Genomic DNA, 226,216 nt, shown 5'->3' with positions numbered 1-226,216 from the left:
CAGGACCCGTGGGGGGCCGGGTCTGCGCCAGGTCGTCGATGACCACGGCCGGCCGGGCGTCGGACAGCATCAGGGCGCGGCGTTCGGCGGGGTACGCCGGGTCGACCGGCAGGAAGGCACCGCCGGCTTTGGCCACGGCGAGTTCCGCGATGACGAGTTCGACCGAGCGCGGCAGTACCACGGCCACCGTCCGCTCCGGCCCCACCCCGCGTCCGATGAGGTCGTGGGCGAGGCGATTGGCCAGCCGGTCGACCTCGCGGTAGGACCAGGTCCGCCGGCCGTCCGTCACCGCGGGTGCGTGCGGGGTGCGGGCCACCCATGCGGCGAACAGGTCCCCGAGCGGGGTGCCGGTCCCCGGGCGGACCGGACCGGCCCCGGGGACCGGAGCAACGGTCCGGTCCTGCGGCGATGCGGACTCCGGGGCTGAACTTTCGTGCTGGTCCGTCATGGAGGTCGGTCCTTCTCAGCGGGGACGGGCAGTGCGGCAGGACATCGGGCAGCCCGGAAGAGCGGTCCCGGGCGGGGCGCCGGAGCGTTCGGACGAGCCGGGTGCGAGAGAGCGGGGAGTCGCACCGGCGGGTCCGCGGCAGGCCCGATTCAGGCGGTGACGGTACGGCGGGCCGTGCGGCCGGAGATCTGGACGCGGTCGATGGCGCCGCTGTCCGGATCGCGCACGAAGCGTCCGCCGGGATGGCGGCGGCCGGACGCGGGATCCACCAGGTCACAGGTCAGATCCGGGTAACAGACCAGGGGCGCGGGGGTGTCGCCGTTCACGGTCAGGGTCAGGGAGCCGTCGGCGTCCGCGGCGACCCGGTACTCGACGGTGCCGTTGTGGTAGGTCCCGGCGCACTGGGGAAGAAGTGCGACGGCGCGGCCGCGCTCGGACCGGCGCGCGGCCGAGGGGACCTGCACGCCGGTGATCCGGTCGAGGTCTTCGGCCAGTTCGTGCCACAGAGCGGTGCCGTTGTTGGCGTTGCTGGTGAAGGCGACCACCGTGCCGCTGTCCGGTTCGGCCCGCAGATGGCAGGAGGTGCCCTGGGCGTTGCCGTCGTGGCCGCACCACTGCTGCGCCCCCTGCTGGAAGAGCGCGAGGCCCAGGCCCCATGCGTCCGCGAGGACGCCCGGGGCGGCTCCCGGAACGGGACGGCGCATCTCCTCGGCGGCGTCGGGCGTCAGCACCGTGCGGGGGCCGTGTCCGGTCAGGGTCCGGCCCAGTGCCACCAGGTCGAGCGCGCTCGCCAGCAGGGCACCCGCCGGGGCCTCCACCGGCGCCAGGTTCTGCTGCACCGGAAGCACACGACCCGAGGTCGTGTTCACGGAGTGGCCGCGGGCCACCGGGCGCGTCGGCGCGCGGTCGCCGAGGAAGGCGGGAACGGTGCCCAGGGGCTCCAGGAGCAGCGCCCGCACGGCATCCTGCCACGGCATGCCCGTCACCGCTTCGATCAGCCGGCCGGCGGCGACATACCCGGCGTTGGAGTAGGAGAAGCCGCTGCCGGGCGTGCACACCACGTCCCGGCCGGAACAGTACGAGGACAGGTAGCGGGCGGGGCTCAGCGGCGCCGCGTCGTCCGAGTCGGGCCCGGTCGGGAGTCCCCCGGTGTGGCTGAGCAGCTGGCGCACGGTGAGGTGCGGCGCCCGCCGCAGCTCCGGCACGTGCGTGCCGACGAGATCGGTCAAAGCGAGGTCACCGTCGTCGGCCAGGAGCTGGACGACCGCGGCTGTGTAGGGCTTGGTGACGGAGCCCAGCGGCACCGCCGTGTCCGCGGTGAACATCTCGCCGGTACTGACGTCCGCCTCGCCCGTCTGAACGGTGTATGTCACCGAGTCGACCTGGACGGCGAGTTGGGCCCCCGGCACCTGATGGGTACGCGCGAGCGTGTCCAGGCGCTCTTGTAAGAGGCGTCGTATGTGGGTCGGCTGCCGGCTCGCGACCTGAGCACTCGAAGCATGCGGCATGAGAAAGGAACTCCCGGAACTCGAACTCACGGGGGAATGGCGCGCCTGCCTGCCGTGACGGCAACCCGCTCACGGCGCGGACGGACCAGCCCCTGGGCCTGATCGCCGAGGGAACTCGGCAACCGATCTCCTCGCGCGGGCCCGGCCGTTGGTGCCGGGCACGCTCTTCTCTGCGAACGGCGCTATGCCCTCCGCACCTCCACCGGCAGACGGCGCGCACTGACGATGACGGCCGGATTCTGGAACTCGACCTCACGGCGGCTCGGGATGGTGAGGCAGGAGAAGCGGTCCAGCAGTTGCCGCAGCGCGATGCGTGCCTCCAGCCGGGCCAGGGGTGCGCCGAAGCAGAAGTGAATGCCGTGGCCGAAGGTCAGGTGCGGGTTGGGGTTGCGCATCACGTGAAAGGTGCCGGGATCGGTGAACCGTGCCGGGTCGCGGTTGGCGGCGGCCAGGTTGGCCATCAGGATGGCGTCGGCGGGGAGGGTCTTGCCGCCGAGCTCGACCTCACGGGTGGTACGGCGCCCGAGTTCGGGGAAGGGCGGCAGCCAGCGCAGCACCTCTTCGATGGCGTCCGGCAGTCGGCCGGGTTCGGCGCGCACCTGCGCGGCGGCCTCGGGGTACTCGTCGAAGCTGAGCACGGCGTTGCCCAGCAGGGCGGTGGTGGTGATGTGCCCGGCGACCAGCAGCAGGGCGACAAAGCCGACGATCTCCTGGTCCGCCAGGCGTACGCCGTCCACTTCGGCCTGCAGCAGCCTGCTGGTCAGCCCCTCGCCGGGGTGTTTGCGGTGGTGGCGGATGTGCTCGAGGATGTAGCCGTTCATCTCGCGCACGGTCGGCGCGATGGAGTCCAGGGCGCGCTCGATATCGCTCATGTCCAGCGATTCCCCGATCTCGTCCCCGCCGAAGAGCGTGGCCGCCCACTCCTGGAACAGCCCGCGGTCCGCGGCCGGCACACCGAGCAGCTCGGCTATCACGAGGATGGGTAGCGGGTAGGCCAGCGCGTCCACCACGTCGAACCGGTCACGGTCCCCGACGGCATCGAGCAGTTCCGCCGTGATGGCGTGGATCCTCGGTTCGAGTCCGGCGACGACGCGCGGTGTGAACGCCTGGCTGACCAGGGTGCGCAGCTTGCGGTGCTCCGGCGGGTCCATGCCGACGAAGTTGCCCTGGCGGAAGGTCTCGAAGTCCGGCTGGGTGGGAGTCAGTCCGGAGAAGTCCGAGGAGTACGTCGCCGGGTCCGCGAGCACCGCGGCCACGCTCCGGTGATCCAGCACCTGCCAGACGTTCTGCCCCTCGTCACGGCGCACGGGACCGGCCTCGCCCAAGCTACTCCACCGGCCGACCAGATCGTCGAAGACGAAAGGTGCCTCTTTCAGTTCGTTGCTGGTCACCGGTTCTCCCTGAAGTGCGGGTCCGGGAGGGTTCGTTCCTCCCCGGCGGTTATGCGCTGGACTGGTCGGCGGCCATACCCCTCGAAAGGACGGAGCGCCGTGTGACGCAACAGGCTTACTATCACAGCCCTTTCACGACCTTGCATTGCCTTCGGATTAATTTTGTTCTTCCTGTGCAAGAATCGGCGAAGCCCACGCTTGACGCACGGCTTCCACCACGTTGTCACGGCATCCCGAAAAGGGCATCCGGATCCCCCGACGACGTGAACACCCATGGACATGCGCGAACATGAAACCGGTTAAAGGCATGCCGATAAGGTCGCCGTACCGGCCTCCGCGATGCATTGTCTGCGCAGGCCGCTGAATCCGCGTTGCGTGTACGGCGCGGGCGCGGCAACACCGGCCCTCACCCGCTGGGTGACCGGCTTCGGCGGCGCCTGGATTCCACTGCGGGTGCGCTCAACGGCGACAGCAGCAGAAAAGCAGCCTCGGCGGCCGGCCGGTACGCCCCCGCGTACAGACCGACGGCAACTCCCGGACAGAGCCGGACGCGCCATTCCCCATGCCGAGCTCCCTCCCACCCCTAGACGCAGGCAATCGAGAACACGGCGCCGGGTCCACCTCGCGGCTCGACGAATCAGACCGCGAAACCCCTCCCCGGTCCTTCAGCATCGCCCGGACACACGGCAGCGAAGCCACCGTTGACCATCTCGTTACCACACATCCCCCACTGAAAACCCCCACACATGACACGCGTCAGGCATCCCCGCACACGTAAAGGTGGGCGATCCGTACACGAGCCAACGGTGCCCGAAAAAACGAGAGAAACGCAAAACTTACCGGCGGGTACAGTTTGATGTTGTCAACGCTCCGCGCCCCCGGGCGCTTTCACGCCAGTCCAGCTTGACCGACAGTCTTCACTCCCAGTCATACAATAGCAACCCCCTGCGGTTTGACTGAGCGTGATTTCTATACCCATTCACCTCTGCTCGCCAGTAGGCCGCAAGCGACCCCTGTTGCTCATGAGGCAAACAATTTTCGACCGTCCGTTCGATCCGAGTGCGGGGAAGTGGGTATTGAGTGTTTCCCCGGAGTGCGGCAGGGCGCTCCAAGGAGGCCGCTCTTCCCCGCCGCAGGATGATGCCACCACTGCTCTGCGGCAAGTCCCAGACCTTGGCAAACCACTGCGGGGAGAGCAAGCCTCAAGAGCAGATCCGGGCCAGGACAGGGGCCGCCACAGGTGTGCCGGAAGGCGGCCGCCACCACAGCGACCGCAGCGGAGCCGGGCAGGCCAGGCCCGCTTTCGCCGCGTCCACCGGCCATCGTGGACGGCATCCATGGTTGTTGACCGGCCAACGCGGCCGCTCTCCCGGTGGCTTGCTTTCGACGTCCGGTTAATTGGCTGGATTCCATGCCTTGCGGCCGATGCGAACACGGCAGTAACTGCTCTGGAGTCGCTTGCCCGGAAAGAGATGGCGTATTTGTTGCCGGTGGGCAAGCAGTGGGTGAGAGGGCGTCGAATAGGCCCCGTCGGGGACACGCCGCTCTCGGCCCGGGGCGGTGCCAGACCCCCTCACGGGAGGCGGCGACCTCACCTGCCCGAAACGGCGAAGGCCCGCACGCCGGCCGGGCGGCCCGCTCCGGTGACGCCCCGGCGCGCCGGGAATTGCCGTACTCCGCCACCGTGTTGTCGCGCCATTGCCGCTGTGCGGTCAAGTCACCCGCGGGGCAATCCAGTTGGGCCTCCCGCCGTGGGGCAGCGCGACGGTGCGGCCCCGACGGCCGTGGTGCCACAGGTTCCGAACGAGCGGCGCGATGTGGGACAGTGAGGTGACGGAACAGCCTGGTCCGGCTCGTGAGCCTTGCTCACCCGGTGCTCCGAGCGGCGGGATATGACCCCCGGCAACTCCTGCCGAGGCCTCCCGCAGACGCCGGACCACACGCGGCGCCTGCCGTGTGCCCGCAGTGTTGCGGCTGCTGGAGACTGCCACCCCAACTCTTTGAGGGCATTATTCCTTTCACCATCAGCACCCAGTATCTGGACGACACCGTGCTGCTCATGGCCCGCGGTGAGATCGACCGCGCCTGCGAGCCCGCATGTGACCGCGCCCTCGCCTCGCTGCCCGCAACACTGGACGGTGTGGTCCTGGACATGCAGAACGTGCCGTTCATGGACGTGACGGGCCTGCACTTCCTGTGCGCCCTGCACCGTCAGACCGCCCGCCATCACACCCGTCTGCACACCCGCGGCTGGCAGGCACAACCACGGTACGTCCTGGATTCGGCCCTGCACCTCGACCTCCGGGGCGCCGACCTGCACCTGGCGGTACGCGCGGCGCTCGACCTGCTCTAGGGGGTGTCTCGGCCTGGCTCCTGTCTTCGTGGTCAGCGACGCGGAGGCCGCTGCCCGACACCGTGGCGGCGGGCGCGGGCACATCGGCGGAGCGGACGCGCGCGCCGGCGCGGGCCGTACGGCAGCGAAAAGCCGAGGGTCCGGCCGGTTGACCGGCCGGACCCTCGGCTTGTGGGGCGTCAGATCATGGAGCGGTCAGTGCCCTCCCTCGTCCACGACCGCAACGTCCTCGATGTTCCGTTCGATCGCCTCGGACGAGACGGCGGTGGCGCGGGCCCAGTAGTAGATGCCCAGCGAGAACGCCGTGATGACCGCCATGTCCCACCACAGCGGAAGGTGCCCCTGGCCGCCGAAGCCACCCTGCCAGGCGATGAGGCCCATGCCGATCAGGTACACCGGAAGCCACTGGGCGGCCTTCCAGTCCAGCCGCGGCGCGTTCGGCAGGTTCTTCTTCGTCGCGTACCAGGCGTAGCTGCCGAGCAGCACATACCCGATGATGATCGCCCAGCCGAGCCGCTGGAGGGTGTCCCAGCCGGCCCAGTAAATGATCAGGCTCGCGACGACGAAGGACACCGGCGAGATCACTCCGCCGCCGGGCAGGCGGTACGGGCGCTCGTGGTACGGCAGCCGGTTGCGGAAGACCCCGAACGCCAGCGGCGCGCCCGCGTACATCAGCACGCTCGCCGAGGTGATGAAGGAGACCAGCTCCTGCCAGCTCGGGAAGGGCAGGAAGCAGATCACACCGGTCACGAACGAGATGATCAGGCCGAACCACGGCACACCGCGGCCGTCGGTCTTCTCGAACAGCCGGGGCGCATAGCCGTTCTTGCTGAGGCCGTAGGAGATGCGTGAGGTCGAGGTGGTGTAGATCAGGCCGGTGCCACCGGGGGAGATGATCGCGTCCGCGTAGAGGACCCACCCCAGCCAGCCCAGACCCACCACGGTGGCCAGGCCGGCCCACGGGCCGCTGATGCCCGCGTAGTCCAGCTTGGCCCAGCCGTGCGCGAAGGAGGCCAGCGGCAGCGCGCCTATGTAGACCACCTGGAGAAGGACGTAGATCACCGCGCCGATCACGACCGAGCCGATCGTGGCGCGCGGCAGGTCGCGCTTGGGGTTGCGGCTCTCCCCGGCGAGCTGGATGGCCTGCTCGAAACCGAGCAGCGCGAAGATGATGCCGCTGGTGCTGATGGCGCTGAGCACACCCTTGGCACCGAACGGGGCGAAGCCCTGCGAGGTGAAGTTGTGCGGGTGGAAGTTGGTCGCCGCGATGACGAAGATCGCCCCGAGGGGCACGGCGATCTTCCACCAGGTCGCCGCACTGTTCGTGTGCGCCAGCACCTTCACACCGAGGAAGTTCACCGCGACAAAGATCGCCATCAGGACGACCGCGACGATGAAGCCGCTCGTCGTGAGGGTCCCGTTGGCGTGCTGGAACCCCTGGGCCCACGACCAGTGACCGGCGTAACCGATCATGGCCTCGACCTCGATCGGGGCCACCGTCGCCGCCTGGAGCCAGGAGAACCAGCCGAAGGACATTCCGGCCAGGCCACCGAAGGCGTAGTGCGGATACCGCGCCGTACCACCGGCCACCGGGAACAGGCCACCGAGCTCGGCGTGCACCAGCGCCAGCAGCACCACCGCGACCGCGCCGATGATCCAGGAGATCAGCGCGGCCGGTCCCGCCACCACCACGGCCTTCTGCGCCCCGTAGAGCCACCCGGATCCGATGATGGAGCCGACCGACGCCCACATCAGGCCGATCAGTCCCACGTCCCTCCGGAGGGAGCCGGAGGCCCGTGCCCTCTCGGGAGCGATCTCGTCAACGCTTGCCATAGGAGGCCTTTCAAGACAGGACTGGCTGAAAATTTGCCTCAGAGTAGGGAGCATTCACGGCCCTGCAAAGAGCCGTTGCCCGAATAGGGAGATTCCTTGAAGGAATGCATACCGAATTCTCAGATTGCCGCTGTGGACATTCCACTGGATTCCCGAATGGGCGGCCCCGGGGCGGGATCGGTAGCAGGAAGCGACCGGGCAATTACCCATCGGGATTCTCCGGACACCTCACAAATTTGAGGAAGAATTGAAGCTTCGAGGAACAAATTGGAGCTTCGGGTCAGGTAAGGCCACGCGCCAGGTCCTCACGGTCCCCAGCGGCCTCCCTTGGCAGGGCGACGGGGGCGACGGGGGCGACGGGGCGCGACGGGGGGCTGGGGCACCGCCGGACCGCACGCCACGACATATCGGGACTTTCGTGCGCAAATCCTCTCTCGCTGCCCCTCGCTCGTCGGGGCACAGAGGCGAACCAGGAGAGGCGAAGGAGCTGTAGGGGGTGGAGGGCGTGGAAGCGGTGAGTGCGAGTGCGGGGAACTCCGCTGCGGCGCGCCGTTCGCCCCCTGAGTCGTCCGGCTTTGAGTCGTCCGGCTTTGAGCCGCCTGGCTTTGAGCCGGCCGACCCGGCCCGTTCGACCCGATCCGTTCGGCCTGAGCCGTTCGGCTTGACGCGTCATCTTTTCTCGATCGGGCCACCCATAAAGCGCATTCTTGTGACGCTCTCAAGTGGTGCGCCGTGACAAGGCGGCTGACAGCAGGTCATATATCGCTACTGCGATCAGAAGGCCGACGCGGCGTCGCCCTTCACAGTAGGCCGAAAGGAACATGCCCATGCGCACTGCCCGCACCCTGTTCGCCTCAGCGGTCATCACCGCGGTATTCGCGGTGGGCGCGCCCACCGCGACGGCCTCGTCCGCCGCCGAGGACAGCGCCACGGCCAGCGCCACCCCGGCACACCATAACGACCACGGCCGCCACCGGAGAGGCGACCACGACCGGGACCACCACAGGGACCGGGACAGGGACCGGGACAGGGACCGGGACAGGGACCGCGACCGCGACCGCGACCGGAACCGGGATCACGACCACGGCCGGTCCGGCCACCACTGGTACGGCCGCCACCACCACACGTGCAAGCACCACCACCACAGGCACCACCACCGCCCCGTCGGCGGTATGCACACCGGCGGCGGCGCTCTGGTGGACGCCGACCGCTAAGGGCTGTCCCGTAGGAACCGGGTTGTGCAGAGGGCCGCACCTCGTTGATCATCTCTCAGAAACCTCTGAGAGACGCACGGTTGGGAATGGGGCGGCAGCCCGGCGGCGACGCTCGGCCGCCGGTGCGGATACAGGAATGCCGCGCACTCGGCTCTTGCCCTCGAAGGGACCCGCCACCGCAAAGGAACCCGCCTCCGCAGCGGCTCAGCACCGGCCAGGCGCCGGACCAGGACCCTCCGCGGGAAACTCCCCTGTTTCCCGCGGAGTTCTGCGGGCAGCGGAATGATGACGCCGACGAAAGGACCTCATCATGAGCGCCACGGAGAAGGCGAAGGCCAAGGCGGAGCAGACGACCGGGAAGGCGGAAAAGGAAGTCGGCCGCTCGGTCGGCAATGAACGTCTCGAAGCGGACGGCGTGGTGCGGGAATCCAAGGGAAACCTGCGCGACGCAAAGGAAAGCGGCAAGGACGCACTCAAGGACTGACACCAGGAATCTCTCATGGGTGGGTGGGCCACGTATACCTGTGGTCCCACCCGCCCATGACACGCGTTACTTCGCGAGCCGGGACGGATTCCCCTCGCGGAAGCAGGACGATGCCATGGCCGGGCCGCCGGCGATTCGCCGTGGCAGGCCATGACTGATAGGGAGGTGGCATGAGCGAAATTCCTCCGGTTCTGACCGTTACCGCCATCAGCACCATCGGGGCCGCCGATGTTCACGACGAGAACGCGGACTCCTGGGTGGTGATCGAAACCGCCGAGCAGGGCCAGTTGCTGCTGAATCTGCCCGGTCCCCTTTATGAGGCCGCTGTCCAGGCCACCAGGCTTCCGGCGGACCAGCCCGGCCCCGGCCGCCTGGCCCTCACCGACGACGAGATTGCCGCTTACCGCGCCCATATCGCAGCGCTCTCCGACGCCGACCGAGGAGCCTGACGGCACCCCCGGGAGGTCGGCCGAGTGGCCGGATACCGCCCTCGCGGACGAGGGCGCCGGCGCTGGTGACGCACGCCGTCGGGGTGCTCGGAGGCTCGGTGGTGCGGCCCCCGTCCGCGCTGTCGATCGTCATCCGGAGCACTGCAGACCAGCCGGATTCGTCATCGGCCACGCTGGAGGACTGCCGACATGATGAAGATCATCGCGACCTCGATGCCGAGGTCGTCTCCCTCGCCCGCAGCACCAACGACCTGATCGCCGACACGGTTGCCGGCCGGCCCGACCGCTTCGGGTTCCTGGAACGTGCCGAGCTGACGTGCCTGGCACCGCGCGCGGCCATCACTCCGCGTCACCTCGCCCCGCCTCGCCCCCCGGCTGCCTCGCCCACCCGGCCCGCCTCGCCCACCCGGCCTGTCCGCAGTGCGCGTATCAGCCCAGGACGAGGGGCAATTTCGCGGCCAGCCCGCCGAGTTCGGCCCGCTCCCCGTCGGTCGGTGCCCGGCGCCCGGTGCCGATCAGAAGTGCGTCCTTGTCGGTGAACGACGCGGGGAACGCGGTGTCGGCGATCCGTTCCAGCATCGCGCGGGACCGGGCCAGGCCCTCCACGGGCGGTTCCTTCGCGTCCGGGAGGTACGCGATCAGATCGAGGTGGTGCAGCGTCCATTCCAGGACGTAGGCGGACAGGTAATCGCCCACGGTCAGGACCTCGTCGCGGGTGCTCACCCGGGCGACGGGGTCGGCGAGTTCGGCGGCGCGTCCGGCGGCGGAGCCGACGTCGTCGAGGTGGAAGGTGAGCAGGCCCGGTTCCTCGTACGCGGCGGCCAGCCGGACGGTCAGCGCATCGAGCGGGTCCTCGCCGGTCGGCGGTTGGTCCTGGACCCTCCAGTAGGTCACCGCGTTCACGGTCGGCCGGGTTCCGGCGGGGGTGGCGAGGGTGATCAGGACGTCCTGCGCGTCGATGATCAGGTGGCACACGAGGTCCCGCACGAGCCAGCCGGTGCAGCCGGACGGCTGCCCGAAATCCTGGTCCGGGAGTTCGGCGACCGCCGTACGCAACGCTGCCCATGAGCGTGAGAAGAGATCCACATCGGCACGGTAGTGCGGCCCCGTAACGGCGGACAAGAGGAGGGGACGGCCGACGCGCGCCCCCGTCCGCGGGGCTGGCCCGTCCGCGGGGCTGGCCCGTCCGCGGGGGCGGTGCTCCCCCACCCACGGGGGCGGCCCTCACCCATCCTTGGGGGCTACGGCAACCGGTAAGCGGGGCGGTGGCAACCAGTGCCCGGGCCCCGTGCGTCCACAGAGATATGTCGACCGTGCACACCTTTCTGCGGAAGGCACTGCTCTTCGCCTGGCTGGAGACGCGCTGCTGTGCCTTCGCCATCGCCCTGCTGTCGGGCGTGGCCGTCTCCCAGGCGCTGCCGCGGCTGCCCATTGCCCGATATGACCTGCTGGTCGCCTATGGGGTGCTGCTGACCGGGGTGTTCCTGGCCTGTCGCTGGGAGAGCGGGCGCGACATCGCGGTCATCGCGGTGTGTCATGTGATCGGTCTGGCCTTCGAAGTGGTGAAGGTCGCCCTGGGGTCCTGGAGCTATCCGGAGCCGGCCGTGCTGAAGTTCGCCGGCGTGCCCCTCTACGGCGGCTTCCTCTACGCCGCGGTGGGCAGCTATGTGTGCCGAGCCTGGCATGTGATGGATCTGGAGCTGAGCCGCTACCGCCCCGGAGTGACCTCGCTGGTGGCCGTGGCGATCTATGGGAACTTCTTCAGCCACCACTGGCTCCCCGACCTGCGCTGGCCCCTCGCCGCCGCTCTGCTCGCGGCCACGGCCGGGACACAGGTGAGGTTCACCGTCGGGCACACCCGCCACCGCATGCCCCTGGCGCTCGGCTTCACCCTGATCGGTTTCTTCCTGTGGCTCGCGGAGAACATCGCCACCTACCTCGGCGCCTGGCGCTACCCCGACCAGTTGCACGGCTGGCAGCCCGTCGCCGCGGAGAAGATCGGGGCCTGGGCACTCCTGATCAGTGTGACCTTCGTCCTGGTCGCCTGGGCCAAGGGCAAGCGGACCCCCAGGAGCCCGAGCCCGGTCGGCGATGCTCCGCGACTCCGCGCTCCTGCCGCACGAAGGACAAGCCCTGAGGCCCTCAATGGCGCGGAAGGAGGGACCCCAGAGGCCCCAGATCCAGGTTGAGGTCTTCGAGGTGCAGGCCGTGCTGATCGCACAGTTCGGTCATCCGCTCTTCGAGGTGCATCAGTGTCTCCCCGATCTGGTCCACCTGTGCGTCGCTCAGGTCTCCCTGCTCCACCCGGCGGATCGCCTGCCGTTCCATCAACTGCCGCAGGAGCTCCACCACCGTGAGTACCAACGAGACGAGGTCGCGGCCCATCTGGTCACGGTCGACGTCGAATCTGCTCTCGCGCGCGCCGGTGTGTTCGCTCATAGCGGGCCCGAGTCCGGCCACGGCGCGGGCACGCGTTCGCTGACCGATGACAGCAGCGCATGAAGGGAGAGCCGCACCAGGGGCACGTCCGCGATGGCGATGACCAGGTCCCCGCTGATGACGACCCCGGTGGCCAGGACGCGGTCCAGAAGGTCGACCAGCGGGACGCCGACCGGGCCGGCGAGCGGGCCCGGTGTCTCCCAGGGGACGGGGTGCTGGGCGGACACGGCTCACACCTCCCCGACGAAGGAGTACGGGACCCAGGGGCCCGACAGCTCGACCTCTGCTCCCGTGCGGTGCCGCAGGCCCGCCACCGCGTCCCGCAGTCTCTTCTCGCATACCGAGGTCACCAGGTAGGTGGCGTTAAGGATCTGCAGGCGGTGCTCCTCCCCCGTCATCTCCGGGCTGTGCGGGCGCAGCCGGCGCGCCGCGGTGGCCAGGCGGCTCAGGGCGGCATCGATGTCTTCGGCGGTCTGCAGCGCGCGGTCGTGCTGGTGTTCTCGCGCCTGGTGCAGCCCCCGCTTCCGCTCCAGGTAGGCGCGGCCCGCTCCGCGTGGCGCCCGGCCGCCGTGCGGCTGAGGCGGGGCGGGCGCAGCCGCGGAGGGCGCGGGGGACGGCGTGGGGAGGTAGACCTTCACCCCCCATTCGGCGTGGTCTTCGATGCGTGCCAACACCGCGGTGAAGCGGTCCGTGTCCGCTTCCAGGGCCTGGCGCGCGCGCTCGTCCCCCCGGTAGAGAGTGGCCAGCGCCAGCGGTGCCGTGGGGCCGCAGGCGGCGGCCGCGGTCACCACTTCGTGGTGAGCTCGCGCGCAGTGCTCCAGCTCCGCACGGTCCGACAGCCGCTGCTGCCAGGCGTCCTCGCTGAACTCGGCAGCGGGTACGTGCTGGACGACCGCCGTGAGGGGACCGAACCGCAGACCGCGTACGGGAAACCCTTCGGCGAGGCCGGTGAGCCCCTTGAGGGTGGCCGGGTCGAGCTGCCGGCAAACGGCAAAGACGTAGGTCGCGGTAGCTCCGTACGAGCTGCCGGGCCGCTCCGCCGTCGCATCGCCGCCCGCCGCGGCCGTATCCCTGCCCGTCATGCTCCTGCTCCTGCTCCTGCTCCTGCTCCTGCTCCTGCCGTATCCGGTGACCGGGAGGAGGAGGGCGAGCCATCCTCCTCGGCGGACTCCAGTGCTTCCACGCGCTCACGCAACCGGTGGTTCTCCTCCCGCAACTCGTTCCGTGCCGCCTTGGAACTGAGTGCGGGGTCGGTCTCCCACCAGTCGATGCCGGCTTTCCTGGCCGTCTCCACCGACGCGACGAACAGCCGGAGCCTGATGGTCAGGAGCTCGATGTCGAGGAGGTCGATCTTGATGTCACCGGCGATGACGATCCCCTTGTCCAGGACGCGTTCGAGGATGTCGGCGAGGTTCGAGGTGGACGGGCCGTTGGCAGCAGGCGGAGCGGCCCATCTCTCATCGACGTCGGTCACGTGGTCGCTCCTTCCTCTGCTTTCTCATCCCCGGCCCGTCAGCTCTCGTACAGCAGGTCGAGCAGTTGCTCCTCTTCCCGTTCGAACGCCTCTTTGCCGAGGTGACCGGATTCGAATTCATGGTTCAGCGCGGCGAGCCGGGCGCGGATCACGGAGGGGTCGTGCAGCTCGCGGTCGGCCGCTTGAGCGAGTTGGTCGGCCACCCAGACCACACCCCGCACGGGCGCGAGCGGCAGGGTGAGCACGCCGCTGATCAGCCCCACCTCACCCTCCCGCCCTTGCCCTTGCCCTCGCGGCGAGCGGCCGCGGTTCGAGGAAGCTGTAGCAGGGCAGCGGGCCCGCCACCCGGAGTTCGACGCGATCGTGGTGGTGCCGGGCCAGCCGTTCGGCCTCCGCGATGAAGCCGGCGCTCTCGCTCCGGTCCACCAGGAACGACGCGTTGACCTGGCACCCGGAGACCTCCGGCCCGGCGGCGACCGCATGCGCCCGGGGGCTCAGCGCCCGCACGATCTCGTGACCCGCTTCAGCGGCCCGGCGCGACAGCGCGGTGGCCACCGCCTCACCGAGGCGCATGTTCGCCTCGTAGCCGGGCCGTCGGCGCACCGCCTCGCGCAGGCCGCGGATGGTGGCGTCCCCCTTGACGAGCGCGACGAGCGAGTCGTCGGCAGGCATCGCCTTGACGTTGATCTCGACTCTTCCCGCGAGGTCGTCCAAGGCGGCCAGATGCTGCTCCTCGGCGTCCGAGAGCTGCCGGCGGACCACTTCCTTGTCCGGTGCGACCATGCCGAACCGCATGGGCAGGACGGGCCCTGCCGCGGCCAGGGCCAGCAGCAGCTCCTGGTGCGCCATGAGGTCGCGACGACGGGCGCGCAGGTTCGGTGGCGCCGGGCTCACGACCGCGGCAACGTGCCCTTCGCCGATGCGCTCCACCGCCCCTGGCGGATCTCCCACTCCGCGCAGGTGCGAGGGCAACGGGTGGTCGGCCCGGACGATGCCATAGACGTAGATGCCGCAGACGTGGATGCCGTCGTCCGTCACAGCTCACTCCTCCTCTGAGCGCCGCCGGCGGGAGGCGGTTTTGGACCGGGCGGAACTGCTGCGCCGCCGCTGCGGCTGCGCTTCCTCCTCGGATGCGTCCTCCGCGTCGTCGCCGCCCACGACCGAGCGGACGGTGTCACCAATGGAGGTGACGGCCTTTTTGGCCTTGTGCTTTCCGACGCTCTTGGCGGCCTGGCCGCCGAAGAGCTCCGGAACGGTCACGCTGCCCGAATCGTGCTCCAGATCCAGCCGGTTGCACGCTTCCGCAAAACGCAGATACGTATCGACGCTGGCCACCACGATGCGGGCGTCTATCTTGAGGATCTCGATCCCGACCAGGGACACGCGTATGAACACATCGATGACCATCCCCCGGTCCAGGATGAGTTCCATCACGTCGTACAGCGTTCCTGCCCTGGGCGGGCAGGGAATGACTTCGCCGGACAGTCCCGAATACGTCGTCGTGGCCATGTGAGGTGCCCTTTCAGCTGGTCAGCGCTCCGCGTTCACTGGTCGGCCGCACCTCGTCGATAGCGGTGGGTCCGGTAGTACTCGAGCAGTTCGCCCTCGTCGTCGAGCCGCACGTCGTATGTCGCAAGAAGGCTCGTGGTATCCGGAATCCGCGCCAGCTCCAGCACATCCACCTCGACACACCAGCCGTCGTCGGTCCGGCGTACCGCGGACACACCTTCCACCCGCTGGCTGATCAGGCTCTGCAGCATTTCGGCGGCCCGGCGAGCCACTGCCCCGGGATCGTTCCCCGACGCTTTCCTGTGCTTTCGGGCAGCCGTGGACGACCGGACCCGCGTTCGGGATTGTTCTGCCATACACCAAGTCTCATCGTCACCTTGACCTGCGCATCCTCAGCGGGGCCAAATGAGGCGCCGCCGGTTCGGCGCGACCATATGAGGGCCCCGGACGACGACGCCGGTCCCCCGCCGGGAAGTCCGCGCGACGGGCCGCTTCCGTGCGTTCGGCCCCTTCGACAATGGCTGATTTCCCGGTGTGGCCGGACCCGCCCGGGCAGGTTGGGTTGGGTGAAGAGGGTCCGGACAGGGAGGGGCTAAGAGGTGCGCGTGTACGACTACATCATCGTGGGGGCCGGGTCGGCGGGGTGCGTGCTGGCAGCCCGGCTCAGCGAGGACGAGAACACCCGCGTACTGCTCATCGAGGCCGGGCCTGCGGACGATGCCCAGGAGATCCATGTTCCGGCCGCCTTCAGCAAGCTGTTCCAGACCAAGTACGACTGGAGTTACCTCAGCGCATGCGAACCGGGTCTGGACGGCCGCCGCCGGTTCCTGCCCCGGGGCCGGATGCTCGGTGGTTCGTCGTCGATGAACGCGATGATCTACATCCGCGGCAACCGGCGCGACTACGACGCCTGGGCCGCCGCCGGCGCCGACCAGTGGAGCTGGGACGACGTCCTCCCCTACTTCCTGCGCGCCGAGGACTTCCGGGGCAAGAAGTCACCGTGGCACGGCACCGGCGGGCCGCTGACCGTCAGCGAAGGCCGCTCCCGGCATCCGCTGATGGCTGCTTACGTCGCGGCCGCCCGGGAGGCCGGCCACCCCTTCACCGCCGACTTCAACGGCCCGGAACAGGACGGCGTCGGCTACTACCACCTCACCCAGCGCGACGGCATGCGCTGCAGCACGGCCGTCGCGTATCTGCGCCCGGCTCTGGCCCGGCCGAATCTGGAGGTGCTCACCGACGCCCGGTGCACCCGCATCCTGTTCGACGGCGAGCGCGCGAGCGGCGTCGAGCTGGAGCGGGGCGGCGAACTGCAGCAGTGGCACGCCGAGCGGGAGGTGGTGCTGTCGGCCGGCGCGTACAACTCCCCGCAGCTGCTGATGCTTTCGGGGATCGGCGTGGCCGGCGAACTCGCGGCTCTCGGCATCACGCCCCGGGTGGACCTCCCGGTGGGGGAAAACCTGCAGGACCACCCGCATGTCGGCCTCTCCTATCTGACCGACACCGCGACCCTGCTGACCGCCGAGACGCCGGACACCGTGCGCATGCTGGAGACCGAGGGGCGGGGCCCGCTCACCTCCAATGTCGGTGAGGCCGGCGGCTTCCACCGCACCCGCGAGGAACTGGATGCCCCGGACATCCAGGTGCACGCCACCCCGGTGATGTTCCACGAGGAGGGCATCAGCCCCGTCACCGACCACGCCTTCATGTTCGGCGCGGTCCTGCTCGCCCCCACCAGCCGGGGCAAGGTCTCGCTGCGGTCGGCGATCCCCAGCGCGGCTCCGCACATCCTGCACAACTACCTGGCCACCGAGGACGACCGCGCCACGATGCTGCGGGCGCTGAGGATGCTGCTGGACATCGCGGACCGTCCCAGCCTGCGCAAGCACCGCCGCGCCGACTTCCGCGTTCCCCGCTCCACGGACGACGCCGGGCTGCTGGAATTCGCCCGTCGTGAGCTGCACACCTTGTACCACCCGGCGGGCAGCTGCCCGATCGGCCCGGTGGTCGACTCCCGGCTCAGGGTGCACGGGGTGAGCGGCCTGCGGGTGGTGGACGCCTCCGTGATGCCCACGGTGGTCCGGGGCAACACCAATGCCCCCACGATCATGATCGCGGAGAAGGCGGCGGACCTGATCCGCGACATCCCCGCCCCGGCCTGACATCCGTGCCCCGGCCCGACATCCGTGCCCCGGCCTGACATCCGTGCCCCGGCCCGACGGGCCTGACGGGCCTGACCGGCCCGTTCGGGTGAGCCGCGAGGACGGGCCGCACCCCGGCCGGTGCCGTGCGGCGTACGCCCTGGGGTCCCGGCCGAGCGGAGGGCACCGCCCCGGACCGTGGCGCGAGCCGGTGGTGTCCCGGCGGGCGCCCGCGCCGGGCCCCTCCTAGATTGACCCCATGGGGCCGTGCACGGCAGGAGGATGGGCAGGCAACCCGTGAGGAGACCGGAGCTCGATCATGCGGCGCTGTTCGCCGCGACACCGAGCGCTTGCCTGGTCCTGGACCCGGACCTGGTGATCGTCGACGTCAACCAGGCATACCTCCAGGCAACCGGACGCACCCTGGACGATCTGCTCGGGCAGTACGTCTTCGACGCCTTCCCCGACAACCCCGCCGACCCCGACGCCGAAGGGGTGCAGAACCTGCACCCCTCGCTGAACCGGGTGCTGGCTTCCGGAGAGCCGGACACCATGGCGGTCCAGCGCTACGACATCCCCGTGGCCGACGAGCCGGGCCTGTTCGAGGAGCGCTGGTGGTCCACCATCAACACCCCCGTCATCGGGTCGGACGGCACGGTGGCATGGATCATCCACCGGGTGGAGGACGTCACGGCGTTCGTGCACTCCCGCCGGTCCCGTCAGCTGCCCGGCGGACAGTTGAGCGAACGCGAGGAGGCAATGGAGGCCGAGCTGTACGTCCGTGCGAGGGCGCTGCAGCACCTGAACGAGGAGCTGCGCCGGGCCCACGCCCGCGAACGCCAGGTCGCACTCACCCTCCAGGAGGCCATGCTCCACTCCCCCGACCTCGCCCGGCACCGCGACATCGCGGTGCGCTACCTCCCCGCCATCGGCTCACTGAACATCTGCGGCGACTGGTACGACATCGTCGACCTCCCCGGGGAGGCCTTCGCCGTCGCGGTCGGCGATGTCGTCGGCCACGGCCTGGAGGCCGCCGCCGTCATGGGGATGCTCCGCAGCGCTCTCAGCGCCGCCGCCCGTTCCGTCGAGGGGCCCGCCCGGGCGCTGAAGGTGCTGGGCCTGTACGCCCGCTCCGTCGACAAGGCCCTGGCCACCACCGCCGTCCAGGTGCTGATCGACACCGGCCGTCGCGAGGTCACCTACAGCAGCGCCGGCCACCCACCCCCCGTCCTGCTGCGCGCCGACGGCACCCACACGCTCCTGGACCAGGCCACCGACCCGCCCCTGGGCGCCCACTCCGAAGACGAACCCCGCCCGCAGGCCCGCCTTCCGTATGCCTCCGGCGACACCCTCGTCCTCTACACCGACGGCCTCGTCGAACGCCGCGACGAGGACATCGACGCCAGTCTCGCCCGCCTCACCGAAGCCCTCTCCCGCTACAGCCGGTTCAGTCCGGAACGCCTCGCCGACGCGCTGCTGACACGCCTCGGCGTCAGCGCCGGTGCCCGCGACGACATCGCCCTCGTCATCGTCCGCCTGTAACCGGGATCGTCCGCCTGTAACCGGGCAGGGGGAGACGCGTACGAGTGCGGCGGGCTTCCCCAGTTTCCGCGGGAGTGATCCGACGGACCGCGACGCGAGTCATTCGACGTGTACTCCCTGTCATGGTGGGCGACTCCCCACGCACACATGGGCAGCTCTCCTCGTCCCGCAACCCGACCAGCGGATGCAGCTACGAGGTGCGTCACGCACGATGGGAGTAAGAAGATCCAGATCCTCGAACCGCTCGGGATGACCGATGACAGAGCATCCAGGACTTCCTCGTGCGAACCACCGTCGTGCGCCGCAGGACTGCTCAGCACGGACGCCTACCGGAACCGGCCCGCCCGGCTGCCCACACCGCATGTCCGCGGTGAGCACCACCCCGCGGGACTTCCGCGCCGTGCTCCGCGCCGTGCTTCTTGCCCTGGTCGTGGTGCTTGCCGGCGTCGGCGCGTTCACCGGCACTGCCCGGGCGGACAGCGCCCGTTCCCGGACAACTACGGCAGCGGCCCCGGCCCCGGCCCCGGCCGCCCACCCTGCGTTCGCCCCGAGTCAGCCCGCACCCGAGCCCTCAGATGTGGTCCAGACGTATTTCAGGGTCATCAACGAGCGTGATTTCGTGGCTGCTTGGGCAATCGGCGGGCGGCAGCACATCGCGGGGCGGTCGTACGACGCCTTTGTGGCGTCCTTCAACACCGTCTCGAAGTTCGACGTCACGATCGAATCGGTGGAGGGCAACAAGGTCGCGGTCGAGCTCGACGCGACACAGACCGATGAATCCCATCGTCACTACGCCGGCACCTACACCGTGGTGGACGGCGTGATCGTGGCCGCCGACATCCACCCCAAGTGACCGTACGAGCGCCTCGGTCCTCACCCGCTGTCAGCACCCCGGCCCCTCGCGCCCCGCATGTCTCTTTGAGCCGGTTCCCCTCTGCCCGGTGTCGCCCGGGGTACGCGGCCCGAGCTGACTTACCGTGGCCGGGTGACAGCAAGTGCAGGCAAGCGCGCATGCCGCCGTGACCTGTGGGCGGTTGCGGGTGCGGTGGCGCTGTGCGTACTGGCGGCGCTCGTGGGACGCGTCATCAACCGGACCATCTACGGTTCCGAGGGCATTCTGCGGCTGGGCTGGCCCCCGTTGTACGCATGGTGGCTGCCGCACGCCGGCCCCGGCACTCCGGCGGCGGTGGCCGTCGCCGCGCTGGTGGTGGTCTACGGTCCGCCGACCGCACGGCGTCTGCCGTGGCGGGCGCTGGTGCCGGCCGTGTGGGCCGCGGCGATGGCCTGGACGTGGTCGCTCGCGCTCGTGGACGGGTGGGGCCGTGGCGTCGCCGAGCGGCTGACCACGAGCCTGGAGTACCTGCAGTCCGTCGATGACGTGCACGATGTGGGCGCTTTTCTGCGCGACTTCACCCACCACATTCTGGTCGGCTCGCCCGGTATCTGGCCGGCGCATGTGGCCGGTCATCCGCCCGGCGCGCTGCTGACGTTCGTCGGTCTGGACCGGATCGGGCTGGGCGGCGGCGCCTGGGCCGCCGCCTGGTGCCTCACCGTCGGGACCTCCCTCACCTCGGCCGTCCTGGTGACCGTCCGTGTGTGTGGTGATGAGGAACTGGCCCGCCGGGCCGCCCCGTTCCTCGTGCTGGCTCCCGCGGCGGTGTGGATCGGCGTCAGCGCCGACGGCTACTTCGCGGGCGTGGCCGCCTGGGCCCTTGCCCTGCTGGCCATGGCGGCCACACGGAGCACGCGGGTACCGCGCCTTGCCGCGCTGGGCGCGGGGCTGCTGCTCGGCTGGGCCTGGTACCTGTCCTACGGCCTGACCCTGCTCGTCATCCCCGGGGCAGCGGTGCTGCTGATCGCGCGCTCGGCCCGCCCGTTGCCCTGGGTGATTCTGGGCGCGCTGGTGTGGGTGGTGGCGTTCACCTCGGCCGGCTTCTGGTGGCTGGAGGGCTATACGACCCTCGTCGAGCGCTACTACCAAGGCGCCGCGAAGGTACGCCCGTACAGCTACTTCCTCTGGGCCAACCTGGCCGCCCAGGTACTGAGCGTGGGCCTGGCCACCGTCGCCGGGCTGCGCCGCGCCGCCGGTCCGCTGTGGACGGCGGTGCGCGGCATGCGGCGCGAACGGCCTGCCGGGCGGGGCGCCCTCGCCGTGCTGGTCGCGGCAGGGCTGTGCATGGTGCTGCTCGCGGATGTGTCCGGGATGAGCAAGGCGGAGACCGAACGGATCTGGCTGCCCTTCGCCGTGTGGACGCTGCCCGCGTGCGCGCTGCTGCCGCGCCGCTTCCATTCCTGGTGGCTGGCCGCGCAGGGACTTCTCGCCCTGTTGGTCAACCATCTGCTGCTGACCGGCTGGTGACCGTGGCCGGCGAAGGGTGCCGGCGGCGGGGCGGTGCGGTCCGTCGTCGTGGTCGCTCGGCTCCATGGCATCCCTCCGTCGTTTCCGGGCCGGCTCGGCCGGCCGCTCAGGGAAGAGACGTGCAGCTGCCGTGGGAGGGCTGCCGGCTGCGCGTTCTACCCCGCAGCCTCCTGCTCCTGCCCGGAGGTGTCGTCCCGCAGGTAGGCGAGCCGGTCGACCACCTCGACCACCCCGTCGACGCTTTCGCACAGCCGCACGGCGATAGCGACAAGGCTCTTGTGGTCCACCGTGCCGGTGAGCGTCACGGTGCCCTCCGCGACATCGACCGTGACCGCGGACGGGGACACACCGAGCGTCCGCGTCAACACCTCCTCCAGTACCTCCTCCTGGATGGCACGGTCGCGACGCAGAAACAGCCGCACCAGGTCACTGCGGCTGATCACACCGATGAGCCGCCCGGTGTCATCGACCACGGGCAGCCGCTTGACCTTCTTCTTCTCCATCGTCCTGGCCGCTTCGACGACACTCCACTCGGGTCGGGCCACCACGGCGGGGCTCGTCATGATCGCCTCGGCGGTGGTCGCCCCGAGCTTGGCGAGCTGCCTGCGCAGCAGATCGGCCTCGGACACCACGCCCACCGGCCGCTCGTCCTCATCGAGGACCGGGACGGCGGTGATGTCGTACTCGTCGAGCAGGTGGGCGATCTCCTTGAACGGAGTGCCCCGCTGGACGACGACGGCGTGGGGTGTCATCAGGTCGGCAACGCTGCGGTGCCTCATCTTCGGCCAGTCCCTCCGGGTGGTGCACGGGCCGGACTCACCGGCCTCACGGGCAGGGGATCCGGTAAGGACAAGCCTGCCTCGCACCGTGGCGGTGTGCGCAGGGCCCGACGGGTCCGGCGCGTCCTCGGCCATGCGCGATCACAGGGGGCCGGTCATTCGTGCGGCACCACCGCGATCGGGCAGGTCACATGGTGGATGGCGGCATGCGCCACCGGGCCGATGCGTGGCGCGAGCGGGGGACGGTGCAGTTTGCGGCCGACCACCAGCAGTTCGGCGCCGAAGACCGACTGGACCAGGGCCCGGGTCGGGCTCTCCGGCAGAACGGTCCGCTGTACCGGGACCTCGGGGAATCGCTCACACCACGGATGCAGGGAGTCCTGCAGCTCGATATCCGCTTCCTTGGTGAGTTCCGTCGCGGCATCGGGGTCCAGGCCCCACGGGGTATACGCCTCCACGGGGAGCGGACGCCCGTGCACGGCCTGCAGCGAAAGCCCCCGGCTCGCCGCGGCGTCGAAGGCGAATTCGAGCATCCGTTCGCACGGGCCGTTCAGGCTAAGGCCGGCGACGACCCGCGCTTCGGGGGCGGGCGGCGGGCCGTCCGGCGGTTCGTGACGCGGTGGTTTCGCGCGCCCGCCCGCCTCCCGGACGAGCACGACCGGCCCCTTGGTCCGGCCCACCACGTTCAGGCTCACATCGCCGAGTACATAGCTCTCCCACGGCCCGAGCGCCCGCGAGCCGAGCACGACCATCCGCGACTCGCCTGCCGCGCCCAGCAGCGCCGCTTCGGCCTCCGCCCCCACCAGGTCCTCGATGATCCGCAGACCCGGATGGCGTTCGCGCACCTCGTCCCGGGCCCGGCGCACGACCTCCCGGGCGCCGGCGTTCCGGTCCCGGTCCACGGGGGTGTGCGGGGCCTCGGCGACCAGCAGTATCCACGCATGAAGAAGCCGAAGCGCCGACTTCCGCCGGTCCGCTTCGTCAGCGGCCCAGTGCGCGGCCGCCAGGCTCTCCGGCGAGCCGTCGAGTCCCACGGTGATGACTTCCGGCTCCATGGCCGCCTCCGACCGGGTACGACGTCTCCGCCCCACTTCCCCATCGTGGCCCCGATCGCCGGAGCCTGCCAGGCCGTACGGGGCCCCGCGGCTGCGGCGCGGTGACACCGGGCCGACCTGCCGCTGCGGGCCGTCCGCGGGCTGTGGGCGCCGGCTGCCGTCAGGAGCCGGCGGACGAGCTCGGGTCGTTGGACGGGCGTGGGCCTGCCGGGCCCTTGCGGAGTCCTTCGTTGAGCCGCCGGGCTTCTTCGAGTTGGTCTTCGGGGGTGACGATGCGGCAGGCGGCGTCGACCGGGGTGCCCTGGTCCACGAGTTCGCGGGCGCGCGCGGCGATCCGCGACTGATGGCGGGAGTAACGGCGGTGACCGCCCTCGGAGCGGAGCGGAACGATGAGCCGGGCCTCGCCCACCGCCGGCAGGAAGGCGGGTGTCGTGCCGATCATCTCCGCGGCACGCCCCCTCGTGTGAGCGGGGAAGCCATCGTCATCGAATTTGTCGGTGACATGCGGGCGGGGCTCGGGGGTCACTTGCACCTCTCGGCTGAACGCGTCGAAGGGCCCTGGTGCGTCCGGCACCGGGCCCCAAGGTGGCCAACACCGTCTCCCGGCACCGCGCACCGGCCGGACCGCCCGGCCGGGACCGTTACCGCTCCGGGCCCGGATACCCCCGCGGGGCATACCGCGACAGCAGGTAATTTCGTTGACTAGAAGAGAAATAGCAACCACATGGATTTCGAATGTCTATCGTGGCTGGCATAGATTTTCGGCGTCGCCACAACCCGGCGGAGTGGCGGGGCGAGGAGCCGGGAGGGGCGGGGAGGGGACCCGGACCGGCCGGCCCGTACCACGGCCGGGCAAGAACCCAGCAGGAACCGAGCAGGACCCGAGCAGGAACCGGGCGGGCTCAGTCATGGCCGGCGCGGGGCCGGCCGTACGGCGCACAGCGGACGGACCGGCTGCGCGCGGGAGCCGGCCGGGCGGGAGTGGGCGGCGGGCCGCGCGCTTCCCGGCCGGAGGACCGGTGCGCCGAGGGTGAATATCTGGTGCCGCAACAACAGAAATACCTGCCAGGCCGGTGGGGATTTTTCCGGCCGGAAAGGGGCGGCAGCAACAGCCGCGCAGGGCCGCTGGTGCCGTGCTAGTGTCGATCTCAGTTGCAGTTGTGGTTCCCAAAGACTTCACGCTACCTCGCCGGCTTCCCAGGCCGGCGGGAATGCTTTTGTATTTCCGGTTTTCCGGAGGGGCAATCATCGCGGCGACGCGGGGTTCGCACAGTGCGGCCCCGGGCACTGCCCCGAAGGAGATATGACATGGCTACTGGCACCGTGAAGTGGTTCAACTCGGAAAAGGGTTTCGGCTTCATCGAGCAGGACGGCGGCGGCGCTGACGTCTTCGCCCACTACTCGAACATCGCCACCCAGGGCTTCCGTGAGCTGCAGGAGGGCCAGAAGGTGACCTTCGACGTCACGCAGGGCCAGAAGGGCCCGCAGGCCGAGAACATCCTCCCCGCCTGACACTGACGCGTCACATCGCAGCTGGGGCCCGCACCTTGGGTGCGGGCCCCAGCTCGTTGCCCTTTGCGGAATGCGCTGTGCGTGCCGTCGCGGCCGCACGAGCGACAAGGGGCAGCCTGTTCGGCACCGAACCGCAGCCTGCTGCGGCAGTACGGCAGTCCGACCAGTCCCGTGCTCCGGCACCGTGTCCGCCTCTCTTTGCGGCGGCACTTTTTCACGCGTCGGCGGTCGATTCCGCCCCGCCTCGTTCCATCTGTTTTCTACGGTCCGTGCTGCGATTCTTTTGTGTGTGGCTGACAGCTGCCGGGAATTCTTCGACGTACCGCATCGAGGAAGGTTCTTCATGAACCGCACAGCTCGCCCGAACGATCGCTCCGCCCGGAACCGTTCCGCCGGCTCCGCCGGCTCCGGCCGCGGCGGCTACCGCTCGCAGGCGTCGAACCGGTCCGGTGGCGCCAAGCGGCGCCGCCCCGCCGCACGGCCGGAAGAGTTCGCGCTGCCCGTCACGACCACCCCCGCACTTCCCCCGGCCGAGACCTTCGCCGCACTGGACATGCCGCCCGCGCTGCTGGCGTCGCTGACCGCCGAAGGGGTGACCGCCCCGTTCCCGATCCAGGCCGCCACGCTGCCGAACTCGCTGGCCGGGCGCGACGTTCTGGGCCGTGGGCGCACCGGTTCGGGCAAGACGCTCGCCTTTGGTCTGGCCCTGCTGGCCCGTACCGCCGGGCAGCGCGCCGAGCCCGGACGGCCGCTCGCCCTGGTGCTGGTCCCCACTCGCGAGCTGGCGCAGCAGGTCACCGATGCGCTCACCCCCTACGCACGGTCACTGTCGCTGCGGATGGCCACCGTCGTCGGCGGGATGTCGATCGGCCGGCAGGCGAGCGCGCTGCGCGCCGGGGCCGAGGTGGTCGTCGCGACGCCCGGACGGCTCAAGGACCTCATCGGTCGTGGTGACTGCCGCCTGAACCAGGTCGCCATCACCGTGCTGGACGAGGCCGACCAGATGGCCGACATGGGCTTCATGCCCCAGGTCACCGCGCTGCTCGACCAGGTCCGGCCCGAGGGCCAGCGGATGCTCTTCTCGGCCACCCTGGACCGCAACGTCGACCTGCTGGTCCGGCGCTACCTGACCGACCCCGTGGTCCACTCCGTCGACCCCTCGGCAGGCGCCGTCACCACGATGGAGCACCACCTGCTGCATGTCCGTGACGCCGACAAGCACGCCACCACCACGGAGATCGCCGCGCGGGAAGGCCGGTCGATCATGTTCCTGGACACCAAGCGCGCCGTGGACAAGCTCACCAAGCACCTGCTGAACAGCGGCGTGCGCGCCGCGGCCCTGCACGGCGGCAAGTCCCAGCCCCAGCGCACCCGCACCCTGGCCCAGTTCAAGACCGGCCAGGTCACGGTCCTGGTGGCCACCAACGTCGCGGCCCGCGGCATCCACGTCGACAACCTCGACCTCGTCGTCAACGTCGACCCGCCCACGGACCACAAGGACTACCTGCACCGCGGCGGTCGTACCGCCCGGGCCGGCGAGTCCGGCAGCGTCGTCACCCTCGTCCTGCCCAGCCAGCGCCGCGAGATGGACCGGCTGATGGCCGACGCGGGAATCAGCCCGCAGTCCACCCAGGTCCGCTCCGGGGAGGCCGAACTGAGCCGCATCACCGGCGCCCAGGCCCCCTCCGGCGTTCCGGTCATCATCGCCGCACCGGTCGTCGAGCGCCCCAAGCGCAGCGGCTCCTCCACCCGCGGCCGCCGCAGCCGCTCCGCCCAGGCCCGTCGCTCCACCGGATCGCCCCGGACCGCGACCGGTGCGTCCCCGCGGCAGCGGTCCGGCGGCAAGGCGTCATGACCACCAGCTCCGCCCGTCCGTTTCCGGCTTCTCCTCGACCCTGAAGAGGCACTATGCGCGTCGTCATCGCCCGCTTCCCCTTCGACTTGATCAAGACCGAGGTGCAGGATGCGATGAAGGGCATCAAGCCCGAACCCGTCACAGGTGAGTCGGTGCAGATCGGCAGCCGTCACTACCCCGTCAAGCAGGTCGGGGAGGTCATCACCCGGCAGGACCGTCGTGACTTCTCCGCCGGCGAGGTGACCCGGGCGCTGACCCGCCTCGGGTTCACCTGCCACCCCGCGGCCCCGGCCGCCCGGACCCCGCTCCAGGAGGCGTCGGACCTGCTCCAGGCGCCGGCATCCCCTGACTGGAATCCGGAGAGCTGACACCCCGGCGGCACAGCGGCATGGCGTCACCAGGGCATGGCGTCACCGTCATGGCTCATGACGTCATGCCGTCTGGCGATTCGTCAGCGATCAGCGATCAGCGGTCGGAGTAGCGGAAGTCGCCCACCGTCCAGGCGCCCACGTCCTTGATCGCCACGCGGTACATCCCGCCGGTCTCGGGCAGGCCGAAGCTTCCCTGCAGGATCCTCGCCACATGGAAGTGCAGGTGCGTGGGCGGACCGCTCCGGTGGGCCGGGCGGGAGTGCGTACCGGCTGAGGAGAAGAGCGCGGAGAACGGCCCCAGCCGTTCCGATTCCTCAAGGACCTCGGCCACGCGCTGCCGCCACACGGTCTCGGGTGCCAACCGCCCGGTGAGGACGGCGCCTTGGACCGCAACGGTGAGAGACATCTGATTGCTCTGCTCCGACTCCACCATGGCGGCGATGTCGACGAGCAGTTCGTCGGGCTTCGACATGGCAGCAGACTTTACTGCCGTGACCGTCCCTTGGCAGCACACGCGGCGGCGGGCAGTCGCCCCGCGCTGCCCTCCTGACACTCGTACGGCCCTCCGAAGGCGCCGTACGACTCCCGTGTGACTCTCGTACGACTGCCGTACGGAGCCCGCGCGGGCTCCGTACGGGTCCCGTGCCGCCGCCCGGACGTGCCGGCTGCTGCCCCGGAACCCTCTTGCCGCGGAGCGCCGCGCCGCTTTCCCCGGAGTGCCGGAGCCTTCACGGGGTAACGGTCAAAAGGTGCGGGCGGGGTGCCCGTCGACAGGAAGGGAAGCGGCGGATGGCCATAGCCAAGACCAGCGTCCTGGTACTGGATTGTGCGGAGCCCGCGGCGCTGGCGGATTTCTACGCACAATTCCTCGGCGGAGAAGTGCGGATCGGGACCAGCCCGGACTACATCGAGGTGGTCGAAGGCGGCACCGTCCATCTCGCGATACGGCGGGACCGCGGCGCGGCGCCGCCGAGTTGGCCCCGGCCCGACGACTCACAACAGGCGCATCTGCACTTTCTCGTCCCGCAGGACAACATGGACGAGGCGGAGCGCGAGGCCGTCAGCCTGGGGGCCCGGCCCTTGCAGACCCGGGAGAACGGCGGGCCCTATGACGCCCGCCGCTACTCGGACCCCGCGGGCCACCCCTTTGTTCTCGCCGCGAGCGAAGGGCACGCCCTGGGGCAGGCGAACTGAGACGCGCCATGGACGGGCCGTGGGCCGGGACCCTTGCCCGGGGTCCCGGCCCACGTGGTAGGCGCGGAAGGGCTTCCGCAGAACACGTCGAGGACGCCGCCGTGGCTCTCAGGGGTTCTGCGGGTCGACCCCCGTCTGCGCTTCGGCGTCCCTGCCGCCGCTGGGCCGGCGGGAAGGACCCTTCGGTCCCATGTCCCGCATGCCCTTCTCATCGGTCTCGGCAGCCTGCTTCTCGCCGCTGCGCGTCTCGCTCTTCACTTCGCTGGCCGGCGGCACCTTCTCCTGCCCGGACGACTCCTTGCTGCTGTCCTTCCCTGGCGCATAGCGCTCGGGGTCGAACGACCTGTGCGCGCTCTCGTTCTTCTGCTGCTCGGTCTGGTCGACGTCGGGCGACCAGCCGTGTTGCTCGGTGCCTTTGTGCGTGCTGGGGCCCTCACCCGTCCTCGGGTGCGACTTCCGGTGCTTGGTCATGTCTGCTCCCTTGGTTGGCGCCGCCGACGGGCGGCGCCGGCCCGCGCCCCCTGCGGTGGCCGAAAGGCCTGCGCGGGGGCGGCAAGCCCTCGCCTCCTGCAGTCCTCCGGCTCATGTGCCGTGCCCATGCCTGTGACCCACGCGCCGAAGACTCCCCCACGTTCCAGCCTGCGGGCCGACCGGATCATCCGCATCTCAGCCGCGGGCGGTGCGGTGTGTAGCGTCGGGGTGACCCTCCGTCCCTACGAGTGCCCCCAGCCGATGCCTCGGGCGGGCAGACCCCGCAGGGACGGTGGCCCGTCACCGGGCCGCGTCCGCACGGATCAGGCGGTCCGGTGGTGTTCCTTGCGGCGGCGCAGTACCAGGAAGGTGCCGGTGGCGCCTGCCGCGACCACGGCCGCGCCGACACCCACCGGGAGCACGGGGAAGCCGGACGCATCGTCGGCCGAGGCCAGGTTCTGCAGTGCGGGGCCCGGGTCGATGGTCGTGGCGACCGGTGCGACATGCCGGATCGGGCCGACCGACTTGACCGAGCCGTCCGCGTTGAGGAGCACCTGCTTGTTGTTGGGGTGCCGGAAGTCGAACATGCCGTTCAGCGAGCCGGCCCGGCTGTCGAAGGAGGCATCGCCGATCCGGCCGGTGTGCCAGTTGTTCTCGATGAACTTGATGACCGAGGTCTGCTCGGTCCGGGTGTGGTCGATCTTGTTGACCCTGCTGTACGGGGAGATGACCAGCAGCGGCTGCCGGGTGCCGGGGCCGCAGCGGTCCGCATAGCCGCCGGCGGCCGCGGGGCCCGCCTGGCAGGCGGGGCTGTCGGTGGCCTTGCCGTTGGAGCCGGTGGAGGTGTCCTTGGAGCCGTTGCGCGGCTTGACGAAGGTGTGGTCGTACCAGCCGTCGGAATCGTCGTAGGCGACGACGACGGCGGTGTCCTTCCACTGCGGCGACTGCTGGATGCGGTTGATCCGGTCGACGAGGAAGTGCTGTTCGTCGACCGGGTCGGAGTAGGAGGCGTGGGCATCCTGGTACGCGGGGGCCTTGAGGAAGCTGACGGCCGGCAGCTTGCCCGCCTTGAGGACGGCGTCGAAGTCGCTCAGGTCGTAGTTGTGGTTGGCCCGTCCGGCATGGCCGACCTCGTCGACGCTCTTCGGCGGCAGGTGGTGCGGGTTGGACGTCGACTTGTAGTACTGGAACGGCGCGTGGTGCGGGCTGTAGTCGACGACCGCCGCTCCCCCGACGTTGGTGTGCGTGGTCCCGCCGCACTTGGCGTAGTGGTCCGGCTCGCCGTCCCATCCGGTGCTGGGCCGGAAGCCGCCCTGGAACCAGCCCCAGCTGACATGGCGGGAGTTGAGGACGTCGCCGATGTTGCGCCCCTTCATGGCGGCGAGCGCATTCTTGCCGGTGTGGTCCTTGTTGGAGCAGTCGTCGTACGCCGGGTCCGGGTCGTTGATCATCGTGCCGACGCCCCGTGCGTCGGGTGACTGCACGGCGTACGCGTCGGGGGTGGCGGTCTGCCGCGGGTTCTCGGTGCCGGAGGCAGGGTCCATGGAGACGACGCCGTGGGTCTGTCCGGAGGCCAGGTTGATGGCGCCCGGTGTGGAGGGGCCGTAGACCGAGCTGAAGGAGCGGTCGTTGAGGGCGTAGTGCTGGGCGTAGTTCCACAGGCCGGTGACGGTGTTGCCGTCGTAGTAGTCCATCACCAGGCCGGGCTCGCCGAAGAGACCGCCGGAGCACTTGCCGGAGTCGGTGTTCTGGACGAACCGGTCGGCCTTGCCGCCGTGGTACGCGTACTGCTCGGGCCCGTAGTCATGGGTCTGGTCGCAGGTCATGGCCTGCTGTGGCGTGAGCCGCTTGGGCGCGTACTGGTTGGGGTTGTGCTTCAGCAGCCCGGCGGTGCGCAGGTTGTCGATGTTGCGGGGTGTGTGCGGGGAGGCGGTGAACTTGGTGCCGTCGGTGTTGGCGGCCTGGGGATAGGTCGCGAAGTAATGGTCGAACGAGATGTTCTCGTCGAAGAGCACGACCACGTGCTTGACGGGAGTGGCCGTCCGGGAGGAATCGGGGTGGTGCGGCCCGGCGGCCCATGAAGGCGTACCCGCGCCCAGGACCGTGAGTGCCGCGGCACCCGTCAGGGCCCCCAGGCGCCGTATCGCTGCTCGTCTTCCCCTACTGGCCATGCTGGTTCACCCTCCGGGCCGGGACGTGATGGTGCTGTACGGGCGGATGCTCTGCCGGGCGGACGGCGGTCCGGCAGAGCCATCATGACGCTGGAGTGAACAGTGAGTCAGGTATGCCAGGACAAACCTTGACCGGGTATTGACCCTTCGCAGGCCTGCGGCATCCGTTCAGGCCAGCAGGTGCCGGCCGTACCAGTCCGACTCGTCCCGCACGCCCGGCAGCGCGAAGAAGTAGCCGCCCCCGAAGGGCGAGATGTAGTCCGCCAACGGCTCGCCGGCCAGTCGTCGCTGTACGGTCTCGAACTGGCGGGCGAGGTCGCGCTGGTAGCAGCAGAAGAGCAGGCCCATATCGAGGTTGCCGTTGCTGTCCACGCCCCTGTCGTAGTTGTAGGCCCGGCGCAGGATCCGCTGACCGGTGCTGGACGGGGTGCGCGGATTGGCCAGCCGGATATGGCTGTCCAGGGGGATCACCTCGCCCTTGGGGTCGCCGGGATAGTCGGGGGCGTCGTGTTCCCGGTCGCCGTCCAGCGGCGCCCCGGTCTCCCGGGAGCGGCCGAACATGCGCTCCTGTTCGGTCAGTGACACCCGGTCCCAGAACTCCACCAGCATGCGGATCAGCCGCACCACCTGGTAGCTGCCGCCGACCGCCCACTCCGGCTCGCCGTCCCGCGCCCCGACCCACACCAGCCGGTCCATCTCCCGGGCTGCGCGGGCATCGGGGTTGGCCGTGCCGTCCTTGAAGCCCAGGAGGTTGCGCGGCGTCCCGGACGGCCGTGGCGGGCTGGTGAAACCGTCCAGCCGCCAGCGCACCTGCATACCGCCCCGGGTGTGCCGGGCGAGGTCACGCAAGGCGTGCAGCACGGTGTCCGTGTCGTCCGCGCACAGTTGGAGGCTCAGGTCACCGTGGCACCAGTCGGACTGCAGGTCGTCGTCGGGGAAGGAGGGCATGGTGGTCAGCCGGCGCGGTGCGCGCCCGTGCAGCCCGAACCGGTCGTCGAACAGCGACGCGCCCACCGCGAGGGTCACGGACAGCCCGCCCGCGGGCACCTGGGCCCCCAGGAGGCCCGAGTCGGTGGGCGGGCCGGTGATACCGACCGACTCCGGTATCCCGCCGCCGGTCAGGAACCGGGCGCGTGCGGTGACGGTACGCATCAGCTCGGCCAGTTCCCGGCGGTTCTGCGCGGTCACATCGAACGCGGTGTACGCCGTGACCCGGCGGGGCGGCGCGAGCACCGAGGCCTGGCGCGGGCCGTGAAAGGGCACCCGTGGGGTGGTGGCCCCGGCGAGGGGCCCGGAACCGGTCGTCAGGGCCGGTGCACCGTCCTGGTGCGGGCCGTCGTCCGCGGACGCGGCACCACCGGCCGCGAGTCCGGCCCCGGCGAGCGCCGCTCCCCGCAGGAATCCCCTTCGGCCGACACCGCTCATGTCCTTCACACCGTTCTCCGCGCATCGCACAGCGTCGCCACCGACGCCAGCCGTTCCACCAGGTCTCCGAACACCGCGTCGGTCCGCTCCCGCTGAGAGCGGTCCAGATGGCTCAGTGCCGGCCACCGCCCGTCCTTCCGGAAGCCGTCGAGCAGCCGCTGCGTCCGGCTCAACTCGCGCTCCACGTGCGGCAGGCCGGGGTACCGGGTCACCAGCAGGGGGCGCAGCCGGGTCAGGACGGCCCGGGTTCCGTCGAGGTGCGCGCGAGCGGTGGCGAGGGTGCTGCCGCTGCCGTAGTCGGTCCGTCCGGTCAGCTCGGACTGCAGCGTGTTCTCCAGGATCTCGTGTGCCCGCAGGCCGAGGTCCGCAGGCTCCATCCGCGTCTGCGCCCAGTCGTCCCGCAGCTTGCGCACGGCGTCGTCGAGAGCGGCGGCCGGTGCGCGCAAGGAGCCGGCCAACTGCCCGTGCCACAGCCCGTATTCGATGCGGTGGAAGCCGGTGAACTCCGGGTCGCGGTCGCCGCCCGGCAGACCGGCGGTCGTGCCGTTGATCTGCTGGTCCGCGTCGCCGAAGGCCCCGTATGCCGCGCCCAGCCGCTCGTAGGCGAGGTGCGCGGGCAGCCAGGCGTCCCGGGCCTCCGCCAGGTCCCCGCGCGCCACGGCGGCCCGCAGGGTCCCGGTCCGGCCGACGAGATCGTCCAGGCCGTCCGCGACCCACTTCTGGTAGTCCAGCGCCGGGGGGATCAGATCGTGCTCGGTGACCGGGGCGGCCGCGGGGCCGGCCTGACCGCCACCGGCGATACGGACCGTGGGGCCCGTGACCGCGTCGGCGTCGTCCGGCAGGCACATGAAGGCGTACGAGCCCCGGCCCAGCCGGACCCGCAGGTGCCGCGTGGTACCGGGGCCGATGCCCTCCACCTCGCCGTACACCGCGCCGCTGCGCGGGGACTTGAGGTAGACCTCGGCCGCCGCGGCGGAGGTGTTGTGCAGATCGAAGACCTGGGTGCCGGCGCGGGGGTTGCCCCATCCCCTGCCGCAACCGCCCGGTGACACCTCGACGGTGGTGTGCCGCAGCCCGTCCGCCGCGGCGGCCTGCCCGTGCCCCGCGGCGTCCTCGGGGCCACCGGGCAGCACCATTACCAGCACCGCCAGCAGCCCGCCGGCCAGGACCACTCCCCCGCTCCACCGGACGCGAGGGGACCGCGGTTTCCCGAGACCGGTTCGCGGCACTCCGAGCCTCCCGGGGGTCGTTCACACCACGCGATGACGGCGGTGGCGCAGGATGAGGAATGGGCCGCGGCCCGGAGCGTTCCGCCACGGCCGACGACAACGCTGCACATGCTAGACAGCGCGGTGCGCCCGAACACGCTTTCCCCGGAAGAGATGCCAAGATTTTCCTGGTGGTTCATCGGACCGTTGCCGTTCGCGGGTTCGGCGCCGGGACGGGTCGGTCAGGCGGAGCCTGGGTGCGGCGCGGGCGGGGCGGGCGGGGCGGCGCGGACGTGCATCCGCTCGCCCTGGGCCCCGAAGAGGCTGAGGAATTCCACGGGATGCGGCCCGGCGTTGGCGAAGCCGTGCGGGGTGTGGGTGTCGAATTCGGCGGCCTCGCCGGAGGTGAGGACGAGGTCGTGGCCGCCGAGGGCAAGCCACAGCCGGCCGGAGAGGACGTAAAGCCACTCGTAGCCCTCGTGCGTGCGCAGCTCGGGTCGTGTGCCGGTCGCTTTCCCGGCGGGGAGGATGTGTTTGAAGGCGTGCAGACCACCGAGGTGACGGGTCAGCGGCACAAAGGTCTGTCCGTTGCGGGTGAAAGGGCGCGGATGGACCCGGGGGTCGCCGGTGGCCGGTGCCCCGACCAGCTCGTCCAGCTGCACTCCGTGGGCCTTGGCGAGCGGAAGCAGGAGTTCGAGGGTCGGTTTGCGCTGCCCGGACTCCAGCCGCGACAGGGTGCTGAGCGAGATGCCGGTGACCTCGCTCAGCTGCGCCAGGGTGGCTCCGCGCTCGCGCCGCAGCGCCCGTAGCCGCGGGCCGACCGCGTTGAGCACACCGGGAATGTCATCGTCCGCCATGGCTCCATTTGCCGTCCCGGCAACAACTTTTGTCAAGCCGACGAGGAGGACGCACCTCACCGGCTCCGCCCGGCTCCGCCCCGGCGTCGACCGGCTTCCGCGCCGGTACACACCGGACCTCACCGGGCAAGAGCCGGAGAGATCACCCGATTGGCGCACCACACCGACCACCCGCCACTGTCCGTAAGTCACTGTGGAACGGCAGGACAAAGGCCTCCGTAAGGCCCTTGCCTGCAGCAGGAAGCAAAAGCCGCCCCCGCATCTCCGCTTTTCGCTGATCGGATGAATTGGCGTCTTTCTGGCCGGCGGCCCGATACGACCGCATGCGTGCGCCCGGTCTTTCTTCGCAGGCGGTGAATTCACTCGTCCCTTCTCACGTCGGGAGCTCACCATGGAACCCGGACCTCACGTCTGGAACTGCCCGTTCGACTATGCGGAGGGCCTGGAATTCGATCCGACGCTCAAGCGCCTGCTGACCGAGGAACCGGTCGCCCGCATCCGGCTGCCCCACGGGGAGGGCGAGGCATGGCTCGTCACGAAGTACGACGACGTACGCACGGTGACAACCGACCGGCGCTTCAGCCGGAGCGCCGTCATCGGCCGGGACTTTCCCCGTATGACGCCGGAGCCGATCGTCCAGGACGAGGCGATCAACGTGATGGACCCGCCCGCCAGCAGCCGCTTGCGGAGCCTGGTCTCCAAGGCGTTCGCCCCGCGTCACGTGGAGCGCATGCGGGCCCGCACCCAGCATGTCGTGGACGAACTGCTGGACCGGATGGCCGCGCAGGGTCCGCCCGGCGACCTGATGGAGAGCCTGGCGAACCCACTGCCCCTGACGACGATCTGCGAGGTCCTCGACATCCCCGAGCGCGACCAGGCACAGCTGCGCGCACACGCCCGGACCATGATGAACGTGACCGTGGAAAACCGGGAGAGCGCCGTCCGGGCCAAGGCCGATATGCGGGCCTACTTCGAGACGCTGACGGCGAAACGGCGTCAGCACCCGGGAGAAGACCTGATCAGCGCCCTGGCCACCGCTCGTGACGGGGACGAGATCCTCAATGACCAGGAACTCACCGTGATGGCCATGGTCCTGCTCATCACCGGCCAGGACACCACCACGTACGAGATCGGGAACCTCGCCTACACGCTGCTCACTCGGCCCGAGGAGCTCGCGATGCTGCGCTCCCGTCCCGAGACGCTTCCGCAGGCGCTCGACGAACTGCTGCGGTTCATCCCCTTCCGCAAGGGCGTCGGCATCCCCCGCGTCGCCACCGAGGACGTGGAGCTGAGCGGTGTGACGATCCGGGCCGGGGACATCGTGCACGTCTCCTACCTGACGGCCAACCGGGACAGCCGGAAGTTCGACCGGCCCGACGAACTGGACCTGGAACGCGAGGGCCGGACCGCCCACATGACGTTCGGCTGGGGCGGACACCACTGCCTGGGCGCCCCGCTCGCGGTCACGGAGCTGGAAGTCGCCCTCAAGAGCCTCCTCGAACGCTTCCCGGAACTCCGGCTGGCAAAGCCGGCCGAGGAAGTCCGCTGGAACACCACCTCGATCTGGCGCTATCCGCTGGAGCTGCCGGTCACTTGGTAACGGTGGGCCACGGCCGCAAAATGCAGATTCCACCCGCCTGGCGTACGGTTACTACTCGGAAAGATCAATCCACCAGCACGGGGAGAGTTCATTCTTCGACGGCTGGCCCGCTCGTTTCCCTTCCGGGGTCGTCCATTTCGGACCGCCGGATCCGCCCAAGGTTCCTTTGCCCGATCTGAATGGGCGAGTTACCGCGACGGATAGCACCGGACGAAAAGGAAGAGACTCGAATTCAGCGCAGGGAATCCTGAGGGGGCCACAGTCTGCAAGGAGTGCATCTCATGGCGGTTCTGTGCAAACCAGCAATCGCGGTCCCTGAATACGTCATCACCCAAGACGACACCCTCGAACTCGCGCAACGGCTGCACAAGGACCACACGCAGCTGAGGCTGATCCTGCGGCTGATCGAGAACACCGGCGTCCTCAAGCGGCATCTGATCCAGCCGATCGACAAGGTACTCAAGCATCCGGGGCTCGACGCCCGTAGCGCGGTCTACGAAGAGGAGTCCAAGGCCCGCGTCCCCGCCGTGGTCCGCAAGGCACTCGACCAGGCCGAGCTGGAGCCGCAGGAGATCGACCTCATCGTCTACGTCTCCTGCACCGGCTTCATGATGCCGGCCCTGACCGCCTGGCTCATCAACACCCTGGGCTTCCGGTCGGAGACACGGCAGATGCCGATAGCCCAACTCGGCTGCGCGGCAGGGGGCGCGGCGGTCAACCGGGCACATGACTTCTGCACGGCGTACCCCGACGCCAACGTGCTCATCGTCGCGTGTGAGTTCTGCTCGCTGTGCTACCAGCCCACGGACCTGGGTGTGGGGTCGCTGCTGTCGAACGGCCTCTTCGGCGACGCGGTCGCCTCAGCCGTGGTCCGCGGGAGCGGTGGCACCGGGGTCCGGCTGGAGCGCAACAGCTCGTACCTGATCCCGAACACCGAGGACTGGATCTCCTACGCGATCCGGTCCACCGGTTTCCACTTCCAGTTGGACAAGCGCGTACCCGGGACCATGGAACCGCTCGCCCCCGCCCTGCGCGCCGTCGCGGAGCAGCACCAGTGGGACGCGGGTGAGCTGGACTTCTACATCGTCCACGCAGGCGGTCCGCGCATCCTGGACGACCTGTGCCGCTTCCTGGAGGTTCCTCCCGAGGCGTTCCGCTTCAGCCGCGCGACACTGACCGAGTACGGCAACATCGCCAGCGCGGTGGTACTCGACGCCCTGGCGCGCATGTTCGACGAGGCGTCGGCCCTCGACGGCCAGCGCGGCCTGCTGGCCGGATTCGGCCCCGGTATCACCGCCGAGATGGCCCTGGGCACCTGGTCCTCCGCCCCTGCGCCGGCGACGTGACCCGACCGCTCGGTGCGCCCGGCAGGTGAGCCGCCGGGCGCACCGGGCGGAGCGGGCGCCGAGCGGAGCGCGCATCGGGCGGGGTGTGCACCGAGCGAGCGGAGCCCGCATGGCGCCGAGCGGAGCGCATATCTGTGCCGCCGTCCAACGCCGGTTTTCCTGCCGCGCGTTGGGCGGCGGTCGGTTCGGGTCAGGGCCCTGGCCCGCACTATGGGCGTGGGCACCGGCGTAGGCGCGGCCACGGGCACGCGCATGGGCATGGGCACGGGCACGGGCACGGGCACGGGCACGGGCACGGGCACGGGCACGGGCACGGGCACGGGCACGGGCACGGGCACGGGCACGGTGCACGCATGGACACGACTATCAGGCGCCATCTCCCCCCCCGGCTGTCGGGCATGCCCTGGCCGTCCGGCACGCATCGGCCGTCCGGCGCGCCCCCGGCCGTCCGGCGTGTCTCAGCCCCTCGGGCATGTCCCGGCCGACAGCGGTCACCGGATCGAGCGCCACCCGACTGCGGCAGCCAGCGGGAGCGCGGCAGCAATTCGCGCATACCGTGTATATGGCCTGAATAGGGATATCTTGACAGATACGCCGACACGTTTTATGCACGTTTTATACGGACGACGAGGTACTGGCTCGCCCTCCATATCAGCAGGTGAGAGGCGTTGCCGGGGAAGCCTCGGGGCGACCTGGCGCTTCGGTCCGGCTTCCGCCGGCGGCCTGCGGGCGCCGGGTCCCGGTGCCGGGCGGCGCCGGCTCCGGGAGTCGGCCGCAAGACGAGGAGAAGACCATGGCACGTGCAGTGGGTATTGACCTTGGTACGACGAACTCGGTGGTCAGCGTGCTGGAGGCCGGTGAGCCCATCGTGATCACCAACGCCGAGGGGGCCCGGACCACCCCGTCGGTGGTCGGGTTCGCCAAGGGCGGCGATGTGCTGGTGGGTGAGGTAGCCAAGCGGCAGGCCGTGACCAACGTCGACCGCACGGCGCGGTCGGTCAAGCGCCACATGGGCGAGTCCGAGTGGCGTTTCCCGGACAGCGGCGACATCGACGGCAAGCGGTACACCGCGCAGGAGATCTCCGCGCGGGTGCTGCAGAAACTCAAGCGCGATGCCGAGGAGTACCTGGGCGAGGACGTGACGGATGCGGTGGTCACCGTTCCGGCGTATTTCAATGACGCCCAGCGCACCGCTACCAAGGAGGCCGGTGAGATCGCGGGCCTGAAGGTGCTGCGGATCGTCAATGAGCCGACCGCGGCGGCGCTGGCCTACGGCCTCGACAAGGAGAACGACCAGACGATTCTGGTCTTCGACCTCGGTGGCGGCACCTTCGACGTCTCGCTGCTGGACATCGGCGACGGCGTCGTCGAGGTGAAGGCCACCAACGGCGACACCCACCTGGGCGGCGACGACTGGGACCAGCGGATCGTCGATCACCTCACCAAGCAGTTCAAGAACGCCTACGGCATCGACCTGTCCAAGGACAAGATGGCCACCCAGCGGCTGCGGGAGGCCGCCGAGAAGGCCAAGATCGAGCTGTCCGCGGCGACCGAGACCACGATCAATCTCCCGTACCTGAGCGCGTCGGCCGACGGGCCCCTGCACCTGGACGAGAAGCTCACCCGCTCACAGTTCGAGCAGCTGACCGCCGATCTTCTGGAACGGTGCAAGACCCCGTTCCACAATGCGGTGAAGGACGCCGGGATCAAGGTCTCCGACATCAATCATGTGATCCTGGTCGGCGGCTCGACCCGTATGCCCGCGGTGACCGAGCTGGTCAAGGAGCTGACCGGCAAGGATCCGCACAAGGGTGTCAACCCGGACGAGGTCGTCGCCATCGGCGCAGCTCTCCAGGCCGGTGTCCTCAAGGGCGAGGTCAAGGACGTCCTCCTGCTGGACGTCACCCCGCTGTCCCTCGGTATCGAGACCAAGGGCGGCATCATGACCAAGCTGCTCGAACGCAACACCACGATCCCGACCAAGCGGTCCGAGATCTTCACGACGGCCGAGGACAACCAGCCGTCCGTGCAGATCCAGGTCTACCAGGGCGAGCGCGAGATCGCGGCGTACAACAAGAAGCTCGGGATGTTCCAGCTGACCGGTCTGCCGCCCGCCCCCCGCGGGGTCCCGCAGATCGAGGTCTCCTTCGACATCGACGCCAACGGCATCATGCACGTCACGGCCAAGGACCTGGGCACGGGCAAGGAGCAGAAGATGACCGTCACCGGCGGCTCCTCGCTGCCCAAGGACGACATCGACCGGATGGTCCGCGACGCCGAGCACCACGCCGAGGAGGACCGCCGCCGCCGGGAGACCGCGGAGACGCGCAACCAGGCCGAGCAACTGGTCTACCAGACCGAGAAGTTCCTCAAGGACAACGAGGAGAAGGTCCCCGGCGAGGTCAAGACCGAGGTCGAGACCGCGATCGGTGAGGTCAAGGAGAAGCTGAAGGCCGCCGAGTCCCCCGACGGCGACAACACCGCGGAGCTGCGTACCGCCTCCGAGAAGCTGGCGACCGTCTCCCAGAAGCTGGGACAGGCCATGTACGCCGACGCCCAGTCGCAGGCTCAGGCCCAGGGCTCCGCGCAGGGTTCCGAGGGGGCAGGTGGCTCCGGCGAGGGCGGATCGGGCGCGGCCACCGGCGACCAGGACGATGTCGTCGACGCGGAGATCGTCGATGACGACAAACAGGAGGGAAGCGCACGATGAACCGTCCGACCCACGTCCGTGACCTCCCTCAGCCGCCGCTGGCCCTGGTGGGGCACGGGCAGGAGGAAAAACCCGGTCCGGTCCCGCCCCGCGCCACCCAGGCCGGGGAGCGCACCGCGCAGGACGACACGGGGAAGCAGTCCGGGGACGTCCGGGACCCCGGTCGGCCGTCCCGCCAGGACGAGACCGTCGCACCGCCGGCGTCGCAGGAAGCGGCGCTGCGCGCCGAGCTCCAGGAGCGTACGGCCGATCTGCAGCGACTGAAGGCCGAGTACGACAACTACCGCAAGCGGATCCACCGTGACCGCCTGGCGGTCGGCGAGATCGCCGTCGCCAATGTGCTCAGCCGGCTGCTGCCCGTACTCGACGCCCTTGCCGAGGCCGGGGAGCAGGGCGAGGTGACCGGTGGCTTCCAGCGCGTCGCCGAGGCTCTGCACACCGAGCTGGGGGCGCTGGGCCTCCAGCCCTTCGGTACGGCGGGCGTCCCCTTCGACCCGCTGATCCACGAGGCCGTCACCTACACCCCCGACGACCGGGTGGAAGAGCCCATCTGCACCGCGGTCCTCCGCCAGGGCTACCGGGTGGGCGACCGCCTCTTGCGTCCCGCGCAGGTGACGGTGGCCGGCAAACCGCCCGCCGGGGCGTAGAACTCTCGTAACGGGGCCGGGCCGGCCGGGCCATCGGACCGGCCCAGCGATAGGACCGGACCAATGGAAAGGGCCGGACCAACGGAAGGGACCTGACCAGCTCACCGGTCTTTCCGCCGTGACACCACGGCGGAAAGGCCGGTTCTTCCGTCATGAGGCCATTGCGCGCCTGTCCTACGGCGGACCTCGTGGCGTCGTGACGCAAAGCGATTGCCGCGGCACGGGGGGGGGAGGACCGGACCGCGATCGCGTGGCGCTGCCACAGGCCCGGTTTCCCGACCACGGCGGCGGGCCTGATCTCTCGGCCCGCCGCGCGGTCCGTGCCGGGTGTCCGCACGCCTGAATTCCGTTCCGCATCAGTTCCGCACCATGGTGATTCGCGTGGCGATCCGCCGCCGACTCCCCTCTCCCCCGCAGGCCAGAGCGGGCGACCGGAACGGAGCCAGGAACGGGAACCGGTAACTGGATCAGGCATCAGGGGTTCCGGTCCGGTCGCGTCGGGGTCCGTGGAGTGATCGACGAGTTGATCGGCGGGCCGTGCCTTCCCGAGGGCGGAATTCCGCCCTCTGTGGACGGCTATGCATATGTTCGAATCGCGGGGGCACCCGGTTCTCCATCGCCACAGACAGCCACCGTACTTCGACCAAAAACCCTACGACGCACGACAGGCGGGATCATGGCGACCGAGGAAAACACGGACCGCAAGGAAACGGACCGCAAGAAGGCGGACCGCAAGGAAGAAGAAGCACACAACGGCGGACCTGAGCGGATCGCCGCCCCCACAGCAATGCGCCGCGCTTCGGGGCAACTTGCCCAGATGCTGCAATGCGAGCCCGGCTCGGTGTCGGCGCTCAAGGCCACCGGTGACGGCTGGTCGGCGGATGTGGAAGTGGTGGAGATCGAAAGGGTTCCGGACACCGCGAGCGTCATGGCTTCCTACCGCGTTTACCTCGACGCACAGGGCCAACTCCTGGGATACGAGCGCACTCGCCGATATGGGCGCGGCCAGATCGACAGATGATGGGCCACTGCTCGGCCCGGTCATGACGTGACGGCCCCATGACCCACTCCAGTCAACTGGAAGGGACGATTGACCGTGACAGCCATTCAGCAATCCAACGCATCGACCAGCAGCGGGGGCGGTTCAGGAAATCTCTACGATGTCCTTGAGCTGATTCTCGACCGAGGGCTCGTCATTGACGCCTTTGTGCGGGTTTCCCTCGTCGGCATCGAAATTCTCAAGATTGACGTACGCGTCGTCGTCGCAAGCGTGGACACGTATCTGCGCTTTGCCGAGGCGTGCAACCGTCTGGACCTGGAATCGGGTCGCAAGGCACCGAGTCAGCTCACCGATCTGGTCGGTGAAGCCACCGAGAGCGGCGCCAAAGGAAAGTCGAAGGGCGCACTGACCGGCGCTGTTGAGGCATTCACCGACTCCCTGCACAAGGGCCAGGAGGGATCGGAGGAGGAGGCGGAAGAACGCCCGGCGCGTAAATCCTCCAGCTCCACCAGCCGTCGTACGGCCCGCCGTCGGGAGGACTGACCATGGCGACCTACCTCTACGCCATCACCGGTGCGGAGCACCCCTTGCAGCTGTCCGACGTCACCGGTGTCGGTGACCCCGCGGCACGGCTGCGCACCGTCAAGACCAAGGACCTGTGCGCGGTGGTCAGCGACGCACCGGACGGGCTGCGGGCCAAGCGCCGCGATGTGGCGGCCCACCAGAGCGTCCAGGAACGTCTGCTTGCCGACGGCGCCGTCCTCCCGATGCGCTTCGGGCTGGTCGGTCCCGACGACGCGCAGGTGGTCTCCGCCCTGGAGGAACACCGCGACGCCTACACCCAGCGTCTCAAGGAGATCGAGGGCTGCCGCGAGTACCACCTCAAGGTCGCACGCGACGAGGACGATCTGCTGCGGGAGATCGTGCGGGAGTCCGCCGAGGTACAGCAGCTCAACGAGCGTACCCGGCAGAACCCGGACGCCTACGACGCCAAGGTGGCTCTGGGTGAGCTGATTTCGCAGGAGGTCGAGGCCCGCCACGACCGCGCCCGTACGGACATCGTGGCCCGGCTCGCTCCGGCTGCGGTGCGCGCCGCGAACGTCGAGCCGACGAAGCGCCACTTCCTCAATGTGTCCTTCCTCGTCGAACAGGAGAAGGCAGCGGCGTTCTCCGAGGCGGTCCACACGGAAGCCGGGCAGCGCGGAGACGCCTACGCCTTCAGTCTGCACGGCCCGCTGCCGCCGTACAGCTTCGTCTGACCGGCGGACGGAGATCCGTCATGGGCCTCATCACGCAGATCCTGACGCTGCCGGTCGCCCCGGTGCGGGGCACGGTCTGGGTCCTGGACCAGGTGCTGCTCACCGCGGAGCGCGAGTACTACGACCCGGAGCCGGTGCGGGAGGAACTGGCCGCACTGGAACAGCAGTTGCTGGACGGAAGCATCACGAGCGACGAGTTCGACGCCCGCGAGGACGAGCTCTTGGACCGGCTGGAGTGGCTGGAGGCCAACCAGCAACGACTACATACCGACTCCTGAGCACGGGGAGAACGAGGTGTACGAGAGATGATGAGCAACGCCAAGATAGGGGTCGCCCTCGTCGGGGGCTACCTCCTGGGGCGCACGAAGAAGGCCAAGATGGCCATCGGCCTGGGCATGTTCCTGGCCGGCAAGAAGCTGAATCTGGACCCGCGGCAACTGGGCGCCCTGGTGGCCAACTCTCCGGTCCTCGGTCCCCTCAACGACCAAGTGCGCAAGGAGCTGGTGGACGCCACGAAGTCGGCCGCCGGCGCCGCGCTCACCCAGCGGATGAACGGCCTCGCCGACTCCCTGCACGAGCGGACCCTGGCCCTCAACGAGGGCGGGACGGACGGTGCAGGGCACGCGGCGGACGAGGCGGATCCGGAGCCCGAGGACGAGCCACGGGACGAGGCGGAGGACGCGGAGGACATCGACGACGCGGCGGACGCCGCGGACGCGGAGCGCGAGAGGCCCGCCCCGCGCCGTAAGACCTCCGCCAAGTCGTCCGCAAATCCGGACGCGAACTCGTCCACGAGGTCAGCCACGACGTCGGCCTCGAAGACAGCCTCGAAGACGGCCTCGAAGACCGCTACGAAGACGGCTGCGAAATCGGCATCGGCCAAGAAGTCGTCCGCCCCCGACCGGTCCTCCACGGCACGGCGCTCGGCGTCGAGCGCGGCCAAGACTTCGGGAAAGGCCGCGTCCTCCCGCCAACGCACCTCCACCGCCCCCGGGCGGAAGGCCGCCTCCGGTGCCCGTAGCAAGGCCTCGAACAAGGCTTCCGGCGCGGCGCGCACGGTTGCCGACCGTGGGGGCAGCAATGGCTGAGTCGACCTTCAGCAAGATCAAGGACGAAGTGACCAAGAGCCCGGCGGCCGACCAGCTCAAGGAGGAGCTGCAGCACTACCTCCAGGCACGGGCGGAACACGCGGTCACCAGTCTCGGCCACAAGCTGGGCGAGAGCGTCGGCAAGCTCGCCGAACCCGGCCAGGGCGCCGGTGGCCTGGTGAGCAGTCTGGCGAAGGGCGGCAAGGCGCTCGGCGAAGGCAAGTCGCCGCAGCAGGCGGCGTTGACCGCGGGCGCCTCCCACCTCAAGGACACCGTCAAGGACAAGGTGAAGAGCCTGTTCGGCAAGGGCCGCAAGGGCGGCGGCGGCAAGTCCAAGAGCGTGACGATCGTCGAGGATATCGATGTGGGTGTTCCCGTACGCGAGGCATACGACCAGTGGACGCAGTTCCAGGAGTTCAGCACCTTCGCCAAGGGCGTCGTCAGTGTCGAGAAATCCGATGACACCAGCAGCAACTGGAAGGTGAAGGTCGCCAAGTCCACCCGCAGTTGGCGGGCCAACGTCACCGAGCAGGTGCCCGACGAGCGGATCAGCTGGACCACCGAAGGTGCGAAGGGCACGGTCAAGGGTGTGGTGACCTTCCACCGCCTCACCGACAACCTGACGCGGGTGCTGCTGGTTCTCGAGTACTTCCCCAAGGGGCTGTTCGAGAAGACCGGCAACATCTGGCGCGCCCAGGGCCGCCGGGCCCGGCTGGACCTCAAGCTCTACCGCAAGTTCATCATGCTGCGCGGCGAGGCCACGGATGGGTGGCGCGGTGAGATCCAGGACGGCGAGGTCGTGGTCGAGCACGATGACGCCGTCGCGAAGGAGGAGGACCGGGAGAGGGACCGGGAGGACGCCGAACACGGCTCCGGCGATCTGCGCCCCGGAGACGATGAGGCCGACGAGGATGCCGAAGACGGGGACGTCGAGGACGGGGAAGACGCCGAGGACCCCGAGGACTACCACGACGTAGCAGACGACGACGTGGACGACCACGACGATCTCGCAGCGGACGCCGCAGACGAAGGCGACCATGACGGCGCCGAAGACGGCGACGAGGACCGCTACGAAGACGACCTCGAAGAGCCCATCGACGAGGACGACGACCGCGGAGAACCACTCGACGAGGACGACGACCACACGGAACCCCTCGATGAGGACGACGACCCGGTGGACGAACGGGACCCGTACGACGAGGACGAGCCGCCGGCACCCCGCCGGGGCCGCCGTGCCGCCGTTGCCCGCTGACCCGTCCCGACCGCAACCGCGACCGCGACCGCAACCGCGACCGCGACCGCACAGACGAGGCTGATCATGTCCGATTCACTGGCCGGCCGTATGGGGCCTTCCTCCGGTCCGTCCCCGTACGGCCGGCAGGGGGCTTCCGCCAACCTGGCCGACATCCTGGAGCGCGTCCTCGACAAGGGCGTCGTCATCGCGGGCGACATCCAGATCAACCTGCTCGACATCGAGTTGCTGACCATCAAGCTCCGGCTGCTCGTCGCCTCCGTCGACAAGGCCAAGGAAATGGGCATCGACTGGTGGGAACACGACCCCTCCCTTTCGTCCCGCGCCCGCGCACCGCAGCAGGTCCCCGACGGGCGCCCGCCGGCCGTCGCCGGTGACTCGCTGGCCGAGGAGAACCAGCAACTGCGCGCCGAACTCGCCGAACTGCGCGCGGCCATCGGATCCGCCCAGGGATCCGGCGCGCGCCAGGCAGACCGCAAGGAGGAGCAGTGAACCGCCCCACGCAAGGAGCCGAGGAGACCACCTCCTCGCCGCTCCCCCTCGATCGGTACGCTGGTCCGCCCGCTGGCCCGCCCGCTGGCCCGCCCGCTGATCGGCTCACTGATCGGCCCGCTGGTCAGCAAGAATCCGACCGCTCCCGGATTTCGTACGTCTACGCCATCGGCCGCGCCGGCACCGCCCTCGAAGCGTCGGCTCCCCGGCTGACCGGGCTGCGGGACGGCCCCCTGCGGACGGTCACCGCCGGCCGCCTGGCCGCCCTCGTCTCCTCCGTCCCGGCCGGCGCCTTCAGCGCGGAGGGCATGAAGGCGCAGCTGGAAGACCTGACGGAGCTGGAGACGATCGCGCGCACGCACCACGCCGTCGTCGAGGCCGCCTGGGCCGGCACCATGGTGCTGCCCATGCGCCTGGCCACGGTGTATCTGGACGATGCCCGGGTGCGGACGATGCTGGACGAGCGCGGCGCCGAGTTCGACGCGCTGCTCTCCCGGCTCGAAGGCCATGCCGAAGTGGGAGTGAAGGTGTACGCGGACGCACGCGCAGCGGCCGCCGCCGGAGCTCCCGCACCACCTGACAGCCCGGCCCCCGCTGCGTCCGCGGTCAGCCCCGGCCGGGCGTACTTGCAGCAGCGGCGGGCCCAGCGGCGTACGCATCGTGATGCCTACCGCGCGGCGGGAGCCGTCGCCGCCGACGTGCGGGTCCGGGTGGCCGATATGGCTCGGGACATGGTTGCGCACCGCCCCCAGCAAGGTGAACTGGCGTCCGGTGCAGGCGAGAACATCGCCAACGAGGCCTACCTGGTCCCCACGGACCGCATCGGGGAATTCCACCGGGCCCTGAAGGGCCTGGCCGACGGCGTCCCCGGCGTACGCGTCGAGATCACCGGTCCGTGGGCCCCGTACTCCTTCGCGACACCGCCCGCGGAAGGCGCAAATCCTTGAAGGAAAGTGACCTTCATGAGGCCGCATTCGCGGAGGTCTCGCACACGGTTGACTCGGGCACGGATGTCTCGCACGCGGCTTCCTCGCATGTGACGGACCGCTCCGAGGAGGACTCTCTTGCCGGGCGGCAAATTGCTCTGATCGATCTTCTGGACCGTCTCCTGAACGGCGGTGCGGTCCTTACCGGAGATGTGGTGCTGTCCATTGCCGACGTGGATCTGGTCCATATCAACCTGCGCGCGGTGATTCGCTCGATCACGCCCGACAGTCCGGCACCATGGTGAAGATCCGCGTGCGAAGACTCCATGAACCCGCATACCCGGCCCATCAGTTCGCTTCCCACACCGCTCCCGAGGAGAAATTCCCACGTGACGAGGGATACGTACGCCATGACGGATGAACCCGTTGATCCGGCCGCGCCCGTGAAACCTGCCTTCGCGGAGGTGGCGCAGGCGGCGGCACGGGCGTTCGACCTGGTGCCGGCCGGGCCCGGGGAACGCCGGCAGGGGCAGGACAGCGGCATCGCCCAGCGGCTGAAGACCGACCCGGAGACGGTCGAACGCGATCTCATCAAATTGGTGCTGACCATCGTGGAGCTCTTGCGGCAGCTCATGGAGCGCACGGCACTTCACCGTGTCGATCAAGGCGATCTGAGCGAGGAGCAGGAAGAGAAAGTCGGGATGACGCTCATGATTCTCCAGGACCGTATGACGGAACTCTGTGAGCGCTACGGCCTCACGATGGCCGACCTCAATCTCGACCTCGGACCCCTGGGTTCACTGCTGCCTCCTCACGACGCCGCCTGACACCGCCTGAGGCCGCCTGACGTCACATCAACAATTTCGTGAACACCACCGACACCCCCGACCCCTTCATCTCTCACCTGTATCGCGCCATGTTTCGAAGCGCTTTGAGCGGCAAGACGGCGTAAAAGGGTCGTAGAGCGCACCAGAATTCCTCTCGTTCCCATGGTTTCTCTCCATACGCGCTCTCGCGTCTTACCGATACGGAGGTGCAGGGATATGGTTCCGCTGCTTCTGGTCCTGCTGCTCGCGTTGCTTCTCTTCGGCGCGGGATTCGCGTTGAAGGCACTGTGGATCGTCGCCGTGGTCGTGCTGGCGTTCTGGCTGCTCGGCTTCCTGATGCGGTCGGCCGGCGCCGGCGGTCGGCGCGGCCGTTGGTACCGCTGGTAGAGCCGGCACCGCCGGCAGAGCTGGTACCGCCGGTACAGCTGGTACCGCCGGCGGAACCGGGCCCGCTGGTAGATCCGGGCCCGCTTCCCCCACGTCCCCGGCGGGCCGATCCCTTCGGCCCGCCGGGGAACGGCATCGGCATTTCCTGACGGGCATTGCAACTGATGGCCCGTCACCCTACTCTTCCGGCACATCCCCACCGCACCGGGGCGCTCGTACGGTCTCACCCCTACGATCCGTGCGCGGTGCAGCGGGGCCGGCGCGCCGCGCGCCGGAGGGACAGCCATGTCCGACGACAGCGCTCGAAGAGCTTCCTTCACCCGCCGCACGCTGCTGACCGGGGCTGCCGCCGCGGGGCTCGCCACAGCAACCGGGCTGCAGCCCGCTCACCGCATCCCCGTGGGCAGCGCCGCGGCCACCCTCGCCCCTCCACCCGGCTTCCCTGCGGACATCCCGCTCTCCCAGCAGGCCTTCCGGAACTGGTCGTTGGAGATCGTCGTCGAGGGCGTATGGACGGCTTCGGCCCGTACCCCCGACGATGTGGTCACGCTCGCCAACTGGGCTCATCAGCACGGCTACCGGCTACGGGCCCGGGGCAAGGGCCACACCTGGTCGCCGCTGGCGGTACCCGCCGGGGCCGACACCAACCGGACGGTCATCGTCGACACCACCTCTCACCTCACCGCGGTCAGCGTGCGCGGCGGCGACCCGGGGAGCGTCACCGCGCAGGCCGGGGCGACTCTCGACACCATCCTGGTCCGCCTGGAGGAGGCAGGGCTCGGACTCGCCACCACCACCGCGCCCGGCGACCTCACCATCGGCGGGGTGCTCGCCATCGGCGGCCACGGCACGGGTCTGCCCACCGCCACCGAACGCCCGCCCGCGGGGTCCGGCTTCGGCACGCTGAGTTCCCTGGTCACCTCCCTCACCGCCGTGGTGTGGAGCGCGGCAGAGAACCGCTATGTGCTCAAGACCTTCACCCGTTCCGACCCCGACATCCGCGCCTTCCTCGTCCATCTGGGCCGCGCCTTCCTCACCGAGGTGACGATGACCGCGGCCGCCAACACACGGCTGCGCTGCCAGAACTGGTTCGATGTGAACGTGGGCACCGTCTTCGGCCCGCCCGGCACAGGCGGCCGCACCCTCGGCTCCTACCTGGACCGCACCGGACGCATCGAGGCGATCTGGTTCCCGTTCACCGATGTGCCGTGGCTGAAGGTGTGGAGCCTGGCGCCCGGCAAGCCGCTGCTCGCCAAGCAGATCGACGCGCCGTACGCGTACACCTTCGCCAACCGTGTCACCGAGGAGATGTCGGGGCTGCTCGGGGAGATCGCCGCGGGCGGGGGCGACAAGACGCCCGCCTTCACCAAGCTCGCCATGTCCATCGTCGGATCCGGGCTGATCGTCACCGGCACATGGGACGTCTGGGGCTGGTCGAAGAACAGCCTGCTGTACGTCGAACCGACGACGCTGCGGATCGTCGAAGCGGGGTGGGCGGTATTGACCTCCCGGGCGAATGTGCAGCGGGTGGTGGGGGACTTCTACGCCCGCTACCACAGTGTGCTGACGGCCCATCAAAACCGCGGCTCCTACCCGGTCAACGGTCCGATCGAGCTGCGTATCACCGGCACAGACCCCCTGGACGGCCCCCTTTTGTCCCCGGCGCGGGCGCGTGCGGACCACCCCGAGTGGGACACCGTGGTGTGGCTCGACTTCGCCACCTATCCCGGCACGCCCGGCGCGGGGCCCTTCTTCCACGAGCTGGAGCAGTGGATCTGGCGGAACTACGCCGGTTCCTATGCGTCCGTACGTCCCGAGTGGTCCAAGGGCTGGGCCTATACGGACAGCGGGCCGTGGACGGACCCTGCCACAGTGGGCGGCACCGTCCCGGCCGCCTTCGACGACTGGCGTACCGCCCGGGACATCCTGAACTCCTACGACCCGGCACGGGTGTTCTCGAACACCTTCCTCGACATGCTGCTGCCCTGAGCGACGCCCGTCTCCCCGGGTCGCGCCACGTCACCTCGCGCCCGTGGCCGCGACTCCGCTAGGCAGTTTCGTTTGGATCAGTCGGTCGTTGGTCGGGGTATGCCGTTAAGCGATGTGCAGTGGGCGCGAATTGAGCCGTTGCTCCCGGACCGGATGCCGAAGCGAGGTGGCCGCTGGCGTGACCACCGGGAGGTGATCGACGCGATCGCCTTCAAGTTCCAGACCGGAACGCGGTGGGTCCACCTGCCGGAGAAGTACGGCAATTGGAGGGGTGTTGACAACCGCCTGCGGATGTGGGCGCTGGATGGCACGTGGGAGCGGGCCTTCACCGCGCTGATGGCCCAGGCCGACGCCGACGAGGACCTGACCTGGGCCGGGGCGGTAGGCCGCCGGCCTTCGACCGCGAAACCTACAAGCAGCGCAATACCGTCGAGAGATGCATCAACCGACTCAAGCAGTGGCGCGGCATCGCCACCCGCTACGGGAAGACCGCAACCATCTACCTCGCCGGACTTCACGTCGCGGGAATCTTCCTCTGGTCCGCCCGATGATCCAAACGACAGACCTTAGGTCACGGGGACTCCGGCTTGCCGACGGTGTTTTCGCGGGGGTGTCGGAGCCTTCGGCGGCTCAGGGCTGGGCGGGTCGGGTCTCAGGTCAGTGGGGTGTTGGCCAGGACGCGGCGGAGGATGCTCCAGGAGAGGTCGGAGTGGGTGGCGAAGTGCCTCTGGTCTTTTCCGTCCTCGTCGATGTAGTCGAAGGAGTCGCGGGAGTTACTGTCGCCGTCGTGGTGCTCGACGGCGGTCCCCTCCGGGTTGAGGTAGACGTGGAAGCTGGCACCGAATTCGTCGGTGGAGTTCATGTAACCCGGACCGGTGGTGCCGTCGCCACCGTTCATCGGGCAGAACACCCGGTGCACGGCGTACGTGTCCTTGGAGAGCCAAGCACACTGTCCGGGCGTGAGGGTGAGCAGCCCGAGCTTGGTCGCGTTCCAGTCGAGGTGCTCGTAGACCATGACGTCGAGCTGCCCGGCGAGGCAGAAAACGATGCCGGTGGTATGGCCGTGGGAGTGGATGGGCGAGTAGTGCTGTGCAGGCCAGATCTCCAGGACGACGGGCGAGCCGATGTCGCCCTCCGGAAGGTCCTTGGGGTCGAGGTGGCCGTGTTTGGTGGCCAGCTCGTCGTAGTGGCCCCGGCCGCTGCAGGCGACGCGGATGTACGGCGGGTGGGAAATGTCGTCCCCTTGCTTCGCGTGCAGGATTCGCCGCAACAGCCCCATCTTGCGGCCGGGTTCGCCGGGGGCGAGGTGATGGCGCAGCGCTTCGATTTCCCAAGCGGACAGCCGTAGGTCCTCGGCCTTGCGCGCCAGGTCCATGACGGCCGGCGGGATCATCAACTGTCGGGCGTACTCGTCGAAGGAGGTGGCCTGTCCGATCACCAGCGACGGTACGGCCTGAGCTCCCTGGAGGCGCAGTTGTCGTTCCTCTTCCTTGGTGATGTGGAAGGGGTGCTTGGCCCCGGTGGACTCCGGGGGGTCGGCGGGGGGCTTGGTGTCGGTCATGCTCATGAGAGGGCTCCCTCGTGTCTTCCGGCGGGACGCGGCGCACGGATGCGACACGTCGTGACTGCGGTAGTGAGCGACTGTCACCTGGCCAACGAGCCGGCCTGGGTCACGTGACGGCGCCTTTCAGCCAGCCCACTTCGGGTTCGGGGATTGAACACCTACGCATGAGCCGGCACGGGCCCTGAACCTCCGAAGCGTCGGCGGACCCCGGTGCATGAACGCCGCAAGACCACGACTCCCCCTGACCGCGGCTGCTCACTGACGGGAATCCGCACAGTGATGGTGTCGTCCCTCAGGGCACCTCCCTGCAGCCCGCCGACCAGATCGCAAAACACCGTCGACCGCGCTGCATCAACAAACGCAAAGCAACGGTGCGGCCTTGCCACCCGATACGACAATCACCGTCGACCAAGCAGCACTCCACCTCGCGGCCATCCACATCTGGACCGCATGGTGATCCGAAAGAAACGGCCTAGCCGTCATGGCTCTACGGGCCTCTGGCCTACGGGCCGAGAGGCAAGGGCTGTGGGCTGGGGGCTGTGGGCTGGAAGCTGGAGGCTGGAAGCTGGGGGCTGGAAGCTGGGGGCTGGGGGCCTACGGTCCTACGACCCTCTGGGCCTATGGCCGAGGACGGCCGGCGGAGCCGCGGCCGCTTACCTGTGCGGGACGGAGCGTGAGCGTGCCTTCCGGCGCGGAGACGGCGCAGGGGTGGAAGCCGGAACCGATCCGGTCGAGCACCTGACGCAGCCACCGGGTGTCCTGGGGTGAGGCGTGCCGTAGCCGCATGCGCCGGGCCTGCAGCGGGGTGATCCGCACGTCGTGGAGTCCGCCGCTGTCCGGGTCCACCGAGACGAGGTAGAGCAGCCGCAGGTCGTCCCGGTACTGCTCGTAGCCGGTAATGCCCTCGTAGTCATCGATGAAGTCGCCACACCCGTGGATCACCAGCTTTCCGCGGTACACCTCCAGGGCGCGGGGGTGGTGCGAGGAGTGCCCGTGGACGAGATCCACGCCGCCGTCGATCAGGGTACGGGCGAACGCGGCCTCGTCACGGGGCACGTGGTAGCCCCAGTTGGCGCCCCAGTGGACGGAGACCACCGCGATGTCGCCCGGCCGCTTCCTCTGTCGTACCCGGTCGGTGACCGCGGTCGCGGCGGCGTATGAGGGCCTGGCCACGAAGGCGACCCCGGCACGGTCCCGGGCCGCGGCCCATGGTGGGGGGATGCCGCTGGACGGCATGCCGAAGGAGAAGACCAGGAGCCGGTGACCGCCTTCGAGCGGGACGCTCGCCGGCCGGTCCGCCGCGTCGGCGTCCGCTCCCGCCCCGACCGTCCGCAGCCCCGCCCCCGCCAGAACGTCGAGGGTGTCCGTCAGTCCTTGGTGGCCGAAGTCCAGGACGTGGTTGTTGGCCAATACACAGACGTCAGGACGGGCGGAGGTGAGGCAAGGAAGGTTCGCGGGGCTCATCCGGTAGTGGATTTCCTTGCCGCGGGCGAAGTCGGCGCTCTGCGTGATGCCGGTTTCCAGGTTGAGCACCCGGGCGGCGGGCGCGGCGTCATCGAGCACGCTCAGGGCCTCCCCCCACGGCCAGGAGAAGTCGACCGGACGGTCAATGGCGCCGTTAGCCGCCTCCGCCAGCTCGACATAGGCCCGGGCGTCCCGCACGTAGCCCTCCCGCAGCACCGGGTCCCCTGGGTGCGGAAGGATCTGGTCGACGCCACGGCCGAGCATGACATCGCCGCAGAAAAACAGTGTGAGCAAGTCACTGCCCATTCCTCCAGGTTAGAACCGGTCGGTGACGGCTTCCCCTCGCGGCGGCCCACGCTCCGCACCGCGTCCCCGGGGACGGGTGAACTCGGACCTTACGGCTCGCGCCTGGCCCCTTCCTGACCAGCAAAGATGCCACAGGTGGGGGTGCCCAGGGGTGGCCGGAGGTGGCCGGGGGTGGGTACGGCCAGCTGCCCGCTCCGGCCGGGCATCGAGGCGAAGAGAGGTGGGGCGAGGCGAGGCGAGGCGATCAAGATGCGCCTGAGCGCTCCGCCCGGTGGGAACCGCGCCCAGCGGGGACCGCGCCCAACGCGCCCCGCCCCTTCAAACGCTCCCTTCTGATGCTCTGGCCTGCACCGATGCGCCCACAGGGGCAAGCACTGCCACCTATCCGAGGCCTTGCCCGGCCGCCCTCCCGCCACCCGTCTTCGTGGTGTCCCTGTCCCTGTCCCGCAGGGTGTAACCACCATCGACGACCGCCATATCGGCGGCGGGCGCCATGCACTTGGTGAGCAAGGGCGCTCCCTTGGCCGTTGCCCCGGACAGTCCGGCGCGGGCCTTTCCGTGCGTGGGGACGTAGAAGCTCACGCCCATGCGGGTGTGCGGATCCAGGTGCGTCTGCCACGGGTGGCCGGGGCTGGTACGGACGAGTCGGCCGGTCACGGTGGCGGTGGGGCCGCCGGTGGTGAGGCAGTCGACCTCGAAGTCTCCCCAGTAGTCACGGCCGCCGATGACGTGGGAGATGCGGAAGGTTCCCCAGGAGCGGGTGGGAAAGCCGCCCGCCACATAGACGGAATGGGCGTCGACGATGACCCGCACTTTCTCCTCGGCTACGGGGTAGCTCAGTCGGGCCTTCCCCTTGACGGCGGAAACGAGAGTGGCGGCGGGGGTGCCGGCCGCGGCTTCGGGCGCGGATGCGGCCGGTGGTGCGGGTGGGGGTGCAGTCGGGGGTGCGGCGACTGCGACGGGGGCGGCGACCGCCGAGACGAGGGCGAGGACGGTGGTGGCGCGCAAGATCTGCTTCAGCACGGTGAGGATCCGATCCGGGCTCGGGATGAAGGACCCTTCGATCGTCGCCAACTTCCCTGCGTACGGGCGTCCTTCGAAAGTCGCGCCCACCTCCGCCGCACGGGTGAGGCGCCCTTCCCGGCCCTCTCTTGATGCCCGTTCGACGGCGTTGCGCCGGCGGGCCCCACGGACAGGAGGCCATGGGGGTGCGACATACCGCTACCGGACGTACGGGCCGGAGTTGGGCTGACCGGTCGCGGCAGGCCGGCGCAGGGCGGTGGCCCGGCCGCGCACCAGGAGGTTCTGCGTCCCCAGACCGATCGCCAGGTAGGCGTACAGCGACACAGCCCCGAGCACCCCGGCCCCGGCCGTCTGGTCGATCCACAGACCCAGCCCGAAATGCACACCCGCGGAGGTCAGCCACAGCCCGGTGGTGGCCGCCGTCCCCTTGCGCAGCACCTCGCCCTGGGGACCGCACCAGACTCGTACGGTCCGCGCTCTGGCCGCGCCGAAGCCCGCCGCGACGACCAGGCTCACCACCAGGAGGACGACAGGCAGCGCGGTCAGCGGATGATGCTCGACGACTGAGGCGACGCCGAAGGCGATCCCCGCGATGCCCAGGACGGCGAAGACCACCGGAGTCAGCAGCGAGCCGACCGGCCGTACCCGGCGGGTACGCAGCTGCTGTCCCATCACCAGCCCGACGGCCGGCACGGCTATGGCAAGGGCGGCGGCTCCGCCATTCGTACTCTGCATGTCAACTCCCCGTTGTGGCACTGCGTTCGGGCGGTATCGCCGTCCCCCCATTGTCCCCGGACGTCCACGGGCGAGGAGCGAACCCCCTGGGGCGGGCCGACGGGGAGGGTTCCCCGCTCCGCCGGGGTGCCTACAGCCAGCCGCGCTCGCGTGCCGTGTGGGCGGCTTCGAAGCGGTTGGCGGTGTCCGTCTTCTGGATCGCCGAGGAGAGGTAGTTGCGCACCGTCTTCTCGGAGAGATGCACCCGCGCCGCGATGGCGGGGATCGACGCCCCGTCGATCGCCGTTGCCAGCACCTCCTGTTCGCGGCGGGTGAGCGGGTTGGGCCCGGCCCGCAGCGCCGCGGCGGCCAGTGCGGGGTCCATCACCGTCTCCCCGGCCATCACCTGACGGATCGCCACCGCAAGTTCGTCCACCGGCCTGTTCTTCCCGATGAAACCGCCGGCCCCGGCCGCGAGTGCGCGCTGCAGATGGCCCGGACGGTCGAAGACCGTGAAGATCAGGATCTTCGTTTCGGGCAGTTCGGCGTGCAGGGCCACGGCGGCGTCCAGTCCGCTGCCCCCGGGCATCTCGATGTCGAGCAGGCACAGGTCCGGCCGCAGTCGGCGTGCGGCGGACACGGCGCCTGGTCCGTCATCCGCCTCGCCGACCACCGTGATGTCAGGCTCCAGGCCCAGCAGGGTCGCAATGGCACCGCGCACCATGGCCTGGTCCTCGGCGAGGAGCACCCGGATCATGTCGCCTCCCGGGCGCGGCCGGCCGCCGCGAGGGGGATGGTGGCCTGGAGGAGGAAGCCGCCGGCCGGAGCGGGGCCGGTGCGCAGGCGGCCGTCCAGGGCGGTGACCCGCTCGGCGAGCCCGGCCAGCCCGTTGCCGTCAGGCCCCGGACGAGGGTGCCGGACGGACCGGGCGGGCCCTGTGCCGTCGTCGAGTACCTGAAGGAGGGCGCGTCCGTCCTCGCTGCGGAGCACGACGCGGCAGTTGGCTGCCCGGGAGTGCCGGGCGACGTTGGTGAGGGCCTCGCGGGCCACCCAGCTCAGCGCCGTCTCCACCACCTCGGGCAGCCGGCCGGCGGCGGCCTCCACCGTCACCGAGACACCGGCGTCGGCCAGTGTCGGCCGGGCCTCCTCGATGACCGCGGACAGGCTCAGATTCCGGTAGCCGGTGACGGCCTCCCGCACCTGCTCCAGGCACTGACGGCCCATGTCCTCGATCTGCTGGAGCTCCGCCGCCACGTCCGTCTCGCCCGCCCGGTAGAGCCGCCGTGTCACTTCCGCACGCAGGGTGAGCTGGAGGAGGCTGTGGCCCAGTGTGTCGTGCATGTCCCGGGAGAAGCGCAGCCGCTCCTCGGTCACCGCGGCCCGCGCCAAGGCCCGTCGGGTGCTGCGGAGTTCGGCGTTGAGATCGAGGATACGGCGGTAGGTCGTCATGGCCAGGCCGACAGCGGTGGTCATCACCACCAGCGCGGTGGTGTCCGCCCCGGTCCGGCCCGCCACGAAGACGGCCAGCGCCACCGAGGCCGCGAGCGCGGGGAGGGTCAGCCTGGCGGGCACCGCGACCGCGCCGGTCGCTGACAGATACGGCAGCAGGATCGTCCAGTCCTTGCCGAGCCACAGCGGGAGTACCACGGACAGCGCCGTGAGCGGAACCAGCAAGGCGAACCGGAACCGCTGGTCGAGCCGGGCGGAGTGGTAGGACCAGGCGAGCGCCACCTGGGAGGCCGCGAAGAGGCCCAGGGCACAGGCGGCCGCCAGGACGGTGAGGAGCGGACTGTCCGATGCGGAGAGCGAGGGGACCAGACCGAACAGGGGAATGAGTCCGACCGTGCTGCCGACCACGGCGCCCCGGGAGGAGGTGGGCTCCCCTGGCCGGCCCGCGGCCTTCGCACCCGGGCCGAAGCGCCGGCTCATGAACGTCCCCTTCCCCTCCCACTGCGCCGCGCTCGGACCGCGTCGTCCAGCACCCCTCTCATCCTATTCTCCGGCTGCCAGGGCCGGGCTGCCGCCGACGGTGGGCAGCGGGCGGCGGAGCGGTGCCCGTGCTCCGGCCTCTCGTCGTGACCGGACTGCCCACAGTGGCGGCGGAACAGCACTCACGCTCCGGCCTCTCGCTCCGTCCCTGCCGTGACTCAACGGGTCACCTCCCGACGCAAGGCGAAGCCGGCCAACAGCGCGAAGCCCGCCGTCCAGCCCCCCAGCACGGCAAGGTCCGACAGGGGGGATGCCCCGCCCTCCAGAAGAGCCTGGCTGAGATGGACCCAGTGGTTGGTGGGCAGCGCCGTGGACACGTGTCGGAGGGAGTCGGGGAACAGCCGCGCCGGTACCCACAGCCCGCCCAGCGCGGACATGCCGATGACGCAGCCCATGACGGCGGGACCGCTGGTGGTGGGCGAGACGAGGAAGCCCAGGGCCATGCCCAGCAGGGCGAACGGCAGGCTGCCCAGCCAGGTGATCGCACCGATCTCCAGCCACTGGGTAGCGCTCAGTTGGATGCCGTGTAGCGGCCCGCCGATCAGGAAGACGGCGAGCAGTGAGAGCAGAGAGAGCAGCAGGCCGCTGACCCCCTTGCCGATGACTGACTGCGCCGCGCTCAGCGGCGTGGTACGCAACTGCGCGACCCAGCCGATGTTCCGGTCGAGTGCGACGTTGACGCCGTTGGTGATGGTCACCATCAGCACTCCGTGGCAGGCCATCCCGGCCATGACCACGGCGTCCGGGGCGTACCCGGCCCCCGGAGCGCCCCGGCGCCCCCCGCCGATCGTGGAGAACATCAGGTACAGCAGCGCAGGCATGGCCACGGTGAGGACCACGAACTTCGGATCGCGGCGCAACCGCCGGAGCTCGAAGAGGAGGTAATGGCGCGTCAGCATCAGCGCTTCACCTCCGTTACGGCCTGGTGAGCGGTCCCGGTGGTGAGCGCGCGGAAGGCCTCTTCGAGGCTGCTCCCGGACAGTTCGAGTTCCCGGGCCGCGAAGTCGCCGGACAGCACGGCGTGGATGGTGGCGTCGGAGTCGGTGGTGTGCAGCCGGACCCTGTCGTGCTGCCGCTCCACGCCGCGGACACCGGGCAGTGACTCCAGTCCGGCCGGCGGCGGACCGTCCGTGCGGAAGCTGACGGTGCGTCTGCCCACCGTCCGCTTGATCTCCTCGCCGGTGCCTTCGGTCAGGATCCTGCCTCGGTTCATCACGACGATCCGGTCGGCCGCGGCGTCGGCCTCCTCCAGGTAGTGGGTGGAGAACAGCACGCTACGGCCGCGCTCGGCACAGCTGCTGATGCCTTCCCAGAACCGGGCCCGGGACTCGACGTCCATGGCGGCCGTCGGCTCGTCGAGCACGAGCAGGTCTGGCGCGCCCGCGGCCGCGAAGGCGAAGCGCACCCGCTGCAGCTGACCACCCGACAGCCTGTCCACGCGGCGGCTCAGCAGGCACCCGATGTCGGCCACTTCGGTCAGCTCGCTCAGTAACGCGGGCTGCGGATAGAGCCGTCGTGCCAGCTCCAGAACCTCGCGGACCTTGGCACTGGCGGGGAAGGCCCCGGCCTGCCGCATCGCCCCGACCCGCCCGGCCCGTACGGCCGCATCGGGCGTCCCGCCGAACACCTCGACCCGCCCGCGGTCCGGACGCTGCAGGCCCAGAAGCATGTCGATCAATGTGGACTTCCCCGACCCGTTGGGGCCGAGCAGCGCGGTGATACTGCCCCGGCCGATCGACAGCTCCAGCCTGTCGACCGCCTTCACTTCAAGGAAACTCTTCGATACGCCGGAGAACTCCGCCGCGTGATCTGTGATCGTCTGTGGCATACCTGCACGCTAGGTTTCCGGCACTCTCCGGCGGCAGAGGCACCGGCCCCGCCTTTTCCGGGACATTTGTCCCGGTGAAGCCAGAGGGCCGGAACGGGTGGGCCGTCACCGTGCCCGGCCTTGTTGAGCGAGGCAACTCCGGCCTGTGGTAGCCCTGTTGACCGTGAGGGCATAACTCAGTTAACTACTTAGTTATGGATTTCACTATTGTGGCCCACGCCGTAGAGGTGGATCACGGCATCAAGCGCCTCTCGATGCGATTCATCAAGCGCTACGCGGCGCCGGACCGGGTACGACTCAGCGCCGAACTCTGCGAACAGATCACTCAGGCCCTGGATGCGCTCGGGCTGATGACCCTGCCGCGACGGCTCCCGACGTCCGAGACCGAGGACATCTTCGTTATCCAGAAGAGCAGCCCGCTCGGCGAAGCCGTGGCCATCGCATCCTCGATTGCGATGATGGAAAAGATGGGAACCCCTGTACTGCCCAGCCTCTTTGAACGATTCCCTGAAGCAAGGCGTCATTTAACATAAGGGGTCTGACAGTTTTCGATCGAAGCCCGCCAAAACCTTTCCCTCTAGGCATACTTGTCGCATCGATGAGCCAAGAAGCTCTACTGTCAAAGGGTGCAACGCAGTTCACTGGCGATGCACTGGTCCCGACGTTTCACCAGGGGCTCCTCTCCACCTAAGAGCCTCTGGCGCAACGGAGTTCCATCCATGGCCCACGATGAACAGTGCCTCACGTCCCGCCCCGTCCGGATCCTCACCCCGCCCCTCCAGGAGAACGCCTCCACCGGCTTACCCCCGCCGACCCGCCTGGCCTTGCCGGACAGCATCTACTTTCTGGATGATTCGGGAAACTCCGATATTTCATTGTTCGGATTTATTCGAGTCCCGTGGGTCGGAGGATGGCGGGCGGCTGACGCCGCGTGGGCCACCTTCTTGGAAAGGCTGCAGGTCAGCCCGCATTTCAGCTACACGCCCGGCTATCCACTTCATGCCGTTGACCTGGCCGCCGGGCGGGGACGGCTGCTACATCCAAAGGACGGAACCGCCCCCACCGCGCTGCAGAAGAGCGAGGCCGCGAGCGTCGTGCTCCAGGGTCTGCAGGTGCTGAGCCAGGTACCCAGGCTCGCTGTCGGGTCTGTTTACCGTCGTGGCGCGAACCGCGAGGATCTGTACGCGGACCTGGTGGAGATGGTCAACAACCGGCATGCGGAAGCCGGCAGTTCGTGCCAGTTCATCGTGGACGGCAACGGCACGGAGCGGGCGCTGCGGGCCGCTCATCGTCGGCTGCCCACCGACCGACGGCATGTCCTTGGGGACCCCTTGCTCGTCCCGGCCGGCCGGCTCCCGCTGCTGCAGGCGGCCGATTTCGTCGCGCACGCTGCCTACCAGTCCCTGGTCCGGCATCCCCGTCGGGCATTCATGTGGGACTGGTACCCACGCTTCTTTCCCGCGGCCGGTGCGCTGATGAATCTCGGACGGCCTCTCTGAAGAGATCCGGGCCCCTGCGGTGAAGCCGGGGCCCGGGTCGGACCTGGTGCTCCGGAAATCCGGGCCAGGACCGCAACCCAATTCTTCCACACAATCCACAGCTCATGCCCGGAGGACGCATGTCCCGTCCCGTTTCCCACTCCGTGACGCTCGCCTGGAAGGGCGAGAATGTCGCGGTCTCCCATGTTGAACGCGCTCTGCCCTCACAGCCCGATGAGTCCGCCCGGGCCAAGGCCGCTATCGCCGGTGTTGCCAACCCTCTCGCCTCGCTTCCTGCCGGTGCCTGGCAGGCCGTGGCGCGGGCGTCGACCAGCCCCGAAGGCGTAGCGGTCATGCTGCAGCCCACCGCGCAGGAGCCCGGCGGCCTCTTGCTGGAGGAGAACGTCGAAGGCGCCACTCTCCGGACGTTCAACACCCGTGTCTGGCTGAGCGAACTGCTGCCCGGCATCCAGCCCCGCACGGGGATGGAGGTGATGGACATCCCCGACCCGCAGGTGGTGGGCACCACCGAAGGCGGCGAGCCGTGCGCCGTGGTGCGCTACCGGTACAAAGACCTCCGGCATCTGAAGGATCACGTCCGGCAGACCGTGCACAGCACCCTGGCTCTCAACAGCTACGCGGTCTCCATCCTGGGCCGGAAGGTGACCCGGCCCCTGATCACACACCCGGTGGAGTTCACCTTCGAGGACGGCACGGAGCCCTTCCACGCCCTTGCCGTGCGGGACGGCATCACGCGTTTGGCCAGCGCTTGGAGCGTACTCGCCGGTCCGGACGCCGAGGCCAGGGACGCCGCCGATCTCATGGTGGAGTCGCTGTTCGGGAAGGCCTCGGGCGCTCCCGCTGCCGACGGCCGTCCGCTCGCCGAACGGCTGGCGACGACCCGGGAGAACTGGCGGAGGACCCTCGCCGACGAGTTCCACATCGCCATGGCCGGGGCGGAGCCGGGCGACCGCGGAGTCCACATCGCGCAGACCTATGCGGTCCCCGCCCAGGTAGCGGTCGGTGCCGAGGGACACCCGGGCCACTTGCTGGCGCCTGAAGACGTCTTCGACGACGCCATGCGCTCGATCCTGGCCAGCGTGCACGTCGAGTTCAAGGCGTGGGACTCCGCAGCCCAGAACGTGGAGGTGGCCACCCGGGCCCTCAAGCGCATCATCCAGCTCGGTGACGTGCCGGTGACCAAGGAAAGCCTCCAGGTCGTCTACGGCTTGGCCGTGGGCCGGACCGTACCGGAGGATCTGCCCCGGGAGTACGGCGACGACCGCCTCCCGGGCACCGCGCTGTGGCGCGGCATCCAGCTGATCCACGCCCTGACCAGGCCTGAGCTGTACGAACGGCTCAAGGAGCAGGCCAAGACCATCAAGGGCGGCTCACGGATGAGCGCCAAGGGCTTCGCCGAGCTTCTGGGCCCGATCATCGATCTGCCGTGGCGCAGCGCCAAGAAGGCCGTTTCCAAACAGGCCCGCAACGCATGGAGCAACGGCGGTGTCCTCACCCGAGAAGTGCTCAAGGAGTGGGAACCGGTTTTCACTGACGACTTCACCAGCCTGGTCGAACCGGCCTTGGCGGGTGACGCCGGTGCCCGCTGCACGCTGGCGGTGGCCGGGGGCATCGCGCTGATCGCCGACAAACTCCTCACCCGGAACGTCGGCTCGTCCCTGATGGCACCCAAGGAGAAGGGCGGCGTACCCTTCCGGTCCGATGTCCACCTGGTCATCGAAGATCTCTCCGCCCAGGACAACGAGCTGGGCCTGTGGACCCTGGCACTCACCGCCAACCGGTTCCGGGCCGGCGCGCTGCCGGAAAACGTGCAGTCCGTGCGGCAGTTCGTCCGCCGGGACCGGAAGGACGACGACGGTCCGGCCTACGTCCACACCAAGGTGGACCTGGGACAGCCGGACAAGGTCGCCCGGGATGAGAACGGCGTCCCTGTGCCGTTGTACGAATGGGACGTTGTGTGGGCCGCCGACGAGAAGCGCGCGGGCTTGGCCTACGAGGAGCACCTGGCCCGCCAGTCGCCCGCCCCGGCCCCGGCCCCCGTCCCGGCTGCCGAGGAGGGCTTGGGGGGCCATGCGGGCGGGGAGTTCCCGGACGGCGAAGGCACCTTGCCGGTACCGAAGCCGTGGGGCTCCTCTTCCAGCGACCCCGGCGACAGCGCCCCGAGCGGCCGGCGGGCCGCCGAGTACCGGCGCACCCTGCGGGGCAGCCTGTCGAATGCCAGGATCGCCCTGGACGGTCTGACGGCGATTGACGGCACGGCCGGTAGCTGGCCACCAGTCATCGCGCTCGCCGAGTTCGGTGAACTGCGTCAGTCGCTGCTCGAGCTACAGACCGACCTGGAGAATCTACGGCGCAACGTCCACGGGGAGGCTGCGTCCGCTGACGGGGACGCAGAGGACGACGACGAGGGCTGACGGGGGCTGACGGGGGCTGACGGGGGGCAAGCCCGTCCATTCAGGACAAGGTGCGGCGGATGACCAGGCTCAGGACGCTGACCTGGGCCTCAACTACCGGGCACAGGCCTCACGGCACGGGAGGGATCCGGTCTGCCGGTCGTGCGCAGCGGAGGAGACGGTCTCAGCGGAGCGGACGGTCTCTGCGGAGGGAACGGTCTCCGTGGAGAGGGCACTCGCCGGCGCGGGGGCAACCGCCATCGTGGGGTCGAGAGCCGCGGCCGGGGAGCCCGTACCGCGGCCGGCAGACGGGGCTGCCGTGGTGCGGGCGCCCGCGGCCAGGATGCTGACGGTGTTGGCCGCCACGATGGCCCCGATGGCCAGCCAGTCGATTCCTTGCAGGGTCTGGCCCAGGACGACGAGGCCGACCAGTGCCGCAAGGACGGGGTTGACGCTCATGAAGACCCCGAAGAAGCCGGCGGGGACCCGGCGCAGCGCGAGCAGGTCGGCGAGGAACGGGACGGCCGAGGAGAGGACGCCCGCGACGGCCGCGTACCCCACGGCGCTCGCGCTGGGGTGGTGGGCGGCGAGCACGGCGATTCCGACGGGTAGGTACAGCAGGGCGGAGACAGCCGCGGCCGCGGCCGAGCCTTCGACGCCCGGCAGCCGGGCGCCGACGACCCGGTTGAGCAGGATGTAGGACGCCCAGCACACGGCAGCGAGCAGGCCCAGCGCGATGCCCGCGTAGTCGGTGGCCGGCTGAGGGCGGGCCAGCAGGACGACCGCGGCCCCGGCGACGAGGGCGCACAGCAGGTCCGCCAGGCGGCGGGAAGTGGCCAGTGCCACGGCCAGCGGCCCGAGGAATTCCAGGGTCACCGCGAGGCCCAGACCGATGCGGTCGATCGCCGTGTAGAGGGACAGGTTCATCGTGGCGAACACCGCCGCCAGGCACAGCACCGGCCACCACTGCCGCCAGGTGAACGCGCGCAGCCGCGGCCGCCCCACCGCCAGCAGGACGAGTCCGGCCACCCACTGCCGTACGGCGACCACGCCCGCCGGTCCGATCGCCGCGAACGCCAGCGCTCCGGTCGCGGCACCGAGCTGGTTGGACAGCCCGCTGCCGAACATCATCGCCACCCCTGCCGCACGGCCCGGGTGCGCCGTCAGTCCCCCATGAGCGGCCTCGGGGTGCCCCTGGCCTTGAGTGCTCTTTCCCATGCACCGAGCATCCGGCCGGACACATCCATACGTAAAATGCATGCACGTACTCATCAATGCGCTGTGGTTATGGATCTGGACAATGGAACTGCGACATCTGCGCTGTCTGGTGGCGATCATCGACGCCGGTGGCTTCACCGATGCCGCCATCGATCTCGGCATCTCCCAGGCGGCGGTGTCCCGCACCCTCAGTTCTCTCGAAGACGCCCTGGGGGTACGGCTGTTGCACCGCACCAGCAAGACCGTCATCCCCACCACCGCCGGTGTCCAGGTGCTGGCGCGCGCCCGCAAGGTGCTCGCCGAGGCCGACAACCTCATCCGCGAAGCCACCACCGGCCACACCCGGCTGCGCATCGGCCATGCATGGTCGGCCATGGGCCGGCACACCGCCGAGTACCAGCGTCGTTGGGCCGCCCGCTACCCCGATGTCGAGCTGCATCTGGTCCGCACCAATTCCCCCACCGGCGGCCTTGCGGAAGGCCTGTGCGACCTGGCCGTGGTCCGTACCGCCTTCGATGACGCGCGCTTCGCCAGCGCCGTCGTCGGCCGGGAACGCCGCTACTGCGCCATGGCCGATGACGACCCCTGGGTCGCCCGACGCTCCATCGCCCTGGCCGACATCCGCGAACGCACGCTCCTCATCGACCGGCGCACCGGCACCACCACGGCCGACCTGTGGCCCGCGTCAGCGCGTCCCGTCGTGGAGTACACCCAGGACATCGATGACTGGCTCGCGCTGATCGCCGCCGGCCGCAGCGTCGGCATCACCCCCGAGAGCACCGTCAACCAGTACCGGCGCGACGGCATCGTCTTCCGGCGGCTGCGCGATGCCACGACCGTCGCGGTCCACCTCATCTGGCGCCGCCAAGACCCGCATCCGGCGACCCACGCTGCCGTCGCGCTGCTGACCGACCTCTACCAGCAGGGCAAGTGAAGGGCGGTGAGCTGCCCCGGCAGCGCCGTGGCGCGCCGTCCCGCCGGCGCCACGCGCTGCGCAACCGTCTCTCTCCCCCCTGGGCCCTCCCCCACCTCCTCTGAACCAGACAGGTAGCCATGACGGACCCCACTGCCGGCCGGCAGGAACAGGTCGCGGCCCTCGGGCCGTTCTTCGCCTTCGAGACGCATCCCGCGGCGTCGGAACTCACTCACCCCTGGCGCACGTTGAGCGAGGTGACACGGGAGGAGAGCGGTGTCCTGCGGGAGCGTGTCAACGCGGTGCGTGCCTCGCTGGCCGCCCGCAGCGGCAGACCGGCCGAGGCCGTCGAACTGCGGGTGGCCGCGTCCGTGGCACATCTGGGTCTGGTAGCGCGGGTCATCTCGCCGATGCTCGGCCTGGCCGCTCTGCACGGCCTGCGCCTGCCGTCACGACCGCCCACCCTGGACGATCTGAGGTGGCACTCCGGCCTCGGCGGCGCGTTCGCACTGTCGCTGCCACGAGAGACGGCGATGTCCGTCGCCACCGGTAACTCCGGCGCCCCCTCCGCGTCCGGCTCCGCGTCCGGCTCCGATAACGGGGCCCGTCCCCGTTCGCGTTCCCGTACCGCCGCCGACGTCCACACCCATACATACGCCGACGCCGACGCCAACGCCGACGCCGTAGAGAAATTGCTCGACGGGCCGATCCGCGAACTGGTCGACGCCGTAGCGTCCTTCTCCGTCTCCCCGCGCATCCTGTGGGGCAATGTGGCATCGGCCGTGAACGGCGCGGCCGCGGGCATGGTGTCCGCGGCACCGGCCCTGGCGCGCCCCGCACGCACGACGGCCCAACTGTTCCTGAGCCGGCCACAGCTCCGGGACACCCACACCCTGGACACAGGCAACGGGCGCTTCCGGCGGCGGAGCTGCTGCTTGATCTACCGGGCCGCTCCGGACACCTCGGGAGCCCTCTGCGGCGATTGCGTCCTTGCGCGACCTCAGGTACGCCGTTCCGATCCGCGCCCTTAGATACGCCGTTCCGCTCGGATCACCGCTCAAGATTCTGCGGATGAGCGATACGGGTAACCGGTCCCGGGCCCGTGTATTCCTGGATCATGCAGCGGTCGGAGGGCGTGCGGAGGCGCGGGAGGGCGCGGTTCGCATCGTTCCGGGATTTGTGGCTTCTGAATGCGAGGCCGCCCCCTTTCACGCTGTACCGAGATGATCTCCGGTCTGTTTGGCTTGGTGACGCACGGCCACTTTGTTCACCACCGGCCGCTTTGGTCACTTCTGTTCACGTCCCGGGAGGGAATGTGTCCGTACCGGACAGTGTCACCGGTTCCGCTGCCGAAGAGCCCGCACTCGAACCACCCGCAGACAGCGCGCTCACCAGCCTCAGTACCCGGGCCGCGCGCCAACTGGCGACCACCACCAAGTCCGAGCCCCAGATGCAGGCCATCACCTCACGGTGGCTCCTGAAGATGCTGCCGTGGGTGGACGTCAAGGGCGGCACCTACCGGGTCAACCGGCGTCTGCAACTCCGTATCGGCCGGGGGCGTGTCCAGTTCGAGCAGAACGGCGCGGACGACATCAGGGTGATCCCCCAGACGCTCACGGAGCTGCCCGCCCTGCGCGGTTACGACGATGCCGAGGTACTCCACGAGCTCGCGGGCCGCTTCCGTGTCCGTGAAGTCCGGGCCGGCCAGGTGCTCTTCGAGGCAGGACAGCCCGCCACCGAGGCGTACCTCGTCGTCCACGGCCGGTTCGCCCGCTACACGGCCGGCAAGTACGGCGAGGAGGAGGTCATCGGCGTCGTCACGGACGGCGACCAGATGGGGGACGAGGCGATCGGGCGGCCCGACCCGCTGTGGTTGAGCTCGGTGCGGGCCGAGACGGCCGGCGTGCTGATGGTGCTGCCGTGGGACGTGATCCGGGAGTTCACCGACCGGGTGCCGTCGCTGGCCGCACACCTGGCGGCGTTCGCGGAACGCCAGCAGCGCCCCGCGAACCGCAGGGGCGAGGCGGAGGTGCCGGTAGCGGCGGGGCACGTCGGCGAGCCGACGCTGTCCGGTGGCTTCGTCGACTACGACCTCGCCCCGCGCGAGTACGAACTCTCCCTGACCCAGACGGTGCTCCGGGTGCACAGCCGGGTCGCCGATCTCTACAACGAGCCCATGGACCAGACCCAGCAGCAACTCCGGCTCACCGTCGAGGAGATCCGCGAGCGCCAGGAATGGGAGATGGTCAACAACCGGGAGTTCGGGCTGCTGCACAACGCCGACTACGGCCAGCGCATCAGCACCTACACCGGCCCGCCCACCCCCGACGACATGGACGAGCTGTTGTCCATGCGCCGCAAGACGCGGCTGTTCCTGGCCCACCCGAAGGCGATCGCCGCCTTCTTCCGGCAATGCAACAAGCACGGTCTGGTGCCGGGCACGGCGAACGTCGACGGGCATGAGGTCCCCGCCTGGCGCGGCGTCCCGATCTTCCCCTGCGGCAAGATCCCGATCAGCGACGCGAACACCAGCAGCATCATTGCGCTGCGTACCGGCGAGGCGGACCAAGGGGTTGTCGGCCTGCACCAGACCGGTATCCCCGAGGAGTTCCAGCCCGGTCTGAACGTCCGCTTCATGGGCGTCGACGACGCCGCGATCATCAAATACCTGGTCACCGCCTACTACTCGATGGCCATCCTCGTGCCCGACGCGGCCGGAGTCCTGGAGAACGTCCAGATCGGCCGGAGCACCGACTGACCAGGTGGAGTACGCACCATGAGCACGCCTCCCGACACCGCCGGGTTCTCGTTGCCCGGCCCACCGAACCTCGCCCGCACCGTGCGGGTCCGACGCGGCGGGGCCGTCCCCGGGCTGAGGTACCGGCCCGCCGCCCCCGCCGACCCGGAGAAGGCCGCGGAGATCGACCGCAGGCTGGAGGCCTGGGCCCGCCGGCTGGATCTCTTTCCCGCCCAGTGGACCGGGGACTTCGCACAGTTCCAGGTCGGCCGCGCCGTCGTCCTGCAGCATCCCGGTGCGGCGGATCTCGAACGCCTCACCGTCGCGGGTGAGCTGCTGCTGGCGGAGAACCTCGTCGACAGCTGCTACTGCGAGGAGGACGAAGGCCGCGGAGCCGCACGCCGCGGCCTGGGCGGCCGGCTGATCATCGCCCAGTCGGCCCTCGATCCCTTCCACGGCACTCCCGGACTGGAGGAGGAGTGGCGCCAAGGCGTCCAGGCCGACGGGCCCCTGCGCTCGTACCACTGGGCCCTGAAGGACTACGCGGCCCTCGCCACCCCCAGCCAGACGGACCGCTTCGTCCATGACGCCGCCCGGCTGCACCTCGGCTATCTGGCCGAGGCCTCCTGGGCGGAGACCCGGCACGTACCGCAGGTCTGGGAGTACCTGGTGATGCGCCAGTTCAACAACTTCCGCCCCTGCCTGTCCCTCGTCGACGCCGTGGACGGCTACGAACTGCCCGAAGCGCTCTACGCCCGTCCCGAGGTCCAGCGGGTCACGGCTCTGGCCTGCAACGCCACGACCATCGTCAACGACCTGTACTCCTTCACCAAGGAGCTGGCGAGTGACCCGACCCACCTGAACCTGCCGCAGGTGGTGGCCGCCCACGACAAACGCGGTCTGAAGGCCGCTTACCTGAAGAGCGTCGAGATCCACAACCAGATCATGGAGGCGTTCGAGACGGAGTCGGCCCCGCTGGCCGCCCTCTCGCCCCTCGTCGAGAGGTACGTCCGGGGCCTGGCCGCCTGGGTGTCCGGCAACCACGAGTGGCACGCCACCAACACCGACCGCTATCAGCTGCCCAACTACTGGTAGACCGACCGATCCCGCGCAACCTCGCAAGGAGTCACCGTTGACCATCGCTCATGCCGACACCGCCCGTACACCGGTGCCGACCCAGTCCACGTACCAGTCCCGCGTCGCGGACTACTGGAACGCCGAGGAAAACCCGGTCAACCTCGAACTCGGTAAGATCGACGACCTGTACCACCACCACTACGGCATCGGGGAAGCCGACTGGTCGGTGCTGGACGAGCCGGACCAGGACCTCCGCCGCGAACGGGTCACCGGCGAACTGCACCGGCTGGAGCACGCGCAGGCCGAACTCCTCGCCTCCCGCCTCGGCGACCTCTCCCCCACCGACCGCGTCTTCGACGCCGGGTGCGGACGCGGGGGCGGCAGCGTGGTGGCGCATCTGCGCCACGGCTGCCACGCGGACGGGGCCACGATCTCCGCCAAGCAGGCCGACTTCGCCAACGCGCAGGCCCGCAAGCGCGGTATCGACGACAAGGTGCGCTACCACCACCGCAACATGCTCGACACCGGCTTCACCTCCGGTGCGTACGCGGCGTCCTGGAACAATGAGTCGACGATGTACGTCGAGCTGGACCTGCTGTTCGCGGAGCACGCACGGCTGCTGCGGCGCGGGGGACGGTATGTCACGATCACCGGCTGCTACAACGATGCCTATGGGCGCGCCTCGCGCGAGGTATCCCTCATCAACGCCCACTACATCTGTGACATCCACCCCCGTTCAGCGTACTTCAGCGCCATGGCCCGCAACAGGCTCGTCCCCGTGCACGTCCAGGACCTGACCGAGGCCGCGCTGCCGTACTGGGAACTGCGCCGGAAGGCCGACCACTTGGTCACGGGCATCGAGGAGACCTTCCTGAACGCCTACCGCAACGGCAGCTTCCAGTACCTGCTGATCGCCGCCGACCGCGTCTGAGTCACCGCGCCCGCCGCCCCTGCGCACGCCACGGCCGGACCCGTTCAGCCGACGTGGACGCGGGGGCGCCGGTCGCGGTCGGGTTCGGCCTCGCGCAGGACTTCACGGGTGACGGGGGCGACTTCCCCCTGGCCGAAGAGGAAGAAGCGGAGGAACTGGGCGAAGGGGTTGCCCTCGGTCCACTCGAAGTAGATGTGCGGCCGGGCTCCGGTGGCGTCGCGTACGTGCAGCAGCAGCGCGGCCAGCGCGTTGGAGATGGTGGAGCTTTCGAGGGCGAGCACTCGGAAGCGGCCGTGCATGACCTCGCCGCGTACCCGTAGTTCGCTCTCGAACTCGGACGGGTCGCCGACGGTGACCTCGACGAAGATGAAGTCGTCGTCGACCGGCAGGTCGTTGTCGGTGCGGATCTGCTGGAGCTTGTCACGGTATTCGGACAGGTCGCGCTGGTCGGGCTCGTTGGCGATGAAGCGGATCTTGCGGTGGGCGGCGTCGCGGATGAACCGTTCGGCCTTCTCGTCGAGCACGACGCTGGTGACCCGCAGCTCGAAGGCGCGGGCGAGGCGGGAGAGGAACGACAGCAGGATGATCCCGGCGATGAAGCAGGCACCGATCTTCACCCCGTCGGGGCGCTCGATGACGTTCGCGATGGTCGTGTAGAGGAAGACCAGCGAGATGACGGCGAAGCCGATCGTCCAGCCCCGCTCGCGGGCGCGCCGTGCGGTGATGGTCACCGCGATCGCGGCGGAGCTGATCAGGACCAGGACACCGGTGGCGTAGGCGCCGCCCTGGGCGTCCACATCGGCGTCGAAGAGCCAGGTCACCAGGAAGGCGACCAGGGTGAAGACCAGCACCATCGGGCGGACCGCGCGCGCCCAGTGGGGCGCCATGCCGTAGCGCGGCAGGTACTGCGGCATGAGGTTCAGCAGGCCGGCCATCGCCGAGGCACCGGCGAACCAGAGGATGGCGATGGTGGAGACGTCGTAGACCGTGCCGAAGGCGGAGCCCAGGTACTCGTGGGCCAGGTAGGCCAGGGCACGCCCGTTGGCCGGGCCGCCGGGCCGGAATGCGTCCGCGGGGATGAGCAACGTCGTGATGAAGCTGGTGATGATGAGGAAGACGCTCATGATCACGGCGGCGGTGGTGAGCAGCTTCTTCGCGCCCCGGATGCGCCCTGCGGGGCGCTCCTCGGTGTCGTCGGGGTGGCCCTCGATATGGGGCATGACGGCCACCCCGGTCTCGAACCCGGACAGGCCCAGCGCCAGCTTCGGGAAGACCAGCAGCGCCACGCCGGCCATCGCCAGGACGCTGCCGTGCTCGGTGGTCAGGGCATGGGACCAGTCGGTGACGACATGCGCCGCGGTGGCCACATGCCACACTCCGGCGACGACCACGACCACATTGAGCCCCAGGTAGAGGCCCACGAGGACGATCGCCACCCCGATGGCCTCCAGGAAGCCCTTGAGGAACACCGCGCCCAGCAGCGCGACCAGGATCAGCGTGATGACCAGCTGGCCGTTGTGCAGGGCGCTGGTGAGGTGCGGGTTCTCCACCAGGTGGGTGGCGGCGTCGGCCGCCGACAGGGTAATGGTGATCAGGAAGTCGGTGGCCGCGAACCCCAGCAGGGTCAGCACGAACAGCTTGCCCTGCCAGAAAGACAGCAGCCGCTCCAGCATCGCGATCGAGCCCTGGCCGTGCGGACTCTCCCGGGCCACCCGCCGGTACACCGGCAGCGCCCCGGCCAGCGTCACCAGGACCAGGACGAGGGTGGCGACCGGCGACAGCACGCCCGCGGCCAGGGCGGCGATGCCCGGCTGATAGCCGAGGGTCGAGAAGTAGTCGACTCCGGTCAGGCACATCACCCGCCACCACCGCTGTCCACGGTGGGCGCTCTGGGCACCCGCGTGCGGCCCGGGGTGGTGCTTGGCCATGTCGGCCAGGCCCTCCAGCATCCATGCGCGCAGGCGATGCCGTACTGCGGCCCGGGGAGGAGAACCGGCGGAGGCGGCCATCGTGTGCTCCTGTCGTACCGCGAACGGGGCCGGCCATCGACGGGACGGCCAGGTCAGCGTATGCAGGCGGGATGTCGTCGCCGTGGTGTTCGGCGGTGTGGCGCGTTCGTGTCCCCGGGGGCCGGGGGCGGCAGGCGGGCGCTCAGGCGGGAAGTCCGGCTCCCCGGCGGACCGGTTTTCCGGTGAGGTGGTGCAGGTATTCGCGTGCCAGGCGGAATCCCGAGGTCCAGGCGAGGAGCCGGCTGGGACGGTGGTCGCGGGAGCAGGTCCAGCTCGGGATGTGGCCGCGGGTGGCGACGTCCCGGCACAGGGCGGTCACACAGGCCAGGGCCAGGCGCTGACGACGGTGTTGCGGAGCGGTGAAACAGGCGATGTCCTCGTACCGGGTGCCGTGGAAGTACGTACAGGCAACGGCGAGGGCGTCCCCCTTCCGGAAGGCGGCCCAGCCGAGCCCGGAGGCGGCAAGCGGGGCCGGGCCGCCCCAGCTGGCATGGAGCCATGCCGCGTCCGGGGTGAGGGCGGCCAGCGCCAAAGCGTCCGCGGGGGCCAGCCGACGCACCGTCACCCCGTCCGGAACGCGCGGCGCCGGTACGGGCACCTGGTGCAGATACAGCATCCGTTCCCACGGCACGACCAGGTCGAAGGCGCTGCCCAGAGCGGGCAGGAAGCGGGCGGGCGCCTGCACATAGTGCGCGCCGAAGACGGCGAGGTCGTCGGGGGCCAGGGCGCCCGGGTCGCCGCGGAGCAGGACGTGGTCCGCGCAGGCCACGGCCAGGGCGCGCGGCGCGGTGACCCGGTCGGCCCACCAGCGGCCGGTGCCGGAGGCCCGTACGTGTTCGGGCAGCGCGGCCGCTCCGGGGGAGCCGGCGGTGAACCAGCCGGTGAGCACGGGGAGTTGGTCCGGGGCGAGTTCGATCACGGGGTTCCTCGGGTGGTCGCGGCCTGCGCCGGGGCGGCCGTGCGCCCAAGACGTGGGTGCCGCACCCGGTGCGCTGCCGGGCGGTCGGGGCGCCGGCGGAGGCGGTACCGGCCACCAGGACCATAGGGGAGGAAAGGTGCATGCCGGGTGCGATCGCTTCCGGGGAGGGGGAAGCGTACGCCGAACGGCCCATCGGGCCCCGGGCACGCGGCAGCGGAGGAGGGGGCGGAGGGTTCAGCGTGTCGCCGAGCGGATCCGCTCGGTGACTCCTCCCGGCCGCGGCCTGGAATCCGCGGAGCGGTGTGCCAGAGTGGAGGTGGACGGGCGCCGCGGTCGATGCGTGCGAGAGAGGCGGCCTGTCATGTCCCTACAGCCGGATCGCCTCGGCGCGGTCACCACTCCTCCCCGGTTCCCGTCCTGGCGGACCGAGGAGTACGAGGACCTGTTCGATCAGGCTCCGGTGATCTTCGTTGCGCTGGGCGGCCCCTCTCACCTGCTGGAGGCGGCGAATCCGGCGTTCTTCGAGGCGTTCGGCGGCGACCGTACGCATACCGGCCTGCCGATCGGCGAGCTGATTCCTGAGCTGGCGCCGCAGGGCGTCCTCGACCGGCTCGATGTGGTCTACCGCACGGGCACCGCACTCCGCGCCCGCGGCGCGCGGCTGATGCTCGGTGCGCCGGGCAAGGAGCGGGAGGGATTCTTCGACGTCACCTACGAGCCGCGCCGGGACGCGACGGGCGAGGTCGACGGGGTGGTGGCGATCGCGGTGGAGACCACCGTGCACCACCACGCACAGCTCCTCGCGGCCGAACAGCGCATCCTGCTGGAGCAGATCGCGCGCGACGCTCCGCTGGGCGACATCCTGACCGGCATGGCCCGGGCGATCGAGGAGTTGTCGCCGGAATTGATCGCCTCGGTGCTGCTGGCCGATTCCGACGGCCGGCATCTGCGGCACGGCACGGGTCCGGGCCTGCCGGCCTTCTACAACGAGGCGATCGACGGGATCGCCATCGGCGCGAACGTGGGCTCGTGCGGCACGGCCGCGCACCTGCGGGTGCCGGTGATCGTCACCGATATCACCACCGATCACCGGTGGGAGGGCTATCGCGAGGTGGCGGCGCGGGCCGGGGTCGCGGCGTGCTGGTCCACCCCGATCATCGGCACGGACGACCGGCTGCTGGGCACCTTCGCCATGTACCACCGGGCCCCCAAGGCCCCCGAGGAGAAGGACCTGGCCCTCAGCGCCGCGTTCGCCCGTATCGCCGCGCTCGCCATCGAACGCCACCAGGCCGTGGAGGCGAGCCGTGCGGCCCAGGAACGGGAGAAGGAGGCCCGGGAGGACCTGGCCTTCGTCCTGGAGGCCAGCACGGCCATCACCCGCGAGCCGCACTTCTCCGACTGCCTGCAGTGCTTGGCCCGGCTGGTCGTGCCGACCTTGGCGCCGCTGTGCAGCGTTCATGTGCGCGAGCACGGCCGGCCCCGGCAGATCGCCGTGGCCGCCGCCACCCCTGCCGAGGAAGACCTCTTCGCCTCCCCCGCCCTGCGCGAGCAGGTCGAGCGGGCGGTGGTCCGGGTGCTGGCCTCGGGCACCACGGAGACGGACCACGCCGACGTCCCCGGCAGCCGCCCCGTACTGCCCGGCGTCACCGGTTACCTCTGTGTCCCGCTGAGCGTCCGCGGCCGCACCTTCGGCGTACTGACCCTGCTGGCCACCGGCCGGCCCCTGGACGGCCATGTCATATCCCTTGCCAAGGAGCTGGCGCGCCGGGCCGCTTCCAGTGCCGACAACGCCCACCAGTTCAGCGACCGCGTCCAGCTGGCCCGCGATCTGCAGGCCGGGCTGCTGCCCCCGGAGCTCCCCCGCGTTCCGGGCACCGATCTGGCGGCGTCCTACCATCCCGCCGAGGAGGGGATCGAGGTCGGCGGCGATTTCTACGACGTCTTCCCGCTCCCCGACGACCGCTGGGCGTTCATGATCGGCGATGTGTGCGGGCGCGGCGCACTGGCCGCCACCATTACCGGCATGGTCCGTCACACCGCACGGGCCGCCGCGCGTCTGCTGCACGATCCGGCGGACGTGGTCGCCGCCATCAACGACGCGCTGACCGGGAGCCCGCTCGACGCGGACCACTTCGTCTCCCTCGTCTACGGCGAACTGCGGCACGCCCCGTCGCACCTCGCACTGGAGCTGATCCGGGCCGGTCATGTGCCGCCGCTCGTGCGACGCACCGACGGCACGGTCGAGCACCTGGTCCAGTCGGGCCTGCTGCTGGGGATCAGCCCGGAATTCCATGGCGCTCCCTGCCGGCTCGACCTCGCGCCGGGCGACAGCCTGGTGCTGGTCACCGACGGCATCACCGAGGCCCGCTCCACCACCGGCGAGTTCTTCGACGAACAGCGTCTGGCCGATGCCCTTATCGCCCTTCCCGCCACGACGTCCGGCGCCGCCGGTCTCATCGAGGCCGTCCATGCCGCCGTGACCGCCTTCGCGGGCCGTTCCACCCCCGATGACCAGGCCGCTTTGGTGCTCACCGCCACCTGACGCCGAGCCTTTGCGCCGGCCGGCCGGCGCGGGTCCTGGCCCGGCGTCCACGCCCCCGGTCGAGGCCGGCGAGTGCTCGCCCCCTGCCCTCCGCCGGGCAACGTGCCTATTTTGGCTCCATGGATCCCGTGCCGCATGCCACCCCCGCCGACCCCAACCCGCTGCGCCGGCTCTCCCTCGACGCACTGCGGCGGCGTACGAGCATGAAGTGGCGTACCTATCCGGACGATGTGCTGCCGCTGTGGGTGGCGGAGATGGATGTGCCGCTGGCGGAACCGGTCGCCGCGGCGATCACGGATGCGGTCGCGCTCGGCGACACCGGCTACCCGGCGGGCACGGCGTACGCCCGGGCGCTGGCCGGCTTCGCGCGGAGGCGATGGGGCTGGGACGGGCTCGTGGTGGAGCGTACGGCGATCGTGCCCGATGTGATGCTGGGCATCGTCGAGGTGCTGAAGCTGCTCACCGGGCCGGGAGACCCGGTGGTCGTCAACTGCCCCGTCTATCCGCCGTTCTACCAGTTCGTGACGCATATGGACCGGCGCGTGGTGGAAGCGCCGCTGGGTGCGGACCTGCGGATCGATTTCGCCGCGCTGGAGGGAGCGTTCCGGCACGCCGTCGCGGAAGGGGGTCGCGCCGCGTACCTGCTGTGCAGCCCGCACAATCCCACCGGCACGGTGCACGGCGCCGGGGAACTGTCCGCGGTCGCCGCGCTCGCCGGCAGGTACGGCGTACGGGTCGTCGCCGACGAGATCCATGCCCCGGTGGTTTCCCCGGACGCCGGGTTCGTGCCCTACCTGAGCGTGCCCGGGGCGGAGAGCGGTCTGTCGCTGATGTCGGCGTCCAAGGCCTGGAACCTGGCCGGTCTCAAGGCCGCGCTCGCCCTGGCCGGGCCCGCCGCTGCCGACGATCTGGCCCGCATCCCGGAAGAGGTCAGCCACGGCCCCAGCCACCTCGGCATCATCGCCCACACGGCCGCCCTGCGGGACGGCGGCGACTGGCTCGACGCGGTGCTCCGCGGCCTCGACGACAACCGCCGGCTGCTCGACGGCCTGCTGGCCGAACAGCTTCCCGCGGTCCGCTACCGCCCCGCCGCCGGAACTTATCTCGCCTGGCTCGACTGCCGCCCGCTCGGCCTCGGCGACGATCCCGCCGCGGTCTTCCTCGCCCGCGGCAGGGTCGCGCTCAGCCCCGGTGCCGGCTTCGGCACCGGCGGCGCCGGTCACGTCCGGCTCAACCTGGCGACCTCGCCCGAGCTGCTGACCGAGGCCGTACGGCGGATGGCCGTCGCGCTGGCCTGACCACGGCACCGGGCGGCGCTCCGTACGCCCCTCCCCCCGCCGCCGTACGGAGATCGGACGGCGGTCCGCGCGGCCGGCCACCACCCCACCGCCCCTTGCCCGCACCGCATTTGAGGGGTCATTTTTGGAATGCGGGGACTTTCTCCATACGATCCGGCGATGATCACAAGAAAACGGCTGGCGGCCGGGGTGTGCGGCCTGCTGGCCGCGATGACCCTCGCGCTCGCCCCCACACCTGCCGGCGCCGATGAACCGGACGCCAAGCCTTCCCCCAAAGTCGAGTTGACGCTCGATGTCAGCGGCTCGATGCGGGCACGTGACATCGACGGCCAGAGCCGGATGGCCGCCGCGAAGCAGGCGTTCAACGAGGTGCTGGACGCCGTACCGGACGAGGTCCAGCTCGGTATACGCACCCTCGGCGCCAACTACCACGGCGAGGACCGGAAAGTCGGCTGCAAGGACACCCGGCAGCTCTACCCGGTCGGACCGCTGAACCGGACCGAGGCGAAGACCGCGGTGGCGACACTCAGCCCCACCGGCTGGACGCCCATCGGGCCGGCTCTGCTGGGCGCGGCCGACGACCTCAAGGGCGGCGACGCCTCCCGCCGGATCGTCCTCATCACGGACGGCGAGGACACCTGCGCCCCGCTCGACCCCTGCCAGGTGGCGCGGGACATCGCCGCCAAGGGCATCCATCTCACCGTCGACACCCTCGGTCTGCTGCCGGACGCCAAGACCCGCAACCAGCTGAGCTGTATCGCCGAGGCGACCGGCGGCACCTACACCTCGGTACAGCACACCAAGGAACTGCGGGACCGGGTGCACCAGTTGGTGGACCGCGCCGCCCGTCCGGTGGTCACCCCGGTGGCGACCGAGGGGGGCCGGCAGTGCACCGGCGCCCCGCAGCTCAAGCCCGGCCTCTACACCGACCGTGAGAAGTTCGCCGAGCACCGCTGGTACCGGGTGGACGTGCGGCCCGGCCAGGAGCTGCGGGCCTCGGTGAGCATCGCCGCCGACCGTGCGGTCAACAACGACTACGGAGTCCTGCTGCGGGCCTCCACGGTGCACGGCAGGGAGATCGTCCGCGGCGCGGAGGCCGGCGACGGCCGTACCGATGTGATCTCCTCCGGGCTGCGCTACCCGAAGGCGCCGCTCGCCTCCTCGGATGACGACGAATCCGCGGCGGAGACCGTCTGTCTGCAGGTCAGCAACTCCTTCTCGGCGCCCGCCTCGGTCAAGACCGACCCCGGCCTGCCCGTCGAGCTGACCGTGGACCTGGTGGACGGGCCCGATGACGCCTCCGACGCGGCCTTCTTCGGTCTCGGACACGGCTGGTGGCTGCTGGTCTCGCTGGCTCTCACGGGGCTGATCGCCGGCCTGCTGTGGGGCTGGATCTCCCGTTGGCGCGTGACCGTCTGGAGGACCAACTGATGCGCACCCTACGCACCCTGACGACCGCTGTGCTGGCGGGTGCCGCCCTCTTCGGCACAGCGGGAACGGCCTTCGCCGACAGCCCCTCCCCCAGCCCGAGCACCAGCACGGACGGGGAGGCGCCGGCCCCGACCGAGGCCGGTACCTCGTTCCGTACGGCGACCGCCATCACACCGGACCAGCGGGCCACGGCCGATGCGTCCACAGGCGATTACCTCTACTGGGTACTGCCCGTGGACGCCGGGCAGCGCGCCACCGTCAAGGCCAAGGTGACCCTCCCGCAGAGCGCCCGGCACGGCACGGCCACCTGGCAGCTCGATGTCTATGACGGGCTGCGCCGCCGCCAGGCGTGCCAGTACGGCGCCCGAACCAGGGCGGCGGCGCGGGACGCGGGTTCCGTCGAGCTGTCCTGCACGCTGCGCACGGTCCGCGCCTGGACCGAACCGTGGGCGAACGATCCCCTGCCGGGCAGCTATTACGTACGCCTGACAGTGGTCGACCTGCCCAAGGACGACCTCGGTCTGCCGGTGCACGCCGAGGTCGACGCCGCCCTCGACGACACGGGCGGCGCCCACGACGTGGACGGCACGCTCGCCGCTCCCCTGGTGCCCGGCGCCTCCACCGCCACACCGCAGGCCCAGGAGAGCACCGCGCCGGGGAAGCCCGCCGCCCTGGGCGAGCCGGACGGCGGCTGGTCGTCCGGCGGGTGGTCCGACCGCTGGATCTGGACCGCGGCGGGCGGACTGCTCGCTGCCCTGGGTGGCATCGCCGGCTACCGCTTCACCGGGGGCTCGGGACGCCCGTCGCGGGTGCCACCGGGCGCCTGACCGGCCCGGGGGCGGCCATGGCACGAGCCGTGGCCCGCCCCCGGCGGGTATCCGGAACCGTCAGGGTTCAGCAGCTGCCGCAGCTGAGACATTCACAGCATTCGCAGCACTCACAGCACTCACAGCAACTGCAGCCGTCACAGCAATCGCAGTTCTGGCAGCACCCCTCGCGCTTCTTGCGCGACCACGGTCCTTCGTACTCCTCCGCGCAGCAGAGCTTGCAGGTGCAGCACAGTCCGATGGCGACCGCACAGCCGGCGAGGAAGCCGCGCGGCTTCTTCGGCTGCTGCGGGACGTGCGGCATCCCGCCCTCGCCCCCGCCGTGGCCGCCGTGGCCGCCGGTCGGACCGCCGGGACCCGCCGGACCTCCGCCGTAAGGGTTCTGAGGTCCGTTCAGCTGCTGCTGTCCATGGGCGTACGGGCCGCCGCCGGCCGGTGACTGGCCGTACCGGGGAGGCTGCCCGTACGGGGAAGACCCGCCGTTTCGGTACGGGTTGCCGCCCTGGCCGTCGTACGGCCCCGGCGCGCTGTGCCCCTGGTGGGAGCAGGTGGCCGTGCCGAAGGCGCGGTCCACCGAGCGGCGCAGTTCGTGGACCAGCAGCACATGCACCAGGGCGGGGTCGGCGAACTCCACGTCGCGCAGTGCGAGACGGATGCCGTGCAGCGCGTCGTCACACAACCGGCGGGCCTGTGCGAGGGTGGCGCCCGTGGCGGCGAGCGGGTTCCAGGCGCCCTCGGCGGCGTCCGCCGCACGGTCCTCCACGGCGTCGAGGAGATGGGCCAGCCGCCCGAAGAACCGGCCGGCCTCGGCCAGCGGCCCGGCGTTGCCCGGCCGGCCCGCGAGCACCGCGGTGTGGGCGAAGGCCGCGGCGGTCGCCGTCTCGGTCGGCTCGGTGATGAACGTCAGTGGCGTCCCGGGCCCGGCCAGCTCCTCGATGCCCAGCTGCCGGTCGACCGCGTCGACGAGTACGGCGGTGTCGAAGCCGAGGGTGGCGCCGGTGCGCGCCCCGGCCCGGTCCCATCCCGCGGCGACCCTGCGCGCGGCGGCGGCCACCGGCCGGCGGCGCAACGCTCCGTTCCCGTCGGCGACATGGTCGCGTATCTTCGCCGAGGCGAGCACGAGGGACACGGATGCCGCGAGGCGCGCACCCTCCCCCTGCGCCACCGATGCGGTACGCATACCCCGCAGCGGGCAGGGCCCCGCGGTACGGCGGCGGGTCTGCACGGGACCGGACTGAGCGTCCGTCAGCACGGAGATGATCAGCCCGTCGTAGTTCGTGACGACCCGGGCGAACTGCCCGTGGTCGCCGCGCAGCGCGAGACAGAGGCCGCACAGATGGGCCATCCACTCCGCCTTGAGTCCTTGTGACAGGCGATGGGTGCAGGGCCTGACGATTCCGAACATGTGGAAGAAACCCCCGTAAGACGTCGGCATGGACCGGCCTTGGTCGGCGCAGGCCGGCAGCGGCAGGAATCGTACCGAGTGTGCCGTTGACCTGGACACACACCCCAGGGGGAGGCAGTGGAGGCCGGGTGGTACCTGAGGTCCCGTCACGAGGACGTCGATGGTGGCGGTGGGCCGGTGGGCCGGTCGCCGGACCGGTCCGGGCCCGGACCGCGCGGCGGTGAAGGCGGCCGCTCCGCGGTGCCAGGGGAAACACCGGCGGAGCGGCCGCGGGGCCCGGGTCCACAAGAAGGCCGGGCCGGGCCGGGAATCGGGGAAATCCCGCGGCACACCCCTTTGTACGGACAGCATCCCGGGGGCGTTCAACCGGCTTTGGGATACGTCGGGAAGGAAAGGGGTGACGGTGTCAGGGGGCCGGCGTCAGGTGTGCGGCGTCAGGTGTGCGGCGTCAGAGCTCCACCGGCGCGGCGGCCCCCGTCCCGGGGTGGTGGCGCAGCCGCGCGGCGAGGACGGCGACATCGTCCTCGGCATGCAGGCCGTCGAGGCGGAGCAGGACCTCGTCGAGCACCTGCGTCACCCCCGCTCCGGCGGGCAGCCGTATCCGGGCCAGCCGGGAGAGCGAGACGTCGATGTCCTCGCCGCGCCGCTCGACGAGACCATCGGTGAACATCAGCAGCGTCTCCTCGGACGTGAGGGTGCGGGTGACGAGTTCGTAGCCCCCTGCCCCGGTACCCAGAGGCGGGCCGACGGGCACCTCGACGAGGCCGGCCACGCCCTCGCGGCTGAACACCGCCGGAGGCAGATGGCCCGCGCTGGCGAACGCGGCGATGCCGCGCGCCGGATCGACCCGGGCCAGCAGACAGGTCGCCGGACGGCGGGCCTCGTCCCCGGCCACGGCGGTGTCGAGCTGACGCAGGACGCGATGGGGCGGCAGATCGGTCGAGGCGACATAGCGCAGGTGGGAGCGGTAGGCGTTCATGTCGACGGCCGCATCGAGTCCGTGTCCCATGACGTCGCCCATGACGAGCAGGGTGCGTCCGTAGTGGAGCCGTACCGTCTCGAACCAGTCGCCGCCGACCAGGGCGCTGCTGCCGGAGGGCAGATAGCGGGTGGCGAGTTCGAGGTTGGGATGCGGCTTGCCCGGCTCCGCGAGGAGCGCCCGCTGGAGGTCCATCGCCGTGCGCTGCACCGCGGCATAGCGGCGGGCGTGCGCGAGCCGCCCGGCTGTGAGACGTGCCAGGAAGTGCACCGTGTCGGTCTCGTCCGCCGTGAAACTGCCGCCTGCGCGCAGGGCCAGCAGTGCGCCGTAGCGGCGGCCGTCCGCGCGGAGCGGCGCCGAGAGCGCCCCGGCCGAGCGGCCGCCGGGCAGGGTTGCCGTCGCGGTGACGGGACGCCCCTCGGCCAGCGCACGCATGGGGAGTGCCCCCCCGTCAGGCCGCTCCGGGTCCTCGTCAGGGAGCCGCGCTTCCAGCACCTTGACCAGGCCTGCCGTCGCCACGCGGCGCAGCGCTGCCGGGGAGCGGGACCGCGCGCCGGTGCCTTCCTCGTCGAGCAGGTCCACCGCGGCGGCGTCGCACAGGTGCCGGCACAGGATCCGGGACAACTCGGCGCAGGTGGTCTGCTCGTCCAGGGTGGTGCCGATGCGTTCGGCGGCTTCTTCCACCGTGCGCAGACGGGCCGTCAGGTCCGCGTGGCCGGCGGCGTCCCGGTCCCGGTTCCGGTCCGGGTCATCCTCGTTCGACAAGGCACCTCCAGAGCGCCGCGGCCCGCCCGCTGCGCGCCCCGGCCATGATCTGCCGGGCCGGCGCCGTGCGGCCGCACGGCCCGCCGCGGCCGCGGTGCCGGTCCTCCGTGCGGCCGAGGCTCCCCGGCGGCTCGTCGGGCATCGGAGCCGCGGCGGGACCGCGACGGGACCGCGACGGGACCGCGGCGGTCGTCAGAGCCGGCGGTCGTCAGAGCCGGCGGTCGTCAGAGCCGGCGGTCGTCAGAGCCGGCGGTCGTCAGAGCCGGCGGTCGTCAGGAAAGGACGCCCATGCCCAGCAGGCCGAAGAGGAGCGCGCCGACGAGGATCCGGTAGATCACGAAGGAGTTGAAGGAGTGCTTGGCCACGAACTTCAGCAGCCAGGAGATGGAGGCATAGGCAACGGCGAAGGAGACGACGGTGCCGATGGCCAGTGGCGCGACGGCGGCGCCGGTGCCGATGGCGTCCTTCAGCTCGTAGATGCCGGCTCCGGTGAGGGCCGGGATGCCGAGGAAGAAGGAGAGGCGGGTGGCCGCGACGCGCTCCAGGTCGAGGATGAGGGCGGTGGACATCGTCGCGCCGGAGCGGGAGAAGCCCGGGAAGAGGAGGGCGAGGATCTGGGAGCAGCCGACCCACATGGCGTCCTTGAACGAGGTGTCGTCCTCACCGCGCTTGTGCCGGCCCATCTGGTCCGCCGCCCACATCACCCCGCTACCGATGATCAGCGACCCGGCCACCACCCACAGGGAGGCGAGCGGACCTTCGATCAGGGGCTTGGCCGCCAGGCCGACGACGACGATGGGGATGGTGGCGTAGATCACCCACCAGGCGAACTTGTAGTCGTGGTGGTAGCGCTCCTCGCGATTGCGCAGCCCGCGGAACCACGCACCCACGATGCGCACGATGTCCTTGAAGAAGTAGACGAGCGCCGCGGCGATCGCGCCGACCTGGATGACCGCGGAGAAGGCGACGACGGTCTTGTCGTTGACGGGGATGCCCATCAGGCCTTCGGCGATCTTGAGGTGGCCGGTGGAGGAGACCGGAAGGAATTCCGTCACCCCCTCGACGGCTCCGAGGACGACGGCTTGGCCGATGCTGATCGCGCTCATGGGATCCATTTCTGGGGATGGGGTGGACGTCCGGCGCGGGTGCGCCGCGGTGCGGTGGGCGTGGGGTCCCGCGGCCGGGGGCGCAGCGGGGACGAGGGAGCACCGGCACCCTCGTCGGTGCTCCCGGTTCGGCCGGGGCGGGTCGCCCCGGCCGAACCGGCATCACCGGGACACACGTATGCCGCGGTGCACCGGCCGGTGAGGCGACTGTACTGGTGGTCGTGCCGTCGGGCCGAAGCGAAGGGCGCGGCGGGCCGGCGCGGCAGCGGCCCGGCGGGCGGGTGAGGCGGTGCGTACGGTCGGAGAACGGGACCGGTGCGAACGGGACCGGTGCGAGCGCGGCCGGTGCGAACAGGGCCGGTGCGAGCGGGGTCGGCACGGACAGAGCCGGCGGGAACCGAGCCTGTGCGAGCAGGGCCGGCGGGAACCGAGCCTGCGCGAGCAGGGCCGGCGGGAACCGAGCCTGTGCGAGCGGAGCCGGCGGTAACGGGAGCAGGAGAGCAACGGCCATGGTGACGGGCCCGGGTGGCAGATGGCGGCCGGGATTCGGTACGGATGAACGGTGCCCATGACCGGCGACGTACAGAAGGGCGGGCACCCGGGCACCGCGCCATGTCGTCAGCCCCTCCCGTGATGGGTCGGGATGCGTCGCGCGCGCCCCGGTGTCTAGAGTGCCAGATGGTCTACAACACTGTAGACGACCAGGAGGGGGCCCGTCCCATGGCCGAGGCGCAGGCGCAGGCACACCGTCGCCCCTGCGGGCACACCTCCCGGCCCGCGGACGCTCCGGGAGGCGAAGGTTCCCACAGCATTGTGGGCCACCGGCTCCCGCCGGCTCACACCAGGAGCGCCACCCAGCCCCGGTAGGGTCCTCCACTCGTCCCGCACCAGCACACATGAGGAGCCAGGATGCCGCTTACCACGATCGTCACAGTGAGCACCCCCACCACCACGGCGAGAAGGGCCCGGCGGCCGACCGACCGCTGGGAGGCCGTGTCGTGACCCCGCTCTCCCACTCCTCCTCCGCCACCGCCTCCGCCTTGCAGGACGACGATCAGCCGTCCTCCGCCGAGCGGGCCGCTGTCCCCACTCGCTCTCCCGCCCGATCCCTTGCCCGCGCCCCGGGCGGCACCCAGGGCGAGTCGGCGCCGCCGCCCCCGGCGAAGCACCGCGACGCGTTCTTCGACAACGCCAAGTACCTGGCGATCGTGCTGGTGGCACTGGGCCACGCCTGGGAACCGCTGTACGCCGGCAGCCGGAGTGCGGCCGCGCTCTACATCTTCGTCTACGCGTTCCACATGCCCGCATTCACCGTCATATCCGGGTACTTCTCCCGCAGTTTCGATATGCGGCGGAACCAGCTGGAGCGGCTGGTCACCGGCGTCGCCGTCCCGTACATCGTCTTCCAGACGGCCTACGCGGTGTTCCGGTACTGGGCCGGTGACCTGCCGGACTTCTCGGTCGACCTGACGGACCCGTGGTTCCTCACCTGGTTCCTGGTCGCCCTGTTCCTCTGGCGGCTCACCGCCCCGCTGTGGCGGATCGTCCGGTGGCCGGTGCCCCTGGCCCTGGCGATCGCCCTGGCGGCCTCGGTTTCCCCGGATCTCGGCAGCGGCCTGGACCTGCAGCGGGTCCTGCAGTTCCTGCCGTTCTTCGTCCTGGGCATGTGCCTGAAACCGGAACACTTCCAGCTCGTGCGCCGCCGGGCGATGCGGCTGGCCGCGGTGCCCGTCCTCGTGGCCGGGCTGGCCTTCGCCTACTGGGCCGTGCCGCGCATGAACGACGCATGGTTCTACCACACCGACAGCGCACAGCATCTGGGGGTGCCGTGGTGGTGCGGGGTCCTGATGCAACTGGCCATGTTCGGCTGCTCATTGGTCCTCACGGCCTGCTTCCTGGCCTGGGTGCCCGGCCGCCGGACGTGGTGCACCGTACTGGGCGCCGGCACGCTGTACGGCTACCTGCTGCACGGCTTCCTGGCCAAGGCCTCCCGCTGGTGGGACTGGTACGACGCCGACTGGGTCCACACCCCGTGGGGCGCCATCGCCATCACGCTCCTCGCCGCGGTGATCGTGACGCTGCTGTGCACCCCACCGGTCCAGCGCGCCCTGCGCTTCGTCATGGAGCCGAAGATGACGTGGGCCTTCAGAAAGGAGTCGCCGCTCGGCGCCCGGCCGGGCCGTACGCCCTGACGAGGGATGAGGGGCGGGGCTGACGAGCAGTGGACGCCCCCTGCCGGTTCACCTCAGGCCACCCGGCCCCACACCCGCAGTGCCGGGGGCCGGGGGCCGGGGCGGTGGGCCGGGGGCTCAGGGGGCAAGCGGCCGGGGCTCCGGTGACCCCGAGGGCACCCGTGGCACCCATGGCACCCATGGCACCCATGGCACCCATGGCCCCGGCGGATAGCATCAGTACTGTTGACGTAGCTCATACGTGCGGTGGTGGCTCACCTCGGGGCCGGCCGAATGCTGATGTGACGTGATCGGAAGTGCCTGCAAGATGGCCAGCAGCCCCACGAGCCCAGGCCACCTGGATCCAGCAGAGGCGCCGGCCATGGAACCAGCCGCGGCGGCATCGCCACCCCCGACCGGGATCAGCCTGCGCCAACTGCTGATGTCGCTGGGTGAGCCCCTGGTGGAGTTGCAGGCCGCGCCCGCCGGGCTGGACGTCGAAATCCGCAGCGTCGCGCTGCTGGACCCCGAGGATCCGCCGATCACCCACCCCGGTGAGCTGGTGCTCGCCATAGGCGCCCGCGGCCGCGCCGCATTTCCCGCGCTGCGGGCCGGCGGGCGTGACGGTGCCGCCGCCGTCGCGGTCAAGCTGGACACCCCCGGACAGGCCGCGGCGCTCAGCGCGACCGCCGTCGAGGCGGGCATCGCGCTGCTGTCCGTCCGGAGTGAGGCGCGCTGGGAGCAGGTGGACGCGCTGGCCCGCGCGGCGTTGGAGAGTGTGCCGCAGGGACGCCCCGGCGAGGGTCCCGAGGAAGGCGACCTCTTCTCGCTCGCCCAGACCACCGCCGTCCTCACCGGCGGCATCGTCAGCATCGAGGACACCGCCAACCGCGTGCTGGCCTACTCCCGCTCCACCGATTCCGACGAGGTCGACGACCTGCGGCGGCTGTCCATCCTGGGCTGGCAGGGCCCGGAGGCGTATCTGGCGCGGCTGCGGAAGTGGGGCGTGTTCCAGCGGCTGCGCGCCTCCGACGAGGTGATCTGTATCGACAGCCACCCCGAACTGGGGATCCGCCGGCGCCTCGCGGTGGCGATCCGGTCCGGGGAGCGGCAGCTGGGCACCATCTGGGTGCAGGAGGGCTCGGTGCCGCTGACCGAGCACTCGGACCAGGCGTTGCTGGGGGCGGCCCGGGTCGCCGCGCTCCACCTCGTACGCCGCCGCCGGGAGCTCTCCGCGGACCTGACGCTGACCCGGACGCTGGCTGCCGGCCTGCTGGAGGGCAGTACCGGGGCGCAGCCGCTGGCGAGCCACCTGGCGCTGGACGCGGCCCGCCCGGCCGCCGTCCTGGGCTTCTCGTACGGATCCGCCGAGGCCACCCCGCCGGAGCTGACCCGTTCCGAGGTCAGCAACCTGATCTCGGTGCACACCGCGGCCCGGCACCGCAGCGCCCTGGTCACCCAGGTCGATGCGCGGATCTATGTGCTGCTGCCGCAGCTGCCCCGCAGCATCGACACCGGCACGCTGCGCGGCTGGGGGCAGGCGATCACCGAGGCCGCGCGCCGGCATCTGGGCATGACGTTGCGCGGTTCCGTCGGCTGCATCGTGCCGGGGCTCGGGGAGGTTCCCGAATCACGGCGGGAGGCGGACCGGATCCTCGACGCGATGGTGAGCGCCGGCGTCGCCACCACGGTCGCCGCGCTGCCCGACATCCAGGCCGAGGTACTGGTCAGCGAGGTGCTGACGCTGCTCTCCGCGCACCCGGAGATGCGCGACCCCCGGCTGACCGCCCTGGTCACTCACGACAGCCGGAGCCAGGGGCAGTTGGCCGAGTCGGTCCTCGCCTATCTGAACGCCTTCGGCGACGTACGGGCCGCCGCCACCGAGCTGCATGTGCACCCCAACACGTTGCGCTACCGGATCCGCCGCGCCGAGGATCTGACCGGCCTCGACCTCAGCCGTCCGGATCAGCGACTGCTGGCGATGCTGCAGCTGCGGCTGCCGCCCGCCCCCTGAGCGCGAGCAGGACTGCCGAGCCGCGGTCGGCCCGTCCCCCTCCCCGCCGGGCCGCGCTGTGCCCGCTCGCCGCTCTCACCGCCTGCGAGGTCGGCGCCCCGCCCGCCCCCGGATCGCACGTACCGCCGTTAGTCCACAATTCTCCTAAACTGGGCGATATTGCTCCATTGAAGCGATATTGCTCCATTGAGCTGACAGGCTGGCGATGATGACCTCGGAGAATGCCGTGCCGGGCGGGTCGGGCCGCGCGTGGGACATGGCGAAGGCGGCCACGGCCGAACTGGACGGACAGGGGCGGGTCATCGCGTGGACCCGGGCGGCGGAGCGGCTGCTCGGCTATCCCGCCGAGGAGATCCTGCACCGTCCCGCGGCGGAGCTGCTGGCGATACCCGGCGACGAGGCGCGGGTGGCCGCCGTGGCCCGGTGGTGCCGTTCGGGGGACGGCTGGGGCGGGTCGGTCGCGGCCCGTCACCGGGACGGCCGGGATCTGCAGCTGGCGGTGCAGGTCACGCCGCTTCTCGATCGCATCGGCCAGGAACGGTGGTCCGTCCTCGCACTGGAGGAGTGGCGGATGCCGGGCGGCGGCGTGAACCAGCTGATGCTCGAACCGTTCCTGGCGCATGCACCGGTCGGCATGGCGGTGCTGGACACCGGTCTGCGGTACGTCTGGGTCAACGAGGTACTGGAGCGCCTGATCCCGCTCGACCGGCGGCTGGGAAAACGGGTGGCGGAGGTGTTGCCGAAGCTGGAGGCCGAGGCGTTCGAGGAGCGGATGCGGCGGGTCCTGAAGACCGGGGCGCCGGTGATGGACTATGAATTCCGCAGCCCCACTTACGCGGACCCCAACCAGGAGCGCGCCTACTCGGCGTCGTTCTTCGGGCTGGAGGATCCCCAGGGCCGGCGCATCGGCCTGTGGTACATGGTCATCGACGTCACCGAACGCTGGCGGGCGCAGGAACGCCTGGCGCTGCTGAACGACGCCAGTGTGCGGATCGGCAGCACGCTGGATGTCACCCGGACCGCACAGGAACTGGCCGATGTCGCCGTGCCGGCGCTCGCCGACTTCGTCGCCGTCGACCTGCTGGATTCGGTCCTGCGGGGCGCCGAGCCGGTTCCCGGGCCGGTCGGCAACACCCCCACCATGCGCCGCTCCGGCCAGCAGTCGGTGCACGAGGGATGCCCGGAGGCCGGGCCGGCCGTGGGGGAGGCCGTCCGGCGCTCCCCCTCGTCGCCCATCGCCCGCTGCCTGCTCAAGGGCGAATCCCTCGTGGAGCCGGTACTGGACTTCGCCACCAGCTCCTGGGTCACCGAGGACCCGGTCCGGGCCGACGTGATCCGCGCCTTCGGTTTCCGCTCGGTGATGGTGGCGCCGGTCAGGGCCCGGGGCATCACCCTGGGCGCGGCGACGTTCTTCCGCTCCCGCCGGCTGGGGCCCTTCGTGGCTGACGACGTCCGGCTCGCCGAGGAGCTGGTGGCCCGGGCGGCGGTGTGCGTCGACAATGCGCGCCGCTTCACCCGCGAGCGCGCCGCGGCCCGGGTGATGCAGCAGAACCTGCTGCCGCACGAACTGACCGGCGGATCCGCCCTGGAGGTGGCGTCGTGGTACTTCCCCGCGGACGCGCCGAGCGGCGTGGGCGGCGACTGGTTCGATGTGATTCCGCTGTCCGGGGCGCGGGTCGCCCTGGTGGTGGGGGATGTGGTCGGCCACGGCATCAACGCCGCGGCCACGATGGGGCGGCTGCGTACCGCCGTACGGACTCTGGCCAACCTGGATCTGCCGCCCGATGAGCTGCTGGCTCGGCTGGACGACCTGGTCATCGGCCTGGTGAAGACGCAGGGCGCCGACCCGGCGGCGGACGCCGGGAACCCGAGCGTGGCCTCGACGTTCATGGGGGCCACCTGCCTGTACGCCGTGTACGACCCGGTCAGCAGGCGGTGCAGCATGGCACGTGCCAGCCATCTGCCACCGTTGATCGTCGGCCCTGGCGGCGCCGTGGACTGCCCCGATCTGCCCGCGGGACCGCCGCTCGGCCTCGGGACGCTGCCCTTCGAGTCCGTCGAACTGGAACTGGCCGAGGGCAGTCTGATCGCGCTCTACACCAACGGACTGATCGAGACCTGCGACCGGGACATCGGCGTCGGGCTGTCCCGGCTGAGCAACGCCCTCGCGGTGCCCGGGCAGACGCTGAAGGAGATCGGCGGAAATGTGGTCAAGGCGCTGATGACCGGACCGCCGTCCGATGACGCCGCGCTGCTGCTCGCCCGGACCCACGCCCTGGACGCGCACCACGTCGCCTCCTGGGACCTGCCCACCGACCCGGCCGTGGTCGGCAGCGCCCGTGCTCTCGCCGGGCGGCAGCTGTCCGAGTGGGGCATGGACGATCTGCAGTTCACCACGGAGCTGATCGTCAGCGAACTGGTCACCAACGCCATCCGCCACGGCACCGGACCGATCACGCTGCGCCTGATCCGGCAGGACGCCCTGATCTGCGAGGTCTCCGACGCCAACAGCACCTCGCCGCGTCTGCGCCACGCCCGGACCACCGACGAGGGCGGGCGCGGGCTGTTCATCGTCGCGCAGGTCACCCGGCGCTGGGGCACCCGCTACACCCCCACCGGCAAGATCATCTGGACCGAGCAGAGCATGCCGTCCGAAGCCGGGTCCCCCGTCGGGGAAGGCTGAGCCCGGATGTCCGGTCCGGAGGGCCGGGCATCCGGGCATCCGGGCATCCGGGCATCCGGGCATCCGGGCATCCGGGCATCCGGGCATCCGGGCATCCGGGCATCCGGGCATCCGGGCATCCGGGCTCAGCCTCAGGGGTGGGCCGGGACTCGTTCGTCCTCGCCGGAGACATGGCCGCAGTCGTCCCCGGCCGCGACGGGCCGGCCGACGAGACCGCGCCCCGGCAGGTCGACGTAGTCGCAGTCGGCATCGGCCACGACGCGTCGGGGCGCGGCGCCGGACGGGCAGGCCGTGAGATGGGCGGCCACGAAGGCCGCGCTGGTCCTGGTGATATCGCGGGTGAGCCCGAGGGGCAGCAGCGAGCGGGTCTCTGCGATCGCCTCGTCCTCCCCGGCCCGCAGCACCACCCTGACCTGCGGTGCCACACCGTGGGCGGCGACCGCGACGGCGATGTTGTCCAGTTCGTGGGAACCGACGGCGGCGAGCGCCCGTGCCCGCGCCAGTCCGAGCCGCGCCAGCACCGCACGGTCCTCGCCGTGCGCCAGCACCACGGGTATCCCCATCGACCGGGCGAGGCGCAGGTTCGGGGCGGTGGGCTCGCGCTCGACACCGATGACGGGCACCCCCAGCTGGCGCAGCGTCTGGCACAGTCGCAGCCCCACCTGCCCCAGCCCCACCACGATGACGTGACCGGCACGGGGCAGCACCCGCGGCCCCAGGACGCCGACCAGCCGGGGGCCGAACAGCCGGTCCACGATGCCCGCGGTCAGCAGCGCGGTGAACCCCACCGTCACCAGCATCGCCACGGCGGAGACCACCTCGTACACGGGATGGCCGGGATGCGGCGCGGCAGGTCCCACCCCTGCGACCACCCGGGCGGCTTCCAGGAAGGCGGTGCTGGCCGGCTGGTGGAACACGCCGACCAGCCACATCCAGTCCGCGGCCAGTACGGCGACGATCCCCAGCAGCCCGATGAGCAGCAGGCGGGCGTCCGCGTCATGCGGCTGCAGCTGCCCCCTCAGCCGCCCGAGCAGCGCGCGCCGCCGGGCGCCCGCGCTCGCCCGCCACGCCGTCTCCACCAGGTGTTCCCCGGGCCGCCGGACCGCCACCGCACCCTGCCCGTCGTCCCATACGGCCAGGGCGTCGGGGTCCACACACAGTCCGGCCAGCGTCGGCGCCAGGAGGTCGGCGGGCGAGACCGGCACACAGTCGCGCAGCAGCAACCGGAGCTGCTGCGCCACGGTGCGGTCGAAGACGGTGACCACGATCCGGACGGCGTCGCAGACATGGCGTACCGCGAGCGCATAGCGCAGTGCGGACAGGTCGTCACCCACGAGGACGGCCACCCCGGCCGGCCGTGCGGCGAGCGCCCGGCGCAGGGCCTGGTCGTCCGGTGCGGCGAGGTGGTCGACCGGGTGTCCGCTCTCCTCCAGGGAGGCGCAGACCCGGCGCGCCAGCGTCGTCGCCCCGATCACCACGGTCCCGGGGGCCTGGCCCGCCGCGCTCGTGGCCGGGTTCGTCCCGGGCTCTTCGGCCTCATCTTCGGCCCGGGACCTCACACGCTCCGGTCCCGCCCGGTGCTCCGGCGGCTCCCCCGCGGAAGCGTCACCGCGTGGTTCACCAGGCGTTACGTCCCTGGACCCGCTGCCGTCTTCCCCCGCTGATGGGGTGGCGGGCACAGCGTGCGGCGGGGCGGTACGGGTCGGTCGGGCGGAGGGAAGGGTGGCCATGGAGTCCCCTTGCTCGTCGGCCGTCGGAAGGGCCGAACTCACGCTAGGGCGCCCGCGGTCCGAGGCATCTGTCCCACTGACCAAGGGTTCGCCGGGGGTGTTGTCCGCCCGCACCAGCGGTCGTCGCGACGGCCGGTGCCAGGGGCAGGGAGAGCGGCAGATGAGAGCCACCCACCACCCATAGCCCCGGAGCGCGAGCCCCTTTTCCGCCAATCTTCATTGGCCTGACGAACAGCTCTCGAAGGGGAATTTGTCCTCTCTCACAAATACGCCGCCGCGCACCGCCACATACGCTTACGCAAATCCCAATCCGGACGTGATGCGGCTCACCTCCCACAAGGAGGGGGCCCCAGCGCGGAGGTGCGATCAGCGCTCCCCCATCCGCGCGGGGCATCCGAAGGCCACGGCCCGCTCGTCGTGCCCTCGTACTACGTCAGGGCCATGATCGCCGCCTGAGGGCACCCGGCCCTGTCCTGCGTCCGGCCACCGAGGCGATCCCAGCAGTCACCACGTGCATGACCCCTCCAACCCTCAATGGATGTCGCAGATGACTACATCTCCCCCCAACCCCGTGGCCGCTCCGCCCGCTCCCCCGGGGCACGGGCAGGACCCGCAGCAGTCAGGCCTGCAGTCGGGCCTCAAGAACCGCCATCTGTCCATGATCGCCGTGGGTGGGGTCATCGGTGCCGGTCTCTTCGTGGGCTCCGCCTCCGGCATCGCGGCCGCCGGCCCCGGCATCCTGCTGTCGTACGCCCTGGTCGGCGCGCTGGTCGTATTCGTGATGCGGATGCTCGGTGAGATGGCGGCCGCCAACCCGACCTCCGGCTCCTTCTCCGCCTACGCGGACCGGGCGCTGGGCCGCTGGGCGGGCTTCTCCATCGGCTGGCTGTACTGGTTCTTCTGGGTCGTGGTGCTCGCCGTGGAGGCGACCGCCGGTGCGGCCATCCTCACCGGTTGGATGCCGGCCGTCCCCCAGTGGGCCTGGGCGCTGATCGTGATGATCGTCCTCACCGCCACCAACCTCGCCTCGGTCGCCTCGTTCGGTGAGTTCGAGTTCTGGTTCGCCGGCATCAAGGTCGTCGCCATCGCGGCCTTCATCGTCCTCGGCGGCCTGGCGATATTCGGTGTACTGCCCGGTTCCCACAACGCGGCGACCGGCTTCAGCAACCTCACCTCGCACGGCGGATTCCTTCCGCACGGGCCGACCGCGATTCTCACCGGCGTCCTGATGGTCGTCTTCTCCTTCATGGGCAGCGAGATCGTCACCCTTGCCGCCGGTGAGTCCGAGGACCCGGAGCGCGCGGTCACCAAGGCCACCAAGAGCGTGATCTGGCGGGTCGGCATCTTCTACCTCGGCTCGATCCTCGTGGTCGTCTCCCTGCTGCCGTGGAACGCCCCCTCGATCGCCAAGAAGGGCTCCTACGTCGCGGCCCTCGACTCGATCGGCATTCCGCACGCCGGCCAGATCATGAACGTCATCGTGCTGACGGCCGTGCTCTCCTGTCTCAACTCCGGCCTCTACACCGCCTCCCGGATGGCCTTCTCGCTCGGCCAGCGCGGCGACGCCCCGAAGGCCTTCGCCCGGACGAACTCGCGGGGCGTGCCGCAGGCCGCGATCCTCGCCTCCGTCCTCTTCGGCTTCATCGCGGTCGGCTTCAACTACCTGTGGCCGGACACCGTCTTCCAGTTCCTGCTGAACTCCTCGGGCGCGGTCGCGCTCTTCGTCTGGCTGGTCATCTGCTTCTCGCAGCTGCGGATGCGCGGGATCATCCTGCGCGAGAACCCCGAGAAGCTGGTCGTCCGGATGTGGCTGTTCCCGTACCTGACCTGGGCGACGATCGCGATGATCTCGTTCGTGCTGGTCTACATGCTCACCGACGACAGCGAGGGCGGCGGCCGGATCCAGGTGCTGCTGTCGGTGCTCCTCGCCGTGCTGGTGGTCGGGGTTTCCCTGGTCCGCGACCGGCTCGGCAGCCGGGCCGCCGAGAAGGCAGCCGTCACTTCCCGCTAGCCACAGGGTGGCCGGACGGCCACCGAACCCCGTGCCGTACGGTCGGCGGGTGCCCCGCACCCGCCGACCGTACGGCGCAGCGGTGCCACTACCCTTCTGGCCACGCACCTTTCCTCTCCGCCCACGAGCCCACGACCGGAAGGCCGCCGAAAACCATGCCCGCGTTCAGACGCCGCAAAGGCAGCCTTCCCCGCCTCGTCCCCGAGCTCGACGACGTGACCCTGGGGAAGGTCCGGCGACGCGTCGAGACCTGCTGGTCCCGCGGTTCGCTGGACACCGCCGTCATGGCGCTGCTGGCGGACGCGATCAACGACGCCGGCGAGGACTGGGACCGCAAGGCCCACCGCCTGGGGGTGCTCGCCGGGTCGGCGGGGCGGTCACTGCCCGGCATCTGGCGCCAGCACAGCCCGAAGGACCATGGCGCGCTGCTGCTCCACGCCTGGTCGGACCTGCTCCATGCCCGGCAGCAGGGCTCCTCCGTCGACCTGGACGCCACCCGCGAGACCTGCCGGCTCGCCGCCGAGCTGCTGCCCGCCGACCCCACCCCGTGGACGGTGCACCTGGCCACGCTCCGCGTGGAGCAGCGCCCCTCCACGGAACTGGCAGCCATCTGGCGCGAGATCAAGGCCCGCGACCCCTGGAACCGCGAGGCGCATCTGCAGGCCCTGGGCTATCTCTCGCCGGACGAATGCGGCTCCAGCGCCCTGGTGCTGGACCTGCTCGACGGTGTCCGCTCCCTGATGCCGACCGATGCCCCCGCCGCCGGTCTGGAACTCACCTCGCTCGTCCTCAGCCACCAGCGGGCGGTCGCCGAGGGCGGCATGACGGCTCTGGGCGCGGGCGAGATCTGGCGGCGCCCCGACGCCGCCCGGGCTCTCGACCAGGCCGCGCACTACTGGCCGGGCCCGGGGTTCCTCCGGCACGCGACGGCCCTGGCCGACCTCAACCTGCTGGCCTACGCCCTGATCAAAGCCGGCCGGACGGCCGAGGCCGGGACCGCGCTGCGCGCCACGGGAGGGGTGGCGACCATCTGGCCGTGGAGCATGGACGGCGACCCGCTGGAGCGGTACTCGCACTTCCACGGCCGCTACGCGAGCGGTGACCCCGACGGCGGTTCCGCGGGGCGTGGCCCGTCCTGGCGTCGGTGACGCTCCGGACCGCCGGCGCCCGTCGCGCGCGCCGTGCGTCGCCCTTCCGCCCCTGGTCCAGCAGGCCGGCCCCGGCCGAAGAACGCCATCAGCCGGTGCACCATCCTGCGGAACAGGCCCTTGCGGGCTGAGGACGGGACCGCGGTGACGGCGGCCGGCGGCTCGGCGGGCGGTTCGGCGGGCGGTTCGGCGGGCGGTTCGGCGGGCGACTCAGCCGACGGCTCGGCGGGCGGTTCGGCCGATGGCTCGGCGGGCGGTTCGGTCGGCGGAGGCGCCGGGCTGGCCGGCTGCTGCGTCGTGGCGTGGTCGGCGGGGGTGGGCGCGGGTACCGGCTTCGTGCGTCGGGCCTCCGCGCGGACGAGCGCGCCGAGAGCGGCATAGACATCGAGGGGCATGCCAAATCTCCTGCGGTGGAAGTGCCGGAACGGATGACGGCAGACCGCGTTCGCCCCATGGCCCCGTGACGGGGTGGGGTGGGTGAGGCGGCCGGGCCGGCTCAGCAGCGCAGGACGGACACGCGAGGTGGCGATGCGGGGGCAGCGGCCGTGACGGCGGCCCCGGAAGAGGCGTCCTTCGACGCGGTGAGGAACTGCGCGACGGGAGAGTCCCCGAGCGCCTTGCCACCGGCCCCGGTGGGGACCTGATGGCGCAGATGACAAGCCGAGGCGTCGCACACGCGGCGGACGCCGCTGCCGGGATGCTTTCCGCCGCCGGTGGACGCCGGCAGCGGTCCCGCCGTGACGCAGGTCCGCACGGCCGGGCCCGGCGCGGCGGGGGCGCCGGCGTGCGGAGGGCAGCCGTGGGCATCGGAGGCCGGGCCATGGGAGCAGCCGGTGGTGAGTGCGGTGTGCAGTAACGCCAGCAGCGCGACGCAGAGCAGCACACGCCAGCCACCGGTTGCCGCAAAGCGGCCGGTGCCGACGGTGTCGCGCATGCGCTTCTCCCACCCTTCTTCGAGGAGGGGATCCCCTGGAAGCGGAAGGGACACTCGCGATACGCCGCAAGAGAACACAAAACCACTCGATCCGGCTATGTCATCGCACGCACGGACTTCGTACACCCGCCCCTGGGGGTGAACGCCTGGTTCCGGTCGGCTCCGGCCCCGTGCCGGTGACGCCTACGGCGCGGACGCCGGGCCCGGGCCGCAGGACCCGCCGGTGTCCCGGCGACGCCGGGCCCCGGGCCCCGGCGACGCCCCGTTTGTCCGCCTCTGCGGTGGGCGCCATTCTGGGGACATGGCCCCCACTGCAGGCCCGGACACGGTCTCCGGCTGGGCCGTCCGGCGCCCCGGCCCCATGGCCTCCGGGCCGCTGACCGCCGTCCGCCGTCCGGCCCCCGAGCCGGGCCCGGGGGACCTGCTGCTCGGCGTGGAGGCCTGCGGTGTGTGCCGTACGGATCTGCATCTGGCGGAGGGTGATCTGCCCCCGCACCGCCCGTCGACCGTCCCGGGCCACGAGATCGTCGGCCGCGTGGTCGCCACCGGCGAGGCGGTGACGGCGTTCCGCACCGGTGACCGGGCCGGCGGCGCCTGGCTGCGCGGCACCTGCGGCGTCTGCCGGTACTGCCGCGCGGGCCACGAGAATCTCTGTCCGGCCTCCCGGTACACCGGCTGGGACGCGGACGGCGGTTTCGCCGATACGGCTCTGGTCCCCGCGGATTTCGCCTATCCGCTCCCGGACGGTGCGGACGCCGCCCACCTGGCACCGCTGCTGTGCGCCGGGATCATCGGGTATCGCGCGCTGCGCCGCAGCGCACTGCCCTCCGGCGGCAGGCTCGGCATCTACGGTTTCGGCGCCTCGGCACATCTGGCCGCGCAGGTCGCCCTGGCCGAAGGCGCGACCGTCCATGTGCTGACCCGGTCCGCCCAGGCCCGTGAACTCGCCCTAGATCTGGGCGCGTCCTCAGCCGGCGATGCCTACGACCGCCCTCCCGAACCGCTGGATTCAGCGATCCTCTTCGCGCCGGTGGGCGATCTGGTGCCGGTGGCGCTGGCGGCGCTCGACCGTGCGGGCACGCTCGCCGTGGCCGGGATCCATCTCACCGACATCCCTCCGCTCCACTACCAGCGGCACCTTTTCAACGAGCGGAATCTGCGCAGCGTGACCGCCAACACCCGGCAGGACGGCCGGGAGTTCCTGGCGACCGCGGCGAGGATCGGCATCCGGGTCACCGTCAGCCCCTACCCGCTGAGCCGTGCCCCACAGGCACTCACGGATCTGGCCGCCGACCGGGTGCAGGGCGCCGCCGTGTTGACGCCCTGAATCCCTGGCGCCTTGCCAAGCATTCCGGTACCTCCGTTCCGGGCGGCCGTTCACCGGCCGATCCGCCCGCGGCGGCCCTCGGGGCGCGGCGGCACTCGGCGGTGCGCCGCCCGCTGTGCTGTCGTGGCGCCACGCGCCCGCCACACACCGTGACCACCGCTCCGACTAGCTGCCCCCTCCCGGTGTGCCGCACCATGGAGAGGAGGCCGTGAATGATGACATATCCGGTGAAGCGGTGGCGGGGTCGACGCTCCGGCTCCGGAGGGCGGATACGGCGACCGTGGCTTACGACGACGGCTTCCGGCATACGGAGGCGGTGCAGGAAGTGACCGCACGGGTCCTCGGGGCTACCGGGGCTGAGCTGACCGCGGTCTATGTGCCCGCCGAGGGGAGCGGCGCTCTTCAGCTGGCCGAGATGGTCGGCGGTACCGGTGCCCCCTACGGACTGCCGGCGAGCTTCCCGCTGTCCGGCAACTCCCCGGTCGCGGCGGCCTTCCGCACCGGCCTTCCCCTGTGGCTGAGCCCGACGGAGCTCGCGCAGTACGGCGTCACCGCTCCCCCGGGCAGCCCCGGTGCGGAGCCCTGGGACGGCGCCGGGGCACTGCCGTCCGATGTCTCACTGGGCGTGCTGCCGCTGGGCGGGGACGCGAAACGGCTGGGGTGCCTGGTCGTCATGGACAAGGCACCGGACGCCTTCGACGCCGACCGCCGCCATCTGCTGGAACTCCATGCCGACCAGGTGTCCGCGGGGCTGGAGGCCGTCGCCGCCCGGGTGATGGCCCGCACGGAGCGGCGGTCGCTGCTGGGACCGGGGCTGGACACCCTCCGGGGCGGCGCCTTCACGCTGATGCTGGGCACCGGGCGGATCGATGCGGACGGCCAGGTACTGGAGCTGTTCGGGATCGCTCCGGAGCACTTCGACCGGCGGGTGGAGACGCTGTTGGAGTGCACCGCACCGGACGACGTTCCCGCGCTGATGTCGATGGTGGAGCCGGGCCGGCTGCCCTCCCCCGCCCAGCAGCTGTCGATCCGTATCCGAAGGCCCAACGGCGAGCTCCGCTGGCTGAGTCTGCGCTGCCGGGTGCTGGTCGACGCCGCCGGCGCCCCGGAGCGCATGCTGGGCGTGGTTGCCGACGCCTCCTACCTGCGCCCCAGTGCGGACGAGGTCTCCATCGTGCAGCGGCTGTCCGCCGCGCTGGCCGGCGCCACGACCATCCGCGACGTCAGCCGGGTGGTGGTCGGCGCCCTGCGGATGCCGCTGGGCGCCGACCGGGTGGCGGTGGCCGAGCTGGAGGCCGACCGGTTCGTGGTGTCCGTCCTCGACCCGCCGGAGCCCGACGCCTGGCCCGCGGTGTGGCGGTCCGAGTGGAGATCCGAGTGGCCCGATGCGTCGTGCCACTCGATGCCCTCGCTGGAGAGCGTGGTCCGGGGCGGCCATGTGGCGCTGTGGCCGCCGGGGGCCGCTCTCGAACCCGACCTGGCGGGCATCGGGCCCGGCGGCCTCGCCGTCCTGCCGCTGCCGGCCGGCGGCCGGATCGTCGGGGTGTGCCTGATCGGCTGGGACGAGGAGCACCCGTTCGGGCCGGAGGAACGGTCCCTGCTGACCGCGACCGCGGGTCTGGTGGGCCAGGCCCTCGTCCGCGCCCACGCGCTGGACGCCGGGCATGAGCTCGCCACGATGCTCCAGCGCAGTCTGCTGCCCCGCAAGCTGCCGTCGCTGCCCGGCGGGGTGGCCGTCGCCCGCTATCTGCCCGCCACGATGGGCCTCGAAGTGGGCGGCGACTGGTACGACGTCATCCCGCTGTCCGACGGACGGATCGCGCTCGTCATCGGCGATGTGGAGGGCCACAGCGCCGGCGCCGCCACGATCATGGGCCAGATGCGCACCGCGATCCGGGCCTACGCGGTCGAGGGGCACCCGCCCGACGTGGTGGTCTCCCATGCCAACCGGCTGCTCCTCGGCATGGAGACCGATCTCTTCGCGACCTGCTGCTATGTGGACCTGGACATGGAGGAGGGCATCGCCTGGTTCGTCCGGGCCGGGCATCTGCCGCCATTGCTGCGGTACCCCGACGGCAGCACCGAGGAGCTGTCGGTCGAGGGCGGTCCTCCGCTGGGGGTGGCCGCCGAGGGGGAGTTCCCGCTGACCGAGGTGGGCCTGGCCCCCGGCGCCGTGCTCGTCCTGCTCACGGACGGCCTGGCCGAATCGGCCACGCTCCACCTGGACGACGGGATCCGCCGGGTGCGCGAGCTGCTTGCCGCCGCCGACCCTGCCGACGCCGGACAACTCGCCGACCAGCTGCTCGGCGAGACGAAGCGGCGCGACGACGATGTGGCAGTGCTGGTGCTGCGCTACGACGGCATGCGCGTCCGCCCGACCCGGGCGCACTGGACGGTGTGGCGGCTCCCCGACGCCGTCATGCACGCCCGCCGCTTTACCGCCCGCACCCTGCGCTCCTGGCAGGTGAGCGAGGAGCTGGACGTGGCCCAGCTGGTGGTGTCGGAACTGGTCACCAACGCCATTGCCCATACGCAGGGGGAGGTGCGGCTGGATCTGACCCTGGCCGGGGACCGGCTGCGGATCGCGGTGAACGATGCTTCGCCCCGCGCACCCGTCAAGCCGACGACCGTGGACTGGGAGTCGACCGGCGGCCGCGGGCTGCTGCTCGTCGAGGCGATGTCGGCGTCCTGGGGCTCGGTGCCGCTGAGCGGCGGCAAGCAGGTGTGGAGCGAGATCACCCTGCAGCCTCACGAACAGCTCGACGCCGAGGGGGCGGGGGCGCCGGCCGGCGCGGACGGCCGGCGGGAGGGGAAGGGGGTTCCCTGAGGTGCGTGCTCTTCTACGGGGAGCTGCCGCCGTCCTGGCCGGGCTGTGCCTGCTGGCCGGGCCGGCCGCCTGCGGCAAGGCCGGCGGGGTGCACGAGCCGAGCGGGCCCGCCTCCGGCGGCGCCCTGAAGATCGGTGTGCTGCTCCCGGACAACACCTCGCGCCTCTACCACTTCGACAAGCCGCTGATCGAGAAGAAGATCCATCAGCTCTGCCCCGAATGCACGGTGGAGGTCGTCAGCGCGGAGCACGATGTGGCCACCCAGCAGCAGCAGATGGACGCGATGATCACCAAGCGGGTCCGGGTGCTGATCCTGGACGCCGTCGACTCCAAGTCGCTGCGCTCGCCGGTCGAGAGCGCGCGGGCGGCGGGAATCCCGGTCGTCGCCTACGACCGCCTCGTGGAGGGACCGGTCTCGGCGTATGTCTCCTTCAACGGCAGGAGAGTCGGCGAGCTGCAGGGCGAGGCACTTCTCCAGGCACTCGGCGACAAGGCACGCGGCGCGCAGATCGTCATGATGAACGGCGATTCGACGGATCCCAACTCCGCCTGGTTCAGACAGGGCGCGCTCGACGTGCTCCGGGGCAAGGTGAAGATCGGGAAGGCCTACGAGACCTCCGGGTGGCGGCCGGAGAACGCCAACAGCAACATGTCCGCCGCCATCTCGGCTCTCGGCGCCGGGAACATCGACGGTGTCTACTCCGCCAATGACGGGCTGGCGGCCGGCATCATCTCCGCCCTGCAGGCCGCGAAGATCTCTCCGTTGCCGCCCGTCACCGGCCAGGACGCCGAACTCGCCGCCATCCAGCGCATCGTCACCGGCGCTCAGTACATGACCGTCTACAAGCCCTTCGCGCCCGAGGCCGGCACCGCCGCCGCCATGGCCGTCGCACTGGGCCGCGGCAAGAAGCTCGACGGCATCACGACGCACACGATCAACAGCCCCACCACCCGGGGCATCCCGGCGGTGCTGCTCACCCCGGTCTCCGTGACCGTGCACCGGATCAAGGACACCGTGGTCAAGGACGGCATGTACACGATCGAGCAGATCTGCACCCCCAAGTTCGCATCCGCCTGCCGGAAGGCGGGACTCACCAGGTAAGGCAGGTATCTCCATGGAGCCCGGCCCAGCCCTCCGACGACCGGTACCGGCGCCGCCCCTGCTGGCGCTGCGCGGTATCTCCAAGCGGTACGGCGCCGTGCAGGCCCTGGCGGACGTCGAACTGGAGGTCCGCGCCGGCCAGGTCGTCGCGCTCGTGGGCGACAACGGCGCCGGCAAGTCCACGCTGATCAGGGTGGTCGCCGGGGTCGATCCCGCCGATGAGGGCGTGATCGAGTGGGATGGCCGGCCCGCCCAGATCACCCGCCCCCACGAGGCCCAGGACCTGGGCATCGCCACCGTCTACCAGGACCTCGCGCTGTGCGACAACCTCGACGTGGTCGGCAATCTCTTCCTGGGCCGCGAGATCCACCGGGCCGGTGTGCTGAACGAGGTGGAGATGGAGCGCCTGACCCTGGACCTGCTCGACATGCTGGCCATCCGGATGCCCGACGTACGCCTCCCGGTCGCCTCGCTCTCCGGCGGCCAGCGCCAGACCGTCGCGATCTCCCGCTCGCTGCTCGGCGAGCCCAGGCTCGTGCTCCTCGACGAACCCACCGCGGCCCTGGGCATCGAACAGACCGCCCAGGTCCTCGACCTCGTCGACCAGCTCCGCGAACGCGGGCTGGGGGTGCTCCTCATCAGCCACAACATGGGTGACATCAAGGCGGTCGCGGACTGGGTCGCCGTCCTGCGGCTCGGCCGCAATAACGGCTTCTTCGATGTGACGACCACGTCCCACGAACAGATCATCTCCTCGATCACCGGGGCCACGGACAACGCCGTGTCCCGCCGCAAGACACCCGGGTGGGAGGGGCAGCCATGAGCAGGACCTGGGCCCTGCGCAAGCAGCGGCCGTCCGGCGTGCAGGGCACCACCGGCGGGGCGGTGCCCCCTGCCGACCGGCGCCGCCTCGCGCCCGATTTCGGGGCGCAGAACCCCCTCGACATGCTCCGGCGGAGGTACCACAGCGGCGAGCTCGGCTCGGTGCCGGTGGCTCTCGGCCTGATCGTGGTGTGGATCATCTTCGAGAGCCTGAACGAGAACTTCCTCTCGCCGCGCAACCTGTCCAATCTGACCGTCGACATCGTCGGCACCGGCATGATCGCGGTCGGTGTGGTCTTCGTTCTGCTGCTCGGCGAGATCGACCTCTCGGTGGGGTCGGTGAGCGGCCTCGCGGCGGCCGCCTTCGCGGTGCTGACCGTGAACCATGGCGTACCGGAGGGGCTTGCGCTGCTGGTCGCGGTACTCGGGGGCACGGTGATCGGGGCCGTTCAGGGGTTCTTCTTCGCCAAGGTCGGGGTGCCCGCCTTCGTGGTCACCCTTGCGGGTCTGCTGGGCTGGAACGGCCTGATGCTCTACGTCCTGGGCTCCAGCGGCACGATCAACATCGACGACAAGGGCCTGCTCGCGATGCTGACCAGCTATTACTTCAACAATGTGGCCGCGGCATACGGCCTGGCGGTGCTCGGCACCGCCGGCTACTTCCTGGTGTCGTACCGCGACGTGCGGCGGCGCAGGGCCGCCGGGGTGCCCGCCCGGCCGCTGAGCGAGATCCTGCTGCGCACCGGAGTGCTGGCGGTGATCGCCCTGGCCGCGGCCGTGGTCCTCAACCAGTTCCTGGGGCTTCCGCTGGCGCTGCTGATCTTCCTCGTCGTGCTCGTCGGCCTCGACTGCGTGCTGCGCCGCACGCGCTACGGACGCATGATCTTCGCCCTCGGCGGCAGCGTCGAGGCCGCGCGCCGCACCGGCCTCAATGTGGACCTGGTCCGCATCTCGGTCTTCATGGTGTCCGGCACGATGGCCGCGGTCGGCGGTCTGTTCCTGGCGTCACGCGTCACCTCGGCCAGTCAGACGTCGGGGGCCGGCCTGCTGCTGATGGACGCCATCGCCGCCGCGGTCATCGGCGGCACCAGCCTGTTCGGCGGACGGGGCCGGACCTGGTCCGCCCTGCTCGGTGTCCTGGTCATCCAGTCGATCGCCTCCGGTGTGGCCCTCATGGGCATCCGGACGGCCGTGCAGTTCATGATCACGGGCGGGGTGCTGCTGATCGCCGTGGTCATCGACTCGCTGTCGCGGCGGGCACAGAAAGCGCACGGGCGGGTCTGACGCGCCCGTGCGCCGGGCCGGGGGCCCCGGAACGCCACCGGCCGAGCGGGCGTTTGCGCCACGGCAGGCCACGGAAGACCTCAGCCGATGCACCCGATCCTGCACGCCCTGTCCCTCGCCGGATCCATGACCTGGGAGATCACCTGGGCGCTGATCCTGGGCTTCGCGCTGTCCGCGGTCGTCCAGGCCGTGGTGCGCACCTCCACCGTGGTCGGTCTGCTCGGCGACGACCGTCCCCGCACCCTGACGCTGGCCGCCGCGCTGGGTGCGGCGTCCTCCTCCTGCTCGTACGCCGCGGTCGCGCTGGCCCGGTCGCTGTTCCGCAAAGGCGCGCACTTCACGGCCGCGATGGCGTTCGAGATCGCCTCCACGAACCTGGTGGTCGAACTCGGCGTCATTCTGGCGCTGTTGATGGGCTGGCAGTTCACGGTCGCCGAGTTCGTCGGCGGACCGGTCATGATCGTCGTGCTGGCCGTGCTGTTCCGTCTCTTCCTGCGCGACAAGCTGCTGCGGCGCGCCCGTGAGCAGGCCGAGCGGGGGCTGGCCGGCTCCATGGAGGGGCATGCCGCGATGGACATGTCCGTCCACCGCGAGGGGTCCTTCGCGCGGCGGCTGTTCTCCGCCGAGGGCTACACCTCGACCTCGCACGTCTTCGTCATGGAATGGGCCGCGATCATCAAGGATCTGGTGCTCGGCCTGCTGATCGCCGGGGCCATCGCCGCCTGGGTCCCCGACAGCTTCTGGCGCGCGTTCTTCTTCGACGGACACCCGCTGGCCGCGAAGGTGTGGGGGCCGCTGATCGGACCGCTGGTGGCGATCGCCTCGTTCGTCTGCTCCATCGGCAATGTGCCGCTGGCGGTGGTTTTGTGGAAGGGCGGGATCAGCTTCGGCGGGGTGGTCGCCTTCATCTTCGCCGACCTGCTGATCCTGCCGATCCTGCACATCTACCGGAAGTACTACGGGACCAGGATGGCCCTGTTCCTGCTGGTCACGTTCTATGCGTCCGTCGTCGTCGCGGGCTATGCGGTGGAAGGCGTCTTCGGCGGAGTGGGGCTGATCCCCCGCCAGGCCGACGCGACGATCCCCATGTCCGGGGTTTCCTGGAACTACACCACCTGGCTCAACATCGCCTTCCTCCTCCTCGCCGCCGCGCTGGTCCACCGCTTCCTGCGCACCGGGGGCCGGGCCATGCTGCGCGTGATGGGCGGCACGCCGCCTGACGGCCCCCGGGCTCAGCCGGCGCACGGCGCCAGCGGGCATGGCAGGTCGGGGCATGACGGCACCGGACACGGCAGCACCGGACACGGCAACGGCCACGGTCCGCGCTGACCGGTGGCGAAGGGCGAGTGCGGGCCGAAGGGGCCGAATGGCCCGTGCCGGAGCGGGCGAGGTCGAGCACCCTGGAGGTGTGGGCGCGAATGCGCCGAGCGCGCCAGGAACGGAGCGAGGCCATGAACGATCTCATCACCGCCGGTGTGGACGGTACGCCCGAGTCCCTGTCCGCGATCCTGTGGGCGGCACACGAGGCGCGGCTGCGCCATGCGCGCCTGCGGCTGCTGCATGCCTGGGTGCTGCTCGCACCCGAGCCGGTGCCCCATTCCCTGGAGGAGCTGCAGGAGGGGGACCAGAACTACTGGCCCCACCGGATGATGGAGGAAGCCGTCACCGCGGTGCGCACCCGTTTCCCCGGCCTTGCGGTGGAGCCGGTCCTGGTGCCCGCTGATCCCCTGGAGGCCCTGCGGAAAGCCGCGGGAGAGTCGGACCTGCTGGTCCTCGGCTCACGGGACCTGGGCCCGGTGTCCCGCTTCGCCCTCGGCGAGCTCGGACTGAAGCTGGTGGCGCACACCGAGTGCCCCACGGTGCTGGTACGGGCCCGGCCGGGCATCGCGGCGGCCGGGCAGGACGGAGAGGTGGTGGTGGGGGTGGGCCTGCACGGACCGTGCGAGGCACTGCTCGCCTTCGCCTTCGACAGCGCCGCCCGCCGGGGCGCCGCGCTGCGCGCCGTGCACGGCAGGCACCTGCCCTCGTACGCGTACAACCGGGGCGGCGGCGTGGAGCCGGTCCTCGCCGAGGAGGCGGCGCGCGACGCGCGGCAGGAGCTGGCCGCGGTGCTGCATCCGTGGCGGGAGAAGTACCCGGACCTGCGGGTGAACGAGCGGGTGGTGATGGAGAGTCCGGCGCCGGCCCTGTTGCACAGCGCCGCGGACACCCGGCTGCTCATCGTCGGCCGGCGGCACCGGCGCCGGTTGCCGGCACCGCGTATCGGCCATGTCGTCCAGGCGGCCGTCCACCACGCTCCGTGTCCGGTGGCAGTGGTGCCGCACGAGTGACCACGCGACGGCGCGCGTCCACGGTCTGAGACGGCCGGTGGCCGGCGCCATGACGGCCCGCGGCGGAAGGCGGATGATGACGGTGAGAGGTCATACCGGCGGGACCGGCTGCCGAGGGCATGACGGCTCCGCCCACGGCCCCAGGCGGCGGCCCCCGGCGGAAGGCGGCAGCCCCGGTGGAAGGCAGAGGTGAGCCATGACAACGACAGTCGAATGGCCCGTCCGTCTCTACCTCTTCGAGGAGGACGGGACGACCAAGGCACGTGTGGTGCTCCGGACCGGAACCACCACCCTCACCGGGCACGGCACGGCCCGCTGCAGCCCCGAGGACAGGGACGTACCGGAGATCGGCGACGAGATCGCGGCCGGGCGTGCGATGAGGGACCTCGCGGGGCAACTGCAGCGGGTGGCGGATCTTGATCTCGAAGGGGTCGGGGCCGCGCCGCCCCGGCACGACCACCGCGCCGCGTACGGCTGGGCCGACGCGATGGCGTGAGACCGGTGCGGGCGCCGTGACCGGCGGGCCGGTGCCACGGCGCTCCCTGGAAGGAGCCAGCCATGTCGGATGCGACGCTCACCGACCTGTACGAAGTGACCATGGCCCTCTCATACCTCCACGAGGGCATGACGGAGCCGGCGACCTTCAGCTGCTTCGTACGGGCCCTGCCGCCGGAGCGGGGGTTCCTGATCGCCGCCGGGGCGGAGACGGTCCTCGACTTCCTCTCCGACTTCGCTGTCGGACGCGATGATGTCGAGGTGTTCGCCGAGGCGCTGCAACGGCCGGCGCGGGAGCTCGCCCCGCTGGTGGGGATGCGCTTCACCGGCGAGGTGCGGGCCGTGCCGGAGGGCCGGGTCGTCCTGGCGGGTGAACCGCTGCTGGAGATCACCGCTCCGCTGCCGCAGGCGCAGTTCGTGGAGCCGTATGTGCTCAACCACCTCACCCATCAGACGACCATCGCGTCCAAGTGCGTCAGGTGCGTGCTCGCCGCACGGGGGCGCTCCGTCGTGGACTTCTCGCTGCGGCGCACCCAGGGGACCGCCGCCGCCTGCCAGGTGGCCCGGCTGGGTGCCATGACCGGATTCACCGGCACCAGCAATGTGGCGGCCGTGCACGCCGAGGATCTGACGGCGGTGGGCACGATGGCGCACTCCTACATCGAGGCTTTCGGGGACGAGGAGGCGGCGTTCACCGCGTTCGCGCTCCGCCATCCCGGACCGGTGACCTTTCTGGTGGACACCTACGCCACCGAATCCGGCGTCGCGGCAGCGGCCAGGGTGCTCAACGCGCTGGGGCGCGGTGACGGTTCCGCCATCCGGGTGGACAGCGGTGACCTGGCAGAACTGGCCTTCCGTGCCCGCGCGATCCTGGACAACGCGGGGCTTCCGCAGGTCCGGATCGTCGCCAGCGGCGGGCTGGACGAATTCGCCGTGCACGATCTGGCACGGGCGGGAGCGCCGATCGACGTCTTCGCCGTGGGCACCCGGATCGGGGTGAGCGCCGACGCCCCCTCGCTGGATTCGGCGTACAAGCTCGTCGCCTACGACGGCCGCCCCCTGATGAAGCTGTCGGCGGCGAAGGCGACCGCGCCGGGCCGCAAGCAGGTCTTCCGCCGGCCGGGGTGCCACGACGTGATCGGCCTGGCCGAGGAGCCGGTCCCCCCGGGCAGTACGCCACTGCTGGAAACGCTGATGCGCGGGGGCGTGCGCAGGACGCCGCGCGGCCGCCTCGAGGACGCCCGGCGGCGGGTCGTGGCCGATACCGCGGAGCTGCCCGTGACCGCCCGGTACATCCGCTCGCCGCAGGCCGTCCGGGCGAAGGTCTCGAAGCGGCTCGCCGCCCTGACCGAGCAGGTCCGGCGGCGGATCGAGCGCGAGGCCCTGGCCCCGTTCGGCTCGCACGCCTGAGCCGCCGCGGGCTTTCCTCCGTACCGTCGTCGTATGGCGGACAAGCAGGGCGGCAGCGGCGCCGGGAAGCTGTCGCGGTCACGGTACGAGCCGGAGCTGTACCGGCTGCAGACGGAGCTGGTGAAGCTCCAGGAGTGGGTACGCACCGAGGGCGCCCGGCTCGTCGTGGTCTTCGAGGGGCGTGACGCGGCCGGCAAGGGAAGCACCATCAAACGGGTCACCCAGTACCTCAACCCCCGGGTGGCACGGATCGTGGCGCTGCCCCGGCCCACCGAGCGCGAGCGCACCCAGTGGTACTTCCAGCGCTATGCGGAGCACCTTCCCGCGGCGGGCGAGATGGTGCTGTTCGACCGTAGTTGGTACAACCGGGCCGGCGTCGAACGGGTCATGGGCTTTTGCACACCGGCCGAACACCAGCGGTTCCTGCGGCAGTGCCCGGTCTTCGAGCGGATGCTGGTGGAGGACGGGATCCTGCTGCGCAAGTACTGGTTCTCGGTGAGCGACGAGGTGCAGGAGCAGCGGTTCCGGCGGCGGCTGGCGGACCCCACCCGGCGCTGGAAGCTCTCGCCCATGGATCTGGAGTCGCTGACCCGCTGGGAGGAGTATTCGCGGGCCAAGGACGAGATGTTCGTGCACACGGACATCGCGGAGTCGCCGTGGTACGTCGTCGAGAGCGACGACAAACGCCGGGCCCGGCTGAACATGATCGCCCACCTGCTGTCGACGGTGCCCTACCGCGCCGTCGCGCCGCCGGAGCTGACCCTGCCGCCGCGGCCGCCGGCCACCGGCTACCAGCGGCCGCCCCGGGATCTGCAGACCTATGTCCCCGATCATGCGGCCGGACTGGAGACATAGCGCCGAGCCCCGGTGCCGGCTCAGGCGGTCCGGGGCACGACCGCCACGGGGCAGGCGGCGTGGCGGAGAGCGGTGTGCGCCACCCGGCCGGGCTGCGGACCGAGGTGTCCCTGGCGGCGCTGCGCTCCGACCACCAGCAGATCGGCCGCGGCGGCGCGGTGCACCAGGACCTTGTGCGCCGGTCCTTCGACCACGACGCGCTCCACCCGCACCGCCGGATGCGCGCCGGCCGCCTTGTCCAGGGCATCGTCCAGCAGCGCCGTGGCCTGCTGCTCGTGGGAGCGGTGGGCTCTTGCGGGAAGCTGCGGGGCGTCGGCCGTCCCGGGGGCCGGGCGGCGCCAGGCGCAGACCGCCTCCAGCGTGCAACCGCGGGCCTCGGCCTCCCGGAAGGCGAAGCGGACGGCCGCCATTTCACCGGCCGGGTCGGCGACGCCGAGGAGGATGCGCCCGTGTGTGCCCGCGAGTCCGGCCGGGTCACCGCGTACCACGATCACCGGGCACCGGGCGCGGGCGGCGACCGCCAGGCTGACCGACCCGAGCAGCAGACCGCTGATCTCCCCGTGTCCCCGCGCCCCCAGGACCAGGGCCGAGGCATGCAGGCCCTCGTTGAGGAGGACGGTAACCGCGTCGTCGGCCAGCACCTCCGCCGTCACCCTGACGTCCGCACGGCGGTGGCGGGCGTGGTCGGCGGCGGACGCCACGATGTTCTCCGCGAGCACCTGCTCGACGGGGCGTTCCGGGGCCGGCGCCGACGAGGTGCCCTCATAGCGCTCCCACCGGGAGGCGTGGACGATCCGCAGCGGGAGGGTGTGGCGTGCCGCCTGGTCCACCGCCCAGTCCAGCGACCGGATCGCGGCATCCGATCCATCGGTCCCGACGGTCAGCGGATGCTCCATCGCCCCCACTTCCTTTCGCTCGCCCCGGCGACGGGGCCTACTGCCACCGTCGCACCGTGGTCCGGTGCGCGCAGGGGGGGCGGCCGGGCCGTCCCGAGGCCGTCCGGCCGGGACCGCGGCGGGCCGCACCGGGCCGCACCCCGCACACCGGGCCGGGGTGACGGAGGGCGGCGCGCCCATGGCCCGCAGTCGTGGTGCCATGGAAGGGACACACCGACGAGGTGCCATGGAAGGGACACACCGACGAACGGAACCGTCACCATGCGAACGGAACCGTCACCATGAGCGGCGCTCCCCTGGCCGCTTGTCTGCACTCGCTGCGGGCCGTGGTCTTCGACACCGACGGGGTCATCACCGACTCCGCGCGGATGCATGCGGCGGCCTGGAAGAGCGCCTTCGACGCGTGCCTGACGGCCGCGGGCGGGCAACGCCCCTTCGACCCGGTGGACGACTATCTGCGCTATGTCGACGGCCGGTCCCGGCAGGACGGGGCGGCCGCCTTCCTGCGCGCACGGGGCCTCGGTCTGCCACCCGGCACACCGGAGGACGCGCCGGGCACGGACACCGTCGGCGCCGTCGCGGCCCGCAAGGACGAGCTGTTCACCGCGCGCCTGCGGACCGAGGCCGTCACCACCTGGCCCGGCACCGTGCGGCTGCTGCGGGTGCTGTGGGACCTCGGGGTACCGTGCGCCGCCGTCTCGGCGTCCCGCCATGCCACCGAGCTGCTGGCCTCGGCCGATGTGCTCGGGCTCTTCCGGGCCGTGGTGGACGGCAACGAGGCACGCCGGCTGAACCTGCCCGGCAAACCGGACCCCGCGCTCTTCGTGGAGGCGGCCCGGCGGCTCGGTGTCCCGGCCGCGGACACCGCCGTGGTGGAGGACGCCCTCGCCGGTGTCGAGGCCGGCCGACGCGGCGGATTCGGCCTGGTGGTGGGCGTGGACCGGACGGGAGGGCCGTACAGTGCCACCGCCCTGCGCCGCCGTGGCGCCGATGTGGTCGTGGCCGACCCCGGCGAGCTGCTGACGGCCGGGGAGGGGGGATGACGAGCCCCTGGACCTGGCCGTACGACGGCCGGGGCGGGCGGATGACGCGCCCCTGGACCTGGTCGTACGAGGGGTACGACCCGGAGACGGAACGGCTGCGCGAAACGCTCTGTGCCCTCGGCAACGGCTACTTCGCCACCCGCGGCGCGGCGTCCGAGGTACCGGCCGGACCCGCGCACTACCCCGGCACCTACGCCGCCGGCTGCTACAACCGGCTCACCTCGCTGGTGGCGGGGCACCCGGTCGAGAACGAGGACATGGTCAACCTGCCCAACTGGCTCCCGCTGCGCTACCGGGTCTGCCCCGCCGACGCGGCTCCCGGCCCCTGGCTCTCCCCCGACCACCCGCAGCTGACGGAGCACCGGCAGACCCTGGACCTGCGGCACGGCACGCTGACCCGCTGGTCGGTCTACGAGGACGAGGCCGGCCGGCGGCTGACCGTGGAACAGTGCCGCCTGGTGCACATGGGAGAACCCCATCTGGCCGCGCTGCGCACCTGCTTCCGGTCCCATGGGTGGACGGGCACGGTGGAGGTGGAGTCAGGGATCGACGGTGCGGTGCGCAATGCCGGCGTCGCGCGCTACCGGGAGCTGGCGGACCAGCATCTGACGGGGTGGGAGACCGGGAGCGAGCGGCCGGACACGGTGTGGCTGAGCTGCCGCACCCTCGACTCGGACATCCGTATCGCGCTGGCCGCCCGCACCCGTGCCTCCTCCGGCCGGGGCGGGGCGCCCATGCCGCAGCTCACCGCGCTGGGGGCGTTCCACACCCTGGTCCTGCCCCTCCCCCTGGACTCCCCCGCGGTCGTCGAGAAGACCGTGGCGCTGTTCACCTCCCGCGACCCGGCGATCGAGAGCCCGCGGCATGCGGCCGTGGACTGTGTGGCCCTGGCCCCGCACTTCCGGCAGTTGCGGGCGTCGCACCGCCGCGCCTGGGAGAACCTGTGGCGGCAGGCCAAGCTGGAGGTCCCCGGAGAGGCGGGCGGGATCCTGCGGCTGCACCTCTTCCACGTCCTGCAGACCCTCTCGCCGCACACCGCCGAGCTGGATGCCGGGGTGCCGGCGAGGGGTCTGCACGGCGAGGCCTACCGCGGACATGTCTTCTGGGACGAGCTGTTCGTGCTGCCGTTCTTGAACCTGCACCTGCCACAGGTCTCCCGCGCGCTGCTCGACTACCGCTACCGGCGGCTGCCCGCCGCCTGCCATGCGGCGCGGGAAGCGGGCCGCACCGGCGCGATGTACCCGTGGCAGAGTGCCGGCGACGGCCGTGAGGAGACCCAGCAGCTCCACCTCAACCCGCGCTCGGGGCGCTGGCTGCCCGACTACTCCCGGCTCCAGCACCACGTCGGCTCGGCGATCGCCTACAACGTGTGGCAGTACGGACAGGCCAGCGGCGACACGGAGTTCCTGCACACCAGGGGCGCGGAGATGCTGCTGCAGATCGCCCGCTTCTGGGCCGCCTCCGCGGTCTGGGACGACGCCCTGGGCCGGTACCGCATCCGTGGGGTCGTCGGTCCCGACGAGTACCACGACGGCTATCCGGACGCCGCCGCACCGGGGGTGGACGACAACGCCTACACCAATGTCACGGCGGCCTGGGTGCTGATGCGTGCCCTCGATCTGTGCCGCACGCTCCCCGAGGCCCATCGGCGGCAGCTGTGCGAACATCTCCAGCTCGACCCCGAGGAGCCCGAGCGCTGGGAGGACATCGCACACCGGCTCCATGTGCCCTACCACCGCGGGGTGATCAGCCAGTTCGCCGGATACGGGGACCTCGCCGAGCTGGACTGGCACGGATACCGGCAGCGCTACGGTGACATCCGCCGGCTGGACCGGATCCTGGAGGCGGAGGGCGACACGGTCAACCGCTACCAGGCCTCCAAACAGGCCGATGTGCTGATGCTGGGCTACCTCTTCTCGCCGTCGGAGCTCGCTTCGGTGTTCCGCCGGCTCGGCCATCCCCTGGACGACGACATCTGGCACGCCACCGTCGACTACTACCTGCACCGCACCAGCCACGGCTCCACCCTCAGCGCCCTGGTCCACGCCTGGGTCCTGGCCCGCGTCCACCGTCCCGACGCCTGGACGTTCTGCGAGGAGGCGCTGGCCGGGGATGTGGCGGACGTCCAGGGCGGCACCACGGCGGAGGGCATCCATCTGGGGGCGATGGCCGGCACCCTGGACTTCGTCCAGCGCGGGATGACCGGCCTGGAGACCCGCGACCAGGCACTGTGGCTCGATCCTGCGCCGCTGCCGGAGCTCTCGAAGTTCGGGGTCCGCATCCGCTTCCGTCGCCACTGGGACATCGATCTGCGCATCCGCGCCGAGCAGGTACGGATCGAGGTACCGGCCTCCGAGAACGCCGCGGTGCGGGTCAGGCTGCGCGACCGCTCGTTCTCGCTCGCGCCCGGTACGTCCCGCCGGCTCGATCTGCCCGGCGACTGACGGAGGCCAATGGGCCCTGCCGGACACGGCCCGGCGACCGGACACGGCCCGCACGTCGCACGACGGGCCGTGCCCTCGCCGGGGACGGCGGCACGCTCACCGCCGCAACGGGCCCTCGCAGCGGAAGTCCGCGCTGCCGGCCCGGCCCGAGGACCAGATCTCGGTGGGACCGAAGGAGCAGTTCATATCGGTGAAGTTGTTCGCGGCGGGCTTGGTGCGGTCGAGGATGAAGTAGTCGACGGTTTCGGACATGTCCTTGAAGACCTGGCCGGGGTCACCGGAGTTGGCGAGGTTGGCGGTGATCCGGCCGGTGCAGGTGAAGCGGCCGATGCCCCGGTCGCCGTCGTCCTTGCAGACGGGCGTGTTGGCGGTGGCGGCGGCGAAGGCGCTCCGTACTTCGGCGGGGGTGGCGAACTTCAGGGATCCGTTGGGCGTGAACGCCGTGTCCGGCACGAAGAGGTCGTCGACGATGGCGATCTGCGCGTCGAGGAAGGCGTCGTACTGCTGCTGCAGCCCGGGGTCGGATCCCATGCGGTTGCGCCAGGAGTCAAAGGCTGCCGGGTCGTCCGCCCGCAGATACCGGTACATCTCCTGGAGCATCGCGGGGTGGTCGCGCCACAGGAACTCGAAGAACGTCCCGGCGTAGGAGTAGAAACGGAAGCCGTCGTGGTCGTACGTCGCGTGCAGGAACTCGTTGATGCTCATCCGGGCTTTGCCGCCTGCGGTGTCCGCGATGATGTCGCGGACGAGTGACCGGCGCACGGCGATGCCGTTGTCACGGGTCGAGCCGTCGAAGAACTCGGCGCTGCCCTCGTCCATGGCGGTGGTGCGGTCGCCCTCGTACCAGGGGCCCTCGCCGAAGAAGCCGGGGACGGCGAAGCGGCCGTTGAGGTAGTGGACGTACTCGTGCCGGAAGAGCTCTTCGAGGGTGAGGCTGGAGTCCTGCGGGACGCGCCGCTGGTAGGTGTAGAAGGTCGCGCCCTGCTCGATGTAGACGCCGCCGTTGTTGGTGTCCATACCGGTGAGCAGCGGGTGGTAGACCTCGTAGTCGGCGCGGGAGGCGTACAGGACGATGGTGAGGGTGGTGTTGGGGTCGCCTGCCAGCGGCTGGGTGGTGCCGAGCACCCGGTGGAACTGGGACCTGACCTGCTTGGACGCGTAGTAGAGCTGGTCGACGACGGCGCGGTCGAGGGCGGTGCGGACCGTGATGGCGCCGTTGTCGTAGGAGTAGGTGCGCGGGAAGATCCGCTTTTCGATGTCCTCTTTGCACACCGCGTACGGCTTGCAGGCGTCGAAGAAGATGAGCCAGCCGGCGACCTTGGCCCAGGGTTCGCTGCCGTCACCGAAGTTGCGCACGGTGGTGGGGAGGAGGGCGCCGAGGTCGGTGACGATGGCCCGCTTGAGGGAGCCGATCTGGCCGAAGCGGCCGTACTCCCCGAGCGCGTCGCGTACGACCCAGGCGTTGGGTGTCCCCTTGAGGTGGGTGTATCCGGCGAACGCCTTGAAGACGGCGCGGTAGGCGGGGTCGGCGGCGACCGCGTACTGGAAGGCGGTGTCCTTGTTGCCGGGGTAGACGCCCAGGTAGTTGACGGAGAGCGCGGCCAGGGCGGCGTTGCCCCAGGCCGGGTCCTTGTCAGTGGCGGGGTGGGCCGCGTCCATGGTGGCCAGGACCCGCTGGATCAGGTCGAGTTGGTGCTGCCGCAGGCCCGGGGCGCTGGCGGCGTACAGGGCTTCGCGCAGGGTGTCGGCGTTGGCCCGGGTGACGTCGAAGGTGCGGGCCGCGGTGCCGAAGGCCTCGACGGCGCGGCGTACGGCGTCGACCGTGGGGGCGTCGGTGGTGTCGATCTCGTCGTGCGAGAAGTCCTGGTAGGCCACCGCGTGCAGGTACGTGAACATCTCGTACAGATGGCTGGTGTTCTTGCCGTCGTGGGCGGCGGCCAGGCCGGTGATACGACGGGCCACCGCCTGGACGTGGGCGTCGGACATGACGGGGATGAGCCGGGGGTCCCAGGTCCACACGAGGGTGCGCAGGCAGTCGTCGGCCGTGACGGCGGGGTCGGCGAGGAAGTCCGCGAACTGTTCGGGATTCAGGCCGGTGATGCCGTCGAGGGTGCAGGGGGCGACCTCGGGTCTGGGGCCCTGGGGCGGTCCTGCGGGCTTGCTCTGGGGGCCCGGTATGCGGCCTCTCTCGACGAGGGCACGGGGGGCCGGGGCCGGGGCGGCGTCGGACTTCGGGGCTGCGGCGAGGCGTTGGGCGTGGTCGAAGGGGTTGGTGGCGGGGGCGGCGGGCCGGTGTCCGGGTTGCGGTGCCCGGGTCTGTGAGGAGGTGGCCGACGGGTGGGGTGCCGCCTGGGCGGCCTGGACGGCCGGCAGGGCGAGGGTGGTGGCGAGGGCCGCGGCCAGCAGGATGCTGCGCGGCAGACGCGAAGGGGACACCTGAACCTCCGGAAGGGAGTGGGGGGTTGTGTGGCGATGGAGGCGGTGGCCTTCACTCCACGAGGTGTGACCCATAACATAGTAATGTGAAATTGCACTGACAAGGCTTCAGGTAACTTTCTTTACCGGAGGTGTCCTTTGACCTCGCGCGCCCCCCAACTCCACACCGGCAGCCATGACTTGCCGGTGTCGGACGCCCTGGCCGCCTTCATGACCGGCCAGTGGGCCACCACCCCGCCGCCGCCCGACGGGCCCCGCGTCCCGGGCTTCGCACGGTTCGCCGGCCGCCGGGCCCGGCTCGCCGCACGCTTCCCCGGCGAGCGGCTGACCATCCCCTCAGGAGAGTTGAAGGTCCGCTCCCACGACTGCGATCACCGTTTCCGCCCCCACAGCGCCTACGCCTGGCTGACCGGGCTGACCGGCGAGGACCAGCCGGGGCATGTCCTGGTGCTGGAACCGGACGGCGAGGCGGTGCTGTACCTGCGGCCGCGGCCGCCGCGGGACGACGGTGGGGCGTTCTACCGGGACCGCCGCCACGGCGAGTTCTGGGTGGGACGCCGCCCCGATCTCGCCGAGGCCGAACGCCTCACCGGCATCCGCTGTGCGCACCTGGACGACCTCGGACCCCGCCGGCCCGGGCGGGACGCCGCCCACGACGCCGAACTCGCCTCCGTGCTCAGCGAATTGCGGCTGGTGAAGGACGACTGGGAGGTGGCCCGGCTCCAGGAGGCCGTCGCTCACACCACCACCGGGTTCGAGGACGTCGTACGGTCCCTGCCCACCGCACTGCGCCACCCGCGCGGCGAACGCTGGCTCGAAGGGGTCTTCCAACTGCGCGCCCGCGCCGAGGGCAACGGCACCGGGTACGAGACCATCGCCGCTGCCGGCGCCCATGCCTGTGTGCTCCACTGGACCCGCAACGACGGACCGCTCGACCCCGGCCAGTTGCTCCTGCTGGACGCGGGCGTGGAGACCGACACGCTGTACACCGCCGACCTCACCCGCACCCTGCCGCTGTCCGGGCGCTTCTCCCCCGTCCAGCGCCGGGTGTACGAGCTGGTGCTCGCCGCACAGGAGGCGGGCATCGCCGCCCTCAAACCGGGGGCGAGCTTCCGGGACTTCCACCGGGCCTGTACGGGCGTCCTGGCCGAGGGGCTGGCCGACTGGGGCGTCCTGCGCATCCCGGCACGGGAGGCACTTTCCGCCGGCAGCGGCCTGTACCGGCGCTACACGCTGTGCAGTTCGGGCCATATGCTCGGGCTCGATGTGCACGACTGCGCACGGGCCCGCGCGGAGCAGTACCTGGACGGCGTCCTGACGGAGGGGCAGGTCCTGACCGTCGAACCGGGGCTCTATCTCCAGCCCGACGACGAGACCCTGCCATCGGAGCTGCGCGGTATCGGCGTCCGGATCGAGGACGATCTGGTGATCACCTCGGACGGTGCCCGGCTGATGTCGTCGGCACTGCCGCGCACCGCCGACGGGGTGGAGGAGTGGATGGACGGGCTCCTCAGCGGCCGGGCCGACGGCTGACCGGGCCGACCTGGCCGCCCTGGCCGCCCTGGCCGACCGACCGCCGGGTCAGCCCCGGCGGGCGGTCCGCGGCCGCTGCGGCCGCGGTACCAGCGGCTCGTCGCGGACCTGGGCCCACAGCGAACGGACATGGCCGAGGTGGCGGGCCATACAGGCCTCGGCGGCCTCGGCATCGCCCGTCAGCATCACATCGAGCAGCTCGACGTGCTCCTCGGCGGAGGGCAGCAGCTGATCGCGCTCGTCGAGGCGGGTGAGACCGTAGAGACGGGAGCGCTTGCGCAGCTCCCCGACCGTCTCGACCAGGCGGTCGTTGCCGCTGAGGCCGAGCAGTTCGAGGTGGAAGCGGCGGTCGGCCTCCAGGTAACCGATGAGGTCGTGCGCGCGGGCGGCGGCGACGATCTCCAGGGCGGCAGGGCGAAGGGCCTCCAACTGTGCACGGTCGGCGGTCCGGGTGACCTGGCCGACGACCGGGACCTCGATCAGGGCACGGATCTCGGTGAACTGGTCGAGGTCGCGCTCGCTCACCTCGGTGATCCGGAAGCCCTTGTTGCGTACCGGTTCGACCAGCCCCTCACGGGCGAGGTCGAGCATCGCCTCGCGCACCGGGGTGGCGGAGACGCCGAAGTCCGCGGCGAGGCCCGGGGCCGAGTAGACCGACCCCGGGCGGAGCTCCCCAGCGATCAGGGCCGCGCGCAGTTGATGGGCGACCTGATCGCGAAGCCGCTCCTGCGCGGTGATCAGGCTGCGGTGCTTGAGTTCACCCATCGTGGTCCTCCGGATTGGCGCGGAGTGCCAGCGTACAATGTCACGTTGCGCGAACTCCCTGGTGGCGGACGGCCGTCGGCCTCACGGGCCGTGCGTCACAGCACGAACCCCGCGGGGAACGGGTCCGACGGGTCGAGGAAGTACTGCGCGGTGCCGGTCACCCAGGCCCGGCCGGTGACGGTGGGGACGACGGCCGGGAGCGGGCCGGCCGTGGTGGTGGCGACGAGACGGCCGGTGAACTCCGTTCCGATGAACGACTCGTTGACGAATTCCTGGTGGAGGGGGAGTTCGCCTCGTGCGTGCAGCTGTGCCATCCGCGCGGAGGTGCCCGTACCGCACGGCGAGCGGTCGAACCATCCCGGGTGGATGGCCATCGCGTGCCGGGAGCGGGAGGCGTCCGACCCCGGCGCGGCGAAGTAGACATGCTTGAGGCCGCCGATCCGCTCGTCCTCGGGATGGACCGGCCGGTCGGTGGAGTTCACGGCCTCCATGAGGGCGAGTCCGGCGGCGAGGATGTCGTCCTTACGGGCCCGGTCGAAGGGCAGGCCGACGCTGTTCAGCGGCAGGATCGCGTAGAAGTTGCCGCCGTAGGCGAGGTCATAGCCGATCGTGCCGTAGCCCGGGACGGCGACCTTGCGGTCCAGTCCGGCGCAGAAGGCGGGCACATTGGTGAGGGTGACGGCCGTGGCCGCCCCGTCCCTCACCTGCACCTCCGCGGTGACCAGTCCGGCGGGGGTGTCGAGCCGCACCCTGGTCACGGGTTCTTCGACCGCCACCATGCCGGTCTCGACGAGGACGGTGGCCACGCCGATCGTGCCGTGTCCGCACATCGGGAGGTAGCCGGACACCTCGATGAACAGGACGCCGTAGTCGGCGTCGGGCCGGGTCGGCGGCTGGAGGATCGCGCCGCTCATGGCGGCGTGGCCGCGCGGCTCGTTCATCAGGAGCGTACGGAGGGCGTCGCGGTGCTCGGCGAAGTGCAGCCGGCGCTCGGCCATGGTGGCGCCGGGGACGGTGCCGACGCCGCCGGTGATGACGCGGGTGGGCATGCCCTCGGTGTGGGAGTCGACGGCGTGGAAGACATGGCGGGTGCGCATGGCGAGCCCCCTCTCAGTGGTGGCCGTCGGCGAGGAGCTTTCCGGTGGCGGCGCGGAGCACGGCCGAGTGCTCGGCGGTGAGCGGGGAGCGCGGCGGACGGGTCGGGCCGCCGCGGTGTCCGGCGAGGTCCATGGCGAGCTTGATCGCCTGCACGAACTCGGGCCGGGAGTCCCAGCGCAGCAGCGGGTGCAGGGCGCGGTAGAGCGGCCGCGCGGTGTCGAGGTCACCGGCGAGGGCGGCGCGGTAGAGGGCGCCGCACGCCTCGGGCAGCGCGTTGGGGAAGCCCGCCACCCAGCCGACGGCACCGGCGAGGGCGAGTTCGAGCAGGACGTCGTCGGCGCCGATCAACAGGTCCAGTTCCGGGGCGACTTCGGCGATCTCGTAGGCCCTGCGGACATCGCCGCTGAATTCCTTGACGGCGACGATGCTGCCGTCGGCGTACAGCTCGGCGAGGAGGCCGGGGGTGAGGTCGACCTTGGTGTCGAAGGGGTTGTTGTAGGCGACGACGGGCAGGCCGGCCGCGGCCACCTCGGCGAAGTGGGCACGGACCGCGGCCGGTTCGGCACGGTAGCCGTTGGGCGGCAGCAGCAGGACGGAACCGGCGCCCGCCTCGGCGGCCTGCTCGGCCCACCGGCGCGATGCGGCACTGCCGTAGGCGGAGACACCGGGCATCACCCGGTCGCCGTCACCGGCGGCCTCCACGGCGGTACGGACGACACGGGCGCGCTCGTCGTCGGTGAGCGTCTGGTACTCGCCGAGGGAGCCGTTGGGGACGACACCGTCGCAGCCGGCGGCGAGCAGCCGGGCCACCTGGTCGGCGTAGGCGTCGTGGTCGACGGAGAGGTCGTCACGGAAGGGGAGGGTGGTGGCAACCATGATGCCGTGCCAGGGGCGGGTGCGAGTGCGGGTGACCATGTGAAGTCTCCTTCTATGAGGTGTGACATTTTACTGGGCGCCCCAGAGGCTTGCCAAGGCCGCCCGGAATCGAACTAGCCCTGTTCTTCCGCGAGTTCCCCCAGGACAACGGGACAGGCCAGGGGTCTGCGATCGGCCGCGGGCCCGGCCTGACCCGCGAGGCGCGCCACCGCGGGCCCGCACATCCGCCCCTGGCACCAGCCCATTCCGGCCCGGGTGAGCAGTTTGACGGTGCGGGTGTCGCGGGCGCCGAGACCGGATACGGCTTCCTGGATCCGGCCGGCCGTGACCTCCTCGCAGCGGCAGACCTCGGTGTCCTCACGCAGCCACCCGGTCCAGCCGGGGCTCGGCGCATGGGCGGCGGCCATGGCCCGGGCGAACCGCCGCAGCCGGTCCCGGCGGCGCCGCAGCGCGCCCCGGGCGGCCCGACGCGCGATGCTGTACGCCGCCAACTCGCCCTCAGTGAAAGCGAGTTCCACACCCCCGACACCCCCGGCCTCACCGGCCGCCCAGACGCCGTCGACCGTGGTCCGCTGCTGCTCGTCGAGCACCAGCGCCCAGGTGCCGTCCTGAGTACGACGCGTGGTGCAGCCCAGTGCCGTGGCCAGCTCCAGTTGCGGTACGAGTCCGTGTCCGACGGCGAGCGCATCGCAGGGGATGCGCAGGCCGGTCCCGGGCACCGGCCGCCAGTCCCGGTCGAGCCGGGTCAGGGTGACGGCCTCGACCCGGTCGGTGCCGTGCACGGCGGTGACCGCGCTGCGGGAACGGAGGCGTACGCCGTGGCGGAGCAGGCTCACCGCGTGACCGGCCCCTTCGACGAGCTTGCGGGGGTTGACGGCAAGCGCGCGCGGGGCACGGGCGTATCCGGCGTAGCCGCTCGCCTCGGCGACCACCGGCACGGTGGCGCCGGCCGCGGCCAGCGATCCGGCGACGGCGAGCAGCAGCGGACCGCTGCCGGCGACCACGATCCGCCGCCCCGGCAGCACCAGCCCCGCCTTGAGCATGGCCTGCGCGCCTCCCGCCCCCACGACACCGGGCACCGTCCAGCCGGGGAAGGGGAGTTGGCGCTCGTGCGCGCCGGTGGCGAGGAGCACGTGCTGCGCGCGCACCTCGGCCCGGCCCTGCGCCCCGTCGGGCCCGGTGACCGCGTGCACGGTCCAGTGCGCCGGGTCCCGGGTGACGGCCCAGACATGGTGTGCCGCGAAGTGACTCACCCGGCCCGCGGCGAGCTGCGCGTCCAGCCGTGCGGTACGCCGCGCGAAGGCGCGCCAGGAGTGATGCAGGGCCTCGGGGCGGGCGGCGCCCAGCCCGGGAGCCGGCTGCCGGTAGAACTGTCCGCCGGGCCGGGGGGCCGCGTCGACGAGTGCCACCCGCAGCCCGAAGCCGGCGGCGGTGACGGCGGCGGCGAGCCCGGCCGGCCCCGCGCCGATGACCACGAGGTCGTGGGTCTCAGACGGTGAGATCGGCATGCCCGTGTCCCTCCTGGGTGGTGATCGTGTCCCCGGGCCGGGCGGGCACCAGGCAGGCCCGTTGATTGGGCCGGCCGTTGACGGTGGCCAGGCAGTCGAAGCAGGAGCCGATCCCGCAGAAGGCCCCGCGCGGCCGCCCGTCACCTCGCGTGGTCCGCCAGGAGAGCACGCCGGCCGCCCAGAGTGCGGCGGCAATGCTCTGACCGGGCAGCGCGGGCAGCGGCCGCCCGTCGAAACGGATCTCGAACGCCGGTCCCGGCGCGGCCCGTACGACGTCGGCGGGGGTGCGGCGACGGGTCATCCCCGGACTCCTCTCGGTGGTGGTGTGCGGGAGCGCTGAGGCGCGAAAAGGTCGGACAGGACGGACGGGACGGACAGTTGACCCGTGGATTCCCTCGGAACCGGCCGTGCCGCTCTCCGGCGCTCGCCGCCGTCCGCTCCCGCCCTCCTCCGGCCCGGCCGCACGGATTCCTGCCCCGTTCATTCCTCCCCCGCTCCCTCGGGGAACCGGTCCGGGCGGAACGGCCGCGCATCCAGCGGGCCGGGAGCCCCCGTCAGCGCGGCGGCGATCAGCCGGCCGGTGGCCGGGGCGAGTCCGATACCCGCGCCCTCGTGGCCGCAGGCGTGCAGCAGGCCGGGCAGGCGCGGGTCGGGGCCGATCGCCGGGAGGTGGTCGGGGAGGTAGGGGCGGAACCCCTGATAGGTGCGCATCACCCGGACACCCGCCAATACGGGGAACAGGGCGGCAGCTTGGGCGGCGAGCCGGCGCAGCACCTCGACCGAGAGCGTGCGGTCGAAGCCGATCCGTTCCCGGCTGGCACCGATCAGGACCGGCCCCGCCGGGGTGCCCTCGACGACGGCGGAGGTCTGCAGCGCCGCCGATCCGCTGGCCACATCGGCGACATAGTCCGCGGCATACACCTTGCGGCGCACGACACGCGGCAGCGGTTCGGTGACCAGCACACACCCCCGGCGGGGCAGGACGGGGACCCGCACCCCCGCGAGCGAGGCCAGCCGGCCGGCCCAGGTGCCGGTGGCGTTCACCACCGCGGGGGCCAGAATGTCGCCCCGCGGGGTACGGACGCCCCGTACCGCCCCGCCGGGCCCCCGCAGGACTGCCGTGACCTCCGCGCCCAGGTGCAGCCGCGCTCCGGAGGCACGCAGCAGATGGGCGGCGGCCAGGGCGGGCTGGACCTGGGCGTCCTGCGGGTAGAGGACGCCTCCGGCGAGGCCTGGCGCCAGATGCGGTTCGGCGTCCCGCAACCGGTCGGCGGAGAGGCACTCGCTCCGCACGCCCGCCCTGCCCTGCGCCGCGCGGAAGGCGCGCAGCGCCGCCATGCCGGGTTCGTCGGAGGCGACGACCAGTCCGCCCTTCGTCTCGTACTCGATCTCCGGCGGGAGCTCGGCGGCGAGTTCGCGCCACAGCCGGAGGGACAGCAGCGCGAGGTCGAGTTCGGGGCCCGGTTCCTTGTCGGAGACGAGCAGATTCCCCTCTCCGGCGCCGGTGGTACCGCCCGCGACGGGTCCGCGGTCGACCACGGTGACGGCGAGGCCGGCCAGGCCGGCGTAGTAGGCACAGGCGGCGCCGACCACTCCGGCCCCGACGATGACCACATCCGGAGCATCCAAAGACTGTCTGTGTCTCGTGGGCACGTCAGTAATATGTCACACAACACTGGTGCTGAAAAGGGGACTTGGCGGACCCGGAGCACGGCTTGCGCACGGCCCCTGAGGTCCCGGCGGGGGGGGAGGGGGCCGGGGCAGACCATGGCCGGGAACGGCTCGGCGGGGAACCTCACCCCGGCCCCCGCGTACGAGGCGGCCAGGCGACGGATGTCCTCGCGCACCTCCCGGTACCGCTCCTGAGGCCAGCAGCGGTAGGACACGCTCACCGTGGCTGCCTCCGCCCGGGTCCGGAGGGCCACGAACCGGGCCAGCGGCCCGTTGGGCGTCTGGGAGTCGGCGACGATTCGGTCGAGATCCGCGGGAGTCTGCGGCAGTGCCACCGTGGCGAGCGCGCCGATCTCGCCGGCCAGTCGTCGGGCGGCATCGGGCGCGTCGGCGTTCACCCTCCGTCGGCACGGTGGTCACCGTTCCGGCAGGCCGAGTCCCGACCTGCCGGCCGCGCCGTCCAGCAGTGCGCACAGGCCCTCGGGGAACCGGTCGCGTTCGGACAGGTCGCCGATGAGCCGATGGGACGCCTCCCCGGGGCCGTCACCGCCGAACAGCACCTGGGCTTCGTACTCCGTACGACCAATGGATAGAGGGGGCGCCATGACAGATATCTACGTACTCATCACCGGAGCCGGTCCGACCGGGCTCACCCTCGCCTGCGAACTCGCGGTGCGGGGTGTGGGTGCCGCATCGTCGACCGGGCGGACCGGTTCTTCGGAGGGTCGCGCGCCGACGGCAACCACTGCCCCCCGTGGCGAAAGCCTCGGTAGCGTGAAGGGATGAACGGAACCGGGGCCACGGGGTCTTCGCCGGGCAGGGACGAGGCGGCCTTCCCCGTCCATCACGCCGGGCGCTGCGGCGCGCTCGCGGAGCTCGACGCCCAGCTGGTCCGCTGCCGCGCCTGTCCCCGGCTGGTGGAGTGGCGCGAGGAGGTCGCGGCGCATCCACGGGCGGCGTACCGGGACCAGGAGTACTGGGCGCGGCCCGTCCCGGGATTCGGGCCGTCCGATGCGGCGCTGGCCGTCGTAGGGCTCGCTCCTGCCGCGCACGGTGGCAATCGCACCGGCCGGATGTTCACCGGGGATGCCTCAGGTGACTTCCTGTTCGCGGCCCTTCATGCGGTGGGTCTCGCTTCCCGGCCGACCGCCACGCACCGGGGCGACGGGCTGGAGCTGTACGGCGTGCGGGTCACCTCGCCGGTCCACTGCGCTCCGCCGGACAACCGGCCCACGCCCGCCGAGCGGCGTACCTGCCGGCCGTGGCTGGCGGCGGAGCTCGAACTCCTCAGCCCCGGCCTGCGTGCGGTCGTGGTGCTCGGCGCCTTCGGCTGGCAGGCGTTGCTGCCCGTACTGGGCGACGCGGGGTGGCCGCTCCCCCGGCCCCGCCCCGCGTTCGGTCACGGCGTGCAGCTGACCCTGCCCGCCACCGGGCAGCGGCGCGAACTCCAGGTGCTCGGCAGCTACCACCCCAGCCAGCGCAATACGTTCACCGGCCGGCTCACCTTCGACATGCTCGTCGATCTGCTCGCCCGCGCCGCCGGACTCGCGGGACTGGAGCGTCCGGCAGGCTGACGAGCGAGATGGACGAACGAGGCAGGAGAGATGTCCGGGGCCGCGGATCCGCCCCGTGCAACGGGCCCGGGGCCGCAAAGACCCCGCCATTCGGCTCCGGACCCCGCCGGCTTGTGCCCGAGGGCCGGCCCATGGCGCCATACGTCACCGCGCGCCGTACACCGGCCGTGGTTCCTCGGCGGCGGCCAGCAGCTCGCGCGCGGCCACGCCCGCCTCGGCCGGTGTCCAGCGGCTCTTTCGGTCCGCGGTCGGGCCGGGGCGCCAGCCCTCCATCACGGTGATCCGGCCCGCCTCGGCCTCGAAGACCCGGCCGGTGACCCCGGCGCTCCCGGCGGAGGACAGCCAGACCACCAGCGGGGAGACATTCTCCGGGGCCATGGCGTCGAACTCCCCCTCGGCGGGTGCCGCCATCGTCGCGGCGAAGGTCCGCTCGGTCATCCGGGTACGGGCGGCCGGTGCGAGGGCGTTGATCTGCACCCCGTAGGGGGCGAGTTCGGCGGCGGCGACGAGGGTGAGACCGATGATGCCGGCCTTGGCGGCGGAGTAGTTGCCCTGGCCGACGCTGCCGAGCAGCCCGGCCCCCGAACTGGTGTTGACGATCCGGGCGTCGGGGGTGCGGCCGGCCTTGGCCTCGGCCCGCCAGTGCGCCGCGGCGTGCCGCAGGGGCAGGAAGTGGCCCTTGAGGTGGACGCGGATGACGGCGTCCCAGTCGTCCTCACCGAGGTTGACCAGCATCCGGTCGCGCAGGAATCCGGCGTTGTTGACGAGGGCGTCGAGGCGGCCGAAGGCCTCCAGGGCGGTGGTGATGAGCGAGGCGGCGCCTTCGGTGGTGGTGATGTCGCCGGTGTGGGCGGCGGCCCGGCCGCCGCGGGCGCGGATCTCCTCGGCGACCTGCTGGGCCGGTCCGGCCGAGGCGCCGGCCCCGTCGGGGGCCACCCCGAGGTCGTTCACCACGACCTGGGCGCCTTCGGCGGCGAGGGCCAGGGCGTGGGCTCGGCCGAGTCCACGGCCCGCCCCGGTGACGGCGGCCACGCGTCCCGTGCAGATTCCGGTGCCGGTCATGTCCGTACTCCTTTGCCGGTCGGGTCAGTTGTCCTTCGTGGTGTGGGGCGGGATGGGGCGGTTGACGGGGGCGGCGTCGGACGCCGTGCGGTGATTGACGGTGGCGGCGTCGGGCGCCGTGGGGCGGTTGACGGGGGCGGCGTCGGGCACCGTGCGGTGATTGACGGTGGCGGCGTCCAGGAAGGCGGGGCGCTCCCCGCCGCCGTGGACGAGCAGGCTCGCCCCGGTCAGATAGGCGGCCCGGTCGGAGGCGAGGAACACGCAGGCGTCGCCGATCTCGGCGGGTTCGGCGAGCCGGCCGAGCGGGACGGTGGCGCCGACGGCCGCGATCCCCGCCTCGTCGCCGCAGTGCAGGGCGGCGAGTTCGGTGCGCACCATGCCGAGGACCAGGGTGTTGACCCGTACGTCGGGAGCCCATTCGACGGCCATGGAGCGGGCGAGGTGGTCCAGGCCCGCCTTGGCCGCGCCGTAGGCGGCGGTGCCGGGCGAGGGCCGGGTGCCGCTGACGCTGCCGATCATGAGGACCGAACCGCCGGCCGGCCCGCCCCGCAGCAGCTCGTAGGCGGCGAGCGAGGCGGTCAGCGGAGCAAGGAGGTTGAGTGCGACGACCCGGGCGTGCCGCTCGGTCCCGCCCTCCCCCAGCAGCCGGTACGGCGTGCCTCCGGCGTTGTTGACCAGGCAGTCCAGCCGGCCGTACTCGTCCGCGAGCCGGGCGAAGAAGGCCCGGACGGCGGCCTGGTCGCGCAGGTCCAGGGGGCGGAAGCGCGCGCTGCGGCCGGCCGCCGCGACGGGGGCGTCCGGTGGCCGGCGCGCGCAGATGACGACCTCCGCACCGGCCCGCAGGAAGGCGCGGGCGATGCCCGCGCCGACGCCGCGGGTGCCGCCGGTGACGACGGCCAGCCGCCCGGACAGATCGAGAGCCAGGCTCACGGAGCACCCCTCCCGCAGCGCACCATCCGCTGCTAACTTCGCTACCTAACAAACGCTTGGTGGAAAGGTAGCTGATCTGCTCATGGGTGTCTCCACCTCCAAGCCTGACCAGGGCGTCGCCGTCGTCACCGTGGACTTCCCGCCGGTCAACGCCCTTCCCGTGCAGGGCTGGTACGACCTCGCCGAGGCCGTGCGCACGGCCGGCCGCGACCCCGGCGTCCGCTGCGTCGTCCTCACCGCGAACGGCCGCGGCTTCAATGCGGGAGTCGACATCAAGGAGATGCAACGGGACACCGCGTCCGGCGGACACGGGGCCCTGCTCGGCGCCAACCGCGGCTGTGCCGAGGCGTTTTCGGCGGTCTACGCCTGCGAGGTACCCGTCGTCGCGGCGGTGCACGGCTTCTGCCTGGGCGGTGGCATCGGCCTCGTCGGGAACGCGGACGCGATCGTGGCCAGTGACGACGCCACCTTCGGACTACCGGAGCTGGACCGCGGTGCGCTCGGCGCGGCCACCCACCTGGCCCGGCTGGTACCGCAGCACCTGATGCGCGCGCTCTACTACACCTCCCGCACCGCCACCGCCGCCGAACTGCAGGCGCACGGCTCCGTCTGGCGGGTCGTCCCGCGCGCGCAACTGCCGGGCGCCGCACGGGACCTGGCCCGGGAGATCGCCCGGAAGGACGGCTTTCTCCTCCGCCTGGCCAAGGCCGCCCTCAACGGCATCGACCCCGTCGACGTGGGGCGCAGCTACCGCTTCGAGCAGGGCTTCACCTTCGAGGCGAACCTCAGCGGAGTCGCCGACCGCGTCCGCGACACCTTCGGTGCGCCGGGCACCACCCCGACCAAGGAAGGCTGACCGTGACCGACAAGACCATGACGCCCGAGGACGTCGTCTCCCGGCTGCGCAGCGGGATGACCCTCGGCATCGGCGGCTGGGGTTCGCGCCGCAAGCCGATGGCGCTGGTAAGGGCGCTGCTCCGCTCCGACATCACCGATCTGACCGTGGTCTCCTACGGCGGTCCCGATGTCGGCCTGCTCGCCGCCGCGGGCCGGATCCGCACACTGGTCGCCGCGTTCGCGACCCTCGACTCGATCCCCCTCGAACCGCACTTCCGCGCGGCCCGCCAGCGCGGCGCGTTCGAGCTGAGGGAGATCGACGAGGCGATGTTCATGTGGGGTCTGCACGCCGCCGCCAACCGGCTGCCGTTCCTGCCCGTACGGTCCGGCCTCGGCTCGGACGTGATGCGCGTCAACCCCGGTCTGAAGACCGTCACGTCGCCCTACGAGGACGGTGAGACCTTCGTCGCGGTGCCGGCCCTGCGCATGGACGCGGCGCTGGTCCATCTCAACCGTGCCGACCGGCTGGGAAACGGCCAGTACCTGGGCCCCGACCCGTACTTCGACGATCTGTTCTGCGAGGCCGCGGACAGTGCGTACGTCTCCTGCGAACGGCTCGTGGACGACTTCGCCACGGCCGCCCCGCAGACCCTCCTGGTCGCCCGCCATGCGGTCACCGGAGTCGTGGAGGCCCCGAACGGCGCGCATTTCACCTCCTGCGTCCCCGACTACGGGCGTGACGAGCCCTTCCAGAAGCTGTACGCCACCACGCCCTGGGCGGAGTTCGCCGAGCGGTTCCTGTCCGGGGACGAGAAGACGTATCGGTCCGCGGTCGAATCCTGGCACGAGGAGCAGCAGTGAGCGCTACCCCCACGACGACGACCCGCGCCGAGTACTGCGTCATCGCCTGCGCCGACGCCTGGCGCGGCAACGGCGAGGTGCTGGCCAGCCCGATGGGTGTGATCCCGTCGATCGGCGCCCGGCTCGCCCGGCGTACCTTCTCCCCCGATCTGCTCCTCACCGACGGCGAGGCCATGATCGTCGGCCCGGATGGCGCGGCCGAGGGCTGGCTGCCCTACCGCCGGCACCTCACCATGGTCACCGGCGGCCGGCGCCATGTGATGATGGGCGCGAGCCAGCTCGACCGCTTCGGCAACCAGAACATCTCCTGCATCGGCACGTGGCAGCAGCCCGCCCGCCAGCTCCTCGGGGTCCGCGGCGCGCCGGTCAACACCCTCAACAATCCGGTCAGTTACTGGGTGCCGAAACACTCGAAGCGGGTCTTCGTCGAGAAGGTCGACATGATCTGCGGGGTCGGATACGACAGCGCGGCCGCCGCCGGGCCGTCCGCGACCCGCTACCACCGCATTCCGCGCGTCGTCTCCGATCTCGGGGTCTTCGACTTCGAGACCGCGGACCGCGCGATGCGGCTGGCCAGTGTGCATCCCGGCGTGACGGTCGGGGAGGTCAGGGAAGCCACCGGGTTCGCGCTCGCACTGCCCGAAGAGGTGCCCTGCACCCGGGAGCCCACCGCCACCGAACTCCGGCTGATCCGCACGGTCCTCGACCCGGAGGGACGACGCGAGCGCGAGGTGCCGGCGGCATGACGGACGCCCGGATCGAGACGCCGCTGACCAGGCTCGTCGGGGTGCGCCACCCGCTCGTGCAGACCGGCATGGGGTGGGTGGCGGGGCCCCGGCTGGTCTCGGCCGCGGCCGATGCGGGCGCCCTCGGGATTCTCGCCTCGGCCACCATGACCGTCGCGCAGCTGCGTGCGGCGATCCGCGAGGTGGCGTCCCGTACGGACGCACCCTTCGGGGTCAACCTCCGCGCGGACGCGGCGGACGCGGGCGAGCGGGTGCGCCTGATCGTGGAGGAGGGCGTCCGGGTCGCCTCGTTCGCGCTGGCGCCCTCCCGTGAGCTGATCGACCGGCTGAAGGATGCGGGGGTGCTCGTCATCCCGTCCGTGGGTGCCCGCCGCCATGCCGAGAAGGTCGCCGCCTGGGGCGCGGACGCGGTCATCGTCCAGGGCGGGGAGGGCGGCGGCCACACCGGGAAGGTCGCCACGAGCGTGCTGCTTCCGCAGGTCGTGGACGCGGTCGGTATCCCGGTGATCGCGGCGGGTGGCTTCTTCGACGGCCGGGGGCTGGTCGCGGCGCTCGCCTACGGCGCGGCCGGCATCGCCATGGGCACCCGCTTTCTGCTGACGTCGGACAGCACCGTGCCGCGGGCGGTGCAGGACCGCTACCTGGCGGCGGGCGTCCAGGACGTCACCGTCACCACGAAGGTGGACGGTCTGCCGCACCGGATGCTGCGCAGTGAGCTGGTCGAGGCGCTGGAGCGGTCCGGGCGCGCCACCGCGCTGCTCGGAGCCGTCCGGCGGGCCGCGTCGTTCAGGAAGCTGTCCGGCCTGAGCTGGGCGCGGATGGTCCGTGACGGCCTGGCGATGAAGCACGGCCGGGACCTCTCCTGGAGCCAGGTCCTGTTGGCCGCCAATACTCCGATGCTGCTGAAGGCCTCGATGGTCGAGGGCCGTACCGATCTCGGGGTGATGGCGTCCGGGCAGGTCGCCGGCGTGATCGAGGATCTGCCGTCCTGCGCGGAGCTCGTCGACCGGATCATGGCGGGGGCGCGGACGGCACTGGGCGCGCTGCCGCGCTGAGCGGAACGCCGCGGCCCGGCCGGGGAGGGTGGTGTCCCCCGGGCCGGGCCCCGGCGGTGCCCGGCGGTCCCGTCTCGGGCGCGGCGGGCCCGTTGTACGTTCCGTGGCGCGCCGGACCGGGTGTCAGAGGCGTTCGATGATCGTGACGTTGGCCTGGCCGCCGCCCTCGCACATGGTCTGCAGGCCGAACCTGCCGCCGGTGCGCTCCAGTTCGTGCAGCAGGGTCGTCATCAGCCGGACGCCGGTCGCACCGAGCGGATGGCCCAGAGCGATGGCGCCGCCATTGACGTTGACCCGCTCCGGGTCGGCACCGGTCTCCTCGATCCAGGCCAGCACCACGGGCGCGAACGCCTCGTTGATCTCGACCAGGTCGATGTCGCCGAGGGACATCCCCGTCTTCCTCAGTGCATACGCCGTCGCCGGGATCGGTGCGGACAGCATCCGGATGGGGTCCGCACCGCGCACCGACAGATGGTGGATGCGGGCGCGCGGGGTGAGGCCGTGTTCGGCCACCGCCCGCTCGGAGGCGATAAGCATGGCGGCCGCGCCGTCGGAGACCTGCGAGGAGACCGCCGCGGTCAGCCGGCCGCCCTCGACGACCGGCGCCAGCGCGGCCATCTTCTCCGGCGAGGTATGACGGCGCGGGCCTTCGTCGACGGTGAGGTCCCCGTAGGCGACGATCTCCCGGTCGAAGCGGCCCTCGTCGATGGCGCGGACGGCCCGCTGGTGCGACCGGAGCGCGAACTCCTCCATGTCCGCACGGGAGATCTGCCACGCGTCGGCGATGAGTTCGGCACCGTGGAACTGGTTGACGGGTGCCTCGCCGTAGCGCGCCCGCCAGCCCGCGGAGCCGGCGAACGGGCCGTCGGTCAGGCCCAGCGGGGCGGCGGCCTGCCGGCTGGCGAAGGCGATCGGGATCTGCGACATGTTCTGCACCCCGCCCGCGACCACCAGGTCCTGGGTGCCGGAGAGCACGCCCTGCGCCGCGAAGTGCACGGCCTGCTGCGAAGAGCCGCACTGGCGGTCCACGGTGACGCCGGGCACCTCCTCGGGCAGTCCGGCGGCCAGCCAGCACGTCCTGGCGATGTCCCCGGCCTGGGGGCCCACGGTGTCCAGGCAGCCGAAGACGACGTCCTCGACGGCGGCCGGATCGGCGCCGCTGCGCGCCAGCAGCGCCGTCAGCACATGGGCGCCCAGGTCGGCGGGGTGGACGGCCGACAGACCGCCGCCCTTCTTGCCCACCGGGGTACGGACCGCGTCGACGATATAGGCCTCGGGCATGGGGTCTCCTCGGTTCGGATTCTGCGACGGTGCCGGCCGGATCCGCAAGGTGGTGCCGGCCGCCGCCGACGTATACCGGCGGGCGGCCCGCCCGGGGCCGCACGGCGCCCGGCGCACCGCGCCTCACGCATGCTGGGAGCTGACGGACACCGTTTCCCCGGTCATGTACGAGGCGTAGTCGCCGGCCAGGAAGACGATGACATTGGCGACCTCCCAGGGTTCGGCCCAGCGGCCGAACGCCTCCCGTTCGGTGAGCTCCGCCAGCAGTTCGGGCGTGGTCACCTTCGCCAGGTGCGGGTGCATCGCGAGGCTGGGCGAGACCGCGTTGACGCGTACGCCGTACTCGGCGGCCTCCATGGCGGCGCACCGGGTCAGCGCCATCACTCCGGCCTTGGCCGCGGCGTAGTGGGCCTGGCCGCGCTGGGCGCGCCAGCCGACGACCGAGGCGTTGTTGACGATCACGCCGCCGCGGGCGGCGGCCTTCATCCGGCGCAGGGCGGCCCGGGTGCAGCGGAAGGTGCCGTTCAGGGTCACGTCGAGGACCGTGTCCCACTGGGTGTCGGTCATCTCGACCAGGTCGGCGGTTCCGCCGAGCCCGGCGTTGTTGATCACGATGTCGAGGCGGCCATGGCGTTCCTCGGCGGCGTCCAGCAGGGCGTTGACCTGGTCCTCGTCGGTGACATCGCAGGGCAGTGACGCCACCTGTCCGGCGCCGAACTCCTCGGCGAGCGCCTGCGCGGTGGCCTGCAGCCGGCGTCCGTGGGCGTCACCGAGGACCACCCGGGCGCCTTCCTCCAGGAATCTGCGGGCGGTGGCTCCGCCGATGCCGGCTCCGGCGGCCGCGGTGATCACGGCGGTCCGGCCGTCGAGCAGATGGTGGCCCGGCACATAGGGCGGCGGTGTCATCCGTGAGCCTCCTCTTCCCGCAGTCCGCTGCGGATTCCGGGCCAGGGCTCCCCACGGGAACGGGCCTCGACGCCACTCTGCCGGTACGTTAATCTACCAAACACTTGTTAGGGAAGCGCTTGTCAGGGAAGGAGGGCGGATGCCCGCTGCCCACCACGACGCACTCCCGAGCGGTACTCCGCGGGGGCCTCGTGCGGCCGTCGCCCGGGAGGCGGGGGCCTGATGGACCTCGACATCACCGCCGCGGACGAGGCGTTCCGGGCCGAGGCCCGCGACTGGCTCACCGCACAGGTGCCCGCCGTTCCGCTGCCGTCACTGGAGACCGCGGAGGGGTTCGCCGCCCACCGGGAGTGGGAGCGCAGACTCGCCGCGGACCGCTGGTCGGTGGTCTCCTGGCCCGAGGAGTACGGCGGCAGGGGCGCTTCGCTCCTGCAGTGGCTGCTCTTCGAGGAGGAGTACTACGCGGCCGGCGCCCCCGGGCGGGTCGGCCAGAACGGCATCAGCCTCCTCGCGCCCACCCTCTTCGAGCACGGCACCGACGAGCAACGCGCCCGCGTCCTCGGCCCCATGGCGCGCGGCGAGGTCATCTGGGCGCAGGCCTGGTCGGAGCCCGAGTCGGGGTCGGATCTGGCGTCGCTGCGCTCGACCGCCGTACGGACCGGCGGCGGCTGGCTGCTGAACGGGCAGAAGACCTGGTCGTCCCGGGCCGCCTTCGCCGACCGCGCCTTCGGGCTGTTCCGCAGCGCCCCGGACGCGCCCCGGCCGCATCAGGGACTCAGCTATCTGATGTTCCCGCTGGACGCGCCAGGCGTGACGGTGCGCCCCCTGGGCCGCCTGGACGGCAAGCCGGCCTTCGCCGAACTCTTCCTCGATGAGGTCTTCGTGCCGGATACCGACGTCATCGGCGAGCCGGGCCGGGGATGGCAGGTCGCCATGAGCACCGCCGGCAACGAACGCGGCCTCACGCTCCGCAGCCCTGGCCGCTTCACCGCGGCCGCCGAACGGCTGGCCGCGCTGTGGCGCGAGGCCCACGGGACGGCCGGCCCGGCGCTCGGCGAGCGGGTGGCCGACGCGCTGATCGGCGCCAGGGCATATCAGCTCTTCGCCTACGCCCACGCCTCCCGGCTCGCCGCCGGCGAGTCGATCGGCGCCGAGTCGAGCCTGAACAAGGTCTTCTGGTCCGAACTCGACGTCACCCTGCACGAGACCGCCCTGGACCTGCTCGGCCCGTACGGCATGCTCGCCGACGACGCCGACGAGGCGCCCGCGCACGGGAGTTGGGCCGAGGGGTACACCTTCTCCCTGGCCGGGCCGATCTATGCCGGCACCAACGAGATCCAGCGCGACATCATCGCCGAGCGGCTGCTCGGTCTGCCGAAGGGACGCCGCTGATGCGCTTCCTTGCGACCGCCGAGCAGCGGGAGTTCGCCCGTACGCTGGACGCCCTGCTGGGGACGTGCGGCACCCCGGCCGTGGCACGGGCCTGGGCGGCCGGGGAGCACAAGCCGGGCCGTGACCTGTGGGCGCGGATCGCGGCGGCGGGCGTGTTCGCGCTCGCCGTGGCGGAGCGGCACGGCGGGCTGGGGCCGCTCCCGGTCGAACTTGCTCTGTCCTTCGTGGAGTTGGGGCGACACGTCGTACCGGGGCCGCTGGCGGAGACGGTGGCCGCGGCCGCGTTCCTGGAACGTCTCGGCGGGAGTGCCGCGGCGGGGGACTTGGCGGAGGACCTGCTGCCGCGGATCGCCGCGGGCGATGCCGTCGTGAGCCTGTGCGCCCAGGGCCCGTACGCCGTGGACGCCGATGCCGCCGACGCCGTCCTCGTCGTCGAGGGTGACACGGTGCGCCGTACGGTCGCCCACGGACCCGTACAGACCTCGCTCGATCCCGCCCGGCGGCTGGCCCGCCCGCTCGGCGGCGGCCTCCTGGCGAAGGGCCCCGCGGTGGCCGCGGCCGCCGCACACGCCGTCGATGCCGCGCGGCTCGTCACCGCCGCGCAGTCCCTCGGCCTCGGCCGGGCGCTGCTGGCCGCGACGGTGTCCTACGCCAGGCAACGCACCCAGTTCCACCGGCCCATCGGCTCGTTCCAGGCGGTCAAACACCGGCTGGCGGACACCCTGCTCGGGCTGGAGTTCGCCCAGCCGCTGGTGTACGCAGCGGCCCTTGCGGTGGCGGCGGGTGTCCCGTCGGCCGGCCGGGAGGTGGCGGCGGCGAAGGTCGCGGCGGGGGAGGCCGCCCATGCCGCGGCCCGTACGGCACTTCAGGTGCACGGCGCCGTCGGTTACACGGCGGAACTGGACCTCTCACTGTGGATCCGCAAGGCCCGCCCGCTGCGGGACGCCTGGGGAACCCCGGCCGAGTGCCGCGCGTGCGTCCTGGCAGCCTCCTGACGCCGCGGACCGACGCCGTGGACCGACGCCGCGAAGGGGGCGTCCTCGCCGGCCTGCCAGGCGTCCTGCCGGGTGTCCTGCGGGTTCGCCCCTACGGGAGCCTGCGGTCCCGCTCCTCCAGGTCGGCCAGCATGGCGTCGGCCAGATCCCGCTCGGCGGTGTAGTACCGCTCCGACCACTTCATCACGAGGGAGGGGTAGGACCGGGCCTCTTCGGGGCGGGTATCCGCCCCGTCCACCTCGGCACGCCGGCGCATCGCCTCCGCGTACTCCCGGTGACGGCCCAGCACTTCACGCATCCGGTCACCCTCCAGCAGATGACCGAGCCACAGCCGCAGCATCACCCCGTGCTTGAGGACCGGAGGTTCCACCGGAGCCTCACGCACCCAGTGGCGGACCGCCGCCATCCCCTCGTCGGTGATCACATAGACCCGCTTGTCGCGGGTGCCGGTCTCCTGGGCGACCATCCGGGAGCTGGCGTAACCGGCCTTCTCCAGGCGCTTCAGCTCGCCGTAGATCTGGCTGAACGACGGGCTCCAGTAGAAGAAGTGCAGCGACCGGTCCGACCGCTTCTTCAGGTCGTAGCCGGACAGTTCCTCACCGAAGGAGAGCAGGCCCAGCACCGCCCAGCCGGTGGCCGGCAGTGCAGGTCGCTCCGCATCGCCGGCGCTCACGGCGCCCGCCTTCTTCTCCGTCACGTCCCGCAGTGTACGGTCCGCGTCCGCGCCTGCCCGACCAGGACATCGCCAACTCCCCTCCCCCGCCCCCGCATTCCCGGCGCCCGTGTCCCTCCCGCGAGAGGTATTCCTTGGGGACACCCGGCATGCCCGGCGTCCTCTCCCCACCCGGTCCGACGAGTGCCGCGAGGTCCCGCGGCCGGCCGGGCCGCCGCGGCGCGCGGAGAACCGCGGGCCGTCCACGCGAGGCGGCCGGCTGTGCGGTGCGGACCGCGAGCCGCTGGCCAATAGTGGAAAGGTGAGCCGGCTACAGGGAACCTCCCCGCGGTCCGGGCCGCGGCCGTCGGCCGGCGGGCCCGTCGGGATGGTGCGGCGCAGACTGCGCTACCTGCTGGAACACGGACGGCACGGCCTCCGTGAACACCGCTGTGTGGTCGGCAACGCGCTCCGGGTGACGGTGGCCTCGTGCGTGGCCTTCTACCTCTGCCGCTACGCCCTCGGTCTGACCGTGATGTCCGTCTACGCCACGTTCACCGTGGTGTCGCTCGGCGTGCTCGCCCGGATCCCGGGGTCCGGGCGCCAGCGCGCCACGACCGTGCTCATGGCACTCCCCGCCGGGCTGGCCCTCATCACCCTGGGCACGCTGCTCGCCGTGCAGACGTGGGCCGCCGTCCTCGGCATGCTCGTCGTCGGATTCCTGGTGGCGTACGCGGGCACCACCGGACCACAGATCGCCGGGGCCGCCCCCGGGATGCAACTGCTCTACATCCTGCCGTGTTTCCCGCCCTACGCCCCGGACGCTCTCGGCCAGCGGCTGTCCGGCTTCCTGGTGGGCGCGGTCCTGCTCGCGCTGGCCCAGCGCTTTCTGGTGCCCGAACCGGACACCCCGCCGTTCCGCCGCCTGCTGGCCGACGCGGCCGACGCCGCGGCGCGCCTGGCGGACCATCACGGCGGTCCGCTGCCCGTGCAGGCGCTTGCCCAGGCGCACCGGACCGGGGACGCGCTGCGCCCGTCCCGGGTGCCGCCGGCCGACCTGCCCGCCTCCCCCACCCTCGCCCACAAGGCCATGGCGCATGCGACCGAGGCGGTCCGTACGCTGCTGTCCCGGCTGGAGGCCCTGCACGCCTCGGTCGGGCCGCAGTACGTCTACCACGCGGAGACGGTGGTACTGCTCCAGGACATCAGCGACGCAGCCCGCGCGGCGGCACAGGCGCTGCGGCGGGGCAAACGGCTGCGGCCCGGTGAGGGTCCGTCCGCCGCCGTCCTGCAGAGCGAGCTGGCTCCGGTGCGGGCCCACCGGGCCGTGGACGCACTGCAGCGGCTGAGCGCCGACGACCGGCTGGTCTATCTGCGCCGCCGGTCCCTGGTGGTGCAGGCCGCCGACACCGCTGTCGTCCTCGCCCTGGCCACCCGGCTGCTGCTGGGCGACCGGTCCGTCGAACGGAGCCCCGCCGGGCACACCTTCTCCTATGCGCAGGCGCGCCTCCACGAGCTGTGGTGGCAGCGGCTGACCACGCACCTCACCCCCCGCTCGGTGATCTTCCAGAACGCCTGCCGGTTCGCGCTCGGCCTGGCCGCCGCGCGGGCCGTCGCCGGGCTCCTCGATCTGCAGCACGGCTTCTGGGTGCTGCTGGCCACGCTCACGCTCACCCGTACCACCAGCCTGGAGACCTGGTCCGCGGTCCGCCAGGCGCTGGCCGGCACCCTGGTCGGCGCGGTGCTGGCCGGCGGGCTGCTGGCGCTGGTCCACGACCGGGACACGGTGTACGCCGTCGCGCTGCCGGTGGTGATGCTGGTGGCGTTCATCGCGGGGCCGCTGCGCGGGCTGGCCTGGGCGCAGGGCGGGTTCACGCTGGTCGTGGCCACGCTGTTCGCACAGGTCTCCCCCGTCACCTGGCAGCTGGCCCCGGTCCGGCTGGTGGACGTGCTCGTCGGCAGCCTCATCGGACTGGCCTGCGGGCTGGTGGCCTGGCCGCGGGGCGCGGGCCGCGAGGTGCGCCGCAGCATGGCAGGACTGTGCTCGGCCATCGCCGACTCCATCGGGTACACCACCGCACGGGTCGTCGACCACTCCGGCAGCGCGGACTGCCTCCAGCTCAACCGGGCCCTCGTCCTCGCACAGGAGAGCCTGGCCCAGTACCACTGCGAGCTGCGGGACGAGAGCGCCGGGCAGCCGGACTGGCCCTCGGTGCTGGTTGCCGGGGCGGAGGCACGGCGCGGCGAACGGCTGCTGCCCGGCCGGCCGGGGCGGATCGCTCCGCAGGAGGTCATCGCCTGGCTGCGCCGCGAGGCCGACCGGACGGCGGCCGACTACCGGTCCCTCGCCCGGCATCTGCACGCGGACGGCGAGGTGCCCCGGGCGGGCGCCCGGCCGCTCGACATCCGCACCCTGCTGGCGGTGGCCCCGGCCGTCCCGCGCCACTGCCCGGACCGGGAGGCCCACGCGCTCTCGGCCGCGCTGCTCCTCGACTCGGTGATCTGGCTCGATGCGCTCACCGCCGATCTGGACCGGATCCACCAGGAGATGTGACGCCGCACCGTCACGGGAGAGGTGACACCGCACCGTCGCACTGCCGGCACCGGCTCACCGCGTACCGGGCGGCTGCCACTCCAGGAGCAGGATCGTGGCGTCGTCACTCAGCCCGCCGTGCCGGCTCTCCAGAATGACGTGGATCAGCTGGCGGAGCGCTTCCGAGGCGAGCTCACCGACCGCGGTGGCCCGGATGATGGAGTCGGTGAACCCCGCCAGGCCGAAGCGGCCGCCACCGGCCGTGCGGGCCTCGGTCACCCCGTCGGTGTACAGCAGCACCCGGTCCCCCGGCTCCAGGGCCTCCCGGTGGACCGTGCGCGGGGCTTCGGCGAGCATGGCGGGCATGCCCATCGGAGGTTCGCTCGGACTCTCCAGCGCCTTGTGCACCTGGTGGTCGCGGATCAGCAAGGGCGGCGGATGGCCGCAGTTGCACCAGGTCAGCACCCCGCTGGTGAGATGCGGCCGGGCGGCGGTGCCGGTGCAGTACTGCTCGGGCAGCCACTCGGCGAGCACCGCGTCCACGGTCTTGACGAGTTCCGGCAGGGCGGCGCCCATCCGGCGGGCGCTGCGGCAGCCGGCCATGGCGATCGACGTGGGGGCGCGGTAGGGACGGCGGTCAGGAACTCCTGCAGCAGATGCTCGCCGTCACCGGCCGGAACACTCTCCACGGCCATCCGCGCGTCCCTCCGAACACCGTGCATCGTCATGAGCACTGCGAGCCAAGTGTGTTCCGGTTGCCCGCGCCGTCCGGAAGCGCCATACGGTCCAACAGCCCGCTCGCGCGCGAAACGCCGCCGGACGCGGGTTCCCGGCTCCGGTCCGCCCGGGTGCGGATGGGGTGGCGGACCCTGATCCTGAAGCAGTGGAGCCATGTGCGTGGTGTGGCGTCGCCGCTTGCGGGCACCCGCCGGGCAAGGGCACGCAGCAACCGCACAGGGAACCCGACAAGGCAGCATGTCGCGGTACCGCCGTGGCAGCGGAACGGACACGCATGAGCAATGGATTCATGGGTCCGGAGGGCTACGGCCCGGACTCGTTCGGTGACTTCCTCGCCCGCTTCTTCGGTGCCGCGCAGTCCGCGACCGGTGAGCCGGGGCAGCCCGCGCCCCGGCAGGCGGACATCGCGCGCATGATGAGCGGCCCCGCCCGGGACCTGGTGACCTCCGCAGCGGCTTACGCCGCCGAGCACGGCAGTCCGGAACTCGGCACCGAGCACCTTCTGCGGGCCGCCCTCGCCGCCGAACCGACCCGCACCCTGCTGCAGCAGGCGGGGACCGACCCCGACGCGCTGGCGGCCGAGATCGACAGCAGCGCCGGTTCGGGGCCGAAGCAGTCCAGCGTCGCCGTGACCCCCGCGGTCAAGCGGGCCCTGCTGGGCGCGCACGACCTGGCGCGGGACAACGGCGCCTCGTACATCGGCCCGGAGCACGTCCTGGACGCGCTGGCGGCCAATATGGACTCGGCAGCGGGGCGCATTCTGAACCTCGCCCACTTCGATCCGCAGGCCGCCCCGCAGAGCGGCCACGGGGCCCCGCACGCGGCCCCCGAGCACGGCACCCCGCCGAAGCACGACACACCGACCCTGGACAAGTTCAGCCGCGATCTGACCGACCTGGCCCGGGCGGGCCGGATCGACCCGGTCATCGGCCGCGAGGACCAGATCGAGCAGACCATCGAGGTGCTGTCCCGCCGGGGGAAGAACAACCCGGTGCTGGTCGGCGACGCGGGAGTGGGCAAGACGGCGATCGTCGAGGGCCTGGCCCAGCGCCTCGCCGACGGCGACGTCCCCGAGAACCTGTCGGGCCGGCGCGTCGTCGCCCTGGACCTGACGTCCGTGCTCGCCGGCACCCGCTACCGCGGTGACTTCGAGGAGCGGATGAACGCCATCATCGAGGAGGTCCGCGCGCACCCCGACTCGCTGATCGTCTTCATCGACGAGCTGCACACGGTCGTCGGCGCCGGCGGCGGCAGCGGGGACGGGGGTTCCCTGGAGGCGAGCAACATGCTCAAGCCCGCCCTGGCCCGCGGCGAGATGCATGTCATCGGCGCCACCACCCTGGAGGAGTACCGGCGCAACATCGAGAAGGACGCCGCGCTCGCCCGCCGCTTCCAGCCCATCCTGGTGCCCGAGCCGGATGTCGCCGACACCGTGGAGATCCTGCGCGGGCTGCAGGACCGCTACGAAGCGCATCACCAGGTCCGCTACACCAACGAGGCGCTGCTGGCGGCGGTCGAGCTCTCGGACCGCTACATCGCCCACCGCTTCCTGCCCGACAAGGCGATCGACCTGCTCGACCAGGCGGGCGCACGGGTCCGGCTCCGCTCGGGAGCCAAGGCCACCGACGTCCGCGATCTGGAACGCGAGCGGGAGCAAGTGGTGCGGGACAAGGACCAGGCGGTCGCGGCCGAACAGTACGAACGGGCCACCGAGCTGCGTGACCGGGTCGCCGCCCTCACCGCGCGGATCGAGGCCGGCCGGGGCGAGCCGCCGACCGACCGCCGGATCGTGCAGGTCACCGCCGAGGACATCGCCGAGATCGTGTCGCGGCAGACCGGTGTGCCGGTGAGCAGTCTGACCCAGGAGGAGAAGGAGCTGCTGCTCGGCCTGGAGGAGCGGCTGCACACCCGGGTGATCGGCCAGGACGACGCGGTCACGGCCGTCTCCGAGGCGATCCTGCGGTCCCGGGCCGGGCTCTCCGACCCCGACCGCCCCATCGGCAGCTTCCTCTTCCTCGGCCCGACGGGTGTGGGCAAGACCGAGCTGGCCCGCGCGCTCGCCGAGGCGCTGTTCGGCAGCGAGGAGCGGATGGTGCGCCTGGACATGAGCGAGTATCAGGAGCGGCACACGGTCAGCCGGCTGGTCGGCGCTCCCCCGGGATACATCGGCCACGAGGACGCGGGCCAGCTGACCGAGGCGGTGCGCCACCACCCGTACGCGCTGCTGCTGCTCGACGAGGTCGAAAAGGCGCACCCCGACGTCTTCAACATCCTGCTGCAGGTCCTCGACGACGGGCATCTGACCGACTCCCAGGGCCGCCGGGTCGACTTCAAGAACACCGTCATCGTGATGACGAGCAACCTCGGCTCCGAGGCGCTGAGCGGCGGCCGCGGTGTGCTCGGCTTCGGCCCGGACGTCACGGGGACGGAGGCGGGCGACGGCGCGCGGGAACGGGCGCTGGGATCGCTGCGCGAACACTTCCGCCCGGAATTCCTCAACCGGCTCGACGAGATCATCGTCTTCCGCCGGCTCACCGACGACCAGCTGCGGCAGATCACCGGCCTGCTGCTGGACGGGACCACCCGCAGGCTGCGCGCCCAGGACATCTCGATCGACTTCACCCCCGGTGCCGTGGACTGGCTCACCCACCGCGGCCACCAGCCCGAATACGGCGCCAGGCCGCTGCGGCGCACCATCCAGCGCGAGGTCGACAACGCGCTCTCGCGGCTGTTGCTGGACGGCGCGCTGTCTCAGGGCGGCGCCGTGCGTGTGGAGGTGAAGGACAGCGAGCTGGTGTTCCATACCGACGAGAAGCAGCAGGGGGGTCCGGGTGGCGCCGCTGGGTCCGCGTGACACCTCCCAGGGGCGCCATGAGTCGCCGGAGGAGCGGGCCGACCGGCGGTGGAACGAACTTCTGCAGGAGGTCCGGGTCATCCAGACCGGTGTGCAGATCCTCTTCGCGTTCCTGCTCACCGTCGTCTTCACCCCGCGCTTCGCCACGCTGGAGCCGACGGACAAGATCATCTACGTGGTGACGGTCCTGCTGGGGGCGGCCACGACCGGCGCGCTGATCGGTACGGTGACCTTTCACCGGCTGGTCACCGGGCACCGGCTGAAGCCTGAGACGGTCCTGTGGGCCTCCCGCCTGGCCGTGCTGGGGATCGTTCTCCTGCTGGGGACGGTCACCTCCGCGCTGCTGCTGATCCTGCGCATCGCGCTGCACAACTCCGCCGTCCCCTGGGTCGTCACCGGGCTGGTCGCCTGGTTCGTGGTCTGCTGGTTCGTGCTGCCCGCCTGGGTCCTGCGCCACTATTCGGCCAAGGAATGACCCCCTACCGGTCCGGGGACCGACCAGGGCACACACCCGCCGGCCGGCCTGCGCCGGAGGAGGGAAGGGCCCGCCCCGGTCGGTCCGGCGCCGCAGGAATCTCCGGCTCGGCCACCACCCGAGGCACCCGCGGCCCTGCACGCCAACGGCCGCGCACGCCAACGGCCGCCAAGGGCGCGGGCCGAGACCCTGACCTGGGTCTCGGCCCGCGCCCTTGGCGGCCGTTGCGCCGTTGCCCGTCAGGCGCGCGCGGCGGCCGGACCCACCCGGCGCGGGCGGTAGAGCAGCGCCGCGCCCGCAAGTGCGGCGCTGACGACTGCCAGCCCCACTGCCAGCAGCTCGGGCCACATGCCCGCCTCTCCCAGACCACTGCCCAGGGGAGACAGGACACCGGCCCGGGACAGCGCATGCAGGGCGATGATGATCATGGCCGCGGCGGCGCTCACCGTCCAGACCAGGGCGGTGTCGCGCATCGCCAGCCAGCCGGCCAGCAGCAGGTACACGACGGCGATGGCCATGGAGAGCCCGGCGGCCGCCTGGGCGCCCTGCAGGTGCGACGCGTGCACCGGCAGATGGCTCAGACCGCACAGCGCCAGGGCAGCGGCCGCGGGCCAGCGCAGTACCGACCGCAGCACACCGGGGACCGCATAGCCCGGCTGCGGAGCCGCCTCGGCCGGCGAGGCAGCCCACGCCGGGCCGCCCTGCCGCATGGGGTCGGCGGGGTGCCGGGACCAGGGAGCGTGCTGGGGCGGCCGGCCCATCGCGGACTCGCGCTGTGCGGTGGACAGCGGCTGCCCGTTGCGGTCCAGGGGTCGGACATCGGGGTCGAGTACGTGCATGGACGCAGTGGGTTCGGGTTCGCCGTGGCCACCGGGGCCACCGGGGCCGCCGAAGCCACTGGAGCCGCCGAAGCCACTGGAGCCGCCGAAGCCACCGGGGCCGGGCGGGAAGGGATCGTCCGAGTCATGGAGACCGGCATTCCCACCCTTCGTACGGTCGAACAGCTCGATCAGCTGCGCCACCTCCTCGACGGATCGGTCGACGGCCACCGCGCGCAGCGCTTCCTGGCTCGACTCCGCCGTGTGCGGGGTGGCCCGCAGCATGTCGAAGAGCGCGGCGACCTCGCTCACCGGCCGGGAAACCACCGCCATGCGCAGGGCTTCATCGCCGGGGTTGGGAACGTCGCCGCTGCGCTTGAGCAGTTCCACCAGGGCGGCGACTTCCTCCAAGGGCCGATGGGTGACTGCCTCCCACAGAAGTGTGTGGGACGAGTTGTGCTCAGGGGGCATGGGCGGAAAGTGCTCGCCGGGTCCTGTCGATGACAGTTCGGCGTCGCCCCCACAGAGTGCTGGTTCGGATGTCATGGAGGGACTCCACTGAACGAGGGGAGCGTCAAACACCAGAAGCGCTGACACTCGGTGGACGTTGAGAGTGCTGTGCTTCAGCCAACGTCCCTTCGGTGTGCCCCCGCCATTCAGGAAGGCCATCCGGTGGAGACACGCCGCTACGCCCGGGCGCGCCGCCCCTCGGCAGTCGCCTGCCGGTGGACGTACCGGCTTCGCGAAGCTGCCGGAAAAGGGGGCGGAGCCGCCGGTGCCCCTCCGGTGAGCGCGACCGTAGCCGCCCCACCACGAGACGTGACTCTTCGAAGTGCCGACGGCCGCCGAGCCTGCTTCGCTGGTATGTGGAGCTCTCCATACATCACACCGGTGAAGGACAGATCATGAGCGCAACAGGAGAATCCCACGCACGCATCCAGCAGATGCGCGACAAGGCCCAGGAATTGCAGGCGGCCGCGGAACACACCGGCGACCCTGAGGAGCAAAAGCGGCTCCAGGAAAAGGCTCGCAGGCTCCTGTCCCAGAGTGAGCAGGAAAGCGGCATGGCCAGCGGAGACATCTACCCCGCCGAGTGAGGCCGAGCTGTCCTGCGTAAGGCCGCACCGTCCTGCGGGCGGGGCCTTACCGCAGCGCCCAGCTGTTCGAGTGGCTTCGCGGTGGGCACCGGTCAGCGGTCCGTGCCGCCGGGAAGCGGTGACCGCATGATTCCTTCCGAGCCCCCGCGGGCCGCCGGGGCCGTGACCCGGACGGTGTCCGGGCAGTCCATGGCCGGCCGTGCGGGCTACGACGAGCGCTTCCTCGGGGTGCCGGTACCGCTGCCGATCCCCGCCGGCCCCGCCGTGGAGACGGTGGTGCTGCCCTACACCCACTTCACCGTGGTGCTGCGACCGGACCGGCGGATGGCGGCGGCCACCGCGGTCTGCATCGACGGGGAGCGGCTGCTGGAGCAGGTGCCGCGGGAGTGCGACTGGCGGCCCGATCCACGGCTGGGCAAGGACCGGCAGACCGGCGAGGAGGTCTACCGGAACAACTCCCTGGACAAGGGGCATCTGGTGCGCCGGCCCGCCCCCGTGTGGGGCGAGGCCGCGGAGGCGTACCAGGCGGATGCGGACACCTTTCACTACACGAATGCCGCCCCGCAGGCGGATGTGTGCAATCGGAGCAGGCAGGTCTGGCAGGGGCTGGAGGACTACCTGCTCGCTCACGCCGCCCGGCCCGGCCGCAAGCTGGCCGTCCTCACCGGGCCCGTACTGCACGACTCGGACCCGCCCTACCGGGGCGTCCAGGTACCGCTGCGCTTCTGGAAGGTGGCGGCGTTCCTCCGGGACGGCAAGCTGGCGGCGACGGCGTACGTACTCGACCAGAGCCCGGACCTGATCTGGGACGCCGAGCGGGCCCTGGCCGGGGCGACGCCGGGGGCGCCGCCGCCCCTGGGCGCGTTCCGGACGTTCCAGGTGCCGGTGACGGATGTCGCCGAGCTCACCTCGCTGAACCTCGGCCCTCTTCCTGCCGCCGATCTGATGCCCGTCGTACGCGTCCCGGAGGACCGCTGGAAACGGCTCGCCTCACACGACGACATCGTGCTGGAGCGCCACTGAGGGACCGGGGGCTTGCCGACCCGGCCGGCCCTGACTCCGTGACGAACGCGGTGACTATTTGACGAACGCGGTGGTGTAGGTCTTCTTCAAGTCCACCGTGGCGTTCTTGAGGTTGGGGTTGAAGGCCTTCAGGACGCGTTCGACGGTGGCGGGGCCGTCGGCCGGCATCACCCCGTCTTTGGTGAACATCGGCAGGGTGTCCTTGATCGACCGGGCGTACAGTTCCTTGCCGCCCTGGGCGTAGTCGGACGGCATCTTCGCGGCGATCTGTTCGGGGGTGTGCGTGGACATCCACTTGAGGGTCTTCACGAAGGCACGGGCCAGCTTCCGTACGGTCTCCTTGTGGCTGTTCACCCAGTCGGTGTTCATGTAGAGGCTGGACGAGGGGTAGGGGCCGCCGAGCGCCTCCTTCGAGCCCTCGGGGGTGCGCATGTCGATGAGGACCTTGCCGAGCTTCTTGTCCAGGATCTGCGCCACCGTGGGATCCGTGGTCATCCCGCCCTGGATCGAGCCCTGTTGGAGGGCCGAGATGAAGGTCTGGCCGGCGCCGACCGCCACCGGGGTGAACTCGTTGGTCTGCACCCCGTTCTTCACCGCGAGGTACTTGGTCAGGAAGTCGGTGGAGGAGCCGAGGCCGGTGACGCCGAGCTTCTTGCCCCGGAAGTCCTTGGCCGAGGTGAGCTCGCCGGCCGCCTTGCCGGAGACGACCTCGACCTCGCCGGGGGCGTGCGCGAGCTGGACCACCGATTCCACCTGCTTGCCCTTGACCTGCAGATCGAGGGTGTGGTCGTAGAAGCCGACGACGCCCTGTACGTCGCCGGAGACCAGCGAGGTGGTGGCCTGCACACCGGCCGGCTCGGTCAGCAGCGTGACGTGGACGCCTTCGTCCTCGAAGTAGCCGAGCTGCTGGGTGAGTCTCGCGGGCAGATAGATGACCTTGTCGAGGCCGCCCACCATGATCTTGATCTTGCCGTTCTTGTCGTCGGAGCCGACGGCCGAGGAGCCGCCGCAGGCGGTGAGGGCGGTCAGGGCGAGGGCGGTGGCGGCCACGGCGGCCGAGATCTTCCGTGCGGTAGGCATGGTCACGTCCTTGTGAGCTGGAAGGGAAAGGCGAAGGCAGAAGGGGCAACGGGATGGGAAGGGGAAGAGGAAGGGGAAGGGGAAGGGGAAGGGGCCTGCGGGGGGAGGGCGAGGCTCGGCGGCCGTCGCCGGCGTCGTCAGCGGCCGTCGCCGGCGTAGTCAGCGGCCGTCGCCGGCGTCGGCCGGCTTCCAGCGGAAGAGGCGCCTTTCGAGGAAGGCCAGCAGCCCCTCGGCGAGCAGGGCGACGACGGCGAGGATCACCATCGCGGCGTACACACCGGCCGCGTTGAAGGTGCCCTGGGACGCCGCGACCAGCAGGCCCAGGCCCTTGGTCGCCCCGATGTACTCGCCGACGATCGCGCCGATCAGCGCGAAGCCGAAGCTGACATGCAGGCTGGTGAAGATCCACGAGGTGGCGGAGGGGATCACCACCTGCAGGGTGACCTGGCGGTTGCTCGCGCCCAGGATCCGGGAGTTGGCGACCAGATTGCGGTCGACCTCCCGGGCGCCCTGGAAGGCGTTGAAGAAGACCGGGAAGAAGACGAGGACGACGGCGGAGGCGACCTTGGAGGCCGGCCCCAGGCCGAACCAGATGAGGAAGATGGGGGCCAGGACGATGCGCGGCAGTGCGTTGAGCACCTTGATGTACGGGCCGAGCACATCGGCCAGGAAGCGGACCCGGCCGAGCGCGATCCCCAGCACCACACCCGCGATGACGCCGATCACCCAGCCGAGGAGCGCTTCGTAGAGCGTGTACCAGATCTGCTCCCACAGCGAGCCCTGCGGGGTGCCGTGCAGCGCCCACTGGCTCATCTGGTTCCAGATCCTGGAGGGCATGGCGAAGTTGAACGGGTCGATGACGGCGGCGCGGGCCAGCCACTCCCACAGTCCGATCAGTGCGACGAGCAGCAGCACCCGGGTGCCGTGGACCAGGAGCTTGTGGTGGCGCGCGGCCCGGGCCCGGGCCTGTGAGCGGTCCGTACGGCCCGCTCCGGCCGGGGACGTGACCGGAAGCGCGGTCTCAGGCGACATCCGCGGCACCCCTCTCGCGGGTGATACGGACCTCTTCGCCGAGCGAGGACCAGATCTCCCGGTAGATCTCGATGAACCGCGGCTCCAGCCGGACCGACTCGACCTTGCGGGGGCGCCGCAGATCGATCCGGAAGACCTCTTTGACGGTGGCCGGGCCCGCGGTCATGACCACCACCTTGTCGGCGAGGGCGATGGATTCCTCCAGGTCGTGGGTGACGAAGACGACGGAGGCGCCCGTCCCCGACCACAGCTCCAGCAGTTCGTCCGACATCAGCGCCCGGGTCTGCACATCGAGGGCGGAGAACGGCTCGTCCATGAGCAGGAGTTCGGGGTCGTTGACGAAGGTCGCGGCGAGGGCGACACGTTTGCGCTGCCCGCCGGAGAGCTGGTGCGGATAGCGGTCCTCGAAGGCCGCAAGACCGACCCGGGCGAGCCATTCCCGTGCCCGCGCCCTGGCCTCGGGCTTCGGTACGCCGCGGAAGCGGGGGCCGGCCATCACGTTCGACAGCACGGTGCGCCAGGGAAAGACCGCGTCCTGCTGGAAGACGAACCCGATCTTGTCCCCGATGCCGCTGACCGGCTCGCCGGCGACCAGCACGTCACCTTCCGTGGGCTCTTCCAGGCCGCTGACCAGGGTCAGCGTGGTGGACTTACCGCACCCGGTGGGGCCGACGACCGCGACGAACTCACCGCGTTCGACGACCAGATCCAGGTCCCGGACGGCCGTGTGCAGCGCCCCCGAGGGAGTCCGGAAGGCCTTGCTCGTACCCCGCAGTTCGATAGCGGGGCTCGTGTGGCTGTTCATGGGTCGGGAGGCTAGGAGTGATCCGGGCCACAGCGGCAGCCTTGTGGGCGCAAGCGGCCTTTCTGCGCGCAAACCCTGTTGTGCTCATTTTGCTCACGCTAGAACGGCTAAGTCATCACCAGGGGGTGTGCGGGCACTCACGCACGGCTTACGGTGCGGTCATGGCGAAGTAAAAATGGAAGATTCGGTTCCGCAAAGCTGCGGAGGGCCGGAGACAAGGGAGACCCGATGCGGATCCGCTGGCCCCGACGGGTCTTTGCACAGGTGCTCACCGCGCAAGTCGCCCTGACCACCGGCGTCATGGTGCTCGCCACCGGCCTGTTCCTCGCCCCGCTCAGCTCCGAGCTGGACGACCAGGCGATGCGCCGGGCGCTGTCCATCGCCCAGACCACCGCCGCAGGCCCGGACCTCGCCAGGGAGCTGGTCACCACCGAACCGGCGGCGCACGGGCCGGTGCAGGCCGAAGCGGAGCGGATCCGTACCGCGACGGGGGCGCTGTACGTCGTCGTGATGGACACCCGCGGAGTGCGCTGGTCGCACACCCACGCCGACGAGATCGGCCGGCATGTCTCCACCGACCCGAGCCGGACCCTCGCCGGGCGGCAGGTACGGCAGATCGACACCGGGACGCTCGGGCGGTCGGCGCGCGCCAAGGTGCCGCTGCGCGACGGCCGCGGCCGGATCGTCGGTGCGGTGTCGGTCGGTATCGCCTACGACAGTGTCCGGGGACGGCTGTTCGGCACCATCCCCGCGCTGCTGCGGTATGCGGGCGCGGCGCTGGCCGTCGGGGTGCTGGCCGCGGTCGCGCTCTCCCGGAGGCTGCGGCGCCGTACGCACGGGGTGGCGTTCGCCGATATCTCCGCCCTGCTCGACGAGCGGGAGGCGATGCTGCACGGCATCCGTGAGGGAGTCGTCGCCTTCGACCGGCGTGGCCGCATCCGGCTGGTCAACGACGAGGCCGCGCGACTGCTGGGCCTGGACGCGCGGGCCGCCGGCCGGGCGCTGGACGAGGTACTGCCGCCGGGACGGACGACGGATGTGCTGGCCGGGCGGGTGGACGGCGCGGATCTGCTGGCCGTCAGCGGCGGACGGGTGCTGGTCGCCAACCGGATGCCGACCCAGGACGGCGGGGCGGTGGTGACCTTGCGGGACCGCACCGAGCTGGAACTGCTGGGCCGCGAACTGGACGGCACGCAGGGGCTGCTGGACGCGCTCCGGGCCCAGGACCACGAGCACGCCAATCAACTGCACACCCTGCGCGGGCTGCTGGAACTGGGCCGGTACGAAAAGGCGGTGGAGTTCGTCAGCGAAGTGGCCAGCGCCCAGCGGGCCTCCGCGGAACAGATCGCGGAGCGGGTGCACGATCCGCTGCTGTCCGCACTGCTCGTCGGCAAGGCCGCCGTCGCTGCCGAACGCGGGGTGTCGCTGCGGGTGTCGTCCGCGACGCTGCTGCCCGATACGGTGGTCGACCCGCGCGACCTGGTGACCGTGCTGGGCAACCTCATCGACAATGCGCTGGACGCCACCGGGGAGCGCCGCTGCGACGAGCCGTTCGTCGAGGTGGAGCTGCGGGCCGAGCACACCACCGCCGTGCTGCGGGTATCGGACACGGGGCCGGGGGTGCCGCCGGAGCTACGGGAGCGGATCTTCGCCGAGGGCTGGTCCACCAAGGCCGCCCCGCCCGCCCCCGGAGCCCGGTCGTCCGCGCGCGCGGTGGCCTTCGACCGCGGCCGGGGCATCGGCCTGGCGCTGGTGCGCCGGCTCGCCGAGCGTTACGGCGGGATGGCCCGGGTGACCGCCCGCGCGGGCGGCGGTGCGGTCTTCACCGTCGTCCTCCCCGAAGCACTCGCGCGGCACGAGGACGCGCCCGGACGCCGGCTCACCGCCGCGGGGGAGCCACGGTGAAGCGCACGCGACACGACGAAAGGAGCACCACGGTGACCGGAGTGCCACGACGGCCGGAGCGCCGCGCGGAAACGGGGCACTGCACGGAAACGGGGCGCCACGAGGAAACGGGGCACCGCGAGCAAACGGGGCCGCCGGAGCGAAGACCCCTGCCGAGGGGAGCATCACGATGATCGATGTCCTGGTCGTGGACGATGACTTCCACGTCGCCGAGATCAACGCCGCGTATGTGTCCCAGGTACCCGGCTTCCGGGTCACCGGCCGTGCCCACACCGCCGCGCAGGCGCTGGCCGCCCTGGAGCGCACCCCCGCGGATCTGGTACTGCTCGACCACTATCTCCCCGACGAAACGGGCCTGGCGCTGGTGCCACGGCTGCGCCAACTCGGCCACCGCACCGACGTGATCATGGTGATGGCGGCCCGTGATGTCGCCACGGTCCAGGACGCGATGCGCTGCGGTGCGCTGCAATACCTCGTCAAACCGTTCGGCTTCTCCGGGCTGCGCGCCAAGCTCGAAGGCTATGCGGCGCTGCGCCGCACCGTGGCGGGGGTGGGGGGCCGCGGCGAGGCGGGCCAGGAGCAGGTGGACCGGATCTTCGGCGCCTTCCGGACCGCCGACTCGCCGCACACCGAACTCCCCAAAGGCCACTCGGCGGCGACCGTCGACCTGATCCGCCGGGTCCTGGACGCGGCCGGGCACCCGCTGTCCGCCCACGAGGTCGCCGAACGCGCCGGCGTCAGCCGCTCCACGGCCCAGCGCTACCTCAAACACCTCGAACGCAGCGGCCACATCACGCTCACCCTCAAATACGGCGACACCGGCCGCCCCGAACACCGCTACCGCTGGGCACACACTCACTGACGTAGGAGCCATGTCCGTGCCTACGCCTGCCGGCTACCTCGAAGTGGCGCGTACCGAGAACGACAGCTCCGTCCTGCATCGACTCGCACGAAGCCCGTACCCCTTCGTCCGGCGTGCGCTGGCCGCCAATCCGCATACGGCGCCCGACACCCTGCTGGAACTCGGCACGGCCCGGGACAGTGCCTGGAACGACAGCAGGCTCCTCCGCCTGCCGGCGGAACATCCCCGCGCGGACCGCACGGTGTTGCGAGCCCGACGTCTCGCCATGGGCGGGCGCCGCTACGACACGGTCTTCCCCATGGTCGATTTCCGTGGCAACGGGCAGCCGGGGCAGCAGACGCAGCACCGGCAGTAGCGGCGTCGTCACGAAGAGGCGCAAGGGTGGCCCCGAGGGAAATCCCCTGCGCTCCCTCTCTTGACAGCTCCCCCGGCCGGGCCTGACGATCCCGGGGTGAACCTGTCAGACAGCCAGACAGCTGGCGAGACTCCCCGCCGGATCAGCGCGATGGAAGCGGTCCTGCACCATCTGCGCGACGCCATCGAGCGGGGTGACTACGCGGTCGGGGACAAGCTCCCCTCCGAGGCGGAGCTCTGCCGTCGGCTGGAAGTGAGCAGACCCGTGCTCCGGGAGGCGCTGCGCGCACTCCAGACCATGGGGCTGACCGTCTCGCGTACCGGCAAGGGCACCTTCGTCGTCTCCGACGGCGCGGTGGCGGACCCCACCTTCGGCGACTACGCGGCGAGCGACCTCCTGGAAGTGCGCCGGCACGTCGAGATCCCGGTGGCCGGTTACGCGGCAGTGCGCCGCACGCCGGAGGATCTGGATCAGCTGAACCGTCTGCTGGAGCGGATGGAGCAGGAGACCGACACCACCGCATGGGTGGCGATGGACTCCCTCTTCCATCTCGCCGTCGCCCAGGCGGCCCGCAATCCGGTCTTTCGCCGGGTCATCGAGGAGATCCGCGATGCGCTGGCCCGCCAGTCGGCTTTCCTCAATGAGCTCGGCGGGCGGCGCGAGCAGTCGAACCGCGAGCACCGGGCGATCGTCGAGGCGCTTGTCGACAGCAGTGAGCACGACGCGGTGGAAGCCATGGCACACCACCTCGCACGCGTCGAGACGACGCTGACCACCATCGTGCGGCCACCACACCGTGCGAGCCCCTCCACGGAAGACGAGGATCACGCGTGAGCGAGCAATCCCTCCGGCAGGCGGAACGGCAGCAACGACAGGGAGCGGGGCAGGACGGCACGGAGCGGCCGTCCGGCGGGCATGTGGACGCCGGTGACGCCGGCTATCAGAAGTCCCTCACGTCCCGGCACATCAACATGATCGCGATCGGCGGGGCCATCGGCACCGGGCTCTTTCTCGGCGCCGGCGGCCGGCTCGCCGGCGCCGGGCCGTCGCTGGCGCTGGCGTACGCGGTCTGCGGTCTGTTCGCGTTCCTGGTGGTGCGCGCGCTGGGTGAGCTGGTGCTGCACCGGCCGTCCTCGGGTGCGTTCGTGTCGTACGCCCGCGAATTCCTCGGTGAGAAGGGGGCGTTCGTCGCGGGCTGGATGTACTTCCTGAACTGGGCGACCACCGGAATCGCCGACATCACGGCGGTGGCGACCTATACGCACTACTGGGGCATGTTCTCCAACGTCCCGCAGTGGGTGATCGCGCTGATCGCGCTCGCGGTCGTGCTGACCGTGAACCTCATCTCGGTGAAGATCTTCGGCGAGCTGGAATTCTGGTTCTCGATCGTCAAGGTCGGTGCGCTGGTCGTCTTCATGCTGATCGGCATCTTCCTGCTCGTCACCCGGCACCCGGTCGGCACCACCACCCCCGGCCCCTCGCTGATCGCCGACCACGGCGGGGTCTTCCCGACCGGGGCGCTGGCGATGCTGCTGGTCATCCAGGGTGTGGTGTTCGCCTACGCGTCGGTCGAGCTGGTCGGGGTCACGGCGGGCGAGACCGCGAATCCTGCGAAGGTCATGCCGAAGGCCATCAACTCCATCATGTGGCGGGTGGCGCTGTTCTACGTGGGCTCGGTGGTGCTGCTGGCGATGCTGCTGCCCTGGACCTCGTACTCGGCCGCCGAGAGCCCCTTCGTCACCGTGCTGTCCCGTGTCGGGATACCGGCCGCGGGCGGCGTGATGAACCTCGTCGTGCTCACCGCCGCGATGTCCAGCCTCAACTCCGGCCTCTACTCCACCGGGCGCATTCTGCGCTCGATGGCGATGTCCGGTTCCGCGCCGCGGTTCACCGGGGTGATGAGCCGGAGCCAGGTGCCCTACGGCGGCATCCTGCTCACCTCGGGGATCTGCGTCCTGGGCGTGGGCCTCAACTACGTCGTGCCGAGCGAGGCGTTCGAGATCGTGCTGAACTTCGCGGCGATCGGCATCCTCAGCACCTGGGCCATGATCATGGTCTGTCATCTGCTCTTCTGGCGGAAGGCCCGGGCCGGGCTGCTCGTCCGCCCCGGCTACCGGCTCCCCGGCTCGCCCTGGACCGAGAGCGTGACGCTGGCCTTCCTGGCCTTCGTCCTGGTGCTGATGTGGGCCGACGGCGGAGCCGGCCGTACCACCGTGCTGGCCCTGCCCGCGATCGTGGCCTTGCTGGTCGGCGGCTGGTTCCTGGTACGGGGCCGGGTCGGCGCCCTCCGGGACGCAGCAGCGGGCGGGAGCGGCGGGCCCGCGCCCACCGACGGCACCGGCAACACCGGCAGCAGTGGCAGCAGTGGCAGCGCCAGCAGTACTGACAGCACACGCAGCAGTGACAGCACCAATAGCACCAACAGCACGGAAAGCACCGAGAACTGATCATGAGTCAGAGCAGCACCACCCTGCCGTCGTACCGCGCCCCGGGCGAACCGCCCGTGATCCGCGAACCGGCCCACGTGCCCGTCGCCCATGTGGTGCGCGGCGGACTCGTCGAGGGTGTCCACCACGGCTCGGTCGTGGTGCTGGCGGCCGACGGGAGCGTGGAATTCCAGGCGGGCGACATCGAGGCCGCGTTCTATCCGCGCTCGGCACTCAAGCCTCTCCAGGCGGTCGGCCTGCTGCGCGCTGGGCTGCCGCCGCTGGACGACCCGTTGCTGGCCCTCGTCGCGGCCAGCCACTCCGGCGAGGAACCGCACCTGGCCGCCGCGCGGGACATCCTGGCCCTCGGCCAGCTCACCGAGGACGACCTGCGCAATGTCCCCGATCTGCCGTACGACCCCGCCGTACGGGACGAGTGGATCCGCCGCGGCCTCGGGCCCACCCGGCTCGCGCAGAACTGCTCGGGCAAGCACGCGGCCATGCTGCTGACCGCCCGCACCCGGGGCCGGCGGCTGGACGACTACCTCGACCCGGGACATCCATTGCAGCGGGAGCTCGCCGCGACCGTGGCGGACCTCACCGGCCAGGACATCGCCCACGTCACCGTCGACGGCTGCGGCGCCCCGCTGTTCTCCGTGTCCCTGCACGGTCTGGCCCGGGCCGCGGCCCGGCTGGCGACGGCCGCCCCCGGCACCGACGAGGGCAGGGTCGCCCACGCCATGCGCGAGCACCCGGCGATGGTCTCCGGCAGCGGCCGGGACGTGGCCCGCCTGGTGCGGGCGGTGCCGGGCCTGCTGGCCAAGGACGGCTTCGAGGGGGTGCAGATCGCGGCACTGCCGGACGGGCGGGCGGTCGGCGTGAAGATAGCCGACGGTGCCGACCGCGCCCGGATGCCGGTGACGGCGGCGGCCCTGGCGCACTGCGGAGTCGACCCGGCCGTCCTCGCCCCCTTCGCCGCCACACCCGTCATCGGCGGTGGCGCACCGGTCGGCACACTGCGGGCGACGGACGCGCTGGCTCCGGGAGCCGGAACCTGACACACCGTCACTTATCCCGCGCCCCCCCTGCTCTCCTCCTCCCCTCCCCCGCCTCACAAAGGACCACCTGCACCATGACTGCCGCCGGCCACCGCCGCGAACACGATCTGCTCGGCGACCGCGAGATACCCGCCCACGCGTACTGGGGCGTGCACACCCTGCGCGCCGTGGAGAACTTCCCCATCACCGGTACGCCGATCGCCACCTACCCGCACCTGATCGATGCGCTCGCCGCCGTCAAGGAGGCCGCGGCCCGCGCCAACGAGGATCTGGGGCTGCTCGATTCCGAGCGGGCCGACGCCATCGCCGCCGCCTGCCGGGAGATCCGGGACGGCGGGCAGCTGCACGACCAGTTCATCGTCGATGTCATCCAGGGCGGTGCAGGTACGTCGACGAACATGAACGCCAACGAGGTGATCGCCAACCGGGCGTTGGAGATCCTGGGGCACGACAAGGGCGACTACGGCCGGCTGCACCCCAACGAGCATGTCAACCTCAGCCAGTCGACGAACGACGTCTACCCGACGGCCGTCAATGTCGCCACGATCATCGCCGTACGGGAACTGCTCGAAGCGATGACCGTGCTGCGTGAGGCCTTCGCCGCCAAGGCCGAGGAGTTCCGCGACGTCCTCAAGATGGGGCGCACCCAGCTCCAGGACGCCGTGCCGATGACCCTGGGCCAGGAGTTCTCGGCCTACGCGGTGATGCTGGAGGAGGACCAGAGCCGGCTGGCGGAGGCCGTCCTGCTCATCCACGAGATCAACCTCGGCGCCACGGCCATCGGCACCGGCCTCAACGCCCCCCGGGGCTACGCCGAAGCGGCCCGCGAGCACCTGGCCGCCCTCACCGGCCTGCCCCTGGTCACCGCCGCCAACCTCGTCGAGGCCACCCAGGACTGCGGGGCGTTCGTCCATCTGTCGGGTGTCCTCAAGCGCGTCGCCGTCAAGCTCTCCAAGAGCTGCAACGATCTGCGGCTGCTCTCCTCCGGACCGCGGGCGGGCCTCGCGGAGATCAACCTGCCGCCGGTGCAGGCCGGTTCGAGCATCATGCCCGGCAAGGTCAACCCGGTGATCCCCGAGGTCGTCAACCAGGTCGCCTTCGAGGTCATCGGCAACGACGTCACCATCACCATGGCCGCCGAGGCGGGCCAGCTCCAGCTCAACGCCTTCGAGCCGGTGATCCTGCACTCCCTCTCGGAGAGCATCACCCACCTGGGGGCCGCCTGCCGCACCCTCGCCGAGCGCTGCGTCGCGGGCATCACCGCCAACACCGAGACGCTGCGCGCAAGCGTGGAGAACTCCATCGGGCTGGTCACCGCGCTCAACCCGCACATCGGCTACACCGCGGCCACCGCGATCGCCAAGGAAGCGCTCGCCACCGGGCGCGGCGTCGCCGAACTGGTCCTGGAGCAGGGGCTGCTCCCGGCCGACCGGCTCGCCGCCCTGCTGCGCCCGGAGGAGATCGCCGGCACGGGCAGGGAGGCGGCCGGCGTCTGAGCCCTCGCCGTACCGCGGCGGCCGCGGGATCCGGTCCCGTACGGGCCGGGCAGGCGCCTCCACCGGGAGGGGCGCCTGCCCGGCCCGCCGTCCTGGGCGGCGGCGATGCCCGCGGGCGGGCCGGCGGGTCAACCGAGCGGCCCGGGGGGCACGCCGGCTGATCAGCCGGTCGACTGCGGCGCCCGCCGGCGGATCAGCCGATCGGCTCCGGCATCGGAACGACGTCATAGGCCAGGGCGATGACGTTCCCGGTGGCCGGGTCCGCGAGTTCGACGCGCCAGCGGGCCGCGAACTGGTCGACGCCCTCCCGCATCGGGATGGTGCCCGATATCAGGACCGTGCCGGGCCGCAGGTCACCGCGCTCACGCAGGACCTCGGCCCAGTAGCCGGGAGTCAGCAGCTCACCCGCCGTCCCGTCCTGGAGGAGGACTTCCTCGCCGCCGCCGACGGGGGTCACCCAGGAACGCAGGGTCAGGGTGTCGAGGCGGTCGGCGACATCGGCAAGGCGCCATGCCGTACGGGCGAGCACATCGGGGCCGGCGTTCTTGCTCCAGGCCACGCCGTGCGCCTCCAGTGCACGGTCGGTGTGGTCGCAGGCCGCGGTGAGCAGCAGGTCCCCCGTCTCGTCCACGACCAGTGCCCACTCCGCCTCGCCCGAGGTGCGGGCGTGCTGCACCGGGACCTCGGCGGTCTGCTGGCCCAGGTAGGGCGCGACCGGGTAGAGAGCGGGGACGGTGGACGGTGCGGGCACGCCGAGTTCGACCAGTTCCGCGACATGGGCGGCCACATCGGCTTGGCTGCGGCCGGCGTATCCGGCGTTGAGCAGCCTCGACACCTCGACCCTGCGCTGTGTTCCGTCAGGGAGCTCGAAGGTCAGAGCGGCCATGGTTCCTCCAGGTCACAGTGGGTTGCGCGGAAGTAAATTCGCTCCCCGGAAGGGTTGCGCATACGCCTTGTATACAGCAAGTATGCCCTGCAGTGCAGCAACCGACTCCGAGGTGGCCCTGACCCATGGACAACGAAGAACACCCCGGGGCGCAGCTCCGCAAGGCGCCCCGCCCCGACCGTGGCGCGCTGGTGCGCGCCTTCGTCGCCAGCCTGACCGGCACCTCGCTGGAGTGGTACGACTTCGCGGTCTACTCGGCCGCCTCGGCGCTGGTTTTCGGCAAGCTCTTCTTCCCGTCGGCCGACGCGCTGACCGGCACCCTGCTGGCGTTCTCCACCTATGCCGTCGGCTACGTTTCGCGGCCGCTCGGCGGGTTCCTCTTCGGGCGGCTGGGGGATGTGATCGGCCGCAAGAAGGTGCTGGTGGCGACGCTGGTGCTGATCGGGACCGCCACGGTGCTGATCGGCCTGCTGCCCACCCAGGCCGCCATCGGCCCGGCCGCGCCGGCCGCGCTGGTCGCCCTGCGCTTCGCCCAGGGCGTCGGCGTCGGCGGCGAATGGGGTGGCGCCGTACTGCTGACCAGCGAGTACGGGGATTCCCGCAAGCGCGGCTTCTGGGCCTCGGCGGCGCAGATCGGCCCGCCCGCCGGCAATCTGTTGGCCAACGGCGTGCTGGCGGCCCTCGGCTCGCTCCTGACCGAGCAGCAGTTCCTGGCCTGGGGCTGGCGGATCGCCTTTCTGCTCTCCGGCGTCCTGGTGGTCTTCGGGCTGTGGATCAGGGTGCGCCTGGAGGAGACCCCGGTGTTCCGGGCCATGGAGGCGAGCGGCAACCGGTCCGAGGCGCCGATCCGCGAGGTGTTCACGACCCAGCCGCGGGCCCTGGTGGCCGCGATCCTCAGCCGGGTCGCGCCGGACGTGCTCTATGCGATGTTCACCGTCTTCGTCCTCACCTACGCCACCGAGCACCTTGGCCTGCCCCGGGGAAAGGCGCTGGCGGCCGTACTGATCGGCTCGGCGCTGCAGATCGTGCTGATCCCGCTGGCCGGGGCGCTGTCGGACCGCTGGAACCGGCGCCGGATGTACCTCGGTGGCGCGGTCGCCGCCGCGGTGTGGCCGTTTGTGTTCTTCCCGATGGCGGACAGCGGTTCCTGGGGACTGCTGGTGCTGGGCGTGGTGGTGGCGCTGGCGATCCACTCCCTGCTGTACGGGCCGCAGGCCGCGTTCGTCGCCGAGCAGTTCACCCCGCGGCTGCGCTACACCGGGTCGTCGCTGGCGTACACCCTGGCCGGGGTGATCGGCGGGGCCGTCGCTCCGCTGCTGTTCACCGCGCTGCTCGGCTCGTTCGGCAGTTGGCTGCCGCTGGCGCTGTATCTGGCCGGAACCGCCGTGGTCACCATCGTGGGCGTGCTGCTGGGGCGGGATCCGGCGCACGATGAGGACGAGGAGTTCACCCGCCCGGCGAAGGGCGCCGGGCGGTCGCCGGGGAGGATGGTCCGGGAGGCACCCGGCCGCTGAGGCGGTCCGCCCGGCACCAGGTTCCGCAGAGTTCCGACGACACCGACCGGCACGAGAGAAGAGAGATCCGTATGCGCATCGCGCTGTGCCAGATGACGGCATCGACCGATCCCAAGGAAAACCTCGTGGACGTCCAGGACCAGGTCCGTCGCGCGGCGCGCGAGGAGGCCCGGCTGGTGGTCCTGCCCGAGGCGGCCATGGTGCGGTTCGGGGCGCCGCTCGCCGCGGTGGCCGAGCCGCTGGACGGGCCGTGGGCCGAGGGGGTCAGGGCGGTTGCCCGGGAGACGGGGGTGACGGTGGTGGCGGGCATGTTCACCCCTGCGCCCGACGGGCGGGTGGCCAACACCCTGCTGGCCACCGGACCCGAGGTCGAGGAGTCCTACGACAAGATCCATCTGTATGACGCCTTCGGCTTCCGGGAGTCCGACACGGTCGCCCCGGGCCACCGGGTGGTGACCATCGATGTCGACGGCGTCCGGGTGGGCCTGGCGACGTGCTACGACCTGCGGTTCCCGGAGCTGTTCCGGGCGCATGCGGACGCGGGGGCGACGCTGTCGTTGCTGCCCGCGTCCTGGGCCGCGGGGCCGGGCAAGCGCGCGCAGTGGGATCTGCTGGTGCGGGCGCGCGCCCTGGACGCGACGCTCTGGCTCGCGGCCGTCGACCAGGCCGCCCCGGATCCGCAGGCCGATCCGGAGGCCCCCGCCGAGGCTCCGAACGGCGTCGGGCACACCGCGCTGATCGGGCCCGACGGGACCGTCCGCGCTCAGCTGGGCGGCACGGCCGACCTGCTGGTCGCGGACGTGGACCCCGAGGAGGCCACCCGGGTGCGGCGGGCCGTGGCGGTGCTGGACAACCGGAAGCTGTAGGCCCTGGCCGCCGCGGGTCAGGCGGCCAGGAGGATGCGCTGGGTCGCCTCGATGTGGCTGTCGATGGCCGCACAGGCGGCCGCGGCGTCGCCGGCCACCAAGCCGTCGAGGATCTGCCGGTGCTCGGCAAGTACCTCGTCCTGGCGGTTGCCGGAGCGGTAGAGGGCCAGGACGCCGGCCCGGATCTGGCGGCTGCGCAGGGCGTCGTACTGGCGGCTCATCAACGTGTTGCCGACGGCGGCCACAAGAGTGGCGTGAAAGCGGTGGTCGGCGTCGATGAACTCCTTGGTGGTCGCCTCACCCCGCAGGGTGTCCTGGTGGGCCAGGACCTCCGCCATCTCGCCGACGGGTGCGGTCCCGTGATCCGTCGTACGCTTCGCGGCGAAGCGCTCGATCAGACCGCGCATCTCCATCAGTTCCCTGATCTCGCGGCCGGAGAGCGGGGCGATATGCGCGCCGCGCTTGGGCACCAGCCGCACCAGGTCCTCGGCGGCGAGCAGCAGCAGGGCCTCGCGGATCGGAGTGCGGGAGACACCGATGCGGTCCGCGATCTCCTGCTCGGACAGGAACCGGTCCTGCATCTCCGGGTCGGTCAGCACGCTGTCCTTGAGATACGCGTAGGCCTTCTCGCGCCCCGACTGCATCGCCCGCTCTCCCCTGCCCTCTGAAATTGCATACAACACGTATGCGCAGGCTACATGGTGGGTGCCCGCCACGACGCCCCGTGCTCACCGTTCCTGACGGGACGCCATGCGTCCCGTCATACGTCGGTGCGGATCACCACCTCCAGGGTGCGCGGGCCGTGCACGCCCTCCACCCGCTCCAGCTCGATGTCGGAGGTGGCCGAGGGGCCGCTGATCAGCGTGATCGGGTGCTCCGGCCGGAGGTGTGCCAGCGCCTCCGGCACGCCGGTCCGCACCGACGACAGGTCGACGACACACACGTGCAGATCGGGGACGAGGGTGAGCGCGCGCCGCCCCTGGTCCGCCGCGGCGCCGTCCAGGAAGATCGTGCCGGTCTCGGCGCAGCTGACCGCGGAGGCCGTCACCACCCCGTCCAGCACGTCGAGCCGGGGCGCCGGAACGTCCGGGGAGTCGGTGCGGACCTCCCCGTCCCACCCGGCCAGCCAGGCCGGATCGAGCCCCGCAGGGACCCCGATCCGCCGTGTGCCATGTGCCCGCAGCGCCTCGGCGACCACCGCCGCGGTGGTGCCGGCCGTGCAGGTGCGCACCTGCGCCTTGTAGTCGACGAGCCGGTCGGCGAAGAGGGCGAGCCGTTCGCCGTCGGGGAGGGCGCGTCCGGTGCGGTAGGCGCGGGGGACGGTCGCCTCGGGCCGGTCGGAGCGGGCCAGCGCGTCCTGGACGTGTCGCAGCACCGTCTCCCGTGCGGTCGCGGTCACTGTGCCTCCTGCGGATCGTCATCGGTGTGCCGGGCGCCGTCCTCCGCCGCCGCCCGCATCGCGGCCGCGCCGTCGGCGGAGGCGAACCAGGAGCGGAAGGACTGCTTGGGCGGGGCCGGGGTGTCGCGGCTGTCGCTCCAGCCCCGGAACGGCGGCGGCAGACGGGAGAACGTGCCGCTCCGCCCCGCCACCACGCGCCCGAGCCCCGCCGCCTTCTGTGCGGCCGTGAACAGCTTGGGCTGCTTCATGACCGCGGCCGCGGCCTTCATCGCCAGCTTCTCCGCGGTCGTTCCGGACTCTTCGGTGTGCTGGTGGCGCAGCTCGACCAGCAGCGACGGTATGTCGATCTTCACCGGACAGGCGTCGAAGCAGGCCCCGCACAGACTGGAGGCGTACGGAAGCGAGCTGTTGGGGTCGTCCTTGGCGGCGTGCATACCGGCGAGCTGCGGGGTGAGCACCGCGCCGATCGGGCCGGGGTAGGTCGATCCGTAGGCATGGCCGCCGGTCCGTTCGTACACCGGGCAGACATTGAGGCAGGCCGAGCAGCGGATGCAGTTCAGCGCCTCGCGCCCGATCGTGTCGGCGAGCGCCGCCGTCCGCCCGTTGTCGAGCAGCACGAGGTGGAACTCCTGCGGGCCGTCGCCCGGCGTCACGCCCGTCCACAGCGAGGTGTACGGGTTCATCCGCTCGCCGGTCGAGGAGCGCGGCAGCAGCTGGAGGAAGACTTCCAGGTCCTGGAAGCGCGGCAGGACCTTCTCGATGCCCATGACGGTGATCAGCGTCTCGGGCAGGGTCAGGCACATCCGGCCGTTGCCCTCGGACTCGACCACCGACAGGGTGCCGGTCTCGGCGATCCCGAAGTTGGCACCGGAGACGGCCACCTTGGCGGTCATGAACTTCTCACGCAGATACGTGCGTGCCGCGGCGGCCAGTCCGGCGGGGGTGGCGTCCAGGGCGGGATCGACGCCGGGGATCCGGCGGAGGAAGATCTCACGGATCTCGTCGCGGTTGCGGTGGATCGCGGGGACCAGGATGTGCGACGGACGGTCGTCGGCGAGCTGCACGATCAGCTCGGCCAGGTCGGTTTCCAGGGCGGTGATGCCCTGGCCCTCCAGGTGCTCGTTGAGGCCGGTCTCCTGGGTGGCCATGGACTTGACCTTCAGGACCTCGTCGCTGCCGGTCCGCCGGACCAGCCGGGTGACGATCTCGTTGGCCTCGATGCCGTCGCGCGCCCAGTGGACGGTGCCGCCGTGCTGGGTGACCTTCCGCTCCAACTGCTCCAGCAGCTCGGGCAGCCGGTTCATGGTGTCGGTCTTGATCGCCGAGCCGGCGTCGCGCAGTGCCTCCCAGTCGGGCAGTTCACCGGTGACGTCCAGGCGCTTGGCGCGGATGGAGTGGGTGGCCTTGCCCAGATTGCGGCGCAACTGCTCGTTGCCCAGCTCGTCGTGGGCGGCCCGGGGGAAGGTGCGCTCGCCCCGCAGATGGCCCGTCCCGTACGGGGAGCGCGGGGGCACGGCGGGCATGCCGAGGAAGGTGCCGCGCGCCGAGGGGCCGGTCGGAATGCTCATCGGGCGGCCTCCGTCAGGGCGTGGGGCGCGGTGCGGGTGGCGGCGAGGATCTGCGCCAAGTGCAGTGTTCGCGTACCGGCCCCGATGCGGGAGAGGCCGCCGCCGATGTGCATCAGACAGGACGAGTCGCCCGCTGTGCACACCTCGGCGCCCGTGCCGGCGATGTGGTCCATCTTGTCCCGCAGCATCGCGGTGGAGGTGCCGGCGTTCTTGACCGCGAAAGTGCCGCCGAAGCCGCAGCATGCGTCGGCCTCGGGAAGTTCCACCAGGTCGATGCCCTCGACGGCGCGCAGCAGCCGCAGCGGTTTCTCGCCCACCCGCAGCATCCGCAGGGAGTGGCAGGTGGGGTGGTAGGTCACGCGGTGGGGGAAGTACGCGCCGACGTCGGTCACGTCGAGCACGTCGACGAGGAATTCGGACAGCTCGTACGTCTTGGCCTTCACGGCGGCGACCCCGGCGCGCAGCGCGGCGTCCCCGTACCGTGCGGCGACGGTCTCGTGCTGATGGCGGACCGAGCCCGCGCACGACCCGGACGGCATCACCACCGCCTCGATCGACGGGTCGCCGAACTGCTCGGCGAAGTTCCGCACCAGCGGCACCGGCTCCCGCTGGTAGCCGGTGTTGACATGCATCTGGCCACAGCAGGTCTGCTGCGGCGGGAACACCACCTCGTGCCCCAGACGGGCCAGCAGGACCGCGGTGGATTTCACCGCCTCCGGGAAGAGCGTGTCTCCCAGGCAGGTGGCGAAGAGCGCGATGCGCATGGAGCCTCCCTCGCTTATGGTCCGACCATACGCGCTCCGGACCGAAGAGAAAAGTAAGGGCGGAGTTTGGTCCGACCTTATTGACATGCGACATCTTCAATGGGCTACTGAGGGCCGATTCTCAGCCACCGGGCGCGCCGCTCTCGCCGGGCACGGGAGGTTCCGACCGGACGGACGGCGCGCAGAACTCGATGACTCGATGAGGAGCACTCCGTGGCCACCACACCACCCGCCGTCCTGGCGGCCTACACCCCCGACGTGGCCGCCGTCGGGGACAGCCTCACCGCCACCGCCCTCCTGGGGCTGGTCCCCCTGGCGACCTTCTTCGTGCTGCTGATGGCGGCCCGGCGCCCGGCGCTGCACTCCGCCCTCGGCGCCCTGCTGGCCGCGCTGCTGGTCGCGGTCCTCGGCTACGGGATGCCCCTGCGGCTCGGCGCACTCTCCGCCGCCCAGGGTCTGGCCTTCGGCCTCTTCCCGGTGATGCTGATCGTGGTCTCGGCCATCTGGTTCTACGAACTCACCGTGGTCAGCAACCGCTTCGAGGACCTGCGCCGCTCCTTCAACTCCGTCGGCCGCGGCGATCTGCGCATCCAGGCCATGCTCATCGCGTTCTGCTTCGGCGGGCTTCTCGAAGCCCTCGCCGGGTTCGGCGCCCCCGTCGCGATCACCGCCGCCATGCTGATGGCGCTCGGCCTGCCGCGACTCACCTCGGCCGTGACCGTCCTGGTCGCCAACACCGCACCCGTCGCCTTCGGCGCCATGGCCATCCCCATCACCACCGCGGGCACGCTCACCGGCATACCGGCCGGGGACCTCGCCGGCGTGATCGGCCGTCAGAGCCCGCTGCTCGCCCTCTTCGTCCCGCTGCTGCTGCTCTTCCTCGTCGACGGACGGCGCGGGCTGCGGCAGCTGTGGCCCATCGCCCTGGTCACCGGGGCGGTGTTCGCCCTCGCCCAGTTCTGGTGCTCGGCCCACTTCGCGTACGAGCTCACCGATGTCGTCGCCGCGCTCGCCGGCTTCGGCGCCGCCGTGGTCATGCTGCGCTTCTGGTCCCCCACGACGCCGGACGACCAGCGCTCCCGGGTCGAGGCCGAACCGCTGACCGGCCGCCGCGTCTGCCTCGCCGTCCTGCCGTACCTCCTGGTGATCGCGGTCTTCGCCCTCGCCAAGCTCCGCATCGGCGGACTCGACATCCCCCGGCTGCTCGGTGCCGCCACCCTCCAGCTCAACTGGCCCGGCCTGTACGGGAATCTTTTGGCCGCCGACGGTTCCCCCGCGGGCAGCGCGGTCTACAAGCTGGAGATCCTGGCCAATCCCGGCTCCCTGCTGATCCTCTCCGGCCTCCTCGTGATGCTGATCTACAGCCGCGCAAAGGACTCCGACCGCTTCCCGATGACCGCGCGCACGGGCCTGGTCTGCGCCGGGCGCACCGTGCGGAACATGCGGACCGCCATCGCCACGGTCGCCACCGTCCTGGCCCTGAGCTACGTGATGAACCAGTCGGGCCAGACCCTCGCCATCGGCACCTGGCTCGCCGCCACCGGCGGCTTCTTCGCCGTGCTCTCCCCGGTCCTCGGCTGGCTCGGCACCGCCGTCACCGGCTCGGACACCTCGTCGAACGCGTTGTTCGCCACGCTCCAGCAGACCGCGGGAAAGGCCGTGGGCATCGACCCGACCCTGCTGGTGGCCGCCAATACCACCGGCGGAGTCGTCGGCAAACTCATCAGCCCGCAGAACCTGACCATCGCGGCGACCGCGGTGGAACAGCCCGGCACCGAGCGGATCCTGCTGCGCAAGGTCGCCGGGTACAGCGTCGCGATGCTGGCGGTGCTGTGCGTCCTGGTCGCGCTCCAGTCGCTGCCGGTGCCGTCCTGGATGCTGCCGTAGGGAAACGGGGAGGAAGGAGAAGGGGCGGGGTGGGTCGACCTGGGGTGGGGTCACCCCAGGCGCCGGCCCTGACGCGGCTTTCGCCTACGGGTCCGGGCCTTCGCCCGGACGGCTCAGCCTTCCCGGGCTTCCCGGTCCGCCTCGTCCGCCTCGTCCGCCTCGTCCGCCTCGTCCGCCTCGTCCGCCTCGTCCGCCTGGGGCTTCTCGTCGACCAATGTGCCGTGGAAACCACGGATATGTGCCTCGACCAGGTCGGCGGCCTTCGCTCCCTTGCCCGCACGCACCAGACGCAGCAGCTCGGCGTGCTCGGCGTTCAGCGCACCCGCCGTGGCCGGCCAGTCCTCCGCCGTCTCCAGCGCCCGCAGGATCAGCGGACGCACCGACTCCCGTACGGCCGAGGTGAGGGTGGAGGTGAGCTGATTGCCCGAGCTACGGGCGATGGCGACATGGAACCGGGTGTCCAGGTCGTTGAAATCGACGACCCCCACCTCGGGCTCCTGCATACGCGCGAGGAGCGCTTCGGCCTCGTCGAGGTCCTGTACCGAAGCGTGCTCCGCGGCGGCCTCGAAGCTGGAACGCTCCAGCACCACCCGGGCCTCCAGCACGTCGTGCAGGCTGTAGCTCCCCAGAGCGAAGTGCAGGCGCAGCAGCCGGCCCAGTGCGTCGTCCGGGTTGCGTACGATCCGCGCCCCCGCGTCCGGCCCACGGCCCGCCTGCGCGACCAGCACCCCGATCGTCTCCAGCACCCGCAGCGCCTCGCGCAGCGCGGACCGGCTGACGCCGAGCACCGGTGCCAGCTCTCTCTCGGGCGGCAAACGGTCCCCGGCCTTGAGCTCTCCGGTGAGCACCCGTTCCTCGATACGCTCCAGCACGAGCTCATGTGTGCGCGACTGCCGCACAGGTCGCCATTCGGCAGACATCCACCACTCCCCGGCTCGGCCCCGTGCTCCCTTGGCAAAACTATGTCACACAGAGGGTGTGGTCGGACCATATGGCCCGAGCTCAGGGCGCCCGTTCCCCAGGCGGGCCGGGGGAACGGGCGCAGGCGCACGGTGCACGAGGCCGCTCCGCGAACAGCGCCGCGCCCGGACCTCCAGATGCCGTAGTGGGCGTCGTGCGCCCGCCAGGGATCAAGGGATCACGGGACAACCCTTAGGCTCGCGGCATCGGAAACATGGTCGCCGCCCCAGAGGTGATCTCCCGCGCCCGCCCGGTGCGCGCGGCCCCTCAGCGGCCCTCGAAGAGCAGTTCAGGCGTCCTCTCCCGCCAGGCGGTCGGTGACCCAGTGGTGGAAGGCGCCGATGTGGTGCTCGCTGGGCACCAGCACCCCGCCGGCACGGTAGGCGCGCGAGCTCATCGCGGGCTGGGTGCGCTCACAGGCCTCGAAGTCCTGGGAGTTGACCCGGTGGAAGAGCTCGACGGACTTGGAGAGGTCGGCACCGGAGTCGACGACCTCGGGCAGATACAGCCAGTCGCACTCGACGACGGTGCGGTCGGGGGCCATCGGGAACATCCGGTGGACGATGACATGGTCCGGGACGAGGTTGACGAACACCTGCGGCCGGACGGTGATCGCGTAGTAGCGGCGGTCCTGGGTGTCCTCGATACCGGGGAGCCGGCCGAAGCCCTCGGTGCCGTCCACGGTGAATCCGGTGGCCTCCTCGGAGAAGGCCGCGCCATGGCCGACGTAGTACTGGGCGGCGAATCCGTCGGCGAACTCCGGGAGGACTTCGGTGAGTTCGGGGTGGATGGTGCCGCAGTGGTAGCACTCCATGAAGTTCTCGATGATGAGCTTCCAGTTGGCGCGCACGTCATAGGTCAGGCGCTTGCCGAGGGCGAGCCCTTCGGTGCGGTAGCGGTCGAGGCAGGCGGCGTCACCCAGCCGCTCGACGGCCGCGCCGATCACGGTGTCCTCGAAGGACGGCGGCTCATCGGCCAGGCACACCCAGGCGTAGCCGAGCCATTCGCGGAGCGGGACGGTGACCAGACCGCGTTCGGTGCGGTCGATGTCCGGCATCCTCTGCAGGTTGGGGGCGGCCACCAGACGGCCGTCGAGGTCGTAGGTCCAGGCGTGGTAGGGGCACTGCAGGTTGCGGCGGACCTCGCCGGACTCCTCGGTGCACAGCTGCGCGCCGCGGTGCCGGCAGATGTTGAGGAAGGCGCGCAAGTCCCCGGCGCGGTTGCGGGTGATCAGCACGCTCTCCCGGCCGATCCGGACCGTACGGAAGGCTCCGGGCCTTCCCAGGTCGGCGCTGCGGACCGCGCAGAACCACAGCCGCTCGAAGATCTTCTCCTGCTCCTGGCGGAAGATGCCGGGGTCGGTGTAGTAGTGGCCGGCGAGGGTGGCGATCAGGCTCGGGGAGGCGCCGGCCGCGGGCGGGGTGGCCGGGGCCGGGGCGGTCTCGGTGTGAGTGGTCGTCATGACGGTCTCCTCAAGCGGCCGCGGCGGGCCTGCGGGGGTCGAACAGCTCGATGGGGTGCGCGGTGGCCCCGGTCAGCGCGAGGTCGGCGACGATCTCGCCGACCACGGGGACGAACTTGAAGCCGTGTCCGGAGAATCCGCAGGCGACGGTCACGGTCTCCGGGTGGGCGGGGTGCCGGGTGATCACGAAGTGCTCGTCGGGGGTGTTGGAGTACATGCAGGTGGCGGCCTTGAGGAAGCGGCCGGGGAGGGCGGGGACACGGGGGCGCATCTGGTCGGCCATGGCCCGTACCTCGTGGTCGTGCACCGTGCGTTCGATGGTCTCCGGGGTGCAGACGGTGCCCTTGCGGAAGAACGCGACCTTGGCGCCGCCGCCGGGGCCGTCGATCGACGGGAAGCCGTAGACCTGGACGCCCCGGTCGTCCTCCCAGATGTAGATCGGGTGCCGCTCGGGGACGAAGGGCGCGGTGCCGCCGTCGGGGGCGAACCAGTACATGACCTGCCGTTCGATGGTGAACGGCACACCCAGGTCGGTGAGCAGCTGGGGTGCCCAGGCGCCCGGGCAGATCACCAACTGGCCCGCGGTGTACGTGTCTTCGGGGGTGTGGACGCGGACCCCGCAACCGCCGGGCAGCTCCTCCCAGCGGGTGACCGGTTCCTCGAAGTGCAGCTCGGCACCGTCCTGGCCGGCCAGCTGGATCTGCGCGGCGACGGTGTACTCCGGCCGGACCAGGCCCGCCCGCGCCTCGTACAGCGCGACCTCGTCCTCGGCGGGCGTGAGGGTCGGGAAGCGGCGGCGGATCTCCTCGGGGCCGAGCATCTCGTGCGGGAGGTCCCACCGGCGGGCGGATTCCAGACTGCCGGCGACGGTGCGGCTGTCGGGGCGGCCGATCATCACCCCGCCGCAGAGGGTGGTGATCTCGCGGCCGGTGTCCCGCTCCAGCTTCTCGTACAGCTCGTAGGAGCGCAGCAGCAGCGGGACGTAGGCAGGGTCCTCGAAGTAGGACTGCCGGGTGATACGGGAGCCACCGTGGCTGGAGCCGCGGTGGTGCACCGGGCCGAACTTCTCCAGGCCCAGGACCCGGGCGCCGCGGGCGGCGAGATGGTGGGCGGCGGCGCTGCCCATGCCGCCGAGGCCGAGGACGATGACGTCGTAGGTGGGAGCCATGCGGTTGCTCCTTCTGCGTACGGGGGACGAGCGGATCACCGGTGCACCAACGGAGGGCGGCTACGTGCGGATGCGTTCCATCTGCGGATCGAAGAGGGGTTCCTGGGCGACTGTCGCGGGGATCTTCTCGCCGAAGTATTCGATGTGGACGGGGGTTCCGGGGGATGCCGCGGCGGCCGGCAGCCAGGCGTAGGCGATGCCCCGCCCGAGGGTGTAACCGTAGGCGGCGGAGGTGACATAGCCGACGGGGTTGCCGGTGGGGGCACCTCCCGCTCGGGCGGAGTCGAGAGTGGGGGCGTGGACCGGTTCCTTCCCCAGGACGACGGCCTCGGGGTCGTCGAGGGTGAGGCACGTGAGCTTGCGCGCCGCGGTCTCCTCGCTCCGGCCCTCCAGTGCGTCGCGGCCGAGGAAGTCGCCCTTGGCGGGGCGGACGGCGAAGCCGACACCGGCCTCGTACGGGTCGTGCTCGGTGGTCATGTCATGGCCCCAGGAGCGGTAACCCTTCTCCAGCCGGAGGCTGTTGAAGGCGCTGCGGCCTGCGGCGATCACCCCGTGCTCCTGACCGGCCTCCCAGAGCGTGTCCCACAGTCGCAGTCCCAGGTCGGCGGTGGTGTACAGCTCCCAGCCGAGCTCGCCGACATAGCTGAGACGCATGGCGGTGACCGGGACATGGCCGAGGTGGGTCTGCTTGGCCCGGAAGTAGCCGAAGGCCTGGTGGGAGAAGTCGTCGCGGGTGAGCGGCTGCACCAGGTCACGGGCGAGCGGGCCCCAGACGCCGATGCAGCAGGTGCCGGAGGTGATGTCGCGGATCTGCACTCCCCCGCTCTCGGCTTCGCTGGAGCGGGAGGGGCCCCCTTCCGAGGCATGCCGCAGCAGCCAGTCGAGGTCGGATGCGCTGTTGGCACCGACCTGGAAGCGGTCGGGGGCCAGCCGGGCGACGGTGAGGTCGGAGCGGATGCCGCCGGTCTCGTCCAGGAGCAGGGTGTAGGTGACCGCGCCCGGCTTCTTCGCGAGATTGTTGCTGGTCATGCGCTGGAGGAAGGCGAGGGCGCCGGGCCCGGTGACCTCCAGCCTGCGCAGCGGGGTCATGTCGTACAGGGCGACCTTTTCGCGGGTGGCCCTGGCCTCGGCGGCGGCGATCGGCGACCAGTAGCGGGCGGACCAGGCGTCGCGCTCGGGAAGGGTCAGCCCCTCGGCGAGCGGGGCGTTGGCCTCGTACCAGTGCGGGCGCTCCCAGCCGCCGGCCTCCAGGAAGTACGCGCCGAGCTCCTGCTGCCGCGGGTAGAAGGGGCTGGTGCGCAGCGGCCGCGGCTGCTCCATGGGCTGCAGCGGGTGGATGACGTCATAGACCTCGATGAAGCTCTGGGCGCCGCGGTCGGCGATGTAGGCGGGCGAGCGCTGGGCGTCCTCGAAGCGGTAGAGGTCGCACTCATGGATGTCGCATCCCGGCCGGCCGTCCGTCATCCACTCGGCGACGGCCTTGGCGACGCCCGCGGAGTGGGTGACCCAGACCGCCTCGGCGAGCCAGAATCCGCGCAGTTCGCGGGATTCGCCGAGGACCGGCATCCCGTCGGGGGTGAAGGAGAACACGCCGTTGAAGCCCTCGGCCACCCGCGAGTCGGCCAGCGCGGGCAGCAGTCCGACGCTGTCCTGCCAGCTCGGGGCGAAGTCGTCCTCGGTGAAGGGCAGCGAGGAGGGCATCACAGGAGCTTCGTCGAAGGCGGGGACGGTGAAGGGGTCGACGGGCATCGGGCGGTGGGCGTAGGAGCCGATGCCGAGCCGGTCGTGGTGCTCACGGAAGTAGAGGTCGCGGTCCTGGAAGCGCAGGATCGGCTTGCTCGCCTCACCGGGGTCGTTGACGCCGGCGAGCTCGGGCAGCGGCTCGGTGGTGGCGTACTGGTGGGCCAGTGGCAGCAGCGGTACGTCGACCCCGGCCATCGCGCCGATCACCGGGCCCCAGAAGCCGGCGGCCGAGACGACGTGGTCGGCGGGGAAGGTGCCGCGGTCGGTGACGACGCCGGTGACCCGGCCGCCCTCCCGCTCGATGCCGGTGACGGTGTGCCGCTCCAGGAAGCGGGCGCCGCGGCTCTCGGCCCGGGCGATCTGGGCGCGGCAGGCGGGCACCGCGCGGGCCAGCCCGTCGTCGGGGGTGTGGAAGCCGCCGTAGAGCCTGGTCTCGTCCAGCAGGGGCCACAGCTGCTTGCACTGCTGCGGGGAGAGCAGTTCACCCCGTACGCCCCAGGAGGCGGCGAGTCCGGCCTTGCGGTGCAGATCGGCCCAGCGGGCCTCGGTGGTGGCGATCTCCAGGCCGCCGACCTGGTTGAAGCAGGACAGCCCGTCCACCTCCAGGGCGCCGAACTTCTCGACGGTGTAGGCGGCGAACTCGGTCATGGTCTTGGACGGGCCGGTCCGGAAGACCAGGCCGGGGGCGTGCGAGGTGGAGCCGCCGGGGGCCGGCAGCGGGCCCTGTTCGAGGACGGTGACCTCGGTCCAGCCACGGGCGGTCAGCTCGTCGGCGAGCGAGCAGCCGACGATGCCGGCACCGATGACAACCACACGGGATGGGTGTGCGGGCGTGCGGGACATGACCCTCCTCCTGCTGGTAGGGGTGGTCGGCGGTGGGTGGGACGCCGTCAGATGAGCACGACGGAGCGCAGTACCCGGCCGTCGCGCATCTTGTCGAACGCGGACTCCACCTCGTCCAGGGCGATCGTCTCGGTGACGAATCCGTCGAGGTCGAGCCGTCCGCTGAGGTAGCGGTCGATGAGCACGGGGAAGTCGCGGCTGGGCAGGCAGTCGCCGTACCAGGAGGACTTCAGGGCGCCGCCGCGCGAGAAGAGATCGATCAGCGGCAGGTCGATACGCATGTCCGGGTCGGGGACGCCGACCTGGACCAGGGTCCCGGCGAGGTCGCGCATGTAGAACCCCTGCCGGTAGGTCTCGGGGCGGCCGACCGCGTCGATCACCACATCCGCGCCATGGCCCCCGGTCAGTCCGCGCACCGCCTCGATGGGGTCCGTACCACGGGAGTTGACGGTGTGGGTGGCCCCGAAGCGGGTCGCGCCGTCCAGCTTCCGGTCGTCGATGTCGACCGCGATGACCCGGCGCGCACCGGCGATCGACGCACCGGCGATCGCCGCGTTGCCCACGCCGCCGCAGCCGATGACGGCGACGGTGTCTCCGCTGCCCACCGCGCCGGTGTGCACGGCCGCGCCGTACCCGGCCATCACTCCGCAGCCGATGAGGCCGGCGGCTTCGGGGCGGGCATGGGGGTCGACCTTGACCGCCTGCCCGGCGGCGACCAGGGTCTTCTCGGCGAACGCGCCGATGCCGAGCGCGGGGGCGAGCGGGGTGCCTCCCCGCAGGGTCATCGGCTGGGTGGCATTGCCGGAGTCGAAGCAGTACCAGGGCCGTCCGCGACGGCAGGACCGGCAGGTGCCGCAGGGCGCCCGCCAGGCGAGGACGACGTAGTCGCCAGGGGCCAGGGCGGTCACGCCGGGGCCGACCGCCTCGATGACACCGGCCGCCTCGTGGCCGAGCAGGAAGGGGAACTCGTCGTTGATCGCACCGTCCCGGTAGTGCAGGTCGGTGTGGCAGACCCCGCAGGCCTGTACGGCGACGAGCACTTCTCCGGGGCCGGGATCCGGCACCAGAATCGTCTGCAGCTCGACGGGTGCGCCTTGTGCCGCCGCGACGACGGCACGGACTTCGTGTGGCATGCCCTACCCCTCAGTGTTGCGCAGTGCACGACTGGTTGCGCGATGAGAGACATAGTGGGAACGCCGGATCGGCAGCGTCAAGGGGTACACCCGCCCTCTTGGCAACGGACTTACGACGCCGCGGCTCCGGCACCGCGGCATGGTTCCGGCAATTCCGGGGAGCGCTTGACGCATCCGCCTGCCATCGGGATTCTGTTGCGCATAGCGCTTCATCGTGCGCACCGCGAAACTCGATGATACCGAACAGTAACAGGGGGGTCCTGTGATTCCTGTCTGCCCTCTCGCCGACCTGCCGACCGGCGAGTCCGTACGCATCGACACCGCACCGCCGATCGCCGTCTTCCACGCCGACGGGCAGCTCTACGCCATCGACGACACCTGCACCCACCAGGACGCCTCGCTGTCCGACGGCTGGCTGGAAGGGTGTCTGGTCGAATGCCCGCTGCACGCCGCCTCCTTCGACCTGCGCACCGGAGCGGCGACCTGCCTGCCCGCCCGCCGGGCGGTGCGCACCCACCCCGTGACCGTCCAGGACGGCATGATCTACGTCCAACACGCCGCCGAGGAGGGCACCGCCGCATGAAGTCGGTCGCTGTCATCGGGGCCTCGCTGGCGGGTCTGTACGCCGCCCGGGCCCTGCGTTCCAAGGGATTCGACGGCCGCCTGGTGATCGTCGGGGACGAGTGCCACCGCCCCTACGACAGGCCCCCGCTGTCCAAGGGTTTCCTCACCGGCACCACCACCGACCAGGGTCAACTCGCCCTGGCCGACGCCGAGGAGATCGCCGAGCTGGATGCCGAATGGCTGCTGGGCACCCGGGCCACCGGGCTCGACACCGGCGGGCGCACGGTGCTGCTCGACGGCGGCCGCTCCCTGACCACCGACGGCGTGGTGCTCGCCACCGGCGCCACCCCACGCCTCCTCCCCGGCCCGATGCCCGCCGGAGCCCACACCCTGCGCACCCTCGACGACGCCCAGGCGCTCCGCGCGGATCTGTCCTCGTCGCCGGCCCGGGTCGTGGTGATCGGCGGCGGCTTCATCGGCGCCGAGGTCGCCTCGTCCTGCGCCGCCCTCGGCCATGACGTCACCGTGGTCGAGGCCGCCCCGCTCCCCCTCGTCCCCCAACTCGGCCACGCCATGGCCGAGATCTGCTCCGCCCTCCATGGGGACCACGGCGTCACCCTGCTCACCGGAACCGGTGTCGCCCGGCTGCACAGCGGCGGCACCGAAGACCGCGTCACCGGGGTCGAACTGAACGACGGCCGGCTGCTCCCCGCCGAGGTGGTCGTCATCGGCATCGGGGTGCGCCCCCGCACCGGCTGGCTGACGGACTCCGGACTGCCGCTCGACGACGGCGTGCGGTGCGACGCGGGCTGTGTCACCCCGCTGCCCGCCGTCGTGGCCGTCGGCGACGTCGCCCGGGTGAACGGCGTGCGCGCGGAGCACTGGACCAGCGCCACCGAACAGGCTGCCGTCGCCGCGCAGAACCTGCTGGCCGGCAGCACCGTCGCCACCCACCGCAGCCTGCCGTACTTCTGGTCCGACCAGTACGGCGTACGCCTCCAGTTCGCCGGCCGGCGGCTGCCCACCGACACCCCGCGCATCCTCGAGGGCTCCCCCGACGACCGCAGCTTCCTCGCCTGTTACGAACGGGACGGGCGCACCACCGCGGTACTCGCCCTCAACCGCCCGCGCCCTTTCATGCGCCTGCGCCGCGAACTCGCCAACCAGGCGCTCACCGCCTGACCTCCGCCCGGGAGGGCGCCGCCCCAAGGGCTTGCCGGACCGGCGGATCACACCGGCGGTGCGGGCGCCCGCTCGCGAAGGATGGTTTCCACGGCCTCGGCGTCGTCCGGCGTGATGAACGGACGGACGTAGCGGCCAAGATCGAGGATCAGCGCGTGCTTCTTCGAGAACCGCCCCGGGTCCAGGCTCGCCCAGTAGCGCGGATGGGCGGTCCCCCAGATCCGGGCCTGCCCGCTGAAGGCGCCGATCTCCACCCGCCGGACCGCGCGAATCGAGCGGTAGCGGACGGTCTTCGTGCCCCACGGGAAGTAGTAGCCGCGGATGCGCAGGGCGTCGGAGGTGCACTCGATCCAACGATCCCGGTAAAGGGTGTCTGCCATCGTCGCCTCAGCCTTTCGCGCCGTCACGTGCCTCGATACGGAAGGAGGGTACGTCGCCGCCGGGGTCGGCCACCGTCACGTCGGAGGGATGGGCCGGCGCTCCGGTCACCTCGGCGAGACGGTGCGGCGGTTCGGTCCGGCGGCCGGAGATCACCGCCTGGCGTCCGGCCGCCCGCAGCAGCCGTGCCGTAGCGGCACCGATGCCCGAACCGCCCCCGCCACGATGACAACTCGCTGCTCCGTCATGGTCGTTCACGCCCGGAGTGACCACCACCCTCGCGATCATACGGACGATCACCGCAGGCCGGGCGGACGCTTTCGGCCCCTTACGGAACTTTGACGCGCGGCGGTCAGGCCGTCTTCGTCATCTGGGCGGTGGCGGCATCCACGGTCTGGGTGAGCAGGGTGGCGATGGTCATCGGACCGACGCCGCCGGGGACCGGGGTGATCAGGGAGGCACGGGTGCACGCCGAGTCGAAGTCCACATCACCGACGTTGCCGGGGTTCGAGCCGGCGTCGATCACGACGGCCCCGGGCTTGAGGTGTTCGCCGCGCAGGAACCGGGGCCGTCCCACGGCGGCGACCAGGACATCGGCGTCCTTGGTGATCGACGCGAGGTCGGTGGTGCGGGAGTGGCAGTAGGTGACCGTGGCGTCGCGGGCGAGCAGCAGCATCCCGACGGGCTTGCCGAGGATCGCGCTGCGCCCGACCACGACGGCATGCTTGCCGGCCAGGTCGACGTCGTAGTGGTCCAGGAGGCGGAGGATGCCGCCGGGCGTGCAGGAGGCGAAGCCGTCCAGGCCGAAGCTCATCGCGGCGAAGGAGTGGCAGGTGACGCCGTCGACGTCCTTCTCGGGGGCGATGGCCTCGAAGGCGGCGCGCTCGTCGATGTGCGGCCCGGCCGGGTGCTGGAGCAGGATGCCGTGGACGTCGGGATCGTCCGACAGCGCGGTGATCGTGTCGACCAGCTCGGCGGTCGTGGTGGCGGCGGGGAGCGCGACATGCCGGGAGCGGATCCCTGCCTTCTCGCACCGTGCGCGCTTCATGCGGACGTACGTCACCGAGGCGGGGTCGTCACCCACCAGCACGGTGGCCAGACACGGGGACGTTCCGGTCTGCCGGGTGAGGTCCGCCGCGCGTTCCGCGGCCTGTTCGACGATACGACGGGCCAGTGCGCTGCCGTCCATGAGGCGGGCGGTCGGGGTCATCGGTGCTCCTGAGCGTCGTGTCGGATCGCCCAGGCGCGCGGCACCGGCCAGGAGTGGCCGAGCCGCTCCCCGGTGGTACTCCACCCAAGCGCCAGTCACGGCTCGGCGCCCACTCTAATCGACGCCCGAGGCCGGAGGCCAAAGGCCGGACTCCGGACGCCCGGACACCCCTGGAAGCGGTCCCGGGGCATCAGCTGCGCCACGCCCACCGGGTGCCTCAACCGCCGTGCGGGCACCGGGGAGGCGGCCGGGCTCGTCAGACACCCCCTTGGCCAGGGGCCGAGAGCGGCGGTGTGGAGGAGGTGGTGGCTTCCCACTGGCTGAGGATGCCGTCCCAATCATGCTGGGCGGCGGTGATGGCACTGGCATCCCAGGTGGCATGGGAGGCCTGTTGATACTGCTGATGCGGTGAAGGTTGCTGATGCTGATGCAGTGAATGTTGTTGGTTCTGCTGTTGCTGGTGCTGGTGCTGGTGCTGCTGCATGTGATGCGGATGCTGCTGTACGTGTTGCGGGTGCTGTTGCGGATGCTCCTCGTACACCCGGTAGTCCTGGTGCTCCTGGTAGTCCTGGTACTCCCGCTGGTCTCGGTAATTCGGGTACTGCTGTTGCTTCCAGGGCTCCTGCTCGTAGGGCTCGCGCGGGGGCTGCGGCGGTCGCTCGCGCCAGGCCGAAGGGGTGCTCTCGTGCTGCGGGGCGGGCGGGAGATGGGCCAGCCGGCGGTGCCGGCCGGTGCGGTCCGGCGGCGGCGACTGCACCGGCCGGCTTTCGGCGGCGAGCTGTTGTGCGCGGGCCACGAGGAGCCGGACATCGAGCCCGAGTTCGGTGGCAAGCGCGGTGAGGTCAACTCCGCTGTGCCAGCCGCTCATCAGGACCGCGTCCAGCGCCGGCGCCCAGGCCGGCTCGTGGGGCTGGGGGGCATGGGGAGGCTGGGGGGCGGCAGCAGCCGGCGCCGCTGCCGGGCCCACGGGCTGCGCCGCGGGGGGCGTCGTGGACTGTGTCGTGGGGGGTGTCGCGGAGGGCGTGGCGGTCTGCGGGCCGGGGGGCTGCTCGCGCGTGGTCTGGGCGAGCAGGCTCTTGGCGACCGCGCGGGCGTCCTCCTTGCCCACCGTGCGGCGGGCCAGGCGTACTTCGCGCTCGTCCAGGCCGAGCAGCTCCGCCACCACCGCGTCGCTGCCCACGGTCACGGCGAAGGCGGCCAGGGTCCGCGAGCGGCGGGCCTCGGCCTCGTCGAGGAGCCCCTGCGTACGGCGTACCTCGTCATCGCTGGTGCAAAACGCCTGTGCGAGTACGGCATGGCGCTCCCACAACTCCCTCGGTTCCATGACTGCGACAACGTTTCCTCGCCCGGATTGGACTGCTTCCCGGCTATAGATCACTGCATAAGGTGATATTCGAGAGAGATACGCCCTTGCCTTCACGGCGGACGTACGTGCCGCGGTAAAAATACGCAGTGACCCCAGGGCGGAAGAATCGTTTCTACGGCCATGAGCGACCCCTCTTCCGGCACCGTCGCAGGCCACGGACGAACCCCCCTCCCCCGCACCGGGCAGATGCCGCGGTGGATCACCGCGGACATCCTCCGGCAGACACCGGTGTACGCCGGGCTGGTGAAGCAGTGGACGGAGCGCGCCGCCACCGTGCCCGGGGTTGCCGATCCGGAGTGGCAGCGGCTGGTCTCCTACCGCGCGCTGATGGAGGAGACCGAGACCGCCCTCACGGCCCTGCGGCCCCATCGCGCGCCAGATGTGCTGCCGCCGCCGAGGAAACAGGTCCCTGCGGCCCGTTCCGCCTCGCCCGGACGCCTGAACCCGGTGCCGGGGCCGACAGCCCCGGCAGCGCGGACTGAAGCGCCGCCCCGGCCGGAGTACCGTTGAGTTGTCGAGGAATTCCCGCTGCCAGGTCTTGCCCCGGCAGCGGCTTTGACCAGCGACGGAGCCCGGGTGAGCGCGACGGATGACACGGACTTCAGCCCGATCGGGGTGATCGGGCGGGTGACCGTCTCCATCCCGGCCGACGGCCCCGGCGAGGTGCTGCTGCCCGTACGCGGCGGGACCGAAGCCTTCGCCGCCTGGTCCCGCGAGCCCATCGCCCGTCATACCCAGGTCATCGTGGTGGACCACACCTCGGCGCGGTCGGTGATCGTCGCGCCGCTGCCCGCGTGACCGGGCCGTCCCGAAGACCGCGGCCGGCCACCTGAGCACTCCCTTCCCGTGGCCGCCTCCGCACACCGGCCGGGGCCGGTCGCAACGGACCAGGAGCCTTCCGATGTTGTTCTGGCATGTTCCTGCGCCGAACGAGGCGCTGTTGATCTCCGGCTCGAAGCGCCGGACCGGGGACGCCCAATTCCGTATCGTCACGGGCCATGGCTGCTGGGTCATGCCCGTCAAACAGAAGGCGAGCGTGCTGGCGCTGTCGCTGCGGGAGGCGGAGATCTCCGAGGACTGCGTCACCCAGCAGGGCATCCGGATCGGGGTCCGGGCGGTCGCCGTCTTCAAGGTCGGTGACGACCAGACGTCTATCGCCAACGCCGCGCGCCGCTTCCTGGACGAGCAGGCCACCATGGAAGAGCTGGTGGGCCGGATCTTCGCCGGTCACCTGCGCTCGATCGTCGGCGGGCTGACCGTCGAGCAGATCATCCGGGAACGGGACCGGGTCGCTCAGGAGGTCAAGGACGGCAGCCATTCCGAGATGGAGAAGCTCGGCATCGTCGTCGACGCCCTGCAGATCCAGGAGATCGCCGACACCTCCGGCTACATCACCAATCTCGCCGCCCCGCACGCCGCGGCGGTCGCCAGCGCGGCCCGGATCGCGCAGGCCAAGGCCGACCAGGAAGCCACCGAGCGGGAGCAGCAGGCGGCGGCCCTCAAGGCGGAGTACGAGCGGGACACCGCGATCAAGCGGGCCGGATTCCTCGCCGAGACCGAGCAGTCCAACGCCCGCGCCGCGCAAGCGGGCCCGCTGTCGCAGGCCAGGGCCTCGCAGGAGGTCATCGAGGAGCAGACCGCGCTGGCCCAGCGGCAGGCCTCGCTCGCCGCCCAGCGACTGGAGGCCGAGGTGCGCCGTCCGGCGGACGCCGAGGCCTACCGGCTGCGCACCCTGGCGGAGGCACAGCGTGACCAGGTCCGCTTCGAGGCGGACGCCCGCGCCTACAGCGAGCGGACCCTCGCCCAGGCCCGGGCCGACGCGAACACGGCCCTCGCGGGCTCGCTGCGGGACGGCAACCAGGAGCTGATCGCCGCCAATCGCACCATCGAGAACCTTCCCGCCCTCGCCAAGGCGGCGGCCGAGGGCCTGTCCGGTTCCCGGCTCACCGTCCTCAACGGCACCGACGGGATCAATGAGATCGCCTCCGGCATCGTCGGCGAGGGGCTGGCCATTCTCGACAGCCTCAAGAACGGAACCACCGCGCCCGGCTCGGCTCCCCCGCTCGCCGACGGTGCGGGGCGGCTGCCGCAGAAGGTGACGAATCTGAAGCGGGACGGCACCGGGCCCGCCCCCGGCTCCGGCTCCGCCCCCGGCTCCGGCTCCGCCCCCGGCTCCGGCTCCGGCTCCGGCTCCGGCTCCGGCTCCGGCTCCGGCTGATCGTTCCCGTAATCCCGCCTGCGTACGGCGGATGGGACCGCGCCTGCCGGCCGGTGGGCTACCGGACACGGAGGGTGTCCAGCGACCCGGCGGCCCGTCGGCTTGCAGCGCCCGGCCGGCCCGCCACCGGCCTCCGGTGAACGGCGGCTCGGGTCAGGCGGCGGATTTCTCGGACGTACCGCGCCACCGGGTCAGGACGAGATGGGCGATGACCCCGAAGAGCAGTCCCCAGAAGGCGGAGCCGATGCCGAAGAGGGTGACGCCGGAGGCGGTGGCGAGGAAGGTGATCAGGGCTGCCTCGCGGTCCTTCTCCTCCTTCACCGCACCGGTCAGGCCGCCGGCCAGGGCGCCGAGCAGCGCGACTCCGGCGACCGCCGCCACGAGTTCCTTGGGCAGTCCCGCGAAGAGCACCACCAGCGTGGAGCCGAACGCCCCGATGAGGAGGTAGAACGCTCCGCAGGAGACTCCGGCCACGTAGCGGCGCCGGGGGTCACGGTGGGACTCGGGGCCGGTGCAGATCGCGGCCGTGATCGCCGCGAGGTTGATGGCGTGCGAGCCGAACGGGGCCAGCAGCGTGGAGATCAGGCCCGTCGAACCGATCAGGAGGCGGTCCTTGGGCCGGTAGCCGGACGCGGTGAGGACCGCCATCCCCGGCGCGTTCTGCGAGGCGAGCGTCGCCAGGATCATGGGCACCGCGATACCGACGAGCGAGGCGAGCGAGAAGTCCGGGGTCGTCAGGACCGGCTTGGCCAGCTGGATCCGGTCCAGGTGGATGTCCAGCCGGTTGCTTGCCGCGCCGGCAAGGACGCCCGCCGCCAGGGCGACGAGGACGGCGTACCGCGGCAGCCACCGCTTCGCCAGGAGATAGGCGAGCAGGACGGAACCGGCTATGAGGGGTGCGGTCTTGAGGGAGGTGAAGACGCCGGTGCCGAACGAGAACAGGATGCCGGCGAGCATGGCGGAGACGACGGCGGCGGGCACCTGCCGCATCAGCCATCCGAACACCCCGGTCAGACCGACCAGGGTGATCACCAGTCCGGTGATGAGGAAGGCCCCGATGGCTTCCGCGTAGGAGTACGCCCCCAGGCTGGTGACCAGCAGGGCGGCGCCCGGTGTCGACCATGCGGTGATCACCGGCATCCTGGTGCGCAGGCTGAGCGCGATGCAGGTCAGGCCGCTGCCGATGGAGATGGCCCATACCCAGGAGCTGGTCTGGGCGGTGTCGAGATGCCCGGCGGACGCCGCCGCGAGCACGATGACGAGCGGGCCCGAGTACGACACGATGACGGCCACGAAGCCTGCCAGTACGGCGGACAGTGAGGCGTCACGCAAGAGGCCGGGGCGGCGGCCGGGACCGGCGGCCGGAGGTGCGTCGGCACCTTCCGGGGCCGTGGCGCCGGTCTGCGAGGAGGAGTCCGGCGGTGCGGCCTCGGGGTGGGGGGTGGGCGTCCTGGAACTCAACGGTTGTCCTTAGCGGCCTTTTCACGGGCCTGTTCGGGGTCGGATGCGAGGTCTGCGGGGCTTTCCGGGCCGATGGACAGGCGCAGTTGTCCATCGGCGGGCACTACCCGGTCCTTCGAAGGCGCGGCGGTGACCGATCAGGTATCAGCTCTGCGCGGCGCCCAACGACGTGACACGGAGAAGGAGTTGCGGAACTCGCCCGGGAATGCGGGCGGTGCAATGATCCGTGAGTCCGGATTTCCGGGAAGTGAGGGAGGCAGCTGGCCGGAATACTGAAGTCTTGGGATTCCTGTTCCCGGCGGGCGTTGCGCACCGTTCCGGGAACGTCTCCCCGCTGGCCGCCCAATGCCTGACGGGCCCGTTTCTCCGGTAACCGTCCCGAAGTTGAGCATAAGACAGACTTCCCCCTTCTCACTCCTCAGGCAGGTTCCCGGGATACCGTGCGCCGGGGCATTCCAGGCCGGCGCACGGCCACCCATACGTCGCGACGGGCCAGAATCCAAACCATTGAAAATGGGCAGCACAAAGCGAGTGCACTCGCAGAGGCGAGTTACCCATGGGTTTGTTGGCCGACGCACGGGTCAGGTGCGTTCTCCGCAGCTGGGGCCGTTCCCCCGTCCCCGTTGGTCGCAAATCCCCCATTCGCGATGTGACAGCGCAATCCTGCCACTCCGCACGACTTATGACAACGATTCACCGGAATCCGAAAACGTTGAACGGTGAAGCGTGACGGGGTGGACGGGCGGAATGCATTCTTCCCATTGCCGGGCACTCCCGCCGGGTCCTGCACCCCTCAACACCCCGGCCCCGCCCGAGCCACGGAGGCCGGCGGAAAACGGCACATGACACGGCATGCGGCACGACATGTGACACGGCGTGTGACACGGCATGCAGAAGGCCCGGGATCACGATCCCGGGCCCACCGCATGACCGGCCGACAGTTCCTACAGGAGGCCGAGCAGGCCGAGGCCGAGCAGGCCGTCCCTGCCCAGACCGTCCCTGCCCATGCCGTCCTTGCCCATACCGTCCTTGCCCATGCCGAGTCCGTCACGCCCGTTGCCGTCGCGCCCCGCGCTGTCGCGGTCATAGCCGCTGTCACGGCCGAAGCCGTCGTCACGGGCGCCGACGTGGCCGTAGCCGTCGTGGCCACCGTGACCGAAGCGGCCATGGCCGCGACCGTGGCCGTGGTGGCGGTGATGATGCCGGTAGTGATGCCGGTCGCCGTAGTGGCCCCTGTCGCAGTGGTGCGAGTAGCACTTGGCGCTCTGTGAGCTGCTGGGGACCGGGGTTGCGGCGGTGGCAGCGCCTGCCGTCGGCACCACCAGGGCAGCCGCGGCCAGACCGGCCACGGCAAGGCCGCGAGGGATCGAAGGGAGCATGTTTCCACCTTCACTCGACTCTGCAGAAAAAGAATATTCTCTGCAAAAGTGACAATAAGGGTAGTTCTACCCATCTCCCCGCGACCCGCCGCAGAGTCACTGGAACGCAGCACGCACCCCAACGGCCCACGCCTTGGCCCTCTTGTTCACTCCGGAATCCGGCCCCTTTCCCCGGTCACCGCCCCGTCGGCCTGCGGCAGGCTCTCCAGGAGGCCGCCCAGGGCGCCCACCACGAGCCGGCACACCGTGTCGGGATCGGCGCTCGCCAGCGGCTCCTTGCCGACCACCACACGCATCAGGCCAATTCCCAGCAGCCAGGACAGTGCCAGATCGCCCCGCAAGGTCCCGGTATCGGACTCGGAGAGTGTGGCGAGCACCGCCGCGTACTCCTCCCCCAGCCCCCGCAGCGCCTCCGCGATCTCGTCACTGCCGCCGATGGAGCGCAGACACACCTCCAGCGCGCGGTCGGCACCCTCCTCCCGGCCGCCGGCCAGCATGCCGCGCAGCGCGACCTCGAACAGCCGCTCGGCGGGAGTGGTGCGCAGCTGCTCGTGGCCGCCACGTGCCATGACTTCCCCGAACAGCGCCCGCTTCGAGCCGAAGTAGCGGAACAGCAGGGCCTGATTGGCCCCGGCGCGGGCCGCGATGTCGCGCACCGTCGCCCGTTCGTAGCCGCGCTCGGCGAACAGCTCCGACGCGGCGTCGAGCAACCGCAGCCGGGTGCCCTCTGCACTACGGCGGTATGTGCTCTCCGCGCCGTGCTGCGGGGACTCCGCCATCGCCACGCTCCTCTCCGTTGGCCCGTCAGGATGACGGCCACAATCCATCGTTGACCGGCCCGAGGGGGGCGTCCTACCTTATGTAAGCAGGTGCTTACACAAGGGAGGTCACCTTGACCACAGCCGACACAGCACCCCTCTCCTACCCCTTCAATGTCCCCGAGAGCCTTGAGCTTTCCGAGGAGTACGAGCACGCCCGTAACCGTCCGGGGCTGCTGAAAGTCCGGATGACGTACGGCGAGCCGGCCTGGCTCGTGACCCGGTACGCCGAAGCCCGGTTCGTCCTCGGCGATCAGCGCTTCAGCCGCGCCGAGGGTGTCCGGCACGACGAGCCCCGGCAGTCCGAAGGGCGACGCGACAGCGGCATCCTGGGCATGGACCCGCCCGACCACACCCGGCTGCGCACCCTGGTGGCCAAGGCCTTCACCGTCCGGCAGGTCGAAAAGCTCAGGCCGCAGGTCAAGCAACTGGCGAACGGACTGCTCGACGAGCTCGCGGCGGCGGGGCCGCCCGCCGACCTGGTGGACCGTTATGCGCTGCCCATCCCCGTCGCGGTGATCTGCCGCCTGCTCGGCGTCCCGGCCGAGGACCGGCCGCGGTTCCGGGTCTGGAGTGACGCCGCGCTGTCGACAAGTTCCCTCACCGCGGCGGAGTTCGACGCCAATCAGGAAGAACTCCGCGCCTATATGCGGAAGTTGATCGAGGAGCACCGGCGCGCGCCGCAGGACGATCTGATGACGGCGCTCATCGATGCCCGGGACGTCAACGACCGGCTGTCCGAACTCGAACTCGTCGACCTGTGCGTGGGCATCCTGGTCGCCGGGCACGAGACCACGGCCACGCAGATTCCCAACTTCGTGCTGGCGCTGCTGGACCACCCGGGCCAGCTCACCCTGCTGCGCGAAAAGCCGGAGCTGATCGGCGGGGCAGTGGAGGAGCTACTGCGCTTCGTACCGCTCGGCAGCGGCGCGAGCCAGCCCCGTTACGCGACGGAGGACGTCGAGGTCGGCGGGACGCTGGTGCGGGCCGGGACTCCGGTCCTGGTGGCGGTGGGCGCGGCCAACCGGGATGCCCTGCGCTTCGACTCACCGGGGACGCTGGACATCTCGCGGGCCGGGACCCAGCACCTCGGATTCGGTCACGGGGTCCATCACTGTCTGGGCGCGCCGCTGGCCCGGCTGGAGCTGCAGGAGGCGCTGATCGCCCTGATCACCCGGTTCCCTGATCTGCGGCTGGCGGGCGATGTGGTGTGGAAGAGCGAGATGCTGGTGCGCGGCCCCCGGGTCATGCCGGTGGGGTGGTGAAGGGATGACCTGGAAGCTGGAGATCGACCCCGGGCAGTGCATGGCCTCGGGATCCTGCGCCGCCATCGCGCCGGACCTCTTCGTTCTGGACGGCACGCATTCCCGTCCGCTCAAGGAGCAGATCGACGAGGACGAACGCGCGCTGGACGCCGCCGATGTCTGCCCGGCCGTCGCGATCACCGTACGGGACGGGGAAAGGGTCGTCGGGCCCCGGCCGTAGGGAGAGGGAGGTGCCGTCAACCTCCTGGGGCCGGCGACCGGGCTCCTCCGGGATGCGGGTGCCCGCATCCCGGAGCGGCCCGCGCCGGCGGGCGTGGTGCCGGCAAGGTGCCCATCCGTAGCGAAGGGCCTCCACCCGTAGGTGGGCCTCCGCTTCAACCCGTGGGTGGTGGTGATCCGCGCTGCGCGCGGCGCAGTCTGAGGGCATGGGCTCACTGCACTCCCTCCTCGTCACTTTCACCAACTGCTGCGTCACGGTCTTCCTCGTGGCCTGGATCGCGGGCGCTCTCTACTTCGGGGTGCGGAGCAAGAACGGTCCGCGCGGCTGGCTGCGCGGCCTGGGCGCCACCTTGCCCCGGCGGGTTCTGCTGATCGCGGGCGCCTGCGCGTTCTGCGTGCTGGTCGGGCGCGTTCCGCACTCCTTCTGGCGCCACTTCCAGTACTGGCAACCGGAACTCGCGCTCCCGGGCGCCCTGCTCGCGCTCGCCTCCACCGCGCTGCTGCTGTGGGCCCGCTGGGTCCTGGGCACCATGTGGGCCGGCATCCCGATGCTCAGGGAAGACCACGAGCTACGCACCGACGGCCCCTACCGGCTGGTCCGCCACCCCATCTACACCGGCCTCCTCGGCCTGATCATCGGCGGGATGCTGGCCTGCGGCTTCGGTATCTGGATCGTCTACCTGGCGATCGCCGTCCCCTGGCTGCTGCGCCGGGTCCGGATCGAGGACGGCATGATGGCCGGTCAGTTCGGCACCGCCTACGAGGCTTACCGCGCCCGCGTCCCGGCGCTGATCCCGTGGACCCGCCCCGTATCTCCGCACGGTCGTGGCGGGTGACGGGGCCAGTGAACTACCGCCCCGGGAGCGCCCCGCGCCGTGGGCCCTGGGACCCGTGCCCTGGCCCCGGGACCTGTGTCCTGGGCCCTGGGCGCCCTGGGCCCCCGTCGGCCTAGAGCTGGTCCCGGCCGCTGACCCAGTCCCGAGGTCTACCCCGGCTCCCTCCCCCGGCCTTCGTGCTTGCCCGGGACACGGACACGAATTCCTCGTCCGGCAGGTAAGTGCACGTCGGGGCCCCTCTCGCTCCGCCGCGGGGCAGGGGTGCGACGATGGGCCTGTCATGGATGCGGGGCAGGTTCTCAGGGGGCTACGCGCCGCGGTGTTCGCGGTCGTGTGTGTGCTGCTCGCCGCGCTGGGACACATGGTGATGTCGGATGCCGTGGTTCCCGCGTGGATGCTGCTCGTCGCCGGGGTGGGGACCGCGGCCGGTGCCTGGTGCTGCGCGGGCCGGGAACGCGGGCCGCTGCTCGTGGGGGTGCTGACCGTCGGCACCCAGGCGGCCTTGCACAGTGCCTTCTCGTTGGGCCAGGCGGTCGCCGGTTCCGGTGGCGACGAGAGCTCACTGGCGCGCCGGTGGGCGGAGACCTGGCTGTGCGGGGCGGAGGGGACGCAGCTCTCCGGGCATGGCAGCGCCCGGTTGATCCAGCTGATGCATCAGCAGAGGGCGGCCCTGCCCTCGACGGACGGCGCGAGCCACCTGCGGAACATGGCCGGCATGGGGCACATGGAGCATATGGGGCACACGGGCTCCATGAGCGGCATGGATGCCATGGACGGCATGAGTGGCATGAGCGGCATGGCCCACGCGGGTCAGATGCCGGGGATGCACGGCAGTGCCACCGGCATGCTGGCGGCACACCTGCTGGTCGCCCTGCTCAGCGCGGGGTGGCTGTGGGGTGGCGAGCGGGCGGCCTTCCAGCTCGTACGGAGCCTGTCGGCCTGGCTGTTCGCGCCGTTGGTCCTCGTCCTGCGGATCCTGCTGCCCGATCCGCGGCCCGCCGTCCGCGCCGCCCGTCAGGAACCACGGCGTGCGGTGCGGCAGTTGCTGCTCGCCTATACGAGATCGTTGCGGGGTCCACCGCAGGAGCCGGCTGTCGGCTGACAGCACGGTCGAACTCCAGAGCCGGGGGACGGCCGGGTGCCGAGCGCACCCGGCGACGTCCCGGCTCCGACTTCACCGGTCCCCGCCGCGCGCGGCGACCGGATCATGCGAAGGACTCCAGATGATGATTCCTGTCCGGATGCCGGTGGTACCGCCGCCCGCATCCCTTCCCGGCGTGCCGGCCTACGGAGGCGGGCGCCCGCCGGCCGCCGCGTCAACCGGCGGGTGTACCGCCGGTCTCCGCCGTGCCGCAGCCCACCGTGCCGCAGCCCACCGTGCCGGTGCCTGCCGTGCCGGTGCCAGCCGTGCCGGTGCCTGCCGTGCCGGTGCCTGCCGTTGCGGTATCTCGCATGCCGGAAATCGCCGGTCCTGCGGAGACCGCACGCAGACGGGCGAGCAGCTCCCCCGCGGCCGCCGGGTCGTCCGCGGGGTGCGCGGCGGCGCGGTCGAGGCCGGTCGTCAGAACCCGTACCCGCGCGTCCCAGCGCCGGCAGTCCCGGCAGCCGGCCAGATGGTCGTCGAGCCGGCCGGGGGTGAGCCCGGGAGGCAGTTCCTCGCCGTCGAGGCGGGCGGAGAGTGCCGTACGGATGCGCGAGCAGAGCATGCTCCCATCCTCCCCGAAGCACGGCGGCGCGGCGAGGGGCGGTCGCGGGATGCGGGATGACGAGGCGGTGACGGGCTGGGCGCTGGCCGCCCGTACCGGGGACGAGCGGGCCGTCGAGCAGTTCGTGCGGGCCACGCAGCTCGATGTGCGGCGCTATGTGGCGCATCTCAGCGGTGATCCGCAGGCGACCGACGATCTGACGCAGGACACCTATGTCCGGGCGTTGCGCAGTCTGCCGCAGTTCGAGGGCCGGTCGTCGGCGCGGACCTGGCTGCTGACCATTGCCCGGCGGGTCGTGGCGGACCGCATCCGGTCCGTGGCGGTGCGGCCCCGGCTGGCCGCGACGGACGACTGGCAGACGGCCGCGGAGCGGGTGCAGCCGCGGGGTGTGCCGGGATTCGACGAGGGCGTCGCGCTGGCCGAGCTGCTGGCGGCGCTGGCCCCACAGCGGCGGGAGGCGTTCGTGCTCACGCAGTTGCTGGGGCTGCCGTACGCGGCGGCGGCCGGGGTGATGGGCTGTCCCGTGGGGACCGTACGGTCCCGTGTGGCGCGCGCCCGGGAGACGCTGGTCGGGTTGCTCACGGATGCGGAGCGCCCGGAAGCGGAGCGCCTGGAGGCGGAGCGCTTGCCGGGGAAGCGCCCGGAAGGGAAGCGCCCGGAAGGGGAGCGCCTGCAGGGAGAGCGCCCGGACGGGAAGCGCCTGCAGAGGGCCGACGGACCGCGGGCGTACGCGGACGCCGTGGCCTGACGGCCGCGCACCGGGCGCGGAGCGCACGGCAGAGCGACGGGGCTCGTGGACGGGCGAAGGGCCGGTCCATGAGCCCCGTGGCGTGGGGTCCGTGGCATGAGCCCCGTGGCGTGGGGTCCGTGGCATGAGCCCCGTGGCGTGGGGCCCGTGGCATGAGCCCCGTGGCGTGGGGCCCGTGGCACCGCGGGGCCGTGACATTCAGCCCCGTGGCGTGCGGCCCCCATGGCGTAGGCCCCTGCGGTTCATTTCAGCTGCCGGGACGTACCGCCGTGGCCCGTACGGTCTGTGGCGGGCTGTGGCGGAAGTGCAGCGTGAAGGTGAGCCGGTCGCCGGGCGCGAGCCGTGGCGGCGGGCTGACCATGACATCCAGGGTGGTCGGCGTCATGGTCAGCGCGCCACCCGCCGGGACGATGGCTTCCCGGACCATCGCCATGCTCCGGGCGTTGCGCCCGATGTCGACGGTGCGGCTGAGCATCGCGCGGTGGCCGGCGGGGCCGGTGACACCCGTCAGGACGTCATCGGCGCCGCCGGTGTTGCGGACGGTGAAGAACGCGGCGGTGGCCTCGGCTCCTGAGGGAATCAGCACCCGGCCCTCGGGGATCCTCAGCTCCGCGGGCCTGCCCGCGTTGCCGCCGGCGGTCCACGCGGTGAGCGCGCCGAGGGTCGCCAGACAGGTGAGCAGCGGTACGGCGACGGACTGGAGGGACGGGAGGGATGGGAGAGACGGAAGGAACGGGAGGGATGGGAGGGAAGGTCGTTTCATGAGGTCTCTCCACGGGGTGGGGGCCGCCGACCGTGGGGACGGCGGGCCGGCCGGCCGGGCCCGGCCGGCCGCCAGGCGCGCAGCCGGAGGCTGTTGCCCACGACGAGCAGTGAACTGGCGGACATGGCGGCGGCCGCCGGCATCGGACTGAGCAGGCCGACGGCGGCGAGCGGCACGGTGACGAGGTTGTAGCCGAAAGCCCAGACGAGATTGCTGCGGATGGTGCCCAGAGTGCGCCGGGCCAGGCGTACGGCGTCGGGGATGGCCTGCAGGTCCTCGCGTACGAGGGTCACATCGGCGGCGCCGATCGCGGCATCGGTGCCGCTGCCCATCGCGATCCCGAGGTCGGCGAGGGCGAGGGCCGCCGCGTCGTTGACGCCGTCGCCGACGACGGCGACCCGGCCGCCCTGCTCCTTGAGTGTGGTGACGAGGGCGGCCTTGTCCTCGGGGCGGGCCTCCGCGTGGATTTCGGTGATGGCGAGATGACCGGCCACCGCTCGGGCGGTGGCGGCCCGGTCGCCGGTGGCCAGGACCGGCCGCAGCCCCAGGCGGCGCAGATGGTCGACGGCGCGGTAGCTGTCGGGGCGGAGGGCGTCGCCGACCGCGATGACGGCCTCCGGGGTGCCGTCGACGGTGACCAGGACGGCGGTGTGGCCGGCCGCCTCCGCGGTGTGCACCGCTTCCGGCAGCGGAGCGGGCAGGCCATTGAGGTCGCCGGGCCGGGTGACCTCCACCCGGTGCCGGTCGGCCGTGCCGTGGACGCCGTATCCGGGGGTGGCACCGAAGTCCGCGACCGGCGGCAGAAGGTGTCGCGACGGCAGCCGTTCTCCCGACGCAGGCTGCTCTCCCGGCAGCAGCTGTTCTCCCGACGGCAGCTGTTCTCCCGGCAGCCGGGCATCGGCGGCTGCGCCGATCGCGCGGGCCAGCGGATGTTCGGAGCCCTGCTCGACGATGGCGGCCAGTCTCAGTGCCTCCAGCGCGTCCAGGCCGCCGGTGCGCTCGGTGAGGGCGGTGACGCTCATCCGGCCCGTGGTGAGAGTGCCGGTCTTGTCGAGAACGACGGTGTCGATGCGGCGCAGTCGCTCCAGCGCCTCCGGCCCACGGACCAGGATCCCGAGCTGTGCCCCCCGGCCGGTTGCGGCCAGCAGCGCGGTCGGGGTGGCCAGCCCCAGCGCACAGGGGCAGGCGACGACGAGGACGGCCACCGCCGCGGTGATCGCGGACTGCGGGTCGGCTCCGGCGCCGAGCCAGAAGCCCAGAACGGTGACCGAGACGGACAGGACGGCGGGGACGAATACGGCCGCCACCGCGTCGGCGAGCCGCTGGACCTTGGTCTTGCCGGTCTGAGCGTCCTCGACGAGGCGGGTGATCCGGGCGAGTTGGGTATCGGCGCCCACCGCGTCGGCCCGTACCTCCAGCAGACCCCCGGAGTTGACCGCGCCGCCGACGACCGCCGCACCCGGACCGACCTCGACGGGGCGGCTCTCCCCGCTGATCAGGGACAGGTCCAGGGCGGAGTTACCGTCCACGACGGTGCCGTCGGTGGCGACCCGCTCCCCGGGCCGGACCAGGAAATGGTCGCCGGCCCGCAGCCGGTCCACGGGGATGCGCCTCCCCCACCCCCGGCTCCGCCCCGGGGGAAGCTCACCGTCGTCGGCCGTGCGTACCTCGACGTCCTTGGCGGCGAGTTCGGCCAGCGCGCGCAGTGCGGCCCCGGTGCCGCGCCGGGCCCTGGCCTCCATCCGCCGGCCGGCCAGTACGAACAGCGGTACCCCGACGGCGGCTTCCAGGTACAGGTGCGCGGCCCCGTCACCGGGCGCGGGCAGCAGGCTGAACGGCATCGTCATTCCGGGCGCACCGGCCCCGCCGAGGAACAACGCATACGCGGACCAGCTGAAGGAGGCGGCGACGCCCAGCGAGACCAGGGTGTCCATGGTGGCGGCGCCGTGCCGCAGACCGCGCAGCGCACGGGCGTGGAAGGGGGCGGCGCCCCACACGGCGACGGGCGCGGCGAGCACGAAGCACAGCCACTGCCAGTTACGGAACTGCCAGCCGGGCACCATCGACAGCAACAGGACGGGGAGCGAGAGCAGCGCGGTCAGCAGCAGCCGGTGCCGCTCGGCGCGGGCGCGGTCCTCCCCGCCATCCGGGTGGGCGGCGGGCGACGGCGAGTCGCCCGGGCGGACCTCGGACGACGGTGGGTCGTCCGCGTCCGGTGCCGGGGCGGGCTCGTGGAGCCGGGCGGTGAAGCCGGCCGCCTCCACGGTGGTGACGAGGTCGGTGACGGACACTGCCGTCGGGTGGCTGACCGTTGCCCGGCCGGTGGCGAGGTTCACCGAGGCGGCGACGCCGTCGAGCCGGCCGAGCTTCTTCTCGACCCGGCCCACACAGGCGGCGCAGGTCATCCCGCCGATGGTGAGGGTGGTGGTGTGGGGCGGGGCGGAGGCCGCGTCAGCGGGCGACGGGGGGCCGGGCCTGGGCTGCGGCGTCATCGCGGTGCTCCCCCCGGCACGGGGCGAGGCGCCGAGCCGCCCATGCCGTGCATCCCGCCCATGTCACCGTCATCGGCGGGCGTGCCGCCTCCCGGACGGGTGCCGCCGGCCGGATGCAGCTCCGGGGCCACCGGACCGGCGGCGGCACCGGCCGCGTACGACAGGGTGCCGAGCAGCGCCAGCAGCAGGACGAAGCCGAGGACCGGCCGGGCGGGCAGCAGCCGTGCGACGGCCTGGCGAAGAGGGGGCCGACTGCGGTCGGCCGAAGAGCGGGGCATCGCGTCATGGTGGCAGGTGGCGGCGGTGCCGAGCGGCGGATCGGGGGCTCGTCGGAGGGTGAGGTTCCTCCCGTTCCCGCACCGGAACTCCCCTGCGTCCGGGCCCGACTAACTGGGTTTGGGCGGTGCGCTCTTCGGCCTCGGACCGGCCGCCGCCCGTCGGTCTCCGTTCTCCGCTCGCCGCCCGGCCGAAATCCGCGGCCCCCGGCGGGAACTCGGCACGCCCCGCGCACGACCTCTCCAACGCCGCGCCGTCCGGGCGTGGTTCGTCATCATCCGACACCCGTTGAGGAGAACACCCATGCCCACACCCCCCGATCCCGTTACTGCAGTCGACGCCCTCGCTCCCGTCGATCCCGTAGAGCTGTACGGGCCGGAGTACACCCGCGACCCCTATCCCCTGTACGCCGAGCTGCGGGCACGCGGCCCGGTCCACCGGGTGCGCTTCCCCAGCGGCGTGTGCGCCTGGCTCGTCACGGGCTACGAAGCCGCCCACCAGGCGCTGACCGACGTCCGGCTGGGCAAGCACCATTCACGTGGCAACGCGGCCTGGCGGGCCCGCGCCTCGATCATGCCCGAGCCCCAGCACTCCCAGCTCCAGGTGCATCTGCTCCACCAGGACCCGCCGCGGCACACCGCGCTGCGCCGGCTGATCACCGATGCCTTTGCGCCACAGCGCGTCGAAGGGCTCCGCCCCCGGTTCCAGGAGATGGCCGATGCCCTGCTCGACGGCCTCCCGGACGCCGGCGAGGCCGATCTGGTCGAGGTGTTCGCCGGGCGCTTCCCGTTCCGGGTACTTGCCGAAGTCATCGGGCTGCCACCGGAGTTCGAGGAACGCTTCGACCGGGACTGGGGCAAGGTGGTCCAGCCAGTCGGCCCGGCGGACCCGGGTCGTCCGGCGTACGAGGCACGGCTGCGCGCGCTGCAGCAGTACATCGCCGATCTCGTCGTCCACAAGCGCGCCGAGCAGGGCGAGGATCTGCTCTCCCGGCTGGTGGCCGCCCGCGACGACGGCCCGCTCGGGCAGGAGGAGCTGGATTCGATGATTTTCCAGCTGCTGGTCGCCGGGCAGGAACCGGTGACGAACCAGATCACCACCGCCCTGGTGACCTTGCTGCGCCACCCCGCCCACCTGGCGGAGCTGGCCGGCCTGCCGGAGCTGCTGCCCCGCGCCGTCGAAGAACTCCTCCGTTATGACAGCGCTTTCGAGCTGACCACCTGGCGGTTCTTCGCCCAGGACGCCGATCTGCACGGGACCCGGATTCCGGCGGGCGACTCCGTCATCGTGTCGCTGTCTGCGGCGAACCGCGATGCGCGTCAGTTTCCCGACGCGGACGCCCTGCACTTCGACCGCACCCCCAACCCGCACCTCGCCTTCGGCCACGGCATCCACTTCTGCCCCGGCGCCACACTCGCCCGCATCGAACTCCAGATCGCCCTGGGCACCCTGCTGAGACGGCTGCCGGACCTGCGGCTCGCCGTCCCGGACGGCGAGCTGGGCTGGATCCCGGCGGTACTGGCGCGCGGGGTCGACCGGCTGCCGGTGACTTACGGCGCACCGGGCGCCTGCCCGGTCACGAACGGGCCGGACGTCCCCCGTCCGGTCGCCGAGGGGACAGGGGCCGCCTGCCCGGTCACGAACGGACCGGATGCCGCGTGCTGACCAGCCCGGCCCGACCGCGTCCCGGTGTGCCCGCCGGCCACCCGGCCGGCGGCGCGGCGGTGCTCGCCGAACTGCTGCCCTACCGCCGCACCCTGGACTTCGGCCACGGGGACACGGACATGAACATGAACGTGGACGTGGACGTGGACACCCCCGAGGCCTTCCCCGCCCAACTGCGGCAGCTCGCCGCGCCGGTGGCGGCGGGCGCGCCCCTCGTCTTCACCCTTCCGGGTTTCCCCTGCAAGTCACCCCATCCGGCCAAGGTGCTCGGCCACCTCCCCGACGAGGGCGAACGGCTGGCGCTGCGCTTCCTGGACGCCCTGTGCGCCCGGGTGGAGGCCGTCCACCCGCCCGGGGCGCGGGTGGTCATCTGCTCGGACGGGCATGTCTTCAGCGATCTCATCCACGTGCCGGACCGGGACATCGATGCCTACGCCGACGCCCTGCGCGCGCTGATCCACGACGAGGGCCTGACCCGACTGGACGTCTTCGACCTGCGCCAGGTCTACGGGCGGCGGCTGTCGCACGACGCCAAACGAGCCCTGGTCCAGGACCGCTACGCCCCGGCATTGGAGGACTTGCGGTCCCTGACGCGCAGCGACGAACCGACACGCCGCCTGTACCAGGGCATCACCCGCTTCCTCGCGGAGGACTCGGTCTCGTTCACGGGTACCCGTTCGGCGTGGCAGCGTGACTGCCGCCGCCGCGCCTACGGGGTGATGCAGCGCAGCCGCGCCTGGGGAGAGCTGATCGGCGAGTACCACCCGGGCGCCTTCCGGCTCTCCATTCATCCGCAGCCGCGGGGCTCGGCCAAGTTCGGGATACGCCTGCTCGACGCGCCCGACGCATGGATGACGCCCTGGCACTCCTGTGTGCTCGAACACCGCGATGGGCGGCGGGAGTTGATGCACCGGGCGGATGCCGAGCGGCTCGGCCGGCTGGTGTTCCACCAGGGCCGGCCGAGCCACTTCGTGGCCGGGTGAGGGACGGCGAGGGGCCGGGGTGCGGCAGCCGGTCACCCGCCCCCGGCGGGCGCCGCCTCCCGGTGGTCGAAGGCGATCAACGGGTCACCGGTGAGCGGATGGTCGGTCACCGCGGCGCGTACCCCGAAGACCTCGGCCAGCAACTGGGGCGTGAGCACCGTACGGGGCGCGCCGGACGCCACCACCCGTCCGCCATGCAGCACATGGAGCCGGTCGCACAGCGACGCCGCGGCGTTCAGATCGTGCAGTGAGATCAGCGTCGTACGGCGCTGTGCCCGCAGCAGTGCGAGCAGTTCCACCTGGTGCCGTACATCGAGGTGGTTGGTGGGTTCGTCCAGGACCAGCACCTCCGGGTCCTGGGCGAAGGCCCGTGCCAGCAGGGCCCGTTGACGCTCGCCTCCGGACAGCGCGGCGAACCGGCGGGCGCCCTGCCCGGCCAGGCCGACGGCGGCCAGGGCGCGGGCCACGCTCTCCCGGTCGGTGCGGTCGTCGCCCGCGAAGGCCCTCTTGTAGGGCGTACGGCCCATCGTCACCACCTCGCGCACGGTCAGCTCGAAGTCGCTGCCGCGCTCCTGCGGCAGCGCGGCGACCCGGCGTGCGGTCTGCCCCGGTGTGAGCGTGCGGATATCGGCCCCGGCCAGCAGCACCCGTCCGGCGGTGGGCCGCAGATGCCGGTAGACGGTCCGCAGCACGGTGGACTTGCCGCTGCCGTTGGGGCCGACCAGCCCGGCGATCTCACCGTCCGCCGCCATCAGATGTACTCCGGCCACGACGTTCCGGCCCGCGTAGCCGACGTGCAGATCCTCGATCTCGACGTTCACCGGTCCGCCTCCATCCGCCGGTCCAGGATGAACAGCAGGGCGGGCGCCCCGATCATCGCGGTGACGACCCCCACCGGCAGTTCCTGGGAGTCCATCGCCGTACGGCACACGAGGTCCACCACGACCAGCAGCAGCGCCCCGGTCAGCGCGGACAGCGGCAGCAGCCTGCGGTGGTCGCCGCCGATCACCAGCCGGCACAGATGCGGCACCATCAGGCCCACGAAGCCGATGGCTCCGGAGACCGCGACCAGTACGCCGGTCAGCAGGCCGGACACCACGAAGAGCTCCCGGCGCAGCCGGGTGACGTCCACGCCCACCCCGGCAGCGGTCTCATCACCCATGATCAGCGCATTCATGGCGCGGGCCCGCACCTGGAGGGCCGACTGCCCGGCGGCGACCGCGAGGGCGGGCAGCCACAGGACACTCCAGGTGGCCCCGCTCAGGCTGCCCATCAGCCAGAACAGCACACTGCGGGTCTGCTGTTCGTCCCCGGCCTGGAGCACGAGGTAACTGGTGAAGCCGGACAGGAGCTGCCCGATGCCGACGCCGGCCAGTACCAGGCGCAGCGGTGAGAAGCCCCCGCCGCGCCGGGCCATGCACCACACCAGCGCGAAGGCGGCGAGCGCTCCCGCGAACGCCGCCGCGGACAGTCCCAGCCCCAGGGCGCCCCCCGCGCCGGCTCCCAGCACGATGGCGGCGACCGCGCCGAGCGAGGCACCGTGCGAGATGCCCAGCAGATAGGGGTCCGCCAGCGGATTGCGCACCAGCGCCTGGGTCGCCGTTCCCACCAGGCCCAGCCCCGCGCCCACCAGTGCGGCCAACAGGGCCCGGGGAAGGCGGAGTTGCCACACGATCAGGTCGTCGGTGCCGGGCCGGGGCGGGGCACCGCCGAGCCGTCGCAGCACCACCGACCAGACCTGTGCGGGGCCGATATCGGTGGAGCCCAGACACACCGCGGCGGTCAGGGCCACCAGCACGGCGATGCCGAGCCCGGCGGCGAGCGGTCCGGCAGGCGGCGTGCGGCGCCGGGCCTGCTCGACCTGCTCCTCGCGACCGTGCGGCTCGTGAACGCCCGGCTCGTGAACGTCCGGCTCGTGAACGTCCGGCTCGTGAACGCCCGGCTCGTGAACGCCCGGCTCATGGCCGTCCGGCCCACGGCCGTCCGGCCCGGAGACGACCGATGCCATTACCGCGCCGCCTTGAACCGACCGGGGTGGATGGTGTGGGCGATCTCCTCGACGGTGTCCGCGTTGCCGACGCCGGCGATCGTCGTACGCTCCGAGCCGATCCGCAGGAACTTGCCGTTGCGCACGGCAGCCAGCCCCTTGGTGGCGGGGAAGTGCTTCAGGAACGACGCGGCCTCGTCGAAAGCCTTGGCATTGGCGGCCGCGTCGCCCCGGTTGCGTACCCCGAGCTGGATCCAGTCCGGGTTCTTGGCGACCACTTCCTCCCAGGAGACCGGCTTGAAGTCCCCGTCGCAGCCGTCGAAGACATTGCGCGCCCCGGCCTGGCCGATCACGGCGTTGGCGACCTGCTTGCGGCAGACGGCCACCGGCTGCTTGGTGCCCGCGTCGTAGTCGAAGAAGAAGTACGCCGGCCGCTTGCCGGGGGCGATGTCGCCCACGGCCTTGTGCACCATGGCCACCTTCGCCCGCATCCCCGCGACCAGTGCGTCCGCCCGCTGTGACGTGCCGGTCACCGCGCCCAGCCGCGTGATGTCGCCCTCCACACCGGACAGGTCGCGCTGGGGCTTCCCGGCCATCGGCGCGCAGGCGGTGGACGTCAGGTAGAGGTGCTTGATGCCCGCGGCCGTGAACTCCTCCTCGGTCGGCGCGTCTCCGGCCCGGCCCATGGTGCTCATCGATGCGAAGGTGTCGATGTAGAGATCGGCGCCCGAGCCGAGCAGCTTCTCCTTGGGAATCACGGACCTCCCCAGCACCGGCACCTTGCTGGCCTGCCCGTCCAGAGCGCCGGGCAAGGCGCCCTTGCGGGGCGGGAATCCGGTCCCGATCACCCGGTCGCCCGCGCCCAGCCGCAGCAGCATCTCCAGGGCGGCGGCATTACTGGTGACGATCTTGCGCGGCGCGGACGGGAACGTGGTGGTGGCGCCCTTGCAGTCGGTGGTCCGCACGGGAAAGCCCGGCCCGCCGGCCCCCTTGTCCGTGCCCGTACCACCGCTTCCTCCGCTGCCGCCGCACGCGGTGGCGGCCAGCGCGACAACTACCGCGACACCGCACAACTTCCCAGGACGCATGACGCTTCTCCCTACGCCTCACAGCCGGCACACCGGCCGTCTCACCCGCCGCAGCAGCAGCGGCCGTACAGGTCGCAGGCGCGACCCGGCACAGGTAGTCGGCCGGGCGGCGAGGGCGGTTCCGGGGCGGTGGCTCCCTCTTTCCGTCCGGGAGAATCCGACGGCCGGCGGGCCGGGCCGAGGGCGCCGGGAGCCGTGGTCGCCAACCGCACGGGGGCGGACTAAGGTGACGCCTCACCACGGGCACCGGGAGGCGGCCGATGACAGCGGATACGGCGGGTGCGGCACACCGCTCCGCCACGACGGACCCGCCGGCGCCGGCGGCCGGGGTACCCGACGCGGTGCGGTCGCTCGCCGCGCGCTGTCTGCCCCGGGTCAACGAGCTCGCCCGGCTGATGTCCCGGGACGCCTTCGAGCAGCTGCACGGCTATGCCGAACTCCCCGCCGAGGTCAAGGATGTGGAGATCGCGGCGACCGCGCGGCACGGCCTGCGGCTGTTCCTGGAACGGGTGGTGCACGATCCGCGGACCGGCCCGGACGACACCGGCTTCTTCCGCGAGCGCGCCGCCCAGCGGGCCGGGGAGGGCATGCCGCTGCCGTTGCTGCTGACCACCCACTGTGCGGGGGCGCGCGTGCTGTGGCAGGCGCTACGGGAGGCCGCCCGGCCCGGTGAGGAGGCCGCGCTGGTCGAGCTGGCCGGCTACCTGCTCGGAGCCGAACAGCGGGTCGTGAGCGCGGTCACCGAGACCTACCTCGACGAGCAGGCGGCCCTCGCCGCCGAACGGCACGAGGAACGCCGCTCCCAGGTCCGCGGGCTGCTGGAGGGCACCGCGGTCCCCCCGGCCGGCAGCGGTCTCGCGGGGCCGTCGCTGGTCCTGGCGGTGGAGCTGCCGGACGGCCCGCGGGCGCCGGTCGCCGTACGGCGGGTGGTACGGCGGCTGCAGACGGCGCTGGACGGGGCCTTCGGCAGGGAGGTGCTCACCCTGTTCGACGGCACCGGGGGCCGGGCGATCGTGCCCGGCCCGGCAGAGCCGCCGGCCGGCCTCGCCGAGCGGCTTGCCGAGGCCGGCGGTCCGGGCGTACGGCTCGCCGCCGTACACGCAAAATCGGGGGCTCAGATCCCGGAGGCGGCACGCACGGCCGCACGGATCGTCCGGGTGGCCCGTGCCTGCGGACACCCCGCCGGGCTGCACCGGCTCGATGACGTCCTGCTCGAATACCAGCTCTCCCGTCCCAGCGCCGGGAGCGACCGGATCGCCGCCCTGCTCGACCCGGTCGCCCGCCGGCCCGAACTCCTCGAAACCCTCCGCACCCATCTGGAACAGGCCCAGGACCGCCGCGCCACGGCCCGGCTGCTCACCCTCCATCCCAACACCGTCGACAACCGTCTGGCCCGGATCTCCGCACTGACCGGGCTCGACCTCGCGACGCCCCGGGGCGCGGCCCTGGCGCTGGCGGCGCTGCTGCTGCGCGACGCCGGAGAGGCGGGCCGCACTTGAACCGCCGCTCCCCCGCGTTCACGGCGTGACGATCGGAAAGTTCCAGTCGGGCTTGTCCAGCAGGGCGCCGAAGGTGAGCAGGGCCTCGGGGTCGCCGTCGAGCCGCACGGTGCCGGCGGTGATCTCGTCGGGAAAGGTGGTGGCGCCGCTGAGGACCGCGTCCAGGGTGGTCCGTGCCAGATTCAGGGTGGCGTGCGGGAGTTCACCGCGGGGTGCGTTGCCGGGCATGGGGGTGAGTGCGCCGTTGGACAGCAGCAGCGTCCAGATCTCCGGGGCGGGGGCCGGGTCGCCGTCGCCGGGCGCGGACCCGATTTCCCAGCGCAGGAGGAGGCGCCGGTCGCCGGCCCGGGGCCCGTTGAGGCGGACGGCCATGGACTGGAAGATCTGCTCGACGGTGAGGGCGGCAAGGACGTCGGGCGCGGGGTGGGCGGGAGTGCCGGCGACGGTGCCGCGCAGCTCCGCGGCGCCCATGAGGTAGAAGTTGCGCCAGGGCCCGGACTCGGCGGCCTGGCCGAGGCGTTCGAAGGCGTCGGCCTGGAGGGCGCGGGCCTCCGCATGCTCCGGTTCGGCGAAGATGACGTGGTTGACCACTTCGGCCACCCAGCGCAGATCCCCGGCCTCGTACGCCTGGCGGGCCTTGGCGAGCACGGCGTCGGAGCCGCCCATGAACTCCACGTAGCGCCGGGCCGCGGGCACCGGCGGATGCTGCCACAGATGGGCCGGATTGCCGTCGAACCAGCCCATGTACCGCTGGTACACGGCCTTGGCGTTGTGGCTGAGAGTGCCGTAGTAGCCGCGGGTGTGCCAGGCGCGTTCCAGGGCGGGCGGGAAACGCAGCTCCTCGGCTATCTCGGCGCCGGTGAGCCCGGCGTTGATCAGCCGTACGGACTGGTCGTGCAGGTAGGCGTAGGCATCACGCTGCTCCTCCAGAAAGCGGACCGCGCGATCCGCTCCCCAGGTGGGCCAGTGGTGGGAGGCGAAGACGACGTCGCTGGTGCCGGCGAACAGTCGCAGGGTCTCGGTGAGGTAGCGGGCCCAGGCGCTGGGGTCCCGGACCAGCGCACCGCGCAGGGTGAGGACGTTGTGCAGGGTGTGGCAGGCGTTCTCAGCCACGCACAACGCGCGCAGGTCGGGGAAGTGGAAGTTCATCTCGGCGGGCGCCTCGGTACCGGGCGTCAGCTGGAAAACCATCCGGACGCCGTCGATCACCTCTTCCTGGCCGGTCGCGGTGATGTCCAGGGTGGGGGCGATCAGGCCGACGGAGCCGGTCGACGTGGTCTGGCCCAGGCCGCAGCCGATCTGGCCTGCCGGGCCCTTGGGCAGCGTCACGCCATACATGTAGCCGGACCGGCGGACCATCGCGGGCCCGGTGAAGACGTTCTCGCTCACCGCGTGTCCGAGAAACCCGGCCGGGGCGATCACCGGAATCCGGCCGGCGGCCACCTCCGCGTCCTCCACCACGCCGCGCACCCCGCCGAAGTGGTCGAGGTGCGAATGGCTGTAGAGGACGCCGGTGACCGGCCGCGGTCCGCGGTGCCTGCGGTACAGCTCCAGAGCGGCGGCCGCCACTTCGGTGCTGATCAGCGGGTCGATGACGAGGACCCCGCGGTCGCCCTCGACGAAGGTGATGTGGGAGATGTCCAGGCCGCGCACCTGGTAGACCCCGGGGACGACCTCGTAGAGCCCCTGCCGGGCGACGAGCCGGCTCTGGCGCCACAGCGACGGGTTGGCGGTGGGCGGGCAGTCGTCGTCCAGAAAGGCATAGGCGTCGTTGTCCCAGACGACACGGCCGTCGGCGTCCCGGATGACACAGGGATCCAGGCGGGCGAGAAACCCTCGGTCGGCGTCGGCGAAGTCCTGTTCATCGTCCCAGGCGAGATGACTCATGGACGCGATTGTGGTGCGGCCACCGGCCCGGATTCATGGTGCCGCGACACAGAGCGGACTGTCACCGGTCACAACCCGGCGGGGTGGGGGCCTGCGACACCCGCCTGAGGAGGCCGGTGCTCTTGCGGAGACCCGTGCTCACGAGTCGAGGCCACTCCCCTGGGGCCCGTAGAGATCCAGCAGCCGCACGCGGGTGCCGTGGAGCCGGTCGGCCACCGTTTCGGCGACGTAGTGGTACATCGCCCGGCCGAGGACGGGGTCGGATTCGCACAGGGTGCGCACCACCTTGGCGTCGAACTCCACGGCGTCGACCGGGCCCACGGTCTCCGCTCCGAAGTGCCACAGATAGGGCGGGAACATCCAGGACCAGCCGAGCAGTTCGTCCCGGCCGAGCGTTTCGACGACCGCGGCGCGGCGCCCGGGGACCCGCTGGTCGAGCACCACCTGTCCGCTGCGGATGATCCAGAAGTGGTCAGCCCGCCGGCCCTCCTCGAAGAGGCGGGTGGCGCGCGGCAGCGACACCGGGCGGGCGATGTCCCGCAGCCGCCGGCGCCGGTCGGGTGGCATGGCGTCGAACAGGTCTTTCGCCGTGGTCATCTCATTCTCCGTCCGCTGACTGCTTTGCAAGATAAGCGGTGGTCCGCGGGGACAGGGGGAATGGCCCGGCGGGCGGAGCGGCGGCGGGAGCGGCGCCGGGACGGGTCAGCTCAGGCCAGGCCAGGCCCGTCAGGTCAGGCCAGGTCAGGTCAGGTCAGGTCAGGTCAGGTCAGGTCAGGTCAGGTCAGCTGACGCCGTACCAGGTCGTGGAGCGCACCGCCGGTGTCGGCGAGCAGCTCGGACGGGGCGCCCTGCTCGACGATCCGGCCGTCCGCCATGACGATCACGCGGTCGGCGTCCATGACCGTGGACAGCCGGTGGGCGATCACCAGCCGGCTGGCGCTGAGCTTGCGGGTGCTGTCGATGACGATGCGCTGTGTCTCGTTGTCCAGGGCGCTGGTGGCCTCGTCGAAGAACAGGATCCGCGGGCGGCGGACCAGCGCCTGGGCAATCATCAGCCGCTGCCGCTGGCCACCGGAGATGGCACCACCGCCGGAGATCATGGTGTGCAGGCCCATCGGCATCCGTTTGATGTCCTCCGCCAGACCCGCCATCTCGGCGGCCGCCCAGGCCTCTTCCTGGGTGAAGGACTCGGCGCCGCAGATGCAGTCCAGGATCGAGCCGGTGAGGGGCTGGGCGTTCTGCAGGACGACGCCGCACTGGCGGCGCACCGCCGCCTGGTCCAGGGCGGTCAGGTCCTGGCCGTCGTAGAGCACATGGCCCGAGGTCGGCTTGTCGAAGCCGATGAGCAGCCGGAGCAGGGTCGACTTTCCGCAGCCGCTGGGGCCGACGACGGCCACGAACTCGCCGGGCCGGATCCGCAGCGAGACATCGTCGAGGACCAGCGGGCCGTCGTCGCTGTAGCGGAAGGACAGCTTCTTGGCCTCGATGCCGCCGGCGAGGGTGCCGGGCTGGGCGCTGGCGCCGCGTACTTCGGGCTTCTCGTCCAGGACCGGCTTGATCTGCTCGAACATCGGCATCGCGGCGGCGGCCGAGATGAAGGCGCCGGTGATCTGGGTGACCGAGGTCAGCAGCATGGTCACCGAGGTGTTGAAGGTGAGGAACGAGCCGGCCGACATGCTGCCGCGGGCCGGTCCGGCCAGCAGCATGAACATGGTGAGCGAACAGAGCGGCAGGTAGACGGCGTTGAGGACGGTGGTCAAGTTCTTGATCCGGCCGGCCTTCTGCTGGAGTTCGCGGGAGCGGGCGAACTCGCGGGCCCAGGCCGCGTACGCAAAGCTCTCGGCCGCGGCGACCCGCAGCTTGGGCAGGCCGCGCAGGGTCTGGAACGCCTGGTTGTTGAGCTTGTTGCCGAGCGTGACCAGCCGGCGCTGCCAGCGCAGCTCCCACAGGCCCATGGCGAGGAACACGGCACCGATGACCAGCAGCATGGCGATCGCCGCCATCGCCAGCGGCACGCTGTACAGGAGCAGCATCACCAGGTTCATCGCGCCGATCGTCGTGGCCTGCACGGCCACCGGGCCGAGTCCGGACAGCACCCGCCGGATGGCACTGATGCCCATCGCGGCGCTGGCCAGCTCGCCGGTGGAGCGTTCGGTGAAGAACTTCGTCGGCAGCCGCAGCAGCCGGTCCCACACGGCCGGCTGCAGCGCGCTCTCGATCCGGCCCTCCATCCGCAGCACGGTGAGGTTCTGCAGCAGCATGAAGGCGGCGGAGACGACGCTGGTGATGATGACGGCCAGCGAGACCTGGACGATCAGGCTCTTGTCGGCGCTCGGGACGTACTCCCCGAGCACCTTGCCGGTCGCGAGGGGGACGAGGGCGCCGAGCCCCACCGTCACCAGCCCGGCCAGGGCCAGATTCCGCAGGTCGGTCCGGGAGCCGCGCAGGCTGAAGAGCATCAGCCGCCACAGGCTCATGGGCCGTTCCGGCAGCGGGCGGTAGAACATCACGGCGCGCGGCTCGAAGGCGTCGGCGTTGTCCTTGTCGATGCGCATCCGCAGCCCGGAGGCCGGGTTGACCGCCTCGTAGCGGCCCCGCCGCCACAGCAGCGCCACGGGGGCGCCGGACTTGGCGCGGTGGCCCACCAGGGGGCCGGTGTCGGTCCGCCACCAGCGGCCCTGGAGGCGGACCGCGCGGGTGCGGATCCGCGAGCTGACCGCGATGCGTTCGACGGGCGTGATGCGGTCGTTGGCGGCGGCGCCCTTCGGCGGCTCGGTGAGGGTGATCCCGGCCGCCTCGGCGACCGTGCGGCAGACCGCGAAGGTGGCGTCGTCGCCGGCCCGGTCCGTCTCGGCACTGCCCCGTCCGGACCGGTCCTGGCGGCCGATGGACGCGATCAGCGCCTGGTCGGCCCGCTCGCGGACGGCCTCGCCCGCCTTGATGCCGGCTGCCGTGCGGTCCTCGTGGGCGCGCTCCAGCTGCTCGATCCAGCGGTCGACGGCGGACAGCAGCCGGTATTGCTGATTGACCATCTGCTGCCACAGCTCGGGGTCCACCAGCAGATCGCCGGCCGCCTCCGCGCTGTAGGAGGCGCCGTACTGCACGCTGCCGGGCGGGACCGGCATCCACAGGATGTCGTCGTCGGCCACCGCTTCATCGGCGGGCCGGCCGTCGAGCGGTGCCTCGAACAGCACACCCAGACTGCGGGCCGTGCCCAGCGCGAAGGCGTGTTCCAGCGCGGAGAGCGCCTCGCCCTGACCGTGGGTGGTGTCGTAGCCGTAGCCGTCCTGCGTGCCGTACTGCGGGATGGACCCGGTGTCGCCGTACTCCCCGTACTCGTACCGGGGCAGTTCGCGCAGCGGGATCCGGCGCAGCAGGCAGTCCTGGGACGGCCGGCCGAGCAGGGTGTGGTGCGGGCCCGCGACCGGTCCGAGCAGGAGGGTGCCCGCTTCGAGACGGCCGAGGAAGTGCCAGTGCCCTTCCTCGACGGCGTCGACCGCGAAGAGGTCCAGCGATCCGCCGGTGACGAGCCACAGCACATGCGGGCCCTCCAGGGGAACGCTGCGCAGCCCGGTGCAGTCGACGGGCGTGCCGAGGCCGCCCAGCGCCTGGGTCACCGCGTCGGTGTCGCCCGGTCCCACGACCGCGGGCGGGGGCATGGATGACACGTCAGTGCTCCTTGACCAGCTCGGCGTACGGGCCCCCGGCGGCGACCAGGTCCTCGTGCCGGCCGCGTTCGACGACCACGCCGTGGTCGAGGACCACGATCTCGTCGCTGTCGCGGACGGTGCTCAGCCGGTGGGCGATGACGACGCAGGCGCAGCCGCGCCGTCGCAGGTTGTCCATGATGGTCTGCTCGGTCTGCGCGTCCAGGGCGCTGGTGACCTCGTCGAGGACCAGGATGCTGGGACGCCGGACCAGGGCGCGGGCGATCTCCAGGCGCTGGCGCTGGCCGCCGGAGAAGTTGCGCCCGTCCTGTTCGACGCGGCTGTGGATGCCGTCGGGGCGACGGGCGATCACATCGTCGTAGAGCGCGGCGTCCTGGAGGGCGGTGATGACCGCGTCATCCGAGATGGACGGGTCCCACAGCGCCACGTTGTCCCTGACCGTGCCCTCGAAGAGGAAGATGTCCTGGTCGACGAAGGACACGGAGGCGGCCAGCGCGCTGCGCGAAAGGTCCTCCAGGCGCTGTCCGTCGATGCGGATGGTGCCTTCCCAGGGGCTGTAGAGGCCGGAGATCAGCCGGGAGACGGTGGACTTGCCGCTGCCGGAGCCGCCGACGAGGGCGACCTGCCGGCCGGGGCCGACGACCAGGGAGAAGCCGGTGAGCAGCGGTTTGTCCAGCGGGCTGTAGCCGAAGGTGATGTCCTCCAGCGTCACATGGCCCTTGAGCCGGCGGGTGTCGGCGTCCGGCTCGGGGCGCGAGTAGAGGGTGTCGACGGGGAAGCTCTCGACGTCCTTGAGGCGGGCGACATCCGCGGCGAAGTCCTGGATGCGGCCCGCCACTCCGTTGAGCCGGGTGATGGGTGCGGTGAAGCGGGTCACCAGCGCCTGGAAGGCGACCAGCAGACCGATGGAGATATGGCCCTCGACCGCCCGCAGACCGCCGATCCACAGGATCAGTGCGCTGTTGAGCGTGGCCAGGGTGGGGGCGACGACCGCCAGCCCGGCGCTCGGCACCCCGAGGCGCTGCTGCACCTCCAGCGTGGTGGCGTGCTGGCCGGCCCAGCGGCGGAAGTAGCCGTTCTCCCCGCCGGTGGCCTTCATCGTCTCGATGAGCTGCAGGCCGGTGTAGGAGGTGTTGGTCAGCCGGGCGGTGTCGGCGCGCAGCTTCTGGGTGTGGGTGGCCCGCAGGCGGATCACGATCCGCATGGCGACGACGTTGAGCAGCGCGATTCCCACGCCGATGACCGTCAGCTGCGGGTCGTAGGTCCACAGCAGGAAGGCGTAGAGGATGACCACGATTCCGTCCACGCCCGCGGCGGCGAGGTCGCGCGCCAGGGTTTCGGCGACCGCGTCGTTGGACTGCAGCCGCTGGACCAGGTCGGCCGGGCTGCGCTGGGCGAAGAAGGTGACCGGGAGTCTGAGCAGATGGCGCAGGAAGCGGGCGCTGGTCAGGGTGGAGGAGATGATGCGGCCGCGCAGCAGGTTCGCCTGTTGCAGTCCGGTCAGGACGGCGGTCAGCGCGACCATCGCGGCCATCGACGCGAAGAGCGGCCCCAGCAGTGAGGTCTGGTTGCCGATCAGGAACATGTCGATGTACGTACGGCTCAGCGCGGGCACCGCCGCACCGACCGCGACCAGCAGCAGGCTGGCGAGCAGCGCGGCCAGCAGGGTGCCGGTGGTGCCGCGCATCCGGGCGGGCACGGCGCCGAGCACGCCGGGCTTGCGGCCGCCCTTGCGGAAGTCCTCGCCGGGCTCGAAGACCAGGGCGACACCGGTGAAGCTGGTGTCGAAGTCCTCGGTCGGCACGAAGCGGCGGCCCTTGTCGGGGTCGTTGATCCGCACGCCCCGGCGGCCGAAGCGGCGGCTGGTGCCGTCGTAGACGACATAGTGGTTGAACTCCCAGAACAGAATGGCCGGCGCCTGCACCTCGGCGAGTGCGGACGGTTCCATCTGCATGCCTTTGGCCTGCAGGCCGTAGCTGCGGGCGGCCTTGAGCAGGTTGCTGGCGCGCGAGCCGTCGCGGGAGACGCCGCAGGCGATCCGCAGCTCCTCCAGCGGTACGTGCCGCCCGAAGTGGGCAAGCACCATGGCCAGCGAGGCGGCGCCGCACTCCACGGCCTCCATCTGGAGGACGGTGGGAGTGCGTACGGTCTTCGTCTTCCGGGGCTTCGGGGCGGGCGCGGCACGGCGGGTCCGGCGGGCGCCGGGCGCGGGCTCGGGACGGTGCCGGCCGCGGCCGGGAGGCGGCAGCTGCTGCTGCGGGGCCGCGGAGTCGTCGGTGGCGGTCATGGCAGCAGCCAATCGATCGGGTGCTGCGCGGCCAGATGGACGGCGCCGGTGGCCGGCGTCATCGAATCGAGGGCGTACGGCGGGCCGCCGGAGGCCGACCAGGAGTAGCCGGAAGCGCTGTGCGGAGCGGCGTCGAGCTGTACCAGGACCGCGATGGGCTGGCCGTGCTGCGAGAACTGCTCGCCGAGCTGGCTGTTGCCCAGGTAGGCGCCGATCCGCTGGCGGGTCTGGGCGGTCCTGCCGACGGCCTTGACCCGCCCGCGCAGGACGCCGTACTGCTGGCTCGGCACGGACTGGACGGTGAGGTCGACGGAGGCGCCGACGGGGACGGTGGCGCCGCTCTGGGCCGGGACGTACAGCGTGGCCGTCAGGGGATCGCGGGCATGGGCGACGCGCTCCACGGAGGCGACGTCTGCGCCGGTGGTGACGACGGAGCCGATCGTGGCGACCATCGTGGTCAGCCGGCCGGCGGCGAGCGTGCGGACGACGGTGGTGCCCCGGGCGGTGCGGACCTTCAGGACGGGGGTGTCGGCGGCCACCCGCTTGCCTTCTTGGGCGAGCACGGCGGTGACCTGCCCCGCGACGGGGCTCTGCAGGATGTAGCTGCCCTGGCCGTGGGTGAGGATGCCGGGCGCGCTGAGGGTGGACGACACGGTGCCGGTCACCGCCCATACGGACGCGGCGATCACGAAGAGGACCGTGACGGTGAGCACGAGCCAGCCCTGGGGGCGGGCGAAGCGCACCGGAAGATCGATTTCCTCGGGCGACTGCAGCTTGGAAAGGGCCTGTTGGCGGAACTGCACGACACTCTTCCCTCAACTGCAATGGTCTGTCAGACGGGTGGCGGCCGTGCGCCCCGGTCCCGGGCACAGCCAGGGATCCGGGGCACGCGGCCCGGCACGTCGGCAAGGAGGGGGCGCCGACCTGCCGTTGTCACCGTTCAAAGCCGGCTGTACCGCTCAGCGGCACAGAATCGACTCAGAGACCGGAGACCAGGCCCGAGGCGGTGCCGACGACGCCCGAGGTGTTGACGCCGGTGGCGCCGTCGACCAGGCCGGTGGCGGTGCCCACGGCGCCCGAGACCGGGGCGATGGAGTCAACGGTGTTGGTGGCGGTGCCGACCACGCCGTTGAGGAGGCCACCGGACACGTTGTCCAGGTCGGCGTCGGAGATTTCCTGGGTCTGAACCTGGGGGATGGAGTTCATGGTGATTCCCTTCGATGAATATCTCGAAAAAAGCTGCGCCCGAACCGTCCGGTGGGGTGGTCCGGCCGCGGCTGCGGCAGTCGGGTACCCGAAATCGGGAACCGATGGTGTGACTCCCGCGGTGCGAAGGATCAAAGCATGCGGGCGCGTTGCGCTGCTAATCGGAGAACCGCTGATCCAGAGCCCAACGCCCCACTGAATTACCGGAAGTGCACGTGCATCCATGACTTGGTGGCAGCTTCTTCACAGGTTCTCCAGTTTCACTTCCAACTCATCGGTAACCGCTCATTCGGCGAACTGGACATTCCCGCACCAAAGCATTGACGTGCAGGTCAGCGTAGGGATGCACCACGGGAGACGATGTGCCGACTGCGCTTTCGGTGTGCAGATTCCTTGAAGACCGCCAATTTTTACGGCACCTGAGCACAGCACGGTCACGAAACTCCGGAACCCGCCCCGGACAGGCCGCTCCGAATGTTGCAGAGGCATGAAATGTGCCCGATTCGCCCGGAGTTCATGGGCGGCATCGGGCGAGTTGCACGCATGGAACGGAATCATCGGAACTATACGTGCCGCATTCCCTGGAAACGGATCGAGTGGGCCGGAGAACGGACATAACCGCATAACGCCACGCCTTCGGAACCGTCGGTAATGGGCGGTTTCGGAGGGCGCCGCCGACAGCCCGGTGGCAGCCGCCCACCGGGTACGGCACCGTGAAAGGACACCGCGGGGCCGGCGCCCCGGGAAGGAGCCGTTCGTGGACCCCGTCGAGGCGCTGGAGCGGATCGCGTTCCTGCTGGAGCGGCAGGGGGCGGTGAGTTATCGCGTCCAGGCGTTCCGTACCGCCGCGACGGTGGTCGGCGCGCTGTCCCCCGACGAGGTGCGGCGGCGCGCCCTGGACGGTTCGCTGGGGCGGGTCAAGGGGCTGGGCCCGAAGACCACCCGGGTGGTCGAGGAAGCGCTCGCGGGGGTGCGGCCCGCCTATCTGACGCATCTGGAGGAGGAAGCGGGCGGACCGCTGGTCGGGGGAGAGCAGGGTCAGCGGCTCCGGCGGGCGCTGCGCGGTGACTGCCATCTGCACTCGGACTGGTCGGACGGCGGCAGCCCGGTCGGGGCCATGGCCCGCACCGCCCGCGACCTCGGGCACGCCTGGTGTGTGCTGACCGACCACTCCCCCAGGCTCACCGTGGCCCGCGGGCTGACCGCCGAGCGGCTGCGCCGGCAGCTGTCGCTGGTGGCGGAGGTCAACCAGCGGCTGGCACCGTTCCGGCTGCTGACCGGGATCGAGTGCGACATCCTCGACGACGGCACCCTCGACCAGGAACCGGAGCTGCTGGACCGGTTGGACGTGGTGGTCGCCTCGGTGCACTCCAAGCTGCGGATGGACAAGGCACCGATGACCCGGCGGCTGCTGGCCGCGGTCCGCAACCCGCTGGTGGACGTGCTCGGACACTGCACCGGACGGCAGATCACCGGCAAGCTGCGCCCGGAGTCGCAGTTCGACGCCGCCGAGGTGTTCGCGGCCTGCGCCGAGCACCGTACGGCCGTCGAGATCAACTGCCGCCCCGACCGCTTCGATCCGCCGCGCCGGCTGCTCCGCCAGGCCCTCGCGGCGGGGACGCTCTTCGCCATCGACAGCGATGCCCATGCGCCGGGCCAGCTGGACTGGCAGATCTACGGCTGTGCCCGCGCCGAGGAGTGCGGAGTGCCCGCCGAGCGGGTCATCAACACCTGGACGCAGCGCCAGTTGGCCACCTGGACCCGGACCGGCCGGACCCCGCGCCGCTGAACGGGCAGAGGCAGGAGGCAGAGGCAAGGGAGCCATCAAGCGGTGGTCGTCAGGCGGCTGGTCGTCAGGCGGCGCGCGGTGCGGCCGCGGCAGGCGCGTCCGTGGTGGTGACCGGAGTGAGCCGCAGGGCCACGACGTACGCCACGACCACCGCGACGATGACCAGCGGCATCACCGTCAGACCGCTCTTCCCCAGCAGCAGGGTGGCCAGCAGTACCGAGGTCATCGGCAGCCGGAGCATCGCCACGCTCATGGCGCCGACGCCCATCGCAAAGGCCGGGGTGAGCGACAGGCCGGGCAGGTGGGACAGGACGACGCCGCCCGCCGCGCCGAGGAACAGCGCGGGAAAGATCGGCCCGCCCCGGAAAGCGCTCAGCGAGGCGCAGTACGCCAGGCCCTTGCACACGATGAGCAGCAGCAGCGCCGCCACCGAGTAGCCGGCACTGTCCCGGAACAGCGACCCCAGCGCCGACTGGCCCGAATAGAGCATTTCGGTGGCGGGCTTACCGGTGATCCCGGCGAACGCCACCGCCAGCGCGCCCACCACCAGGCCCATCACCACCGTGGCCGGGACCCGGTGGCGGACCACACGCCCCTTGAGGAACAGCGAGAGCCGCCGTACGCCGGACGCGAGGAACGCGGCGGCCACGCCCATGACCAGGGCCCAGCCGAACTCCGGCAGCGTCGGCCCGGCGGCCTTGGGGATGTCGTGCAGCGCGAGGGAGTACGTACCGAGTCCCGTCCAGTCCCCCAGGCCGGTGAAGACCAGCGCACCGATTCCCGCCGCGAGCAGACCGGGCACCAGCATCATCCCGAGCATCGGGCCGCCCAGCCCCGACACCTCCATCAGGAGGAACGCCCCCAGAAGCGGGGAGCCCAGCAGTGCGCTGACCGCCGCGAAACTGCCGGCGGCGCCCACCACGGCCACGCTCCGGGAGCTCACGCCCCGGCCCAGCAGCCGTGCGGCGCCGGCGGCCAGCCCGCCGCCGAGGGCGATGAGCGGCGCCTCGGGGCCGACGACCGCACCGAAGCTGAGGGAAGCCAGCGCCGCGAGCACGATGCCGGGGAGCGCGGAGAGCGGGGGCGCGCCGCTGAGCGCCAGCCCGTCGGCCGGCTCATGGCCGCCGTGTCCCGGCAGACAGCGGACGGCCAGACCGACCAGGAGACCGGCGACCACGAGCAGCGGCACCGGCCACCACAGCGGTGTGCCGGTGAAGCCAAGCGCCCGCGGCAGCTCCCGGTAGAGCAGCGGCTCCAGCTCGTGGACCAGCGCGAGGAAGCCGAACGAGACGGCACAGACCGGGAAGCCGACCACTGCCGCCACCAGGAGGAGCTTGAGGTACCCGCGGGTGCGCACCGGCGCATACGGGTCCTGGGGCGCGGTGGCCGGCGCTTCGCCCACCGGGCCGGCCGGGCCTGCCGACATGCGCATCGCCTCCCTCGCCGCCGTGCCGAGCCTGCCATGACCGACCCCGCCGGGATGCCAGGGCACGTCCTCGGGGGCGTGGTCATTCGGGTGAACCGGGCCGGTACCGGGGCCGTGCGGGGTAGGGAGAACACACACGAACCCGGTGGACGGCCGGCTGAGGAGTCCGATGAGCGAAGGGGCCGGGGCGTTCCGGGAGGCGATGGAGGGGCGTGCGCCGCTGCCTCCCGCGGCGGCCACCCTGGGCATGGAGTTCCTGGACGCGGACGCCGCGAGCGGCACGATCCGGCTGGCGTTCACCGCGACCGAGGCCTTCACCAACCCGGTGGGCAACGTCCTCGGGGCCTTCCTCGCCGCCATGCTCTACGACACGGCAGGCCCCGCCCTCCTCGCCACGCTCCGGCCCGATCAGTTCCAGTCCACCCTGGAGCTGACGGCCTCGTTCCTCCGGCCCGCCCGCCCCGGCCGGCTCATCGGCACCGGACGCGTCGTGCACCGCGTGGGTGATATCGCCTTCCTGGAGGCCGCGCTCACCGACGGCGAGGAGCGGCTCATCGCCACCGCCGCAGCCACGGCCCGGGTCATCGCCATGGACGAGGCGCCGGGGGCGGCATGACGGCCGTGGCCTCACCCCTGCGGCGCCGCGGTCTCCCGGAGGGCGGCCAGCACCGGGCGGAGCAACGGGTGCTCCTCGGCGCCGCGGCGTACGGCGGCGAAGACCCGGCGGGTGGGTGCGACATCGTCGACGGGGCGGACCACCACCCCCGTGAGGTCCATGTCGCGCAGGGCCGAGCGGGGGACGAGGGCCACCCCCGCGGCGGCCGAGGCGAGGGCGACGACGGCCCGGAAGTCGTCGGAGGAGTGCTCCAGCCGGGGCTCGAAACCGGCGTATTCGCAGGCCAGGACGACCACGTCATGGCAGGGGTTGCCGGGGTAGGGGCCGATCCAGGGATCGTCGGCGAGATCGGCCAGGGCCACCTGCGCCACACCGGCCAGGCGGTGGCCGGGCGGCAGTACGGCGTCGAACGGCTCGGCGTAGAGCGGGACCCGGGTCAGCCGCGGGTCGTCGGCGCGGGGCGCGCCCCGGTATTCGACGGCGACCGCCACATCCACCTGCCGGTCCAGGACCATCAGCAGGCTGGCGTCGCCTTCGGCGTCCTGGACGCGGACCCGGATGCCGGGCGCGGTGCGGGTGAGCGCGGTGAGCGCGGGCGCGACGACCAGGCCGATACCGGTGGCGAAGGCCGCGACGGTGACCGTGCCGGCCTCGCCCGAGCCGTAGGCGGCGAGCTCGGACTCGGCGCGCTCCAGCTGGGCGAGGACGGCGTTGGCGTGGGCGAGCAGGATGTCGCCCGCGGCGGTCAGCCGGACGCCGCGGGCGCTGCGTTCCACCAGGCGGTGGCCGGTCTCCTGTTCCAGGGCGGCCAGCTGCTGGGAGACCGCCGAGGGCGTGAGATAGAGCGCGGCGGCCGCGGCGGTGACCGTACGGTGGTCGGCCACCGCGCGGAGGATGTGCAGCCGTCGCGCTTCGATCATGCTCCCAGTTTCGCAGGCCCCGCGGGCGAGGGGCGTCAGGCGCCCAGCGCGGACCGCGCGTCGACGAAGGCGTCGACCGCGCGGTGGACATCCGCGGTGGAGTGGGCGGCGGACAGCTGTACGCGGATCCGCGCCTGGCCCTGCGGGACCACCGGGTAGGAGAAGCCGATGACGTAGACGCCGCGCTCCAGCAGCAGCTCCGCCATCCGGGCCGCCTCGGCCGCGTCGCCGATCATGACGGGGGCGATGGCGTGGTCGCCCGGGAGGACGTCGAAGCCCTCCTCGGTCATCCGCGAGCGGAACAGGGCGGTGTTGGCATGCAGCCGCTCACGCAGGTCACCGGCCGACTCCAGCAGGTCGAGCACCTTCAGCGAGGCGGCGGCGATCACCGGGGCGAGCGAGTTGGAGAAGAGGTACGGGCGCGAGCGCTGGCGCAGCAGCGCGACGATCTCGGCGCGGGCCGCGACATAGCCGCCGGAGGCGCCGCCGAGCGCCTTGCCGAGGGTGCCGGTGATGATGTCGACGCGGTCCATGACGTCGTGGAGCTCGGGGGTACCGCGGCCGCCGGCACCGACGAAGCCGACCGCGTGCGAGTCGTCGACCATCACCATGGCGCCGTAGCGGTCGGCCAGGTCGCAGATCTCGCGCAGCGGCGCCACGTAGCCGTCCATGGAGAACACGCCGTCGGTGACGACGAGCTTGCGGCCGGCGGTGCCGGCCTCCTTCAACTGGCGTTCCAGATCGGCCATGTCGCGGTTGGCATAGCGGAAGCGGCGGGCCTTGCACAGGCGGATGCCGTCGATGATGGAGGCGTGGTTGAGGGCGTCGGAGATGACCGCGTCGTCGGGGCCGAGCAGGGTCTCGAAGACACCGCCGTTGGCGTCGAAGCAGGAGGAGTAGAGGATGGTGTCCTCCTGGCCGAGGAAGCCGGAGATCCGCTGTTCCAGCTCCTTGTGCACCTCCTGGGTGCCGCAGATGAAGCGGACCGAGGCGAGGCCGTAGCCCCAGCGGTCGAGCGCTTCATGGGCGGCCGCGACGACCTCGGGGTGGTCGGCGAGGCCGAGGTAGTTGTTGGCGCAGAAGTTGAGCACTTCACCGGGGTTGCCTCCCGCGGTGACCGCCACGGTGGCGGACTGCGGGGTGCCGATGACGCGCTCGGGCTTGTGCAGGCCGGCGGCGCGGATCTCGTCGAGGGCGCCGCGCAGTTCATCGCGTACGGAGTCGAACATCAGGGATGTCTCCAAGAGTTGGGGGAAGCGGGCGCGTGGGCCGAAGGGGCGCGCCGGAGGGAGGCCGGACCGGGAATTCAGGCGGTCCAGTCGAGGATGATCTTGCCGCTCTGCCCGCTGGCGGCGTCATCGAAGGCGGCGTCGAAGTCCTTGTACGCATAGCGGCCGGTGATCACCGGCGCGAGGTCGAGGCCGCCTTCGAGCAGGACGGACATCGCGTACCAGGTCTCGAACATTTCCCGGCCGTAAATGCCCTTGATCGTGATCATGGAGGTGACGATCCGGGACCAGTCCACGGGGAACTGTTCGGCGGGCAGGCCGAGGACGGCGATCCGGCCGCCGTGCGTCATGTTGGCGATCATGTCCTGCATCGCCTCGGGCCGGCCGGACATCTCCAGTCCGATGTCGAAGCCCTCGCGCAGGCCCAGTTCGCGCTGGCCGTCGGCGATGGTCGCCCCGGCGACGTTGAGGGCGAGGCTGACGCCGACCTTGCGGGCCAGGGCGAGGCGCGCCTCGCTGACGTCCGTGATCATGACATTGCGGGCCCCCGCGTGCCGGGCGACGGCCGCGGCCATGATGCCGATCGGCCCGGCGCCGGTGATCAGTACGTCCTCGCCGACCAGCGGGAACGACAGCGCGGTGTGCACGGCATTGCCGAAGGGGTCGAAGACGGCGGCGATATCGAGGTCGACGGGCACACGGTGCACCCACACATTGGTGGCGGGCAGCGCCACGTACTCGGCGAACGCGCCGTCCCGGCCGACGCCGAGGCCGACGGTGGCGCGGCACAGATGGCGGCGGCCGGCCAGACAGTTGCGGCACTTGCCGCAGACGAGGTGGCCCTCGCCGCTCACCAGATCGCCGGTCTTGACCTCGGCCACATCGCGGCCGGTCGCCACCACCTCACCGACGAATTCATGACCGATCGTCAGCGGGGTGCCGATGGACTGCTGGGCCCAGCCGTCCCATGCGCGGATGTGCAGATCGGTGCCGCAGATGCCGGTGCGCAGCACCTTGATCAGGACATCCCCCGGGCCGACGGCCGGCTCCGGCACGTCCATGAGCCAGAGTCCCGGCTCCGCTTTCTGCTTGACCAGTGCCTTCACCGCAACGGCTCCCGTACGTGAGTGTGACCCTGCCGGGTGCCCGTCCCGGCAACCCGATCTTCGTCAGGAAATCTTCCCTACGAGGGCCGCCCGGTCCATCGAGGATTTCTTAAGCACGGTCACAGTTGCCCTTTACGCCCCATGGGCACCGGGGTGCACGACCCCGGACGTGAGGGCGGTCACGCGCCCGCGCCAGGCCGGCAGCACCGACGAACCCGCAGCTCGGGGCTGGTGCCGGTGGTCCGGGTGAGGTGGCAGGGGAGGGTGCCGGGGGCCGCGCGGCCGGTGCGGGAGTGTAAACGTTCGCCACCGCAAGCGTCGGAATTCATCACAGCTTGAGTGGCCGTGAGACCCGGATGCACGGGGCTACGTAGGACTGAGTGGCAGCAACACACGGGTGCCGGCGCGACGCACCGCGGTCGCCCGTGTGCCCCGTTCCTGTGCGTCCCTGGAGGTCAGTGAATTGAGCCACCGACATGTGAACAAGCGGACCGGCGTCGTCGTCGGCGCCGCGGCGGCCGCCATCGCGGCCGCAGCGATCCTGCTCCCCAACGCCAACGCGAGCACGGACCAGCCGGCGGCCCCGAAGACGCTCAGCGCCCACTCGGCCACGCAGCTGGCGGCGTCCCTGAAGGCGGACCTGGGGGACAAGGGCGCCGGCTGGTACCTGGACAGCGCGAACGGCCACCTGGTCATGAACGTGCTGTCGGAGGACGACGCCAAGAGCGTCACGGCCAAGGGCGCCGTCGCCAAGGTCGTGCACAACAGCATGACCGCGCTGAAGGCCGGTGCGGCGACTCTGCGCAACTCCGCCTCGGTGCCCGGTACGGCGTGGTCGATCGACCCGAAGACCAACAAGATCGTGGTGCTCGCCGACAGAACCGTTACCGGCGCAAAGATGACCACGCTCAACAAGGCCACGAGTGGCATGGGCGCAGGCATGGTCACCGTCAAGCGGTCTCAGGGCGAGTTCAAGCGGTACGACGGCGGGGACGCGGGGAGTGCGGCGGGGGGCGCGGCCGGCGGCGGGCAGGCGGCGGGCGGTGCCGGAGCGGCGGGCGGCGGCGACGCGGGAGCGGCCGGCGGCGGTGCCGGAGCGGCCGGCGGCGGCGACGGAGCGGCCGGCGGCGGCGACGGCGGGCAGGCCGCGGGCGGCGCCGGCGATGACGGTGGAGCCGGTGGAGCCGGTGGCGGGCAGGCCGCGGGGCCGGTCGGTGGCAGCGCGATCTTCGGCGGTAACGCACGCTGCTCGCTCGGTTTCAATGTCACGGTCAAGGGCGCACCGGCGTTCCTGACGGCCGGTCACTGCGGCAACGACTCCAAGACCTGGACGGCCGACCAGGGCGGCAGCCAGCCGCTGGGCACGGTGGCCGACTCCAAGTTCCCCAAGACGGACTTCGCGCTGGTCACCTACGACGACAAGGGCGCCCAGCCGGAGAGCGCGGTCGACAAGGGGGACGGCACCACCCAGAAGATCACCAAGGCCGCGGAGGCCGCCGTCGGGATGAAGGTGCAGCGCTCGGGCAGCACCACCGGCCTGCACGACGGCACGGTCACCGGCCTCGATGCGACGGTGAACTACGGCAACGGCGACATCGTCAACGGCCTCATACAGACGGATGTCTGCGCGGAGCCCGGCGACAGCGGCGGCTCGATGTTCTCCGGCGACTCGGCGGTCGGGCTGACCTCCGGCGGCAGCGGCGACTGCACCGCGGGCGGCGAGACCTTCTTCCAGCCGGTCACCGACGCGCTCAAGGCCACGGGAGCCGAGATCGGCGCCGGGGGCGGCGGCGCGGGCGGCGGTGACGCGGCAGCAGGTGGCGGTGGCGCCGCAGCGGGCGGCGGTGACGCAGCAGGTGGCGGCGGTGACGCAGCAGCAGGTGGCGGCGATGCCGCAGCGGGCGGCGGTGACGCGGCAGCAGGTGGCGGCGACGCGGCAGCGGGTGGCGCCGGAGCCGGCGACGCCGGAGCCGGAAGCGCCGGAGCCGGGGATGCCGGAAGCGCGGGCGCGGGAGACGCCGGTGCCGGTGCCCAGGACCCCGGTACGGGCGCCCAGGACCCGGGAGCCGGCGGCAGCGGTGATGCGCTGAACTGACCTCTGCCCCCTTGATCCCCTGATCCCCGGGATCCCTCTGTGCCCTCGGCCCCGTCCTCTGCAACTGCGCAGGAGGGCGGGGCCGTTGCGTACGGAAGCCTCGGACCGGAACAGGCCGCGGACCGGAACAGACCTCGGACCGGAACAGACCTCAAGCCGGAACAGGCCTCCGTAATACCGGACCAGACCTCAGTAGTAAGAGACGACGGTGAAGAGGCCGCCGTCGGGGTCACGGATGACGGCCTGTTGGCCCTTGCCGTCCTCGGTCGGCGTCACGGGGGTGACGGTTCCGCCTGCGGACACCGCGGCGGCCGTCACCTTCTCGATCTCGCGGACCGGGAAGTGGACGTGCCAGCGGGGCCGCACCCGCGGGTCCGGGGCGGACTCGACGGCACCGCCCCGCAGGGTGGCGACGGTGTGCTGACCGTCCCGGACGAGGACCTGATCGTGTTCGTAGGTCACATCGCAGCCGCCCGGCTCCCCGGAGGCCCAGCCGAAGACCTCCGCATAGAAGATGGCGGCCGCGAACCCGTCCCGGGTGCGCAGTTCGAGCAGGGCGGGTGCGGCGCCCCGTCCGACCGACCACGCCAGGGTCTGGCCCTCCCAGAAGCCGAAGGTGGCGCCGTCGGGGTCGGCGGCGAGGGCGGCGCGTCCGGGGCCGAGCTTGAGCGGGCCGACGGCGACGGTCGCTCCGCGCTCGCGGATCCGGTCCGCGGTGTCGTCGGCGTTCTCCACCGCAAAGTAGGAGGTCCAGGCCACGGCGACCTGAAAGCTCTGGGCGAGGGCACCGATGCCGGCGACCGGCTGCCCGTCGGCCACCGCGACGGAGAACTCCTCACCGAGGCTGGCCGGACGGAACCGCCAGCCCAGGACGGCGGAGTAGAAATCCTGCGCGGATTCCAGATCGCGCGCCATCAGACTGACCCAGCACGGAGCGCCACGTACCGGAGTGGCCGGGCCATGGGCCGACATGACATCTGCCTCCTGTTGCTCTGCGCCCCTTCCCACTCTGCCAGCGACGGGGCAGGGCCGCACCAAGGGCGCGTCCCCCGCGGCAGCGCAGTTGTGCCGCTCTTGATCAGGCTCGATGCTGTAGATACTGAACCGGGCTGGGTTGATGCCATGAACGCATGGAACGCGGCGGAGAGCGCCGATTTCCGTGGTCCCCTCGACGTCGCCAGGGCGGCCACAGCGGTTCTGGACGCCCAGGACCGGATCATCGGGTGGAGCCCGGCGGCCCAGCGGCTCCTCGGGTACACCCCGGAGGAGATCATCGGGCACCCCGTCGCGACACTGCTGCCGGCCGGTCCGGCACCGGCCTCCCCCGCGTCCGAGTCCTCACCGAGCGGCAGCCAGGCGCACACGCTGCGGCACCGTGACGGCCGGATGCTGCGGATGGCCGTCACGAGCTGCCCGCTGGCCGACGTCCGTGAGGTCGCCCAGGTGTCCGAGGTGTCCGAGGCGTCCGAGGCGTCCGAGGCGTCCGAGGCGTCCGAGAACGCCGGTGCCCGGCCGGCCCGTGTCCTGGTGGCCGCCGATCTGGACGAGCACCGGTTGTGGGAGTCCCGCCAGGCGATGTTGCACGGTCTGGCCACCCAGTCTCCGGTGGGCCTGGGGATCTATGACACCGAGCTGCGGCTGGTCTGGGCGAACGGCGCCTACACCCGGGAGATCGGACTGCCGGTGGAGGAGTTCCTCGGTGCGCGGGCCGATGAGCTCTACCCGGACGGCCAGTTTGTGACCGAGGGGTACCCGCGCACCCTCGACGCGGTGATGCGTCAGGTTCTCGCCACCGGCGAACCGGTCCTCGATCTGCACTTCGTCGGCCACAAGCCCTCCGACCCGGGGTCCGATCACGTCTGGTCCTGCTCCTACTACCGGCTGCAGGACGCCCAGGGCCGGGTGCTCGGGGTGTGCGAGGACGCCTTCGACATCAGCGGCCGCTACCAGGCGCAGCGCCGGCTGAACCTGCTGGTGGAGGCCGGCGCCCGGATCGGCACCACGCTCGATATGACCGTCACCGCGCGGGAGATCACCAAGGTGGCGGTGCCCGCCTTCGCCTCCATGGTCATCGTCGACGTGATGCGGTCCGTCCTGAACGGCGGGGAGCCGGAAGCCGTCGACGGCACCCTGCCGGCCCTGGTGCGGGTGGCCACCCGCACCGCCGACCACGCCCCGGACGGTCCGCTGCAGGGCCCGCACCGCGTCGAGTACCCGCCCGGCTCGCTGCAGTACCGCAGCCTGTCCTCCGGCGGCACGGTGCGCGAGGAGGGCACCATGGTCGTGCCCCTGCGGGCCGGCGGCGCCCTGATGGGGCTGGTCACCTTCCTCCGCGCCGCCCCGTCGGTCTTCGACAAGGAGGAGACCGAGCTCGCCGACGAGCTGGTCATCCGGACGGCGGTATGCCTGGACAACGCCCGCCGTTTCACCCGGGAGCACACCGCCGCGCTGACCCTGCAGCGCAATCTGCTGCCGCAGCATCTGCCGGCCCAGTCCGCCGTCGACCTTGCCTACCGCTACCTGCCGAGCGACGAGCGGGCCGGAGTAGGCGGCGACTGGTTCGACGTCATCGGCCTGTCGGGCACCCGGGTCGGCCTGGTCGTCGGGGACGTGGTCGGCCACGGCCTCCAGGCGGCGGCGACCATGGGACGGCTGCGGACGACCGTACGCGCCCTCGCCCGGCTGGACCTCTCCCCCGACGAGCTGCTGAGCCGGCTGGACGACCTGGTGGGACAGACCGCGGAGGAGCAGGCCGCAATGGCCGGCACGGACGCCGGCCCGGACGATGTGGCCACCGGAGTGACCTGCCTGTACGCGGTCTACGACCCGGTGTCACGGCGGTGCACCATGGCGCGGGCCGGGCATCTGCCGCCGGCCGTCGTCGATGCGGAGGGCGGCCTGTACTTCCCGGACCTGCCGGCCGGTCCGCCGCTGGGCCTCGGGGGCCTGCCGTTCGAATCCCTGGACATCGAGCTGCCGGTCGGCAGCCTGCTCGCGCTGTTCACGAACGGGCTGGTCGAGGGACGTGACCGGGACATCGACGAGGGACTGGCAATCCTGGGCCGGGTGCTGAGCGATCACCGCAGGCCGCTGGACGAGCTGTGTATCCACACGCTGGCGGAGCTGCTGCCGGACGGTCCTGCCGTCGATGACTCGGCCCTGCTGTTGGTGCGCACCCGTGAGCTGGACGCCCGGCAGGTGGCGGCCTGGGAACTGCCCGCCGAGCCGGCCGCGGTGGGCAAGGCCCGTGAGCGGGCCACCGGACAGCTGCTGGAGTGGGGCCTGGAGGAACTGTCCTACACAACGGAACTTGTGGTCAGCGAGCTGGTCACGAACGCCGTACGGCATGCGTCGGGGCCACTGCACCTGCGGCTGCTGCGTGACCGGACCCTGCTGACCGAGGTGTCGGACACCGGTCACACCTCGCCCCACCTGCGGCACAGCGCCAGCGACGACGAGGGCGGGCGGGGGCTTTTCATCGTCGCGCAACTGGTGCAGCGCTGGGGCACGCGCTACACGCCGTACGGCAAGACGATCTGGACGGAACAGGCGTTTCCGCCGCACTATCCCGGGGCTCCGCGCCCGGCCGGCTGACCGGCCTGAGGAGGTCCGGCACGAATCGGCCCGGCGCATGGCGTGCGGGTGTTCGGAGGCGGTCCCATGATGGAACCAAGCGAGGTCCCGGCGACCCGGCGGGCGCGGACAGAGGAGGACCTGTGACGACCAATGGCAGTGACACGTCGGCCGAGCGGCACCCGGTCGAGCTGTACACCGGTAGCGAGCGGCCCTACGACCCGGAGGACCTGGTGAAGGCGTCCGGGCGCGAACCCACCCCGTCGAGCCTGGAATGGGCCAGGCGCCTGATGGCCGAGGAGGGGCCCGGCGCCATCGAGCGGTATCTGCCGTGACGGCCGCCGACTGAGTGAGCGGGCCGGGCAGGGAGGACCGCCCGTCCCGCGGCACGGTAGGCGCCACGGCCGCGGACGGGCGGTCCGTCGTGCCTGCGCACGGCGAGGCGGTCACGGGCGCAGGACCTCGGGCCCGTCGAGGATGCGCCCGGTGCCGTGTACGAGGCGGAACATTTTGGAGATGTGCACGGTGCCGCCCGGCCGCGCGTACGCCGGGCAGTTCGCCGAACTTCGTGCGTGGGAGCGGGTGGAGGCGGCTGAAGGTGTCGGACTCCTCCTCGGACGGGGTGGGGTCCTCGATCCCCGCCTCGCCCGGGATGACGCTCTGCCGGTCGGTTGACTGCTGGTCGGTCTCGACCCGCTTGCAGACCAGGTTCGCCATCCGGGGCCCCTTCCGTACGGCGGATCGGCCCCTGTCTGCCGCCAAACCCTGTCATCGATCACCCACCGACCTGATGGGATTCGCGCCGCCAACGGGCCCCGAAAAGGGCCCGTTTCATCGGACGCGCGCCGCGCCTGTCGTCATTCGGTCGTTCACCCAAAGGCGCGAACTGGCCGGCAAGCCGCCTGGGGAGGCCGAGGACCGGGGCGTTGCGCTGATGACGTACGAGCCCCCGCCGACCACGGAGCCGGGCCGATGAGGTAGCCGCCACCGCGGGCCCTGGGTCCTCGCAGATCGGTCCCGGGTCCGCGCCCACGGAGATGCCTCCAGCTCCACTACTCGGTGATACCGTATAGCGGTACTCGGTAGCACGTTGTACCGAGAGGCTGAGGAGGACCCGCGATGGACGACCTGACGGAGATGCTGAAGGGCACGCTCGAAGGGTGCGTGCTCGAAATCATCGGCAGCGAGGAAACCTACGGGTACGCCATCACCCGTCAGCTGAACGAGCTCGGCTTCGCCGACGTCATCGAGGGGACGGTGTACACCATCTTGCTGCGGCTGGAGAGGAACGGACTCGTCCAGGTGACGAAACGACCATCCGGGGTCGGTCCGCCGCGCAAGTTCTACGCGCTCAACGACGCCGGACGCGAGGAACTCGCGAAGTTCTGGGCGAAATGGCAGTACGTCTCATCACGCATCGACAGGCTCAAGGAGGGGGCGAGATGAACTTCTGGGAGACCATCACAGGCGGCGATCTCACCAGCGAATGGAAGGCGCTCGAAGCCCGGGCCGAGGCCCTGCCAGACGACTACCGGGCCGCGTGGGAACAGATCAAGGGCCACCTCCTCCCCCATACGGGCTTCACCGGCCGCAACCTGACGCCGGTCCTCGACGCCGCCCTGGGGCTGCTCGAAGTAACAGCGGCCGACGGGCAGAGCGTCCACGAAGTGCTCGGCGATGACATCCGAGGCTTTTGCGCGGCGCTGGCCGGTGGAGAAGGGACGCGATCCTGTCGCGACCGGTGGCGCGAGCAGTTGAACCGGAACGTCGCAAGGAAATTGGGCCGGCTGGGAGGCTGACGTGAGCGTCCAGGACATCATCGAGGGCAAGAAGCAGTGGCGGGCGCACATGGCTCGGGTCAAGGGGCTCCCGCCGGACTACCAGATCGCCTGCAAGGAGATGCAGAGGTACCTGTTCAAGGTCGGACCGATCGGCCTGCCTGACGGACCCCTGCTCCCCGGGATCGTCGACTTCTTCGAGGAGGGCGTCGCCGCGGGCAAGGGGGTCTTGGAACTCATCGGCAACGACGTCGCCGCGTTCTGCGACGACCTGATCAAGGACGCTCCGACCTATGCGGACGTCTACCAGGAATCCATGAGCGGGGAACCCGGCACGGCCGAGAAGTGACGCGCCCCGCCCCATGCCGGCGGACGTAGCCCACCCGCGCAGTTTGTTCGCCTCCGCCGGACAGAGTCACCCTGGCTCTTCCCCGGCGGCCAGCCCGGCCGACCGATCAGTGCCTGGGGCATGGGCGAAAGGCTCCGCACGCTCGGCATCCGGGGAAGCCCGCTGGACGGCGCTGTTTCCAGCTCGCCGGCGAGCTGCCCGCCGCGGTCCTCGCCCGCACCCCCGGCATCGACATCAGTCGCCGTCACATTGCAGCGAGCCGCTGCTGGAGACTGGGCCGCCTACGCGGCCGAGGTCAGCCGCCGGGCGACTCACTCACCAGGAGGGAAACACCGTAAACCGCTTGCGGCGGCCCCCGGCGCTCGGGAAGATCCCTCGACCACGGCCGCCCTGCATCGCTGCGGCACCGCTCAGCCCTGCCTGTCCGCCCACCCGCCCAGTCCTCGGGGACTCGCCGCGAAAAGGAATCCACCGTGACCACCGAACGCGTCTCGCCGCCCGTCCGCGCCAACGAGCGGGAGACCCTGCGGTCCTGCCTCGACTTCCACCGCGCCACGCTCGCCATGAAGACCGACGGCCTCTCCGACGAGGACCTCAGGCGCCGGTCGAGCCCGCCGTCCACGCTCTCCCTGCTCGGCCTGGTGCGGCACATGGCGGAGGTGGAGCGCACCTGGTTCCGCCGGGTGATCGCCGGCGAGGACATCCCGCTCGTGTGGTCGGCCGAGGGCGACTTCCAGGTGGCGTACGACGCGACCACGGCCACGCGCGAGGAGGCCTTCGAAGCCTGGCAGACCGAGGTGGCACACGCCCGGCGCATCGAGCGGGAGGCGGCATCGCTCGATGTCACGGGCTACCAGCCCCGTTGGGGTGAACATGTCTCCCTGCGCCTGGTGATGCTGCACCTGATCCATGAATACGCCCGCCACAACGGCCATGCGGACTTCCTCCGCGAGGCCATCGACGGCACGGTCGGCCCGTAGGGAGCCCGCCGCCACCGGTGCCCGGTGGCGGCGCGCGGCCGGGCCGGCCGGGGAGAGCGCGGCCGGTCCGGCCCTTCCGCGCGAGCCCGCCACGGGCAGGAGATGGTCCGGCTCTGTGGTCGCCGTCCCTAGATCAGGTCCATCGCGGCGACCTCGTCGGGACGGCCGTAGCTGACGGGCCCCTGGAAGCGCCGTCGGGCGGTGGCGAACCACCAGACGGTGGCGATGACCAGTACCACCGCCAGCGCGATGGGCGCGTAGTTGAACGAGGCGGGGGTGATCGGGGACGCCTGGGGCAGCATGAACAGCACATTGCTGATCAGGATCCAGGCCACGGCGATCGCCGCGACGGGCTTGCCGTAGCGGCCGAGGTTCCACGGTCCGGCCTGGAAGTCGTCGAGCCGCAGCCGCAGGAAGATGGGGACGGCGTAGGCGAGGAACAGGCCGACGACGTTGACGCTCACCACGGCGGTGAAGGCGGTGTGGGACCACCAGCCGGGCAGCACCAGCACCAGCGGGCAGACCGCGGCGAGCCAGACGGCCTTGACGGGCGTACGGGTGCGCGCGGACACCGAATGCCACCAACGGGAGCCGGGCATCGCCCCGTCCCGGGAGAAGGCAAAGATCTGCCGGGTATTGCTGGTCATGTTGGCAAGACCGCAGAAGAGCATGGCGCCGATAACGATCAGCAGCAGGAACTGGGCGGTGCTTTGGCCGAGCGCGTCCACGAGAATCTGTACCGGCGGCGCCTCGGCACTCGCGGCATGGCCGTAGTCACGGATCGCGTACACCAGGGCGAGCATGAGGATCAGTCCGGTGATCGCGGAGTAACTGATTGCTCGCATGATGCCCCTGGGGGCATTGACAGTGGCCTTCACCGTTTCTTCAGACATGTGGAAACTGCCGTCGAACCCGGTGAAGGTCCAACTGGTGACGAGCAGACCCAGCATTCCGCCGTACAACGCATGGGTGAAGCCGGTGTTGTTGACGAAGTGCAGTGCGAACGAAGGCGGTTGGTGATGGCCGGGGATCAGCGCCAGCGCGCCGACGATCACCACCATGCCGATCAGCAGCCACCACACGGAAATACGGTTCACCACGGCAACCAGTCGCACCGTATAGGTGTTGGCCAGCGCCTGGACGAGAAGGATGGCCGCGGTGATACCGACGGTCTGCTGGGGTGTCGGCTCGTAGGACGGCCACTGCATGGAGACGAACGCCTGGATGAAGGTGGCGGCGGCGAAGTTGGTGGCGGCGGTGCCGCCGACCTGGCCCACGAAGTTCAGCCAGCCCGTGTACCAGGACCAGGCGCCCTGATGCCGCTTGGCCAGCTTGCCGGCCGAGAAGTAGAGCGCGCCGCTGGTCGGGTAGGCGGAGGCAATCTCCCCCATCGCGGCACCGACGAACAGCACCATGACCGACACGGCGACCCAGCCGAAGATCAGCACCCGCGGGCCGCCGGCGTTCATACCGAAGCCGAAGGAGGAGAAGATCCCGGAGATGATGTTGATGATGGTGAAGGAAATGGCGAAATTGTCGAACGCGCGGAATCGGCGGGTGAGTTTCCGCGGATAGCCCATGGCATGGAGCGTGGCGTCATCGTCGAGGGTGACGGGGTCTGCCGTGTGGGGGTTTTGCGAGCGAGATGGGGACGTACGCTCGGACACGACCGCAACCTTTCTGGGGGGAACCGGGGGGACAATGGAACGGGTCGATCTGGTCCATCTGATGAACGGGTGGAGTGGAAGCGGTGAGCCTTTTCCGGTGTCGCATTCGGTACGGCTCGGGCCTTCTCATGAATCAGCCGCCATGGGGTACGGGGAGCCCGCAGGAGCGCCTTGCCCTGGTCAATTGCTCTTCCGGATCGCCGAATGCACTCCAGGGCATACGCGAGGCATACGGCCCCATGGCCGTAAAGACTTCCCGCGCCTCGAATTCACGTTTCGCCATGTGCAGCGCGTGGGCCAGATACGCCAGATCCAGCACCGGCGTGAAAAGGTAACCGGCCACCTGTGGGAACCAGTTCCGGTAGACACCCATGGCCGCTGAGATCCACTGGGGCTGCTCCCAGGTGTGGTCCGCGAGCAGTTCGGACGGGTTGTAGTCCTCGACCAGCGCCACCAGCGGCAGCAGCCGCAGCGGCGAGGCGGCGGGGGCCCGCTGGCTCAGGAACGCGGCAACGTCCCAGCTCGCACTGGACGAACCGCCGTAGCGGGTGAAGAAGAAGGACAAGAAGCGGTGGTGCGCCTCGCGGTGCCAGGGGTCGAGCCGGAGGATGTGCGCGAAGAGGTACCAGGGCCCCGTCGGAGCGGTCAGCAGCCCCTGCGGTGCCGGGTCCTGCGGGCGGTCGAGGCGCGTCAGCGCCAGTTGCGCCACCCAGGGCGTGGGGTCCTCGGGGAGCAGCTTCGCGGCCCGCTCACACGCCGACCGCGCTATCCGGGCCAGGGCGCCCTGCCGCCGGTCACCGGCGTCGGCCATCCGCAGCGCACGGAGCATCGCCACCCGGGCCCAGAGCAGCGCCGCCTCCGGTCCCGGCTCTTCGGCAAGCCAGCGCTCGGCCAGATCCGAGTCGGCGGCGACGGACGCCAGCACCAGGGACCGGTGGGCGCGCACCTCGAAATTGTCCCGGGCTTCCCGCAGAACTTCGTGCGCGCTCAAGTACCGTCCGGTCCGGACGTCCATACACGCGCGCGCCAGCGCCCGGTCATTGGCAGCCGGACTCCACACGTACTGTCCCTCGAAAGAGCCGGCCGCCATGGTCCCCTCCCGGTCACGAAGGCGTCATCCCCCACACCGCATTCCGGCTGCGCCGAATTCAGCCGGACCCTGCCACTGGTCAAGTGACAGCGAGCCACACCCTACTCACCCCCAACTCCCTGCGAAAACAAGTCGCCTGGAATATCTGGTTCCGCACCTTTTAGTCTCGATGAGATTGAAAAAGAAACAACTTCTCGGCCAGCCTTCCGAACCTCCTTGCTTTGCACCCCCGTTCATCACCGCGCGTTTATTTGGCATATTCACATGCCCACAGCGCCTTCACAACTGGGCATCGTCGCCGACTACCCCTCCGTATCTGCCACTTCCCTGGATGCCGAGCGCGCCCCCGACTCTCGGCCAGTTCAAGGAACTTTTCCGGCCATGCCGGTCGGGGTGACGCGGCGGCCGGGACCGACGGGCGCGCGCCCGCCCCGGCGAGCGCACCCCTCACCCCTGGAGGCGTGACCCGCTTCGCACCACCCGCACCGTCAGCGCGGAGACCGCCACCGGGCCCACGCAGCCCCACGAGCACCCCGAATCATCAACATTCAATGAATTCCTGACGCGCTTGGGCAACGGAACAGCGGGCACCCGGAAGCCACGGGCCGGCTCGCCGCCCGGGCGGGCGCCGCCCCAACACGAAGTCGGCTCAAGAGCAACCGAATTAGCGGACGCTACTTTCCGGAAGCACGCGATTACATGTAGCGTTCGACTGGACCGGAGGCCGTGACTTCACACCACGTCACGGCTGGGTACGGGCATGGGCGCGAGCGTTCCTGCGGTACGAGCGGAGCGATCGCCCCCGATGGGCGCACCTGCACCACAAGTGTCTGGCCGCCGCCCCGCACGACCACCGGACCGCCTCGCGATCGCTGCGTAGCACCTCAGCACCCCTGAACGTCGAGCACCGCCATGTCTGTCCGTACACGCCTGCTTTGCAAGAGGAATGGGCCCAGATCATGTTTATGAACTCCTCGACGACCCCGCTTGCGTTGCGTCCGGACGCCGACGTCGTCCGGCCGCTCACAGCCGGGCCCGGCGAAGGGCCACCCCTGGCGGTCGACCGGCTACCCGACGGAAAGTGGCAATTGACCCTGCACGACCTGGAACCCGTATCGGTGCACCGGCTGCCGTCCGACGAGGTCCACATCATCCTTGCGCCGCCGGGCGAGGAGCCGTCCCACCTCGGGGAGCCGTCCCACTCCGGGGAGCCTCCGGCCGGCCGGACCCGGCTGGACCCGGTACACATCGACACCGCGGCCCGGACGGTCTTCATCAGAGGGCGCCAACTCGATCTGCCACGACTGGAATTCGACCTGCTCGCCCACCTTGTGCTGCACCCCCGGCGCGCCTTCACCCGGGAACAGCTGATGGACGCCGTCTGGCCCAACTGCCAGTCCAGCACCCGCACGGTCGATGTCCACATCGCCCGTCTGCGCCGACGCCTGGGGCCCGGCCTGCGCGACACCATCAGCACGGTCTTCGGCATCG

The 226,216-nt window shown here is 71.3% G+C and carries 197 protein-coding genes, 6 pseudogenes and 1 riboswitch (2 of these 204 running past the window's edge); of the genes and pseudogenes, 106 read left to right on the top strand and 97 right to left on the bottom strand.

Going from position 1 to position 226,216, the window contains the following annotated elements:
- From ACGFR7_RS20525 to ACGFR7_RS20515, 3 genes are all read right to left on the bottom strand, one after another.
- Window positions 1-448, bottom strand: partial view of a non-ribosomal peptide synthase/polyketide synthase gene (locus ACGFR7_RS20525; protein WP_393320960.1) — the beginning only. It extends 18,191 nt beyond the left edge of the window; 448 of the gene's 18,639 nt are visible here — the first part of the coding sequence; the start codon lies at window positions 446-448; its stop codon lies off the left edge, out of view.
- Between the two features lie 149 nt (window positions 449-597).
- On the bottom strand, window positions 598-1,956 hold the full coding sequence (locus ACGFR7_RS20520) for a serine hydrolase domain-containing protein (protein ID WP_393320957.1): 1,359 nt from the start codon (window positions 1,954-1,956) through the stop codon (window positions 598-600).
- Window positions 1,957-2,138: 182 nt separating this feature from the next.
- Window positions 2,139-3,347 carry a cytochrome P450 gene (locus tag ACGFR7_RS20515; protein ID WP_393320954.1) on the bottom strand — a complete coding sequence of 403 codons (1,209 nt, stop codon included), beginning with the start codon at window positions 3,345-3,347 and terminating at the stop codon, window positions 2,139-2,141.
- A 1,855-nt stretch (window positions 3,348-5,202) separates the two neighbouring features.
- Here ACGFR7_RS20515 and ACGFR7_RS20510 point away from each other — a divergent pair.
- Window positions 5,203-5,700 (top strand): STAS domain-containing protein, encoded by a 498-nt coding sequence (locus tag ACGFR7_RS20510; RefSeq protein WP_393320951.1) that lies wholly within the window; start codon window positions 5,203-5,205, stop codon window positions 5,698-5,700.
- A gap of 195 nt (window positions 5,701-5,895) precedes the next feature.
- Here the strand turns inward: ACGFR7_RS20510 and ACGFR7_RS20505 are convergent, their stop codons facing one another.
- Window positions 5,896-7,533 carry an APC family permease gene (locus tag ACGFR7_RS20505; RefSeq protein ID WP_393320949.1) on the bottom strand — a complete coding sequence of 546 codons (1,638 nt, stop codon included), beginning with the start codon at window positions 7,531-7,533 and terminating at the stop codon, window positions 5,896-5,898.
- Window positions 7,534-8,360: 827 nt separating this feature from the next.
- Between ACGFR7_RS20505 and ACGFR7_RS20500 the strand changes: the two genes are divergently transcribed.
- The 3 genes from ACGFR7_RS20500 to ACGFR7_RS20490 all read left to right on the top strand — a co-directional run bounded on the left by ACGFR7_RS20500 (window position 8,361) and on the right by ACGFR7_RS20490 (window position 9,680).
- Window positions 8,361-8,747, top strand: a complete 387-nt coding sequence (locus ACGFR7_RS20500) for a hypothetical protein (RefSeq protein WP_393320946.1) — start codon at window positions 8,361-8,363, stop codon at window positions 8,745-8,747.
- Window positions 8,748-9,057: 310 nt separating this feature from the next.
- A complete protein-coding gene (locus tag ACGFR7_RS20495) occupies window positions 9,058-9,231 on the top strand; it encodes a CsbD family protein (RefSeq protein WP_393320943.1) in 174 nt (57 codons plus the stop codon).
- A 170-nt stretch (window positions 9,232-9,401) separates the two neighbouring features.
- Window positions 9,402-9,680 (top strand): hypothetical protein, encoded by a 279-nt coding sequence (locus ACGFR7_RS20490; protein ID WP_392378602.1) that lies wholly within the window; start codon window positions 9,402-9,404, stop codon window positions 9,678-9,680.
- Window positions 9,681-9,841: 161 nt separating this feature from the next.
- Here ACGFR7_RS20490 and ACGFR7_RS20485 read toward each other — a convergent pair whose 3' ends face one another.
- A complete protein-coding gene (locus ACGFR7_RS20485) occupies window positions 9,842-10,033 on the bottom strand; it encodes a hypothetical protein (RefSeq protein ID WP_393320940.1) in 192 nt (63 codons plus the stop codon).
- Between the two features lie 76 nt (window positions 10,034-10,109).
- A complete protein-coding gene (locus tag ACGFR7_RS20480; RefSeq protein ID WP_393320937.1) occupies window positions 10,110-10,766 on the bottom strand; it encodes a maleylpyruvate isomerase N-terminal domain-containing protein in 657 nt (218 codons plus the stop codon).
- Window positions 10,767-10,984: 218 nt separating this feature from the next.
- Between ACGFR7_RS20480 and ACGFR7_RS20475 the strand changes: the two genes are divergently transcribed.
- A complete protein-coding gene (locus ACGFR7_RS20475; protein WP_393320934.1) occupies window positions 10,985-11,869 on the top strand; it encodes a DUF817 domain-containing protein in 885 nt (294 codons plus the stop codon).
- Here ACGFR7_RS20475 and ACGFR7_RS20470 read toward each other — a convergent pair.
- From ACGFR7_RS20470 to ACGFR7_RS20435, 8 genes are read right to left on the bottom strand one after another with little or no spacing between them, the layout of a single operon-like run.
- Window positions 11,823-12,119, bottom strand: coding sequence for a gas vesicle protein K (locus tag ACGFR7_RS20470; RefSeq protein WP_393320931.1), 297 nt, complete (start codon window positions 12,117-12,119; stop codon window positions 11,823-11,825). The two genes, ACGFR7_RS20475 and ACGFR7_RS20470, sit on opposite strands and share 47 nt — an antisense overlap.
- Window positions 12,116-12,346 (bottom strand): gas vesicle protein, encoded by a 231-nt coding sequence (locus tag ACGFR7_RS20465; RefSeq protein WP_393320928.1) that lies wholly within the window; start codon window positions 12,344-12,346, stop codon window positions 12,116-12,118. Before ACGFR7_RS20465 ends, ACGFR7_RS20470 begins: the two co-directional genes overlap by 4 nt.
- 3 nt (window positions 12,347-12,349) lie before the next feature.
- A complete protein-coding gene (locus ACGFR7_RS20460) occupies window positions 12,350-13,201 on the bottom strand; it encodes a GvpL/GvpF family gas vesicle protein (protein WP_393320926.1) in 852 nt (283 codons plus the stop codon).
- A complete protein-coding gene (locus tag ACGFR7_RS20455; RefSeq protein WP_393320923.1) occupies window positions 13,198-13,593 on the bottom strand; it encodes a gas vesicle protein in 396 nt (131 codons plus the stop codon). Before ACGFR7_RS20455 ends, ACGFR7_RS20460 begins: the two co-directional genes overlap by 4 nt.
- Before the next feature lie 38 nt (window positions 13,594-13,631).
- Complete coding sequence (locus tag ACGFR7_RS20450; protein WP_393320920.1) at window positions 13,632-13,856, bottom strand: gas vesicle protein GvpG; 225 nt, start codon at window positions 13,854-13,856, stop codon at window positions 13,632-13,634.
- Window position 13,857: 1 nt separating this feature from the next.
- The gene (locus ACGFR7_RS20445; RefSeq protein ID WP_393320917.1) at window positions 13,858-14,631 is read right to left on the bottom strand and encodes a GvpL/GvpF family gas vesicle protein; all 774 of its coding nucleotides are present in this window, start codon (window positions 14,629-14,631) and stop codon (window positions 13,858-13,860) included.
- Window positions 14,632-14,634: 3 nt separating this feature from the next.
- Complete coding sequence (locus ACGFR7_RS20440; protein ID WP_393320914.1) at window positions 14,635-15,102, bottom strand: gas vesicle structural protein GvpA; 468 nt, start codon at window positions 15,100-15,102, stop codon at window positions 14,635-14,637.
- A gap of 35 nt (window positions 15,103-15,137) precedes the next feature.
- Window positions 15,138-15,458, bottom strand: a complete 321-nt coding sequence (locus ACGFR7_RS20435; protein WP_393320912.1) for a gas vesicle protein — start codon at window positions 15,456-15,458, stop codon at window positions 15,138-15,140.
- A 249-nt stretch (window positions 15,459-15,707) separates the two neighbouring features.
- On the opposite strand from ACGFR7_RS20435, the gene ACGFR7_RS20430 reads away from it, so the two are divergent.
- From ACGFR7_RS20430 to ACGFR7_RS20415, 4 genes are all read left to right on the top strand, one after another.
- A complete protein-coding gene (locus ACGFR7_RS20430) occupies window positions 15,708-17,264 on the top strand; it encodes a GMC family oxidoreductase (RefSeq protein WP_393320909.1) in 1,557 nt (518 codons plus the stop codon).
- Between the two features lie 261 nt (window positions 17,265-17,525).
- Window positions 17,526-18,785, top strand: a complete 1,260-nt coding sequence (locus ACGFR7_RS20425) for a PP2C family protein-serine/threonine phosphatase (protein WP_393320906.1) — start codon at window positions 17,526-17,528, stop codon at window positions 18,783-18,785.
- Window positions 18,786-19,155: 370 nt separating this feature from the next.
- Window positions 19,156-19,638, top strand: coding sequence for a hypothetical protein (locus ACGFR7_RS20420; protein WP_393320903.1), 483 nt, complete (start codon window positions 19,156-19,158; stop codon window positions 19,636-19,638).
- A gap of 132 nt (window positions 19,639-19,770) precedes the next feature.
- Entirely contained in the window at window positions 19,771-21,144 is a 1,374-nt protein-coding gene (locus ACGFR7_RS20415) for a hypothetical protein (RefSeq protein WP_393320900.1), read from the top strand.
- A 155-nt stretch (window positions 21,145-21,299) separates the two neighbouring features.
- Here the strand turns inward: ACGFR7_RS20415 and ACGFR7_RS20410 are convergent, their stop codons facing one another.
- The 3 genes from ACGFR7_RS20410 to ACGFR7_RS20400 all read right to left on the bottom strand — a co-directional run bounded on the left by ACGFR7_RS20410 (window position 21,300) and on the right by ACGFR7_RS20400 (window position 23,504).
- Window positions 21,300-21,923 carry a CBS domain-containing protein gene (locus tag ACGFR7_RS20410; protein WP_393320897.1) on the bottom strand — a complete coding sequence of 208 codons (624 nt, stop codon included), beginning with the start codon at window positions 21,921-21,923 and terminating at the stop codon, window positions 21,300-21,302.
- A 155-nt stretch (window positions 21,924-22,078) separates the two neighbouring features.
- The gene (locus ACGFR7_RS20405) at window positions 22,079-22,978 is read right to left on the bottom strand and encodes a universal stress protein (RefSeq protein WP_393320894.1); all 900 of its coding nucleotides are present in this window, start codon (window positions 22,976-22,978) and stop codon (window positions 22,079-22,081) included.
- A gap of 160 nt (window positions 22,979-23,138) precedes the next feature.
- Window positions 23,139-23,504: a MerR family transcriptional regulator gene (locus ACGFR7_RS20400; protein WP_393320892.1), complete on the bottom strand. Its 366-nt coding sequence runs from the start codon at window positions 23,502-23,504 to the stop codon at window positions 23,139-23,141.
- 782 nt (window positions 23,505-24,286) lie between these two features.
- Here ACGFR7_RS20400 and ACGFR7_RS20395 point away from each other — a divergent pair.
- The 3 genes from ACGFR7_RS20395 to ACGFR7_RS20385 all read left to right on the top strand — a co-directional run bounded on the left by ACGFR7_RS20395 (window position 24,287) and on the right by ACGFR7_RS20385 (window position 26,713).
- Complete coding sequence (locus tag ACGFR7_RS20395) at window positions 24,287-24,490, top strand: cold-shock protein (protein WP_042152846.1); 204 nt, start codon at window positions 24,287-24,289, stop codon at window positions 24,488-24,490.
- A 343-nt stretch (window positions 24,491-24,833) separates the two neighbouring features.
- Window positions 24,834-26,345 (top strand): DEAD/DEAH box helicase, encoded by a 1,512-nt coding sequence (locus ACGFR7_RS20390; protein ID WP_393320887.1) that lies wholly within the window; start codon window positions 24,834-24,836, stop codon window positions 26,343-26,345.
- 53 nt (window positions 26,346-26,398) lie between these two features.
- Window positions 26,399-26,713: an SCO5918 family protein gene (locus tag ACGFR7_RS20385; RefSeq protein ID WP_393320884.1), complete on the top strand. Its 315-nt coding sequence runs from the start codon at window positions 26,399-26,401 to the stop codon at window positions 26,711-26,713.
- Between the two features lie 97 nt (window positions 26,714-26,810).
- Here ACGFR7_RS20385 and ACGFR7_RS20380 read toward each other — a convergent pair whose 3' ends face one another.
- Window positions 26,811-27,188 (bottom strand): hypothetical protein, encoded by a 378-nt coding sequence (locus ACGFR7_RS20380; RefSeq protein WP_393320881.1) that lies wholly within the window; start codon window positions 27,186-27,188, stop codon window positions 26,811-26,813.
- Between the two features lie 317 nt (window positions 27,189-27,505).
- Here ACGFR7_RS20380 and ACGFR7_RS20375 point away from each other — a divergent pair, with 317 nt between their 5' ends.
- Complete coding sequence (locus tag ACGFR7_RS20375) at window positions 27,506-27,910, top strand: VOC family protein (RefSeq protein ID WP_159478243.1); 405 nt, start codon at window positions 27,506-27,508, stop codon at window positions 27,908-27,910.
- Window positions 27,911-28,018: 108 nt separating this feature from the next.
- On the opposite strand, the gene ACGFR7_RS20370 is transcribed toward ACGFR7_RS20375, so the two are convergent.
- The 5 genes from ACGFR7_RS20370 to ACGFR7_RS20350 all read right to left on the bottom strand — a co-directional run bounded on the left by ACGFR7_RS20370 (window position 28,019) and on the right by ACGFR7_RS20350 (window position 34,042).
- Entirely contained in the window at window positions 28,019-28,381 is a 363-nt protein-coding gene (locus ACGFR7_RS20370; RefSeq protein WP_393320878.1) for a hypothetical protein, read from the bottom strand.
- A 323-nt stretch (window positions 28,382-28,704) separates the two neighbouring features.
- Window positions 28,705-30,552, bottom strand: a complete 1,848-nt coding sequence (locus tag ACGFR7_RS20365; RefSeq protein WP_393320875.1) for a phospholipase C — start codon at window positions 30,550-30,552, stop codon at window positions 28,705-28,707.
- A 168-nt stretch (window positions 30,553-30,720) separates the two neighbouring features.
- On the bottom strand, window positions 30,721-31,977 hold the full coding sequence (efeB, locus tag ACGFR7_RS20360; protein WP_393320872.1) for an iron uptake transporter deferrochelatase/peroxidase subunit: 1,257 nt from the start codon (window positions 31,975-31,977) through the stop codon (window positions 30,721-30,723).
- A 5-nt stretch (window positions 31,978-31,982) separates the two neighbouring features.
- Window positions 31,983-33,113: an EfeM/EfeO family lipoprotein gene (locus tag ACGFR7_RS20355; RefSeq protein WP_393321028.1), complete on the bottom strand. Its 1,131-nt coding sequence runs from the start codon at window positions 33,111-33,113 to the stop codon at window positions 31,983-31,985.
- A gap of 314 nt (window positions 33,114-33,427) precedes the next feature.
- A complete protein-coding gene (locus ACGFR7_RS20350; RefSeq protein ID WP_393320869.1) occupies window positions 33,428-34,042 on the bottom strand; it encodes a helix-turn-helix domain-containing protein in 615 nt (204 codons plus the stop codon).
- 391 nt (window positions 34,043-34,433) lie between these two features.
- Here ACGFR7_RS20350 and ACGFR7_RS20345 point away from each other — a divergent pair, with 391 nt between their 5' ends.
- The 18 genes and pseudogenes from ACGFR7_RS20345 to ACGFR7_RS20260 form a co-directional block, all read left to right on the top strand.
- Window positions 34,434-35,642: a cytochrome P450 gene (locus ACGFR7_RS20345; protein WP_393320866.1), complete on the top strand. Its 1,209-nt coding sequence runs from the start codon at window positions 34,434-34,436 to the stop codon at window positions 35,640-35,642.
- Between the two features lie 281 nt (window positions 35,643-35,923).
- Window positions 35,924-36,988: a type III polyketide synthase gene (locus ACGFR7_RS20340; RefSeq protein ID WP_393320864.1), complete on the top strand. Its 1,065-nt coding sequence runs from the start codon at window positions 35,924-35,926 to the stop codon at window positions 36,986-36,988.
- Between the two features lie 793 nt (window positions 36,989-37,781).
- Window positions 37,782-39,698, top strand: coding sequence for a molecular chaperone DnaK (dnaK, locus tag ACGFR7_RS20335; RefSeq protein WP_393320861.1), 1,917 nt, complete (start codon window positions 37,782-37,784; stop codon window positions 39,696-39,698).
- Window positions 39,695-40,345: a nucleotide exchange factor GrpE gene (grpE, locus tag ACGFR7_RS20330; protein ID WP_393320858.1), complete on the top strand. Its 651-nt coding sequence runs from the start codon at window positions 39,695-39,697 to the stop codon at window positions 40,343-40,345. The genes dnaK and grpE overlap by 4 nt, the downstream gene beginning before the upstream one ends.
- A 676-nt stretch (window positions 40,346-41,021) precedes the next feature.
- Window positions 41,022-41,366 (top strand): gas vesicle protein, encoded by a 345-nt coding sequence (locus ACGFR7_RS20325; protein WP_393320855.1) that lies wholly within the window; start codon window positions 41,022-41,024, stop codon window positions 41,364-41,366.
- A gap of 75 nt (window positions 41,367-41,441) precedes the next feature.
- The gene (locus tag ACGFR7_RS20320) at window positions 41,442-41,888 is read left to right on the top strand and encodes a gas vesicle structural protein GvpA (protein WP_393320852.1); all 447 of its coding nucleotides are present in this window, start codon (window positions 41,442-41,444) and stop codon (window positions 41,886-41,888) included.
- A gap of 2 nt (window positions 41,889-41,890) precedes the next feature.
- Window positions 41,891-42,604 (top strand): GvpL/GvpF family gas vesicle protein, encoded by a 714-nt coding sequence (locus ACGFR7_RS20315; RefSeq protein WP_393320849.1) that lies wholly within the window; start codon window positions 41,891-41,893, stop codon window positions 42,602-42,604.
- A 20-nt stretch (window positions 42,605-42,624) separates the two neighbouring features.
- Entirely contained in the window at window positions 42,625-42,882 is a 258-nt protein-coding gene (locus tag ACGFR7_RS20310; RefSeq protein ID WP_393320846.1) for a gas vesicle protein GvpG, read from the top strand.
- Window positions 42,883-42,909: 27 nt separating this feature from the next.
- A complete protein-coding gene (locus ACGFR7_RS20305; RefSeq protein WP_393320844.1) occupies window positions 42,910-43,692 on the top strand; it encodes a hypothetical protein in 783 nt (260 codons plus the stop codon).
- Window positions 43,685-44,944, top strand: a complete 1,260-nt coding sequence (locus ACGFR7_RS20300) for an SRPBCC family protein (protein WP_393320840.1) — start codon at window positions 43,685-43,687, stop codon at window positions 44,942-44,944. The genes ACGFR7_RS20305 and ACGFR7_RS20300 overlap by 8 nt, the downstream gene beginning before the upstream one ends.
- Before the next feature lie 66 nt (window positions 44,945-45,010).
- A complete protein-coding gene (locus tag ACGFR7_RS20295; RefSeq protein WP_393320837.1) occupies window positions 45,011-45,436 on the top strand; it encodes a gas vesicle protein in 426 nt (141 codons plus the stop codon).
- Window positions 45,433-46,383 (top strand): GvpL/GvpF family gas vesicle protein, encoded by a 951-nt coding sequence (locus ACGFR7_RS20290; protein ID WP_393320834.1) that lies wholly within the window; start codon window positions 45,433-45,435, stop codon window positions 46,381-46,383. Before ACGFR7_RS20295 ends, ACGFR7_RS20290 begins: the two co-directional genes overlap by 4 nt.
- A gap of 89 nt (window positions 46,384-46,472) precedes the next feature.
- On the top strand, window positions 46,473-46,667 hold the full coding sequence (locus tag ACGFR7_RS20285; protein ID WP_393321026.1) for a gas vesicle protein: 195 nt from the start codon (window positions 46,473-46,475) through the stop codon (window positions 46,665-46,667).
- A 105-nt stretch (window positions 46,668-46,772) separates the two neighbouring features.
- Window positions 46,773-47,189, top strand: coding sequence for a gas vesicle protein K (locus ACGFR7_RS20280; protein WP_393320832.1), 417 nt, complete (start codon window positions 46,773-46,775; stop codon window positions 47,187-47,189).
- Between the two features lie 216 nt (window positions 47,190-47,405).
- Complete coding sequence (locus ACGFR7_RS20275; protein WP_086717956.1) at window positions 47,406-47,576, top strand: hydrophobic protein; 171 nt, start codon at window positions 47,406-47,408, stop codon at window positions 47,574-47,576.
- A gap of 285 nt (window positions 47,577-47,861) precedes the next feature.
- The gene (locus ACGFR7_RS20270) at window positions 47,862-49,565 is read left to right on the top strand and encodes a cholesterol oxidase substrate-binding domain-containing protein (protein ID WP_393320829.1); all 1,704 of its coding nucleotides are present in this window, start codon (window positions 47,862-47,864) and stop codon (window positions 49,563-49,565) included.
- Between the two features lie 99 nt (window positions 49,566-49,664).
- Window positions 49,665-49,829 (top strand): annotated as a pseudogene (locus ACGFR7_RS20265) (transposase); the annotation flags it as partial.
- Window positions 49,830-49,912: 83 nt separating this feature from the next.
- A pseudogene (locus ACGFR7_RS20260) lies at window positions 49,913-50,116 on the top strand (IS5/IS1182 family transposase); the annotation flags it as partial.
- Window positions 50,117-50,217: 101 nt separating this feature from the next.
- Here the strand turns inward: ACGFR7_RS20260 and ACGFR7_RS20255 are convergent.
- The 8 genes from ACGFR7_RS20255 to ACGFR7_RS20220 all read right to left on the bottom strand — a co-directional run bounded on the left by ACGFR7_RS20255 (window position 50,218) and on the right by ACGFR7_RS20220 (window position 58,453).
- Entirely contained in the window at window positions 50,218-51,132 is a 915-nt protein-coding gene (locus tag ACGFR7_RS20255) for a hypothetical protein (RefSeq protein WP_393320827.1), read from the bottom strand.
- A 615-nt stretch (window positions 51,133-51,747) separates the two neighbouring features.
- Window positions 51,748-52,899 carry a CapA family protein gene (locus ACGFR7_RS20250; protein ID WP_393320824.1) on the bottom strand — a complete coding sequence of 384 codons (1,152 nt, stop codon included), beginning with the start codon at window positions 52,897-52,899 and terminating at the stop codon, window positions 51,748-51,750.
- A 381-nt stretch (window positions 52,900-53,280) separates the two neighbouring features.
- Window positions 53,281-53,973, bottom strand: coding sequence for a hypothetical protein (locus ACGFR7_RS20245; protein ID WP_393320821.1), 693 nt, complete (start codon window positions 53,971-53,973; stop codon window positions 53,281-53,283).
- Between the two features lie 147 nt (window positions 53,974-54,120).
- The gene (locus ACGFR7_RS20240; RefSeq protein ID WP_393320818.1) at window positions 54,121-54,657 is read right to left on the bottom strand and encodes a hypothetical protein; all 537 of its coding nucleotides are present in this window, start codon (window positions 54,655-54,657) and stop codon (window positions 54,121-54,123) included.
- A gap of 130 nt (window positions 54,658-54,787) precedes the next feature.
- Window positions 54,788-55,393, bottom strand: coding sequence for a response regulator transcription factor (locus tag ACGFR7_RS20235; RefSeq protein ID WP_393320815.1), 606 nt, complete (start codon window positions 55,391-55,393; stop codon window positions 54,788-54,790).
- On the bottom strand, window positions 55,390-56,565 hold the full coding sequence (locus ACGFR7_RS20230) for a sensor histidine kinase (protein ID WP_393320812.1): 1,176 nt from the start codon (window positions 56,563-56,565) through the stop codon (window positions 55,390-55,392). The genes ACGFR7_RS20235 and ACGFR7_RS20230 overlap by 4 nt, the downstream gene beginning before the upstream one ends.
- Window positions 56,566-56,783: 218 nt before the next feature.
- On the bottom strand, window positions 56,784-57,524 hold the full coding sequence (locus ACGFR7_RS20225; RefSeq protein ID WP_393320810.1) for an ABC transporter permease: 741 nt from the start codon (window positions 57,522-57,524) through the stop codon (window positions 56,784-56,786).
- The gene (locus tag ACGFR7_RS20220; protein ID WP_393320808.1) at window positions 57,524-58,453 is read right to left on the bottom strand and encodes an ABC transporter ATP-binding protein; all 930 of its coding nucleotides are present in this window, start codon (window positions 58,451-58,453) and stop codon (window positions 57,524-57,526) included. The genes ACGFR7_RS20225 and ACGFR7_RS20220 overlap by 1 nt, the downstream gene beginning before the upstream one ends.
- A 194-nt stretch (window positions 58,454-58,647) precedes the next feature.
- Here ACGFR7_RS20220 and ACGFR7_RS20215 point away from each other — a divergent pair, with 194 nt between their 5' ends.
- From ACGFR7_RS20215 to ACGFR7_RS20205, 3 genes are all read left to right on the top strand, one after another.
- Window positions 58,648-58,986, top strand: a complete 339-nt coding sequence (locus ACGFR7_RS20215; protein ID WP_393320805.1) for a hypothetical protein — start codon at window positions 58,648-58,650, stop codon at window positions 58,984-58,986.
- A gap of 186 nt (window positions 58,987-59,172) precedes the next feature.
- Entirely contained in the window at window positions 59,173-59,952 is a 780-nt protein-coding gene (locus ACGFR7_RS20210; RefSeq protein WP_393320802.1) for a hypothetical protein, read from the top strand.
- 119 nt (window positions 59,953-60,071) lie between these two features.
- Window positions 60,072-62,366: a hypothetical protein gene (locus tag ACGFR7_RS20205; protein WP_393320799.1), complete on the top strand. Its 2,295-nt coding sequence runs from the start codon at window positions 60,072-60,074 to the stop codon at window positions 62,364-62,366.
- 318 nt (window positions 62,367-62,684) lie between these two features.
- Here the strand turns inward: ACGFR7_RS20205 and ACGFR7_RS20200 are convergent.
- Window positions 62,685-63,476: pseudogene (locus ACGFR7_RS20200) on the bottom strand (DMT family transporter); the annotation flags it as partial.
- Between the two features lie 169 nt (window positions 63,477-63,645).
- Between ACGFR7_RS20200 and ACGFR7_RS20195 the strand changes: the two are divergent.
- The 5 genes from ACGFR7_RS20195 to ACGFR7_RS20175 all read left to right on the top strand — a co-directional run bounded on the left by ACGFR7_RS20195 (window position 63,646) and on the right by ACGFR7_RS20175 (window position 69,221).
- Complete coding sequence (locus tag ACGFR7_RS20195) at window positions 63,646-64,497, top strand: LysR family transcriptional regulator (RefSeq protein WP_393321023.1); 852 nt, start codon at window positions 63,646-63,648, stop codon at window positions 64,495-64,497.
- Between the two features lie 119 nt (window positions 64,498-64,616).
- Entirely contained in the window at window positions 64,617-65,507 is an 891-nt protein-coding gene (locus ACGFR7_RS20190; protein ID WP_393320796.1) for a hypothetical protein, read from the top strand.
- Between the two features lie 284 nt (window positions 65,508-65,791).
- Window positions 65,792-67,234, top strand: coding sequence for a family 2B encapsulin nanocompartment shell protein (locus tag ACGFR7_RS20185; protein WP_393320793.1), 1,443 nt, complete (start codon window positions 65,792-65,794; stop codon window positions 67,232-67,234).
- An 18-nt stretch (window positions 67,235-67,252) separates the two neighbouring features.
- On the top strand, window positions 67,253-68,308 hold the full coding sequence (locus tag ACGFR7_RS20180) for a family 2 encapsulin nanocompartment cargo protein terpene cyclase (RefSeq protein ID WP_393320790.1): 1,056 nt from the start codon (window positions 67,253-67,255) through the stop codon (window positions 68,306-68,308).
- A 37-nt stretch (window positions 68,309-68,345) separates the two neighbouring features.
- The gene (locus ACGFR7_RS20175) at window positions 68,346-69,221 is read left to right on the top strand and encodes a geranyl diphosphate 2-C-methyltransferase (RefSeq protein ID WP_393320787.1); all 876 of its coding nucleotides are present in this window, start codon (window positions 68,346-68,348) and stop codon (window positions 69,219-69,221) included.
- A gap of 44 nt (window positions 69,222-69,265) precedes the next feature.
- Here ACGFR7_RS20175 and ACGFR7_RS20170 read toward each other — a convergent pair whose 3' ends face one another.
- Window positions 69,266-71,230 carry an amino acid transporter gene (locus ACGFR7_RS20170; RefSeq protein WP_393320784.1) on the bottom strand — a complete coding sequence of 655 codons (1,965 nt, stop codon included), beginning with the start codon at window positions 71,228-71,230 and terminating at the stop codon, window positions 69,266-69,268.
- Window positions 71,231-71,372: 142 nt separating this feature from the next.
- The gene (locus tag ACGFR7_RS20165; RefSeq protein WP_393320781.1) at window positions 71,373-72,149 is read right to left on the bottom strand and encodes a GNAT family N-acetyltransferase; all 777 of its coding nucleotides are present in this window, start codon (window positions 72,147-72,149) and stop codon (window positions 71,373-71,375) included.
- Between the two features lie 361 nt (window positions 72,150-72,510).
- Between ACGFR7_RS20165 and ACGFR7_RS20160 the strand changes: the two genes are divergently transcribed.
- The 4 genes from ACGFR7_RS20160 (at window position 72,511) to ACGFR7_RS20145 (ending at window position 78,247) form a co-directional block, all read left to right on the top strand.
- A complete protein-coding gene (locus tag ACGFR7_RS20160; protein ID WP_393320778.1) occupies window positions 72,511-74,691 on the top strand; it encodes a SpoIIE family protein phosphatase in 2,181 nt (726 codons plus the stop codon).
- Window positions 74,692-74,810: 119 nt separating this feature from the next.
- Window positions 74,811-75,989 carry a MalY/PatB family protein gene (locus tag ACGFR7_RS20155; protein ID WP_393320775.1) on the top strand — a complete coding sequence of 393 codons (1,179 nt, stop codon included), beginning with the start codon at window positions 74,811-74,813 and terminating at the stop codon, window positions 75,987-75,989.
- A 159-nt stretch (window positions 75,990-76,148) separates the two neighbouring features.
- Window positions 76,149-77,420 (top strand): VWA domain-containing protein, encoded by a 1,272-nt coding sequence (locus tag ACGFR7_RS20150; RefSeq protein ID WP_393320772.1) that lies wholly within the window; start codon window positions 76,149-76,151, stop codon window positions 77,418-77,420.
- Entirely contained in the window at window positions 77,420-78,247 is an 828-nt protein-coding gene (locus ACGFR7_RS20145) for a hypothetical protein (RefSeq protein ID WP_393320769.1), read from the top strand. The genes ACGFR7_RS20150 and ACGFR7_RS20145 overlap by 1 nt, the downstream gene beginning before the upstream one ends.
- Before the next feature lie 67 nt (window positions 78,248-78,314).
- Here ACGFR7_RS20145 and ACGFR7_RS20140 read toward each other — a convergent pair whose 3' ends face one another.
- From ACGFR7_RS20140 to ACGFR7_RS20130, 3 genes are all read right to left on the bottom strand, one after another.
- Window positions 78,315-79,652 (bottom strand): DUF5685 family protein, encoded by a 1,338-nt coding sequence (locus tag ACGFR7_RS20140; RefSeq protein WP_393321020.1) that lies wholly within the window; start codon window positions 79,650-79,652, stop codon window positions 78,315-78,317.
- Window positions 79,653-80,100: 448 nt separating this feature from the next.
- Window positions 80,101-81,396 (bottom strand): PP2C family protein-serine/threonine phosphatase, encoded by a 1,296-nt coding sequence (locus ACGFR7_RS20135; RefSeq protein WP_393320766.1) that lies wholly within the window; start codon window positions 81,394-81,396, stop codon window positions 80,101-80,103.
- 272 nt (window positions 81,397-81,668) lie between these two features.
- On the bottom strand, window positions 81,669-82,502 hold the full coding sequence (locus ACGFR7_RS20130; RefSeq protein WP_393320764.1) for an undecaprenyl-diphosphate phosphatase: 834 nt from the start codon (window positions 82,500-82,502) through the stop codon (window positions 81,669-81,671).
- 998 nt (window positions 82,503-83,500) lie between these two features.
- On the opposite strand from ACGFR7_RS20130, the gene ACGFR7_RS20125 reads away from it, so the two are divergent.
- The 3 genes from ACGFR7_RS20125 to ACGFR7_RS20115 all read left to right on the top strand — a co-directional run bounded on the left by ACGFR7_RS20125 (window position 83,501) and on the right by ACGFR7_RS20115 (window position 89,370).
- Window positions 83,501-84,694 (top strand): acyltransferase family protein, encoded by a 1,194-nt coding sequence (locus tag ACGFR7_RS20125; protein ID WP_393320761.1) that lies wholly within the window; start codon window positions 83,501-83,503, stop codon window positions 84,692-84,694.
- A gap of 361 nt (window positions 84,695-85,055) precedes the next feature.
- On the top strand, window positions 85,056-86,687 hold the full coding sequence (locus ACGFR7_RS20120; RefSeq protein ID WP_393320758.1) for a helix-turn-helix domain-containing protein: 1,632 nt from the start codon (window positions 85,056-85,058) through the stop codon (window positions 86,685-86,687).
- Window positions 86,688-86,892: 205 nt separating this feature from the next.
- Entirely contained in the window at window positions 86,893-89,370 is a 2,478-nt protein-coding gene (locus ACGFR7_RS20115) for a SpoIIE family protein phosphatase (protein ID WP_393320755.1), read from the top strand.
- A 131-nt stretch (window positions 89,371-89,501) separates the two neighbouring features.
- On the opposite strand, the gene ACGFR7_RS20110 is transcribed toward ACGFR7_RS20115, so the two are convergent.
- Window positions 89,502-90,929: an NAD-binding protein gene (locus ACGFR7_RS20110; protein WP_393320752.1), complete on the bottom strand. Its 1,428-nt coding sequence runs from the start codon at window positions 90,927-90,929 to the stop codon at window positions 89,502-89,504.
- A gap of 718 nt (window positions 90,930-91,647) precedes the next feature.
- Here ACGFR7_RS20110 and ACGFR7_RS20105 point away from each other — a divergent pair.
- Together ACGFR7_RS20105 and ACGFR7_RS20100 are read left to right on the top strand one after the other, a co-directional pair.
- Window positions 91,648-93,111, top strand: a complete 1,464-nt coding sequence (locus ACGFR7_RS20105) for an amino acid permease (protein ID WP_393320750.1) — start codon at window positions 91,648-91,650, stop codon at window positions 93,109-93,111.
- Between the two features lie 155 nt (window positions 93,112-93,266).
- Window positions 93,267-94,259 carry a hypothetical protein gene (locus ACGFR7_RS20100; protein WP_393320747.1) on the top strand — a complete coding sequence of 331 codons (993 nt, stop codon included), beginning with the start codon at window positions 93,267-93,269 and terminating at the stop codon, window positions 94,257-94,259.
- On the opposite strand, the gene ACGFR7_RS20095 is transcribed toward ACGFR7_RS20100, so the two are convergent.
- Both ACGFR7_RS20095 and ACGFR7_RS20090 read right to left on the bottom strand, forming a co-directional pair.
- Entirely contained in the window at window positions 94,199-94,654 is a 456-nt protein-coding gene (locus ACGFR7_RS20095) for a hypothetical protein (RefSeq protein ID WP_393320745.1), read from the bottom strand. The two genes, ACGFR7_RS20100 and ACGFR7_RS20095, sit on opposite strands and share 61 nt — an antisense overlap.
- A 101-nt stretch (window positions 94,655-94,755) precedes the next feature.
- Complete coding sequence (locus tag ACGFR7_RS20090) at window positions 94,756-95,193, bottom strand: hypothetical protein (RefSeq protein ID WP_393320742.1); 438 nt, start codon at window positions 95,191-95,193, stop codon at window positions 94,756-94,758.
- Window positions 95,194-95,494: 301 nt separating this feature from the next.
- On the opposite strand from ACGFR7_RS20090, the gene ACGFR7_RS20085 reads away from it, so the two are divergent.
- The 10 genes from ACGFR7_RS20085 to ppk2 all read left to right on the top strand — a co-directional run bounded on the left by ACGFR7_RS20085 (window position 95,495) and on the right by ppk2 (window position 107,645).
- Window positions 95,495-96,520: a zinc-dependent alcohol dehydrogenase family protein gene (locus tag ACGFR7_RS20085; protein ID WP_393320739.1), complete on the top strand. Its 1,026-nt coding sequence runs from the start codon at window positions 95,495-95,497 to the stop codon at window positions 96,518-96,520.
- Window positions 96,521-96,935: 415 nt separating this feature from the next.
- Window positions 96,936-99,347, top strand: coding sequence for a SpoIIE family protein phosphatase (locus tag ACGFR7_RS20080; RefSeq protein WP_393321017.1), 2,412 nt, complete (start codon window positions 96,936-96,938; stop codon window positions 99,345-99,347).
- Window position 99,348: 1 nt separating this feature from the next.
- The gene (locus ACGFR7_RS20075; RefSeq protein ID WP_393320736.1) at window positions 99,349-100,449 is read left to right on the top strand and encodes a sugar ABC transporter substrate-binding protein; all 1,101 of its coding nucleotides are present in this window, start codon (window positions 99,349-99,351) and stop codon (window positions 100,447-100,449) included.
- A 13-nt stretch (window positions 100,450-100,462) separates the two neighbouring features.
- Complete coding sequence (locus ACGFR7_RS20070) at window positions 100,463-101,272, top strand: ATP-binding cassette domain-containing protein (RefSeq protein WP_393320733.1); 810 nt, start codon at window positions 100,463-100,465, stop codon at window positions 101,270-101,272.
- Window positions 101,269-102,555: a sugar ABC transporter permease gene (locus tag ACGFR7_RS20065; protein ID WP_393320731.1), complete on the top strand. Its 1,287-nt coding sequence runs from the start codon at window positions 101,269-101,271 to the stop codon at window positions 102,553-102,555. Before ACGFR7_RS20070 ends, ACGFR7_RS20065 begins: the two co-directional genes overlap by 4 nt.
- 87 nt (window positions 102,556-102,642) lie before the next feature.
- The gene (locus tag ACGFR7_RS20060; RefSeq protein WP_393320728.1) at window positions 102,643-103,884 is read left to right on the top strand and encodes a permease; all 1,242 of its coding nucleotides are present in this window, start codon (window positions 102,643-102,645) and stop codon (window positions 103,882-103,884) included.
- A 122-nt stretch (window positions 103,885-104,006) separates the two neighbouring features.
- Window positions 104,007-104,885 (top strand): universal stress protein, encoded by an 879-nt coding sequence (locus ACGFR7_RS20055; RefSeq protein WP_393320726.1) that lies wholly within the window; start codon window positions 104,007-104,009, stop codon window positions 104,883-104,885.
- A gap of 196 nt (window positions 104,886-105,081) precedes the next feature.
- Window positions 105,082-105,381, top strand: a complete 300-nt coding sequence (locus ACGFR7_RS20050) for a dsRBD fold-containing protein (protein ID WP_393320723.1) — start codon at window positions 105,082-105,084, stop codon at window positions 105,379-105,381.
- Between the two features lie 62 nt (window positions 105,382-105,443).
- On the top strand, window positions 105,444-106,790 hold the full coding sequence (locus ACGFR7_RS20045) for a nicotinate phosphoribosyltransferase (protein ID WP_393320721.1): 1,347 nt from the start codon (window positions 105,444-105,446) through the stop codon (window positions 106,788-106,790).
- 33 nt (window positions 106,791-106,823) lie between these two features.
- A complete protein-coding gene (ppk2, locus tag ACGFR7_RS20040) occupies window positions 106,824-107,645 on the top strand; it encodes a polyphosphate kinase 2 (protein WP_393320718.1) in 822 nt (273 codons plus the stop codon).
- A gap of 20 nt (window positions 107,646-107,665) precedes the next feature.
- Here ppk2 and ACGFR7_RS20035 read toward each other — a convergent pair whose 3' ends face one another.
- A complete protein-coding gene (locus ACGFR7_RS20035) occupies window positions 107,666-108,541 on the bottom strand; it encodes a universal stress protein (RefSeq protein WP_393320715.1) in 876 nt (291 codons plus the stop codon).
- 281 nt (window positions 108,542-108,822) lie between these two features.
- Between ACGFR7_RS20035 and ACGFR7_RS20030 the strand changes: the two genes are divergently transcribed.
- Together ACGFR7_RS20030 and ACGFR7_RS20025 are read left to right on the top strand one after the other, a co-directional pair.
- A complete protein-coding gene (locus ACGFR7_RS20030) occupies window positions 108,823-109,584 on the top strand; it encodes an HAD family hydrolase (RefSeq protein WP_393320712.1) in 762 nt (253 codons plus the stop codon).
- 41 nt (window positions 109,585-109,625) lie between these two features.
- Window positions 109,626-112,028, top strand: coding sequence for a glycoside hydrolase family 65 protein (locus ACGFR7_RS20025; RefSeq protein WP_393321014.1), 2,403 nt, complete (start codon window positions 109,626-109,628; stop codon window positions 112,026-112,028).
- Window positions 112,029-112,124: 96 nt separating this feature from the next.
- Here the strand turns inward: ACGFR7_RS20025 and ACGFR7_RS20020 are convergent, their stop codons facing one another.
- Window positions 112,125-114,464: a collagenase gene (locus ACGFR7_RS20020; RefSeq protein ID WP_393320709.1), complete on the bottom strand. Its 2,340-nt coding sequence runs from the start codon at window positions 114,462-114,464 to the stop codon at window positions 112,125-112,127.
- Window positions 114,465-114,602: 138 nt separating this feature from the next.
- Between ACGFR7_RS20020 and ACGFR7_RS20015 the strand changes: the two genes are divergently transcribed.
- On the top strand, window positions 114,603-115,997 hold the full coding sequence (locus tag ACGFR7_RS20015; RefSeq protein ID WP_393320706.1) for an aminopeptidase P family protein: 1,395 nt from the start codon (window positions 114,603-114,605) through the stop codon (window positions 115,995-115,997).
- A gap of 48 nt (window positions 115,998-116,045) precedes the next feature.
- Here ACGFR7_RS20015 and ACGFR7_RS20010 read toward each other — a convergent pair whose 3' ends face one another.
- The 8 genes and pseudogenes from ACGFR7_RS20010 to ACGFR7_RS19975 form a co-directional block, all read right to left on the bottom strand.
- The gene (locus tag ACGFR7_RS20010) at window positions 116,046-116,762 is read right to left on the bottom strand and encodes a GntR family transcriptional regulator (RefSeq protein ID WP_393320703.1); all 717 of its coding nucleotides are present in this window, start codon (window positions 116,760-116,762) and stop codon (window positions 116,046-116,048) included.
- A gap of 95 nt (window positions 116,763-116,857) precedes the next feature.
- On the bottom strand, window positions 116,858-117,859 hold the full coding sequence (locus ACGFR7_RS20005) for a proline racemase family protein (protein ID WP_393320700.1): 1,002 nt from the start codon (window positions 117,857-117,859) through the stop codon (window positions 116,858-116,860).
- A 13-nt stretch (window positions 117,860-117,872) separates the two neighbouring features.
- On the bottom strand, window positions 117,873-118,775 hold the full coding sequence (locus ACGFR7_RS20000) for a dihydrodipicolinate synthase family protein (protein WP_393320697.1): 903 nt from the start codon (window positions 118,773-118,775) through the stop codon (window positions 117,873-117,875).
- Window positions 118,776-118,849: 74 nt separating this feature from the next.
- Entirely contained in the window at window positions 118,850-120,244 is a 1,395-nt protein-coding gene (locus ACGFR7_RS19995) for an NAD(P)/FAD-dependent oxidoreductase (RefSeq protein WP_393320694.1), read from the bottom strand.
- The gene (locus ACGFR7_RS19990) at window positions 120,225-120,545 is read right to left on the bottom strand and encodes a (2Fe-2S)-binding protein (protein ID WP_393320691.1); all 321 of its coding nucleotides are present in this window, start codon (window positions 120,543-120,545) and stop codon (window positions 120,225-120,227) included. Before ACGFR7_RS19990 ends, ACGFR7_RS19995 begins: the two co-directional genes overlap by 20 nt.
- Before the next feature lie 179 nt (window positions 120,546-120,724).
- Window positions 120,725-121,858: an NAD(P)/FAD-dependent oxidoreductase gene (locus ACGFR7_RS19985; RefSeq protein WP_393320688.1), complete on the bottom strand. Its 1,134-nt coding sequence runs from the start codon at window positions 121,856-121,858 to the stop codon at window positions 120,725-120,727.
- 137 nt (window positions 121,859-121,995) lie between these two features.
- Window positions 121,996-122,304: pseudogene (locus ACGFR7_RS19980) on the bottom strand (amidohydrolase); the annotation flags it as partial.
- Window positions 122,305-122,331: 27 nt separating this feature from the next.
- Entirely contained in the window at window positions 122,332-122,520 is a 189-nt protein-coding gene (locus ACGFR7_RS19975; protein ID WP_393320685.1) for a hypothetical protein, read from the bottom strand.
- Between the two features lie 177 nt (window positions 122,521-122,697).
- Between ACGFR7_RS19975 and ACGFR7_RS19970 the strand changes: the two genes are divergently transcribed.
- Entirely contained in the window at window positions 122,698-123,489 is a 792-nt protein-coding gene (locus tag ACGFR7_RS19970) for a uracil-DNA glycosylase (protein ID WP_393320682.1), read from the top strand.
- A 144-nt stretch (window positions 123,490-123,633) separates the two neighbouring features.
- Here ACGFR7_RS19970 and ACGFR7_RS19965 read toward each other — a convergent pair whose 3' ends face one another.
- Both ACGFR7_RS19965 and ACGFR7_RS19960 read right to left on the bottom strand, forming a co-directional pair.
- Complete coding sequence (locus ACGFR7_RS19965; protein WP_393320679.1) at window positions 123,634-124,551, bottom strand: SDR family oxidoreductase; 918 nt, start codon at window positions 124,549-124,551, stop codon at window positions 123,634-123,636.
- Window positions 124,552-124,575: 24 nt separating this feature from the next.
- Complete coding sequence (locus tag ACGFR7_RS19960) at window positions 124,576-125,481, bottom strand: SDR family oxidoreductase (RefSeq protein ID WP_393320676.1); 906 nt, start codon at window positions 125,479-125,481, stop codon at window positions 124,576-124,578.
- An 82-nt stretch (window positions 125,482-125,563) separates the two neighbouring features.
- On the opposite strand from ACGFR7_RS19960, the gene ACGFR7_RS19955 reads away from it, so the two are divergent.
- The 4 genes from ACGFR7_RS19955 to ACGFR7_RS19940 are packed head-to-tail and all read left to right on the top strand — an operon-like array spanning window position 125,564 to window position 128,980.
- Window positions 125,564-126,337 (top strand): enoyl-CoA hydratase family protein, encoded by a 774-nt coding sequence (locus tag ACGFR7_RS19955; protein ID WP_393320673.1) that lies wholly within the window; start codon window positions 125,564-125,566, stop codon window positions 126,335-126,337.
- Between the two features lie 2 nt (window positions 126,338-126,339).
- Window positions 126,340-127,179 (top strand): CoA transferase subunit A, encoded by an 840-nt coding sequence (locus ACGFR7_RS19950; RefSeq protein WP_393320670.1) that lies wholly within the window; start codon window positions 126,340-126,342, stop codon window positions 127,177-127,179.
- On the top strand, window positions 127,176-127,925 hold the full coding sequence (locus ACGFR7_RS19945; protein WP_393320667.1) for a CoA-transferase subunit beta: 750 nt from the start codon (window positions 127,176-127,178) through the stop codon (window positions 127,923-127,925). Before ACGFR7_RS19950 ends, ACGFR7_RS19945 begins: the two co-directional genes overlap by 4 nt.
- On the top strand, window positions 127,922-128,980 hold the full coding sequence (locus ACGFR7_RS19940; RefSeq protein WP_393320664.1) for an NAD(P)H-dependent flavin oxidoreductase: 1,059 nt from the start codon (window positions 127,922-127,924) through the stop codon (window positions 128,978-128,980). Before ACGFR7_RS19945 ends, ACGFR7_RS19940 begins: the two co-directional genes overlap by 4 nt.
- A 123-nt stretch (window positions 128,981-129,103) precedes the next feature.
- Here ACGFR7_RS19940 and ACGFR7_RS19935 read toward each other — a convergent pair whose 3' ends face one another.
- Both ACGFR7_RS19935 and ACGFR7_RS19930 read right to left on the bottom strand, forming a co-directional pair.
- A complete protein-coding gene (locus ACGFR7_RS19935) occupies window positions 129,104-130,261 on the bottom strand; it encodes an acetyl-CoA C-acetyltransferase (RefSeq protein ID WP_393320662.1) in 1,158 nt (385 codons plus the stop codon).
- A 123-nt stretch (window positions 130,262-130,384) separates the two neighbouring features.
- The gene (locus tag ACGFR7_RS19930) at window positions 130,385-131,167 is read right to left on the bottom strand and encodes an SDR family oxidoreductase (protein WP_393320659.1); all 783 of its coding nucleotides are present in this window, start codon (window positions 131,165-131,167) and stop codon (window positions 130,385-130,387) included.
- A 222-nt stretch (window positions 131,168-131,389) separates the two neighbouring features.
- Here ACGFR7_RS19930 and ACGFR7_RS19925 point away from each other — a divergent pair, with 222 nt between their 5' ends.
- Both ACGFR7_RS19925 and ACGFR7_RS19920 read left to right on the top strand, forming a co-directional pair.
- Window positions 131,390-132,559: an acyl-CoA dehydrogenase family protein gene (locus ACGFR7_RS19925; protein WP_393320656.1), complete on the top strand. Its 1,170-nt coding sequence runs from the start codon at window positions 131,390-131,392 to the stop codon at window positions 132,557-132,559.
- The gene (locus tag ACGFR7_RS19920) at window positions 132,559-133,554 is read left to right on the top strand and encodes an acyl-CoA dehydrogenase family protein (RefSeq protein WP_393320653.1); all 996 of its coding nucleotides are present in this window, start codon (window positions 132,559-132,561) and stop codon (window positions 133,552-133,554) included. Before ACGFR7_RS19925 ends, ACGFR7_RS19920 begins: the two co-directional genes overlap by 1 nt.
- A 91-nt stretch (window positions 133,555-133,645) precedes the next feature.
- Here the strand turns inward: ACGFR7_RS19920 and ACGFR7_RS19915 are convergent, their stop codons facing one another.
- Window positions 133,646-134,251 (bottom strand): PadR family transcriptional regulator, encoded by a 606-nt coding sequence (locus ACGFR7_RS19915; RefSeq protein ID WP_393320650.1) that lies wholly within the window; start codon window positions 134,249-134,251, stop codon window positions 133,646-133,648.
- A gap of 277 nt (window positions 134,252-134,528) precedes the next feature.
- On the opposite strand from ACGFR7_RS19915, the gene ACGFR7_RS19910 reads away from it, so the two are divergent.
- Complete coding sequence (locus ACGFR7_RS19910) at window positions 134,529-136,760, top strand: FUSC family protein (RefSeq protein WP_393320647.1); 2,232 nt, start codon at window positions 134,529-134,531, stop codon at window positions 136,758-136,760.
- 54 nt (window positions 136,761-136,814) lie between these two features.
- Here the strand turns inward: ACGFR7_RS19910 and ACGFR7_RS19905 are convergent.
- Window positions 136,815-137,354: pseudogene (locus ACGFR7_RS19905) on the bottom strand (PP2C family protein-serine/threonine phosphatase); the annotation flags it as partial.
- A 397-nt stretch (window positions 137,355-137,751) separates the two neighbouring features.
- Between ACGFR7_RS19905 and ACGFR7_RS19900 the strand changes: the two are divergent.
- The gene (locus tag ACGFR7_RS19900) at window positions 137,752-140,331 is read left to right on the top strand and encodes an ATP-dependent Clp protease ATP-binding subunit (RefSeq protein WP_393320644.1); all 2,580 of its coding nucleotides are present in this window, start codon (window positions 137,752-137,754) and stop codon (window positions 140,329-140,331) included.
- Entirely contained in the window at window positions 140,309-140,806 is a 498-nt protein-coding gene (locus tag ACGFR7_RS19895; protein WP_393320641.1) for a DUF6328 family protein, read from the top strand. Before ACGFR7_RS19900 ends, ACGFR7_RS19895 begins: the two co-directional genes overlap by 23 nt.
- A gap of 239 nt (window positions 140,807-141,045) precedes the next feature.
- Here ACGFR7_RS19895 and ACGFR7_RS19890 read toward each other — a convergent pair whose 3' ends face one another.
- Window positions 141,046-142,035 (bottom strand): hypothetical protein, encoded by a 990-nt coding sequence (locus tag ACGFR7_RS19890; RefSeq protein ID WP_393320638.1) that lies wholly within the window; start codon window positions 142,033-142,035, stop codon window positions 141,046-141,048.
- Between the two features lie 494 nt (window positions 142,036-142,529).
- On the opposite strand from ACGFR7_RS19890, the gene ACGFR7_RS19885 reads away from it, so the two are divergent.
- On the top strand, window positions 142,530-142,721 hold the full coding sequence (locus tag ACGFR7_RS19885; protein ID WP_393320635.1) for a DUF6381 family protein: 192 nt from the start codon (window positions 142,530-142,532) through the stop codon (window positions 142,719-142,721).
- Window positions 142,722-142,847: 126 nt separating this feature from the next.
- Window positions 142,848-143,744 carry a DNA/RNA non-specific endonuclease gene (locus ACGFR7_RS19880; protein WP_393320632.1) on the top strand — a complete coding sequence of 299 codons (897 nt, stop codon included), beginning with the start codon at window positions 142,848-142,850 and terminating at the stop codon, window positions 143,742-143,744.
- A gap of 54 nt (window positions 143,745-143,798) precedes the next feature.
- On the opposite strand, the gene ACGFR7_RS19875 is transcribed toward ACGFR7_RS19880, so the two are convergent.
- The 3 genes from ACGFR7_RS19875 to ACGFR7_RS19865 form a co-directional block, all read right to left on the bottom strand.
- Window positions 143,799-144,824, bottom strand: coding sequence for an ABC transporter substrate-binding protein (locus ACGFR7_RS19875; RefSeq protein WP_393320629.1), 1,026 nt, complete (start codon window positions 144,822-144,824; stop codon window positions 143,799-143,801).
- A gap of 159 nt (window positions 144,825-144,983) precedes the next feature.
- Entirely contained in the window at window positions 144,984-145,856 is an 873-nt protein-coding gene (locus ACGFR7_RS19870) for an ABC transporter permease (protein ID WP_393320626.1), read from the bottom strand.
- Window positions 145,846-146,661, bottom strand: coding sequence for an ABC transporter ATP-binding protein (locus ACGFR7_RS19865; RefSeq protein ID WP_393320624.1), 816 nt, complete (start codon window positions 146,659-146,661; stop codon window positions 145,846-145,848). Before ACGFR7_RS19865 ends, ACGFR7_RS19870 begins: the two co-directional genes overlap by 11 nt.
- A gap of 228 nt (window positions 146,662-146,889) precedes the next feature.
- Here ACGFR7_RS19865 and ACGFR7_RS19860 point away from each other — a divergent pair, with 228 nt between their 5' ends.
- The 7 genes from ACGFR7_RS19860 to aspA all read left to right on the top strand — a co-directional run bounded on the left by ACGFR7_RS19860 (window position 146,890) and on the right by aspA (window position 154,763).
- Entirely contained in the window at window positions 146,890-148,566 is a 1,677-nt protein-coding gene (locus ACGFR7_RS19860; protein ID WP_393320621.1) for an ATP-binding protein, read from the top strand.
- Window positions 148,567-148,735: 169 nt separating this feature from the next.
- On the top strand, window positions 148,736-149,428 hold the full coding sequence (locus tag ACGFR7_RS19855; RefSeq protein WP_393320618.1) for a response regulator: 693 nt from the start codon (window positions 148,736-148,738) through the stop codon (window positions 149,426-149,428).
- Between the two features lie 16 nt (window positions 149,429-149,444).
- Window positions 149,445-149,783, top strand: a complete 339-nt coding sequence (locus ACGFR7_RS19850) for a hypothetical protein (protein ID WP_393320615.1) — start codon at window positions 149,445-149,447, stop codon at window positions 149,781-149,783.
- A 96-nt stretch (window positions 149,784-149,879) separates the two neighbouring features.
- Window positions 149,880-150,617, top strand: a complete 738-nt coding sequence (locus ACGFR7_RS19845) for a FadR/GntR family transcriptional regulator (protein WP_393320612.1) — start codon at window positions 149,880-149,882, stop codon at window positions 150,615-150,617.
- A complete protein-coding gene (locus tag ACGFR7_RS19840) occupies window positions 150,614-152,230 on the top strand; it encodes an amino acid permease (protein WP_393320610.1) in 1,617 nt (538 codons plus the stop codon). The genes ACGFR7_RS19845 and ACGFR7_RS19840 overlap by 4 nt, the downstream gene beginning before the upstream one ends.
- Window positions 152,231-152,232: 2 nt before the next feature.
- The gene (locus tag ACGFR7_RS19835) at window positions 152,233-153,267 is read left to right on the top strand and encodes an asparaginase (RefSeq protein WP_393320607.1); all 1,035 of its coding nucleotides are present in this window, start codon (window positions 152,233-152,235) and stop codon (window positions 153,265-153,267) included.
- A 74-nt stretch (window positions 153,268-153,341) separates the two neighbouring features.
- On the top strand, window positions 153,342-154,763 hold the full coding sequence (aspA, locus tag ACGFR7_RS19830) for an aspartate ammonia-lyase (protein ID WP_393320604.1): 1,422 nt from the start codon (window positions 153,342-153,344) through the stop codon (window positions 154,761-154,763).
- A 193-nt stretch (window positions 154,764-154,956) separates the two neighbouring features.
- Here the strand turns inward: aspA and ACGFR7_RS19825 are convergent, their stop codons facing one another.
- Window positions 154,957-155,649, bottom strand: coding sequence for a DUF2848 domain-containing protein (locus ACGFR7_RS19825; protein ID WP_393320602.1), 693 nt, complete (start codon window positions 155,647-155,649; stop codon window positions 154,957-154,959).
- A gap of 125 nt (window positions 155,650-155,774) precedes the next feature.
- Here ACGFR7_RS19825 and ACGFR7_RS19820 point away from each other — a divergent pair, with 125 nt between their 5' ends.
- A complete protein-coding gene (locus ACGFR7_RS19820) occupies window positions 155,775-157,163 on the top strand; it encodes an MFS transporter (RefSeq protein WP_393320599.1) in 1,389 nt (462 codons plus the stop codon).
- Between the two features lie 71 nt (window positions 157,164-157,234).
- On the top strand, window positions 157,235-158,029 hold the full coding sequence (locus tag ACGFR7_RS19815) for a carbon-nitrogen hydrolase family protein (RefSeq protein WP_393320596.1): 795 nt from the start codon (window positions 157,235-157,237) through the stop codon (window positions 158,027-158,029).
- Between the two features lie 17 nt (window positions 158,030-158,046).
- On the opposite strand, the gene ACGFR7_RS19810 is transcribed toward ACGFR7_RS19815, so the two are convergent.
- From ACGFR7_RS19810 to ACGFR7_RS19795, 4 genes are all read right to left on the bottom strand, one after another.
- Window positions 158,047-158,673 (bottom strand): GntR family transcriptional regulator, encoded by a 627-nt coding sequence (locus ACGFR7_RS19810; RefSeq protein WP_393320593.1) that lies wholly within the window; start codon window positions 158,671-158,673, stop codon window positions 158,047-158,049.
- A gap of 116 nt (window positions 158,674-158,789) precedes the next feature.
- A complete protein-coding gene (locus ACGFR7_RS19805; protein WP_393320590.1) occupies window positions 158,790-159,428 on the bottom strand; it encodes a lactate utilization protein C in 639 nt (212 codons plus the stop codon).
- The gene (locus tag ACGFR7_RS19800) at window positions 159,425-160,996 is read right to left on the bottom strand and encodes a lactate utilization protein B (RefSeq protein ID WP_393320587.1); all 1,572 of its coding nucleotides are present in this window, start codon (window positions 160,994-160,996) and stop codon (window positions 159,425-159,427) included. Before ACGFR7_RS19800 ends, ACGFR7_RS19805 begins: the two co-directional genes overlap by 4 nt.
- Entirely contained in the window at window positions 160,993-161,760 is a 768-nt protein-coding gene (locus tag ACGFR7_RS19795; protein ID WP_393320584.1) for a (Fe-S)-binding protein, read from the bottom strand. The genes ACGFR7_RS19800 and ACGFR7_RS19795 overlap by 4 nt, the downstream gene beginning before the upstream one ends.
- Window positions 161,761-161,973: 213 nt before the next feature.
- On the opposite strand from ACGFR7_RS19795, the gene ACGFR7_RS19790 reads away from it, so the two are divergent.
- The gene (locus tag ACGFR7_RS19790; protein ID WP_393320581.1) at window positions 161,974-163,647 is read left to right on the top strand and encodes an L-lactate permease; all 1,674 of its coding nucleotides are present in this window, start codon (window positions 161,974-161,976) and stop codon (window positions 163,645-163,647) included.
- Window positions 163,648-163,760: 113 nt separating this feature from the next.
- Here the strand turns inward: ACGFR7_RS19790 and ACGFR7_RS19785 are convergent, their stop codons facing one another.
- From ACGFR7_RS19785 to ACGFR7_RS19765, 5 genes are all read right to left on the bottom strand, one after another.
- Window positions 163,761-164,567 carry a FadR/GntR family transcriptional regulator gene (locus tag ACGFR7_RS19785; protein ID WP_393320578.1) on the bottom strand — a complete coding sequence of 269 codons (807 nt, stop codon included), beginning with the start codon at window positions 164,565-164,567 and terminating at the stop codon, window positions 163,761-163,763.
- A 329-nt stretch (window positions 164,568-164,896) separates the two neighbouring features.
- Window positions 164,897-166,069 carry an aromatic ring-hydroxylating dioxygenase subunit alpha gene (locus ACGFR7_RS19780; RefSeq protein ID WP_393320576.1) on the bottom strand — a complete coding sequence of 391 codons (1,173 nt, stop codon included), beginning with the start codon at window positions 166,067-166,069 and terminating at the stop codon, window positions 164,897-164,899.
- 10 nt (window positions 166,070-166,079) lie between these two features.
- Window positions 166,080-167,237: an N-methyl-L-tryptophan oxidase gene (solA, locus tag ACGFR7_RS19775; protein ID WP_393320573.1), complete on the bottom strand. Its 1,158-nt coding sequence runs from the start codon at window positions 167,235-167,237 to the stop codon at window positions 166,080-166,082.
- Window positions 167,238-167,297: 60 nt separating this feature from the next.
- Window positions 167,298-169,823, bottom strand: coding sequence for an FAD-dependent oxidoreductase (locus ACGFR7_RS19770; RefSeq protein WP_393320570.1), 2,526 nt, complete (start codon window positions 169,821-169,823; stop codon window positions 167,298-167,300).
- 47 nt (window positions 169,824-169,870) lie between these two features.
- Window positions 169,871-170,956 (bottom strand): S-(hydroxymethyl)mycothiol dehydrogenase, encoded by a 1,086-nt coding sequence (locus tag ACGFR7_RS19765; protein ID WP_393320567.1) that lies wholly within the window; start codon window positions 170,954-170,956, stop codon window positions 169,871-169,873.
- 262 nt (window positions 170,957-171,218) lie between these two features.
- On the opposite strand from ACGFR7_RS19765, the gene ACGFR7_RS19760 reads away from it, so the two are divergent.
- Window positions 171,219-171,539: a bifunctional 3-phenylpropionate/cinnamic acid dioxygenase ferredoxin subunit gene (locus ACGFR7_RS19760; protein WP_393320564.1), complete on the top strand. Its 321-nt coding sequence runs from the start codon at window positions 171,219-171,221 to the stop codon at window positions 171,537-171,539.
- Entirely contained in the window at window positions 171,536-172,702 is a 1,167-nt protein-coding gene (locus ACGFR7_RS19755; RefSeq protein WP_393320561.1) for an NAD(P)/FAD-dependent oxidoreductase, read from the top strand. Before ACGFR7_RS19760 ends, ACGFR7_RS19755 begins: the two co-directional genes overlap by 4 nt.
- Window positions 172,703-172,749: 47 nt before the next feature.
- Here ACGFR7_RS19755 and ACGFR7_RS19750 read toward each other — a convergent pair whose 3' ends face one another.
- From ACGFR7_RS19750 to ACGFR7_RS19735, 4 genes and pseudogenes are all read right to left on the bottom strand, one after another.
- Window positions 172,750-173,082 carry a hypothetical protein gene (locus ACGFR7_RS19750; protein WP_393320559.1) on the bottom strand — a complete coding sequence of 111 codons (333 nt, stop codon included), beginning with the start codon at window positions 173,080-173,082 and terminating at the stop codon, window positions 172,750-172,752.
- Between the two features lie 61 nt (window positions 173,083-173,143).
- A pseudogene (locus ACGFR7_RS19745) lies at window positions 173,144-173,328 on the bottom strand (SDR family NAD(P)-dependent oxidoreductase); the annotation flags it as partial.
- Window positions 173,329-173,432: 104 nt separating this feature from the next.
- A complete protein-coding gene (locus ACGFR7_RS19740) occupies window positions 173,433-174,290 on the bottom strand; it encodes a bifunctional 5,10-methylenetetrahydrofolate dehydrogenase/5,10-methenyltetrahydrofolate cyclohydrolase (RefSeq protein ID WP_393320557.1) in 858 nt (285 codons plus the stop codon).
- Window positions 174,291-174,310: 20 nt separating this feature from the next.
- A riboswitch (ZMP/ZTP riboswitch) is annotated at window positions 174,311-174,399 on the bottom strand.
- Window positions 174,400-174,546: 147 nt separating this feature from the next.
- Window positions 174,547-175,614, bottom strand: a complete 1,068-nt coding sequence (locus ACGFR7_RS19735; protein WP_393320554.1) for a hypothetical protein — start codon at window positions 175,612-175,614, stop codon at window positions 174,547-174,549.
- A 162-nt stretch (window positions 175,615-175,776) separates the two neighbouring features.
- On the opposite strand from ACGFR7_RS19735, the gene ACGFR7_RS19730 reads away from it, so the two are divergent.
- From ACGFR7_RS19730 to ACGFR7_RS19720, 3 genes are all read left to right on the top strand, one after another.
- Window positions 175,777-176,166 carry a hypothetical protein gene (locus ACGFR7_RS19730; RefSeq protein WP_393320551.1) on the top strand — a complete coding sequence of 130 codons (390 nt, stop codon included), beginning with the start codon at window positions 175,777-175,779 and terminating at the stop codon, window positions 176,164-176,166.
- 66 nt (window positions 176,167-176,232) lie between these two features.
- On the top strand, window positions 176,233-176,454 hold the full coding sequence (locus tag ACGFR7_RS19725; RefSeq protein ID WP_350249346.1) for a hypothetical protein: 222 nt from the start codon (window positions 176,233-176,235) through the stop codon (window positions 176,452-176,454).
- A gap of 103 nt (window positions 176,455-176,557) precedes the next feature.
- Window positions 176,558-177,874 (top strand): SPFH domain-containing protein, encoded by a 1,317-nt coding sequence (locus ACGFR7_RS19720; protein WP_393320548.1) that lies wholly within the window; start codon window positions 176,558-176,560, stop codon window positions 177,872-177,874.
- A gap of 153 nt (window positions 177,875-178,027) precedes the next feature.
- On the opposite strand, the gene ACGFR7_RS19715 is transcribed toward ACGFR7_RS19720, so the two are convergent.
- The 3 genes from ACGFR7_RS19715 to ACGFR7_RS19705 form a co-directional block, all read right to left on the bottom strand.
- The gene (locus tag ACGFR7_RS19715) at window positions 178,028-179,335 is read right to left on the bottom strand and encodes a benzoate/H(+) symporter BenE family transporter (RefSeq protein WP_393320545.1); all 1,308 of its coding nucleotides are present in this window, start codon (window positions 179,333-179,335) and stop codon (window positions 178,028-178,030) included.
- A gap of 944 nt (window positions 179,336-180,279) precedes the next feature.
- The gene (locus tag ACGFR7_RS19710) at window positions 180,280-180,714 is read right to left on the bottom strand and encodes a hypothetical protein (RefSeq protein ID WP_393320542.1); all 435 of its coding nucleotides are present in this window, start codon (window positions 180,712-180,714) and stop codon (window positions 180,280-180,282) included.
- 146 nt (window positions 180,715-180,860) lie between these two features.
- The gene (locus tag ACGFR7_RS19705; RefSeq protein ID WP_393320539.1) at window positions 180,861-181,493 is read right to left on the bottom strand and encodes a TetR/AcrR family transcriptional regulator; all 633 of its coding nucleotides are present in this window, start codon (window positions 181,491-181,493) and stop codon (window positions 180,861-180,863) included.
- 113 nt (window positions 181,494-181,606) lie between these two features.
- Here ACGFR7_RS19705 and ACGFR7_RS19700 point away from each other — a divergent pair, with 113 nt between their 5' ends.
- From ACGFR7_RS19700 to ACGFR7_RS19685, 4 genes are all read left to right on the top strand, one after another.
- On the top strand, window positions 181,607-182,797 hold the full coding sequence (locus ACGFR7_RS19700) for a cytochrome P450 (protein WP_393320536.1): 1,191 nt from the start codon (window positions 181,607-181,609) through the stop codon (window positions 182,795-182,797).
- A 4-nt stretch (window positions 182,798-182,801) separates the two neighbouring features.
- Entirely contained in the window at window positions 182,802-183,017 is a 216-nt protein-coding gene (locus ACGFR7_RS19695) for a ferredoxin (RefSeq protein WP_393320533.1), read from the top strand.
- A 205-nt stretch (window positions 183,018-183,222) separates the two neighbouring features.
- The gene (locus tag ACGFR7_RS19690) at window positions 183,223-183,852 is read left to right on the top strand and encodes a methyltransferase family protein (RefSeq protein ID WP_393320531.1); all 630 of its coding nucleotides are present in this window, start codon (window positions 183,223-183,225) and stop codon (window positions 183,850-183,852) included.
- Window positions 183,853-184,132: 280 nt separating this feature from the next.
- The gene (locus ACGFR7_RS19685; protein WP_393320528.1) at window positions 184,133-184,954 is read left to right on the top strand and encodes a PE-PGRS family protein; all 822 of its coding nucleotides are present in this window, start codon (window positions 184,133-184,135) and stop codon (window positions 184,952-184,954) included.
- 214 nt (window positions 184,955-185,168) lie between these two features.
- Here ACGFR7_RS19685 and ACGFR7_RS19680 read toward each other — a convergent pair whose 3' ends face one another.
- Entirely contained in the window at window positions 185,169-185,558 is a 390-nt protein-coding gene (locus ACGFR7_RS19680) for a zf-HC2 domain-containing protein (RefSeq protein ID WP_393320525.1), read from the bottom strand.
- Window positions 185,559-185,607: 49 nt separating this feature from the next.
- Between ACGFR7_RS19680 and ACGFR7_RS19675 the strand changes: the two genes are divergently transcribed.
- Complete coding sequence (locus ACGFR7_RS19675; protein ID WP_393320522.1) at window positions 185,608-186,306, top strand: sigma-70 family RNA polymerase sigma factor; 699 nt, start codon at window positions 185,608-185,610, stop codon at window positions 186,304-186,306.
- A gap of 247 nt (window positions 186,307-186,553) precedes the next feature.
- Here ACGFR7_RS19675 and ACGFR7_RS19670 read toward each other — a convergent pair whose 3' ends face one another.
- The 3 genes from ACGFR7_RS19670 to ACGFR7_RS19660 are packed head-to-tail and all read right to left on the bottom strand — an operon-like array spanning window position 186,554 to window position 189,839.
- Window positions 186,554-187,069, bottom strand: a complete 516-nt coding sequence (locus tag ACGFR7_RS19670; protein ID WP_393320519.1) for a copper chaperone PCu(A)C — start codon at window positions 187,067-187,069, stop codon at window positions 186,554-186,556.
- Window positions 187,066-189,561, bottom strand: coding sequence for a heavy metal translocating P-type ATPase (locus ACGFR7_RS19665; protein ID WP_393320516.1), 2,496 nt, complete (start codon window positions 189,559-189,561; stop codon window positions 187,066-187,068). The genes ACGFR7_RS19670 and ACGFR7_RS19665 overlap by 4 nt, the downstream gene beginning before the upstream one ends.
- The gene (locus ACGFR7_RS19660) at window positions 189,558-189,839 is read right to left on the bottom strand and encodes a hypothetical protein (protein WP_393320513.1); all 282 of its coding nucleotides are present in this window, start codon (window positions 189,837-189,839) and stop codon (window positions 189,558-189,560) included. The genes ACGFR7_RS19665 and ACGFR7_RS19660 overlap by 4 nt, the downstream gene beginning before the upstream one ends.
- Before the next feature lie 301 nt (window positions 189,840-190,140).
- Between ACGFR7_RS19660 and ACGFR7_RS19655 the strand changes: the two genes are divergently transcribed.
- Both ACGFR7_RS19655 and ACGFR7_RS19650 read left to right on the top strand, forming a co-directional pair.
- Window positions 190,141-191,502, top strand: a complete 1,362-nt coding sequence (locus ACGFR7_RS19655) for a cytochrome P450 (RefSeq protein ID WP_393320510.1) — start codon at window positions 190,141-190,143, stop codon at window positions 191,500-191,502.
- A complete protein-coding gene (locus ACGFR7_RS19650) occupies window positions 191,499-192,485 on the top strand; it encodes an L-tyrosine/L-tryptophan isonitrile synthase family protein (protein ID WP_393321011.1) in 987 nt (328 codons plus the stop codon). The genes ACGFR7_RS19655 and ACGFR7_RS19650 overlap by 4 nt, the downstream gene beginning before the upstream one ends.
- 32 nt (window positions 192,486-192,517) lie before the next feature.
- On the opposite strand, the gene ACGFR7_RS19645 is transcribed toward ACGFR7_RS19650, so the two are convergent.
- The 3 genes from ACGFR7_RS19645 to ACGFR7_RS19635 are packed head-to-tail and all read right to left on the bottom strand — an operon-like array spanning window position 192,518 to window position 195,560.
- Window positions 192,518-193,306, bottom strand: a complete 789-nt coding sequence (locus ACGFR7_RS19645; RefSeq protein WP_393320507.1) for an ABC transporter ATP-binding protein — start codon at window positions 193,304-193,306, stop codon at window positions 192,518-192,520.
- A complete protein-coding gene (locus ACGFR7_RS19640; protein WP_393320505.1) occupies window positions 193,303-194,493 on the bottom strand; it encodes a FecCD family ABC transporter permease in 1,191 nt (396 codons plus the stop codon). The genes ACGFR7_RS19645 and ACGFR7_RS19640 overlap by 4 nt, the downstream gene beginning before the upstream one ends.
- On the bottom strand, window positions 194,493-195,560 hold the full coding sequence (locus ACGFR7_RS19635) for an ABC transporter substrate-binding protein (RefSeq protein WP_393320502.1): 1,068 nt from the start codon (window positions 195,558-195,560) through the stop codon (window positions 194,493-194,495). Before ACGFR7_RS19635 ends, ACGFR7_RS19640 begins: the two co-directional genes overlap by 1 nt.
- Window positions 195,561-195,820: 260 nt before the next feature.
- Here ACGFR7_RS19635 and ACGFR7_RS19630 point away from each other — a divergent pair, with 260 nt between their 5' ends.
- Window positions 195,821-197,059 carry a PucR family transcriptional regulator gene (locus tag ACGFR7_RS19630; RefSeq protein ID WP_393320499.1) on the top strand — a complete coding sequence of 413 codons (1,239 nt, stop codon included), beginning with the start codon at window positions 195,821-195,823 and terminating at the stop codon, window positions 197,057-197,059.
- Between the two features lie 18 nt (window positions 197,060-197,077).
- Here the strand turns inward: ACGFR7_RS19630 and ACGFR7_RS19625 are convergent, their stop codons facing one another.
- The 6 genes from ACGFR7_RS19625 to ACGFR7_RS19600 all read right to left on the bottom strand — a co-directional run bounded on the left by ACGFR7_RS19625 (window position 197,078) and on the right by ACGFR7_RS19600 (window position 206,107).
- Window positions 197,078-198,946, bottom strand: coding sequence for an alkyl/aryl-sulfatase (locus tag ACGFR7_RS19625; RefSeq protein ID WP_393320496.1), 1,869 nt, complete (start codon window positions 198,944-198,946; stop codon window positions 197,078-197,080).
- Window positions 198,947-199,084: 138 nt separating this feature from the next.
- Window positions 199,085-199,543 (bottom strand): cyclic nucleotide-binding domain-containing protein, encoded by a 459-nt coding sequence (locus ACGFR7_RS19620; RefSeq protein ID WP_393320493.1) that lies wholly within the window; start codon window positions 199,541-199,543, stop codon window positions 199,085-199,087.
- A 179-nt stretch (window positions 199,544-199,722) separates the two neighbouring features.
- Entirely contained in the window at window positions 199,723-202,605 is a 2,883-nt protein-coding gene (locus ACGFR7_RS19615) for an NHLP bacteriocin export ABC transporter permease/ATPase subunit (protein WP_393321009.1), read from the bottom strand.
- A gap of 10 nt (window positions 202,606-202,615) precedes the next feature.
- The gene (locus ACGFR7_RS19610; protein WP_393320491.1) at window positions 202,616-204,901 is read right to left on the bottom strand and encodes an NHLP family bacteriocin export ABC transporter peptidase/permease/ATPase subunit; all 2,286 of its coding nucleotides are present in this window, start codon (window positions 204,899-204,901) and stop codon (window positions 202,616-202,618) included.
- Window positions 204,898-205,704 carry an HlyD family efflux transporter periplasmic adaptor subunit gene (locus ACGFR7_RS19605; RefSeq protein ID WP_393320489.1) on the bottom strand — a complete coding sequence of 269 codons (807 nt, stop codon included), beginning with the start codon at window positions 205,702-205,704 and terminating at the stop codon, window positions 204,898-204,900. Before ACGFR7_RS19605 ends, ACGFR7_RS19610 begins: the two co-directional genes overlap by 4 nt.
- Before the next feature lie 175 nt (window positions 205,705-205,879).
- Window positions 205,880-206,107 carry a type A2 lantipeptide gene (locus ACGFR7_RS19600; protein WP_393320487.1) on the bottom strand — a complete coding sequence of 76 codons (228 nt, stop codon included), beginning with the start codon at window positions 206,105-206,107 and terminating at the stop codon, window positions 205,880-205,882.
- 757 nt (window positions 206,108-206,864) lie between these two features.
- Here ACGFR7_RS19600 and ACGFR7_RS19595 point away from each other — a divergent pair.
- A complete protein-coding gene (locus ACGFR7_RS19595; RefSeq protein ID WP_393320485.1) occupies window positions 206,865-207,896 on the top strand; it encodes a PHP domain-containing protein in 1,032 nt (343 codons plus the stop codon).
- Between the two features lie 64 nt (window positions 207,897-207,960).
- Here the strand turns inward: ACGFR7_RS19595 and ACGFR7_RS19590 are convergent, their stop codons facing one another.
- A complete protein-coding gene (locus ACGFR7_RS19590) occupies window positions 207,961-209,322 on the bottom strand; it encodes a chloride channel protein (RefSeq protein WP_393320483.1) in 1,362 nt (453 codons plus the stop codon).
- Window positions 209,323-209,491: 169 nt separating this feature from the next.
- On the opposite strand from ACGFR7_RS19590, the gene ACGFR7_RS19585 reads away from it, so the two are divergent.
- Window positions 209,492-209,938, top strand: coding sequence for a PaaI family thioesterase (locus ACGFR7_RS19585; protein ID WP_393320481.1), 447 nt, complete (start codon window positions 209,492-209,494; stop codon window positions 209,936-209,938).
- A gap of 11 nt (window positions 209,939-209,949) precedes the next feature.
- On the opposite strand, the gene ACGFR7_RS19580 is transcribed toward ACGFR7_RS19585, so the two are convergent.
- The 3 genes from ACGFR7_RS19580 to tdh all read right to left on the bottom strand — a co-directional run bounded on the left by ACGFR7_RS19580 (window position 209,950) and on the right by tdh (window position 213,193).
- Complete coding sequence (locus ACGFR7_RS19580; protein WP_393320479.1) at window positions 209,950-210,858, bottom strand: LysR family transcriptional regulator; 909 nt, start codon at window positions 210,856-210,858, stop codon at window positions 209,950-209,952.
- Window positions 210,859-210,893: 35 nt separating this feature from the next.
- Complete coding sequence (locus tag ACGFR7_RS19575; protein ID WP_393320476.1) at window positions 210,894-212,087, bottom strand: glycine C-acetyltransferase; 1,194 nt, start codon at window positions 212,085-212,087, stop codon at window positions 210,894-210,896.
- 77 nt (window positions 212,088-212,164) lie between these two features.
- On the bottom strand, window positions 212,165-213,193 hold the full coding sequence (tdh, locus tag ACGFR7_RS19570; protein ID WP_393320473.1) for an L-threonine 3-dehydrogenase: 1,029 nt from the start codon (window positions 213,191-213,193) through the stop codon (window positions 212,165-212,167).
- Window positions 213,194-213,671: 478 nt separating this feature from the next.
- On the opposite strand from tdh, the gene ACGFR7_RS19565 reads away from it, so the two are divergent.
- Window positions 213,672-215,288, top strand: a complete 1,617-nt coding sequence (locus tag ACGFR7_RS19565; protein ID WP_393320470.1) for a S1 family peptidase — start codon at window positions 213,672-213,674, stop codon at window positions 215,286-215,288.
- A 189-nt stretch (window positions 215,289-215,477) separates the two neighbouring features.
- Here the strand turns inward: ACGFR7_RS19565 and ACGFR7_RS19560 are convergent, their stop codons facing one another.
- The gene (locus ACGFR7_RS19560; protein WP_393320467.1) at window positions 215,478-216,260 is read right to left on the bottom strand and encodes a VOC family protein; all 783 of its coding nucleotides are present in this window, start codon (window positions 216,258-216,260) and stop codon (window positions 215,478-215,480) included.
- A 150-nt stretch (window positions 216,261-216,410) separates the two neighbouring features.
- Here ACGFR7_RS19560 and ACGFR7_RS19555 point away from each other — a divergent pair, with 150 nt between their 5' ends.
- The 6 genes from ACGFR7_RS19555 to ACGFR7_RS19530 all read left to right on the top strand — a co-directional run bounded on the left by ACGFR7_RS19555 (window position 216,411) and on the right by ACGFR7_RS19530 (window position 221,968).
- On the top strand, window positions 216,411-218,882 hold the full coding sequence (locus ACGFR7_RS19555) for a SpoIIE family protein phosphatase (RefSeq protein WP_393320464.1): 2,472 nt from the start codon (window positions 216,411-216,413) through the stop codon (window positions 218,880-218,882).
- 122 nt (window positions 218,883-219,004) lie between these two features.
- Entirely contained in the window at window positions 219,005-219,196 is a 192-nt protein-coding gene (locus tag ACGFR7_RS19550) for a hypothetical protein (RefSeq protein ID WP_328389449.1), read from the top strand.
- Window positions 219,197-219,980: 784 nt separating this feature from the next.
- Complete coding sequence (locus ACGFR7_RS19545) at window positions 219,981-220,307, top strand: PadR family transcriptional regulator (protein ID WP_393320461.1); 327 nt, start codon at window positions 219,981-219,983, stop codon at window positions 220,305-220,307.
- On the top strand, window positions 220,304-220,660 hold the full coding sequence (locus ACGFR7_RS19540) for a DUF1048 domain-containing protein (RefSeq protein ID WP_393320458.1): 357 nt from the start codon (window positions 220,304-220,306) through the stop codon (window positions 220,658-220,660). The genes ACGFR7_RS19545 and ACGFR7_RS19540 overlap by 4 nt, the downstream gene beginning before the upstream one ends.
- 1 nt (window position 220,661) lies before the next feature.
- The gene (locus ACGFR7_RS19535) at window positions 220,662-220,988 is read left to right on the top strand and encodes a DUF1048 domain-containing protein (protein ID WP_393320455.1); all 327 of its coding nucleotides are present in this window, start codon (window positions 220,662-220,664) and stop codon (window positions 220,986-220,988) included.
- A 473-nt stretch (window positions 220,989-221,461) separates the two neighbouring features.
- Window positions 221,462-221,968, top strand: a complete 507-nt coding sequence (locus tag ACGFR7_RS19530; RefSeq protein WP_393320452.1) for a DinB family protein — start codon at window positions 221,462-221,464, stop codon at window positions 221,966-221,968.
- Between the two features lie 128 nt (window positions 221,969-222,096).
- Here the strand turns inward: ACGFR7_RS19530 and ACGFR7_RS19525 are convergent, their stop codons facing one another.
- Both ACGFR7_RS19525 and ACGFR7_RS19520 read right to left on the bottom strand, forming a co-directional pair.
- Window positions 222,097-223,548, bottom strand: a complete 1,452-nt coding sequence (locus ACGFR7_RS19525; protein WP_393321006.1) for an amino acid permease — start codon at window positions 223,546-223,548, stop codon at window positions 222,097-222,099.
- Between the two features lie 220 nt (window positions 223,549-223,768).
- On the bottom strand, window positions 223,769-224,725 hold the full coding sequence (locus ACGFR7_RS19520; protein ID WP_393320449.1) for a hypothetical protein: 957 nt from the start codon (window positions 224,723-224,725) through the stop codon (window positions 223,769-223,771).
- Between the two features lie 959 nt (window positions 224,726-225,684).
- Between ACGFR7_RS19520 and ACGFR7_RS19515 the strand changes: the two genes are divergently transcribed.
- A protein-coding gene (locus ACGFR7_RS19515; protein ID WP_393320446.1) for a winged helix-turn-helix domain-containing protein crosses the window boundary here: on the top strand, window positions 225,685-226,216 show its 5' portion. Its footprint extends 44 nt past the window's final position; the window shows 532 of its 576 coding nt (coding positions 1-532); the start codon lies at window positions 225,685-225,687; its stop codon lies beyond the right edge, outside the window.

The sequence above is a fragment of the Streptomyces sp. NPDC048516 genome (genome assembly GCF_043199875.1).
Lineage (GTDB): Bacteria > Actinomycetota > Actinomycetes > Streptomycetales > Streptomycetaceae > Streptomyces.
Note: the sequence above shows the minus strand (reverse complement) of the source record. Positions and strands in the feature narration are given on the sequence as shown.

Excerpts from the sequence above, each read along its gene's own strand:
- ACGFR7_RS20520 (WP_393320957.1), bottom strand. The coding sequence starts at position 1,956 with ATGCCGCATGCTTCGAGTGCTCAGGTCGCGAGCCGGCAGCCGACCCAC.
- ACGFR7_RS20505 (WP_393320949.1), bottom strand. The coding sequence starts at position 7,533 with ATGGCAAGCGTTGACGAGATCGCTCCCGAGAGGGCACGGGCCTCCGGC.
- ACGFR7_RS20500 (WP_393320946.1), top strand. The coding sequence starts at position 8,361 with ATGCGCACTGCCCGCACCCTGTTCGCCTCAGCGGTCATCACCGCGGTA.
- ACGFR7_RS20495 (WP_393320943.1), top strand. The coding sequence starts at position 9,058 with ATGAGCGCCACGGAGAAGGCGAAGGCCAAGGCGGAGCAGACGACCGGG.
- ACGFR7_RS20490 (WP_392378602.1), top strand. The coding sequence starts at position 9,402 with ATGAGCGAAATTCCTCCGGTTCTGACCGTTACCGCCATCAGCACCATC.
- ACGFR7_RS20475 (WP_393320934.1), top strand. The coding sequence starts at position 10,985 with ATGTCGACCGTGCACACCTTTCTGCGGAAGGCACTGCTCTTCGCCTGG.
- ACGFR7_RS20470 (WP_393320931.1), bottom strand. The coding sequence starts at position 12,119 with ATGAGCGAACACACCGGCGCGCGCGAGAGCAGATTCGACGTCGACCGT.
- ACGFR7_RS20460 (WP_393320926.1), bottom strand. The coding sequence starts at position 13,201 with ATGACGGGCAGGGATACGGCCGCGGCGGGCGGCGATGCGACGGCGGAG.
- ACGFR7_RS20440 (WP_393320914.1), bottom strand. The coding sequence starts at position 15,102 with ATGGCCACGACGACGTATTCGGGACTGTCCGGCGAAGTCATTCCCTGC.
- ACGFR7_RS20435 (WP_393320912.1), bottom strand. The coding sequence starts at position 15,458 with ATGGCAGAACAATCCCGAACGCGGGTCCGGTCGTCCACGGCTGCCCGA.
- ACGFR7_RS20425 (WP_393320906.1), top strand. The coding sequence starts at position 17,526 with ATGGGCAGGCAACCCGTGAGGAGACCGGAGCTCGATCATGCGGCGCTG.
- ACGFR7_RS20410 (WP_393320897.1), bottom strand. The coding sequence starts at position 21,923 with ATGAGGCACCGCAGCGTTGCCGACCTGATGACACCCCACGCCGTCGTC.
- ACGFR7_RS20405 (WP_393320894.1), bottom strand. The coding sequence starts at position 22,978 with ATGGAGCCGGAAGTCATCACCGTGGGACTCGACGGCTCGCCGGAGAGC.
- ACGFR7_RS20395 (WP_042152846.1), top strand. The coding sequence starts at position 24,287 with ATGGCTACTGGCACCGTGAAGTGGTTCAACTCGGAAAAGGGTTTCGGC.
- ACGFR7_RS20390 (WP_393320887.1), top strand. The coding sequence starts at position 24,834 with ATGAACCGCACAGCTCGCCCGAACGATCGCTCCGCCCGGAACCGTTCC.
- ACGFR7_RS20385 (WP_393320884.1), top strand. The coding sequence starts at position 26,399 with ATGCGCGTCGTCATCGCCCGCTTCCCCTTCGACTTGATCAAGACCGAG.
- ACGFR7_RS20380 (WP_393320881.1), bottom strand. The coding sequence starts at position 27,188 with ATGTCGAAGCCCGACGAACTGCTCGTCGACATCGCCGCCATGGTGGAG.
- ACGFR7_RS20375 (WP_159478243.1), top strand. The coding sequence starts at position 27,506 with ATGGCCATAGCCAAGACCAGCGTCCTGGTACTGGATTGTGCGGAGCCC.
- ACGFR7_RS20370 (WP_393320878.1), bottom strand. The coding sequence starts at position 28,381 with ATGACCAAGCACCGGAAGTCGCACCCGAGGACGGGTGAGGGCCCCAGC.
- ACGFR7_RS20365 (WP_393320875.1), bottom strand. The coding sequence starts at position 30,552 with ATGGCCAGTAGGGGAAGACGAGCAGCGATACGGCGCCTGGGGGCCCTG.
- efeB (WP_393320872.1), bottom strand. The coding sequence starts at position 31,977 with ATGAGCGGTGTCGGCCGAAGGGGATTCCTGCGGGGAGCGGCGCTCGCC.
- ACGFR7_RS20355 (WP_393321028.1), bottom strand. The coding sequence starts at position 33,113 with ATGGTGCTGCCCGGTGGCCCCGAGGACGCCGCGGGGCACGGGCAGGCC.
- ACGFR7_RS20350 (WP_393320869.1), bottom strand. The coding sequence starts at position 34,042 with ATGGCGGACGATGACATTCCCGGTGTGCTCAACGCGGTCGGCCCGCGG.
- ACGFR7_RS20345 (WP_393320866.1), top strand. The coding sequence starts at position 34,434 with ATGGAACCCGGACCTCACGTCTGGAACTGCCCGTTCGACTATGCGGAG.
- ACGFR7_RS20340 (WP_393320864.1), top strand. The coding sequence starts at position 35,924 with ATGGCGGTTCTGTGCAAACCAGCAATCGCGGTCCCTGAATACGTCATC.
- dnaK (WP_393320861.1), top strand. The coding sequence starts at position 37,782 with ATGGCACGTGCAGTGGGTATTGACCTTGGTACGACGAACTCGGTGGTC.
- grpE (WP_393320858.1), top strand. The coding sequence starts at position 39,695 with ATGAACCGTCCGACCCACGTCCGTGACCTCCCTCAGCCGCCGCTGGCC.
- ACGFR7_RS20325 (WP_393320855.1), top strand. The coding sequence starts at position 41,022 with ATGGCGACCGAGGAAAACACGGACCGCAAGGAAACGGACCGCAAGAAG.
- ACGFR7_RS20315 (WP_393320849.1), top strand. The coding sequence starts at position 41,891 with ATGGCGACCTACCTCTACGCCATCACCGGTGCGGAGCACCCCTTGCAG.
- ACGFR7_RS20310 (WP_393320846.1), top strand. The coding sequence starts at position 42,625 with ATGGGCCTCATCACGCAGATCCTGACGCTGCCGGTCGCCCCGGTGCGG.
- ACGFR7_RS20305 (WP_393320844.1), top strand. The coding sequence starts at position 42,910 with ATGATGAGCAACGCCAAGATAGGGGTCGCCCTCGTCGGGGGCTACCTC.
- ACGFR7_RS20300 (WP_393320840.1), top strand. The coding sequence starts at position 43,685 with ATGGCTGAGTCGACCTTCAGCAAGATCAAGGACGAAGTGACCAAGAGC.
- ACGFR7_RS20295 (WP_393320837.1), top strand. The coding sequence starts at position 45,011 with ATGTCCGATTCACTGGCCGGCCGTATGGGGCCTTCCTCCGGTCCGTCC.
- ACGFR7_RS20280 (WP_393320832.1), top strand. The coding sequence starts at position 46,773 with ATGACGGATGAACCCGTTGATCCGGCCGCGCCCGTGAAACCTGCCTTC.
- ACGFR7_RS20275 (WP_086717956.1), top strand. The coding sequence starts at position 47,406 with ATGGTTCCGCTGCTTCTGGTCCTGCTGCTCGCGTTGCTTCTCTTCGGC.
- ACGFR7_RS20270 (WP_393320829.1), top strand. The coding sequence starts at position 47,862 with ATGTCCGACGACAGCGCTCGAAGAGCTTCCTTCACCCGCCGCACGCTG.
- ACGFR7_RS20255 (WP_393320827.1), bottom strand. The coding sequence starts at position 51,132 with ATGAGCATGACCGACACCAAGCCCCCCGCCGACCCCCCGGAGTCCACC.
- ACGFR7_RS20250 (WP_393320824.1), bottom strand. The coding sequence starts at position 52,899 with ATGGGCAGTGACTTGCTCACACTGTTTTTCTGCGGCGATGTCATGCTC.
- ACGFR7_RS20240 (WP_393320818.1), bottom strand. The coding sequence starts at position 54,657 with ATGCAGAGTACGAATGGCGGAGCCGCCGCCCTTGCCATAGCCGTGCCG.
- ACGFR7_RS20235 (WP_393320815.1), bottom strand. The coding sequence starts at position 55,393 with ATGATCCGGGTGCTCCTCGCCGAGGACCAGGCCATGGTGCGCGGTGCC.
- ACGFR7_RS20230 (WP_393320812.1), bottom strand. The coding sequence starts at position 56,565 with ATGAGCCGGCGCTTCGGCCCGGGTGCGAAGGCCGCGGGCCGGCCAGGG.
- ACGFR7_RS20225 (WP_393320810.1), bottom strand. The coding sequence starts at position 57,524 with ATGCTGACGCGCCATTACCTCCTCTTCGAGCTCCGGCGGTTGCGCCGC.
- ACGFR7_RS20220 (WP_393320808.1), bottom strand. The coding sequence starts at position 58,453 with ATGCCACAGACGATCACAGATCACGCGGCGGAGTTCTCCGGCGTATCG.
- ACGFR7_RS20215 (WP_393320805.1), top strand. The coding sequence starts at position 58,648 with ATGGATTTCACTATTGTGGCCCACGCCGTAGAGGTGGATCACGGCATC.
- ACGFR7_RS20210 (WP_393320802.1), top strand. The coding sequence starts at position 59,173 with ATGGCCCACGATGAACAGTGCCTCACGTCCCGCCCCGTCCGGATCCTC.
- ACGFR7_RS20205 (WP_393320799.1), top strand. The coding sequence starts at position 60,072 with ATGTCCCGTCCCGTTTCCCACTCCGTGACGCTCGCCTGGAAGGGCGAG.
- ACGFR7_RS20195 (WP_393321023.1), top strand. The coding sequence starts at position 63,646 with ATGGAACTGCGACATCTGCGCTGTCTGGTGGCGATCATCGACGCCGGT.
- ACGFR7_RS20190 (WP_393320796.1), top strand. The coding sequence starts at position 64,617 with ATGACGGACCCCACTGCCGGCCGGCAGGAACAGGTCGCGGCCCTCGGG.
- ACGFR7_RS20180 (WP_393320790.1), top strand. The coding sequence starts at position 67,253 with ATGAGCACGCCTCCCGACACCGCCGGGTTCTCGTTGCCCGGCCCACCG.
- ACGFR7_RS20170 (WP_393320784.1), bottom strand. The coding sequence starts at position 71,230 with ATGGCCGCCTCCGCCGGTTCTCCTCCCCGGGCCGCAGTACGGCATCGC.
- ACGFR7_RS20160 (WP_393320778.1), top strand. The coding sequence starts at position 72,511 with ATGTCCCTACAGCCGGATCGCCTCGGCGCGGTCACCACTCCTCCCCGG.
- ACGFR7_RS20155 (WP_393320775.1), top strand. The coding sequence starts at position 74,811 with ATGGATCCCGTGCCGCATGCCACCCCCGCCGACCCCAACCCGCTGCGC.
- ACGFR7_RS20150 (WP_393320772.1), top strand. The coding sequence starts at position 76,149 with ATGATCACAAGAAAACGGCTGGCGGCCGGGGTGTGCGGCCTGCTGGCC.
- ACGFR7_RS20145 (WP_393320769.1), top strand. The coding sequence starts at position 77,420 with ATGCGCACCCTACGCACCCTGACGACCGCTGTGCTGGCGGGTGCCGCC.
- ACGFR7_RS20140 (WP_393321020.1), bottom strand. The coding sequence starts at position 79,652 with ATGTTCGGAATCGTCAGGCCCTGCACCCATCGCCTGTCACAAGGACTC.
- ACGFR7_RS20130 (WP_393320764.1), bottom strand. The coding sequence starts at position 82,502 with ATGAGCGCGATCAGCATCGGCCAAGCCGTCGTCCTCGGAGCCGTCGAG.
- ACGFR7_RS20120 (WP_393320758.1), top strand. The coding sequence starts at position 85,056 with ATGGAACCAGCCGCGGCGGCATCGCCACCCCCGACCGGGATCAGCCTG.
- ACGFR7_RS20115 (WP_393320755.1), top strand. The coding sequence starts at position 86,893 with ATGATGACCTCGGAGAATGCCGTGCCGGGCGGGTCGGGCCGCGCGTGG.
- ACGFR7_RS20105 (WP_393320750.1), top strand. The coding sequence starts at position 91,648 with ATGACTACATCTCCCCCCAACCCCGTGGCCGCTCCGCCCGCTCCCCCG.
- ACGFR7_RS20100 (WP_393320747.1), top strand. The coding sequence starts at position 93,267 with ATGCCCGCGTTCAGACGCCGCAAAGGCAGCCTTCCCCGCCTCGTCCCC.
- ACGFR7_RS20095 (WP_393320745.1), bottom strand. The coding sequence starts at position 94,654 with ATGCCCCTCGATGTCTATGCCGCTCTCGGCGCGCTCGTCCGCGCGGAG.
- ACGFR7_RS20090 (WP_393320742.1), bottom strand. The coding sequence starts at position 95,193 with ATGCGCGACACCGTCGGCACCGGCCGCTTTGCGGCAACCGGTGGCTGG.
- ACGFR7_RS20085 (WP_393320739.1), top strand. The coding sequence starts at position 95,495 with ATGGCCCCCACTGCAGGCCCGGACACGGTCTCCGGCTGGGCCGTCCGG.
- ACGFR7_RS20080 (WP_393321017.1), top strand. The coding sequence starts at position 96,936 with ATGGTCGGCGGTACCGGTGCCCCCTACGGACTGCCGGCGAGCTTCCCG.
- ACGFR7_RS20070 (WP_393320733.1), top strand. The coding sequence starts at position 100,463 with ATGGAGCCCGGCCCAGCCCTCCGACGACCGGTACCGGCGCCGCCCCTG.
- ACGFR7_RS20065 (WP_393320731.1), top strand. The coding sequence starts at position 101,269 with ATGAGCAGGACCTGGGCCCTGCGCAAGCAGCGGCCGTCCGGCGTGCAG.
- ACGFR7_RS20060 (WP_393320728.1), top strand. The coding sequence starts at position 102,643 with ATGCACCCGATCCTGCACGCCCTGTCCCTCGCCGGATCCATGACCTGG.
- ACGFR7_RS20055 (WP_393320726.1), top strand. The coding sequence starts at position 104,007 with ATGAACGATCTCATCACCGCCGGTGTGGACGGTACGCCCGAGTCCCTG.
- ACGFR7_RS20050 (WP_393320723.1), top strand. The coding sequence starts at position 105,082 with ATGACAACGACAGTCGAATGGCCCGTCCGTCTCTACCTCTTCGAGGAG.
- ACGFR7_RS20045 (WP_393320721.1), top strand. The coding sequence starts at position 105,444 with ATGTCGGATGCGACGCTCACCGACCTGTACGAAGTGACCATGGCCCTC.
- ppk2 (WP_393320718.1), top strand. The coding sequence starts at position 106,824 with ATGGCGGACAAGCAGGGCGGCAGCGGCGCCGGGAAGCTGTCGCGGTCA.
- ACGFR7_RS20035 (WP_393320715.1), bottom strand. The coding sequence starts at position 108,541 with ATGGAGCATCCGCTGACCGTCGGGACCGATGGATCGGATGCCGCGATC.
- ACGFR7_RS20030 (WP_393320712.1), top strand. The coding sequence starts at position 108,823 with ATGAGCGGCGCTCCCCTGGCCGCTTGTCTGCACTCGCTGCGGGCCGTG.
- ACGFR7_RS20025 (WP_393321014.1), top strand. The coding sequence starts at position 109,626 with ATGACGCGCCCCTGGACCTGGTCGTACGAGGGGTACGACCCGGAGACG.
- ACGFR7_RS20010 (WP_393320703.1), bottom strand. The coding sequence starts at position 116,762 with ATGGGTGAACTCAAGCACCGCAGCCTGATCACCGCGCAGGAGCGGCTT.
- ACGFR7_RS20005 (WP_393320700.1), bottom strand. The coding sequence starts at position 117,859 with ATGCGCACCCGCCATGTCTTCCACGCCGTCGACTCCCACACCGAGGGC.
- ACGFR7_RS20000 (WP_393320697.1), bottom strand. The coding sequence starts at position 118,775 with ATGGTCACCCGCACTCGCACCCGCCCCTGGCACGGCATCATGGTTGCC.
- ACGFR7_RS19995 (WP_393320694.1), bottom strand. The coding sequence starts at position 120,244 with ATGCCGATCTCACCGTCTGAGACCCACGACCTCGTGGTCATCGGCGCG.
- ACGFR7_RS19990 (WP_393320691.1), bottom strand. The coding sequence starts at position 120,545 with ATGACCCGTCGCCGCACCCCCGCCGACGTCGTACGGGCCGCGCCGGGA.
- ACGFR7_RS19975 (WP_393320685.1), bottom strand. The coding sequence starts at position 122,520 with ATGGCGCCCCCTCTATCCATTGGTCGTACGGAGTACGAAGCCCAGGTG.
- ACGFR7_RS19970 (WP_393320682.1), top strand. The coding sequence starts at position 122,698 with ATGAACGGAACCGGGGCCACGGGGTCTTCGCCGGGCAGGGACGAGGCG.
- ACGFR7_RS19965 (WP_393320679.1), bottom strand. The coding sequence starts at position 124,551 with ATGACCGGCACCGGAATCTGCACGGGACGCGTGGCCGCCGTCACCGGG.
- ACGFR7_RS19955 (WP_393320673.1), top strand. The coding sequence starts at position 125,564 with ATGGGTGTCTCCACCTCCAAGCCTGACCAGGGCGTCGCCGTCGTCACC.
- ACGFR7_RS19940 (WP_393320664.1), top strand. The coding sequence starts at position 127,922 with ATGACGGACGCCCGGATCGAGACGCCGCTGACCAGGCTCGTCGGGGTG.
- ACGFR7_RS19935 (WP_393320662.1), bottom strand. The coding sequence starts at position 130,261 with ATGCCCGAGGCCTATATCGTCGACGCGGTCCGTACCCCGGTGGGCAAG.
- ACGFR7_RS19930 (WP_393320659.1), bottom strand. The coding sequence starts at position 131,167 with ATGACACCGCCGCCCTATGTGCCGGGCCACCATCTGCTCGACGGCCGG.
- ACGFR7_RS19925 (WP_393320656.1), top strand. The coding sequence starts at position 131,390 with ATGGACCTCGACATCACCGCCGCGGACGAGGCGTTCCGGGCCGAGGCC.
- ACGFR7_RS19920 (WP_393320653.1), top strand. The coding sequence starts at position 132,559 with ATGCGCTTCCTTGCGACCGCCGAGCAGCGGGAGTTCGCCCGTACGCTG.
- ACGFR7_RS19900 (WP_393320644.1), top strand. The coding sequence starts at position 137,752 with ATGAGCAATGGATTCATGGGTCCGGAGGGCTACGGCCCGGACTCGTTC.
- ACGFR7_RS19885 (WP_393320635.1), top strand. The coding sequence starts at position 142,530 with ATGAGCGCAACAGGAGAATCCCACGCACGCATCCAGCAGATGCGCGAC.
- ACGFR7_RS19880 (WP_393320632.1), top strand. The coding sequence starts at position 142,848 with ATGATTCCTTCCGAGCCCCCGCGGGCCGCCGGGGCCGTGACCCGGACG.
- ACGFR7_RS19875 (WP_393320629.1), bottom strand. The coding sequence starts at position 144,824 with ATGCCTACCGCACGGAAGATCTCGGCCGCCGTGGCCGCCACCGCCCTC.
- ACGFR7_RS19870 (WP_393320626.1), bottom strand. The coding sequence starts at position 145,856 with ATGTCGCCTGAGACCGCGCTTCCGGTCACGTCCCCGGCCGGAGCGGGC.
- ACGFR7_RS19865 (WP_393320624.1), bottom strand. The coding sequence starts at position 146,661 with ATGAACAGCCACACGAGCCCCGCTATCGAACTGCGGGGTACGAGCAAG.
- ACGFR7_RS19860 (WP_393320621.1), top strand. The coding sequence starts at position 146,890 with ATGCGGATCCGCTGGCCCCGACGGGTCTTTGCACAGGTGCTCACCGCG.
- ACGFR7_RS19855 (WP_393320618.1), top strand. The coding sequence starts at position 148,736 with ATGATCGATGTCCTGGTCGTGGACGATGACTTCCACGTCGCCGAGATC.
- ACGFR7_RS19835 (WP_393320607.1), top strand. The coding sequence starts at position 152,233 with ATGAGTCAGAGCAGCACCACCCTGCCGTCGTACCGCGCCCCGGGCGAA.
- aspA (WP_393320604.1), top strand. The coding sequence starts at position 153,342 with ATGACTGCCGCCGGCCACCGCCGCGAACACGATCTGCTCGGCGACCGC.
- ACGFR7_RS19825 (WP_393320602.1), bottom strand. The coding sequence starts at position 155,649 with ATGGCCGCTCTGACCTTCGAGCTCCCTGACGGAACACAGCGCAGGGTC.
- ACGFR7_RS19820 (WP_393320599.1), top strand. The coding sequence starts at position 155,775 with ATGGACAACGAAGAACACCCCGGGGCGCAGCTCCGCAAGGCGCCCCGC.
- ACGFR7_RS19815 (WP_393320596.1), top strand. The coding sequence starts at position 157,235 with ATGCGCATCGCGCTGTGCCAGATGACGGCATCGACCGATCCCAAGGAA.
- ACGFR7_RS19810 (WP_393320593.1), bottom strand. The coding sequence starts at position 158,673 with ATGCAGTCGGGGCGCGAGAAGGCCTACGCGTATCTCAAGGACAGCGTG.
- ACGFR7_RS19800 (WP_393320587.1), bottom strand. The coding sequence starts at position 160,996 with ATGAGCATTCCGACCGGCCCCTCGGCGCGCGGCACCTTCCTCGGCATG.
- ACGFR7_RS19795 (WP_393320584.1), bottom strand. The coding sequence starts at position 161,760 with ATGCGCATCGCGCTCTTCGCCACCTGCCTGGGAGACACGCTCTTCCCG.
- ACGFR7_RS19785 (WP_393320578.1), bottom strand. The coding sequence starts at position 164,567 with ATGTCTGCCGAATGGCGACCTGTGCGGCAGTCGCGCACACATGAGCTC.
- ACGFR7_RS19780 (WP_393320576.1), bottom strand. The coding sequence starts at position 166,069 with ATGACGACCACTCACACCGAGACCGCCCCGGCCCCGGCCACCCCGCCC.
- solA (WP_393320573.1), bottom strand. The coding sequence starts at position 167,237 with ATGGCTCCCACCTACGACGTCATCGTCCTCGGCCTCGGCGGCATGGGC.
- ACGFR7_RS19770 (WP_393320570.1), bottom strand. The coding sequence starts at position 169,823 with ATGTCCCGCACGCCCGCACACCCATCCCGTGTGGTTGTCATCGGTGCC.
- ACGFR7_RS19765 (WP_393320567.1), bottom strand. The coding sequence starts at position 170,956 with ATGCCACACGAAGTCCGTGCCGTCGTCGCGGCGGCACAAGGCGCACCC.
- ACGFR7_RS19755 (WP_393320561.1), top strand. The coding sequence starts at position 171,536 with ATGAAGTCGGTCGCTGTCATCGGGGCCTCGCTGGCGGGTCTGTACGCC.
- ACGFR7_RS19750 (WP_393320559.1), bottom strand. The coding sequence starts at position 173,082 with ATGGCAGACACCCTTTACCGGGATCGTTGGATCGAGTGCACCTCCGAC.
- ACGFR7_RS19740 (WP_393320557.1), bottom strand. The coding sequence starts at position 174,290 with ATGACCCCGACCGCCCGCCTCATGGACGGCAGCGCACTGGCCCGTCGT.
- ACGFR7_RS19735 (WP_393320554.1), bottom strand. The coding sequence starts at position 175,614 with ATGGAACCGAGGGAGTTGTGGGAGCGCCATGCCGTACTCGCACAGGCG.
- ACGFR7_RS19730 (WP_393320551.1), top strand. The coding sequence starts at position 175,777 with ATGAGCGACCCCTCTTCCGGCACCGTCGCAGGCCACGGACGAACCCCC.
- ACGFR7_RS19720 (WP_393320548.1), top strand. The coding sequence starts at position 176,558 with ATGTTGTTCTGGCATGTTCCTGCGCCGAACGAGGCGCTGTTGATCTCC.
- ACGFR7_RS19710 (WP_393320542.1), bottom strand. The coding sequence starts at position 180,714 with ATGCTCCCTTCGATCCCTCGCGGCCTTGCCGTGGCCGGTCTGGCCGCG.
- ACGFR7_RS19705 (WP_393320539.1), bottom strand. The coding sequence starts at position 181,493 with ATGGCGGAGTCCCCGCAGCACGGCGCGGAGAGCACATACCGCCGTAGT.
- ACGFR7_RS19695 (WP_393320533.1), top strand. The coding sequence starts at position 182,802 with ATGACCTGGAAGCTGGAGATCGACCCCGGGCAGTGCATGGCCTCGGGA.
- ACGFR7_RS19690 (WP_393320531.1), top strand. The coding sequence starts at position 183,223 with ATGGGCTCACTGCACTCCCTCCTCGTCACTTTCACCAACTGCTGCGTC.
- ACGFR7_RS19685 (WP_393320528.1), top strand. The coding sequence starts at position 184,133 with ATGGATGCGGGGCAGGTTCTCAGGGGGCTACGCGCCGCGGTGTTCGCG.
- ACGFR7_RS19680 (WP_393320525.1), bottom strand. The coding sequence starts at position 185,558 with ATGCTCTGCTCGCGCATCCGTACGGCACTCTCCGCCCGCCTCGACGGC.
- ACGFR7_RS19675 (WP_393320522.1), top strand. The coding sequence starts at position 185,608 with ATGCGGGATGACGAGGCGGTGACGGGCTGGGCGCTGGCCGCCCGTACC.
- ACGFR7_RS19670 (WP_393320519.1), bottom strand. The coding sequence starts at position 187,069 with ATGAAACGACCTTCCCTCCCATCCCTCCCGTTCCTTCCGTCTCTCCCA.
- ACGFR7_RS19665 (WP_393320516.1), bottom strand. The coding sequence starts at position 189,561 with ATGACGCCGCAGCCCAGGCCCGGCCCCCCGTCGCCCGCTGACGCGGCC.
- ACGFR7_RS19660 (WP_393320513.1), bottom strand. The coding sequence starts at position 189,839 with ATGCCCCGCTCTTCGGCCGACCGCAGTCGGCCCCCTCTTCGCCAGGCC.
- ACGFR7_RS19655 (WP_393320510.1), top strand. The coding sequence starts at position 190,141 with ATGCCCACACCCCCCGATCCCGTTACTGCAGTCGACGCCCTCGCTCCC.
- ACGFR7_RS19640 (WP_393320505.1), bottom strand. The coding sequence starts at position 194,493 with ATGGCATCGGTCGTCTCCGGGCCGGACGGCCGTGGGCCGGACGGCCAT.
- ACGFR7_RS19635 (WP_393320502.1), bottom strand. The coding sequence starts at position 195,560 with ATGCGTCCTGGGAAGTTGTGCGGTGTCGCGGTAGTTGTCGCGCTGGCC.
- ACGFR7_RS19630 (WP_393320499.1), top strand. The coding sequence starts at position 195,821 with ATGACAGCGGATACGGCGGGTGCGGCACACCGCTCCGCCACGACGGAC.
- ACGFR7_RS19625 (WP_393320496.1), bottom strand. The coding sequence starts at position 198,946 with ATGAGTCATCTCGCCTGGGACGATGAACAGGACTTCGCCGACGCCGAC.
- ACGFR7_RS19620 (WP_393320493.1), bottom strand. The coding sequence starts at position 199,543 with ATGACCACGGCGAAAGACCTGTTCGACGCCATGCCACCCGACCGGCGC.
- ACGFR7_RS19615 (WP_393321009.1), bottom strand. The coding sequence starts at position 202,605 with ATGCCCCCGCCCGCGGTCGTGGGACCGGGCGACACCGACGCGGTGACC.
- ACGFR7_RS19610 (WP_393320491.1), bottom strand. The coding sequence starts at position 204,901 with ATGACCGCCACCGACGACTCCGCGGCCCCGCAGCAGCAGCTGCCGCCT.
- ACGFR7_RS19600 (WP_393320487.1), bottom strand. The coding sequence starts at position 206,107 with ATGAACTCCATCCCCCAGGTTCAGACCCAGGAAATCTCCGACGCCGAC.
- ACGFR7_RS19590 (WP_393320483.1), bottom strand. The coding sequence starts at position 209,322 with ATGTCGGCAGGCCCGGCCGGCCCGGTGGGCGAAGCGCCGGCCACCGCG.
- ACGFR7_RS19585 (WP_393320481.1), top strand. The coding sequence starts at position 209,492 with ATGAGCGAAGGGGCCGGGGCGTTCCGGGAGGCGATGGAGGGGCGTGCG.
- ACGFR7_RS19580 (WP_393320479.1), bottom strand. The coding sequence starts at position 210,858 with ATGATCGAAGCGCGACGGCTGCACATCCTCCGCGCGGTGGCCGACCAC.
- ACGFR7_RS19575 (WP_393320476.1), bottom strand. The coding sequence starts at position 212,087 with ATGTTCGACTCCGTACGCGATGAACTGCGCGGCGCCCTCGACGAGATC.
- ACGFR7_RS19560 (WP_393320467.1), bottom strand. The coding sequence starts at position 216,260 with ATGTCGGCCCATGGCCCGGCCACTCCGGTACGTGGCGCTCCGTGCTGG.
- ACGFR7_RS19555 (WP_393320464.1), top strand. The coding sequence starts at position 216,411 with ATGAACGCATGGAACGCGGCGGAGAGCGCCGATTTCCGTGGTCCCCTC.
- ACGFR7_RS19545 (WP_393320461.1), top strand. The coding sequence starts at position 219,981 with ATGGACGACCTGACGGAGATGCTGAAGGGCACGCTCGAAGGGTGCGTG.
- ACGFR7_RS19540 (WP_393320458.1), top strand. The coding sequence starts at position 220,304 with ATGAACTTCTGGGAGACCATCACAGGCGGCGATCTCACCAGCGAATGG.
- ACGFR7_RS19525 (WP_393321006.1), bottom strand. The coding sequence starts at position 223,548 with ATGGGCTATCCGCGGAAACTCACCCGCCGATTCCGCGCGTTCGACAAT.
- ACGFR7_RS19520 (WP_393320449.1), bottom strand. The coding sequence starts at position 224,725 with ATGGCGGCCGGCTCTTTCGAGGGACAGTACGTGTGGAGTCCGGCTGCC.